Source organism: Pseudomonas sp. LG1E9, assembly GCF_003290225.1.
Taxonomy (GTDB): Bacteria; Pseudomonadota; Gammaproteobacteria; order Pseudomonadales; family Pseudomonadaceae; genus Aquipseudomonas; species Aquipseudomonas cyclaminis.
This window is the reverse complement of record NZ_CP029983.1, coordinates 2,511,754-2,738,487: the sequence shown is the minus strand read 5'-3', so window position 1 is coordinate 2,738,487 and position 226,734 is coordinate 2,511,754. Positions and strand designations below refer to the sequence as shown.

The following is a 226,734-nucleotide window of genomic DNA, read 5'->3' as shown; positions in this document are numbered from 1 at the left end:
ACCTTCTATAAAGGCACCTTCAATTACGACCCGCGCCATCTCGGCTTTGAGACCACGGCGTTCAAGAATGCCTTTGTCTTCGATACCAAAATCACCGGCAACCACAACAGCGGCCACGAATTCCGGGCCGGCGCTCGTGGCAACGGCGTCATCGGCCGCGGCCTGCTGCCGCAGGAACGCTGGGCGCTGCTGGAATACCTCAAAGTGCTGGGCGGCCCGCTGGAGCAACAACTGCCATGATGATCCGATCTCGATACGACCAACCGTCCCTGCTCGCCCGCCTGTGGCTGCGCATGGGTAGATTCCTCGGCAAGAGCTTGCTGTGGCTGATGGGCCTGGGCTTGCTCGGCTGGCTGGCCGCTACCGCCTGGTACGCCTGGCAGCACAGCGGACCGGTGTCGCCCAATGAGCAGATCCCGCCGGGTGAAGCGGCAATGACCCAGGGCATCATCCAGACCGCCGTGCGCATCGTCGACCAGCACCGCGAAGGCACGCGCTACCTGCGTGATGCCCACGCCAAGGCCCACGGTTGCGTGAAGGCCGAAGTCAGCGTGCTCGCCGACCTCGACCCGGCGTTGCGCCAGGGGGTGTTCGCCGAACCGGGCAAGACCTGGCAGGCGCTGATGCGGCTGTCGAACGGCAACGCCTACCCGCAGTTCGACAGCATTCGTGATGCCCGTGGCATGGCGATCAAGCTGCTTGGTGTGCCGGGCAAACAGTTGCTCGCCGACCAGCAAACCCGTGCCGAACAGGACTTCGTGATGTTCAGCCATCCGAACTTCTTCGTCAGCGATGTGGCGGAATACGCGCAGAACATCGGTGCCCAGGCCGATGGCAAGAAAGTCCTGGCGTTCTTCCCCAAGGCCGACCCGCGCAGTTGGCAAGTGCGCCATCTGTTTATCGCCCTGGCAACCCTGGCGCCCGCACCGGCCAGCCCGACGCAGACCACGTACTTTTCCGTATCGCCCTACAAGTTCGGCGCGGCCAACGCCAAGTTCCGCGTCGCACCCGACCCGCAAAGCTGCCCCGAATACGCGCTGCCCAAGCAGAACCAGGACCTGCCGAACTTCCTGCGCAGCGCCCTGAGCCAGCAATTGTCCACCGACCGCGTGCCGGCCTGTTTCGTGTTGCAGATCCAGCGGCAGAACCCGCAGAAATTCATGCCGATCGAAGACACGAGCATCGAATGGAAGGAAAGCGACGCGCCGTACGAAAGCGTGGCCAAGGTGCGGATCCCGGCCCAGGATTTCGATACGCCTGAGCTGAACCTGGCCTGTGACAACCAGTCATTCAACCCCTGGTTTGGCGTGGCGGAGCACCGCCCTATCGGCGGCATCAACCGCTTGCGCAAGGCGGTGTATGAGGCCGTCAGCGACTATCGTCACAGCCGGAACGCGCCGTAAAAAGTGCGTACCAATGGGCCCGACGCCGTAAAGAATGCGTCGGGTCTATTGAGCTGTTTGCGTCCCACCTCTACGGTGAAGGCTTACCCCGTCACGTCGGAAATAACCGTGGAAAGCTCGACCCTTGGCATGCTCTTACTGACCTTGATCGCCGTGTTCGGTACCGCCTCTTTTTTCTTTGATCACATGGCGACGCGCCGCCAGCCACGCAAGAAAAAACCAACGGTATAAATCGCAGGCAAAAAAAAGCCCGCTCATTGAGCGGGCTTCTTGTGGTGACCTGGCGTTCAGTGTTCCAGGTTACCGAATATGGCGCAGCGGACGGGACTCGAACCCGCGACCCCCGGCGTGACAGGCCGGTATTCTAACCGACTGAACTACCGCTGCGCGTAACACATGAAGCGAATGGTGGGTGATGACGGGATCGAACCGCCGACCCTCTGCTTGTAAGGCAGATGCTCTCCCAGCTGAGCTAATCACCCTTCGTTTCGGTGTGGGCGCATCATACACCAAAAAATCGTAATGTCTTGATTTAAATGCAATTTATTTAAAAAAAGTTCACCGCACGATTTTTTGCCATATTTCGGGCAAAAAAAACCCGCTCAATGAGCGGGCTTTCTGTGGTGACCTGGCGTTCAGCATTCCAGGTTACCGAATATGGCGCAGCGGACGGGACTCGAACCCGCGACCCCCGGCGTGACAGGCCGGTATTCTAACCGACTGAACTACCGCTGCGCGTAACACATGAAGCGAATGGTGGGTGATGACGGGATCGAACCGCCGACCCTCTGCTTGTAAGGCAGATGCTCTCCCAGCTGAGCTAATCACCCTTCGTCTCGGTGTGGCGCGCATTCTACGGAGCGACCTATGGTCTGGCAAGCACTTTCTTAAATCTTTTTTTTGAGGCCTTCCAATAGCTTAGGCAGGGTTGGCCTGGGGCGCTATCAAGAGAATAATGCCCCCCTTTGTATAAAGGAGAGACTCACCCCATGTGGTTCAAGAACCTGCTTATCTATCGCCTGACCCAAGATCTGCCTGTTGATGCCGAGGCGTTGGAAACTGCAATGGCCACCAAACTGGCGCGCCCTTGTGCAAGCCAGGAGTTGACCACTTACGGTTTCGTCGCGCCTTTTGGTAAAGGTGAAGACGCTCCCCTGGTTCACGTCAGCGGAGATTTCCTGCTGATTGCCGCGCGCAAGGAAGAACGCATCCTGCCGGGCAGCGTAGTGCGTGACGCGCTTAAAGAGAAAGTTGAAGAGATCGAGGCCGAGCAGATGCGCAAGGTCTATAAGAAGGAACGCGATCAGATCAAGGATGAAATCATCCAGGCCTTCCTGCCCCGCGCATTTATCCGTCGCTCGTCGACCTTCGCCGCCATTGCGCCGAAACAAGGCCTGATCCTGGTCAACTCGGCCAGCCCGAAACGCGCCGAAGACCTGCTCTCCACCCTGCGTGAAGTGATCGGCACGTTGCCAGTACGTCCGCTCACCGTGAAAACCGCACCAATCGCGATCATGACCGACTGGGTCACCACCCAGAAACCGGCCGATGACTTTTTCGTCCTCGACGAATGTGAGCTGCGTGACACCCACGAAGACGGCGGCATCGTGCGTTGCAAGCGCCAGGACCTGACTGGCGAAGAAATCCAACTGCACCTGACCACCGGCAAAGTCGTGACTCAACTGTCGCTGGCCTGGCAGGACAAGCTGTCCTTCATGCTCGACGACAAGATGACCGTCAAGCGCCTGAAGTTCGAAGACTTGCTGCAAGACCAGGCGGAACAGGACGGCGGCGACGAAGCCCTGGGCCAACTGGATGCGAGCTTTACGTTGATGATGCTGACCTTCGGCGAGTTCCTGCCGGCGTTGGTTGAAGCACTGGGCGGTGAAGAAACTCCACAGGGCATTTAAGCCATGTGAAGATCAAAATGTGGGCGGGGGCCTCCCCCCCTCCCACATTTGATCGCATGTGTACTTCAAGAATCTAACAACAAGGACACTGCCATGCGCGCACTCGCCGCCTTGAGCCGCTTCGTCGGCAATACCTTCGCCTATTGGGTGTTGATTTTTGCCGTGCTGGCCTTCCTCGAACCTAGCTGGTTCATCGGCCTGAAAAGCGCCATCGTCCCGCTGCTGGGGCTGGTGATGTTCGGCATGGGGCTGACCCTCAAACTCGATGACTTCGCCGAAGTCGCTCGCCACCCCTGGCGTGTGGCCCTCGGCGTGGTTGCGCACTTTGTGATCATGCCCGGCGTGGCCTGGCTGCTGTGCCAGGTGTTTCACCTGCCGCCGGAAATTGCCGTCGGCGTGATCCTCGTCGGTTGCTGCCCAAGCGGCACCTCGTCCAACGTGATGACCTGGCTGGCCCGTGGCGACCTGGCGTTGTCGGTGGCCATCGCCGCCGTCACCACCCTCCTCGCCCCGCTGCTCACGCCAGCATTGATCTGGCTGCTGGCCTCGGCCTGGCTGCCCGTATCGTTCATGGAGTTGTTCTGGTCGATCCTGCAAGTGGTGCTGCTGCCGATCGTGCTTGGTGTGGTCGCCCAGCGCGTACTGGGCGAACGGGTTCGCCATGCGGTGGACGTATTGCCCTTGGTGTCGGTGGTCAGCATCGTGATCATCGTCGCGGCGGTGGTTGCGGCCAGCCAGGCGAAGATCGCCGAATCGGGCCTGTTGATCATGGCCGTGGTGATGCTGCACAACAGCTTCGGCTACCTGCTGGGCTACTTCACCGGGCGCCTGTTCAAGTTGCCTTTGGCGCAACGCAAGTCGCTGGCGCTGGAGGTGGGCATGCAGAACTCCGGGCTGGGCGCCGCGCTGGCCAGTGCGCACTTCTCGCCGCTGGCTGCCGTGCCGAGTGCGCTGTTCAGTGTCTGGCACAATATTTCCGGGGCGTTGCTGTCGACGTACTTCCGTCGCATGAGCGAGAAGGAAGACCGTCGTATCTTGGAGAACACCCCACAAACTTGATCGCCTGATCCGTTTTCGGCACTCTACGGGCTTCGCGGGGACGACCTCGCGACGCCAACGAGCGTTGAATCCGGGGACGACCCCGCCTGAATAAGCGAGGTCATCATGTCCTGGATCATTCTGTTTTTTGCCGGGTTGTTTGAAGTCGGCTGGGCCGTGGGCCTGAAGTACACCGACGGGTTCAGCAAGCCACTGCCCACCGCCCTGACCATTGCGGCGATGGCCATCAGCCTTGGCCTGCTGGGGCTGGCCATGAAGGAGCTGCCACTGGGCACCGCCTATGCCATCTGGACCGGTGTCGGTGCCGTGGGCACTGTGATTGCCGGGATTATCCTGTTTGGGGAATCCATGGCGCTGTTTAGGTTGGCGAGTGTGGCGTTGATTATCTGCGGGCTTGTTGGGCTTAAGATCAGCACTTAGGCCGCTACCGCCATCGGGGGCAAGCCCCCTCCCACACTGGACCGCGCTTGTCAGAACAACTCGGTCAAATGTGGGAGGGGGCTTGCCCCCGATGAGGCCTCAACATCCAGCGCAGAACTACCTTGCACTCCCACGCAGAACACCAACCACAGCCTGCAATTGCGCAGGTGTCGCCTCCTCTACCCGAACAGGCTCACCGGCCACCAACACCACCCGCGACCAGATCCGATGGAAAATCCCCTTGTTCGGATCACGACTGAAGAAACTCCCCCACAACCCCTGCAACGCCATCGGAATCACCGGCACTGGCGTCTCCTCCAGAATCCGCGTCACCCCGCCACGGAACTCGTTCATCTCGCCATCAGCGGTCAACTTGCCTTCGGGGAAGATGCATACCAACTCACCTTCCTTCAGATACTGCGCAATTCGCGTGAAGGCCTTTTCGTAAATCTGGATATCTTCATGACGCCCGGCAATCGGAATCGCCCCGGCGGTGCGGAAGATGAAGTTGAGCACCGGCAGGCGGTAGATCTTGTAGTACATGACAAAGCGAATCGGCCGACGCACGGACCCTGCAATCAATAGCGCATCGACAAACGACACGTGGTTGCACACCAGCAAGGCCGCGCCTTCGTCCGGGATCAGGTCGAGTCTTTTATGCTCCACGCGGTACATGGAATGGCTGAGCAGCCAGATCATGAAACGCATGGTGAACTCGGGGACGATCTTGAAGATGTAAGTGTTGACCGCGATGTTGAGCAGCGACACCACCAGGAACAACTCGGGGATCGACAGCTTGGCCACGGTCAGCAGCAGGATCGACACAATGGCCGACACCACCATGAACAACGCGTTGAGGATATTGTTGGCGGCGATCACCCGCGCACGCTCGTTCTCGGCGGTGCGCGACTGGATCAGCGCGTACAACGGCACGATATAAAAACCGCCGAACACACCGAGGCCGAGGATATCGATCAACACCCACCAGGCTTGGCCGTAACCGAGCACCGCCAGCCAGTCATTGGCCTGCACGTTCTGCGGGAAGCCGCCAGAGTGCCACCACAGCAGCAGGCCGAACACCGTCAAGCCGAATGAACCGAACGGCACCAGGCCGATTTCCACCTTGCGCCCGGAGAGCTTTTCGCAAAGCATCGAGCCGAGGGCGATGCCCACCGAGAACACCGTGAGGATCAGGGTCACCACGGTTTCATCGCCGTACAACCATTCCTTGGCGTAGGCCGGGATCTGGGTCAGGTAGATCGCGCCGACAAACCAGAACCACGAGTTGCCGACAATGGAGCGCGACACCGCCGGCGTCTGCCCCAGGCCCATGCGCAGCGTGGCCCAGGACTGGGTGAAGATATTCCAGTTCAGCCGCAGTTGCGGGGTAGACGCCGCCGCCCGTGGAATGCTGCGGCTGGCCAGGTAACCCAGCACCGCCACGCCGACAATCGCCACCGCCACAATCGGCGCGTAATGGGTAGACGACATCATGATCCCGGCGCCAATGGTGCCGGCCAGGATCGCCAGGAACGTGCCCATCTCCACAAGGCCATTGCCGCCGACCAACTCATCGTCGCGCAGGGCCTGGGGCATGATCGAGTACTTCACCGGGCCAAACAGTGCCGAGTGGGTGCCCATGGCAAACAGCGCCAGCAACATCAATTCGAGGTGATTAGTCAGGAAGCCCGTGGCGCCAACAGCCATGATCACGATCTCGCCGATCTTGATCGCGCGGATCAATGCATCCTTGTTGAATTTCTCGCCAAACTGCCCGGCCAGCGCCGAGAACAGGAAGAACGGCAGGATAAACAACAAGGCGCACAGGTTGACCCAGATCGAGCGATCGCCGTCGATGGTGAGCTTGTAGAGGATCGCCAGGATCAGCGATTGCTTGAAAATGTTGTCGTTGAAGGCGCCCAGCAACTGGGTGATGAAAAACGGCAGAAAGCGCCGCGTGCGCAGCAAGGTGAATTGCGAGGGGTGGCTCATCGTCCGTGTTCCTGCGTGGCCTTTATTTATCAGGCCACGACTTTACCTAATCCCGCTTACTTATTCGCTAGCCCTGCAATACATGGCGAAACAAAAAGCTCACCTTTATAGGCGCCCTGCACGGTGCGCCTGGCGACGATCAGCCACATCAGCGCCAATGCCAGCACCAGCGCACTGCCAAATACGTAGAAAAATGTCAGATGCAGCACATTCGCCAACTTGAGCGTTGCCAGGGCGTACACGCCCAGGGGGAAGGTAAAGCCCCACCAGCCCAGGTTAAACGGGATGCCAGCGCGCAGGTAACGCAGGGTGATCAGCACCGCGATCAGCATCCACCACAAGCCGAAGCCCCACAGGGTTACCCCCGCGATCAGGCCGATGCCGTTGGCGATCTCGCCGACACCCGGCAAGCCATTGGCAGTGAAGATCGCGGGCGCGTCGCCACCGAGCAGCAACATGCCGAGGGCGCCGGTGCCGATAGGGCCGAGCGCCAACCAACTCGACGCGGCCATATTGGCGTGGGGCAATTTATGCAGGGCCATGCGCAACATCAGGATGGTCAGGATGCTGAACGCCACCGGCAGGGAAAACGCCCAGAGCACATAGCTGGTCACCAGCATCACCAGTTGCGAATGAGCGTCCGCCAGATGCGGCGCCAGCAAGCCCCCGCTGGCCGCAGCGACTTCGGCGGCGACCACCGGCAACAGCCACACGGCGGTCATCTGGTCGATGCTGTGTTCCTGGCGGGTGAACATCATAAATGGGATCAATACACCGCAGGCCAGGGCCATCGCGACGTCCAACCACCACAGGGCTTCGGCCACCGGGATCACCTCAACGCCCCAGCGCGGCAGGCCGAACAACAGCAAACCGTTGAGAATCGTCGCCAACCCCATGGGAATCGTGCCAAAAAACATCGAAACCGTGGAATGCCCGAAGATCCGCCGCGCCTCGTGGAAAAACATCACCCAGCGCGCGGCATACAAGACGCTGAACAGGATGAACAGCCCAATGGTAAACATCCACAGGCCTTCAGCGATGGTGTGCAATACGGGCAGGTTGACCGGCAATTGCGCCAGGGCCAGAGCCAGCACCCCCGTGCCCATCGTTGCGGCGAACCAGTTGGGGGTGAATTGGCGAATCACTTCCCGGGGACGGGTCAGGTGGCTGAGGGGTTTGTAGCTGATGGTGTTCGAGCAGGTCATGATGAAAATCCTCTTCCTCGCATGAGGTTGAGATCATCATAGAACCCGATCGAATATCCATATAACGGGTAATATCTCTAACTGTTATCTATTTTGCAGATATTCGATTGGCGTGAAGAGTCCTGCACCCGCAACCCCACCAGTGCAGCCAGGGCCAATATGATCAGCGCCGCGCCGTAGCCGTCGGTGGTCACGATCAGGCCGTAACTGCGGATCAGGTTGCCCGCCAGCAACGACGGCAGGCAGAACGCCAGATAACTGAGCACATAAAACGCCGACATCAACCCGGCTCGCTCATGGGGCAACGCCAGCGGCACCACGCTGCGCAACGCCCCGAGAAAGCCTGCGCCGAAGCCGCTACCGGCGATCAGAGTGGCGATAAAAAACAACGACAGGCTGGCGCTGTGTACCGCCGTCAGGATCAGCGCCACCCCCACTGCCAGCAATGCCGCGCCAAGGCGCAGCACCTTGTCGGCCGGGCGATTGCGCAAGGTGAAGATCATCAGCGCCCCGCTCAACGTCAGTACCGCGACCAGACCGCCACCGATGAGGTTGGACGTGGACCCCGTCGCCGCCCGCACCAACGAAGGCGCCAGGGACAAATAGAACCCACCCATCGCCCACACCGCCACATCCACCGGCAACGACAACCACAGCGCCCGGCGTGCCTGGGGCGGCACATGCAGGGTTGGCCGCAGCGATGCCCACGCACCCTGAATACGGCTGACGGTTTCCGGCAGCCGCCACACATATAGTGCCTGCACCAACATCAGTGCCAGCAGCGCCGCGTAGACCAACTGCGTCGGCAATGGCGCGAACTCCACCAGCAAACTGCTACCCATCGCCCCGCACGCCATCCCCAGCAACGGTGCCACACTATTGACCAATGGCCCTTGCTGGCGGTCGGTATCCAACAGCGCCGCGCCCAGCACCGCCGTGGCCATGCCGGTGGCAAAGCCCTGTAATGTACGCGCCGCGATCAGCCAGGCCACGCTGTCTTCATTGATAAACAGCAGCATCGCCAACATATTCAGCAGCAGCGCAGCAAAAATCACCGGCTTGCGCCCCAGGTGGTCCGACAGCGAACCCACCGTCAACAGCGCCGCCAGCAGGCTCAGCGCGTATACACCGAAGATCAGCGTGAGCATACCTGCAGAAAAATGCAGGCCTTGCTGATACAGGTGATACAACGGCGTCGGCGCGCTGGACGCGGCCAGGAATGTCAGCAAGGTGATCGCCAGAAACACCAGGCTGGAACGGTGGGAAATAGGACTGGACATCGGCACGCTCCGCTAAAGCTAATATATTGCTTTTGTGGAGTGTGCGACTGGTCAGCGCTTAAAGCAAATTCTTTGTGTTAAGGTCGTAAATATGGCGATTAAAGAAGGCCTCCGCCCGGGGGGCCGTAGTGCCCGGGTACAAGAATCCGTTCATTCGGCCGTGCGTGAGCTGCTCGGAACCCACGAGCGCTCCAGCGTCACCGTGCCGATGATTGCCACTCGCGCAGGCGTCACGCCGTCGACCATCTACCGACGCTGGGGCGACCTCTCCGTTCTCCTGGCCGATGTGGCCCTGGCGCGCATGCAGCCTGATAGCGAGCCGGCCAACACCGGCAGTCTGCGCGGCGACTTGCAAGCCTGGGCCGAGCAGTATCTGGATGAAATGAGTTCAGAACCGGGGCGCAACATGATGCGCGACGTGCAATGCAGCGTGACGCCTGGGTATTGCGTGAGCATCTTGAGTGGGCAGTTTCAGGCGATTGTCGAGCGCTACCCGGATGACAACCCGCCCAGCGTCGACCGCCTGATCAACTTGCTGGCGGCGCCGACGGTGTTTCGGATTCTGTTTTCGACGGCACCGTTGGCGGTTGAAGAACTGTCTGCACTGATTGAACTCGCCTTGGGGAGATAAAAGCCTCACTCATAACCCAATGTGGGAGGGGCAAGCCCCTTCCCACACTTTCCCACATGCATTCAGTGAGTTATGTACGCATCCCGCGTCCACTGACCAGCAACTTCGCGCAACCGATATACAAGACGATGGTCGCCACGATCATGAAGGTGATCGCCACGCTGATCTTGATATCCGACACGCCCAGGATGCCGTAACGGAAGGCGTTGACCATGTGCAACACCGGGTTGGCCAGCGACACGGTCTGCCAGAACGGCGGCAGCAAGCTGATGGAGTAGAACACGCCGCCCAGGTAGGTCAGCGGCGTCAGCACAAAGGTCGGGATGATCGAAATATCATCGAAGTTGCGTGCAAACACTGCGTTGATGAACCCCAGCAGCGAGAAGATCGTCGCCGTCAGCACCACCACCAGAATGGTGACCCCGAGGTGATGCACCTGCAGGTGAGTGAAGAACAGCGACAACAGCGTCACGATCACCCCGACCATCAAGCCACGCAACACACCGCCTGCGGTGTAGCCCAGCAGGATGGTGTGCGGTGACACCGGCGAGACCATCAGTTCTTCAATCGAGCGCTGGAACTTGCTGCCGAAGAAACTTGAAACCACGTTGCCGTAGGAGTTGGTGATCACCGACATCATGATCAGGCCCGGCACGATGTACTCCATATAGGTGAAACCACCCATGTCACCGATCTGCCGGCCGATCAGGTTACCGAAGATCACGAAGTACAGGACCATGGTGATCGCTGGCGGTAGCAGGGTCTGCGGCCAGATCCGGGTAAAGCGCTTCACTTCACGGTAAACGATGGTTTGCAGCGCGACGAGGTTGGGTTGCAGTTCGGAACTCATACCGCCACCTTCGTCAGATTTTTCTCCACCAGGGACACGAACAACTCCTCAAGGCGATTGGTTTTGTTACGTAGGCTCAGCACTTCGATGTTCTGGGTCGCCAACTGCGTGAACAACGCGGTGATGCCCATGGCCTTGTCGACCTGGACCTCCAGAGTGTGGCTGTCCAACAGCCGGCTCGGGTAGCCCAGCAGTTGCGGCGGCGCCGACAGATTGTTCTTCAGGTCGAGCAGGAAAGTTTCCACATGCAACTGGCCCAGCAGGTTACGCATGCTGGTGTTCTCGACGATGGTGCCGTGGTCAATGATGCCGATGTTGCGGCACAACTGCTCAGCCTCTTCCAGGTAATGGGTGGTGAGGATGATGGTGATGCCCTTCTCGTTCAGCTCGGTGAGAAAGGTCCACATCGAACGGCGCAACTCGATATCCACGCCAGCGGTGGGCTCATCGAGGATCAGCAGGCGTGGCTCATGCACGAGGGCGCGAGCGATCATCAGACGACGTTTCATACCACCGGACAATGAACGGGACGGCACGTCGCGCTTGTCCCACAGGCCGAGCTGGGTCAGGTACTGCTCGGCGCGTTCCTTGGCGACTTTCGACGGGATGCCGTAGTAACCGGCCTGGGTCACAACGATATCGAAGGTCTTTTCGAACTGGTTGAAGTTGAATTCCTGAGGCACCACGCCGATGGAGCGCTTGAGCGCCGCCGGGGATTTATCCAGGTCATGGCCGAAGATATTCACCGTGCCGCTGGTCTTGTTGACCAGGGTGGAGAGGATGCCAATGGTGGTGGATTTGCCGGCACCGTTGGGGCCGAGCAAGGCGAAGAAGTCACCTTCGGCAACATCCAGATCGATACCACTCAGGGCCTGGAAACCGTTGCCGTAGGTTTTGGTTAGCTGCCGGATGGACAGAGCGGAACTCATATCGGAATACGCACCAAAGAAGGAAATGAAAAGAGTAGATGAGCGCGCAGCCCACGTAGTTCAACGGCGGCGCATGACAAGCATGGTGCTTGCCCGCGCCGCACAAGTACAGTCACCTGTATTAATAGTCAGTATTAAGTCAACGCGGTCATGACCGCTTTGCGATAGGCCGGGCGTTGTTGCAGGCGCTGATACCAGGCTTCAAGATGGGGCATTGCCGGGCGCTCAATGGGCATTTCAAACCAGGCGTAGGCGAAGCAGCCCAAGGGGATATCGCCCATGCCGAAGGCGCTGCCGGACAGGTAAGGCTGCTCGGCGAGGGCCTGGTCGACTGTTTTGAGCGCATCGATACACGCTTGGCGCCCAGCATTGATGCTGTCCCAGTTCTGTTTTTCCGCCGGGGTACGCACGACACCCCAGAACACCGCCTTGAACGGCTCGGCCAGGGTCGAGGTGGTCCAGTCCATCCACTTCTCCGCGCTGGCTCGGGCTTGCAGATCGGTCGGATAAAATTCCGACGCTTGCTTAGCACATAGATAACGCACGATGGTGTTGGATTCCCACAACACAAAGTCATCGTCCTGAATCATCGGCACCCGGCCATTGGGGTTCAACGCCCGGTATTGCGGGGTGTCGACCACACCAAAAGCCCCGCCCGCATCAATCGCCTCATAGTCCAGGCCGAGTTCCTCGGCGCACCACAGTGCTTTCCTGACGTTTGATGAATTTTTACGACCCCAGATCTTCAGCATGACCGCGCCTTATCGTTGATGAACATGGCTTGATGGACGCAGCAGCATACGCCGGTTCACCCGCGGCTTAAATCGCTCTGCAGGTCGCCCAACAGGTTTGGCACGTCGTCGACAAACAGGTGCGGGTAACATTTCTGAATATGGGTGAAGAACAATTCCTCGGGCACATCTGCAAATTGCCCGTGGTCCACCACGTACTCCATCGAGCGCTGGCCCTGGCGATTGAACGCGTGAAACACACTGTCGTTGCGCCCGTCGAAGTCCAACGGCGGAACATCGAATACTTCGCACAATTGCTGATTGAATGCCGGCGTGGCTTTGACCCAGCGGCCGTTCAAGTACAGCTCGGTGTAGCCGTGCATGGCGAACACATCACTCTTGAGCAACGCAAGCAGGCGCGGGGTCGACAGGTGATTGCGCACATCCGCCAGGCCAATGCGCGCCGGGATCCCGCAGTGGCGCGCGCAGGCAGCAAGCAAGGTGGCCTTGGGCACGCAGTAGCTCTCACGGGTGGCCAAGGCAGAGCTGGCATTCAAGGTGTCTGGATCGCGGCTGAAGGTGTAGGGGTTGTAGCGCACGGCCTCACGCACGGCGTAGTAGAGACTGACTGCCTGGTCAGTTAAATCCGCACGGGTTCCGCGATGTTTTTCGGCGAACTCCACCACCGCAGGGTGGTCACTATCGATGAAGCGGCTGGGACTCAGGTACGTTTCCATGAGCGCTGTCTCCGAGGGAAGCCTGGAGTCTAACGACAGGTCGGCCGTGGAGATAACGACGAATCGGCCAAATCTCGTAACACCCTGATCACCGCGCTTTCTCGGATGCCGACTAAGCTCCCTGGTGGTTTCGCCCCTGGTTTCACGGAGGATTGAATATGCTGTTGTTGTGGATACTGGTTCTGGTGGTCGGCGTTGCCTACCTGGCACATCGCCGCACCGCGCCCCTGCCCGCCTTGGGCGTGGTCGCCGTCTACCTGCTGGCGATGGGCGCCTGGAGCCATGCACCGGGTTGGCTGTTGCTGATCTTCTGGGTGTTGATCGCTGTCGTGGCCGCGCCCTTGCTGCTGCCGGACCTGCGCCGCCAATATTTCACCAAGCCACTGTTCAGCTGGTTCCAGAAAGTCCTTCCGCCCATGTCCGAAACCGAGCGCGATGCCATCGACGCCGGCACCGTGTGGTGGGACGGCGAGCTGTTCAGCGGCCGCCCCGATTGGGACAAGTTGCTGGCCTACCCCAAAGTGCAGCTGACCGAAGAGGAACAAGCCTTCATCGACGGTCCCACCGAAGAACTCTGCGCCATGGTCAGCGACTGGGAAATCGGCCAGGCCATGGACCTGCCGCCGGCTGCCTGGGAGCACATCAAGACCCACGGTTTCTTCGCACTGATCATTCCCAAGGAGTACGGCGGCAAGGGTTTCTCAGCCTACGCTCACTCCCAGGTGGCGATGAAACTCGCCACCCGCAGCGGCGACCTGGCCTCCACCGTGATGGTGCCAAACTCCCTCGGCCCGGCCGAACTGCTGCTGCACTACGGCACCGATGAACAACGCAACCACTACCTGCCACGCCTGGCCCGCGGCGATGATATCCCGTGCTTCGCCCTCACCGGCCCACTGGCCGGCTCCGACGCGGGCGCCATGCCTGACACCGGCGTGATCTGCAAAGGTGAATGGGAAGGCAAGGAAACCCTCGGCCTGCGCCTGAACTGGGAAAAACGCTACATCACCCTGGGACCGGTCGCGACCCTGCTCGGGCTGGCCTTCAAAGCCCATGACCCGGACCATCTGTTGGGTGAAGAGGAAGATCTGGGTATCAGCCTGGCGCTGATTCCCACCGACACCCCCGGTGTGGAAATCGGCCGTCGCCACCTGCCGCTCGGCGCCGCCTTCATGAACGGCCCCAACTCCGGCAAGGACGTGTTCATCCCCCTGGAATTCCTCATCGGCGGCCAGGAAATGCTCGGCAAGGGCTGGATGATGCTGATGAATTGCCTGTCGGTGGGCCGTTCGATTTCCCTGCCGGCAGTCGGCACCGGCGCGGCCAAGTTCACCAGCCTGGTGACCGGCCAGTACGCCCAGGTGCGCGAACAATTCAACGTGCCACTCTCCGCCTTCGAAGGTATCCAGGAAGCCTTGGCCCGTATCGGCGGCAACGCCTGGCTGATGGACAGTGCGCGCATGCTCACCGCCAATGCCGTTGACCTCGGGGAAAAACCTTCAGTGCTGTCGGCAATCCTCAAGTACCACCTCACCGAGCGCGGCCGTGAATGCATCAGTCACGCGATGGACGTGCACGGCGGCAAGGGCATCATCATGGGCCCCAACAATTACCTGGGCCGCAGCTGGCAAGGTGCGCCGATCTTCATCACTGTCGAGGGCGCGAATATCCTCTCGCGCAACCTGATGATCTTTGGCCAGGGCGCCATCCGCTGCCATCCGTTCGTGCTCAAGGAAATGGCCCTGGCCGGTCGCGAAGACCATGACCAGGCGCTGAAGGAGTTTGACGGCCTGCTGATGCAACACATCGGTTTTGCCGTGAGCAACGCCGCGAGCACCCTGGTACTGAACTTGGGCTTTGGCCGCTTTGAGAAAGCGCCGGGTAACCGCTTGAGCCAGGGTTATTTCCGTGCACTCAATCGCCAGGCTGCGGCCTTCGCCCTGCTTGCGGACTTGAGCATGATGCTGCTGGGCGGCGAGCTGAAACGCCGCGAACGCCTGTCGGCACGCCTGGGGGATGTACTGAGCCATATGTACCTGGCTTCAGCGGCGCTCAAGCGCTATCACGATCTGGATTCGCCGGACCACCTGGAACCGCTGTTCGCCTGGGCCATGGAAGAAAGCCTCGGCGAGTCGGAACGTGCGCTGGATGAGTTGCTGGGCAACTTCCCGAACAAGGTGCTCGGCTGCCTGCTGCGGGTGATTGTGTTCCCGTTCGGCCGTCGCCATACCGGGCCGTCCGATGCACTGGATGCCGAGGTGGCCGCCGTCATCGGCCGCGCCAAAGGCGACCCGACACTGGAAGAATTGCTGGCCGGCTGCTACCGCCCACAATCGGCGGACGATCCGGTCGGCGCCCTGCAACACGCCTACGACCTGTTGGGTGCCAGCCACCCGCTGCAGAAAAAACTCCACACCGCGCTCAAAAGCGGCCAGGTCAAACCGACGGCCGGCGAGCATGCCATCGACGCCGCGCTGCATGCCAACGTGCTGCAACCGGGCGAGGCGCAGACGTTGCGCGACGCTGAAACAGCGCGGCGCAAGGTGATCGACGTGGATGATTTCAGCAAGGAAGAACTGACCCAGGCTGAGGGCACAGTCCGCTGATCCCAGCGGTCATATAAAAACGGGCGCGAGGGCTATATACTCTCGCGCCCGTTTTTGCTTTAGAGGACTTATCTCGTGTCCAACGTCGTTGCCGATCATCTCGTCTTGCTCGACCACCTGCGCAGCATCCTGGTTGCCGTCGGCGAAGCCGAACAGGTGCCCGAGGAAAGCCACACCCTGTTCCTGGAGCGCTTCGACGAACTGCGCGCCCTGCTGCCGATTGACCCGATCGAAAGCCAGTACCTGGGCCAGGACCTGATGAGCCAAGTCATTCTGCGCTACCCGCAAATTGCCCATCTGGTGCCACGCGATCTGCTGTGGTTCTTCGGCGGCGATTGCCTGCACTTTATGCCCGACGAAGAGCTGGACCTGTACCAGGCCCTGGAAGAACGTCGTTATGAGGCCGAACAGAACGACGAACCGTTCGACTGGAACCAGGAAAAGCAACTGCTGGCCATGCCCCAGGATCAGAGCAAGCACTGATCAGACAGCCGTACCAGAGGGCCGACGCAATGTCGGCTCCTTCGCCATACACTCCACCAGATAATCAATAAACACCCGCAGCTTCGGCGGCAGGTAGCGCGTGGGCGAATGCAGCAACCACGCCTCGCCATGGTAGGACGCAATAAAATCCCACCCTGGCAACACCTGTACCAAACGCCCCTCCTCCAGCGCATGGCGCGCCGTAAAGAACGGCAGGCTGCCAATCCCCACATGTTGCAACACCGCATCCAACCGCACGCCGGTGTGATTCGCTGCATAACGCCCGTGCACGCCGACGGTCACTGCCTTACCGTCCTGTCGGAATTTCCAACGCGAGTCGCCGGGGGTTTCGCCAAGGTAGATGCAGCTGTGTTCCAGCAAATCGTGGGGATGCTCCGGCATACCGTGATCGGCCAGGTACTGCGGCGTCGCACACAGCAAATGCTCAATCGGCAATAGCTGACGCCCCACCAGCCCCGGCGGCGGGCTGTCGGTGATGCGAATGCTCAGATCAACATTGTCATCGATCATGTCTACCTGCCGGTCCTCTAGGATCAACTGCACATCCACCTTGGGATACCGCCGCAGAAACTCCGGCATATGTGGGTGCACCACAAACCGCCCCACCGCCTTAGGCACACTGACCCGCACCAGCCCCTCGGCCTCATGGGTGAATTGGCCACTTATTTCCATCACCGAACGCGCTGCGCTGACCATCTCCTGGCAGCGCTTGAACACCTCTTCACCGCCTTCGCTCAAGCGCAGTTTGCGCGTGGTGCGTTGCAGCAACCGGGTAGCCAGGGCCTTTTCCAGGCGCGAAATACTGCGACTCACCGCCGAGGGCGAAACGCTCAATTGCCGTGCCGCTCCGGAGAAGCTGCCGGTCTCTACCACCTTGACGAAAATCGCCATTTCCCCCAGCAGCGGTAACGGAAGATTGATGCTCATGACGCACAGGTCCATTGATATTTGAGCGGATTATCACCTATCCAAGCACTATTTATACTGCCCGCAGAACCCTGATGCGGATGTAGAAGATGACCGAGCGCCTGTTTTTCACCCACGATTCCCTCAGTGCCGAGCTTGAAGTACTGAGCTGCACGCACTGCGACGACCAGTTTGCGGTCATTTTACAGTCGACGATTTTCCATCCCCAGGGCGGTGGCCAGCCGTTCGACACGGGCTGGCTCGGTGATGCTCAGGTCCTGCGCGTCACTCAGGAAGCTGATCGCGTAGTGCACCATGTCAACCAACCTGTAGCTGTGGGTCCCATCACCGCGCGGGTCGATGAACCACGCCGTACCCTGCACACACGCCTGCATTCCGCCGGACATTTGATCGGCAACGCCGGCGAAACCCTGGGCTGGATGCCGATCAAGGCGCACCACTGGCCGGGCGAAGGCAAGATCACTTTTATCCGTGGCGAAAGCGCGCAAGCCATTGACGCCGAGTCCCTCCAGCAGCGGATCAACCAATGGATCGCCGCAGATTATCCGCGCCATATGGCCCAGGATGACGGCACCCGCGAGGTGGGCTTCGGCGAGCTGCCCACCTACGCTTGCGGCGGTACCCATGTGCAAACACTTGGCGAGCTGGGTGAGGTAACTATCCTGGCCCTGTCGGAAAAAAAGGGCGCGCTGTCGGTGCGGTACAGCCTGGACTAAACCGCGACGATTCTTCGAGTACTGCGCCCAGAGACGCCTCTAAACCGCAGGTTACAGCGCTGCAACGTGCGCATTCGAGGGTGCTATCGAGTTTTTAGATAAGCCTCTTTTTGGCCTCCCTGGCACACCTTTGCAGTGTTAGTGTGTGGAAATGTTTCTGACACATTGATCAGAAACCCCCTACTCTCCCTTTGCAAAGGAATGCCTCTAACCATGCACTTTCCCCTCAAGCAATTGGCGGCTGCGACCTTGCTCGCGGCGAGCCTTTCGGTGATGAGCACCGCCGTTTTTGCCAACATTACGCCGGAGCAAAGCACGGCAATTCTGAAGGGTTTCAACGAAACGTCAGTTACCGATTTTCGTGGTTTCCTCAGCACCCTGGCCAAGGGCGACCTGGGTAAAACCGCTGACGTGGGCCCGGCCATCAGCGCCTTCCTCGACAACCAGACCCTGAGCGCCGACCAGCAGAACGACATCCATCGCTTGCTGGGCATTTACACCCGAGCGAAGTACGGCAAAGCCGCCCTCGACACCCTGCGCGAACTGGTGGAAATCCCGACCTTCAACGTGGACGGTGTGCCGCAATACAAGAACCCGGAATTCATCCGGATTGCCGACAAGATCCAGGCCCTGGCCGAGAGCTTTGACCTGAATTTCCGTAACGTCGACAACCGCGTGTATGAAATCTCCCTGGCAGGCAGCGGCGACGAGGTAGTGGGTATCCACGCTCACGCCGACGTGGTGCCGGTAACACCGGAAAACTGGGTATTGAAGGACGGCACCCACCTCGACCCCTTCAAGGTCACGCTGATCGGCGACCGCATGTATGGCCGGGGCACCGAGGATGATAAAAACGGCATTGTGGTAGCGATGTATGCCATGAAGGTGATCAAGGAAGAAAAGCTGCCGTTGGCGCGTAATTTCAAGCTGCTGGTGGACACCACTGAAGAAACCTCCGGCGACGCAATCCCTTACTACTTCGAACGCAACCCGACGCCGCAATACAACCTGGCGCTGGACGGCGGCTATCCGGTGGTGATTGCCGAAAAAGGTTATGGCACCGTCATGGCCACTTTCCCGCGCCGTAAAGGGGAAGGCAAAGGTGCAGAAATCATCGCAATGACCGGCGGCATGGCCACCAACCAGATTCCGTCGGCGTCGGTGGCCACGTTCGTCAGCGAAAAACCTGCCGAATTTGCAGCCAGCCTGCAAAACGCCGGCACGGCATACGCCAAGCGCAACGGTGGTGATTTTGAGGTGAGCGCCAAGGTCGTGGGCAAGGATGTCAAACTGACCGTCACCGGCGTGTCGGCGCACTCCTCCGAGCCGGAGGCCGGTATCAACCCGGTGGCGCGCATGCTGGAGTTGATCCACAGCGTCGACGGCAAGATTGCCCTCAAGCACAACCACATCACCGACGCAGCACGGTATGCGTCCGACAATTGGGGCCTGGATTACCTGGGTGGCAAATTGGGCGTGGGCTTCTCCGATGACTTCATGGGGCCGCTGACCACTTCGCTGACCTTTGTCGGGCTGGACGACAACGCCTTCAAGCTGGCGGTCAACCTGCGGGTGCCGAAGGGCAAATCCCCGGAGAAACTCAAGGCTGAGATCGCCGAGAAACTGAGCGCCTGGGACAAGAAGACCAAGGTCAACGTGGACTTCACCTACTCGGTGGCCGAGCCGATGTTCCGCAACCCGGAAGGTGAATGGGTGAAGGCCTTGCTCGCGGTCGCCAGCGAAAACCTGGGCATGGAACATAAATTCGGTACTTCGGCCGGCGCCACCTCGGTCCACGAGCTGCCGAACGGTGTACAGTTTGGCCTCGCGCGCCCGGAAGTGAAATACACCGGGCATACCGACAACGAGTTCAAGACGGTCGACCAGTTCTTGCTGGACTTGCAAATCGTCACCGAAATGATGGGCCGCATCGGCCAACTCCCCACGCTCTGACCCGCGTTCGCGCCCGTCGCCAGGCGGGCGTTGGTGCCTCACTTCAGGGTGTTGCTCAAATCCCAGGCAAAAAAAAGCCACTCGATTGAGTGGCTTTTTTCTTGAATATGGAGCGGGAAACGAGACTCGAACTCGCGACCCCGACCTTGGCAAGGTCGTGCTCTACCAACTGAGCTATTCCCGCAAATGGCGTCCCCTAGGGGACTCGAACCCCTGTTACCGCCGTGAAAGGGCGGTGTCCTAGGCCACTAGACGAAGGGGACACGCTACTGAAACACATGGTGTGTATTTCAGTGCCCAGAGGCCGAATCCGAAGATGAGGCCCTGGTTTCACTCAGCGCCGCCCGAAGGCCACACTGCTTAAAATGGAGCGGGAAACGAGACTCGAACTCGCGACCCCGACCTTGGCAAGGTCGTGCTCTACCAACTGAGCTATTCCCGCAAATGGCGTCCCCTAGGGGACTCGAACCCCTGTTACCGCCGTGAAAGGGCGGTGTCCTAGGCCACTAGACGAAGGGGACACGCTACTGAAACACATGGTGTGTGCTTCAGTGCCCAGAGGCCGCATCCGAGGATGGGGTCCTGGTTTCACTCAGTGCCGCCCTAAAGCCACACTGTTTGTAAATTGGAGCGGGAAACGAGACTCGAACTCGCGACCCCGACCTTGGCAAGGTCGTGCTCTACCAACTGAGCTATTCCCGCATATGGCGTCCCCTAGGGGACTCGAACCCCTGTTACCGCCGTGAAAGGGCGGTGTCCTAGGCCACTAGACGAAGGGGACACACGTACAACATTCACTACTCATCGCGTTTCGCTGTGTGCTTTACGCTTTAAGTGGCGCGCATTCTATGGATGGATTGGGAGGTCGTCAACCCCCAAGGATAAATTTATTAAAATCAATGACTTCGCCCGCGTTTACCGGCGCTTGCGGGCATTCTGCCGGTCCGCACCTTGACGCCTATATTCTGGCACCCGACAAGACGCTATAGTTCGCCCTGGCAAATGATGGCAATGTGCATTCACGCAGGGAGCGCGTATCTATATAGAAGAAACTACCTGGGCAACTGGTCGATCAGACCTATCCGATAGCCGGCTCAGTCACTACACTCCACTGCAAACCCTATAAAGAGGTCACACCGGTGACACCACTCATGATCACCCTGCTGGTAATAGCCGGGATCGCAATACTGATCGCCATTGGCTACATGAACCACGTGGTGGAAAACAACAAGCTGGAAAAGCAGCGCACCCAGATCGAGCTTAACGATCGCCTGCGCCGTTGCGGTGAGATCACCGAAACATTCCCAGGCCAACTGATGACGCCGGCGCTCAAACTGTTGTTGACCCGCCTGGAGCTCAACGTCAACCAGCGGTTGTTGAATCTCAACAAGACCAGTGCACCGATCAAGGCGCGCATCACCGAGCTGAACACCTTGGTGGCCCAGGGCGAATCCATCCCGGTAAACAACCCGCCGGCACCGATCCAGACCGAAGCCAAGGCCAAGGACGTGCGTTTCCTGCTCGAAGCCCTGCACGGCCAGGTAACGCGCGCGGCCCAGGATGGCTTCCTGCCCTCCAACGAAGCCAAGCACTGGATCAAGGAAATCCGCCATATCCTGGTGCTGCTGCACATCGAATTCTTCAACAATCTCGGCCAGCACGCGCTGCAGCAAGGCCAACCAGGCCAGGCACGACTGGCTTTCGAACGTGGCGTGCAGTACCTGCGCAAGCAGCCGGAGCCGGTGCTCTACAGCGCCCAGTTGCAACAACTGGAAGGCCAACTGGCCCGCGCCAACTCCACGGTGCTGGCTAACAGCCAACAGGCGGTAGAAGAAGTCAGCGAATTGACCGAAGGCATGAAAGAAGTCGAAGCCGACGCCGAGTGGAAGAAGAAAGTCATCTACGACTGATGCTCGCGAAACAATAGGTGCCATCACCCTGGCACCTATCCTCCACCCGCCGACTAGCGTAAAAAAGTGCCCCTCACTCCGTGAAGTCAGAGGCCTGCTATGCCTATCGCCGTCATTGATGGACATCCACTGCATTATCTCGACCAGGGCACCGGCCCGGCCGTCCTGCTCGGCTCCAGCTACCTGTGGGACCGCGGCATGTGGGCGCCGCAGATCGAAGCCCTGTCGCAACAGTACCGTGTGATCGTGCCCGAACTCTGGGGCCACGGTGAATCGGGCCAACTACCCACGCAGACTCGCTCCCTCGACGACCTCGCGCACCAGAACCTGGCCCTGCTGGATCACTTGGATATTACGCAGATCAACCTGGTGGGCCTCTCGGTCGGCGGTATGTGGGGTGCGCGCCTGGCGTTGCAGGCGCCCGAGCGCATCAACAGCCTGGTGCTGCTGGACACCTACCTCGGCGCAGAGCCCGAGGCTACGCGCCAGTATTACTTCTCGCTATTCAAGATGATTGAAGACGCCGGCGCGATTCCCGAGCCGTTGCTGGATGTGATCGCGCCGATCTTCTTCCGCCCGGAGATCGACCGCAAATCAGCGCTCTACCAGGACTTTCGCGCGTCGCTGCAAGCCTTTTCCCGAGACCGCCTGCTGCAGAGCATCGTGCCCTTGGGTCGGTTGATCTTCAGCCGCGACGACGTGCTGGAACAGCTGTCGTGCCTGGACGCTGACACCACCCTGGTGATGTGCGGCGAGCAGGACAAACCCCGCCCACCCACCGAATCCAAGGAAATGGCCGAACTGATTGGCTGTGCCCTGACGTTGATTCCAGGCGCCGGGCATATCTCCAGCCGCGAAAACCCGGACTTCGTCAACGAAGCGCTGCTGACCTTTCTCGCCAACCACGCCTGATCGCCCTCCCCTTTGATCGCAGCCTCTGCACTGCGGTCAAAGGCGGAAATGCCCCACCATCCCCTTGAGCTCCGCCCCCAACTGCGCCAGCTGGATGCTCGACGCCGCGTTGCCCTGCATGCTCAACGCCGACTGATCAGCACTCGCCCGGATACTGGTGACGCTGCGGTTGATCTCTTCAGCCACCGAGCTTTGCTCTTCGGCCGCAGCGGCGATCTGCTGGTTCATCTGCTGGATCAACGACACCGCGCCCGCGATGCTGCCCAGGGCACTTTCGGTTTCCAGGGCATCGCTGACCGCCAGTTTGACCAACTCGCCGCTTTGCTGGATCTGCTGCACCGAGGATTGCGCCGCGCTGCGCAAAGTGCTGACCAACCGCTCGATTTCTTCGGTTGATTGCTGGGTACGCTTGGCGAGCGCCCGCACCTCATCGGCCACTACCGCAAAGCCACGGCCCTGTTCACCTGCGCGCGCGGCTTCGATCGCCGCGTTCAGGGCCAGCAGGTTGGTCTGTTCCGCCACGCTTTTGATCACGCCCAGCACGGTGCCGATGTTCTGGATTTCGGCACTGAGGCTCTCGATGCTCGCACTGGCACTGGCGCTGGAAGTGGCCAGCAACTCGATGCGCTGCAGACTCTGGCGCACCACTTGCTGCCCACTGTCGACCTTGTCATCCGCCGTCTGCGCGGCTTGCGCGGCCTCTTCGGCGTTGCGCGCCACGTCGTGCACCGTGGCGGTCATCTGGTTCATCGCGGTGGCCACCTGCTCGGTTTCTTCCTTCTGGCTGCTGACCTCGACATTGGTTTGCTCGGTGACGCTTGAGAGCGTCTGCGCCGAGCTGGCCAATTGCTCGATTCCGGCCTGCAGGCCGCTGACCATCTGGCTCAGGCCGTTGCCCATCTGTTGCATGGCCTGCATCAACTGGCCGATCTCATCACGACGACTGACCTCCATGCGTCCGCTCAGATCCCCAGCGGCAATCTGCTGCGCCACCGCAATCACACTGCGCAGCGGCGCGACGATCAAACGGGTAATCACCCATGCGGCAATCAGCCCCACCAGCAAGGCCAGGGCCGACGAGCCGATGATCAACAGTGCGCTTTTTTTCAGTTGTGCCTGCATCGACAGGTCTTCGGCGTCATAGGCCTGATTGACCCGGCTGACCACCAGGGCCGCCCGGTCATGCAGTTGTTTGTAGACCACTTTTTCCTGCGCCAGCAGGCCGGTGTACTCACCCAGTTTCTCGCTGAACGCAGCAATATGCCCGGAGACTTCATTGAGCACTGTCTGATATCCGGAGTCCTTGACCGAGGTTTTCAGCTGTTCGACCTGAGCCAAGGCCTGGTCGGCCTGCTCGATCTTGCCTTGCTCGGCGTCCTCGGCGTCCACTTTGCGGCTCTGGTCCAGGCGCACATGGGCTTCGTTCATGGCTTGCAACATCAAGCGCGATACCTGACTGACCTGTCCGGCCTGCTCGATAAACTCGGCGCCCTCCTTGCCCTGGCTTTGCTTGAGGCCATAAGCCCCATCGTCCGCAAGGCCGGCCTGCAACACATCAAGGTTATTCGCCACGCTGGACACCGACCAGCTGGCCATTTCCAGCGCCAGATCCTTGGTCTGGGTCAGTTCGACAAACTCATCGAACGCTTTGCGGTAAGCGGCCAGTGCCTGCTCGACATCGGTCATCACCGGCACGTTCGCCGCAGACTGGGCCTTGAGGGCGGCGGCCTGGGCGGCCAAGGCGTCGACGCTTTCATGCAGCGCGTCGACCGCCTTGGGGTCGGCGTGCAGCGCGTAGTCCTGTTCGATCAGACGCACCTTGAGCAAGCCGCTATTGAGCGACGACATGGCCTTGAGCCCTTCGAAACGCTGGCCAACGGTCTGCAGGGACCACACGCCAATGGCCGCCACCAACGCGGTCAGCAGCAGCACCAGCATAAAGCCCAAGCCCAGTTTTTTCGCCATACCGAGGTTGGCGAAACGTCGTTGCACGCCTGAAATCATTGCACTTGAATCCTCTTGCAATGGCAGATGCCATCAAGCCCGATTGACATGCAGCGAGATTCGCAACCACAAGGCACTGAACACAAGACGCTGGCGCCACAATAATGGCAAAAAGCTACACGCTCGTCGTTTTCAGAATGGTCGAGGTCGATCTGGCGGGTCCCATGGCACTGAACAACGCCAAGGCCCGCGGATCAGTTGCATAAGCCACATTGATGCGCAGCCACTCGCTGGCCTGCGCCGTCGGGCTGAACAACGCCCCAGGAGACAACAACACCCCTAGCCGCCGGGCACACATCTGTAACAGCGAAGGCTGCACCTCTCCCGGTCGCGTCCACAGGAACATGCCCCCGGCGGGCACCGCGAACACCTCCCATTCTTCGTCTTCCAGCACTTGCAGGGTGGCCTTCATTTCGGTACCCAGTCGCTTGCGCAGGCGCTGTACCCATTTACGATAGGTGCCATTGGCCAGCAGCGTGGCCACCACTGCCTCGGCGAACCGCGAGGTGCCGAACCCGGTCAAGGTCTTGAGGCTGGCCAGTTGCGCGATGATCGCCGAACTGGCACTCAGATACCCCACGCGCAACGCACTGCTCAAGGTCTTGGAGAAACTCGCGACGTAGATCACCCGATCATCATGGGGCAACGCCGCGAGCCGCACGCAACTGGCATGTTGCAGGTCACCGTAGACGTCTTCCTCAATGATCAGGAAGTTTTCGCGGTGAGCCAGCTCCAGCAGGCGCTCGGCCACCTCGCGGCACAAACTCGTGCCCGTAGGGTTGTGATGAACGCTGTGGATGAACAGGCACTTGGGCCGATGTTGCTGCAGTAAGGCTTCCAGGACCGAGAGATCGGGACCGCCCTGTATACGCGGCACCTCCAGCAGTTGCACGCCCTGGAACACCAGTTGCTGATAGAGGTTGCCGTACCCCGGTGTTTCCACCACCACGCAATCGCCTGCCTTGAGCAGCGTGCGTATCAGCAAGTCCTGGGCATGGCCCGCGCCTGCGGTCGTGAGGATGCGGTCCACGCTGGAAGCGATATGAATCTGCGTCAGACGCTTGAGCAGTTGCTCACGCAACGCGGGCAGCCCCAACGGCGTGCTGTAGTTGAACAGGCCTGCAGTGTCGGTGCGGGTGACTTCACGAATCGCATAACTGATGTCATCGCTCTCGCGCCAGGCATCGGGTAACCAGCCGCAGCCCAGTTTCAACTCGCCCAGCGGGTTGTCGGCAAAGCTGCCCCATTCGCGCTCCGCCCCCTCATACCAATTGCCTTCGTGGGAATCCCCCGGCTGGGCCACCACAAATCCCGAGCCCTGCCGGGGCGCCAGCACCCCCTGCGCGACCATCCGTTCGAGTGCTTCGATCACGCTGGATTGGCTGAGCAGGTTATCCAGGGCCAACTGGCGGATGGACGGCAAGCGCGTGCCGGGGCTGATCCCGTCCTTGCGAATCCATTGCGCCACTGCACTGACGATTTGCTGCACCACCGGTACAAGGGCTTGTCGATCGATCCCTAAATCCATGAGCCACTCACTTCAACTGTCTGTTATCAACCCAAAGAGTTAAGCACAGAAGCGGTTGATTGCCGGGCGCATAAATTTATTAAAGTATTGATTTTATTGGGTTATTTACCTAATGACACATATTCGGTCGCGGCGTTGTGCCAGCTCTGGAAACGCCCCACAGCGCTCCAGCCTATTTCGAATGGGGGCCGACGCAAGGTCCTAGATCGCCGTCACGCCACCGTCCACGGCCAAGGCGTGGCCGGTGGTGAACGCCGCTCCGTCGCTGCACAGGTAAAGCACGGCGCTGGCGATTTCCTCGACCTTGCCGATACGTCCGACCGGGTGCATGGCGGCGGCGAATTCGGCCTTGCGGGGGTCGGCTTCATAGGCACGGCGGAACATGTCGGTGTCGATCACTGCGGGGCAGACGGCGTTGACGCGGACTTTCTTCTTGGCGTACTCGATGGCCGCCGATTTGGTCAGGCCGATCACCGCATGCTTGGAGGCCGCGTAGATGCTCATCTTCGGCGCCGCGCCAAGCCCCGCGACCGACGCGGTGTTGACGATAGCGCCGCCACCCTGTGCCAGCAGCAGCGGCAACTGGTACTTCATGCACAGCCATACGCCTTTGACGTTGACGCCCATGATGGCGTCGAACTCATCCAGGCTGCCGTCAGCCAGCTTGCCCTTCTCAATCTCGATGCCGGCATTATTAAAGGCATAGTCCAGGCGGCCATAAGCGCTGACGGTCTGCGCCATCAACTGCTGAACATCCGTCTCCTGCGTGACGTTGCAGCGCACAAACAGTGCCTCGCCACCGGCCTGGTGGATCAGCGCGACGGTGCCCTCGCCGCCCGCCACATCCAGGTCGGCAACCACAACCTTCAAGCCTTCGGCGGCGAACGCCAGCGCGGTAGCGCGACCAATACCGGCGGCGGCGCCGGTCACCAGGGCGACCTGGCCAGAAAACGTCATGCTCATGGGGGGATGTCCTATGGGAGAAATAGCCGTGGGACGAGTCTAGCCAACAGCACGCCGGACGCGTCAGCACTATCAAAAGCCCGGTTAGGGCAGCATGCGCACCAGTGATAACGACACCGGGCGCACTATCAACGCAGCCTATCGAGCAGCATTCGCACCCAAAGCCAGCCTTGCCCCCAAGCCGTTCAAGGTCTATCACTCATGCTCCACTTTTAAAGAGTCCCTGCCATGACCGCCCAGACCAACCGCCAATTCCTGCTCGCCAAACGCCCGGTCGGCGCGGCGACGCGGGACACCTTCACCTATCAGGAAGTGCCGGTGGGCACGCCCCGGGACGGGCAAGTGCTAGTACGCAATGAATACTTGTCCCTCGACCCAGCCATGCGCGGCTGGATGAATGAGGGCAAGTCCTACATTCCGCCCGTCGGCATCGGCGAGGTGATGCGCGCACTCGGCGTGGGCAAGGTGATTGCTTCGAACAACCCGAAATTCGCGGTCGGAGACTACGTAAACGGTGCCTTGGGGGTGCAGGATTATTTCCTCGGCGAGCCCCGCGGCTTCTACACCGTCGACCCTAAGCTTGCCCCGCTGCCCCGCTACCTTTCTGCACTGGGCATGACCGGCATGACCGCCTACTTCGCGCTGCTGGACACCGGCGCGCCCAAAGCGGGTGAAACCGTAGTGATCTCCGGTGCAGCTGGCGCCGTGGGCAGCATTGCCGGGCAGATCGCCAAGCTTAAAGGCTGCCGCGTGGTCGGCATCGCCGGTGGCGCCGACAAGTGCAGATTCCTGGTGGACGAATTGGGTTTTGACGCGGCCATCGACTACAAGAACGAAGACGTACCCGCCGCCCTCAAGCGCGAATGCCCGAAGGGCGTGGATGTGTATTTCGATAACGTCGGCGGCGACATTCTGGACGCAGTACTCAGCCGCCTGGCGTTGAAGGCACGCGTAGTGATTTGCGGCGCAATCAGCCAGTACAACAATAAGGAAGCGGTGAAAGGCCCGGCCAACTACTTGTCACTGCTGGTCAACCGCGCACGGATGGAAGGCTTTGTGGTGATGGATCACGCGGCGAACTTTGCCGCCGCCGGGCAGGAAATGGCCGGCTGGATGGCCCAGGGCAAGCTCAAGAGCAAAGAGGATATTGTCGAGGGGCTGGAGACGTTCCCGGAGACATTGATGAAGCTGTTCAACGGCGAGAACTTCGGGAAGTTGGTTCTGAAGGTCAGCTGATACAGCGCAAAACCAATGTGGGAGCTGGCTTGCCTGCGATGCGCAGGGCCATCGGGGGCAAGCTTGCTCCCACATGGGGTTCTCACAGCGTCAGGGATCAGGCGATCTCGGCAACAACCGCCGCCAACGCCTTGGCCGGATCCGCCGCCTGGCTGATCGGACGGCCGATTACCAGGTAATCGGAACCCGCATCCAGTGCCTGGCGCGGCGTAAGGATACGGCGCTGGTCATCCTGGGCACTGCCCGCCGGGCGGATCCCCGGGGTCACCAATTGCAGCGACGGGTGGGCGGTTTTCAGCGCCTGGGCTTCCAGGGCCGAGCACACCAGGCCGTCGAGGCCGGCTTTCTGGGCCAACGCGGCCAGACGCAGCACCTGCTCCTGAGGCTCGATGTCCAGGCCGATACCGGCCAGGTCTTCGCGCTCCATGCTGGTCAGCACGGTCACGCCGATCAGCAGCGGTTTAGGGCCGCTGCGCTGTTCCAGCACTTCGCGGCAGGCCGTCATCATGCGCAGGCCGCCGGAGCAGTGCACGTTGACCATCCACACGCCCATTTCGGCGGCGGCCTTGACCGCCATGGCGGTGGTATTCGGAATATCGTGGAATTTCAGGTCGAGGAACACTTCGAAGCCTTTGTCACGCAGGGTGCCGACGATTTCTGCGGCGCAACTGGTGAACAGTTCCTTGCCGACCTTGACCCGGCAAAGCGCGGGGTCCAACTGGTCAGCCAGCTTCAGTGCGGCGTCACGGGTGGGGTAATCCAGGGCGACGATGATAGGAGTCTGGCAGACGGACATTGGAATGGGCTCTCAGGCAAGTCGAAATCGGCGCGGATTGTAGCGCAAGCAGCGGCGTTGCGGGATCCGATGATCGGTAAATACTGACCAACCGCCATTTCACGGGCCTTTCGGGCAAATGTTTCAAAGCTGATACATTCACGACATGCCCCCAACACGCCCCGCCGCTAGCCTCGCCCGCACTACCCTCCGACCAGCACTTCCAGCCATGGGGCTGGGCGCCTATGCTGACCGCAACAACCAGGCAGATGATCGCATTATGCATACCCCTTTTGTCCCTGTGAACGACGAGCAAAAAGGCGCGGTGGCCGCCGATGACAAGCGCTGGAACACCCGTGCGCTGATCGTCGACGACGATGTGCCGATTCGCGAACTGCTGATCGACTACCTGGCACGCTTCAATATTCTCGCCACTGGCGTCACCGACGGCGCCGCAATGCGCCAGGCGATGCAAGCCGAAACCTTTGACGTGGTGGTGCTCGACCTGATGCTGCCGGGCGAAGACGGCCTGTCGCTGTGCCGCTGGCTGCGCTCGGATTCGGATATTCCGATCCTGATGCTCACCGCCCGCTGCGAGCCCACCGACCGCATCATCGGCCTGGAGCTGGGCGCCGACGACTACATGTCCAAGCCGTTCGAACCACGCGAACTGGTGGCACGTATCCAGACCATCCTGCGCCGCGTACGCGATGACCGCACCGAGCAGCGCGCCAATATCCGCTTCGACAACTGGCGCCTCAACAGCGTGCTGCGCCAACTGGTGGCGGACGATGGCCTCGTAGTGCCGCTGTCCAACGCCGAGTTCCGTCTGTTGTGGGTGTTTATCGAGCGCCCGCGCCGGGTGTTGAGCCGCGAGCAGTTGCTGGATGCCGCCCGTGGTCGGTCCATTGAAGCGTTTGATCGCAGCATCGACTTGCTGGTCTCGCGCCTGCGTCAGAAACTGGGGGATGATCCCAAGGCGCCGCAGTTGATCAAGACCGTGCGCGGCGAAGGCTACCTGTTTGACGCGCGGGATATCGGCTGATGCGTACCCCCTTCAATACGCTGTTCGGTCGACTGTTCGGCGTGTTGCTGGTGGCGATTGTGCTGGCACATGTACTGGCGATTTCTTGGTTCCGTTATTACGGCCCTCCCCCGCCGCCGCCTCAGGAAACATTTGTCGAGGAACCGGACGGTACTTTGATGCCGGTGCATAAGGAACATCGTCGCCCGTGGTTTGGCGGCCCGGTAGTCCCACTGACGTTCCAGTTCATCTGCCTGATCATCGCCGCCTGGTATGGCGCCAAGCTGCTGAGCCGACCGATCCAGCGCCTGAGCGAAGCCGCCGAACGCCTGAGCCTGGACCTCGACAGCCCGCCGCTGGATGAGTCCGGGCCGCAGGAAGCGCGCAAAGCAGCATCGACTTTCAACCTGATGCAACGCCGTATCCGCGAACAAGTCAGCCAACGTGCACGCATGCTCGGCGCCGTCTCCCACGACCTGCGCACTCCGCTGTCACGCCTCAAGCTCCGCCTGGAGCAGATCGACGACACCAGGCTGCAGGGCCAGATGCGCCAGGACCTGGACGACATGATCGGCATGCTTGATGCCACCCTGAGCTACCTGCACGAGCAGCGCACCAGCGAAACCCGACATTGGCTGGATGTGCAGGCGCTGGTGGAGTCACTGAGTGAAAACGCCCAGGACCAGGGCTGCGACGTGCAGTTCGCCGGCACTTGCGTGCCGTTACAGGTGCAACCGATGGCCTTGCGCTCGTGCTTGAACAACTTGATCGACAACGCCTTGCGCTATGCCGGCACGGCGCGGGTTGAACTGGAGGATAGCCGTGAAGCCCTGATCATCCGCGTGATCGACCACGGCCCGGGAATCGCGGCCGATCAGCGCGAAGCCGTATTCGAGCCCTTCTTCCGCCTGGAAGGCTCACGCAACCGCAATTCCGGTGGCGTCGGCCTGGGCATGACGATTTCCAAGGACGCCGCTGAGCGCCTCGGCGGTCGCCTGAGCCTGGAGGAAACCCCAGGCGGCGGTTTGACCGCCGTGATGTGGCTGCCCCGGGCTTAGAGAGGTTTGTCTTCGCGTCGCCCTTGAGCCTGGGTTGCGCTCCAATCCATCAACAGGCTGTACGCCACGGCCAACAGGGTCGGGCCGATAAACAGACCGATAAAACCAAACGCGATCAAGCCGCCGAACACCCCGAGCAACACAATCACCAGCGGCAGATTGCCGCCACGGCTGATCAGGTACGGCTTGAGCACGTTGTCCACGCCACTGATGATGAACGTCCCCCACACGCCCAGGAACACCGCGTAGGTGTAATCGCCCTTCCAGGCCAGCCACGCCGTGGCCGGGATCCACACCAACGGCGGCCCCATGGGAATCAGGCTGAGCAGGAAGGTCACGATGCCGAGCACCAGCGCGCCAGGCACTCCGGCAATCCAGAAGCCGATCAGCGCCAGCACGGCCTGGGCAGCGGCGGTGCCGATCACGCCGTTGACGACCCGTTGCACGGTCCCCGCGACCAATTCGATGTAATAACCGGCACGCTCCCCGATCAAGCGTTCGAGCAGCCGATGGACGAACATCGCCAACCGTGGCCCGTCGCGATAGAAAAAGAACACGAACACCAGGCTCAGGGTCAGCTCAAGGATACCGCCGCCGATCTGCGCGCTGCGCGCCAACAGCCAGTTGCCCACCTGGCCCAGGTACGGCTTGATGCTGACCATCAGCGCGGCGCCCTGCTCGTCGATGCTGTTCCACATCCCGACCAGGCGCTCCCCCAAAAAGGGGATTGAGCCCAGCCAGGTTGGCGCCTCGGGCAGCCCGTCGACCTGGATATCCTTGATCAACGCCACCGCATCGCGCACATGGTCCGCCAGGTTGAACCCCAGCCACACCAGCGGCACCGCCACCAACAGCATCCAGCCCAGGGTCAGGATGCCAGCGGCCAGGGATTCACGGCCACCCAGCCAGCGCGTCAGCAGCACCATCAACGGCCAACTGGCAAACGCCAGCACCGCGCCCCAGAACAGCGCCGACCAGAACGGCGCCATCACCCAGAAACTGGCACCAAACAGCACCAGCAGCAGGATTTGCACCAGCAGGCGATCGTTATTGAGCATGGGGTATCTCGGAAAAAAGGCTGTAGGAAGTAAGCTTAGGCGAACGGCTCGGGTCCGTTCGCCTTATAGGCGGTCAGCGTATCAGATGCAGGTGCAAGCCTTTGGTTTCACCGGTACCGGTTTCCAGGCGCGCAGCGCGCACGCCTTTGTCGACCAGGGCCTGGCGCCAGGCTTCGGCAGTGGGCCCGGACAGGCTGACACGCAAGGTAGTGTCGAGGTTCAAGCCACGGGAGATCAGCGTCAGCCAGGTGTCACTGGGCTCGGCGCCCAGCGCTGGAAGGTCCAGTTCGCCGGTGCTCTTCAACTCGCGCAACAGGGTGGCCGAGGTGGGCAACAGGTCGCCCAGCGGGGCGCTGGCGTCCAGTTGTTCTACGTGCAGATAGGCACGGCGGTTGCCTCGGGTGATGCCGTACAGCGCCACCAGGGAATTGTCCTGCGGGGCCGCCAGACGCAGCAGCAGGTATTCCTGCTGGCCATCGGCGCCGACCAGCTTGGCGTTGCCGAAGATCTCGTTGGCCCACAGGCTGCTTTCACCACAGTCGCGGGCCTTGCACCAGAACAACAGTTGCGCGCCCTTGGCCTGCAAAGCTTCGCGGGTAGAGGTAAATGCAGCGTCGGAGCTGTGTTCGGCGGGCAGTTCGTAGGTAATCGCCGTGGCTTGGCCTCGGGCGATGGCCTGGCCTTCATAGCGCAGTTGGCCGCTGATCTTGCGGATCGCGCCCATGGGGTAGATGCGTTCTTTTTCTTCAGCGGGGCGGTAATCGACGATTTGTGCGTCGACCTGCCGGGCCACGGCGGGCAGGTCCTGGCTTCCCGGTACGTCGGCGGCGAACACCAGTGGGCTGAGCAGGCTCAGCCCGAGGATACGGATACAGCCGTTACGCACGCTCATAAGCTCAACGAGCCCTGGCCATTGGAGGTCACAGCGGTGTTGAAAACATTCATGGTTGACTCCCTTTCAATCCGCCCAGCCTCGGCAGTTGACCGCCCCAAGTCAAGGCGCGGAGAAGAACCGATTGAAACAGTCTGCAACAAGGACCGCACCCGGCTCATCATTCAAGTGCAAATGATGGCCGCCTGGCAGTGTGGTTACCGTAAAGGGTAGCTGGGAAAGCAATTCAGGATGTTTCGCCAACATGCCGTCAGCGGCGACCACCAACTGCGTAGGGCATCCCACACGCCGCACGAAGGCCATCGCCTGCTCATCGGTCAGACGAATCGGTGAAGCCAGTGTCAGGCGACTGTCCGAACGCCAGGTGTAACCACCCGGCACCGGCATCAAACCGCGCTGGGCCAGCAGCTCGGCGGCTTCACGGCTGACGGCCACCAAGCCTTTCATGCGCGCTTCGACCGCTCGGTCCAAGGTGCTGTAGACCGGCTTACGCTTGTCCTGCAGGTTCAATTGCGCCTGCAAGGCCATGCCCAGGCGCTCGGCAGCGTTCTCGCCACTGGCGGTGGGTGGGATCACGCCGTCGATCAATCCCAGGTGAGTCACCCGCTCCGGCATGGCGCCGGCCAGCACCAGAGAAACGATGGCACCGAGGGAGTGGCCAAGTAATGCAAAACGTTTCCAGCCCAGTTGCTCAGCGACTTGCAGTACATCGTGGACGTAATCCCACAACGCATAACCGGCACCCGTAGGACGGTGCGCCGAATGCCCATGGCCGGCCATGTCCAGCGCCACGATACGCAAGCCCGTGAGCTTGGGCGCCAGGCGCGCAAAACTGTTGGCGTTGTCCAGCCAGCCATGCAGGGCAATCACCGGCAAACCGTCTTCGGGACCAAACAGGTGGGCCGCCAATTCGATATGGGGCAGGCTCAGGCGCACTTCTTCGACCGGCGCGCTCATGCGCAACTGCGCTCACGGGCTTCCCAGCGGGCAAACAGGGTCTTGATCAAGGTCGCAGTGTCCTGGGGGCGTTCGAGGGGGAACATGTGGCCGCCGGGCATGGTGAGCATTTCGCCCATGGGCAGACGGTCGACCCCGCTGGCATGGTGACGCATCACCACCCGGCTCTGGCGACCGCGCACCACCGCCAGCGGCACCTTCAACTGGCGCACCTGACCGGGGCTGGTGTGGGGCACGCCACGGTAGATGCTGATTTCGGTGGCCGGGTCGAAGCGCAGGCGCAGTCGGTCGCCCGCTTGATACAGACCATGTTGCAGGTAAGCGTCGAAGCACTCCGGGTCGAAGCCACGGAACAGGGTCTTACCGGCAAAATAGCTGCGCGCTGCGTCGAGGTCAGTGAACTCTTCACGACGGCCCAGGGTGCGACCGGCCGGGGTCAGGCGGTCGATAAAACCGAAGCGCTTGGCGGCGCGGATCACCCAGCGGTCTGCACGCGTCAATACCGGAGAATCGAGCATCACCACACCGCGATACAGCTGCGGGCAACGCATGGCCGCGTGCAAATGCAACACGCCGCCCAGGGAGTGGCCCACACCCCACACCGGTTCCGGCTGCTGTTCCAGGTGGTGGATCAACTCGTCGACCAGGTTCTGCCAGTTATCATCCACCGGAAACCTGGGGTCGTGACCGTGCTGTGGCAGGTGAGCCACTGTGTATTCCGGGGCCAGGGCGGCAAACAGCTTGCCGTAGGTGGCCGAAGGAAAGCCATTGGCGTGGGCAAAAAACACGTGCTGCGACATACCGGCCCCTCTATAAAAACATAGATTGATTGTCACCATGCCCGGGCAGCACAGCAATGACTGTAACTGCCAGGAATGGTGACACTCACGCCACGCCTATCGCGGCGGCGGGTTCTCGCCCAGCGGCACCACGGCCATGGTCAAGCGGGAAACGCAGTTGGCCTTGCCATCTTCGGTGGTCAGACGGATGTCCCACACCTGCGTGGTGCGCCCGATATGGATCGCCTTGGCCACCGCCGTCACTCGTCCGCTGCGCACACCGCGCAGGTGATTGGCGTTGATCTCCAGGCCTACGCAATAGAACTTGCTCCCGTCGATGCACAGGTAAGCCGCCATGGAGCCGACGCTTTCTGCCAGCACCACCGAAGCGCCGCCGTGCAGCAGCCCGTAAGGCTGATGGGTACGGTGATCGACCACCATGCTGGCGGTCAGGGATTCGTCGTCGAAGCTTTCAAAGCGGATATCCAGCAGTTCACCGATGGTGTTTTTCTGGCTGGCGTTGAGTTGTTCTATATTCGGTGGGTTGCGCCACAGGCTCATGCGATTGTCCTTGTTGGTTTTATTACGACCCTAATCCTGCCACACAACCGCATCGGAACGCTCGTTTCAAAATCGACGCCGCACAGCCGTTTACACCCCGCAGGGATAAAGCAGCGATATAGCCTACGGGTTCTTCACACTCACCAGGCTCATCAGCCCCGCTAGCGGGAAGTCGCCCTCCAGTTCCGCCAGGCTGGCGGTGTGCATCGGTTCTGGCTGGCGTGGGTGGCCGTGCTGCAAGAAGCTGATCAAGCTGCCGACCAAGGGTTGATGACTGACCAGCAGCACGTTGTCATCCGTGTCGAGCTTTTCCAGCACCTGCAGTGGATTGCCCTCCGGCGTCAGCCACGGCACCGTGCGGATTTCTGGTTCAAACCCCAACGCCTCGCGTACCAGTTGCGCGGTTTGCTGCGCCCGCACGTAGGGGCTGGCGATAATGGCGCTGAGCGGCTGGCCAATCAGATGCGCAGCACTGCGCAACACTTCGCCACGGCCATGTTCAGTGAGGTTGCGTTCGGCATCCGTACGCGCATGCCCTTGGGCCTCGCCGTGGCGCAGAATCCACAACTTCACAGTTTTGGCTCTTCATCGCGCACTGGGTGCGGCGCCGGGGGCACGCTATGGGCGGCTTCGCCCTCGGGCGCGCGCGGGGTTGGCCAGTCGGCGAAGGGCCAAGGCTTCTGCTCGCTATGGAAGCTGCCGAAGCGGCCGATCTGGGCGAGGAACTGGCTGAGACTGTCGCCGAAATTCATCAGGCCCAGGTTCGGTGCGCCGTAGATCAAGCGATAGATCAATTGCACCACGACCAGCGCGCCGAGAATGAACTGCGCGAGTTGCCACACCAGGGCAAACACCAGCATCCACAGGATGCGCAGGACAATGGATTCGTACTTGGGAGCTGCTTTCGGATCGTTCATGACGCGTTCCTCAGTTGAAACCACTGGTGGAAATAAAGTCGACATCGGTTTTCGGCTCGGCGCGCATCAGCAACTCGATGACCTGGTTCAAGGTGCGCCCTTCGAACAGGATCGCGTGCAGCCCCGCGACCAGCGGCATGTATACGCCCACCTCCTGGGCCTTCGCCTTGAGCACCTTGAGGGTGTTGACGCCTTCGGCCACTTCGCCCAGGCGCGTCACCGCGTCTTCCAGGCTCAAGCCTTGGCCCAGGGCGAAACCTACTTGGTAGTTGCGGCTTTTCGGCGAAGAACACGTGACGATCAGGTCGCCCACGCCTGCGAGGCCGAGGAAGGTCATCGGGTTGGCGCCCTGATTCACCGCAAAGCGCGTCATCTCGGCCAAGGCGCGGGTGATCAGCATGCTCTTGGTGTTTTCGCCCATGCCCAGGGCCACCGCCATGCCGGCGATGATCGCGTAGACGTTCTTGAGCGCACCGCCCAATTCGACGCCGAAACGATCGCTACTGGCATACACACGAAAAGTACGACCATGCAGCACCGCCTGGACGCGCTCGCACAGGGCTTCGTCTTCGCTGGCGACCACGGTGGCGGTCAGCGCGTGCTCGGCGACTTCCCGCGCCAGGTTCGGCCCGGACAACACGCCGATGCGTGCCTGAGGGGCAATTTCTTCAAGGATTTCGCTCATCAACTTGAAGGTCTGCGCCTCGATGCCCTTGGTCAGGCTGACCAGCATCTTGCCCGCCAGACGTTCGGCATGGGGCGCCAACACAGAGCGCAAGGCGCTGGAGGGCAGCGCGACAAAACACAGGTCGCAGTCCGTCAGGGTGGCCAGCAGATCGGTGACCGGCTCGACCGCCGGATGAATCTTGATGCCTTTGAGGTAACGAGGGTTCTCCCGATGCACGCGAATGGCCTCGGCCTGCTCGGGATCGCGCATCCACTGGCGCACTGCGTGACCGTTCTCGGCCAGCAGGTTTGCCACGGCGGTACCAAAACTTCCGCCTCCCAGGACCGCAATAGGGCGCTGTTCAGTCATATGCAATCCGTTAATCCATACCAGTGGCGATGGCGGCATTATACGGGGCGACCTGCTTGCGACCAGCCCCCGAATCAAATCGTGCGCCTGTCGGAAAATGCCATGGACGAGTGACGTAATTGCAAGTGTGGCGAATGGCAAATGGCCCCGCCTCAGTTAACATGGTCGGCTATCCGTCATTATCAAGGCCGTGTCGTGTCTTTGGGCCCTCCTTCCCACTCATCTCTATTGCTGCTGCTGTTGTGCAGTACCTCGGTACTGGCTGACGATCTGTTCCTTGACAGCCAGCCGCTGCCGCAGGTCTTGACCGCCACGCGCCTCAAGCAATCGGCCGCCGCCGTGCCCGGTAGCATGACCGTGATCGACAGCGAACTGATCAAAGCCAGCGGCGCACGGGACATCAGCGAACTGCTGCGCCTGGTGCCGGGAATGATGGTCGGCTACACCACCGGCAACCAGGCGGCGGTGAACTACCATGGCACCAGCGCCAACGATGCACGACGCATGCAGGTCTTGATCGACGGGCGCTCGGTGTACCGCGCCGGCCTGGCAACGGTGGACTGGAGTGACATTCCGGTGGCCATGGAGGATATCGAGCGCATCGAAGTGTTCCGCGGCCCCAATACCGTCAGCTACGGCGCCAATGCACTGATGGCGGTGGTGAATATTCTTACGCGCTCACCGGCCAACAGCCACGGATCAAGGGTCAAGGTGATTCGCGGCGAACGCGGGATCAACGATTTCTATGCCAGCCAGGGCGTAGGCTGGGAAACCGGTGATTTGCGCCTGTCGCTGTCCGGACAACAGGACGATGGCTTCGACAGCGATGCTGCCGGTGCCGACCGCCGTGACAGCCGCCGACTCAATCGCTTCAGCCTGGCAGTGAGTCAGACGCTGAACGCCCAGCAAAGCATCGACTGGCAACTGGACGCCAAGGAAGGCACCAATCAGCGTCCGTATACCTACACACCAGTATTCGCCGGGATTACCGAAGGCGGTAATAACTCCGACGTCACGGCCAAGGACTACGCCGGCTCCCTTCGCTGGAACATCGACTTCAACCCCGAACACAGCCTGTACGTCCAAGGTTCGGCGCAGCAGTGGGACCGCCAGCAAATCTGGAAGGCTTGCGACGCCAAGGTTTCGTTCAGCCCCGAGCTTACCCAGTTGTGGCAACTCAACCCCAACTACGCCGAATTGCTGGCCCGGCACATGGAAACCTACAGCCAAGGTTCCGCGCCGCCAGGCAGTGCCGCCGAGCAAGCCTTGGCCAATCAGGTGTTGGATCAATGGCGCAACGGCGCCAACCAGAGCGTGTGCGGTGACATCAACCAAAGCACACGCGAAAGCCGTTACGACCTGGAAATCCAAGACACCCTCAGCCTGTCCGACAGCCTGCGCCTGGTCAGCGGCATGAACTATCGCTACGACCGCGCCGACTCCGACACCTACTTCAACGGCACCCTGGACGACACCACTTGGCGCCTGTTCGGCCAGTTGGAATGGCGCGCCAGCGAGCATTGGTTGCTGCAAGGCGGCGCCATGTTCGAAGACACGCGCCTGAGCGGCCACTCACTGACGCCACGGGTGGCGGTCAACTATCTGATCAACCCGCGCCACGGCCTGCGCGCGGTGTATTCCGAAGCGATCCGTTCGCCGGACATGTTCGAGAACAACGTCAACTGGAGCTACCGCGTCACCAACCTCAGCTCCCCGGCCTACGGGCAAAGCACCGGGCAGTACTTCGTGAAGACCCGTGGCCCGGGCAATCTCGACAAAGAACTGATGCGCTCGCGAGAACTGGGTTACAACGGGTTCTTTGCCGACATCGGGCTGACCATGGACGTGAAACTGTTCTATGACGAAATCACCGACATGATCAGCTCGCCCCTGCGCAACAACCAGTACATCGCCAGCAACGCCAACAGCTCGCGGTTTACCGGCGCCGAATCGCAGTTCGACTGGCGGGTAAGCAACGCCGACCGTTTGCGGCTGACCTATGCTTACGTCGACGCCACCGCCAGCAACCCACGGGACAAAGCCCAGACGGCGCGCAACAGTGGCTCCGCCGGCTGGTTGCGCGAATGGGGCCGGGGCTGGTCGAGCGCGCTGTTCTACTATGGCGACGACGCACTCAATCAATATCGCTTCGAACGGGTCGACCTGCGGGTGGCCAAGCGCATTGCCCTGGGCAAAGCCAACGTGGAGCTGGCCGGCATGCTGCAACAACGTCTCGACAACCAGCCCACCACCTGGGCCGACAACACTTACGATCATCGCCACGTCCTCTACTTCAGCGCGGAGTTAGAGTTCTGACATGGGCGACTCGTCACGGATGACCTGCTTCTTTATCTATCAGGGCTGCCGACGCGCCGTGCTGCTGGCCTGCCTGTGGCTGGCCGCACCGGCGTGGAGCGCCGAGATACTGCTGACCGCCGACGAAGACGGTGCAGGGGTACAAACCTTTACCCAGGCCCTGGCCCGGCAACGCCCCGAAGACCACGTCACCTTCATGCCCCTCAAGGACTTGCCCTCGCCCAGCGACTTGCCTGCCAGCACGCGCTTGATCCTGCTGGACCTGCCCGGCCTGGACTGGCGCCTGCAGGATCCCGAGGGCCCGCCAACCCTGGTGCTGCGCATCAGCCGGCTACAAGCCCATCAGCGTCCGCAGGCATCCCGGCATGCGCGGATCAGCCTGTTGTGGAGCGATCCGCCGCTGGAGCGCCAACTGCGCCTGATCACCAGCATCCTGCCTCAGGCGCAGCGCATCGGCGTGCTCTACAGCACCGAGAGTGAGTTCCTGCTGCCCGAGCTGCGCCGCTATGCAGAGGCCCTGGAGCTGAAGATCGAGCCCCAGCTCTGGGACAACATCACCGACAGCCGCCCGCTGCAGGCCCTGCTCAGGGACAGTGACGTGCTGCTCGGCCTCGACGATCCGCTGCTGTACAACCCGAAGACCGCCAAGAACCTGCTGCTGAGCAGCTATGCCCAACAATTGCCGCTGGTGGGCCCGAACGCTGGTTTTGTGCGTGCCGGTAGCCTGGCCAGCACCTACAGCGACCAGGCCGACTGGCTGGCGGTACTCGACCGCCTGCTGGACCAGCCACCCGCCAGTTGGCCGCACGTGCTCTACCCCGAACACTTCAAAGTCGTGGGCAACCCGCAAGTCGCACGTTCACTGGGCATTGAACAGGTAGACGAAGCCAGCGTCGCCGCCCGATTGGCCGAAGGAGAAAAACGCCCATGACCTTGCGCCGTCGTTGGGACATCAACACCCGCACCCAGCTCATCACCCTCGGTCCGGCGCTGTTGCTGACGTTGCTGCTGATCAGCTTCTTCACCTTCGTGCGTATCCAGGACCTGCGCCAGGAACTGGACCACACGGGCCAGTTGATCGCCAACCAATTGGCCCCGGCTACCGAATACGGTGTGATCTCGGGCAACAACGATGTACTTGAGAGCCTGCTGCGCGCGACGCTGGCCACGCCCCATGTACGCTTCCTGGAAATTCAGGACAGCGGCGAAAACATTCTGGTGTATGTCGAGCAGGCATCGGAAAAACACGACCGCTCGCTGTCGGTGAAAGTGTTCCAGGCGCCGATTCGCCTGCAACACATCCAGCTGGGCAACGACTTTTTCCAGGACAACCTCAGCGAATCCAAGGCGCCACGCGCGGATTACCTGGGACGGGTAATTGTCGGCATGTCCAATGACGCCTTCAGCCAGCGCCAACAGGAGATTCTGTTCAAGGCCGGGATCCTGGCGCTGTTCGCCTTGCTGTTTACCTTCCTGCTCGCCCGACGCCTGGCCGCCAGCCTGTCGCAACCGATCAGTGCCATGGGCCATGCGGTCAAGGCGATCCAGCAAGGCGACTACAAGACGCCGCTGCCGATTGTCGACGATTCGGAGCTGGGCGACCTTTCGCGACACATCAACAACTTGGCCGAAGGCCTCAACCAGGCCAGTCGTGAACAACAACAGGCCATGGCCCAACTGATCCAGACCCGTGAAGAAGCCGAGCGCGCCAACAATGCGAAGTCGGACTTCCTGGCCATGATGAGCCACGAACTGCGCACGCCGATGAACGGCGTACTGGGCATGCTGCAACTGCTGGAAACCACCGAGATGACCGAGGAGCAGACCGAATACGCGGCGCTGGCCTCCGAGTCCACCGAGCACTTGCTCAAGGTGATCAACGATATCCTCGACTTCTCGCGCATTGAACGCGAGGCGCTGGAGCTGGAACATATTTCGTTCAACCTGGCCGACCTGATCAACAGTTGCGCCCAGGCGTTTCAGCACAATGCTCAGCAGCGTGGGTTGGAACTCAGGCTGGCGCTCCCGCCAGGCATGGATGAACTCAGGGTACAAGGCGATCCGACGCGGATCCGCCAGATTCTGGTGAACCTGATCGGCAATGCCTTGAAGTTCACCGAGCACGGCAGCATCAGCGTTGAGCCCCACTGGCAAACGCTCGACCATGAACTGGTGTGGTTCACCTGCACGGTGCGTGACAGCGGCATCGGAATTTCCACCGAGCGCCTGGAATTGATGTTCGATGCGTTCCAGCAGGCCGACAGTTCCATTTCAAGACGTTACGGCGGCACCGGCCTGGGGCTGCCCATCGCCCGCACCCTGGCCGAACGCATGGGCGGCACCCTGCGCGCCCAGAGCGAAGAAGGCCGTGGTTCGGTGTTTACCCTGGAAATTCCACTGGCGCTCGACCAACACAGCCTGCCCGCGGTGGCTGTGGATGCCGGTGGCAAACACAGCGCCGGCGATGGCCGTCATGTGCTGCTGGTGGAAGACAACCCCGTCAACCGCACCGTGGTGGAAGCCATGCTGCGCAGCCTGGGGTTTGAAGTGAGTCTCGCCACTGACGGTGCCGAAGCGATCCGCAGTGCCGAAAGCCTGATTTTCACGGCGATCCTGATGGATTGCCGACTGCCGCTGATCGATGGCTACGAAGCCACCAGACAGATTCGCCACTTGCCGGGCTGTGCCGACTTGCCGATCATCGCCCTCACTGCCAACGCGTTGCAGGGCGACCGCGAAGCCTGCCTGGCGGCGGGCATGAACGATTACCTGGCGAAGCCGTTCAAACGCACGGATTTGCAGCAAATCCTGCAGCGTTGGGTGCAGTAGCGCTGCGCCATCAACCAAGTCCGACTGGCGTGAAAGACGAAAGTGCGGCAGTCTTAGGCACCCGAACGGGCACCTTAAACGGGCCCGGTTTAAAATTTCAGTGAACAAGTGTACATTCAGTGCCTAACGCTGTGACTTTCACTACAACGCAATAGTCTATGTGTAGGCTGCCGACATGAGGCATGAACGCTTCATTCGGTTCGGGAAGATTTGCCCTACCCTGCCGCATGGGATTATTGAGGAGCTCGCATGACCAAACAAAACGCCTTTACTCGGGAAGACCTGCTGCGCTGCAGTCGCGGTGAGCTGTTCGGCCCAGGTAACGCGCAACTGCCCGCCCCGAACATGCTGATGGTGGATCGCATCACCCATATCAGCGAAGAGGGTGGCAAGTACGGCAAAGGTGAATTGGTCGCCGAGCTGGATATCACCCCGGACCTGTGGTTCTTCGCCTGCCATTTCGAAGGTGACCCTGTAATGCCAGGTTGCCTGGGCCTTGATGCCATGTGGCAACTGGTCGGTTTCTTCCTCGGCTGGCAAGGCTTGCCGGGCCGCGGCCGGGCCCTGGGTTCGGGCGAAGTGAAATTCTTTGGCCAGGTCCTGCCGACCGCCAAGAAAGTCACCTACAACATTCAGATCAAGCGCGTCCTCAAGGGCAAGCTGAACCTGGCCATCGCCGATGGTTCGGTGAGCGTCGACGGTCGCGAGATCTATACTGCCGAAGGCCTTCGGGTCGGCGTATTCACTTCCACTGACAACTTTTAAGGGTTATCCGCATGCGCCGCGTCGTTATCACTGGTCTGGGCATCGTTTCTTGCCTGGGCAATGACAAAGAGACCGTCACCGCTAACCTGCGTGCAAGTCGCCCTGGCATCCGCTTCAACCCGGAATATGCCGAAATGGGTCTGCGTAGCCAGGTTTCCGGCTCCATCGACCTGCCCCTCGAAGAGCTGATCGATCGCAAGATCTATCGCTTCGTCGGCCACGCTGCCGCCTACGCCTACCTGGCCATGAAAGACGCCATTGCCGACTCCGGCCTGAGCGAAGACCAGGTATCGAACGTACGCACCGGCCTGATCGCCGGTTCGGGCGGCGCATCCACCCTGAACCAGATGGAAGCGCTGGACATCCTGCGCGAAAAAGGCGTGAAGCGCGTTGGCCCGTACCGTGTAACGCGGACCATGGGCAGCACCGTTTCGGCCTGCCTCGCCACGCCGTTCGCCATCAAGGGCGTCAACTACTCGATCTCCTCGGCCTGCGCCACCAGTGCTCACTGCATCGGTACTGCGGTAGAGCAGATCCAGCTGGGCAAGCAGGACATCGTGTTCGCCGGCGGCGGTGAAGAAGAACATTGGAGCCAGTCGTTCCTGTTCGACGCCATGGGCGCACTGTCCACCCAGTACAACGAAACCCCGGAAAAAGCCTCCCGCGCCTACGACGCCAAGCGTGACGGTTTCGTCATCGCCGGCGGCGGCGGCATGGTGGTGGTCGAGGAGCTGGAACACGCTCTGGCCCGTGGCGCCAAGATCTACGCGGAAATCGTCGGCTACGGCGCGACATCCGACGGCTACGACATGGTTGCGCCGAGCGGCGAAGGTGCCATCCGTTGCATGCAGATGGCCATGTCCACCGTTGATACCCCAATCGACTACCTGAACACCCACGGCACCTCGACTCCGGTCGGCGACGCCAAGGAAATGGAAGGCGTGCGCGCGGTATTCGGCGACAAGGCCCCGAAGATCAGCTCCACCAAGAGCCTGTCGGGTCACTCCCTGGGCGCCGCCGGCGTTCACGAAGCGATCTACTGCCTGCTGATGATGGAAGGCAACTTCATGGCTGGCTCGGCCAACATCGACGAGATCGACCCGGTCGTCGCCGATATGCCGATCCTGACCAAGACCGTTGAAAACGCCAAGATCGACACCGTGATGAGCAACAGCTTCGGCTTCGGTGGCACTAACGCCACCCTGGTGCTGAAACGCTGGCAGGGCAAGTAAGACCTGTAGCTTGATCCACTGAAAAAGCCCCGACTGGTTCGGGGCTTTTTTATGGGCAACTGAATGAGACCGAGTCGCCTGCATCGGGGGCAAGCCCCCTCCCACAGTCGTGCGCATTCTTTGGGCAATATTGGAGAGGGCTTGCTCCCCGTAGGGCCTCCTCGGCCCCCAGCCCTACACCGAAAACCGCGCCACCATCGAATTCAAATCCACCGCCAACCGCGACAACTCCTGGCTCGCCGCACTCGTCTGGTTAGCCCCGGCAGACGTCTGATGCGCCAGATCACGGATATTCATCAAGTTACGATCCACTTCACGCGCCACCGCCGCCTGCTGTTCCGACGCACTGGCGATCACCAGGTTGCGCTCATTGATCAGCGTGAACGCCGAGGCAATCGCCTCCAACGCTGTCCCCGCCGACTTGGCGATGTCCAGGGTGGAACGCGCCCGGGTATTGCTCTGCTGCATTGAGCTGACGGCCTGCTCCGTGCCCTGCTGAATCCCACTGATCATCTGCTCGATTTCCTGGGTCGACTGCTGAGTACGATGAGCCAGGGCCCGCACCTCATCGGCGACTACGGCAAAACCGCGCCCCGCATCACCTGCCCGCGCGGCCTCAATGGCGGCATTCAGCGCCAGTAGATTGGTCTGCTCGGCAATCGAGCGAATCACGTCCAGCACCTTGCTGATGCCGTACACCTTCTGCGCCAAGTCTTCGACCTGGGTCACGTTGTCGGTCACATCGATAGCCAGCGCCTCGATTGACACGACGGTTTGCTGCACCTGCTCACGCCCTTGCTGGGCGATACGGTCCGACTCGCGGGACGCCTGGGACGTAGCCACCGCATTGCTTGCCACCTCCTCCACCGCCGCCGTCATCTGGTTGACCGCCGTGGCGGCCTGTTCGATTTCCTGGCTTTGCTGGTGCAAACCACGGGTGGCGTCCTCGGTGACGCAACTGAGCTCCTCGGAAGCCGACGCAAGCTGGCTCGATGACTCGGAGATACGCCGAATGGTGTCACGCAACGTGTCTTGCATGCCCTTGAGCGCCCGCTGTAAGCGCGCGGGCTCGTCCTTGCCACTCACGACGATCTCCCCAGTCAGATCGCCGCTGGCGACGTTCTGGGCAACCTGGAGCGACTGCGCCAGCGGCAGCACGATACTGCGGGTCAGCCAGACCGCCAGACCAATGGTAACCAGCGTGGCCAGGGCAACCATGGCGATGACCCAGGTTCGCGACTGGCTGAACACGTTCTGCGCCTGCTTCGCAGCCTCGTTGGCACTGGCCTTGTTCAGACTGCCCAGGGCGCGCAGGGTCAGCGCCATTTGATCGGCAAACTGGTTCATCTCGCCGTTGACCACCTGAATCGCGTCTTCCAGTCGATTGGCCTTGGACAGCATCACGACCTGTTCCTGGCGCTGTAGGTAGTGCTGTTGCTCGCCCTTGAAGCGGTCAAACAACACACGCTCCTCAGGCAGCACGATCAACGCTTCATACAGCTGTTCGGCGCTATTCAGGGCGGCTTTGGTCTCGGTGATTTTCTGCTCGTTCTGTGCCACGGCCTGGGGATCGCGACTGACCAGCAAGCGCAAGGTCAGCGCACGAATGCGCAGCACGTCCTGGCTTATCTCCCCCACCGCCATCACGCTCGGCAACCAGTTGTTCTCCACCTGATCCGACTGCTGGCGCATATTGCCCATCTGCAGCAGCGCAAAGCCGCCCAGCGCAAATACCATCAATGCCAGCACGCCAAACCCCAAACCGGCGCGGGGGGCGATATTCAAACTTCTGATACTCATGCCTTGGTTCCTTCCAAATGCGCTGCATCCATTTGCAGCTGGCTGCTTTGAAAGGTATCGGCGCCTCAGGGCGTTTGCGTAAGACCAAAACGCGATATCAACGGGCAGCGCCATCGCGAGTGGTTTTGGGCAGGATCGCCAGGAAATTATCCTTCGCCACCTTGTGGGCTACATCCTCAGGAAGCGCGTCGAGGAAGGGATCAAAGCGGCGCATTTCCTTACCCAACTTGTTGAAACGCCCTACCACGTCCGAGCCCAGCATGAAGCGCTCCGGGAAGCGCTCCACCAGCTTCACCCACTCGGGCCTGGGCTTGCCCGCGTCGTCCAGCAAGTACGGCGTGAGCATGCTCCACGACAGGTCGATGTACAGGTTGGGGTAGGCCTCCAGCATTCGGCTCAATGTGGGCAGCAAGAAGTCCATCTGGACCTGATGCCGGTGAATCTCCTTGCTGGTGCCGGCATGGGCCCAGATAAAGCGGGTGTGCGGATGATTACGCAGCGGCTCTTCAACCTCAGCCAGGTACAACGGGTTGCGCTCGCGCTTGGAGGTGATGTTCGAGTGCAGCATCACCGGCAGGTCATTTTCGGCGGCCAGATGGTAGATGCGCGTCATCGCTTCGTTATTGGCGCGCGGAGTGTCGCCCGAGGTCAGCGCGGTGAGGTCATCGTGACGGGTGAACACCTCACCAATGCCCTGCCACAGCCCTGGATCAAGATCGAGCATGCGTTGGATATGGGCAGCCGAGTTCTTGTCGTTGGGGTTGAAACCGCTCAGAAACGGATGAAAATGCGGGCGCTGTTCAGGGGTAAGCTTGTTTACAGCCGCCGCGACGATCACGTCAGTGGCGCTGTACCAATAGGCATCGGCGTCGTCACCGGCGTAGTAGCGCGGACGCTTGGGCTCGTCTTCGTGCCATTTCTTCGCCACGGGGATGCCGGAAATCATCACATGTTCGATGCGATTCTCGGCCATCGTCTTGAGCAATTTATCCATGCCCGCCGTTTCCTGGAAAAAATCCACGTAATGCAGGTGTGCATCGCTGTAGGCATAGTCGCGCGCCTGCACGGCAAGGCTAGTGGCGGCGAACAACAGGGCGAGACTCAGGCGGTTCCAGGGCACGGTAAAACCTCGATAAGGGCCAATACGGGTAGACCTTGCGCCCTATGCCGGGGTTCATCGCGCAAAAACGCGGAACACTGAAGTGCCAGCATGCTCTATAACTGCATGACCTTCATCCTGCCACCCTGTGAGGTTTGCCATGCCTGTTACCGTGAACACACTGAACGCTGAAAACTTCCGCCACAGCGTCAACATCAACAACCACGAGTTGTTTACCGACCTGCCCAAGAGCCTGGGTGGCGACGACTCGGCGCCCTCCCCCCACGACTACTTCGATGCGGCGCTCGCATCGTGCAAGGCCTTGACCGTCAGGCTCTACGCCCAGAAAAAAGACATCCCGCTGACCGGCGTGACCGTGGAAGTCACCCACGACGCTGCCGAAGAGCAAAAGGGCAAATACAAACTCAACGTCAAGTTGACCCTCAAAGGTGTACTCACCGACGCGCAGCGCGATGAGCTGCATCGCGTGGCAGACAAATGCCCGGTGCACAAGCTGATGACCACTGCTGAAATCAGCATCGAGACCCAGTTGTCCGAAGGCGCCTTCAGCCAATAGCGGCAACCTCGCGTCGGGCGGGTTATGCTCAGCAGCATCTAACCCGCTCAGACTGGGACGCACCATGACCACCCTCACCGTGATCCGCCCTCGCCCCGAGGATGTCGAAGGCCAGCCAATCCTGCGTCCATTGCCTTCGCGAGAATGCCGCAGCGTCGGGCCATTTGTGTTCTTCGACCACATGTTGCACACCCGCTACGCAGCAGGCAGCGGCATGAATATCCGCCAACATCCGCATATCGGCCTGTCCACGCTCACCTACCTGTTCGAGGGCGCGCTGCAGCATAAAGACAGCCTGGGTTCCGATCAGGTGGTAGAAGCCGGCGATGTCAGCTGGATGACCGCCGGTAGCGCGATTGCCCACGTGGAGCGCACACCTCAGGCGCTCAAAGCCAGTGGTTTCAGCCTGCATGGACTGCAAGTGTGGCTGGCGTCGCCCAAGGATCATGAGACCGGGCCCGGCCATTACAGCCACCATGCAGCGGCGAGCCTGCCGGTGAGTGACAATCTGGGCGTGCAGATTCGCCTGATCGCCGGCACTGGGTTTTGCCTGAAATCACCGGTGCCGGTGCTGTCGCCCACGTTGTATGCCGAGGTGCAGATGCAGACGGCCACTACCCTGCTGATCCCGGACGAGCATGAGGAGCGGGCGGTGTATGTGCTGGATGGCGAGGCACAATTGGACGGTGAGGCGCTGGACGTGCATAGCTTGGTGGTATTGCCGATCGGGCAGGAGATGACGCTCTTTGCCGAGTCCGATTGCCACCTGATGGTATTCGGCGGTGCACCGTTGGATGGGCCACGGCGGATCAATTGGAATTTTGTGGCGAGTGATCCTTTGAGGATTGAACAGGCGCGGCAGCGTTGGGCGGCTGGGCATTGGCCGACGGTACCGGGTGAAACTGAAAGAATCGAGTTGCCGGTGAGATAGCTATCGGGGGCAAGCCCCCTCCCACCTTGAATGTGTTCACAGTTCAAAATGTGGGAGGGGGCTTGCCCCCGATGAGGCCGGAACAGGCCCTACAGCCTTAGCCCTTGAACACTTCATCCAACAAGTTGTGCATCGACTGGAACGCCCGCTTGGCGGTCTTCGCGTCGTACATCATCTTGCCCGGCACATTGGCGTGCGGGTCGGTGAAGGAATGCACCGCGCCGCCATAGCTCAGCAATTGCCAATCCACGCCAGCGGCATTCATTTCATCTTCAAACGCTGGCAACTGCTCTTTTGGCACCAACGGGTCGGATGCGCCGTGCAGCACCAGCACCGAGCCCTTGATGTTCTTCGCATCCGCAGGGTTTGGCGTGTCGAGGGTACCGTGAAACGACACAGCAGCCTTCAACGGCGCGCCGGTACGGGCCAGCTCCAGGGAACAGCAACCGCCAAAGCAGAAACCAAAGGTTGCCAGCTTCGAGGTATCCACCGCCGCTTCCGCCTGGCCTTGCAGTTGCGCAAAGGCCGCCTGCATACGCTTGTTCAGCAACGGACGATCATTCTTCAACGGCATCATCGCCGCGCCGGCTTCGTCACCATTCGACGGGCGCACACTTTGCCCGTACAGATCAGCGATCAGCACCACGTAGCCTTTACCGGCAACGGCCTTGGCGATCTCTTCGGCATCCGCACTCACACCCATCCAGTTCGGCGCCATCAACAAGCCCGGCAACGGGCCCTTGTGGCTGGCATCGAATGCCAGGCGGCTCTCATAAGACTGGCCATCAATCTGATAGACCACGGAACGCACAGTGACTTGGCTCATCATTTACTCCAGTTGAGGTGCAGTAGAACGAAAAAACCCGCCGAAGCGGGTTTTTCTACATCGGGGTCAAACCGACAGTTCAACCAACAGCTTGTTCAGGCGGCGCACATACGCGGCCGGATCCTTGAGGCTGTCGCCAGCGGCCAGGGCCGCCTGGTCGAAGAGGATGTGCGACAGGTCGCCAAACCGCTCTTCGCTCTGCTCGCCGTCGAGTTTCTCGATCAGCGGGTGAGCCGGGTTGAATTCGAAGATCGGCTTGGAATCCGGAACCTTCTGGCCGCTGGCTTCAAGGATCTGGCGCATCTGCATGCCCAGGTCCTGCTCGCCGATGGCCAAAATCGCCGGGGAGTCCGTCAGGCGGTGAGAAACCCGCACTTCGCTGACCGCATCGCCCAGGGCCGTCTTGATCCGCTCAACCAGGCCTTCTTTGGCCTTGGCGACTTCTTCGGCTTCCTTCTTCTCTTCTTCGGAGTCCAGGTTACCCAGGTCCAGGTCACCACGGGCCACGTCGACGAAGGTCTTGCCGTCGAATTCGTTGAGGTAGCTCATCAGCCACTCATCGATACGGTCGGTCAGCAGCAGCACTTCGATGCCTTTCTTGCGGAAGACTTCCAGGTGCGGGCTGTTCTTGACCTGGGCGTAGGTTTCGCCGGTCAGGTAGTAGATCTTGTCCTGCCCTTCCTTGGCACGTGCCAGGTATTCAGCCAGGGACACTACCTGCTCGCCGTCTTCGCCTTGAGTCGAGGCAAAACGCAGCAGGCCGGCGATTTTTTCCTTGTTGGCAAAATCTTCCGCAGGGCCTTCTTTCATGACCTGGCCGAAGTTTTTCCAGAAGCCTTTGTATTGCTCAGGCTCGTTCTTCGCCAGCTTTTCCAGCATGTCGAGGACGCGCTTGGTCAATGCCGACTTCATCGAGTCGATGATCGGGTCTTTCTGCAGGATTTCCCGCGACACGTTCAGCGACAGGTCATTGGAATCGACCACGCCCTTGATGAAGCGCAGGTACAGCGGCAGGAACGATTCCGCCTGATCCATCACGAAAACGCGCTGCACGTAGAGTTTCAGGCCTTTCGGCGCTTCACGCTGGTACAGGTCGAACGGAGCACGGGCCGGCACGTAGAGCAGCGAGCTGTATTCCAGCTTGCCTTCGACCTTGTTGTGGCTCCAGCTCAGTGGGTTTTCGTAGTCGTGGGCGATGTGCTTGTAGAACTCCTGGTATTCCTCGTCCTTCACTTCAGTGCGAGGACGGGTCCACAGGGCGCTGGCACGGTTGACCACTTCCCATTCCTGGGCAGGCGCCTCTTCGCCTTCGGCCGCCGCTTGCTCCTTCGGCAACTCGATCGGCAAAGCGATGTGGTCGGAGTACTTCTTGATGATGTTGCGCAGGCGGTAGCCGTCGGCGAACTCATCTTCAGCGGATTTGAGGTGCAGCACGATGCGGGTGCCACGGTCGGCCTTATCGATGGTGGCGATTTCGAATTCGCCCTCACCCTTGGAGGACCAGTGCACGCCTTGGCTGGCGTCGAGGCCGGCACGGCGGCTGAACACTTCAACCTTGTCGGCAACGATGAAGGCCGAGTAGAAGCCCACGCCGAATTGGCCGATCAGGTGCGAATCTTTCTTCTGGTCGCCCGACAGATTCTTCATGAAATCAGCGGTGCCGGATTTGGCGATGGTCCCCAGGTGGGTGATCGCATCGTCACGGCTCATGCCGATACCGTTGTCTTCGAGGGTGACGGTCTTGGCGTCTTTGTCGAAGCTCACACGGATCTTCAGTTCCGCGCCACCTTCCAGCAACTCAGGCTTGGACAGGGCTTCGAAACGTAATTTGTCGACAGCGTCAGAGGCGTTCGAGATCAATTCGCGAAGGAAAATTTCCTTGTTGGAATACAGCGAATGGATCATGAGGTGCAGCAGTTGCTTCACCTCGGTCTGGAAGCCCAGGGTTTCCTTTTGAGTTTCCACACTCATGGTCATCAAACTCCAATTGGATGGCAGTGGCCGCGCCCTTGAGGGTTGGCGGCGGGTTGTCATCAAAGTTGGGGGCTAAGGCCAGGATTTCAAGGGCGACCGGTTTCCTCAATTTTGAAATGCGCGCGGGCGGTGGCGATGGGTTCTGCCGGGGTGCTCTGCCACGCGGTGATAGCCACATTCGCCACCCGTCGGCCCTGGCGCCAAACCTGGCAGGTAGCGTAAGTGTCGCGGAACTGGCCGGCCCGCAGGTAATCCAGGGAAAAATCGATGATTTTCGGCAAGCCCGGCGCACCGGTAAACACCAGCAAGTGCAACGCCGCCGCCAGCTCCATAAAGCCTGCAATCACCCCGCCGTGCAGCGCCGGCAATATGGGGTTACCAATGTTGTCTTTGTTGGCGGGCAGGCGAAACAGCAACTCATCACCCAGGCGCGTGCATTCAATGCCGATCAGCCTGGCGTAGGGGATCAGCTCCAGCAGCGCTTCATAATTGCCAAGCTCATGGGCCTGTTCCAGGCGCGTCTTGAATCGATGCGTCATGCCTGCTCTCCCTTGATTGCACTGCTCAGGCCTTGGGCACCCTTGAGGCGCTTGCCCATGCGCATGAAGGTGCCTACCACATGGGCGATGGGCTGCTGCGGGTCATCCTGGTAGGCGACGCCACGGGTGAAAATCACATCGGTGGTCACCCGGTAGCATTGGGCGAAGCCATAGACCGGTTTGTGAGGCTCGGCGGTGTGCATGTAATCGATGCGCAGGTCGAGGGTCGGGCACACCTCAAACTCAGGTAATACGCACAAGGTCGCCATGCCACAGGCGGTATCCATCAGGGAGGTCAGCGCACCGCCATGGATCACGCCGGTACGAGGGTCGCCGACGATAGAGGGGCCATAGGGCAAGAGCAATGTCATACCCTCCGGGTTGGCGGCGTGCACAGTAATCCCCAGCACCTGACAATGGCGCAGGGCCGAGACAAAGCGCGTCGCACGCTCTAACAATGGGTTTTCGGTCATTCGGTCTAGACTCTTATTAGCGTTGATCCGCGGAGTAGGCAGTGCGGGTGAAAGTTCCTTGGGGAGCGCTGTTTATATATCTGCGCAATTAAAGGAACTAATGCTGAACCCTCAGGCTCGAAAGGCCAGTAGATATCTTCAATAAGGAGAAACACCCCATGCGCAAGACTTTAGCTATTTCCATGATGCTCGCCGCTGCCCTCGGTCTCGCTGCCTGCGACAAAAAATCCGAAGACAAAGCCCAAGACGCCGCTGCACATTCTGAGCAAGCTCAGAAAGACATGGCGAAGGCTCAGGATAAAGTGAACGACGCTGCGAAAGAAAACGCCGATGCTGCCAAAGCTCAGGCTGAATCGAACGAAGCCGCCGCAAAAGAAGCAGCACCTGCTACTCCAGCCACCGGTTCTTAAGACCGCGGTTTGAAATAGCTTCGCTGTAAAAAGAAGCCCGCTTAAATAGCGGGCTTTTCTTTGCGTGCTGTTTTTATTGGCAGCGTTAATACGCTGAAGTTGACTAAGCCTGCTCTTTGACCGCCTCTGGCACTGGCGTATCAGTCTGCGTATACACCATCACTTGCAGCACGTCGGAATGAAACTCCCGGCGGTACAGCACGACCACTACCCCTGCACTCATCAACATGAATAACCATGGGCTGACAAACCACGCCAGCATGGTCATGCCGAAGTAGTAAGCACGCAGGCCAAAGTTGAACTGGTTGGCGGCCATGGAAATCACTCGCGCCGCCCTCGAAGCAAACGCTTTGCGCTCCTGCTCGGACACCTGGCGCTCACCGATCATTGGCGCCGACCCCACCAGCACTGCCGCGAAGTTGTACTGGCGCATGCACCAACTGAATGTGAAGAAGGCGTAGACGAACACCAGCGCCAGGCACAACAGCTTGATCTCCGACATCCCCTGGGATGCCTGCTGCACCATGGGAATGTCCGCCAACAACGAAACCGCCCGCTCGGACGCGCCGAGCACGGTGAGAATACCGGCAAGGATAATCAACGTGCTGGAGGCAAAGAACGAGGCGTTGCGCTCCAGATTGCCGATTACGCTGGCGTCGGCGATGCGGTTGTCGCGCAGCAGCATGCGGCGCATCCAGTCTTCGCGATACAGGTGCAGCACACTGGCCAGGCACGCTGTGTCCCGGGCCTTCCAGGTCGCATAACGGGTATAGCCGCCCCAACACAGGATGAACCAGAGGGCGGCAAGCAGGTGGACTTGATTGGTTTCGACGAACGACATGCGGGTCCTATTACACGAGGTGGTGTGACGAACGCGGTCAACATGTGGGAGCGGGCTTGCTCGCTCCCACACCTACCGCGTTTCACACTTTAGAAGCTTGTCGTCTACTAAGCATAAAAAATGCCCCATATCGATTGATACGGAGCATTTCTGCGCAGCCTTGAAAATGTGTTACGCGATCGCTTCGCTACGCTTGCCGAGCATACGGTCAATGACTACCGCAACCACCAGCACCATCACCGACGGCACCAGCCACGCCAGGCCTTGTTCGCTCAATGGCAGGTTGGCCAACGACGACGGCATCCAGCCAGCCAGGCCAGCGCCCTTGAGGGCGTCAATGCAGCCGAAGATAAACGACACCAGCATCACCGGGCCAACGATGCGGCCCTGCTCCTGCCAGAAGTCTTTGCAGAAGCTCAACGCCACCAGCACGATGCACGGCGGGTAGATCGCGGTGAGCACCGGGATCGAGAAGGCAATCAGCTTGGTAAGGCCCAGGTTGGACACAAACAGCGAGAACAGCGCCAGGATCACTACCAGTGTCTTGTAGGACAACGGCAGGATTTTGCTGAAGTACTCTGCACACGCGCAGGTCAGGCCAACAGCCGTAACCAGACATGCCAGGGAGATCAACACCGCCAGGAAACCACTGCCCAGGGAACCGAAAGTGTGTTGCACGTAGGCGTGCAGTACGGCAGCACCATTCGCCGCACCAGCGGCCACTTCGTGACTGCCCGCACCCAGGCGGAACAGGCTGACGTACACCAGCGCCAGGCCCACACCGGCAATCAGGCCCGCGATGATCGCGTAGCGGGTGATCAGCTTTGGCGACTCCACACCACGGGAGCGGATGGCGTTGACGATCACGATGCCGAATACCAGCGCGCCCAGGGTGTCCATGGTCAGGTAACCATTGATAAAACCTTGGGAGAACGGTGCAGCGACATATTCCGGGGTAGCGACGCCCACTTCACCGGCCGGCAGGGCAAACGCGGCAATGCCGAGGATGGCCAGCGCGATGATCTTCAGCGGTGCGAGGAAGCGACCCACGGTGTCCAGCAGGCGCCCTGGGTACAGGGACACAAAGAACACCACCAGGAAATACACCGAGCTATAGAGGAACAGCGCCAGCGGGCTTTCGCCGGTCAGCGGCGCCAGGCCTACTTCGAAGGACACGGTCGCGGTACGCGGGGTAGCGAACAGCGGCCCTACCGCCAGATACGCCGCCGCCGCGAGCAGGCCACCGGCGATCTTGCCGATCGGGCTGCTCAACGCATCCATACCGCCGCCGACCTTGGCCAGGGCGATAACGGTGACCACCGGCAAACCCACTGCGGTGACCAGGAAGCCCAATGCTGCCATCCAGACATGAGGCCCGGACTGCAAACCGACGATAGGCGGGAAGATGATGTTACCGGCGCCCACGAACAGGGCAAAGGTCATGAAGCCCAACGCCAGGATATCCTGGCTTTTCAACACTTTCATTTCGGGAAATACCACACTACTGAATCGGAATTTAGAGAGGGATTCCCTGTGGATGAGGGAAATACTGCCAGCCCTGATGGGGGCCGACCGGTCTGGCGCGGGGCTTCCTTTTGGGAGGCACACGCATAAAGAGGCGGCTAGGTTACAGAATTAGCGTGAAGAACGCACTGTTGCGGGGCGGTCTGTCCGATAAGCGACATCTCTATGTCGCGTTTTCATACTTAATCTGGCAATGCAGATAAATGTGGGAGGGGGCTTGCCCGCGATGGCGAAGTGTCAGTCACTGTATTTGTTAACTGACCCACTGCAATCGGGGGCAAGCCCCCTCCCACATTTTGATCTTTATTAAACCTCAGAAAGCACAAAGGCCACCCGAAGGTGGCCTTTGTGTTGGTGAAGCGTCAGCTAAGCGCGAGGCTTACTTGACAGCCCAACCGGTCAGCTCGGACAAAGCCTTGCCGATGTCTGCCAGCGAACGCACGGTTTTAACGCCTGCGTCTTCCAGGGCAGCAAACTTCTCGTCTGCAGTGCCTTTGCCGCCAGAGATGATTGCGCCAGCATGGCCCATGCGCTTGCCCGCAGGGGCAGTCACACCAGCGATGTAGGAAACAACCGGCTTGGTCACGTGTGCCTTGATGTAGGCAGCCGCTTCTTCTTCAGCCGAACCGCCGATCTCACCGATCATCACGATCGCTTCGGTCTTCGGGTCTTCCTGGAACAGCTTCAGGATGTCGATGAAGTTCGAACCTGGGATCGGGTCACCACCGATGCCGACGCAAGTCGACTGGCCGAAACCGGCGTCAGTCGTCTGCTTCACAGCTTCGTAGGTCAGGGTGCCGGAACGGGAAACGATACCGACTTTGCCTGGCAAGTGAATGTGACCAGGCATGATGCCGATCTTGCATTCGCCTGGGGTGATCACGCCTGGGCAGTTAGGGCCGATCAGGGTAACACCCAGCTCGTCGCACTTAACTTTAGCGTCCAGCATGTCCAGGGTAGGAATGCCTTCGGTGATGCAGACGATCAGCTTGATGCCGCCGAATGCTGCTTCCAGGATCGAGTCCTTGCAGAAAGGAGCTGGAACGTAGATCACGCTGGCGGTGGCGCCAGTGGCAGCTACAGCGTCTTTCACGGTGTTGAACACTGGCAGACCCAGGTGCTCGGTGCCGCCTTTGCCCGGAGTTACGCCACCAACCATCTTGGTGCCGTATTCGATGGCTTGCTGGGTGTGGAAACTACCTTGCGAACCGGTAATACCCTGGCAGATAACTTTGGTGTCTTTATTGATCAGGACGCTCATTATTTGCCCTCCGCAGCTTTGACAACTTGTTGAGCAGCGTCGGTCAGGCTGGTAGCCGCGATGATGTTCAAACCGCTTTCTGCCAGTACTTTAGCGCCCAGTTCAGCGTTGTTACCTTCAAGGCGAACAACAACCGGGATTTTCACGCCGACTTCTTTCACTGCACCGATGATGCCTTCGGCAATCATGTCGCAACGAACGATGCCGCCGAAGATGTTGACCAGTACTGCAGCGACGTTGGAGTCGGACAGGATGATCTTGAACGCTTCGGTAACGCGTTCTTTGGTAGCACCGCCGCCTACGTCGAGGAAGTTGGCTGGTTTGCCGCCATGCAGGTTGACGATGTCCATGGTACCCATGGCCAGGCCAGCACCGTTGACCATGCAACCGATGTTACCTTCCAGGGCTACGTAGTTCAGTTCGAACTTGGCAGCGTGCGCTTCGCGCGGATCGTCTTGCGACGGATCGTGGAAAGTCTTCAGCTTAGGCTGACGGTACATGGCGTTGGCGTCGATGTTGATCTTGGCGTCGAGGCAGTGCAGATCGCCATCAGCCTTGATCACCAGCGGGTTCACTTCCAGCAGGGCCAGATCGTGATCCTGGAACAGTTTGGCCAGACCTACGAAGATCTTGGCGAACTGGGCAACTTGCTTGCCTTCCAGACCCAGCTGGAAAGCCAGCTCGCGACCCTGGAATGGCTGAGCGCCAACCAGTGGATCGATAGTGGCTTTCAGAATTTTTTCTGGGGTTTCTTCGGCGATCTTCTCAATGTCCACGCCACCTTCGGTGGAAGCCATGAACACGATGCGACGGCTCGAACGGTCAACGACAGCGCCCAGGTACAGCTCTTTAGCGATATCAGTGCACGATTCAACCAGGATCTTGGTGACTGGCTGGCCATTGGCATCAGTCTGGTAAGTCACCAGACGCTTGCCCAGCCACTGCTGTGCGAAGGCCTTGGCGTCTTCTTTGCTGCGAACCAGCTTAACGCCGCCCGCTTTACCGCGACCACCTGCGTGGACCTGGGCTTTGACAACCCACTCGGTACCACCGATTTTGTCGCAGGCTTCTGCTGCTGCTTCCGGGGTGTCTACTGCGTAGCCCTTGGAAACTGGCAGGCCGTATTCAGCGAACAGCTGCTTACCCTGATACTCGTGAAGATTCATGCTTTTTACCGTCTTCGTTAGGTACTGCGCATTCGGCGCTGCGCTCATTATGAGTGCCGCGCCACCTGTGACTGCTGCTTGCGCAACTTGCTGGGCTTATGGCCCGTAAAGCTGCGCAAGGCTGCGTCCAGCGGATATTCCGCGGTGAGTCTTGCGCGCAAGGCTCACGACGGGCAACTCCGCCGTGGTTTCTTATTATCTCGCTTAGCGCTTCTTGCGGTTGGCGATGTGGATGGCGCCGCCATTCACCGCCAACGCTGCTTCGTGCAACGCTTCGGACAGGGTCGGATGGGAGAAGACCATCATGCCCAGGTCCTCGGCACTGGTGCCGAATTCCATACCGATCGCGCCTTGCTGAACCAGTTCTGCAGCGCTCGGGCCAATCACGTGGACGCCCAATACGCGGTCAGTCTTGGCATCAGCGATGACTTTGACAAAACCACCGGTGTCGTTGGCTGCCATGGCACGGCCAGACGCAGCAAACGGGAAGGTGCCGACGTTAACTTCAACGCCTTCAGCTTTCAACTGCTGTTCGTTCTTGCCGACCCATGCAATTTCCGGGTGGGTGTAGATAACCGATGGGATCAGGTCGTAGTTCATCTGGGTTTTGTGGCCCTTGATGCGCTCGACAACCATGATGCCTTCTTCGGACGCCTTGTGCGCCAGCATCATGCCGCGAACCACGTCGCCGATGGCGTAGACGCCAGGAACGGTAGTCGCGCAGTGATCGTCAACGTGGATGAAACCGCGCTCGTCCATGTTCACGCCGCTGTCGGAAGCCAGCAGGTCGGTGGTCACCGGACGGCGACCCACGGCTACGATCAGCTTGTCGAACGTGATGGTCTGCTCGCCGTCTTTGTCGGTGTAGGTCACAACGACTTCTTCGCCGTTGACCTTGGAACCGGTAACGCGGGCGCCCAGCTTGATGTCCAGACCTTGTTTGGTCAGGGTTTTCAGCGCTTCCTTGGAAACTGCGGTGTCGGCAGCCAGCAGGAACGTGTCCAGGGCTTCCAGCACAGTCACTTCGGAACCCAGGCGGGACCAGACCGAACCCAGTTCCAGGCCGATTACGCCAGCGCCGATCACGCCCAGACGCTTAGGAACCGCTTGGAATTCCAGGGCGCCGGTCGAATCAACGATCACGTTCTGGTCAACTGGAGCCGGTGGAATGTCGATTGGGCGCGAACCTGGAGCCAGGATCACGTTCTCGGCTTCGATGACTTCTACGGAACCGTCAGGCTTGGTGATTTCAACTTTCTTGCCGGCCAGCAGTTTGCCGTGGCCTTGCAGGGAAGTGACGCCGTTGGCCTTGAACAAGGTCGCAACGCCGGAAGTCAGGCCTTTAACGATGTTGGCTTTACGGCCGACCATTGCTGGCACGTCCATGGTCACGCCAGCATGGTTGATACCGTGGATCGCGAAGCCGTCTTGGGCTTCGTGGAATTTCCAGGAGCTGTCCAACAGCGCCTTGGAAGGAATGCAACCAACGTTCAGGCAGGTACCGCCCAGTGCCAGTTTGCCTTCCTTGTCGGTGTATTTTTCGATGCAAGCAGTCGAGAGGCCCAGTTGTGCGGCCTTGATGGCGGCAACATAGCCGCCAGGACCTGCACCAATCACTACAACGTCAAATTTCTGCGACATGAAAATAGTTCCTCTATTTAGCAGCAAGCTTTCAAGCCACACGCCCCAGGTCAAGCCGCCCTATTCTGGCGGCCAGCCCGGAGCCTGCAGCTGCTTCTATCAGATATCCAGCAGCAGACGAGCCGGGTCTTCCAGCAGGTTCTTGATGGTCACCAGGAAAGTCACGGCTTCTTTACCATCGATCAGGCGGTGATCGTAAGACAGTGCCAGGTACATCATTGGGCGGATCACGACTTGGCCGTTGATGGCCATCGGACGCTGGATGATGTTGTGCATGCCCAGGATCGCGGCTTGCGGCGGGTTGACGATCGGGGTCGACATCATCGAACCGAAGGTACCACCGTTGGTGATGGTGAAGGTACCACCGGTCATCTCGTCGATGGTCAGCTTGCCGTCACGGGCTTTCTTGCCGAAGCCGGCGATGCCGCCTTCGATTTCAGCCAGGCTCATCAGCTCGGCGTTACGCAGAACCGGTACCACCAGGCCACGGTCGCTGGACACGGCAACGCCGACGTCTGCATAGCCATGGTAAACGATGTCGCCGCCGTCGATGGAAGCGTTGACTGCCGGGAAGCGCTTCAGCGCTTCAGTGGCCGCTTTCACGAAGAACGACATGAAGCCCAGGCGCACGCCGTTATGAGACTTCTCGAACAGATCCTTGTACTTCGAACGCAGGGCCATGACTTCGGTCATGTCGACTTCGTTGAAAGTGGTCAGCATCGCCATGTTCGACTGTGCTTCAACCAGGCGCTTGGCCACGGTTGCACGTACGCGGGTCATCGGCACGCGCTTCTCGGTGCGGTCGCCAGCAGCGAACACAGGAGCGGCGGCAGCTGGAGCAGCAGCCTTGGCAGGCGCGGCAGCCGGAGCGTTTTTCTTGGCTTCAACAGCAGCAACCACGTCTTCCTTGGTCACGCGGCCGTCTTTGCCGGTGCCTTTGATGGAAGCCAGGTTGATGCCATTTTCTTCAGCCAGCTGACGTGCAGCCGGTGCAGCGATTGGATCTTCGCCACCCGCAGCCGGAGCAGCCGCTGGAGCCGAAGCAGCAGCCGGTGCAGCGGCGGCAGGAGCAGCAGCGCTGCCCGCTTCGATCGAGCCCAGTACCTGGTTGGACAGGACGGTGGCGCCCTCTTCGGCAACGATTGCGCCCAGTACGCCGTCAGCCTCGGCCAACACTTCCAGAACGACTTTGTCGGTCTCGATGTCGACGATCAGGTCATCACGCTTTACAGCGTCGCCTGGTTTCTTGTGCCAAGTGGCAACGGTGCCATCGGCAACCGATTCCGGGAATGACGGGGCTTTGATTTCGATAGCCATTATCTGTGGGTCCTTAAAATTCGGTTTCAGTCAGCGCGAAGGCGTTAAACAGTGAAAGCATCTTGCAGCAGTTTTTCCTGCTGCTCGGCGTGCATCGACGCATAACCACAAGCAGGTGCAGCAGACGCATCACGACCGGCGTACTCCAGGCCCAGGGCCTTGTTGTGGTTGCCGATGCTGCGACGCAGGTGATGCTGGCTGCTGTACCACGCGCCCTGGTTCATCGGTTCTTCCTGACACCACACCACATTGGTGAGGTTGGTGTAAGGCGCGATGATCTCCATGAGGTCATCTTCCGGGAACGGGTAAAGCTGCTCGATACGCACGATGGCGATGTCTTCGCGGCCTTCGGCACGACGTTTTTCCAGCAGGTCGTAGTAGACCTTGCCGCTGCACAGGATCAGGCGAGTGACCTTGGCCGCATCCAGCGTGTCGATTTCTGGAATCACGGTCTGGAACGAACCTTCGGCCAGATCTTCCAGGGTCGAGATGGCCAATTTGTGACGCAGCAGCGATTTCGGAGTCAGCACTACCAGCGGCTTGCGCAGCGGGCGGATCACCTGACGACGCAGCAAGTGGTAGATCTGGGCCGGGGTAGTCGGCACGCACACCTGGATGTTGTGCTCGGCGCACAGCTGCAGGTAACGCTCCAGACGGGCCGAGGAGTGCTCCGGACCCTGACCTTCATAACCGTGTGGCAACAGCATGGTCAGACCGCACAGACGGCCCCACTTGTGCTCGCCGCTGGTGATGAACTGGTCGATAACCACTTGGGCACCGTTGGCGAAGTCGCCGAACTGGGCTTCCCAGATCACCAGCGCCTGCGGCGTGGTGGTCGAGTAACCGTATTCGAACGCCAGTACGGCTTCTTCGGACAGGAACGAATCGTACAGGTCGAAACGCGGCTGGCCTTCGTACAGGTTCTGCAACGGGATGTAGGTGCCCGCATCTTTCTGGTTGTGCAGCACAGCATGACGGTGCGAGAACGTACCGCGGCCGATGTCCTGGCCGGTCATGCGGATCGGGTGACCTTCGAACGCCAGGGTCGCGTACGCCATGGTTTCGGCATAACCCCAGTTGATCGGCAGGCCGCCGGCTTGCATCTTCTGACGGTCTTCGTAGATCTTCGCAACCTGGCGCTGCACCACGAAGCCATCCGGGATTTCCAGCAGCTTGGCGGACAGTTCCTGCAGGGTCTTCAGATCGAACGAGGTGTCGTGACGCGCCGTCCAGGTGTGACCCAGGTACGGACGCCAGTCAACGAACAGCTCTTTGTTCGGTTCCTTGACCAGGCTTTTTACTACATGCAGACCATTGTCCAGCGCGTTGCGGTATTCATCGATCTTCGCCTGAACACGCGCATCGTCAACAATACCGGCCTTGGTCAGGCTTTCGGCATACAGCTCACGGGTGGTGCGCTGCTTGGTGATCTGCTGGTACATCAACGGCTGGGTGCCGCTTGGTTCGTCAGCTTCGTTGTGACCACGGCGGCGGTAGCACACCAGGTCGATCACCACGTCACGCTTGAACTGCATGCGGTAGTCGACAGCCAGTTGGGTCACGAAAAGCACGGCTTCCGGATCATCACCATTCACATGGAGGATCGGCGCCTGGATCATCTTGGCAACGTCGGTGGCGTACTCGGTGGAGCGCGCATCCAGCGGGTTGCTGATGGTGAAGCCAACCTGGTTGTTGATGACGATGTGAACCGTACCGCCGGTCTTGAAGCCGCGAGTCTGCGACATCTGGAACGTTTCCAGGACCACGCCTTGACCGGCGAATGCCGCGTCACCGTGGATGGAAATCGGCAGGACCTTTTCACCAGTGGTGTCGTTACGACGATCCTGGCGCGCACGGACCGAACCCTCGACCACTGGAGAAACGATTTCCAGGTGGGATGGGTTGAAGGCCATGGCCAGGTGAACTTCACCGCCGGTGGTCATGACGTTGGAGGAGAAGCCCTGGTGATATTTAACGTCACCGGAACCCAGCTCGACCTTCTTCTTGCCTTCGAACTCGTCGAACAGCTCACGCGGGTTCTTGCCGAAGGTGTTGACCAACACGTTCAAGCGACCACGGTGGGCCATGCCGATCACGATTTCCTTGGTGCCGTAGGAACCGGAACGCTGGATCAGCTCGTCGAGCATCGGGATCAGGCTTTCGCCGCCTTCCAGGCCGAAACGCTTGGTACCCGGATATTTGGTACCCAGGTATTTTTCCAGGCCTTCCGCTGCGGTCACGCGCTCAAGCAGGTGGCTGCGTACGTCGGCGGACAGCACCGGACGGCCACGCACGCCTTCCAGGCGATGCTGGAACCAGTGGCGTTGCTCGGAATCGGTGATGTGCGTGAACTCAGCGCCAATGGTGCGGCAATATGTCTGCTGCAACGCTTCGTGAATTTCGCGTAGGCTCGCTTCCTCTTTGCCGATGAACAGGTCGCCGGCACGGAAGGTCGTATCAAGATCGGCATTGGTCAAGCCGTAATGATTGATCGACAGGTCAGCAGGTGCAGGACGCTGCCAGAGCCCCAGCGGGTCAAGCTGGGCCGCCTGGTGGCCACGCATCCGGTAGGCCTGGATCAGTCGCAGTACTTCAACTTGCTTCTTCTCGTGCTCACTGCTCACGCTGCCGGCGGAAACCGGTTGGGCGCGGCGCTGGTTCTTTGCCAGCAGCACAAATTGATCGCGAATCGTTGCGTGCGATACATCGGTGGCAGCGTTGCCGTCTGAAGACAACGTCTGAAATTTGGTGCGCCATTCTTCTGGCACAGCGTTAGGGTCGTGCAGGTAGAGCTCATAAAGCTCTTCCACATAGGCAGCGTTACCACCTGAAAGATAGCCGCTGTTCCACATGCGCTGCATCACGCTTTCTTGCATGCTTGGTCACCCTCGATTTGGGGACACCACCGGCGAAAACACCGAGTTTGCTTGCAAAAGGCCAAGTGCAGCGACCAAAACAAGCCACTTAGGATCACGCTGATAGTTCGGGTACCAACCCGAATGCCCCTGCTTGTCTCATTTCTTCAAAATAAGAGCCGCGGCTTTGTAAGTCGCTGCTCAAGTTAAAACTACGGCGCCGGTTGAAGCCTGCGCCGCAGCATTTACGGGCACAACGGTCCTGCTTTGTTACAACGTCGGTTACACGCCGCTTTGCAGCAGCATGTTACGGATGTGACCAATGGCCTTAGTCGGGTTCAGGCCTTTGGGACATACGTTGACGCAGTTCATGATCCCGCGGCAGCGGAATACGCTGAACGGGTCATCCAGCGAAGCCAGACGCTCGGACGTCTTGGTATCACGGCTGTCTGCCAGGAAGCGGTACGCTTGCAGCAGGGCAGCTGGACCCAGGAACTTGTCCGGGTTCCACCAGAAGGACGGGCACGAGGTCGAGCAGCAGGCGCACAGGATGCACTCGTACAGACCGTCGAGCTTTTCACGCTCTTCAGGGGACTGCAGACGCTCGATGGCCGGAGCCGGCGTGTCGTTCTGCAGGAACGGCTTAACTTTTTCGTATTGCTTGTAGAAGATGCTCATATCGACGACCAGGTCACGGATAACCGGCAAACCTGGCAGAGGACGAACGATCAGCTTGTTGCCTTTCACCACGGCGGACAGCGGCGTGATGCACGCCAGGCCGTTTTTGCCGTTGATGTTCATGCCGTCGGAGCCGCAAACGCCCTCACGGCAAGAGCGACGGTAGGAGAAACCTTCGTCCTGCTCTTTGATCAGTGCCAATACATCCAGCACCATCAGGTCTTTACCACCGGTATCGACCTGGAACTCCTGCATGAACGGCGCAGCGTCCTGATCAGGGTTGTAGCGATAAACACTGACTTTCAACATGGCAGCCACCCTTAGTAAGTCCGAATCTTCGGTTCAAACGTCGGAACCGTCTTCGGCGAGAAGTTCACGGCACGCTTGGTTACGCGCTTGTCACCCGGGAAGTACAGGGTGTGGCACAACCAGTTTTCGTCATCGCGGTCTTCAAAGTCTTCACGAGCGTGGGCGCCACGGGATTCTTTACGAACCTCGGCGGCGATCGCCGTCGCTTCAGCCACTTCCAGCAGGTTTTGCAGCTCAAGGGCTTCGATACGAGCGGTGTTGAACGCCTGGCTCTTATCGTTGATCTTGACGTTGGCGATGCGCGTACGCAGGTCAGCCAGCTGGGCAATACCCTTCTGCATGTATTCGCCGGTACGGAACACACCGAAGTAGTTCTGCATGCAGCTTTGCAGCTCGCGACGCAGGGTTGCCACGTCTTCGCCATCAGTGCGCTCGTTCAGGGCGTTCAGGCGGGCCAGGGCAGTTTCGATGTTGGCGTCGGTGGCGTCATCGTATTCGATGCCGTCAGTCAGCGCTTTTTCCAGGTGCAGGCCGGCCGCACGGCCGAATACCACCAGGTCGAGCAGCGAGTTGCCGCCCAGACGGTTGGCACCGTGTACCGATACGCAGGCGACTTCGCCTACTGCGAACAGGCCATGGATGATCTCATCCACACCTTCAGCGTTCTGGGTGATCGCCTGGCCATGAATGTTGGTCGGCACGCCGCCCATCATATAGTGGCAAGTTGGAACAACCGGAACCGGAGCCAGTACCGGGTCAACGTGAGCAAAGGTCTTGGACAGCTCACAGATACCTGGCAGGCGGCTGTGCAGCACTTCCTCGCCCAGGTGATCGAGCTTGAGCATCACGTGGTCGCCGTTCGGGCCACAGCCGTTACCGGCGATGATCTCTTTAACCATGGAACGGGCTACAACGTCACGACCTGCAAGGTCCTTGGCGTTCGGAGCATAACGCTCCATGAAACGCTCGCCGTGCTTGTTGATCAGGTAACCACCTTCACCACGGCAACCTTCAGTCACCAGTACACCAGCGCCGGCGATGCCGGTCGGGTGGAACTGCCACATTTCGATGTCTTGCACCGGCACGCCAGCACGCAGTGCCATGCCGACGCCGTCACCGGTGTTGATCAGAGCATTGGTGGTCGACGCGTAGATACGGCCTGCACCGCCAGTCGCCAGAACAGTCGCCTTGGCGCGGATGTAGGTGGTTTCACCGGTTTCGATGCAGATGGCGATCACGCCGACGAACTCGCCCTTGCCGTTCTTCACCAGATCGACGGCGTAGTACTCGTTCAGGAACGTGGTACCGGCTTTCAGGTTGCCCTGATAAAGGGTGTGCAGCAGCGCGTGACCGGTACGGTCGGAAGCCGCGCAAGTACGGGCAGCCTGGCCGCCTTTACCATAATCCTTCGACTGGCCGCCGAATGGACGCTGGTAGATACGACCTTGCTCGGTACGGGAGAACGGCAGACCCATGTGGTCCAGCTCGAACACCGCCGCAGGGCCTTCCTGACACATGTATTCGATAGCGTCCTGGTCACCGATGTAGTCGGAACCCTTGACGGTATCGTACATGTGCCAGCGCCAGTCATCGTTCGGGTCCGCAGACGCGATAGCGCAGGTGATACCACCCTGAGCCGATACGGTGTGGGAACGGGTCGGGAACACCTTGGTGATCACGGCAGTCTTGTGACCACCCTGGGCCAGCTGCAGCGCTGCGCGCATGCCAGCACCGCCGCCGCCAATAATGATGGCGTCGAAGGAAATAGTTGGAATGTTAGCCATGAATCAGATACCCCAAAGAATCTGCACACCCCAGACGAAGTAAGCGAACATCGCAATGCCGCAGACTGCCTGGAAGAGAAAACGGACTGCAGTCGCGGACTTGCCCAGCGCCATCGGCGTCAGGTAGTCAGTCGCGATGGTCCACATGCCGACCCAGGCGTGAGCGCCCAGGGCTACAAGGGCCAGCAGACTGAAGATTCGCATCGCATTGTGGGCAAACAGGCCGTGCCATTGCTCATAGCCGATGCCCGGGTTTGCGACGAGGTATCCGATCAGGAAAATGAAATAAGCCGCGAGAACGACCGCAGACACACGTTGTGCCATCCAGTCATAGAGGCCCGAACGCGAAAGGTTCGTAACGCTGGTTACCATATCCAAACTCCTGCCAGAACGATCAGCACCACGGAAATGGCGATGATGATTTTCGAGCCCAGGCGGCCGCCTTCCAGCGTCTCACCGATACCCGCATCCATGATCAAGTGGCGCACACCGGCTACCAGGTGATACAGCAGAGCGGACAGGAGGCCCCATGCTACGAACTTGGCCAGCGGGCTGGTCAAGCATGCCTTCACCTCGGCGTAACCTTCCTCGGAACCCAGGGATTTGCTCAATGCATAAAGCATGATGCCCAAGCCCAGGAACAGGATGATGCCGGAAACACGGTGCAGGAACGACGTAACGCCGGTGATGGGGAGTTTGATGGTCCTTAGGTCTAGGTTTACAGGTCGTTGGCTATTCACGGCTTTTTTTCACACTGAAGAGCCCCTAACAATCAGGGCAAAGTTGTTGGGGAGTGCACTGGTCAGGTAAGCACCACCCAGGGAGTGCGACCCCCAATGAAAGCAAGCCCAAAAGCCCTTGGCGGTCGGTGGCCGAGTATAGACAGTTAGGTTACTAATGACAACGCGCGCACCTCACCCTAATAGCGGATTGCGCTGGCGGGATAAAAGGCGTAAATGGCAGCCAATTTCGAGGAAAAAGTACGGTTAAAGCCTTCTGGGGCAAGACTTTAGGCAAATTGACATCTGAATTTATCTCACTATAGTGGTGCGGGCCCTGCGTGGGGGGTCTGTCTGATGATTTGAAGCATAAATAGGAGGCCACATGGCTGACAAAAAAGCGCAGTTGATCATCGAGGGCGCAGCCCCCGTCGAGCTGCCCATTTTAACCGGCACCGTTGGTCCCGATGTTATCGACGTACGGGGCCTGACGGCCACGGGCCGTTTCACTTTCGACCCAGGCTTCATGTCGACCGCCTCTTGCGAGTCGAAGATCACCTATATCGACGGCGACAATGGCATCCTGCTACATCGGGGCTACCCGATCGAGCAACTGGCTGAAAAGTCGGACTACCTGGAAACCTGCTACCTGCTGCTAAATGGCGAACTGCCAACAGCCGAGCAAAAAGCCCAGTTCGTCAGCACCGTGAAGAACCACACCATGGTTCACGAGCAGTTGAAGACCTTCTTCAACGGCTTCCGTCGCGACGCCCACCCGATGGCCGTCATGTGCGGCGTGGTTGGCGCCCTGTCGGCCTTCTATCACGACTCCCTCGACATCAATAACCCGCAGCATCGCGAAATCTCCGCGATCCGCCTGGTTGCGAAGATGCCGACGCTGGCCGCAATGGTTTACAAGTACTCCATGGGTCAACCCATGATGTACCCGCGCAACGACCTGACGTACGCGGAAAACTTCCTGCACATGATGTTCAACACGCCGTGCGAGATCAAACCGATCAGCCCGGTGCTGGCCGCTGCGATGGACAAGATCTTCATCCTCCACGCCGACCACGAACAGAACGCCTCGACGTCCACCGTACGCCTGGCAGGCTCTTCGGGTGCCAACCCGTTCGCCTGTATCGCCGCCGGTATCGCCGCACTGTGGGGCCCTGCCCACGGCGGTGCGAACGAAGCCGTATTGACCATGCTCGATGAAATCGGCGATGTCTCGAACATCGACAAATTCATCGCCAAGGCCAAGGACAAGAACGATCCGTTCAAGCTGATGGGCTTCGGTCACCGGGTCTACAAGAACCGCGACCCGCGCGCCACCGTGATGAAGAAGACCTGCGACGAAGTGTTGAAGGAACTGGGCATCAAAAACGATCCGCAACTCGAACTGGCCATGCGCCTGGAAGAGATCGCCCTGACCGACCCGTACTTCATCGAACGCTCGTTGTACCCGAACGTCGACTTCTACTCGGGGATCATCCTCAAGGCGATCGGCATTCCTACCAGCATGTTCACCGTGATCTTCGCCCTGGCGCGGACCGTGGGCTGGATCTCCCACTGGAAAGAAATGCTCTCCAGCCCGTACAAGATTGGCCGCCCGCGCCAGCTGTACACCGGCTACGAGTCGCGTGATATCTCCAAGTTGGAAGATCGCAAGTAAGCAATCCGCTTAGTTGTACTGAAAACGGCCTCCCTTAGTGGAGGCCGTTTTTGTTGGTGTTGCCTGGTCTACCGCTATCGGGGGCAAGCCCCCTCCCACATTGAGCTGCATTCCAAAAGATGGGCTCGGTTAACTGTGGGAGGGGGCTTGCCCCCGATGGCATTGGCACAAACACCACAAAACCCAAGGCAAAAAAATACCCCGGCCTTTCGACCGGGGTATTTCTTATTCAGCTACATCTTAGTGATTAACCGCCCCGCTCGCCCCCAGGCCAGTCTGCGAACGCACAAACTGCGGGAAGTACAGCGCACGCTCTTTCTCTGCCGCCGCCGACTTGTCGGTGATGGAGAAGAACCAGATACCCACGAACGCGATGATCATTGAGAACAGCGCCGGGTATTCGTACGGGAAGATGGCTTTTTCATGGTGCAGGATCGAGACCCAAATGGTCGGGCCAAGGATCATCAGGCCAACGGCGCTGATCAAGCCCAGCCAGCCGCCGATCATGGCGCCACGGGTGGTGAGGTTTTTCCAGTACATGGAAAGCAGCAGTACGGGGAAGTTACAGCTCGCGGCAATGGAGAACGCCAGGCCAACCATGAACGCGATGTTCTGGCTTTCGAACAGGATACCCAGGCCGATTGCCAATACACCCAAGGCCACGGTGGTGATCTTCGACACGCGAATCTCATCCTTGTCGTTGGTTTTGCCTTTCTTGATCACGCTGGCGTACAGGTCGTGGGACACCGCCGAAGCGCCGGCCAGGGTCAAACCTGCAACCACGGCCAGGATGGTGGCGAAGGCCACGGCCGAGATGAAGCCCAGGAAGATACTGCCACCCACCGCGTTGGCCAGATGCACCGCTGCCATGTTGTTACCGCCCAGCAAGGCGCCAGCTGCATCCTTGAACGCCGGATTGGTGCTGACCAGCAGGATCGCGCCAAAGCCGATGATAAAGGTCAGGATATAGAAGTAGCCGATAAAGCCAGTGGCATACAGCACGCTCTTACGCGCTTCCTTGGCGTCGCTTACGGTGAAGAAGCGCATCAGGATGTGCGGCAGGCCGGCGGTACCAAACATCAAGGCCAGGCCCAGGGAGAATGCGGAGATCGGATCTTTCACCAGACCGCCGGGACTCATGATCGCCTCACCTTTAGGGTGAACCTTGATCGCCTCGGAGAACAGCATGTTGAAGTCGAAGTTGACGTGCTTCATCACCATCAGCGCCATGAACGAAGCACCCGACAGCAACAGCACCGCCTTGATGATCTGCACCCAGGTGGTCGCCAGCATGCCGCCGAAGAGCACATACATGCACATCAGGATGCCCACCAGGATCACTGCAACGTGGTAATCCAGGCCGAACAGCAGTTGGATCAATTTGCCCGCGCCCACCATCTGCGCGATCAAGTAGAACGCCACTACCACCAGCGACCCACACGCCGACAGGGTGCGGATCTGGGTTTGCCCCAGACGGTACGACGCCACGTCGGCAAACGTGTATTTGCCCAGGTTGCGCAGGCGCTCGGCGATCAGGAACAGAATGATCGGCCAGCCCACCAGAAAGCCGATCGAGTAGATCAGGCCATCGTAGCCAGAGGTGTACACCAGCGCGGAAATACCCAGGAACGACGCCGCCGACATATAGTCGCCAGCAATCGCCAGGCCGTTCTGGAAACCCGTGATCTTGCCGCCAGCCGCATAGTAGTCGGCTGCGGACTTGTTACGCTTGGAAGCCCAGTAAGTGATGCACAAGGTGGCACCGACGAACGCGACGAACATCACGATGGCCGAGACGTTCAACGGTTGCTTTTGCACTGCACCGGTCAATGCGTCCGCCGCCCAAACGGCCGGAGCAAACAGTGAAGCGCCGAATATTGCCAATAGACGCCGAATCATTGCGCAGCCTCCTTGAGAATCGCATTGTTCAGGTCGTCAAACTCGCCGTTGGCCCGGCGCACATAGATGCCGGTCAGGATGAAGGCGGACACAATCAGCCCGACGCCCAGGGGAATGCCCCAGGTAATCGACGAACCGGGGCTGAGCTTGGCCCCCAGCACTTGTGGCCCGTAGGCGATCAACAGGATGAAAGCGGAGTAAAGCCCTAGCATGATTGCCGAGAGAATCCAGGCGAATCGTTCCCTTTTTCTCACCAGCTCCTTGAAACGCGGGCTGTTTTGAATCGAGAGGTAAATGCTGTCGTTCATTGTTTTTATCCTCGCAGCACAGCTTTTTTATTATTGGAACATAGCTACTGTATGCGGCTGCGGAACAGGTTCCAGACGACCTTAGTAGTAGATCGAGTGTAGCGAGGGTTTGTGAGAACACAGGAAGATTTGCGGGGGACAAATATTAATGTGGGAGGGGGCGTGCCCCCTCCCACAAAGGTGCATCGGGGAAATTACTTAGCGAGCCATTCGGCTACACGCTCAGGGTGCTTGGCGACCCAATCCTTGGCCGCTGCGTCAGGCTTGGCGCCTTCCTGGATAGCGAGCATGACTTCGCCGATTTCATCCTTGGAGGCCCACTGGAATTTCTTCAGGAAGGCCGCGACTTCCGGCGCTTTCTTCTCCAGGCCCTTGCTGCCGATGCTGTTGACGGTTTCAGCAGCACCGTAGATCCCTTTTGGATCGTCCAGGAAGCGCAGTTTCCACTTGGCGAACATCCAGTGTGGCACCCAACCGGTAACCGCAATGGATTCCTGCTTGTCTTCGGCACGGGTCAGTTCGGCGATCATGGCTGCGCCCGAACTGGCCTGCAGCTTGTAGTCCAGGCCGTAGGCCTTGATCGCTTCGTCGGTCTTGAGCATCACGCCTGAACCGGCGTCGATACCGACGATTTTGTTCTTGAAGGTGGTATCGGTCTTGAGGTCCTCGATGGACTTTGCCTTGACGTACTCCGGCACGATCAGACCGATCTTCGCATCCTTGAAGTTGGGGCCGTAGTCGACCACCTTGTCCTTGTTCTTGGTCCAGTATTCACCGTGGGTCACGGGCAGCCAGGCGGACAGCATGGCGTCGAGTTTGCCGGTGGCCACGCCTTGCCACATGATCCCAGTGGCGACCGCTTGCAGTTTCACGTCATAACCGAGCTTTTGCTTGATCACTTCTGCCGCCACATGAGTGGTGGCAACGCTGTCCGACCAACCATCCACGTAGCCGATGCTCAGGGTTTTGCTGTCGGCGCTGGCCAGTGTGGAGCTCATCGCAACTACCAGAGTGGCAACTGCGCCCAAGAGTCGTCGCATCTTCATCGTACTTCCCCGAAAGTGCTGCGCCCGACGGATGCCGAGCGACGTCAACCTGTTGTTATGTGGTGCACCGCGCCGCCTTCACGCGCATCGATCCGGTGGCTGCGACATCAGTGGAATGCTGACACCCTGATCATCAACCTGCCGACGCCGTCGACCTGCTCTGTCAGCGACCTTATGCAAGCAAGAAACGACATCACATCGCCAGCAGGACGTTTCCTGGAACATGGCGTCAATATTCCGCCCGAACTTTGCATGTCAAAATCATGCAGCCCCACTGGGAAGGGACAAATCCGGGTAAGATGCGCGCCTTTGCTCCCCCAGATAAGCCGACCATGCCCGCGACTGCCCGCTTCCCTGCCCTGCCCTATTGCTTCGCCCTGATCCTCGGCCTGCTGGCCCTGGTCGGCTATTGGTATGGCCTCGGCCGTCCAGTGGTGCTGCCGGATGTCGCCAGTGCCAGCCATAAACTGCAATGCGCGTCCTACACGCCGTTCGATAAAGACCAATCCCCCTTCGACCAGCCGTTCAAGCTGCGCCCCGAGCGCATGGACGCCGACCTGGCCCTGCTGGCCACCCGCTTCGAATGCATCCGCACCTACTCGATGACCGGCCTGGAAGCCCTGCCCGACATGGCGCGCAAACATGGCTTGAAGGTGATGGCCGGCGCGTGGGTCAGCAGTGATCCGGTGGCCACCGAAAAAGAGATCGATGAGCTGATCGCGGCGGCCAACGCCAACCCGGACGTCGTGACCTCGGTGATCGTCGGCAACGAAGCCCTGCTGCGCAAGGAAGTCACTGCCGCGCAACTGGTGAAGCTGATCCAGACCGTCAAAAGCCAGATCAAACAACCCGTCACCTACGCCGACGTCTGGGAGTTCTGGCTGCAACACCCGGAAATCGCCCCGGCGGTGGACTTCCTGACCATTCACCTGCTGCCCTACTGGGAAGATGATCCGTCGAGCATCGACCAGGCCCTCAAGCACGTGGGCGATGTGCGCCAGACCTTCGGCAACAAGTTCGCGCCCAAGGACGTGCTGATCGGCGAAACCGGCTGGCCCAGCGAAGGCCGCCAGCGTGAAACGGCCGTGCCGAGCCGGGTCAATGAAGCCAAGTTCATGCGCGGCTTTGTGGCCATGGCTGAAGCCAATGGCTGGCGCTATAACCTGATCGAAGCGTTCGACCAGCCGTGGAAGCGCGCCAGCGAAGGTGCGGTAGGCGGCTACTGGGGCCTGTTCGATGCTGATCGCCAGGAAAAGGGCATTCTCGCCGGGCCCGTGACCAATGTGCCGTACTGGCCGCTGTGGTTGGGGGTGGGCGGGATCATCCTGCTGGGGACACTGGCGCTCGGCGGCCGGGTTCGCAGGACACGTGCCGCGATCCTGCTGCCGTTGCTCGGCGCAGTGGCAGCCTGTTCCATCGGCTCCTGGGCCGAGCTGACCCGTGTGACTGCACGCTTTACTGATGAGTGGGTGTGGGCCGGCTTACTCGTGGCGCTGAACCTGCTGGTGCTGGCTCACGCGGCCCTGGCCTTGAGTGCCCGTGAAGGCTGGCGCGAACGGGCGTTCATCTGGTTGGAACAACGTGCAGGCTGGCTGGTGGCAATCGCTGGGTTCGCGGGTGCGGTGATGATGCTCGCACTGGTGTTTGACCCACGCTACCGCAGCTTCCCGAGTGCGGCACTGCTGCTGCCGGCCCTGGTGTACATGGTTCGCCCGGTGACCGGGCCGCGTCGGGAAATCGCGCTGCTGACCTTCATTATCGGCGCCGGTATCGCGCCGCAGCTGTACCGAGAAGGCCTGTTGAACCAGCAGGCATGGGGTTGGGCGCTGGTCAGCGGGTTGATGGTGGTGGCTTTGTGGCGGTGCTTGCGGGTGCGCAGGGCCTAAGACCGCTATCGGGGGGGGCAAGCCCCCTCCCACATGAGAACGCATTCCAAAGGTGGGAGGGAGTTTGCCCCCGATTGGCCCTATCAGGCGCCCCGCGGCTGCCTGACCAACCGCAATCCCGCAATCACCACCGCAAACACCGCAAATGTGGTGTTGTACAACGCCAGCGCCGGCAACCCGAACACCAGCCCCAACACCGCCAAACCCCAGCCTGCGCGGCCCGGCACGAAAAACGCCAGCACCGAGGTGATCAGCGCCGCCCAGCCCAGCACCTTGAAGTGAATCATCAACCCCAGGTTCCCACGCAGTTGGCATTCCCAGCGGCTGGCCTCGTCAGCGCAAATCCCCACCCAGCGGCCATCTTCCATAAAACCGTAGCGCGCACCATAACTGGCGGCCAGCCATAATGGCAGGGCAATAAGCAGCAAAATCAGCGGCAAACGACGGGACATGGGGCACTCCGATAGGCAAAAACGGCGCCCAGCTTAATCCCCCCGCAGCCGTTATCAAGGGACATACACACAATTAGTGTTCACCAATGCGTGGCAAAGTGTATCGTCTGGCTACTATTACCCCGATTCCGACGTTTATTTCCGACTTTTCGTGCCGAAGGCTGGCACTTCGGAGATAGCACGGTGGTCATAGCCTGCGAACTTCATTCAGCACGTTTCCTCTTAGGGATTTAGTCATGCTCCGTTCCTTGCGCTGTGCCGCCCTGTTGGGCAGCCTTTTTTTGAGTGCGTCAGCACTGGCGGTCGACATTGACCAAGCCAGCTATGGCTACCCTTTGACCAACCCGTTCGAAGCGACCATCGCCACCACCCCGCCTGACCTTCGGCCGACATTGCCCAGCGATGACGAGATCAATCAGTCCGACTACACCCTGAACATGCGCCCCGAACGCGAGTTCAGCCTGCCGGACAACTTCTGGGCGGTGAAGAAACTCACCTACCGCATCGCCAAGCAGGACCGCGCCGCGCCGCTGATCTTCCTGATCGCGGGCACCGGCGCGCGGTTCGATAGCAGCATCAACGAATACCTGAAAAAACTTTATTACCAGGCCGGCTACCACGTGGTGCAACTGTCGTCGCCCACCAGCTTTGACTTCATCAGTGCCGCCTCCCGCTTCGCCACTCCGGGGATCACCCAGGAAGACGCCGAAGACATGTACCGCGTGATGCAGGCCGTACGTGCACAGAACGCTTCGCTGCCGGTGACTGATTTCTACCTCTCCGGCTACAGCCTTGGTGCCCTGGATGCGGCATTTGTGGCCAAGCTGGACGAGACCCGCCGCAGCTTCAACTTCAAGAAAGTGTTGCTGCTCAACCCGCCGGTCAACCTCTACACCTCGATTACCAACCTCGACAAGCTGGTACAGACCGAGGTCAAGGGCATCAACAACACCACCACCTTCTATGAACTGGTGCTGAACAAGCTGACCCGCTACTTCCAGCAAAAGGGCTATATCGACCTCAACGACGCCCTGCTCTACGACTTCCAGCAATCCAAGCAGCACCTGACCAACGAACAGATGGCCATGCTGATCGGCACCTCGTTCCGCTTTTCGGCGGCCGACATTGCCTTTACCTCGGACCTGATCAACCGTCGCGGCCTGATCATCCCACCGAAGTACCCGATCACCGAAGGCACCAGCCTTACGCCGTTCCTCAAGCGTGCGCTGCAATGCGATTTCGACTGCTACCTCACCGAACAAGTGATCCCGATGTGGCGCGCCCGTTCCGACGGCGGCAGCCTGTTGCAACTGGTTGACCAGGTCAGCCTGTACGCCCTCAAGGATTACCTGCACGCCAGCCCGAAAATCGCCGTCATGCACAACGCCGACGATGTGATCCTCGGCCCCGGCGACCTGGGTTTCCTGCGTAAAACCTTCGGCGATCGCTTGACCGTCTACCCACTGGGCGGCCACTGCGGCAACCTCAATTACCGCGTCAACGCCGACGCCATGCTGGAGTTCTTCCGTGGCTAAATACTTTCTGCTGCTCGCCGCCCTGATGTGTGCGGGCGTAGCCAATGCCGACAACAGCAAGGCTAACGCGCCGATCGTGGTGGATTCCGACGGTTTCAAAGAGCCGTTGAGCAAACTCAAATTCAACCCGGGCCTGGACCAGCGCGAATTCGAACGCTCATCTGTCAACGCGCTCAACGTGTATGACCCGCTCGAATCGTGGAACCGGCGCGTGTACCACTTCAACTACCGCTTCGACCAATGGGTGTTCCTGCCCGTGGTCGACGGCTACAAGTACGTGACCCCGAGTTTCCTGCGCACCGGCGTAAGCAACTTCTTCAACAACCTGGGCGACGTGCCCAATCTGTTGAACAGCCTGCTGCAGCTCAAAGGCCACCGTTCCCTGGAAACCACCGGGCGCCTGCTGCTCAACACCACCGTCGGCATCGCGGGCCTGTGGGACCCGGCTACCGCCATGGGCCTGCCGCGCCAGAGCGAAGACTTCGGCCAGACCCTGGGCTTCTACGGTGTTCCTGGCGGGGCCTATCTGGTGCTGCCGGTCTTCGGCCCATCGAACCTGCGCGATACCGGCGGCTTGCTGGTGGACTACACCGCAGAATCCCAGATCAACTTCCTCAACGTTTCCGAAGTCAGCTCCAACCACCCGGAAGTCTGGGCCCTGCGCGCGGTGGACAAGCGCTACCAGACCAGCTTCCGTTATGGTCAGATGAACTCGCCGTTTGAGTATGAGAAGGTGCGCTATATCTACACGGAATCGCGCAAGTTGCAGATTGCCGAGTAAATAGCACCGACAAAAAAGGCCATTCGAATGAATGGCCTTTTTTATGTCTGCGATTTAAGCCCTGATTGCTTTCCAGGCCTTGCCGACCACACTGACCAGCGCCAACACCACCGCCCCCGCCATAATCCCCGCCACCGCATTGAGCAACGTCGGCATCAACCACGCTACGGCACCCGCGCCCTGGCTCACCGATTCTATCCAGTGATGCACCACCGGCACGCCGTGGGTGAGGATGCCGCCACCGACCATGAACATCGCCGCCGTGCCGATCACCGACAGGCTTTTCATCATGTACGGCGCTGCACTCAGGATCGCGCCGCCGATGCTGCGCGCCACCTGCCCGGGCTTCTGGGTGAGCCACAGGCCCAGGTCGTCCAGCTTGACGATACCGGCCACCAGCCCGTAAACGCCCACGGTCATGACAATGGCGATGCCCGACAGCACGATGACCTGCTGGGTCAACTGCGCGTCGGCGACGATGCCCAGGGTGATGGCGATGATTTCCGCGGAGAGGATGAAGTCGGTGCGGATCGCGCCTTTGATCTTGTCCTTCTCGAACGCCACCAGATCGGTCGCCGGGTCCGCGACGGCGTCGGCCAATTGCGCGTGTTGGGCCTGGTCTTCGGCTTTGCTGTGGAGGAATTTGTGGGCGAGTTTCTCGAAGCCTTCGAAACACAGGTAGGCGCCGCCGAGCATCAACAGCGGCGTCACCGCCCAGGGCGCAAAAGCGCTGATCAGGAGTGCGGTGGGCACCAGGATCAGCTTATTGACGAACGAGCCCTTGGCCACCGCCCACACCACGGGAATTTCCCGCTCGGCACGCACGCCGGAGACCTGTTGGGCGTTGAGCGCCAGGTCGTCGCCCAGCACGCCGGAGGTCTTCTTCGCGGCCACTTTTGTCATCAAGGCAACGTCATCGAGTACCGCGGCGATGTCGTCGATCAACACCAACAAGCTGCTTCCTGCCATGAATCGGACTTCCTTAAAGGGGGATGGCGCGAGCATAACGCGGCGCAGGGCTTTACGGGCACATTGTTGAGGCACGCGGATGGCCGGTGCTACCATGCGCAACCGCCGGTATTGGCAAGGAAACTCCTGGTTTATGAGCAGCATTCGCGAGCGCAACAAAGAAAAAATCCTGCGGGCGGCGAGCGAGGAGTTTGCCGACAAGGGCTTCGCCGCGACCAAAACCAGCGATATTGCCGCCAAGGCCGGGCTGCCCAAGCCCAACGTCTATTACTACTTCAAGTCCAAGGACAACCTCTACCGCGAGGTGCTCGAGAGCATTATCGAGCCGATCCTGGCGGCTTCCACGCCGTTCAATCCGGACGGCGAGCCTTCGGTGGTGCTGAGCAACTACATCCGCTCGAAAATCCGCATCTCCCGCGACCTGCCGTTTGCCTCCAAGGTGTTCGCCAGCGAAATCATGCACGGCGCGCCGCACCTGAGCGCCGAGCAGGTCGAACAGCTCAATGCCCAGGCCAAGCACAATATCCAATGCATCCAGAGCTGGGTGGACCGGGGCTTGATCGCGGCCATCGACCCCAATCACTTGATGTTCAGCATCTGGGCGGCGACCCAGACGTACGCGGACTTTGACTGGCAGATCTCGGCGGTGACCGGCAAGGCCAAGCTGGATGAAGCGGATTATGAAGCGGCGGCGCAGACGATTATTCGGTTGGTGCTCAAGGGCTGTGAGCCGGACTGATACACCGAGGAGCCTGTGCCAATCGGGGGCAAGCCCCCTCCCACAATTTATGTGGGAGGGGGCTTGCCCCCGATGAGGCCTTTTCAGTCAGCAGAGAATCAAGCTGACACCCCCGCATCCGCCAACAACCCCACCCCCTCAATCGCCGTAATCGCACACTGCTCGTCAATATCCGACGTATCCCCGCTGATCCCGATCGCCCCCAGCACCACACCGTCCTGATCCCGTATCAACACGCCACCCGGTGCCGGCACCACGCTGCCCTGCCCCAGGCTGTTCAACGCTGCGATAAACGCCGGTCGTTGCTGCGCATCCAGCGCCAGCAAGCGTGAGCCCTTGCCCAGGGCAATCGCGCCCCAGGCTTTGCCGATGGCGATTTGCGGGCGCAGCAGGCTGGCGCCGTCTTCGCGCTGCAGGGCGATCAAGTGGCCACCGCTGTCGAGTACCGCGATGGTCAACGGTGCCGCAGCAATGGTGCGGCCTGCGGCAAGGGCCTGGCCGGCCAGTTGGGTGGCGAGTTTCAAGGTTAAAGCGCTCATGGTGCCGTCCTTCTTTTGTTATTGGGAAAGCGGTTTGGATCTGTTTGATCAGATGCACGATCAAACAAATAGAACACAATGACATTTGTTTTTGTATACAATATTTTCGCACAAAGTCTCCATACGTCGAAAAAGTCCGCTGAAAATGCCTTCCGACGAACGCCAAGGCCCAGGGAGAAAATCCATTGACCTCTGACGCTCGCCATGAATACACTTTGACCAGACACCACTTGTATACAATTACAAAACGCAAGAGGCACCAAAACATGAGCAAAATGAGAGCAATCGAAGCCGCCGTCCTCGTCATGCGCCGTGAAGGCGTGGACACCGCCTTCGGCATCCCAGGCGCGGCGATCAACCCGCTGTACTCAGCCTTGCAGAAGGTGGGTGGCATCGATCACGTCCTTGCTCGCCACGTTGAAGGCGCCTCGCACATGGCCGAGGGTTACACCCGCACCAAGGCCGGCAATATCGGCGTGTGCATCGGCACTTCGGGCCCGGCGGGCACCGACATGGTCACCGGCCTTTACAGTGCCTCGGCCGACTCGATCCCGATCCTGTGCATCACAGGCCAAGCCCCGCGCGCACGGATGCACAAGGAAGACTTCCAGGCCGTGGACATCACCAGCATCGTCAAGCCGGTGACCAAGTGGGCAACCACCGTTCTGGAACCCGGCCAGGTGCCCTACGCGTTCCAGAAAGCCTTTTATGAAATGCGCTCCGGTCGCCCAGGCCCAGTGTTGATCGACCTGCCGTTCGACGTGCAGATGGCCGAGATCGAATTCGACATCGACGCCTACCAGCCGCTGCCCCTGGCCAAGCCATTGGCGACACGCATCCAGGTCGAAAAAGCCCTGGCCCTGCTTGACGCCGCCGAACGCCCGCTGCTGGTCAGCGGCGGTGGTGTGATCAACGCCGATGCCAGCGAACTGCTGGTGGAATTCGCTGAACTCACCGGTATCCCGGTGATCCCTACCCTGATGGGCTGGGGCACCATCGCCGACGATCACCCGTTGATGGTGGGCATGGTTGGCCTGCAAACCTCCCACCGTTATGGCAACGCGACGATGCTCAAGTCGGACGTGGTGCTGGGCATCGGCAACCGTTGGGCCAACCGCCACACGGGTTCGGTGGAGGTCTACACCGAAGGCCGCAAGTTCATCCACGTGGACATCGAGCCGACCCAGATCGGCCGCGTGTTCACGCCGGACCTGGGCATCGTTTCCGACGCTGGTGCGGCACTGACGATGTTTATCGAAGTGGCCCGCGAGTGGAAAGCCGCCGGCAAGCTCAAGGACCGCAGCGCCTGGCTGCATGACTGCCAGCAGCGCAAAGCCACCCTGCACCGCAAGACTCACTTCGACAACGTGCCGGTCAAGCCACAGCGCGTGTACGAAGAGATGAACCAGGTGTTCGGCAAAGACACTTGCTACGTCAGCACCATCGGCCTGTCGCAGATTGCCGGTGCGCAGTTCCTGCATGTGTACAAACCACGCCACTGGATCAACTGCGGCCAGGCCGGCCCGCTGGGCTGGACCATTCCGGCTGCACTGGGCGTGGTGAAGGCCGACCCGAGCCGCAAGGTGGTGGCGTTGTCCGGCGACTATGACTTCCAGTTCATGATCGAAGAACTGGCCGTGGGCGCGCAGTTCAAGCTGCCGTACATCCACGTGGTGGTGAACAATTCCTACCTGGGTTTGATCCGTCAGGCACAGCGTGGGTTTGAAATGGACTACTGCGTGCAGTTGTCTTTCGACAACCTCAACGCCCCGGAACTCAATGGCTATGGCGTCGACCACGTGGCCGTCGCCGAAGGCCTGGGTTGCAAGGCCCTGCGCGTATTTGAGCCAGGCCAGATCCAGCCCGCGCTGCGCAAGGCCCAGCAGATGATCGAAGAATTCAAGGTGCCGGTAATCGTCGAGATCATTCTGGAGCGCGTGACCAATATTTCCATGGGCACCGAGATCAACACCGTCAACGAATTCGAAGACCTGGCCCTGGTCGGCAACGATGCGCCGACTGCCATTTCCCTGCTCGATTAAGGAGAACCCTATGCCGCGTTTTGCCGCCAACCTGTCCATGCTGTTTACCGAACAGGACTTTCTTGCCCGTTTCAAAGCGGCCGCCGAAGCCGGTTTCGAAGGAGTGGAATACCTGTTCCCGTATGAATTCAGCTCGGCTGAGATCAAGGCACACCTGGACGCCAACGGCCTGACCCAGGTGCTGTTCAACCTGCCGGCCGGTGACTGGGCCAAGGGCGAACGCGGCCTGGCGTGCCACCCGGACCGGGTCGAGGAGTTCCGCGCCGGGGTCAAGCTGGCCATCGCCTACGCCCAGGTGCTGGGCAATACCCAGATCAACTGCCTGGCAGGGATTCGTCCGGCCGGCGTGGATGATGAAACCCTGGAAAAGACCTTCGTCGCCAACCTCAAGTACGCCGCCGACAAGCTGCAGGCAGCGGGCATCAAGCTGGTGATGGAGATGATCAACACCCGCGACATCCCCGGCTTCTACCTGAACAACACGGCGCAGGCCCTGTCGATTCGCGAGCAGGTGGGCAGTGCCAACCTGTTCCTGCAATACGACATCTACCACATGCAAATCATGGAAGGCGACCTGGCCCGGACCATGACCACGCACCTGGATGCGATCAACCACATCCAACTGGCGGATAACCCTGGGCGCAATGAGCCGGGCACGGGCGAGATCAACTATCGCTTCCTGTTCGAGCATTTGGACCGCATCGGTTACCAGGGTTGGGTCGGCTGTGAGTACAAGCCGTTGACCACCACCGAAGCGGGTTTGGGTTGGCTCAAAACTCACAACGCGATCTAACAAACACCACCGAGTCAATGTGGGAGGGGGCTTGCCCCCGATAGCGGTGGGTCTGTCAGTCCTGTTTTATCTGACGCACCGTCATCGGGGGCAAGCTCCCTCCCACATAGGACCTGCTGTGTAATAACAAGAGGATTTCATCATGGCTAAAATCGGATTTATCGGCACCGGCATCATGGGCCAACCCATGGCCGCAAACCTGCAGAAAGCCGGTCACCAACTGTTCCTTTCCGAACACCACGGCAAGGCACCGGCTGAACTGATCAGCGCCGGCGCCGTGGCCCTGGCCAACCCGCAGCAAGTCGCCCAGGAAGCCGAGTTCATCATCGTGATGGTGCCCGACACCCCACAGGTCGAAGACGTGCTGTTCCGCGCCGACGGCGTGGCGGCTGGCCTCTCGCCGAACAAGGTGGTGATCGACATGAGTTCGATCTCGCCCACCGCCACCAAGGCATTCGCGGCGAAGATCAACGAGACCGGCGCGCAGTACCTCGACGCTCCGGTGTCCGGCGGTGAAGTCGGCGCCAAGGCGGGCACCCTGAGCATCATGGTCGGCGGCGAGTCGCAGACCTTCGAACGCGCCCTGCCGCTGTTCCAGAGCATGGGCAAGAACATCACGCTGGTCGGCGGCAATGGCGATGGCCAGACCGCCAAAGTGGCCAACCAGATCATCGTTGCGCTGAACATCCAGGCGGTGGCCGAAGCGCTGCTGTTCGCCTCGAAAAACGGCGCCGACCCGGCCAAGGTGCGTGAAGCGCTGATGGGCGGGTTTGCCTCCTCGAAGATCCTGGAAGTGCACGGCGAACGCATGATCAAGGGCACCTTCGATCCGGGTTTCCGCATCAACCTGCATCAGAAAGACCTGAACCTGGCCCTGGCCGGTGCCAAGGAGCTGGGGATCAACCTGCCGAACACCGCCGGCACCCAGCAGGTGTTCAGCACATGCACCGCGATTGGCGGCGGGAATTGGGACCACTCGGCGCTGATCAAGGGCCTGGAGCACATGGCGAATTTCTCGATTCGCGACAAGTAACTCCCCACAGATCTCACTCTGAAATGCAGTCAATGTGGAAGGGGGCCTGCCCCCTCCCACATTTGTTCCCATTCCAAGTCTGAAATTGCTGCATCTCTAAAAACAAGAATCCCCCCGGGAGCCCGCTTATGTCGGTCGATCCGCAACACCTGCTTCGCGAGCTATTTGCCACAGCCATCGACGCCGCCCATCCCCGGCTAGTCCTTGAACCTTATCTGCCCGCCGACCGCAGCGGCCGTGTGATCGTGATCGGCGCCGGCAAGGCCGCGGCGGCCATGGCGCTGGTCGTCGAAAACTGTTGGCAGGGCGAAGTCAGCGGCCTGGTGGTCACCCGCTACGGCCATGGCGCACCGTGCCAGAAAATCGAAGTGGTCGAAGCCGCTCACCCGGTGCCCGACGCCGCCGGCCTGGCCGTGGCCGAGCGCGTGCTGGCATTGATCAGCAACCTCGGCGAAGACGACCGTGTGATCTTCCTGCTTTCCGGCGGCGGCTCTGCCTTGCTGGCCCTGCCCGCCGAAGGCATCACCCTGGCCGACAAACAAACCATCAACAAGGCCCTGCTCAAGTCCGGCGCGACCATTGGCGAGATGAACTGCGTGCGCAAGCACCTCTCGGCGATCAAGGGCGGTCGGTTGGCCAAGGCCGCGTGGCCGGCGACGGTGTACACCTACGCCATCTCCGATGTGCCGGGCGACCAGGCCACGGTAATTGCCTCCGGCCCGACCGTCGGCGACCCGAGCACCTCGCAACAAGCCCTGGCGATCCTCAAGCGTTACGGGATCGACGCCCCAGCGTCCGTGCGCAGTTGGCTGCAAAACCCGGCCTCCGAAACCGTCAAGCCCGGCGACCCGATCCTCGCCCGCAGCCACTTCCAATTGATCGCCCGCCCCCAGCAATCCCTGGAAGCCGTGGCCGTGAAAGTACGCCAGGCTGGCTTCAGCCCGCTGATCCTCGGCGACCTGGAAGGCGAAGCGCGGGACGTGGCCAAAGTGCACGCGGGCATTGCCCGCCAGATCGTGCAGCACGGCCAGCCGTTGGCGGCGCCCTGCGTGATCCTGTCCGGCGGTGAAACCACCGTCACCGTGCGCGGCAATGGCCGTGGCGGGCGTAACGCGGAGTTCCTGCTGAGCCTGACCGACAGCCTCAAAGGCCTGCCCGGCGTGTATGCCCTGGCGGGCGACACCGACGGCATCGACGGCTCGGAAGACAACGCCGGCGCAATCATGACGCCGTGCAGTTACCGCCGCGCCGAAGCCCTGGGCCTGAGTGCCAGTGATGAGTTGGATAACAACAACGGCTACGGCTATTTCGCGGCGCTCGACGACTTGATCGTCACCGAGCCGACGCGCACCAACGTCAACGACTTCCGCGCCATTCTGATTCTTGAGACTGCCAAACATGACGCCTGACAAAAAAGTCAAAATCCTCGCCACCCTGGGCCCGGCCACCGACGGGATCGATGACATCCGTGAGCTGGTGGAGGCCGGGGTGAATATCTTCCGCCTCAACTTCAGCCACGGTGAGCACGCCGATCACGCCCAGCGCTACCAGTGGATTCGCCAGGTGGAGCGCCAGCTCAACTACCCGTTGGGCATCCTGATGGACCTGCAAGGGCCGAAGCTGCGGGTCGGGCGGTTTGCCGAGGGCAAGGTGCAACTGGTGCGCGGCCAGGCACTGCGCCTGGACTTGGACGAGACTCCGGGCGACCAACGCCGGGTCAACCTGCCCCACCCGGAAATCATCGCAGCCCTGGAACCGGGCATGGACTTGCTGCTGGACGACGGCAAGCTGCGCCTGCGGGTGATCACCAAGCATGCTGATGCCATCGACACCACCGTGCTCAATGGCGGTGAGTTGTCCGATCGCAAAGGTGTGAACGTGCCCCAAGCGTTGCTGGAGCTGAGCCCACTGACCGCCAAGGACCGGCGTGACCTGAGCTTCGGCCTGGAACTGGGCGTGGACTGGGTGGCGCTGTCGTTCGTGCAACGCCCGGAAGATATCCGCGAAGCCCGTGAGCTGATCGGCGACAAGGCCTTTCTGATGGCCAAGATCGAGAAGCCCTCCGCCGTGCAGCGGCTGCGCGAAATCGCCGAGCTGAGCGACGCCATCATGGTGGCCCGGGGCGACCTGGGTGTGGAAGTGCCCGCCGAAAGCGTGCCGCAGATCCAGAAGGACATCATCAGCACCTGCCGCCAACTGGGTAAACCGGTGGTGGTGGCCACGCAGATGCTTGAATCCATGCGCTTCTCACCGGCGCCGACCCGTGCCGAAGTCACCGACGTGGCCAACGCCGTGGCCGAAGGCGCGGATGCGGTGATGCTGTCAGCCGAAACTGCATCGGGCGAGTACCCGCTGGAAGCCGTGCAGATGATGAGCAAGATCATCCGCCAAGTGGAAAACGGCCCGGATTACCAGGCGCAGTTGGACGTCAGCCGGCCCAAAGCCGATGCCACCGTGTCGGACGCCATCAGCTGCGCGATCCGTCGTATCAGCAGCATCCTGCCGGTGGCGGTGCTGGTGAACTACAGCGAATCCGGCAGCTCCAGCCTGCGCGCGGCGCGGGAACGGCCAGTGGCGCCGATCCTCAACCTCACGCCGAACCTGTCCACGGCGCGACGGCTGAGCGTGGCGTGGGGCGTGCACTCGGTGGTCAACGATCGGCTGCGCCAGGTGGATGAGGTGTGTTCTACGGCGCTGGAGATTGCCCAGGCTCAGGGCATGGCGCAGCGTGGGGATACCTTGGTGATAACGGCGGGGGTGCCGTTTGGGCAGCCGGGGTCGACCAACTCGCTGCGTATCGAGATGTTGATCTAGCGCTTATGAAGGCCCCATCGGGGGCAAGCCCCCTCCCACATTGGACTGCATTCACACTTGTCGCTATGTGAACCCAATAAAGTGTGGGAGGGGGCTTGCCCCCGATGGGGACAACCCGGTCTCACTGAATACCCACCATGCACAACCAGACCTGCCCCGACTGGGCCGAAGCCCTGCTCAACGGCTTCAGCCAGATCTTCCTCCAACGCCAACCGCTGTGCGGCCTGCTGTGCCTGCTGGCCATCCTGATCGGCGCTCCGGCCTTGCTCGGCGGTGCGCTGCTGGGTGGCGTAGCCGGTTTGCTCACGGCCCAGCGCCGGGGTTATCCCAAGGCTGAACGCCAAGCCGGTTTGTATAGCTATAACGGCGTATTGCTGGGCCTGTTGATCAGCCAGCATTTCGCCTGGTCGGCCCTGTTGCCGCCGCTGATCCTGGCGTGTGGCGGCTTGAGTGCGATCCTCACGCGGCAATGGCTCAAGCGCGCGACGCAACCGGATGACTTGCCCGCCTACACCGCGCCGTTTGTGCTTCTGGGTTGGATGCTGCTGGGCACTGCGGCGCCAAATACTTTCGCCCTGGGCGAGCCCGATGCGCTGGCATTGCTCAGCGCCCCCTTCACTGGCCTGGCGCAAATCATGCTGCTGGACCAGCCCCTGGCCGGCGTGCTGATTGCCCTTGGCCTGTGGCTGGCCAACCGCCGCGCAGCCCTCTGGGCCTTGATCGGCGCCAGCGCCGGCGTGCTGATCGGCGTGCTGCTGGATGACAGCACCGGCGCCCTCCTCGGCCTGCACAGCTACAACCCAGCCCTCGCGGCCCTGGCCCTGAGCCCATTGCATCGCCAACCCTGGCTGCCGCTGCTCGGCATCCTACTGGCCAGCCTGCTCACGCCGGGCTTTGCCGCCCTGCACCTGCCCGCGCTCACTGCGCCGTTTATCCTCGCCTGCTGGCTGGTGCGCGCCGGTTGCCGCAGGCTTCAGAAACCGCGCATGGACAGCCCCTTCGAATCCCCCTAGGCTTGCTCGATCTTCGATTCGGGCGGGATTTATGGACAGCAACAACGACTGGCGCCAGCGGCTCTACGTCATGATTTTCCAGAGTGACACCCTGGCCGGGCGGCGCTTTGACGGCATCCTGCTGCTGATCATCCTCGCCAGCCTGGTGATCGTGATGCTCGACAGCATCGACCAGGTGCATCAGAACTACGCCGATATGCTGGCGTATATCGAGTGGGGCTTCACCGTCATCTTCCTGATCGAGTACGGCTTGCGCCTGTATTGCTCGCCCAAGCCCTTGCGCTATGCCTTCAGCTTTTACGGGCTGGTGGATCTGCTCGCCATTGTGCCCGGCATCCTGGCGCTGTATTACAGCGACGCGCAGTACCTGCTGATCATCCGCATCATCCGCATGTTGCGGATCTTCCGGGTGCTCAAGCTCAGCCCGTACCTCAAGCAGGCCAACTACCTGATGGCGGCGCTGCGCGGCAGCAAGCAGAAGATCGTGGTGTTCCTGGTGAGCGTATGCACGCTGGTGACGGTGTTCGGCACCTTGATGTACGTGATCGAAGGCCCGGAACACGGGTTTACCAGCATTCCCAAGGGTATCTATTGGGCCATCGTGACGCTGACCACCGTGGGCTTTGGCGATATCGTGCCGAAGACGCCACTGGGCCAGGTGATTTCGTCACTGGTGATGATCACCGGTTACTCGATCATCGCCGTGCCCACCGGGATTTTCACCGCCGAGCTGGCCAGTGCCATGCGCGGTGAACAGCTGCAAACCGACTGCCCGGTGTGCAAGAAAAACAGCCACGAGCCCAACGCCGCGTTCTGTTCGCGTTGCGGCAGTAATCTTTTCAAGAAAGTGGAATAAGCAAAGTTCTTTTTAATCTTTAAGCGACTATGGCGCCCCGGCTATAGTCGCTGGCAAATGGCCTTACCCCTTCTTTCGAACAACAAGGAATGAGCAGTGAAAAAACTCGTTAGCGCCTCTCTCCTGGCCGCCGGCCTTGCCCTGGCGGGCGCCGTGCATGCCGCACCGGTCACACTGCTCAACGTCTCCTACGACGTCATGCGCGATTTCTACAAGGACTACAACGCCGCCTTCCAGAAACATTGGGACGCCGAGCACCCGAACGACAAATTGACCCTGCAAATGTCCTTCGGCGGTTCCAGCAAACAAGCCCGCTCGGTGATCGACGGCCTGCCGGCTGACGTGATCACCATGAACATGGCCACCGACATCAATGCCCTCGCCGACAACGGCAAACTGGTGCCGGACAACTGGGTCACGCGCCTGCCGAACAACAGCGCGCCGTTCACTTCCGCCACCGTGTTCATCGTGCGCAAAGGCAACCCCAAGGCCCTGAAAGATTGGCCGGATCTGCTCAAGGACGGCGTGCAAGTGATCGTGCCCAACCCGAAGACCTCGGGTAATGGCCGCTACACCTACCTGTCGGCCTGGGGTTATGTGCTCAAGAACGGCGGCGATGAAGAGAAAGCCAAGACCTTCGTCGGCAAGCTATTCAAGCAAGCGCCAGTGCTCGATACCGGTGGCCGCGCCGCCACCACCACGTTCATGACCAACCAGATTGGCGACGTGCTGGTGACCTTCGAGAACGAAGCCGAAATGATCGCCCGTGAATTTGGCCGTGATCAGTTCGAAGTCATCTACCCAAGCGTCTCCGCCGAAGCCGAGCCGCCAGTGTCGGTGGTTGACAAAGTGGTCGACAAGAAAGGCACCCGCGTGGCCGCCGAAGACTACTTGAAGTACCTGTGGTCGCCTGAAGGCCAGGAAATTGCTGCCAACAACTACCTACGTCCACGTGATCCGAAAGTGCTGGCCAAGTACACCGACCGCTTCCCGAAAGTCGACTTCCTGTCGGTGGAGAAGACCTTTGGCGACTGGCGCACGGTGCAGAAGACTCACTTCAATGATGGTGGGGTTTTTGACCAGATCTACTCCGGTCAGTAACTGAACAATGTGGGAGGGCCGGTGCGACGATTCGACTTGCCCCCTCCCACATTTGTTTCTAGATGTATCATCAGCCAGCATAAGTGATATCACCCCAAGCGCCCTACCCGCGCTGACGCCTTGCCTTTATTCTCGCTCGCCATCTTCCTTCGCTTTTATGAGACAACCATGAATGCCACCCCCCACGCTGCAAGCACCATGACCCGCGGGATGGTGATGCTGTTTGCGTTCTGCTGTGGCGCCATCGTCGCCAACATTTACTACGCACAACCGATCATCGAACTGATCGCCCCGGACATCGGCCTTACGCCAGCCATGGCCAGCCTGATCGTGTCGCTGACGCAGATCGGTTATGCCTTGGGGCTGTTCTTCCTGGTGCCGTTGGGCGACCTGCTGGAAAACCGCAAGCTGATGATCCTCACCACCGTGGTGGCCATCGCCAGCCTGCTGGGCGCAGCGTTCACCGAACAGCCGAACCTGTTCCTGCTGGTGTCGCTGCTGATCGGTTTCAGTTCGGTGTCGGTGCAGATCCTGATCCCGCTGGCCGCGCACCTGGCGCCCGCTGAGTCCCGTGGCCGCGTGGTCGGCAGCATCATGGGCGGTTTGCTGCTGGGTATCCTGCTGGCACGGCCGGTGTCCAGCGTCGTGGCGGACCACTTCGGCTGGCGTGCGATGTTCATGGCCGCGGCAGGGTTGATGGCGTTTATCAGCGTGGTGTTGATGCTCACGATCCCCAAGCGCCAACCCGATCACAGCGCCAGTTACGGCCAATTGCTGGGCTCGCTGGGCACTTTGTTGCGGCGCCAGCCGGTGCTGCGCCAACGCGCGTTTTATCAAGGCTGCATGTTCGCCGCCTTCAGTCTGTTCTGGACCGCCGTGCCCCTGGAACTCGCACGTAATCATGGCCTGAGCCAGAGCGAAATCGCGCTGTTCGCCCTGGTCGGCGCACTGGGCGCCGTCGCAGCGCCCATCGCCGGGCGCCTGGCGGATGCCGGTCACACTCACCGCGCTTCGTTGCTGGCGATGCTGCTCGCGGTGTTGAGCTTCCTGCCTGCGTTTGTGCATCCGCTGTACAGCGTGATCGGCCTGGCGGTAACCGGTGTGGTCCTGGACTTCTGCGTGCAGATGAACATGGTCCTCGGCCAACGCGCCGTCTACGCCCTCGACGCCCATAGCCGCAGCCGTTTGAACGCGCTGTACATGACCAGCATCTTCATCGGCGGCGCTTTCGGCTCGGCGATTGCCAGCAGCGTCTATGAGCACGGCGGTTGGCTGGGGGTGATTCTGGTGGGGAGTGCATTCCCGCTGGTGGCGTTATTGCGTTTCGTCAGTGCCTCGCGCCAGACGTCGGTGGCCACCGCCTGAGGGGACGGCACACCGGGCGCCGATCAAGAACGCACTAGTTTTTCCAATGCGGCATCCGCCAGAAATGACGAGCGACTTTTGACTTTGTGCTCCCGCACGTAACGGTCGATGCGTTGAATGACATAACCGGGCAAGGTCACATTGACCTTCTCGGTCTTGCCCAGGTAGGGCGAGATGTCCAACTCCAGCATCCCCCAGCCCATCCCCGCGTAGTCCTCATGGGCTTGATGGGTCGCGACTGACGTTGGCATCGGAATCGTCCCACCCTCCGCGGCGATCTCCTGCAGCCGGATGTGCGCCACTTCCACGGCAGCGTTGTAAGCCTCTTCAAAACTGTCCCCGGCGGTGACAGCGCCTGGGATATCGGGGATCTGAATACCGGTGGCGGTAAAGTCATCGCCCCATTCGATACAGATTGGGTATTGCATGAATGCTCTCCTTAAAACTGAAACAACCCGGCGCGTTTTCTGATAAAAGCAACCCTAGAGTTATATTCACTCAAGCACAGAATGCGTCAGCCCGACTGACGGGTGTTTTACCGAATGTTGAGCGAGGGCCAGTAACCGAATGAGCCGGCGCCGGAACAGCGTCAGGCGCAGACCGAACGCCCAAGGTCCAGGCAGCACAGCAAGCGGTCGACGGTATGCTCCAGGGGGCCGGAGTTATCCAGCACGAATAACCCCGAACTATTGCCGGCGATCAGCGCTTGGGTAAACCGCGCATTGCGCGCCAGGCGTTCCTCGATATCCGCCAGGGATTCACGGCCCCGCGCGATCAAGCGCTGGCGCAGCTCGGCTTGATCCACGGTCAACAGCAGCACCAGCAACTGCGGATAACGTGCGCGAGCCTGCGCCAAGTGGGCACGCGAGCCGTTGACCAGCACATCCTCCCCCGACGCGAGCCAGGCGTCGATATCCTTGGGAATGCCGTAGGACAACCCATTGGCGTGCCAACTGAGGGCAAACGCGCCTTCGGCGTCCAGCGCGGCAAACTGCTCCGGGCTCACGCCCTGGGCCGCTTCGCCCACCGCTTCGGCCGAACGGGTGATGACCCTTCGCACAATGCGGCAGCCACGCTCGGTCAGGCGCGCACGGGCGGCATCCAGCAGGCTGTCTTTGCCTGAGCCCGATGGTCCGATGAGATAGATCAACCTGCCCGCCATCAAAACACCTTCTTTGCCTGTTGCCAGATTTGTTGCAGTACCGGCTAGGCCGGATGGTAGCCACTGGAAAGTATATCCACTAATCCTTCCCATCAACGTGCCGCTTTCACCGGCTGCAAAGGTGAGAAACCGGACTTGGCCTACAGCAGCCGCAATGGCAGGTACTCATACTGCCGGCCGAGCGGCACGCAGCGGGGCTGCCCCGCCGGGTTTCCATCCCCCGGACGCCCCGTCTGCGTGCAGCTCGCCCTCTTGTATATCCGTAAAGCTCCCGCGTCACAGGCACAGTGTTCGCCCTTAGCATCAGGGCAAGCACCACTTCCACATTTGTTCGGTTGTGTTTGGAATAACGGATTTCAATTCAAAAAAAGGCGACCCCCACAGACTGTGTGAAAACCTAGCAATCTGCCGGCCGGTTAAACAAAATGCCTGTATCGCAAGATACGGGCATTTTGCTTATGCGCTATATCCAAGGTGATGGGCGCCCATCAGTCGATGGCATTGATGGGCTGAAAGGCCCTTTTTTCGTGCCGCCTGTTAGAAAAACCAATGCCCCGACAAGTCGGGGCATTGGTTTTTGACCTTGGCAGGCTGTGTTTTCACACAGTCTGCAACGCCTCCGGTATTCCTTTGAGGCCATCCGTGACGGCGATCAGAACATCTTCAACGCCACGAGTCTTGAGGTCGTTGAACACCTTCATCCACGCTCGACCAGGCGTGGGCGCGCGGCGTCCAGCAGGCTGTCCTTGCCCGAACCCGATGGCCCGATGAGATAGATCAACCTGCCCGCCATTCAAAACACCCTCTTCGCTTGTCTTCAGACCTGTAACGGCGCCTCGGTGTCAGTTCCCCACGCGTCGAGCGTCGTAGACGCTGGAAAGTATTTCCAGCCAAAAGACCCTTGCAGGCCGGCGCCGGCCACATTACCCGAGTGTGACCCACCGCGCACCACGCGCGGCACCTGCACCCAGGCTTTCCGGGCTTGTTCGAGTAAATATGTGAATTTGTAACAACGATACAACATGAAACAAATGCTCGATGGTCGCCCCTTCTCACAATCTATAAAAAGCTCAGCACGTTCCTACATGGGAATGTTTTTCATCCTACAGCTGACAGTTTAAACAAGGATCTAGAACATGGAGTTCGACGTAATTGTAGTAGGCGCAGGCGCCATTGGCGGTTCTATCGCGTATGAACTGAGTGCACGGGGCTTGAAGGTTTGCCGGGTCGGTGAGACCGCCCGCACCAACGCTGCATCCAAGGCAGCCGGTGCCATGAATGGCTGTTTTGGCGAAGTCACCAGCGGCCTGTTGGCCAGCGAGCATGGCCGCCTCAAACTCAATATGGATCGTCAGGCACAAGACCTCTGGCCCGCCTGGGCCGAACGCCTGGCCGCCGACTCCGGCATCAGCACCCCGCTGTTCAGTGCCAGCGGCACTCATGTGTTGCTCAACAGTGCCGGCATGGACGAAGTCGATACGGTCAACTACGAAGCCATCGAGCACACACTGCAAGCCTATGGGGAACAGTACGAAACCATTGATCCAAGAGCCATGGAATGGCTGGCACCGGATCATCTGGTACGTCCGCTGCGCGGGCTGTTTATCCCCAATGAACACGCCGTTGATTCGCACTTGCTACTGCAAAAGCTCGACGCCGCGCTGCTCGCCAACCATGGCACCTTGATCAATGAGAACGCCCGCCGGGTGATCGCCGAAGGCGCAATCGCCACAGGGGTGGAGCTGCTCAGCGGTGAGGTGCTGTGGGGGAAAAAGGTGGTAGTGGCTGCCGGTGTTCAGTCTCTGGACCTGCTCAGCGAGTTCGACACGCTCGTCAACAAAATCCCACCGTTGTTCAGCGGATATGGCGTGTCCATTCTGGTCAAGCTGCCTGAGGGCATGGCGTTACCCCAATCGGTGATCCGCACCCCCAATCGCGCGTTTGCCTGTGGCCTGCATTGCGTGCCACGTGGTGACGGCGTGCTGTACCTGGGCGCGACCAATATCCTGTCCGAGCGCCCCAAGCACCGTGCGCTGATTTCGGATGTACAGTTTTTGCTCGATTGCGCCGTCGACCAATTGAACCTTGACCTGCACAGTGCCGAAATTATTTCGATCCAAGTGGGCAACCGTCCCATTCCAGCCGACGGCTTCCCTCTGATCGGCGAATGCGGCATGCAAGGGCTGTGGCTGGCAACCGGGACATACCGTGATGGCCTGCACCAATCGCCGCTGCTGGCAGCCTACATCGCCGACTGTTTGACCAGCGTCAAGAGCACCGGCCTGGACTTGAGCACCTTCAATCCTGTGCGCGCCCCACTGACCGGGCTTGCTCGCGAGCTGACGGTTGGCGAAACCGTCAAGCAGATGTTTGCCACCGGTTATGAATATCGCTGGGACGTAAAACCTTACTGGCTGCCCATTCTCGATAAAGGACTGTCGAGCAATTACCAGCAACTGATCGATGAACTGCACCCCTCGTTCACTCCCCCTCCGGAGCTGGTCGCATTCTCCTACCTCTATGAGTCCATGCGCGTGAAGCTGGCGCAGTACTACAAGGAGTGGTCATGAGTCTGGGCAAACAGGAGCAGGAGGCGATCGCCCTGGCCCGCGTGCAGCTGGAAGCGGCCGGCGTGTGGGACCCGGACAATGACCTGGATAGCCTGGTCGATCGCTTTATCGTGCGTGCCGACAAACAGCGCGCACTGGATGAGTTCAGGCTGGCGGTCAGCGAGCGCTGCAATCGGATTCCGTTGGGGCATATTGTCGGCACGGTCGCGTTCGACGACCTGCCCCTGGTCGTGGGCAGCGGCGTATTTATCCCGCGCCCGCACAGCACGGTGATTCATAAGTGGCTGGACGATGCCCGACTGGCGACGGGAACCTGCGTGCTGGACCTTTGCGCCGGCAGCGGCGCCATTGGCCTGGCCATCGCCCGGCGCCGGCCAGACCTGCGGGTGACCTGCGTGGAGTTTGAAGACGTGGCTGTCCACTACCTCAAACGCAATATCGCCCGGTTGGCCACCCACGACGTGCATGTCAACGCGATGCAGGCGGATATCCGTGAAACCCCTGCATTCGCTGGCTTCAAGCACCAGGTCGGGCTGATTGTCGCCAACCCGCCGTACGTTCCTAGGCAAACGCAGTTACAGCCCGAATGGGGCAGCCATCATCCCTCGGCGGCCGTCTATTCAGGTGCCGATGGCCTGGACCTGACACGGCACATCATCGCCCTGGCGACCACTTTGCTGACACCTGAGGGATGGCTGGTGATCGAACACGGCGAGGATCAAGCATTCGCCGTTCGTGAATTGTTCCAACAGCACCACTTGCTTGACGTCAGCACTGTGATTGACCGTGAGTCATCAGACACCACAGGCACGTCCGTCATGACCGTGGGCCGCTTATCGAACGCTGTTCAAGCATAGGAGTTTTTGAGCCATGGATGCACACACCAAACCAGACTGGATGACCATTCGCCGTGACAACACCACCAGCGCCCTGGAGAGCGCCTATGCGGAGGGCCTCACGGGTCTCACCGTCGCGAGCCGTGAAGGCAAGCGTATCACCCTGGCGCAGGGCGGCACGTTCACCGAGTTCGTTTCCTGTTCTTATCTGGGCCTGGAAACCCATCCTGCACTGATCGACGCGGCGCACCAGGCACTGGGCACCTTTGGCCTGCACCTGTCCTCGTCACGCAGTGCCATGCGCCCGGTCTATTTGCCAGAACTGGAGTCGCTGCTCAGCCGCGTCTATAAAGGCTGCGGTGTCAGCGTGTTCACCTCCACCAGCAGCGTGCACCTTGGCGTACTGCCACTGTTGGGCAGCAATTCGCTCAAGGGCTATCCGATCAAAAAGCGCGCCCACTGGTTGATCGATAAAACCGCTCACGCCTCGATGCAGGTGCTGCGCGGCATTCTGCAGCAGTTTGGTGAAGTGTCCCGTGTCGAGGCCACAGATCCGGAGTCGATGCGCGTGGCCTTGAAACACTGCGCTGATCGCCAGGAAACGCCGATTCTGTTGATCGACGGTATCGGCTCGATGAGCGGCCTGGTGCCCATCGCGCACCTCGCGCGCCAACTGGCGGACGCCGCAGGCTACCTGTATGTGGATGATGCCCACGGCATCTCGATCGCAGGGCGTCATGGTGCTGGCTACGCCCTGGCGGCGGTAGATAACCAGTTGCCGCACAACATGATCCTGGCCGGTTCTTTGTCCAAGGCCTTTGGCGGAGCGGGCGGGTTTGTGGTGGTGAGTGACCCGCGGGACATCCCGTCGATACACACACTGGCCAACCCCCTGGTGTTCGGTCACTCGATCATGGTGCCAATGCTGGCCGCCAACGTGGCGGCCGCGAAGATTCACCTGAGCGACGAGATAGACAGCCTGCAAGACCGCCTGTGGAGCAACGTGCGCCTGTTTGATTCGCTGACCCACAATCGCCTGCTCAACGCCGGGGTTCAATCCCCGGTCAGAGGCGCATTCTTCGAAACCGAAGAAGACGGCCTGCAAGCCTGCCGGATCCTGCGCGACCACGGCATCCTCATGTTCCCGGTGTTCTACCCGATCATCGCCAAGGGAAAAGCCATGCTGCGCTTCGCCTTTTCGGCCAGCCACGGCGATCACGATATCCGGCAACTGGCCCAAGCCTTGAACGAGCTCACCCGTGCAGGCTTATGGAACGCCACTGCGCTACCCGAGGCCACCGCCTGACCCTTCACACACCCGCACTACGTCGTACACATCAAAGGAATGAATATGACACGGCACCAGCAAATTTCACGTGCAACTCCGTCCACCATCCTGCAACCCATGCGGGATCAGTTGGACCGGATCAACACCCACTTGGTCGACCTGCTTGGCGAACGCATGAGCGTGTGCATGGAGATCGCCGAACTCAAGGCGGCCCATGACATCCCCATGATGCAGCCCAAACGTATCGTTCAAGTGATGGATCAGCTCGCAAGCCACGCCTCGAAAGTCGGCTTGAGGCCCGATTACGTTCAGTCGGTGTTCAAGCTGATCATCGAGGAAACCTGCAACCAGGAAGAGCGGTTGATTCAGCAGCGCCTGGGCCAGGGGCAGCGCTCATGAAAATATTGCTGATTGATAATTTTGACTCCTTCACTCAGAACATCGCCCAATACCTGTACGAGGTCACAGGTGTGTGCGTCGATATCGTCACCAACAGCGTGGCGTACGAACACCTGCACATTGAACAATACGATGCCGTAGTGCTTTCACCGGGCCCTGGGCACCCGGGCGAGTACCTGGATTTTGGCGTGTGCGGGCAGGTTATCCTGTGCTCCCCGGTACCCTTGCTCGGCATTTGCCTGGGGCACCAGGGTATCGCCCAATTCCTTGGCGGAACCGTCGGCCACGCGCCCAACCCGGTGCACGGTTACCGCAGTAAAATCCAGCACGCCGGCAGTGGTTTGTTCCGCGACCTGCCAGAGCAGTTTGAAGTGGTGCGCTACCACTCCCTGATGTGTACCCATCTGCCTGAGGAGCTGCGCAGCACGGCGTGGACGGAGGAAGGTGTGGTGATGGCGATCGAGCACCAAAGCCGTCCGATCTGGGGCGTCCAGTTCCATCCTGAGTCCATCGACTCGGAGTATGGGCATGCGCTGCTCAGTAACTTCATCCGTATGGCACTCGAGCACAATGGGCGCCAGCGCGTGCCGACGCGACAGAGCCCGGCCAGTGCTCAATCGGCCAAGGAGCACTACGTCGCGGTAGGCGGTTTGCTCAACCTGCAATTGGCCTATCGAGTCCATTCGGCTGCGTGCGATCCATTGGCGCTGTTCACCACGCTTTATGCCAACGATCAGCATGCTTTCTGGCTCGACAGCGAAAAATCCGAACGGCCCAACGCGCGCTATTCAATCATGGGCAGCGGCCAGGCCCAGGGAGCTATTCGTCTAACCTATGACGTCAACAGCGAAACCCTCACACTCGAAGGCCCCAAAGGCAGCAGGCGTGTGGCGGGTGATTTCTTCACCCTGCTCGGCCAGCTCATCGAATCGGTCAACGTGGCAGTCCCGCAATACCTTCCGTTTGAATTCAAGGGTGGTTTTGTCGGGTACCTGGGGTATGAACTCAAGGCCCTGACCGGCGGGAACAAGGTCTATCGCTCCGGGCAACCGGATGCCGGCTTTATGTTGGCGCCGCATTTCTTCGTCTTCGACCACCATGACCAAAAGGTCTACGAGTGCCTGTTAAGCGCGACGGGCCAGCCCCCGCAGTGGCCGACGTTGCTGACCTCAATGCCCCCACCTCAGAGCGCCACGAACACACGGCGTTTTGTCCCCGGTGCAGTGAATGAACTTGAGCTGTCACTCGAAGACAGCCCCGACAGTTACATCCGTAAGGTCAAGCGGTCGCTGCAATACATCACCGATGGTGAATCCTATGAAATATGCCTGACCAACCGCGCGCGGATGAGCTACGACGGCGCGCCCCTCGCAGCCTATCGGAGAATGCGCGAAGCAAGCCCAGTACCTTATGGGGCCTATCTTTGCTTCGACAGCTTCAACGTGCTGAGCGCATCACCCGAGACCTTTTTGAGAATCGATGAAGGCGGCCTGATCGAATCCCGCCCCATCAAGGGCACCCGTGCACGCAGCAAAGACCCTGAGCAAGATCAGCGCCTGCGAGATGACTTGCACGCCTCGACCAAAGATCGCGCCGAGAACCTGATGATTGTCGATCTGGTACGCCATGATCTGAACCGCGTATGCCGTTCAGGGAGTGTGCATGTGCCGAATATTTTCGCCGTGGAGAGTTTTTCCTCGGTACACCAGCTCGTCTCTACGGTACGTGGACATCTACGCAGCGACATCTCGTCAATGGAGGCCATCAGAGCGTGCTTTCCGGGAGGCTCAATGACCGGTGCGCCGAAAAAGCGCACGATGGAAATCATCGATGGGCTGGAGACCTGTGCACGGGGTGTTTATTCCGGAGCGCTGGGCTGGATCTCCTTCAATGGCAGTGCGGAACTGAGCATCGTCATCCGCACAGCGGTATTGCATAAACAACAGGCTGAGTTCGGCATTGGTGGCGCCATCGTCGCCCACTCCGACCCGAAAGAAGAACTTGAAGAGACGCTGGTCAAGGCCAGCGTGCCGTATTACAGCTTTTGCGCAGGGAGCGACACATGAATACCCAAGCAGTAGTCGTATTAGGAGGCGCTGGCCTCATCGGCTCACTGATCAGCCGTATTCTCAAGCAATACGGATACATCGTGCGCGTCGTGGATCGCCGTCCGCCGGATTCCGACTGTGAGTTTCACGAAATGGACGTGACTCAACCGTTCAATCATTCAGGGGCTGTTTTTCGCGACGCCATCGCCGTGGTGTTCGCTCTGCCTGAAAGCGTCGCGGTCAGCGCGATTGCCTGGGTGACCCGGTGCTTGCCTTCAGACGCGGTAATGATCCCCACCTGCTCGGTGCAGGGCCCCTTTTTCAAAGCACTGAAAGCAGCGGCGCCGCAGCAAAGGTTTGTGGGCGTCAACCCCATGTTTTCGCCCAAGTTGTCCGTCCAGGGGCGCACGGTGGCGGTCTGCGTGGAAGACGTGCAAACCCCGCAATCCTTCATCGAACGGCATTTGATGGAGGCCGGGATGAAGGTCCGTCGAATGACGCCCGCCGCGCATGATGAGCTGATGGCCCTGTGTCAGGCCTTGCCCCATGCAGCCATTCTCGGATTCGGCATGGCCCTGGCCCAATCTTCGGTCGACCTGGACATCGTGGCAGAGGTCATGCCGCCGCCCATGCGTACCATGATGGCGCTGCTGTCGCGCATCCTGGTCAACCCGCCCGAGGTGTATTGGGACATACAACTGGAAAACGACCAGGCGACCGCTCAGCGTGAAGCGCTGGTGCAGGGCCTGGAGCGCCTGCAGGAAAACATCGTGGAGCAGGACTATGAGCGCTTCAGAAGCGACTTACAGAGTGTTTCAAAGGTCTTGGGCAAACGCTTGAATGCAGGCGCCGTGGACTGCCAGCATCTGTTTTCATTGCTGAACTGAACGATGACCTCGCCAGGGAATGGCGAGGTGTTTTTTTACAACTCGCCACTTTTCCAAGAAGGAGCCGGTGATGTCTTTAGCGGCTGATGAAGTAACACAACAACCACGCTCACGCCGGTGGTTGGCGCTCGCGATATTGATGCTGCCAGTCTTGCTGGTGACCGTGGATAACACCGTGCTGGGTTTTGCCCTGCCCAAAATCGCCGAGGCCCTGCACCCCAGTGCCAGCCAGCAATTGTGGATGATCGATGCCTACTCACTGGTGCTGGCAGGGTTGCTTATTTCCATGGGTAGCCTGGGTGATCGCAAAGGCCATCGCAAACTCCTGCTGATCGGCTCACTGGGGTTTACCCTGGTGTCGGTGATGACCGCTTATTCCAGCACCGCCACGCAGCTGGTCGCGGGACGGGCGTGCATGGGGATCTTCGGGGCAATGTTGATGCCGTCAACGTTGGCGTTGATTCGCTCAGTGTTCGACGACCGGGAAGAGCGTCGCCTGGCCGTGGCGATCTGGGCAACCACCTTGACCGTCGGTTCTGCGCTTGGGCCATTGGTCGGCGGCATATTGCTGGAGTTCTTCAACTGGGGGTCGATTTTTCTCCTGGCCGTGCCGGTGCTGGTGCCTCTGTTGATCCTCGGCCCCTGGCTGCTGCCTGAGTCCGAACCGGACGCCTCGGGGCCGATGGACGTCATCAGCATTGTGCTCTCGATGGTCGCCCTCAGTGCCCTGGTGTACAGCATCAAGCATGTCGCCAGCGAAGGACCGGATGCCTGGGCACTGGCGACACTGGCCGTTGCAATCGTGAGCGGCTGGCAATTCGTACGCCGTCAGTTGCGCCTCCCTACCCCCTTGATGGACCTGAGCCTGTTTCGCAACAAGACGTTCAGCGGCTCGGTGACCATTAACCTGATGAGCCTGGCCTTCCTGATCGGTTTCGTGTTCTTTGCCACGCAATTGCTGCAAATCGTCCTGGGCATGTCGCCCTTGAACGCCAGCCTGGCGCTGATACCGGGCCAGCTCATGGCGATTGTGGTGGGGATCCTGATAGTCCCGGTCGCCCAGCGCGTATCGGTCAATGTCCTGATTCCCATCCTGCTGGCCTTCACTGCCGGCGCGTTTTTGCTGGTCGCCAGCCTCGGCAGCAGTTTGACGGTGATCGTGGTTGCGTTTGCCTTGTTGAACATTGGCGTGGGTGCCATCGCCACGGTCTCTAACGACGTGATCCTGTCGGCCGCACCGGCCAACAAGGCAGGAGCCGCGTCAGCCATCAGCGAGACGGCCTATGAAGTCGGGGTAGTACTCGGCACCACCGTGCTCGGTGGCCTGGTGACGGCGTACTACCGCGGCACGCTGCACCTACCGGACTTCTTGACCCCGGTGCAAATGCACCTGGCAAGCGAAACCTTGGCAGGCGCCCACGCAATTTCGACCACCCTGGCTCACGACCAGGCCAGTGAAGTCATGGGCAACGCTATACAGGCATTTGTCGCAGGGACTCAACTGATGGCCTGGGCCACCTTCAGCTTGGCGGTGCTGGCCATTGTCATCGCCCGGCGCACATTGAAGGCACAGGAGGCAGCGTCGGTGTGACGTGGGTGCGGGCGGGCGAACCAAGTGCAACTTGAATTCGGGGGTAACCCGGCAGGACGCCTGGTTAGATCCAACATCCCGATCGACTGTCAGGCCGCCTTCGCAGGCAAGCCCGCTCCCACAGTTGATAGCCTTTCAAATCGAACATAAAAAAGGCGACCCTAACACGGTCGCCTTTTGTCATTGCGCGTACTGCTTGCTCAACCCCGGCGGCACGCCTTGCACGTTGGTGTCTTCCCACGGCCCGTTGGGGCTGATGGAGCGGCTCCAGCCGTTGCTCCAGCGGTAGTAGGTGCGCTGGCGGTAGAAGGTGTCGGGCTGGTCATCGAGCACGTATACCTGCATCTTGCCGTCCCAGTGGCTGGCGGCGCCCGGTGGCGGGGCGAACGTCGGCGATTTGGTCGGCACAGGCTTTGGCGGCGGGGTAACCGGGCCGGAAGGCCTGGTGCTCGGCTGAGTCGAAGGGCCGGACGGCGGGATCGTCGGGCCGGTCGGGCCAGGAGGTGGCCGATGGACCGCACAGGCGCTCAGGCCCACTACCAGGCTGAGCAGGGTGATGCGTGCGAATGCGGTCGTCATGGGCGTTTCCTCAGGATTACTTGTCCGGACTGTCGATGGTCAGCTGTTGCAGTGCAGTAGTGCTGCTTGCCAGGGGTTGACTGCGGCCGATCCACTCGCCAGCGGTCGGAAGACCTGCCCGGGATATGCGCGCAACCAGTTGGACTTCGGCGAAGTTGGACAGTTTCAATTGCGGCATCATTGCGTCGGCGTCACCCAACTCGACGGTGACCGGCAGTTCGGCGACGGTTATGCGTTTGGCCGCCAACGGCGCCGGAGGGCCACTGACGGCGCGGGCGAAGATGAACACAGTGTCGCTCGGCAGCGCCTTGGCCTTCACATCGGCGGACACATCCACCCGCACCTTTATCACGGCTTTTTCGGCGACGGTGCCCCCGCTTTCCTTCAGGCTCTGCGCCGCCCGGTCGATGCCGCCTTGCAGCGCTGCACGGGAATTATCCTCCGGTGGCAGTTGGGCCAGCAGGCGTGTCCAGTAGTCGATGGCCTCTTGATAACGCTTGCCTTCAAACGCCGCGATACCCAACAGGCCGAGGCTGGTGACTTCCTTCGGATCCAGCTTCAGGGCTTCATCGGTCAACGCCTGAACCTTGGGCGACCACTGCTTATCGTCAGCGAAGTATTGCGCCTGGGCCCACTGGCCAAGCAGCTCCGGCTGGCGGCCAGCCAACGCCACGGCACGCTCGAAGACTCTGGCCGCATCGGCCGAACGATCCTGGGCCATATAGGCACGGCCGAGGAAGTACAGGCCTTCGGCTGAATCCGGTTGGGCCACAGCCGCGCGCTCCAGGCGCTGGGTCATGTCTTCCATGGACACCGGCGGCTGGGAGAACTCGCGCGTCAGTTCGACTTTGTCGCTGGCGCCAAAGTGCAGGTACAGGCCCAAGCCAAGCACGGGCACGAGGACGGCGGCGAGCAACGGCAGCGGTTTGCCCAGACGGGACTCGCGGGGCTTTTCGACGCCTTCGGTATCAGCCAGCAGTTCGCGGGCCGCTTCGGCGCGACCGGTGTCGAGTTGCGCGGCGTTGAGCACGCCTTCGTCCTGCTGCACTTGCAGCTCGGCGACACGCTCTTGGTACAGCGCCACGTTCAGCGCGGTGCGATCCTCTTCGCGCTGGGCACGACGGCCACGCAACACAGGGATCAACAGGAAACTCAGGGCAATCAGAAGCAGCAAGCCGGCTGCGAGCCAGAAATCAATCATCAGTCTTGGTGTCCAGCAATTGGTCGAGGCGTTTACGCTCTTCGGGGGACAGCGCGTCGGAACCATCGGTTGGTGCCGCGCGGCGACGGCGCACGATCACCGCCATGACGACCACGCCCGCCAACAACAACCCGGCGGGGCCGAACCAGAGCAGCGCGGTCTTGCCGGTGAGGGCCGGTTTGTAGCGCACGAAATCACCGTAGCGGTCGACCATGAAGTCGATGATCTGCTGGTTGTCCTTGCCCTCACCCAGCATGCGGAAGATCTCCTTGCGCAGGTCGGCGGCGATGGGCGCGTTGGAGTCGGCGATGTCCTGGTTCTGGCACTTGGGGCAGCGCAGTTCCTTGGTCAGTTCGCGAAAACGCTCGCGATCACCGTCCTTGGCAAACTCGTAGGTGTCGATGGCCGCGTGGGCCACACCGACCAAGCCCAGCGCCAGCACGGCAGCGGCTAACAGACGTTTCATGGTTTGGCCTCATCGACCAGCGCCTGGTACTTGGCGGCCAGTTGCTCACGCCACACGACTTCGTCGATCACGCCGACGTACTTGTCGCGGATCACGCCCTTGGCGTCGATAAAGAAGGTTTCCGGGGCGCCGTAGACGCCGAGGTTGAGGCCGAGATTGCCTTCTTCATCACGGATATCCAGCTGGTATGGGTTGTGAAACTCGGCCAGCCATTTCAAGGCTGCTGCGTTGTCGTCCTTGTAGTTGATGCCGTAGATCACCACACCCTTCTCGGCCAATTTGTTGAGCACCGGGTGTTCGACGCGGCAGGAGATACACCAGGTGCCCCACACGTTGACCAGCGCCGGTTTGCCCAGCAGGTCGGCACGGGTCAGCGTCTTGTCGCCTTGCACGTTCGACAGAGAGAACTCGGGGAACGGCTTGCCGATCATTGCCGAAGGCAGCTCGGCCGGGTCCAGGTACAGGCCGCGATACAGGAACACCGCCACCACCAGGAACAACGCCAGCGGCAACACCATCAACCAACGCTTCATACCGCCGCTCCTTGCAGACCGAGGGCTTCACGCACCCGGCTCTTGACCTTGACTCGATACCGCCGATCCAGCGCGGCCAGCAAACCACCAAAGCCGGTGAGCAAACCGCCAAACCAGATCCAGCGCACAAACGGCTTCACATGCACGCGCACGGCCCAAGCGCCCTCGCCCAGCGGTTCGCCCAACGCCACATAGAGGTCACGGGTGAAACCGGCGTCGATACCGGCTTCGGTCATCATCGAGCTCTGCACGGTGTAGAGGCGTTTTTCCGGGTGCAGCACGCTGATTTCCTTACCGTCGCGCACTACCCGCACAGTGCCTTTGTCGGACGTAAAATTCGGCCCTTCAAAGTGCTTGGCGCCCTCAAAGATGAACTGATAACCGCCCAGGTCCATGGACTCGCCCGGCGCCAGGCGCAGGTCGCGTTCGGCGCTGTTCTGGCTGGACAGCACCACGCCCAGCGCACATACGGCGATGCCAATGTGGGCGATCTGCATGCCCCAGTAGCTGCGGGTCAGCGTCGGCAGGCCTTTGATCAAGCCTTTGTGGCGGGTCTTGTCGAAGAGGTCGCGCACACCGGCCAGCAGCACCCAGGCGGCGAGCATAAAGGTGGCCAGTACCGCCCAGTTGAAGTCGCCATAGGCAATGCCGGCGATCACGGCCAGCGCGACGCTGCCCAGCAGTACCGGCATCAGCATGCCGGCCAGCCATTTCACCGGTGTGTCTTTCCAGCGCACCAGTACGCCGACCGCCATCACCACCATCAGCAACCCCATCAACGGGATAAACAGCGCGTTGAAATACGGTGGGCCGACGGACAGCTTGGCGCCGCTCAGGGCATCCAGCACCAGCGGGTAAAGAGTGCCGAGCAGGATCATCGACGCAGCGACCACCAGCACCAGGTTGTTGCCCAGCAGCAGGGTTTCCCGCGACCACAGGTTGAAGCCAACGTGGCTCTTGACCACCGGCGCACGCAGGGCGAACAGGGTGAGTGAGCCGCCCACCACAAACAGCAGGAAGATCAGGATGAACACGCCGCGCTCCGGGTCGGACGCAAACGCATGCACCGAAGTCAGTACGCCCGAACGCACGAGGAACGTGCCGAGCAGGCTGAGGGAAAATGCGGCGATGGCCAGCAGCACCGTCCAGCTCTTGAACACGCCGCGCTTTTCAGTGACGGCCAGGGAGTGAATCAGCGCGGCGCCCACCAACCACGGCATGAACGAGGCGTTTTCCACCGGGTCCCAGAACCACCAGCCGCCCCAGCCGAGTTCGTAGTACGCCCACCAGGAGCCCAACGTAATGCCAATCCCCAGGAAGGCCCAGGCGACGATGGTCCACGGCCGCGACCAGCGCGCCCAGGCGGCATCCAGGCGCCCGCCCAACAAGGCGGCGATGGCGAAGGCGAAGGCCACGGAGAAACCGACGTAACCCATGTACAGCATCGGCGGGTGAACGATCAGGCCGATGTCCTGCAGCAAGGGGTTGAGGTCATGCCCATTCGACGGGATCTGCGGCAGGATGCGGCTGAACGGATTGGAGGTCATGATCAGGAACAGCAGAAAACCAATGCTGATCATGCCCATCACCGCCAGCACCCGCGCCAGCATCACTTGCGGCAGTTGGCGCGAGAACACCGACACGGCGAAGGTCCAGCCGCCGAGGATCAATGCCCACAGCAGCAACGAACCTTCGTGGGCGCCCCACACGGCGCTGAACTTGTAGTACCAAGGCAGCGCGGTGTTGGAGTTATTGGCCACGTAGGCGACGGAAAAATCGTCGGTCATAAACGCGTAGGTCAGGCAGCCAAACGCGAACAACAGGAAGGCGAACTGACCCCAGGCGGCCGGCTGCGCCAGGCTCATCCACAGGCGGTCACCACGCCAGGCGCCGAGCAACGGCACCACGGCCTGCACGATGGCGAAGCACAGGGCGAGGATCATCGCCAACTGGCCCAACTCGGGGATAAACAGTGCGGACGTCATCACTCAACCCTCCTTAACGGGTGTTGGCGCGGATTGGCCGCTTTCTTTCAAGGCCTTGGTGACTTCCGGCGGCATGTATTTCTCATCGTGCTTGGCAAGCACTTCATCGGCCACCACCACGCCGTCGGCGTTGAGTTTGCCCAGGGCGACGATGCCCTGGCCTTCGCGGAACAGGTCCGGGAGGATGCCGCGGTAGGTGATGGTCACGGCCTTGTTGAAGTCGGTGACCACGAAGGTCACGTCGAGGGAATCGCCGGAGCGTTTAAGCGAGCCCTTCTCCACCATGCCGCCGGCGCGGATGCGCGTATCGACAGGCGCTTCGCCATTGGCGATCTGGGTCGGGGTGTAGAACAGGTTGATGTTCTGTTGCAGGGCGCTCAGGGCCAGGGCCACGGCAATGCCGACGCCGGCCAGGATGGCAAGGATGATCAACAGACGCTTTCTACGCAGCGGATTCACTTTTCGGTCTCCCGGCGCAGACGACGCGCCTCTTGTTGCAGGTAACGCTTGCGGGCCAGGATCGGCGCGGCGACGTTGAGGGCCAGCACCGCCAGGCAAATGCCATAGGCCGTCCAGACATACAGGCCGTGGTGGCCCATGGCGAGAAAATCACTGAAAGAAGCAAAGCTCATCCACGCGCTCCCAGGCAGGTTTGCACTTCGGCCTTGACCCAACTGGCGCGGGCTTCACGCTTGAGCACTTCAAGGCGCATGCGCATCAGCAGCACGGCGCCGAAGAAGCAGTAGAACCCCAGCACCATCAACAGCAACGGCGCCCACATTTCCACCGGCATTGCCGGTTTTTCGGTGAGGGTGAAGGTGGCGCCCTGGTGCAGGGTGTTCCACCACTCCACCGAGTATTTGATGATCGGGATGTTGATCACACCGACAATCGCCAGTACCGCACAGGCCTTGGCGGCGCTGTCACGATTACTGATCGCGTTGCCCAGGGCAATCAGACCGAAGTACAGAAACAGCAGGATCAACATGGACGTTAGTCGCGCATCCCAGACCCACCATGATCCCCAGGTGGGTTTGCCCCAGATCGCACCGGTGACCAGCGCCACGGCGGTCATCCACGCGCCGATGGGCGCAGCGCATTGCAGGGCCACGTCGGCCAGTTTCATCTTCCACACCAGGCCAACGATGCCGCACACCGCCAGCATCACGTAGCAGGACTGGGCCAGCATCGCGGCGGGCACGTGGATATAGATGATGCGAAAGCTGTTGCCTTGCTGGTAGTCCGGCGGCGCGAAAGCCAGGCCCCAGACCAGGCCGATGCCGATCAGCAACACGGCGAAGAGGCTCAACCACGGCAGCAGTTTGCCGCTGATGCCATAGAACCATTTGGGCGAGCCAAGCTTGTGAAACCAGGTCCAGTTCATTGCTGTTTCTCACGGTTGCTTCGCGTCATGGCGAGAAGCGTAGGGTCTTTACTGACTCAGCGTGTCACGCTGGGTCAGACCTCATTATTCACCGACGCTGATCTTCAGGCCGGCGGCTATGGCAAAGGGTGTCAGGGTTACCGCCAGGGCGGTCAGGCTACCAAGCCACAGGAGGTAACCGGTCGCCGGCATGCCCATGAGCGCGGCCTGCAAAGCGCCGCTGCCAAGGATCAGTACCGGGATGTACAACGGCAGAATCAACAGGGCCAATAACAGGCCACCGCGCTTCAAACCGACGGTCAACGCTGCGCCCACGGCCCCCAACAGGCTGAGCACTGGCGTGCCGAGTAACAAGGACAGAAGCAAAACCGGCAGGCATTCAACGGGCAAGCCCAGCATCATCGCCAACAGCGGCGAGAGCAAGACTAGCGCGAGGCCGGAAAAAGCCCAGTGTGCCAGCACCTTGGCCAGTACCAGAAGTGGCAAAGGGTGCGACGAAAGGACCCACTGTTCCAGGGAACCGTCTTCGAAATCACTGCGAAACAGCCCGTCCAGCGAGAGCAGAACCGATAAAAGCGCCGCCACCCACACCAGTCCCGGAGACAAGGTTTGCAACAGTTTAGTCTCGGGGCCGACCGCCAGCGGGAACAGCGCAATCACAATGGCAAAGAACACCAGCGGGTTGGCCAATTCAGCCGGGCGACGGCACAACAGCCGCGCTTCACGGGCGACCAGCAGGGCGAAGACACTCATGCCGACCACCGGCCCAGGTCGAGGTCGCGGTAACCGGCGGGCATGCGAGCCAGGGTGTGATGGGTGGTGAGCACAACGGTGCCGCCCTGCTCGCAGTGCCGCGCCAGGTGCTCTTCCAGTTGGGCGACACCTTGTTTATCCAGGGCAGTAAAGGGCTCGTCGAGAATCCACAACGGCGGGCCCGGCAGGTACAGGCGCGCCAGGGCCACGCGGCGCTGTTGGCCGGCGGACAGGGTATGGCAAGGAACGTCTTCAAAGCCCTTGAGACCGACAGCGGCCAGGGCCTGCCAGATGGCGTCACGGGGAGCGGGATGATGCAGGGCGCTGAGCCAGCTGAGGTTTTCTTCGGCGGTGAGCACGTCCTTGATGCCGGCGGCGTGGCCGATCCAGATCAGGTTTCGCGCCAGTTCAGTGCGTTGTTCGCTGAGGGGTTTACCGTTGAGCCGCACTTCGCCCGCCGTCGGCTGCATCAGCCCGGCCAGCAGGCGCAGCAGACTGGTCTTGCCACTGCCGTTGGGGCCGCTGACCTGCACCATATCGCCACCCGCCACACGCAGGTCGAGGTGCTCGAACAGCAGGCGCAAGTCGCGTTCACAGGCAAGCGCTACGGCTTCAAGAAGAGGGCTGGTCAAGAGATCGCGGGCCTTTACGGTTCAAGTCGGCGGTGCAGCGGCCGTTAAAGAGAGATGCACAATAACGGCTTTGGCGACCGATTTTAGAGAGCTGGATCAAATAGTTGTGAGGTTTTTACCGCTCTCTTTGCAGACGGGCGGCATTATACATGTGATGCCCTACGCTAAAGAGGGCAATTTCCCCAGAGACGATGCGCACGATGACCGGCGAGATCAACCTTCCTACGCTCCCTCCCACCCCGACAGCCGGGCAAAGCCCCGCGCCTGCGACGGGTGAATTGCTGAAACTGCTGGAGCCGCAGATCGGGCTGATCGACCCGGGAAAAACCGCGAACGCCGAAGTCATCGCGCTCAAGCAAGGCGGTGAAGCCTTTCAGCTTCTGCTCAAGCTGACCCTTGAAGGCGGCCGCCAGACCCTGGTGCAAGCCAGCAGCGCCCAGCCGTTGCCATTGGGCAGCAATGTGGCGGTGAGCCAGACGCCGGCGGGCAACCTGACCTTGAGCCTGCAACAGGCCTTGAGTGCCAATGTGGCGGCCCTGACCCGCATCGACACTGATCAGATGCCAGTGGGCACGCTGTTGCAGGCCAAGGTGCTGACCACCCAGATGTTGCCCCAGGGCACCGCACAACCGGCGATCTACCGCTCGCTGGTGACGGTGCTCAACAACGCCTTGGCCGGTGCGACGCTGACGGTGGAAAGCCCTCAGCCCCTGCGCGTGGGCAGCCTGCTCAGCGCCGTGGTGCAGAACGCGCAGACCCTGAGCTTCGTACCGTTGAGCGGGCTCAAGGATCAATTGGCCGTCACTCAACAACTCTCGACCCAGCAAAGTCGGCAAGGCTCGCTGGATGCGGTGTTCACTGCACTGCAGAACCTGCCGCGCGGCGACAGCACCTCCGCCGACCTGCGCGCCGCCGCCGACCGCTTGCTCGCCGCCCTGCCGGACCTGGCCCAGGTAAGTAATCCCAAAGTGCTGGCCCAGGTGGTCCAGAACAGCGGCGCATTTCTTGAAGCCAAGCTGCTCGCCGGGCAAAACCCGCAAGTGCCGCCCCTGGATATGAAGGGCGCGCTGCTGCGCCTGGTCGCGGATCTGCTGCCTGCCCTGCCCACCAGCACCAACTTGAATGCGATCCTCGCCGCCAACACCCTGGCCCAGGTGATGCCGAATTTCGTGCGCAGCCCGCTGAATACGCTCGGCCAAGTCAGCGCGCGACAGGCACCGGTTGGCTTCCCACTGCCGGAGCGGCTGATGGCCAAACTGGAAGGCGAAGGCGACCTGGAGAACCTGCTGCGCCTGGCTGCGGGGGCCATCTCCCGCTTGCAGAGCCATCAGTTGTCGAGCCTGGAACAAACCGGCACCACCGCCGATGGCCGCCTGCAAACCACCTGGCAGTTGGAAATCCCCATGCGCAACCTGCAAGACATCGTGCCCTTGCAGGTCAAGTTCCAGCGCGAGGAACCGGCGCAGGACAAGGACCAGCCCGAACGCAAGGACAGGAAAGACCCCAGGCAAATGCTCTGGCGCGTCGAGTTGGCGTTCGATATGGAGCCGCTGGGGCCATTGCAGGTCCAGGCGCAACTGACCCAGGGCAAACTGTCCAGCCAACTGTGGGCAACCCGCCCGTTCACCGCCAGCCTGATCGAAAGCCATTTGGGCAGCCTGCGCGAGCGGCTGGTGACCTCTGGCATCAACGTCGGCGACCTGGATTGCCACCTCGGCACGCCGCCACGCGGGCCGAAAACCGGACTGGAGCAACGCTGGGTGGATGAAACCGCATGAACAACGCAAACCCGCCACGCCAGGCGATTGCCCTTAAGTACGACGGCCAGCAGGCACCCACGCTCACTGCCAAGGGCGACGATGCCCTGGCCGAAGCCATCCTGAAATTGGCGCGGGAAAATGAAGTGCCGATCTATGAAAACGCCGAGCTGGTGAAGCTGCTGGCACGCATGGAGCTGGGCGACAGTATCCCGGAAGAGCTGTACCGCACGATTGCCGAGATCATTGCGTTTGCCTGGACGCTGAAGGGCAAGTTCCCGGTGGGGTATGACCCGCACGCCGCGCCGGTAGAGCGCGACGTGACCGAACGCGGGGATGACTACTGAATCAGCCCGGCACCACACTGGCCAATACGCGGGCCGCTACCGAGGTGGTAACCGGCTTGCGCTGAGCGTGCTGTTTCAACGCCTGCTCGAACGTCTGCCCCTCATACCGCCGCAATGCCGCACCAAACGCACTCGCCTGCGCAGGCGGAAGTGGCGCGGTGAAGGCCTCGATGAACGGCGCGTCAATCACGGTGTTGCGAACACTCTCTACCTCTGCCTGTACGGAACGGCCATCCCGGGCAGTGACCTTATCGAACAGGGCTTGATCCTTGATCACAAAATCCTTGGCACCGGGTGCGCGTTGAGCAACGAGCACATTCTGCTGACCGTTCCAGGCCGACAGTGAATACTCCTTAAGCCTGTCCTGACTGTTCTTGACCGACTCGATACTCGGGCCACGATGCTCCAGACCGGCACTGAAAAACTGGCTCAGGACATTGAAGTCCATCACCGCCTCATCGGTGCCGCGCTTGAGAATCCGACAGCACAAGGTCGCGAGGTCCACCTGGATATCGTGGAAATGCAACTTGGGTTCCTGGCTCAAGCGTGCGATATCGGCGATTTTCTGGTTGAAATCGTTTGGCCACAGGTACAACGCATCCCGCGTCAGTGGCTGCCCCAGGCGCTTTTCCATGGGGCTCATGAACTGCTGAACCAACGCCGCGCCCTGGTCATGCACCTGCAACATGCTCGTGCCGGGCATACGGTTTTGGATCATGTTCTTGACAACATCGGTGTTGAGCGCGAACTGGCCGGTGAGAAAGGTGGTTTTACCCGCTGATGGCGCACCCCGAACTATCGAGACATCCTGCGACAAGGCAGGTGCCGGGTCTTGAAGAATGGACTGGAATTGCGTCAGGTATTTTTCTGCCACCTGTGCGGTCAGGTTCTTCAGAATGTTGGCATTAAGGCTGTCCACCTCGGGCAGCCAGACATTTTTCTTGCCCAGGGCCTGCGCCAGTGTCGGCAAGGTTTTGTCAGCCGCAGCCGGGTCGGCCCACCGCAGCCGCTCATTGTCCTGCAATCGTTGCAACTGCCCAGGATCACCCGTCAGCGCCTGCCAGGAGGTAATGCTCGGATCGGCGATCATGCAGGCAAGCCGCTCCCGATAAGTATTCTCGGAAAGCGGCGTGCCGATCAGTTGATTCAAAACCCCACGTGCAGTGCTTGAATTGATCGACGCTGCAGTGAGCAAGCCGGGTTCGGCGAGAGCGGGTGCCGCCACGCCAGGAGCGGAAGTAGCAGGTTGGATAGTCATCGTCAGGCCTCCAGTAACCAAGACTCAGAAAATTAACCTGCCCGTTCTGGATGGCTCATAGGACTTATCTTGACTGTGCCCCCGCCACCGGTGAATTGTGTGTCAGCCAAATACCTCACTCAACGGAATGAAGTTGACCCGATCGCCGATAGCCAGCGTCGTGCCTTCCAACACCTCCACAAACCCTTCCGCCCACGCCGCACTGCGCAGCACACCGGAGCTCTGGTTGCGGTAGATGATCGCTTTGCCTTGCTCGACGCGACCGCGCAGGTATTCGCGGCGGTTGCCTGGCTTGGGCCACTCGAACCCTACCGGCACTTCAAAGCGCAGCGGCTCGACGTCTTGCACCCCTTGGCGGCGCAGCAGATAAGGGCGTGCCAGCAGTGCGAACGTGACCAGCGTCGACGCCGGGTTGCCGGGCAGGCCGATCACCGGCACGCCACGGAAGTGGCCAAAGGTCAGCGGCTTGCCGGGTTTGATCGCGAGTTTCCACAACGCCAGCTCACCCTCTTCACGCAGGGCGATCCCAAGGAAGTCCGCCTCGCCCACCGACACACCGCCCGTGGACAGGATCAAGTCGACACGGCCCAAACCGCCCAGGCGCGCGCGGGTTTGCTCCAGGTCGTCAGGCAGGATGCCAGCGTCAATCACTTCGCACCCCATGCGCGTAAGCCATGAGCACAGCACGCGTCGGTTACTGTTGTAGATCTGCCCCGGCCCGAGCGGTAAGCCGGGTTCGATCAATTCATCGCCAGTCGACAACACCGCCACGCGCGGGCGACGTATCACCGCCAAGCGATCATGCCCGAGGGACGCCGCCAGTCCCAGTTCAATCGGGCCCAGACGCGTGCCGGCCGACAATACCAACTCGCCTACGCTAGTTTCCTGGCCCTGGGGACGGATGTTCTGGTCGAGGTGCAGGGGCTCGGTGAAGCTCACGCGCTCATCGGCGTGGACCACGGCGTTCTCCTGCATTTCCACGCAGTCTGCCCCTTCCGGTACCGGGGCGCCGGTGAAGATGCGGGCGCAGGTGCCGGCGGCCAGGGGTTGTGGCGCCTGGCCTGCGAAAATGCGTTGGCTGACCACCAGCGGTTCGCCGGTCCAATCCGCCAGGCGCACGGCATAACCGTCCATGGCACTGTTTGGCCAGGGCGGCAGGTCGAGGGTTGAGATCAAGTCTTGCGCCAGTACACGGCCGTCGCACTCCGCCAGCAGCAGGGCATCCTGCTCACGGATCGGCGCGGCGTCGGCCATGGCCAGCAGTTGGGCCAAAGCGTCCTCTACCGGCAGCAGCGCGCCGGTCTTGCCGGGCTTACCCACGGGATTCACAGGGTTCGGCCTGTTTCAGGTGCGGGACGAAGTTGCATGGGCGGTGACGGTTGTCCAGTTGCTCGGCGAGGATGCCGTCCCAGCCGGTACGCACCGCATTGGTAGAGCCCGGCAGGCAGCACACCAGGGTGCCATTGGCCAGACCGGCCAGGGCACGGGACTGCACAGTGGACGTGCCGATGTCGGCCACGGAAATCTGGCGGAACAGTTCGCCGAAACCGTCGACCTGCTTGTCCAGCAGGCAGCTCACCGCCTCGGGGGTGCTGTCACGGCCGGTGAAGCCGGTGCCGCCGGTGATCAGCACGACTTGCACCACGTCTTCGGCGATCCAGTGGGCGACCTGGGCGCGAATTTTGTAGAAGTCATCCTTGAGCAGCACGCGCTCGGCCAGGTTATGGCCGGCGGCTGTCAGTCGGTCAACGAAGACCTGGCCGGAGGTATCGGTTTCGAGGTTGCGGGTGTCGCTGACGGTCAATACAGCAATGTTCAGGGGTACGAAGGGCGCATCTGCCTTGGCTTTCATGGCACGGTCCGGTTGTCGAAGGAACAGCCCGGTGTTATATCACAGGCCCCTGTTTACCTGCCGTAGCGGAACCCCTATGTCGTTAGATTCTTCGCCCCTGCCCTGCTCGATTCTGCTGTTGTCAGGTGGACGCGGCCAGCGCATGGGCGGCCAGGACAAGGGCCTGCTGGCGTGGCGCGGCCAGCCCTTGATCGCCCATCTGCAAGGCCTGGTGCGGCCACTGACGGATGACCTGATCATCTCGTGCAACCGCAACCAGGACCGCTACGCGCCCTATGCCGATACGCTGGTGAGTGACGACAGCCCGGACTTCCCGGGCCCCCTCGCAGGTATCCGCGCCGGGCTCGCCGTAGCGCGCCATGAGCACCTGCTGATATTGCCGTGCGATGTGCCGAATATCGACACACGACTACTGGCCGACCTGCGTGAGACCGCGCGGCAAAACCCATTGGTGCCCGTGATGGTGCGTCACGGCGCATTCTGGGAACCCTTGATCTGCATCATCCCCACCCACCTCAAAACCGAGGTAGAACGGGCCTGGAACACGGGTGAGCGCAGCCCGCGCAAGATCTTCCTGCAGTTGGGCGGCGTGGGCCTGGCGTGCCCGGCAGATGACCCGCGCTTGGCAAACCTTAATACGCCCGAGCTGTTAAAGCCGAGCGCTGACGTGTCAGAATGAAATTTCGCACAAGGAACTTTGGCGACGTCTTACACGTCTCAAGGTCAGCAATCAAAAAGTATTCTCTCGGAGACAAACCCATGACTCAACGGACCATCGCCGCTCTCATGCTTGCACTGGGCCTCGCCACCCTCGCCGGTTGCGCTTCGCCAACAGTGATCACACTGAATGACGGTCGCGAAATCCAGGCCGTCGACACCCCGAAATACAACGAAGATTCGGGTTTCTACGAATTCGAACAACTTGACGGCAAGCGCACCCGCATCAATAAAGATCAGGTTCGCACCGTAAAAGACCTGTAAATCTTAGCGTTTGCCAACAAGGCCCGCCTCGCGCGGGCCTTGTCGTTTCTGGCGGTTACCAGTCGAGGGTTATCTGGCTGCGGAAACTGCGTTCTTCACCCGTAACCGGGTCGATGAACCGCACCCCCTGGGCGAGCAGTTTGAGGGGGTTGGCGTAGTCGTCTACCGCGTCCTTGATCACGTCGGGGTAGAACGGGTCGTTGCAAATACTCGCGCCGAGGGCGCTCATGTGCACACGCAACTGGTGTTTCTTGCCGGTCACCGGGAACAGGCCGTAGCGCCACAGATCGCCGTTTTTCTCGCGCACCTCCACCGCCGTTTCGGTGTTGGCGGTGCCAGGGCCTTCCTGCATGCGAAAGAACGGCTCGCCATCGACCAGTCGGCTTTTATGCACCCTGGGAAAGCTCAGGTCAGGCAACGCTGGTGCAATGGCTTCGTAGAATTTATCGATCTGACGCGTGGGAAACAGTTGCTGATAAGCGGAACGACTGGCGGGGTTGGCCGAGAACAGCACCAGCCCGGCGGTGTGCCGGTCGATGCGGTGCAAGGGCACCAGTGACGGGTTGTCCAGGCGGCGAATCAGGCGGCGCAGCAGGGTTTGCTCGACGTACTCGCCGGCCGGGGTCACGGGCAGGAAGTGCGGTTTATCCGCCACCACCAGATGCTCGTCGGCATACAGGATGGTTTCCTGCGCCGGGATCACCTTTTCGTTCGGTACTTCACGGAAGTAGTAAATGCACAGACCTTCCTTGTAGGCCAGGTCCAGCTGGATGGGGCTGCCGTTGATATCCAACACCCGCCCACGGCCGATGCGGTCCAACCAGTGTTCACGGCTGATCGCCGGGAAGTGCCCGCACAGGCAATCGAGCACGGTCGCCCAAGGGCCAGGCGGCAGGTACAGGGTGCTGGCTTGATGTTGGGACGCGGAAAAACCGGAAGTGGACATGCCGATGCTCGAAGCCTTGAAAAAACCGGCGGGCATTATCCCGCATGAAGCGGGACTCAGCCTAGGGCGGATCTCAGGCTTTGGCCAATTGCGCCCGCAGGACAGGCGACGCACTGGCCGCGTCGGTGAACTCCTTCAGCCAGCGCAGCACATCAACCGCGTCCCAGCGGCCCGGATCGTACAAGGCGTAAAGCAGCCCCTGATAACCCACCACGTCCAGTTGCTTGTGGTAACCGGCGCGCTGGAACAACGCTTCGATCTCCGCGAAGCAGGTATTGAAATGCACTTTGTTAAAGGGCGTCTTGCCTTCCGTGACCAGGCCATCGAGGCGCAGCTCGTTCACCGCGTCGCGCACGACGTCGGCGGACATGCGATTGACGCTGCTTTTCAGTTGTTCAACATTCACCACGGGCGTTCCCTCTATTCAATCGCTGTACAAACATACAGTAACGTAATAATTGGAAACCCGCCATCGCAGAAGCGTCAGCGCAAGAAGGCGACAACCTGCTCAGTGTCGAAGGGCCAATCCAGCTCGGCACCGGTATCCACCCGTCTAAGCACCGGAATTCGCAGGCTGTAGGCTTCGGTGAGGTCAGCGGGATCGGTGATATCCACCAGTTCCACCAGCAACCCGCGTTCGACGAGCGGCATGATTTCGGCTTCGGCAATCTCACAAAGATGGCAACCCAGGGTGCCGAACAGCTGGCATTCAGGAAGCATGACGAAAGCACCTGATCAGATAACAGATCAACATTCTAGGCCTGCTCAGTAGCGGTGGCGAGCCGATAAACCCTGATCCAGATCAGCATGGCCTATAACTGATTCAGCGATTCTCGCGGCTTTTTGCCCGCTCACCCTGCAACGGAGATGCTTGTGTTCGCCAACCTGCTGATCATTCTGGCCTCATCCCTGGTGGTGATTGCGCTGTTTCGCCGGCTGCAACTGCCGCCTGTGCTGGGCTACCTGTGCGTGGGCCTGGCGGTGGGGCCTACGGCGCTGGACTGGGTGAATGACAGCGAAGAGCTGCCCGATCTCGCCGAGCTTGGCGTGGTGTTCCTGCTGTTTTCCCTGGGCCTGGAGTTCTCCCTGACCAAGATGCTCGCCCTGCGCCGCGTGGTGTTTGGCCTGGGCAGTTTGCAGGTGCTGGGGTGCTGTACGTTGCTGGGGGGCTTGTTGATGGGCTTTGGTGTGGCGCCCGGCATCGCCTTGCTGCTGGGGGCGGGGTTGGCGTTGTCCTCCACGGCGATCGTCAGCAAAGAGCTGGGCAGCCTTGGGGAAATCTTCAGCAGCCATGGGCAGAATGCGATTGGCGTACTGCTGTTCCAGGACGTGGTGGCCGTTTTGCTGTTGACCCTGGTGCCGGTGTTTGCCGGCACCAGCGACCAGGCCTGGTACTGGGCGCTGCCGCTGACCCTGGGCAAAACCGTGGTGCTGTTTGTTGGCCTGCTGCTGGCCAGTCGCTGGTTGTTGCCGCGCCTGTTCCGTGAGGTCGCCGCGTCCCATTCGGCAGAACTGTTTGTGCTGCTGGCGCTGGTGATCGTGTTGCTGACCGCCTGGCTCACCCACTTGCTTGGCCTGTCCCCGGCCCTCGGTGCGTTCCTGGCCGGTATGCTGCTGGGAGAGAGCCATTACCGTCACCAGATCGAAGCGGATATCCGCCCGTTTCGCGACATCCTGCTGGGGCTGTTTTTCGTCAGCATCGGCATGTTGATTGACCTGCAGTTGTTCATCAGCCACAGCCTGCTGATCCTTGGCCTGACGCTTACACTGATGCTGGTTAAAGGTTGCGTGGTGGCGGTGCTGGTCAAGCTGCGCGGCAGCGACAGCGAAACAGCCTGGCGCAGCGGCCTGGCCCTCGCCCAAGGCGGTGAGTTCTGTTTTGCACTGATGGCGCAAATGCAGCAAAGCCGGCTGATCCCGGATCAATTCAATGGCCTGCTGCTCGCCGCCACGTTTTGCTCAATGCTGCTGACGCCACTGCTGTTGCGTGCCGCACCGGCAATTGCCCTGCGCCTGCACCGCAAGCCCAACCAGCAAGTGCAACTGGAAGAAATCACCGCGCTCAATGCCGAGCTGCGCGACCACGCGGTGATCTGTGGCTACGGCCGCGTCGGGCAGTCCATCGGGCGTTTTCTGCGCCACGAACAACAAACGTTTATCGCCCTGGATGACGACCCGGAACGGGTACAGGAAACCGCCACCGAAGACAGCAGCGTGCATTACGGCGACTGCCGTCGCGGCGCCTTGCTCAGTGCAGTGGGGCTGGAACGCGCGCGGTTGGTGGTGATTGCCGTGGACAACAGCGATGTCGCCCTGGTGGTACTGAAGGAGGCGCGTCGCATCAACCCCGATGTGCCGATCCTGGTGCGTACCCGCGATGACAGCCAGTGGGCCGAGTTGAAAGCTGCGGGCGCCAGCGAGGTGGTGCCCGAGCTATTGGAGTCGAGCCTGATGCTTGCCTCCCACGCCTTGATCCTGCTGGGCCTGCCGGACCAACAGGTGCAGGCGCGGGTCGATGAAGTGCGGCATAACCGCTATCGATTGCTCCACGGCTTTTACACGCCGCCGGACAGCGACGACGCGCCGATCAATCCTGACTGACCGCGCCGATCTTGTGGATCGACAGATCCGCGCCGTAGTACTCCTGCTCCTGGCTCAGGCGCAGGCCGCCGACGCGCTTGATCCCGCCGTACACCAGCAGGCCTCCGCCAAATGCAACCGCCACGCCGAGGCCGGTGCCGATCAACTGGCTGATCAGGCTCACGCCGCCCAGGCCGCCCAACGCCGTCTGGCCAAAGATGCCGCAGGCAATCCCGCCCCACACACCGCACAGGCCATGCAGCGGCCACACACCCAGCACGTCGTCAATCTTCCAGCGATCCTGGGCGGCGATGAAGCACCACACAAACAGCCCACCGGCGACTACCCCAGTGACCAGCGCGCCCACCGGGTGCATCAAGTCGGACCCGGCGCAGATCGCCACCAGCCCGGCGAGCGGGCCGTTATGCAGGAAGCCTGGGTCGTTACGCCCGATCACCAACGCAGCCACTGTGCCACCGACCATCGCCATCAACGAGTTGACCGCCACCAGGCCGCTGACGCCGTTGAGGGTTTGCGCGCTCATCACGTTAAAGCCGAACCAGCCGACGATGAGAATCCACGACCCGAGCGCCAGGAACGGAATGCTCGACGGTGCAAATGCAACCAGGCGCCCTTCCCTGTAGCGCCCGTTACGCGGGCCGAGCAGCAACACCGCCGCCAACGCCAGCCAGCCGCCCATGGCGTGTACCACCACGGAGCCGGCAAAATCATGGAAGCTGGCACCAAAGGTCGCAAGCAACCAGGCTTGCAGGCCGAAATTGCCGTTCCAGACCATGCCTTCGAAAAACGGGTAGATAAACGCCACGATCAATGCGGTGGCGCACAACTGCGGAGCGAACTTTGCACGCTCGGCAATGCCGCCAGAGATAATCGCCGGGATTGCCGCCGCGAATGTCAGCAGGAAGAAGAACTTCACCAGGCCATAACCGTGGTCGGCGCTGATCACCGCCGCCGGTTGCATGAAGCTCACGCCGTAGGAGATCCAATAGCCTATAAAGAAATAGGCCAGGGTGGAGATGGCGAAGTCGCTGAGGATCTTCGACAGTGCATTGACCTGGTTTTTCTGGCGTACCGTGCCGACTTCCAGGAACGCGAAGCCGGCGTGCATGGCCAGCACCATGACCGCGCCGATCAGGATAAACAGGGTGTTTGAGCTGTGGACCAGGGTGTCCACCGCACTTTGCAAATTTTCCATGGAGGTTGGCAGGCCTGCATTAAAGGCAAAAAGCACCAAAGCGGTTCAGGCCACGATTGCACGCACTAAATTGGCACCGCCGGCTCCGCCCCTCTTGAGAGGGCGTGAACCGCTTTAGCGCAGCGATCAACACAACAGGCCGTTGCCGACAGGGTTTTTCCGCGAGTTTCAGTTATTTAGGGTAAGGTTTTTGATGGCTTGAGGCCTTACCGCCCAGATTCAGCGCAGGCACTCGTGCATGCGCACCATGGCAAAGCAAAAGCTGTACCACACAATTGCACTGAACCTTCACCGATGCGGGTGACTCGAAACCACACGTACCGATCAGCCAATCACGGAGATAACCATGGCCAGAAAAACAGCACAGACAGCCCAGGAAATACTGATGGCGGATTTTCAAACCCTGGTCAGTGACACCGAAAAACTGCTGGATGACACGGCGATCCTGGCCGGCGACCAGGCCGACGAGCTGCGCAGCAAGATTCATGAAAGCCTGCTCAAGGCCCGCGAGACCCTGCAACTGACCGAAGATTCCTTGCGCGAGCGCGGTCAGGCGGCGGTCACTGCTACGGAAGATTACGTACAAGCCAACCCTTGGCAGTCGGTGGGTATCGCGGCCGGCGTGGGCTTTTTGATCGGCCTGCTGGCTACAAGGCGCTAATCATGTCTATCGGCGAAAGCGGCTCGGCTACGGGCGCAAGTTCTACCTCACGACGCCTGGGCGCGGCCGTTCTAGGCTTGCTGCACAGCCACGTCGAACTGTTCGGCATCGAATTGCAGGAGCAGAAAGCACGCACCGTCAGCCTGCTGCTGTTTGCCGGCTTGGCCTTGGTGTTTGCCCTGTTATTGCTGGTGGGGTTGTCGACACTGGTGATGATCCTCGTCTGGGACACCGGCTACCGTCTGACCGGCATCATCTGCCTCTGCGTGTTCTACAGCCTGGCCGCCGCGTTCTGCGGGGTGCGCTTGAAAGCTGCGGTGTTCGATGAATCCACGCCCTTCCACGCCACGCTTGAAGAGCTGGCCAATGATCGGGAGCGCCTGCTGCCATGAGCCTGACTGAGATCCCGCACAACACTTCCCGTCGCGAAATGCGCAAGGCGCTGATCCGCCTGCGCATGGAAATGCACCGCCAGGAAATCCGTCACGAGTCCCAACAATTGATGGCACCGCTGCACAAAGTGCGCGACATGCGCCACAACTGGCAGGACAGCCTGGGTATCAAGCACGCGCCGCTGTGGGGCGTGGCGGCGGTGACGCTGATGGGTTTCTTTACCGGCAAGGGGGCCAAGGGCGGCAGTATCAGCAGCATCACCCGACTGGTGCGGCTGGGCGCCGGTTTGATCCCTCTGATCAAATTGGCGATGGCGGGGACTTCACGCAAAGGATAAGCCCTGCTGGCTGCATTCTTGCAAACAGAATCGGCCCGGCCTTCGTCATTGAAGGCCGGGCCTCTTTTTTTCGCTATCTCCCATAAGGAGGCCCTGTGATTGACGGGCAACCGCTCGCCTGCTTCCAGCCGTTTATCGACACTGCCACCGGACGCATTGCCGGCGTAGAGGCACTGGGACGCCTGCGCCAGGCCGACGGCAGCTTGCAGTCGGTGGGCCCGTTGTTCGCCGACCCGCGCACGCCAGGCACGACCTTGCGCCGCCTCGACCGGCAGCTGCGCGACAATGCCTTGAGCCGCCTGCATGAAGCGCCCCAAGACTGGTTTCTGAGCCTCAACATCTCCCCGCGCTGGATCAACCGATTGCGTCCGGGCCAGGCCCTGCCGAGTCTGAAACAAATCCACGCCCACGGGGTTGACCCGCAGCGCATCGTGTTCGAGATCACTGAACTGGGCGGTGATATCCAGCGCCTGGCCGATGTGGTCGCGCGGTATCGCCAGGCCGGTGCGCGCATCGCGATTGATGACTTCGGCGCGGGCTACTCCCAGCTTGACCGGGTACTGGCGTTGCAGCCGGATATCCTCAAGCTGGACATGCGCCTGTTCCAGGAAGCCGCCAAGGGCGGGCCGAGCAGTGATGTGGTGCGGGCACTGGCTCAGATGGCGGAAAAAACCGGCTGCTGGATCATTGCCGAAGGCGTGGAAACCGAGGCACAACTGAGCTTTGCCCTGGAATGCGGCTCGCGCTATGTACAAGGCTATCTGTTTGCCCAGGCACAGTTGGACTGGTTTGCCGCCGACGCTTTCGTACCGCGCTTTGCCCAACTGCGCACGACATACGTCCAGCAGAAACTGGCGGAGCGTGGGCGCATCATGCACCTGCGCCAGCAATTGACCGAGTTGATGAAAATCCTGCAAAGCTGGGCCCTGGGCCAGGCGCCGCTTGACCAGTTGCCGCAATTGCCGGATTTCCCCTGGCTGCTGCGTTTTTATCAGTGCGACCGGCATGGCACACAGCTCACACCCAACCTGGAATGGCGCCATGACGCCTGGCAAGCCGACAACCGTTACCTGGGCCACAACTGGTCGTGGCGCCCGTATTTCTACCACCTGCTGGCCGAAGGGTGGGACGAGCGGCGCCTGACGTTGTCCTCGACTTATCGCGACGCCACCACCAACCAGTATTGCCTCACCGCCGGACAATTCTTCGATAACGGTCAGCGCTTGCTGTTAATCGATATCGACGCGGCCGGGTTGTAGATTTTCGCTTGCCCCGCCAGGGCGGAACCGGGAAGCTGGGCGGGTCATTCACCGCACGGAGAGTACCCGCCTTGGATTGGCCTACCCTGCTTACCCGCGAACGGCTTGGAAAGCCCCTGCACAGCCCGGAAGAACTCGGCCGCAGCCCCTTTCACAAAGACCATGACCGCATTATTTTCTCCGGCGCGTTTCGCCGCCTGGGCCGCAAGACCCAAGTGCACCCGGTGTCCAGCAACGATCATATCCACACCCGCCTGACCCACTCCCTGGAAGTCAGTTGCGTGGGCCGCTCCCTCGGCATGCGCGTCGGCGAAACCCTGCGCAGCGCCCTGCCCGACTGGTGCGACCCGAGTGATCTGGGCATGGTGGTGCAATCGGCCTGCCTGGCCCACGACATCGGCAATCCGCCATTCGGGCATTCTGGGGAAGACGCTATCCGCCACTGGTTCCAACAGGCAGCCGGGCGCGGCTGGCTGGATGACATGAGCAGCGCCGAGCGCAATGACTTCCTCAATTTCGAAGGCAATGCCCAAGGTTTCCGGGTACTGACCCAGCTTGAATACCACCAGTTCGACGGCGGTACGCGGCTGACGTATGCCACCCTGGGCACTTACCTGAAATACCCCTGGACCGCTCGCCACGCCGACGCTCTGGGCTACAAGAAACACAAGTTCGGTTGCTACCAGAGCGAGCTGCCGATTCTCGAACAGATCGCCCACAAGCTCGGCCTGCCACAACTCGAAGAACAACGCTGGGCCCGTCACCCACTGGTCTATCTGATGGAAGCCGCGGATGACATCTGCTACGCCCTGATCGACCTGGAAGACGGCCTGGAAATGGATCTGCTGGAATACGCCGAAGTCGAGTCGCTGCTGCTTGATCTGGTGGGCGACGACCTGCCGCAGACCTATCGGCAACTCGGCCCCCAGGACTCGCGCCGACGCAAGCTGGCGATCCTGCGCGGCAAGGCCATCGAGCATTTGACCAACGCGGCGGCGAGAGCCTTCGTCGAACAGCAGGATGCCTTGCTGGCCGGCACCCTGCCCGGCGATCTGGTGGAGCATATGCACGGCCCGGCCAAACGCTGCGTGCTGGATGCCAAAGACATGGCGCGCAAGAAGATCTTCCAGGACAAACGCAAGACTTTGCATGAAATTGGCGCCTACACCACGCTGGAAATACTGCTGAACGCCTTTTGTGGCGCGGCATTGGAGCAGCATGGCGGGCGTACGCCGTCCTTCAAGAACCGGCGCATTCTCGATCTGCTGGGCAACAATGCGCCGAATCCTGCTTGGCCACTGCACGCCTCGTTCCTGCGCATGATCGACTTTATCGCCGGCATGACCGACAGCTATGCCACTGAGATGGCGCGGGAAATGACCGGGCGTTCAAGCCCTCAGTAACGTCATGCATCAAGTTGCCTGTTCCCTGAAGAGAATCGCCCTACGAAGGGAACAGAGCGGCCTGATCGAATTCGCACAAACACCCGAGGAATAATCGCGCACGCTCCGGGCGAATCTGGCGAACCGTTCTTGCGTGCCTCCCATCGACGCTTGACTCACCGTGTGCCTTCTATGCCCAAGTACCCCCTTCGGATCCTGTTGGTAGAGGATCACCCCTTTCAATTGCTCGCCACCCAATGCCTGCTCAAAAGCTTCGGCTTTGAGCATCTGACCCCGGCGGAAAACGCCGAACAGGCGATTCGCTTCATGACGCAGGCCGAGGCGCCCTTCGACATTATCCTGTGCGATCAGTGCCTGCCCGATCTGCCTGGGCTTGAACTGATTGAAATCGCCAGCCGCCGTGGCTTTATCAAGGCCGCCATCCTGCTCAGCGGGCTGCCCGTGACAGAACTTTCAACGCTGCAGGCCCTTGCGCTCAAACGGGGCCTGCCGTTGCTCGGCTACTTGCCGAAGCCATTAAACAAAGATGAACTTGCAGGTTTGACCCTGCCATTACTCACACTATAAATGTAGGACTTAAAACATATAAACCCGTCGAAAACTGCACGCATAACGTCCGCAAAATCCCTGGCACCACGATTCAGTTCACGCCCCTGCGAAATATAGGCTTTTCGCCCTACAACGCCTTATCAGCCGGTAGGCCTTTACCTTTTTTGATGTAGGAATTTTCCTGTTTTATACCTACTCCCCTTCAAGTTCATGCTCCTGCCTTAGCTTCTGAGCTAATGTGCCCGCTTTATTTGCACACGCATGGAATACGATCATGAACACAGTTTTTATTATTGATGACCACCCGGTTATAAGGCTCGCCATACGAATGTTGTTGGAACATGAAGAGAATTTCAAAGTCGTCGGCGAAACGGATAACGGGTGCGACGCCATCCAAATGGTCCGCGAATGCATGCCGGACCTGATCATCCTCGACATCAGCATTCCGAAACTCGATGGACTGGAAGTGCTGTGCCGGTTCAACGCCATGAACACCTCGATGAAAACCCTGGTGCTGACGGCTCAATCGCCCACCCTGTTTGCCACACGCTGCATGCGTTCAGGCGCCGATGGCTATGTGTGCAAGGAAGGCGACCTGAGTGAACTGATGAGCGCCATCCGTGCCGTCTTGTCAGGTTACAACTACTTCCCCAGCCAGGCCTTGAACACCAATGACGAAAGCGGCAAGGAGCTTGAACTGTTCAAGGCCGTTAACGATCGCGAGTTAATGGTATTGCAACTTTTCGCACAAGGTCGCACCAACAAGGAAATCGCCAAAGGCATGTTTCTGAGCAACAAAACAGTAAGCACCTACAAAAAGAGGTTAATGCAAAAACTTCAAGCCAAGTCTTTGGTAGAACTTATCGAGATGGCAAAACGAAACGCGCTAGTGTGAGAAAGCGGATGCCCAGCCGTATAAAGGACTATTTGATTATATTGAGTGCCGGTTTGTGCTTCAGCACTGCCGTGCCTGCAACCCCTCCAGCGAGCCCGGAACATTTCGACCTATTGAGTCGCGCAAACTCCATGCAACTGGAAACCCACCTGAACAAGGCCCAGCGCCAATGGCTCCAAAACAAACGGGAATTGGTGCTGGGAACGGCATACCCGGACTATCCGCCGTTTGACCTGACCTCCAGCGGGCACGACTACGAGGGACTCACCGCGGACTACGCCGGCCTCCTGGCCACGGCATTGGCCTTACCGATAAAGGTATTGCGCTACCCCTCCCGAGAAGCCGCCATTCGGGCCCTTGAAGCTGGGGATATCGATTTACTGGGCTCCTCCAACAGTTTTGAAGCGGCAAACCCCAACCTGACCCTGTCTGAGCCCTATGCCGCAGACCGGCCGGTGCTGGTGACCCGCGAAGGCGAGACCCGCAGCCTGAGCGACGGACTGGCCGGGATGCGTCTGGCACTGGTCTACCACTACCTGCCGCTGGGCGAGGTGGAGAAGCTGTACCCCAAGGCGATCATCCGCGCCTACCCCTCTTATCAAAACGCCTTGAATGCGGTGGCTTTCGACCAGGCAGACGTTTTTCTCGGCGATACCATCTCCACGCACTACATGATCAACAAGGGCTACCTGAAAAACATCCGCATGGCGAACTTCGGCAAACATGAAGCCTATGGATTCAGCTTTGCGATGCCCCAGGAGCAGCAAACCCTGTTGAGCATCGTCGACGCAGCACTGAGGGCCGTGCCTACCACCGAAAGGGAAGCGATCGCCAAGCGCTGGAGTGCCGGCAGCGACATCCTGTTGACCGACCAGAAGCTGCAACTGACGCAGCGCGAGGAACGCTGGCTCAGAGACAATCCGGTGGTCAAGGTGATCGTGAACCCCACCTTTGCGCCGCTGACGTTCTTCGATGCCGATGGCAATTTCCACGGCGTCACCGCCGACCTGCTGGAACTGATTCGCCTGCGCACCGGGCTGCGCTTCGAGATCCAGCGCGGGCAGGATGTGAACGCAATGATCGAAGACGTCGAGACAGGCAAAGCGGACATCATCGGGGCGATCATCCCGAGCGTCGAACGCGAGGCTCAAATCAACTTCAGCCGCCCTTACCTGGAAAACTCCTACGTAATGCTGACGCGCAAGGACGGCCAGGCACCCACAGGTCTGGAGGAAATGGAGGGCAAACGCCTGGCGATCACTCAGGGCAGCCCGCTGAAAAAATTCCTGCGCGAGCAGTTCCCAAAGATTCAACTGGTAGAAGCCGGTGACACCTTCAAGTCAGCCGAGATGCTCGTACAAGGCCATGTGGAGGGCGCCGTGAATACCCTGGTGGTCGCCAATTACTTTCTGACCTCGCAGATGTTCCAGGACAAGGTTCAAATCAGCTTCAGCATTGGCACCATGCCCGCCACCTTTGGATTGGCGACGTCACGCAGCGCCACGGAACTCAGCTCGATCCTCGACAAAGCCCTGCTCAGCATCGCCCCGGATGAGCTGGGGGTGATCAACAGTCGTTGGCGCGGCTATACCGCCGCCTCAGACAGTTACTGGCGTGACTATCACCAACTCATTGCACGCATCATCATCGGCACCGGGTTGCTGCTGCTGATTTCCCTGAGCTGGAACGCTTACATGCGCCGCCAGATCAGTCACCGGAAAATGGCCGAGCGCGCCCTCAATGATCAGTTCGAGTTCATGCGCGCACTGGTCAATGAAACCCCGCACCCGATCTATGTACGTGATAGCAGGGGGCTGCTGCAGACCTGCAATGACAGCTACCTGCAGGTGTTCGACGTCAAGCGCGAAGACGTGATAGGCAAAAGTGCGGTCCAGATCAGCACAGCCCTTGCAACGGAAGCGGCGCAATACCATGCCGACTATCAACGCGTGGTGGCCGAAGGCAAACCGATGATCCTGGACCGCCCCCTGCATATTCGCGGAAAAAAACTCACGATCTACCACTGGATCCTGCCGTACCGTGACTCGGTCGGTGAAGTTCAGGGCATCATCGGTGGCTGGATAGACATCAGTGAGCGACGCCAGCTGTTCGACGAACTTCGTACCGCCAAGGAACGAGCCGACGAAGCCAACCGGGCCAAGAGCACGTTCCTTGCGACCATGAGCCATGAAATCCGCACACCGATGAACGCGGTGATCGGCATGCTGGAACTGACCCTCAAGCGGGCGGACCAGGGCCACCTTGATCGCCCGGCCATCGAAGTGGCCTATAACTCAGCCAAAGATCTGCTGGAACTGATCGGCGACATCCTGGACATCGCGCGTATCGAATCCGGGCGCCTGAGCCTGGCACCGGAGCGCGTCAACCTGCGGGAAGTGATCGAGTCGGTGGTGCGTGTCTTCGACGGCCTGGCGCGTCAAAAGAGCCTCAGCCTGATGCTGGAGTTCACGCCAGACCTTGAAGACACTGAAGTCTTGATCGACCCACTGCGCTTCAAGCAGGTGCTGTCGAACCTGGTCAGCAATGCCATCAAGTTCACCGAGCGTGGCCAGGTAAAAATCAAGGTACAAGTCTTACCCACTGAGCTGGCGCAACAGGTCGAGATGAAACTGGTGGTGGAAGACACCGGCATCGGTATCAGCCGGGACGACCAGAAGCGCCTGTTCGAACCCTTTGCCCAGGCCGACAATTCCGGGCAACTGGCCAGGAGCGGCGCAGGCCTGGGGCTGGTGATCTGTCGCAGCCTGTGCGCCATGATGGGCGGGCAACTGAGCCTGAGCAGCGTGCCCATGGTGGGTACCCAAGTGCATGTGAGCCTGAGGATGACACGCCTGCAACCGGTGACGACGGCGGACGAACTCAAATCCGAGGCGCCTGCAAGCGCGACCGTGCTCAATGTGCTGGTGGTGGACGATCACCCGGCGAACCGTTTGCTGATGTGTCAGCAACTCGGTTTCCTGGGCCACCAGTTCACTGCCGCACAGAACGGGGCCACCGGTTTCCAGGCGTGGCGCCAGGAGCACTTCGATCTGGTGATCGCCGATTGCAACATGCCCATCATGAACGGCTACGAGTTGAGTCGCTCAATCCGCGAATATGAACAACGCGAACACCTGAAGCCCTGCGTCGTGCTGGGCTTCACCGCCAATGCACAGCCCGAGGAGAAGCACCGCTGCGCAGAAGCAGGCATGAACGACTGCCTGTTCAAACCCATTAGCCTCACGGCGCTGGAACGGCAACTGGCAAAGATCAGTCCGCAACCCACCCACATGATCCTGGACCTCGGCAATTTCGAGAACCTTACCGGTGGCGACCCGCACATGAGCCGTCGCTTGCTGGAAGAGCTACTGAAAAGCAGCCGTCAGGATCGCCAAGAGTTGGTCGCACTGATGGCTGCGCAGGCCCCGGCCCAGAACATCATCGAACAGGCTCACAAGATCAAGGGCGCTGCCCGCATCGTTCAAGCCAGTACGCTGGCCTCGCACTGCGAAGCCCTTGAACAGACCTGTGCCCACGGCGATGAACGACATCTGATCAATGCGGGTGTGAAATCCCTGGAAAAGCTGATGCTGGAGATGGAGAGGATGCTGCAGGTGCAGCTTGACAGGATGGAGGGTCAATAAGGGGGCGTGCTACGCCCCCCCCTGCTTGATCAGCAGTCGGTCAAGCGCAGGAAGATTGCCGCCAGATGTTCGATTCCCGCCTGGTCCTGAGGGGTAAAGCGGGCCAGCAAGGGGCTATCGAGGTCGAGGACGCCAATCAACTTGCCGTCCTTGACCAGTGGCACCACCAGTTCGCTGTTGGACGCGCTGTCACAAGCGATATGCCCGGGGAACGCGTGCACATCTTCCACCCGTTGGGTTTGCCGCGAGGCCGCAGCGGCACCGCAGACCCCTCGGCCAAACGGAATACGCACACACGCGATCTGCCCCTGGAATGGGCCGAGTACCAGCTCTTCATTGCGGTTAAGGTAAAAGCCGGCCCAGTTCAGGTCATCCAACTGGCTAAACAGGAAAGCGGAAAACTGCGCGCTGTTGGCAATGAAATCGCGTTCATCCGCCAGCAGCGACTCCAACTGGGCACACAGCAGGGCATAGCCACCGAGACCGGTGCCGGCTTGTTGTAAATCGATCATGGTTGACGCTCCAATAATTTGAGGCCCACCCAATAACGGGCGAATTGATACGCGCAACGGCCGTTGCGGTTGCCGCGCCCGGTCGCCCAGCGCACGGCCAGAATGTCGAGGGCTTCATCGCGCTGCCACTGCAAACCCGCCTTGTTCGCCAGCTCACCGATCCAGTGCTCGACCACATCCAGGTAATGCTCCTGGGTGAACGGGTAGAACGACAGCCACAAGCCAAAACGGTCGGACAGGGCAATCTTGTCTTCCACCGCCTCACTGGGGTGCAGTTCGCCATCCACGCGCTTCCAGTTGTCGTTGTCGCTCTGGTTTTCCGGCACCAAGTGACGGCGGTTGGACGTGGCATACAGCAGCACGTTTTCAGGCGCCTGTTCCAGGGAGCCATCCAGTACGCTCTTGAGTACCCGGTAGTCGCCCTCGCCGGCCTCGAACGACAGGTCGTCACAAAACAGGATGAAACGCTGCGGCAGCTTGAGCAGTTGCTCAACCACACGGGGCAAGTCGGCCAGGTGGTCACGCTCGATTTCGATCAGGCGCAAACCGGCCTCGGCATGTTGGGCGAGCAACGCGCGCACCATGGACGATTTACCAGTACCGCGCGAACCCCACAGCAACGCATGGTTGGCGGGCAGCCCATCCAGAAACTGCTGAGTGTTGCGCGCCAGTGTTTCACGTTGCTTGTCCACGCCAATCAGGTCGGACAGGCGCATGTCCAGGCTCACATCCAGGGGCAACAGGAAACCACTGCGGCCTTCACGCTGCCAACGGGCGGCCAGGCAATGGTTCCAGTCGATGGCTTGGCGTGGCGCGGGCAACAAGGGTTCCAGACGAGCGAGCACTGCATCGGCCCGCTCCAGAAAGGCATTCAATCGAGAGTCCACGATTATTCCTCTGGCAAGTTCTTGTAAAAGATGGCGTATTGGCAACCCTGCGACAGACCGCTTGGGGCTGCGTAAAAAACGATTTATGCCGGGCAAGCCTGAGCCTGTGGATGTTCAGCTATGCTTGCCGGGCGAAGGGAAACGTGAAGTGGTTCAACACTCGATGGATATCAAATTCGCCCACCGCTTGTCTTTTAAACAAGCCAGATTGACTGTGCTGGTCGGTTTCGTCTTGGGAACCTTGCTCAGCCTGATCCAAATCGGCATTGATTATGCCAGTGAAGACGCATCCATCAACCGTGAAATACGCTCGCTGATCGAAATCAGCCATAACCCGGCGTCACGTATTGCCTACAACATCGATGCCGAACTGGCCCAGGAGCTGACCCGCGGCCTGTTGCACTCCCCAGCCATCATTCGCGCGCAGTTGATCGACAACAACGGCGTGGTACTCGCCGATGTCGACCGGCCACGCAAGGAAAGCACTTACCGGCCTATCAGTGACTTCATGTTTGGCGCCAACCGCCAGTTCGAAGATCAACTGTTCCTGAGCCACATGCCCAACGAGTCACTGGGCGTACTACGTCTGGATGTCGACACCTACGCTTTTGGCAGCCGGTTCCTACGCCGCGCCGAGATCACCCTGCTCAACGGATTTGCCCGCAGCCTGCTGCTGACCGGGATTCTGCTGGGCCTGTTCTATGTGATGCTGACTCAACCGCTGGTGCGCATTATCCGTGAACTGAGCACCCGCAAGCAGGCCCGCCTGGATTGCCCGCCGGGGCATGAGCACGATGAAATCGGCGTGTTGGTGAATGTCGCCAACCAGCAATTCGAAAACATGGAAACCGAAATCCAGCAACGCCGTCACGCCGAAGACCGATTGACGGAATACCTGGGGCAACTGGAGGACATCGTCTCCGCTCGCACCCTCGAACTCAAGGCCAGCAACCAGCGCCTGACCCAGACCAACAATGAGCTCGAAGCGGCAAAGATGAATGCATTGGCCATGGCTCAGGCCCGGGCGGCTTTCCTCGCAAACATGAGCCACGAAATCCGCACCCCACTCAACGGCCTGCTGGGCATGATCGCGCTGTCGCTGGACAGCCCGCTGAACGCCGAGCAACGCCAGCAACTGTCTATCGCCCACGACTCGGGCAAAGTGCTGGTGGAATTGCTCAACGATATTCTCGACCTGTCCAAGTTTGATGCCGGGCAGTTGGAGCTGGAGCGCATCCCGTTCGACCTCGGCGCGCTGGTGGAAGACACCGCGAACCTCTTGTCACAGAACGCAGCGCCGAGCGTGGAACTGACGTGCCTGATCGACCCGCAGTTTCCGGCCCAGGTACTGGGCGACCCGACCCGTGTGCGGCAGATTGTCAGCAACTTACTGTCCAACGCCCTCAAGTTCACACGCTTCGGTCGCGTTGATGTGCGCCTGCACACCCACGACGGCGGCGTGCGTATTGAAGTCTGCGATACCGGCATCGGCATTGCGCAGGATGCCCAGGTGAAGATCTTCCAACCGTTCACCCAGGCCGGTGCCGGTATCACTCGCCAGTTTGGCGGGACGGGCCTGGGTCTGGCGCTGACCCACAACCTCTGTGAAGCCATGAAGGGACGGTTGAGTATCAGCTCGGAGGTGGGCTTTGGCAGCCAATTCTGCGCAGACCTGCCGCTGCCCACCCATTTGCCCGCCGTGCAGCCGCCGCCGCTGAGCGGCCAGGTCATCGCCATCACCAGCGCTGGCGGCGGCCTGACGGAGTTGCTCACCACACTGCTGCCCAGTTGGGGGCTGACACCGCGTTGTTTCACCATGGATGACGATTTGAGCGGGCAAACGCCTGACCTGCTTATTACCGATTGCCCGGAATGCCTGTTCCGCATACGGCCGGGCATTACCGCACCCATTTTGCTGGTGACGGCCTATGGCAATTTCATGCCCAGCGAGGAAGTGGCAGCGCTGGTACCCCTGCACCAACAGGCGCGTCCTTTGAGCCGCACCGCGCTGTATCAGATCCTGCTGCGCAACATGCACAGAGGCACGCAGTTGATCCTTGATCCGATCCAGCTGGATGCCGCCCCCCTCGCGCATCGCGCGCGCATCCTGCTGGTGGAGGACAACCCGGTCAATCAACTGGTGGCCAAGGGCATGCTCAGCAAACTGGGCTGCGAGGTGATTGTGGCGCCCCATGGCGGCGAAGCGCTCAAACTCCTCGAAGAGCAACCCTTCGACCTGGTGCTGATGGACTGCAACATGCCGGTGATGGATGGCTATGAAGCCAGCCGACAGATTCGCCGCAGCGGGCGCTGGCCGGACCTGCCGATTGTCGCGTTGACCGCCAACGCCCTGTCCGAGGAGCGCGAGCGGTGCCGTGCGGCGGGCATGAATGACTACCTGGCCAAACCGTTCCGCCGCGAAGAACTCAATGCCCTGCTGGACCTGTGGGTGCCTCGGACGACAACGCTCTGATCTGCACCAGCAACTGATCCAGACCGTCACGCAAGGCGTCAGCCTGGTTCAGGTCAACCCCACTGGCGCACAGCAACCGGGTTTTCAGGGCGAGGGTCTGATCACGCAGCTGTACGCCGCTGTCACTCAGGCTCAGGTGAACCTCCCGCTCATCCTGGGCACTGCGCCGGCGCCGCACCAGCGCAAGTTGCTCCAGACGCTTGAGCAAGGGCGTCAACGTACCCGAGTCGAGCATCAGGCGTTCGCCCAGGGCTTTGACTGTTGGTTGCGACGTTGGCGTGTCGTGCCACTCCCACAACACCAGCATCACCACATATTGCGGATAGGTCAGGCCCAATTGGTCGAGCATCGGCTTATAGGCGCGTGTAACAGCCCTGGAAGCAGCGTAGAGCTTGAAACACAGCTGGTTGTCCAGGGCCAGGGACACGGCGGGCGGCTGGATCATTTGAGCAGGGCTTCGATCTCTTGGGTCAGGTCCTGCGGCTTGGTGGTGGGGCCAAAGCGCTTGACCACCTGGCCGTCGCGGCCGATGAGGAACTTGGTGAAGTTCCACTTGATGCCTTTGGAACCCAGCAGGCCCGGCGCCTGTTTTTTCAGTTGCACGAACAGTGGATGGGCATCGCTGCCATTCACGTCGATCTTCTTGAACAACGGGAAGCTGACACCGAAATTCAGCTCGCAGAATTCTGAGATCGCACCTTCGTCACCCGGCTCCTGCTTGCCGAACTGGTTGCAGGGAAAGCCCAGCACCACCAAGCCCTGATCCTTGTATTGCTGCCAAAGCTGTTCCAGCCCCTTGTACTGCGGGGTGAAACCACACTTGCTGGCAGTGTTGACCACCAGCACGGCCTTGCCGGCGAAATCGGCCAAGGTCTTTTGCTCACCTTTGATGGTGGTGCAAGGGATGCTCAGCAGGTTGTCGCTCATGGCAGTGCCTCAAGAAAAAGGGAGAAGAAGGAGAAAGATAGTAGGCGATTCAATTGTGTGCAATTGAATTGATCGGAATGATAGTGCCTTATGGGCACGGGATGAGGGAGCAGGCTCCCTCACCACGAAGACTCAGCGCGGGACCAGGTCAAGGCACACCGAGTTGATGCAATAACGCAAACCGGTCGGCGGCGGACCATCCGGGAATACATGGCCCAGATGCGCATCACACTTGGCGCAGGTGACTTCGGTGCGGATCATGCCGTGGCTGACGTCACGGATCTCGATCATCGCGCTGTCGGCAATCGGCGCGTAAAAGCTCGGCCAGCCGCAGCCGGAATCAAATTTGGTGGCGGAGTCGAACAGCGGCGCATTGCAGCAGATGCAGTGGTACACGCCGTCGGTCTTGGTGTCGTTGTACTTGCCGCTGAACGGGCGCTCGGTACCTTTGAGCCGGCACACGTTGTACTGCTCGGGATCGAGCATGGCTTTCCACTCTTCAACGGTTTTCTGCAACTTATCCATCGGTACACCTCGGCAACTGAAAAAGCCTGATCTGTGTCTTTTCCATGGATCAGGCGGCACGTATGATTGCGCCTCTTCAAAACGCCAGTCTGGCACCCGCGCTATCGGCATTCAAACGTATTTATGGGTGCGGGCCCCGCAGGTTTCACAGTACGGTAGTGTCCACACCGTCTGGATCGTTCATTTTCAGGATCACATCGCCATGCAGGTCAGCAAATCGAACAAGCTCGCCAACGTCTGCTATGACATTCGCGGCCCAGTGCTCAAGCACGCCAAGCGCCTGGAAGAGGAAGGCCATCGCATCCTCAAGCTGAACATTGGCAACCCGGCGCCCTTTGGTTTCGAAGCGCCGGACGAAATCCTCCAGGACGTGATCCGCAACCTGCCTACCGCACAGGGCTACAGCGACTCCAAGGGCCTGTTCAGCGCACGCAAGGCGGTGATGCAGTACTACCAGCAGAAGCAGGTTGAAGGTGTCGGCATCGAAGACATCTACCTGGGCAATGGCGTGTCCGAGCTGATCGTGATGTCCATGCAGGCGCTGCTCAACAACGGCGACGAAGTGCTGGTACCAGCACCGGACTATCCACTGTGGACCGCCGCCGTGACCCTGGCCGGTGGCCACCCGGTGCACTACCTGTGCGACGAGGGCGCCGATTGGTTCCCGGACCTGGCCGACATCAAGGCCAAGATCACCCCGAACACCAAGGCGCTGGTGATCATCAACCCGAACAACCCTACCGGCGCGGTTTACTCTAAAGAAGTGCTGCTGGGCATGCTCGAACTGGCCCGCCAGCACAACCTGGTGGTGTTCTCCGACGAGATCTACGACAAGATTCTCTACGACGATGCGGTCCATATCTGCACGGGCTCCCTGGCGCCGGACCTGCTGTGCCTGACCTTCAACGGCCTGTCCAAGTCCTACCGCGTGGCGGGCTTCCGCTCCGGCTGGATCGCCATCTCCGGTCCCAAGCACAACGCCCAGAGCTACATCGAAGGTATCGACATGCTGGCCAACATGCGCCTGTGTGCCAACGTGCCGAGCCAACACGCAATCCAGACCGCACTGGGCGGCTACCAGAGCATCAATGACCTGGTTCTGCCCCAGGGCCGCCTGCTGGAGCAGCGCAACCGCACGTGGGAACTGCTCAACGCGATCCCGGGCGTGAGCTGCGTGAAACCCATGGGTGCGTTGTACGCGTTCCCACGGATCGACCCGAAGGTGTGCCCGATCCTCAACGACGAGAAGTTCGTGCTCGACTTGCTGCTGTCGGAAAAACTGCTGGTGGTGCAGGGCACCGCGTTCAACTGGCCGTGGCCGGATCACTTCCGCGTGGTTACCTTACCGCGTGTGGATGACCTGGACATGGCGATTGGACGTATCGGCAATTTCCTCAAGTCCTATCGCCAGTAGGGGATATGACGCTGTACGACCGACATTCGGTCGTACAGCGATTATCTGGCAACACTTCTCTGTCTTCACCCCTCCCCTCATACCGCCCGTGCCGCTCTATGGCCTCAAGCCCCCTATAATTGTTGGGCCACAAGACCATGAACGGCTTGTAAGGGGTAGCATTCCCGGTCGGAAAATCCCTTCAAGACTCTACATTCGAGCTGTAGGACACAGTTTGAAATAGTCGCTCGGTTGAATCACCCCATGCCGCACCTTATATACCCCGCAGTAAGCGACATATTAAGCATGAGGAGAACTCTACAACCATGATGCGCATCCTGCTGTTCTTGGCCACCAACCTGGCGGTCGTGCTGATTGCCAGCATCACCCTGAGCCTTTTCGGCTTCAACGGGTTCATGGCGGCCAACGGGGTTGATCTGAACCTCAATCAGCTGCTGATTTTCTGTGCGGTCTTTGGTTTTGCCGGCTCGCTGTTCTCGCTGTTCATCTCCAAGTGGATGGCGAAGATGAGCACCAGCACCCAGGTCATCACCCAACCACGCACTCGCCATGAACAATGGCTGATGCAAACCGTGGAGCAGTTGTCCCAAGAGGCAGGTATCAAAATGCCCGAAGTCGGGATTTTCCCTGCTTATGAGGCCAACGCCTTTGCAACGGGCTGGAACAAGAACGACGCGCTCGTGGCCGTCAGCCAGGGCTTGCTCGAACGTTTCTCACCCGATGAAGTGAAGGCAGTACTCGCGCACGAGATTGGCCACGTTGCCAACGGCGACATGATCACCCTGGCACTGGTGCAAGGCGTGGTGAACACCTTCGTGATGTTCTTTGCGCGGATCATCGGCAATTTTGTCGACAAGGTGATCTTCAAGAACGAAGGCGGTCGCGGTATCGCCTACTTCGTGGCGACCATCTTCGCCGAAGTGGTACTGGGCTTCCTGGCCAGTGCGATCGTGATGTGGTTCTCGCGCAAACGCGAGTTCCGGGCAGACGAAGCCGGCGCACGCCTGGCGGGCACCAGCGCAATGATCAGTGCGCTGCAACGCCTGCGCTCCGAACAGGGCCTGCCGGTGCACATGCCTGACAGCCTGACCGCCTTCGGCATCAACGGCGGCATCAAGCAGGGCCTGGCGCGCATGTTCATGAGCCACCCACCGCTGGAAGAGCGTATTGACGCGCTACGTCGTCGGGGCTGATACCCGGTAATGCAAAAAAGGGGCGATGGATCGCCCCTTTTTTGTGGGCGCCCCTTTATACCCGCGCCATTTTGTAGACGCGCTCGTCCAAGCCCGTGACGCCGTCCTGCACGAACTTCCAGCTCTCACCAAGAATGTCTTGCTCCTCGATCACCTGCAGGCTCCAGTGCGCTTCCAGCAGCACCTTCACCTCGTCATCCGTCACGGCAAACGGCGGGCCGGCCTTTTGCGTCTGGTCGTAGTCGAGGGTGATGAGCAATCCTTGGCAGCCTGGGCGCAAGCGGCTGTTCAGATGCTCGGCGTACTGCGCGCGCATCAGCGGTGGCAAGGCGATCAGGGCGGCGCGGTCGTAGAGCGCAGTGCAATCAGCCAGCACCTCAGCGTCCAGGGCGAAGAAATCACCGCACCACACTTCGATCAAATCCGCCTGGTACACCTTGAACGCGCCGCGCCGAGTGGTTCGCGGCGTCAGGTTCTGCTCACTGAAGAAGGCTTCAACCGCTTGCTCCGACAGTTCAACGCCGAGCACGCGATAGCCGTGGCTGGCCAGCCACATCAAGTCCAGGCTTTTGCCACACAAAGGCACCAGCACCTTGGCGCCCTCAGCCAACGCCAAAGAAGCCCAATGCCTTTGCAGGTAAGGGTTGACCTCGGACCGATGGAAGCCGATCTGATTGCGCGCCCAGCGCTCCTGCCAAAACTTAGGTTCCATGGATCCCCCAGAAATCTCGATCAAAAGGCACTAAAACTTATATTAGATTTAGATCAATGATCTGATTGAAGATGGGCCCATGTTAACGCTCAGGACCCAACTTATGCTCCCTAGCCTGTTTATCTCACACGGTTCGCCCATGCTCGCCCTGCAACCTGGCGCCAGCGGCCCGGCGCTGCAACGCCTGGCGGCCGAGCTGCCCCGCCCGAAGGCAATCGTGGTGGTGTCGGCGCATTGGGAAAGCCAGGATTTGCTTGTCAGCGGCAGCGCCGCACCGGAAACCTGGCACGACTTCGGCGGCTTCCCCCGTGAACTGTTTGCCGTGCAATACCCGGCGCCGGGCGACCCGCAACTGGCCCGCGAGATTGTCCAACTGTTGCACGCCGATGGCCTGAATCCGCGCATTGACGACCAGCGCCCTTTCGACCACGGCACTTGGGTGCCGCTGTCGCTGATGTACCCCGCCGCGGATATCCCGGTGGTGCAGGTGTCCCTGCCCAGCCACATGGGCCCTGCCCTGCAGACACAAGTCGGCCATGCCTTGGCCAGCTTGCGCGAGCAAGGTGTTCTGCTGATCGGTTCGGGCAGTATCACTCACAACCTGGGCGAACTGGACTGGCACGCCGGGCCTGAAAGCATCGAGCCTTGGGCGCGGGGTTTCCGCGACTGGGTCGTGGAGAAGCTTGTTGCCAACGACGAAGCCGCACTGCACGACTATCGCCGCCAAGCGCCCTACGCAGTTCGCAGCCATCCAAGCGATGAACACCTGTTGCCGCTCTACTTTGCGCGTGGTGCGGGCGGGGGTTTCAGCATCGCGCACCAAGGTTTCACCATGGGCGCGCTGGGCATGGACATTTACCGCTTCGGCTAACTCGTAATGGTTAAAACAGCGACGCAAAAAAAATCCCCGAACCAGTCGGGGATTTTTTATGTGCGATCAATCAGCCCAAGGGCGGATCAATCTTCGCGGTAGCGACGCAGCTTCAGCTGCTTACCGGCAACGCGAGTGTCTTTCAGTTTGGTCAGCAGCTTTTCCAGACCGTCTTCCGGCAGCTCCACCAGGGAGAAGCTGTCACGGACCTGGATGCGACCGATGGCTTCACGTGCCAGGCCACCCTCGTTGAGGATAGCGCCCAGCAGGTTCTTGGCAGCGATACCGTCACGCGCGCCCAGCGCGGTACGGCAACGAGCACGACCTTCAGCCAATGGAACCGGAGCACGACGCTCACGATCACCACGGTCTGGACGGTCGCCAGTACGCTCTGGACGATCACCGCGTGGCGCGTTGTTCGGTACCAGCGGGCGTTCTTTCTCGATGGCTGCCAGGGTCAGGGCCTGACCGTTTGTTGCCTTGCGCAGCAGAGCTGCAGCCAGGGCACGTGGGGTGCAGCCGATATCGGCGGTCAGGCGGTCGAGCAGGTCGCCGTGGGTCGATTCAGCGTCAGCCACCAGTGGCGACAGGCTGTTGGTCAGTTTCTTGATGCGGGCATCGAGAACAGCCTGGGCATCCGGCAGGCGGACTTCGGCAACTTTCTGACCGGTTACACGCTCGATCACTTGCAGCATGCGGCGCTCACGTGGAGTCACCAGCAACAGTGCACGACCTTCGCGACCTGCACGGCCGGTACGGCCGATGCGGTGAACGTAGGACTCTGGATCGTAAGGCATGTCAACGTTGAACACGTGAGTGATACGTGGAACGTCGAGACCACGAGCGGCTACGTCGGTCGCTACAACGATGTCCAGACGACCATCCTTGAGGGAGTCGATCACGCGCTCGCGTTGGTTCTGGGCGATGTCACCGTTCAGCGCAGCGGCTTTGTAGCCTTTGGCTTCCAGGGCACTTGCCAGGTCCAGGGTCGCTTGCTTGGTACGCACGAACATGATCAGGGCATCGAAGTCTTCGACTTCCAGCAGGCTCAATACAGCCGAGGTCTTCTGGTCAGCGTGAACCAACAGGTGAGCCTGTTCGATCGCGGTAACGGTCTGAGTCTTGGTCTGGATCTTCACGTGTTGCGGATCGCGCAGGTGGCGTTCGGCAATGGCACGGATCGACTGTGGCAGAGTGGCCGAGAACAGTACGGTCTGACGGGTCGGTGGCAGCGCCTTGAAGATGACTTCCAGGTCATCCATGAAGCCCAGCTTCAACATTTCGTCAGCTTCGTCGAGAACCAGGTGGTTCACGGTCGACAGTACTTTTTCGTCGCGACGCAGGTGGTCGCACAGGCGGCCTGGGGTCGCCACAACGATCTGAGCGCCATTACGGATGGCTTTCAGTTGCGGGCCCATCGGCGCGCCGCCGTAAACGGCAACAACGGTAACGCCTGGCATTTGCTTGGCGTAGGTTTCAAAAGCGGTTGCTACTTGCAGCGCCAACTCACGGGTTGGCGCCAGGATCAGGGCTTGCGGCTCGCGCTTGGCAGGATCGATGCAGTGCAGGATAGGCAGGGCGAACGCGGCGGTTTTACCGGTACCGGTTTGCGCCTGGCCAATCATGTCCTGGCCGGCCATGATGATCGGGATCGATTGCTGCTGAATCGCCGAAGGTTCTTCGTAGCCGGTCGCAATGACGGCAGCAAGAATGTTCGGGTTAAGATTAAAAGCGGCGAAGCCGCCGGTTTCCTGGGTCATGGGTCTGCCTCTAAGTGCATCCGCAAAGACCCATGCTCCAAAGCTGCGCATGCCGTGTTGAGACTCAAGAGTCGCCCTGGCTGCTTTGTCGGCGGGGATTTGCGAAAACGAATGAATGAAAAAGATTCGTCAAGGGAGAGTCCGCTGTGCGGACGTGCAGCCGAAGCTGACTTCGGGGAATTGCGCTACCTAAACGCGGCCCGGTTAAAGGCCGGCGCGCACTATACCGGAAATACCTGAAAAAGGGAGCTTTTTTTATCGCAAAGCGCCGATAAACCGCGCTGCGTCACAGTCTTTGCAGATAAGCCGGCCAGGGTCTATTTTTCAAAGGCCCGGCCCTGTTGGTGATAACGCTTAAACGATTCACCCAATGTTCGAGACCTTTGGTCTGAAATCCTTCCCTGCGCCCGAGGGCACACCCGATGAATCAAGCCAGCAGCAGCCGCGTCAGCCGTGAACTCCAGGGCCATGTCCTGCTGTTGGGCCTGGACCGGGTGGCCAAGCGCAATGCCTTTGACCTGGATTTGCTCAATGAGCTGAGCCTGGCGTATGGCGAATTTGATCGAAACGACGCTGCGCGGGTCGCTGTCGTCTTTGCCCACGGCGACCACTTCACCGCCGGGCTGGACCTGGCCAATGTCAGCGCCGTGATGGCCGGCGGCTGGCAACCGCCGCTGGGGGGCTGCGATCCGTGGGGCGTGTTCGCCGGTCCGCGGGTAAGCAAACCGGTGATCGTCGCCGCCCAAGGCTACTGCCTGACCATCGGTATCGAATTGATGCTGGCGGCGGATATCAACCTCTGTGCGAGCAACACGCGCTTTGCGCAGATGGAAGTACAGCGTGGGATCTTTCCGTTTGGCGGTGCGACATTGCGCTTCCATCAGATCGCCGGCTGGGGCAACGCCATGCGCTGGCTGCTCACTGGCGATGAGTTCGACGCCCATGAAGCCCTGCGCCTGGGTCTGGTGCAGGAAGTGATGGCCAGCGAAGACTTGCTGCCCCGCGCCATTGAACTGGCCAACCGCATTGCGCGCCAGGCTCCGCTGGGCGTGCAGGCTACCTTGATGTCGGCGCGACTGGCGCGCATGGAGGGTGAGACCGTGGCCGCCGCTGCCTTGCCGCCGATGGTCGACAAGCTGTTCAACAGTGCAGATGCCAAGGAAGGTGTACGGGCGATGATCGAGAAGCGGCCGGGGGTATTCAAAGGCATTTGAGTGGGCAACTCCGGCGCCATCAGGGCAAGCCCCCTCCCACAGGAGAATGCGCTCCAATGTGGGAGGGGGCTTGCCCCCCGATGACGTCAGCACAGACAACTAAGTAGCCGGCCGAATCGCCTTGATCAACGGTTGCAACGAATACCCCAGACGCGGCGCCAACACTTCGGCCCGATTAGAAAGCGCAGCCAGATCCAGCACCTGATCCAACTCCGAAGGCACCAGCAAAATTACATTGCCCTCCTTCACCGGCAGCTCCCAGTAATGCCGGTGATACAGCCCACGCAACAACGCCGCGCCCAGTGGTTTACCGTCGTCAGTCGCCCACTGGTTGATCACCAGCCAACCACCGGGGTTGAGCTTTTTCTGGCAGTTTTCCAGGAAGGTCCAGGCCAGGTGCCCGACGCCTGGGCCGACATCGGTATAAAGGTCGACGAAAATCAGGTCGGCCGATTCGGCAGTCTCCAGCAATTCCAGGGCGTCGCCGATGCGGATGTACAGGCGCGGATCATCGTCCAACCCCAGGTACTCGATGGCCAGACGTGGTACGTCCGGGCGCAGCTCGATGGCTTCGACGTCTTCCAGGGGCAAGAACTTCAGGCACGCCTGGGTCAACGTGCCAGCGCCGAGACCGAGGAACAACGCGCTTTCCGGCTGTTCATGGCACAACGCGCCGATCAGCATCGCGCGGGTGTAGTCGTACTCCAGCCAGCTCGGATCGGCGGTGAACACGCAGCTCTGCTCGATGGCGTCGCCGAATTCGAGAAACCGGTAATCGGCCACTTCGAGCACACGGATCATGCCGAAGTCATCATGGACCTCGGCCAGCAGGCGCTCGACACGCTCCTCTGTCATCACTACTCCTAACGGGTTTGCTCTACGCCAAAGGCGCGATTGTCGGCCAACCGGCAGCAGCAGGTCACGCACTAATTGCTGATAACATTGGCGCCCGACCGTCAATCAGCCAATCGAGTTCATGATGAGCCAACCCTGGAGCCCCGACAGCTGGCGCGCCCTGCCGATCCAGCAACAACCCCAGTACCCGGACGCCGCACACCTGTTGCGGGTGGAGCAGAACCTGGCCAGCTACCCGCCGCTGGTGTTTGCCGGGGAAGCCCGTGAGTTGCGCCGCCAGTTTGCCGAAGTGACTCAGGGTCGCGCCTTCCTGTTGCAAGGCGGTGACTGCGCCGAAAGCTTCGTTGAGTTTTCTGCGGCGAAAATCCGCGACACCTTCAAGGTGTTGTTGCAGATGGCGATTGTGATGACCTTCGCCGCCGGCTGCCCGGTGGTAAAAGTCGGGCGCATGGCCGGCCAGTTCGCCAAGCCGCGCTCATCCAACGACGAGACCATCGACGGCATCACCCTGCCCGCCTACCGTGGCGATATCGTCAACGGCATCGGCTTTGACGAAAAAAGCCGCGTACCCGACCCTGATCGCCTGTTGCAGTCGTACCACCAGTCCACCGCCACCCTCAACCTGCTGCGCGCCTTCGCCCAGGGCGGTTTCGCCGACCTGCACCAGGTTCATCAGTGGAACCTGGACTTTATCGCCAACTCCGCTCTGGCCGAGAAGTACAGCCAACTGGCGGACCGCATCGACGAAACCCTGGCCTTCATGCGTGCCTGCGGCATGGACAGCTCGCCGCAACTGCGCGAAACCAGCTTCTTCACCGCCCACGAAGCGCTGCTGCTGAACTACGAACAAGCTTTCGTACGCCGTGACAGCCTGACCAACGACTACTACGACTGTTCGGCCCATATGCTGTGGATCGGCGACCGCACCCGCCAGTTGGATGGCGCCCACGTCGAGTTTCTGCGCGGCGTAAACAACCCGATCGGGGTCAAGGTCGGCCCGAGCATGAACCCCGACGACCTGATCCGCCTGATCGACATCCTCAACCCGGACAACGACCCAGGCCGCTTGAACCTGATCGCCCGCATGGGCGCAGGCAAGGTCGGCGACCACCTGCCCAACCTGATCCGCGCCGTACAGCGCGAGGGCAAGCAGGTGCTGTGGAGCTCGGACCCGATGCATGGCAACACCATCAAGGCCAGCAGCGGCTACAAGACCCGCGACTTTGCGCAGATCCTCGGCGAAGTGAAAGAATTCTTCCAGGTGCACCAGGCCGAGGGCAGCTACGCCGGCGGAATTCATATCGAGATGACCGGGCAGAACGTCACCGAGTGCATCGGCGGCGCGCGGCCAATCACCGAGGATGGCTTGTCGGACCGCTATCACACCCATTGCGACCCACGGATGAATGCCGATCAGTCGCTGGAGCTGGCGTTTCTGATTGCCGAGACCTTGAAACAGGTCAAGCGCTGAGATTTAGGCTGACAGGACTGAGGCCATCGGGGGCAAGCCCCCTCCCACAGTTTGACTGCGTTCACAAATCCAAATGTGGGAGGGGGCTTGCCCCCGATGGGGCCCTAGAGCCCAGCAAGCCGCAGCCGAGCGGCACTTGGCCGCTGGCAATTGAGCTGCACCTGCTCAAGCCCCAACCATTGCGCCATTTGCCGCAGATGCTGCGCCAGCGCCAGCATCCCCTCCTCATCCAGCCCAGACTCTTCCTCGTGCACCGCATGCACCGCCAAGCGCCCATTGGCGCGTTCGGCCCGCAGGTCGACGCGGGCGGCGATCCGCTCGTTGTGCAAAAACGGCAGCACGTAATAGCCATACACCCGTTTGTCTTGCGGGGTGTAGATCTCCAGTCGGTAACGGAAATCGAACAGGCGCTCAGTGCGGGCGCGTTCCCAGATCAACGAGTCAAAGGGCGACAGCAAGGCGCTGGCCGGTACGTTGCGCGGCGTTTTTGGCTCCGGCAAGCAATATGCCGACTGCTTCCAGCCCTGAACCCGGCAGGTCAGCAATTGGCCGTCCTCCACCAGCTCAGCCAAGCGAGCGCGACTGTCGGCAGGGTCGAGGCGAAAGTAATCACGCAAATCTTTTTCAGTGCTGACCCCCAGGGCGGTGGCACTGTGCAGCAACAACCCGCGCTGGGCCTCGGCTTCAGCCAACGGGGCTTGCTGGAGAATGTCGGCGGGCATGACGCGCTCGGGCAAGTCGTAAAGGCGCTCGAAACCGCGTCGACCGGCCACGGTGACCAGCCCGGCAGCAAACAACCATTCCAGCGCGTGCTTTTCATTACTCCAGTCCCACCAGGGGCCGGCGCGCTCCTCACGGGTGGACAGGCTGCCGGCGCCGAGTGCGCCCTGTTGTTCAACGGTCTTGAGCACACGCTGAATGATGGCCTGCTGCTCGCGCCCAAAACGCGCCATCTGCGCATAAATGCCCTGGCCCTGCTGCGCCCGCACCATGCGCCACCGCATCAATGGGTACAACGCCATGGGCAATAGCGAGGCTTCATGCCCCCAGTATTCGAACAGCGAACGCCGCCGGCCCTGGCTCCAGGCAGCCTCCTCAAGCAGTAAAGGGGAATAGTGACCCAGGCGGGAAAACAGCGGCAGGTAATGAGAACGCACCACGGCGTTGACCGAATCAATCTGCAACACGCCCAGGCGGTCGATCAATCGGTTGAGGTGCGCGGCCTTGATCTGCGCAGGCGGCTGGCGCCCGGAAAAACCCTGAGCCGCCAGCGCCATGCGTCGAGCTTGCTTGAGTGAAAAGGACAGGTCGGCGGGCATGGAAAACTCCTTGAGGGCTCGCGACCTACCCTACTGCATCCCCAGTCATTTTCGCAGCGGGTCTTCCCAGAAATGCCGATGGGTTTCCTGTTCCACGTCGGCGCGGCTGAGGCCGATGTCCTTGAGCGCATCATCGCTCATGCTCGACAGCATCTGGCGTTCGTAGCGCAATGCCTGCCAGCGGGCAATCCTTTGAAACAACCCGGCAAACGGATGCTTCGCCATCAACACGTAACCTTTCTGACCTTTCATCTTCTCGCCCTCCCTTGGGGATGACGCCAGTGTGTGCGGGGCACTATGATCAATCCAACGAATGTTTCTTATGCAATACATCTCGGAGATTGATCAATTGTCCGGCTACCCGAGCATCGACACTGAAGTGCTGCGCACCTTCGTTGCCATCGCTGACCAGGGCGGTTTTACCCGCGCTGGCGAGCTGGTCAACCGCACTCAATCGGCGGTAAGCATGCAGATGAAGCGTCTGGAAGAAGACGTGTTGCAGCGCAAGCTGTTCGAGCGCGATGGCCGGCAGGTGCGACTGACACCCGAGGGCCAGGTGCTGCTGGGTTATGCGCGGCGCATCCTGAAACTGCACAGCGAGGTGTTCAACACCCTGCGCGAGCCGCATATGGTGGGGCTGGTGCGGATCGGCACGCCAGACGACTACGTGATGCGCTTCCTGCCGGGGATCCTCAAGCAATTTTCCAAGGCGTACCCGCTGATCCAGATCGAGCTGCATTGCGAGTCGTCAACGGTGCTGATGCAGCGGCGGGACCTGGCGCTGACCGTGATCAGCCGCGAGCCCGGCAAAGAAATCGGCGAACTGTTGCGCACTGAGCGGATGGTCTGGGCAGCAGCGCCGTGCTTCTGCGTGGAGGAACACGACGCCGTGCCCCTGGCGGTTTCCGGCGACGACTGCCTGTATACGCAGTGGACGCGTGCCGCACTGGATGCCTGCGGCCGGGACTATCGCCTGGCGTACCACAGCACCAACGTCGCGGCGATCCAGGCGGTGGTGAGTGCCGGCCTCGCCGCGATGATCTGCATGGAAAGCCTGGTGACCGACGACTTGCGCATACTCGGCAGCGACGAGGGGTTCCCACCGCTGCCGTCGATGAATCTGCACTTGCTGCGCAACCCGCACATTACCTCGCCGATCACCGAATGCCTGGCCGAGTACATTCTGGAAGGCTTCAGAGTTTAAAGGTCAGCATCACCGCGCACACCACCAGGAAGCCGCAGAACAGGCCACGCAACAAACGCTCGGGCAAGGCATGGGCAACTTTCACGCCCCAACTGATACTGAGCAGGCCACCCACTGCCAGGGGTATGCCGATCATCCAATCCACTTCGTGGTGCCAGGCGTAGGTGACCAGAGTCACGCCGGTGCTGGGCAGGGCCAAGGCCAGGGACAAGCCTTGGGCGACCACTTGGGTAGTGCCGAACACGCTGGTCAGCACCGGCGTGGCCACCACGGCCCCGCCTACACCAAACAAGCCGCCCATGGAGCCGGACGCGGCGCCCAGCACGCCCAGCCATGGCCAGGAATAACGCATCTGCGCGGTCGGCGGTGCGTTGCGGGTGAACATGCGCAACAGGTTGTAGGCCGACAACGCCACCAGAAACGCAATGAAGCCAATCCGCATCGCCCCTGCATCCAGGCCCACTGCCCAGATCGAGCCCAACCAGGCAAAGCTGAAACCCGTGATGCCCAGCGGCAGCGCGTGACGCAGTTCAATCCGGTTGCGCTGGTGATAACGCCACAGGGCGAGCATCACGTTTGGCACCACCATCACCAGCGCGGTGCCTTGGGCGATCTGTTGATCCAGGCCAAACAATACGCCGAGCACCGGGATCGCAATCAGCCCGCCGCCGATGCCAAACAGCCCGCCCACTGTGCCCAAGGCCGCGCCCAATACGAGGTACATCGCTAAATCCCACACCGCTCATTACTCCATAATCCCAGGCCTCGCATGCTACGCAGTCGGCCCTGGCGCGGAAACGCACAGCAACGCACAATGGCTGTGCCAATCTCGCATAAGCATTCAGTCATGAACCCCAATACCCTTACCGACCAGCTGAGTCTGTTTCTCGATGTACTGGAAACCGGCAGCTTTTCCGCCGCCGCACGCCGTCATCCGTTGACGCCCTCCGCGGTAGCGCGGCGCATCGACAGCCTGGAAAGCTCCGTGGGCAGTCGCTTGTTCCAGCGCAGTACCCACGCGGTAGTGCCGACGCCAGCGGGCCTGGCGTTTGCAGAGCGGGCGCGGCGGATTGTCAGCGAGTTGCAACTGGCACGGGCTGAAGCGGTGTCTCTGAGCCATGCGCCGGAGGGCTTGATCCGCGTGGATGCGCCCGCGGCGTTTGGTCGACGGCACCTGGCGCCAGTCATCGCGGATTTCCTGAAGGTGTACCCCGGCCTGGATGTGCACCTGCATCTGATCGATAGTTTCGTGGATATGCAGGGCGCGCATCTTGGCAAGGTCGACCTGGTGCTGCGGGCCGGGCATATCGTCGATACCCGTCTGATCGCCACGCCCCTGGCCAGCATCGTGCGTATCGCCTGCGCCAGCCCGGCCTACCTCAAAAGCCGTGGCACGCCGGCCCATCCCCGGGAGTTGAGTGATCATGATGGCCTGGACTGGGATGGCCTGGCGCCGATGTTCGCGTGGCGCTTCGAACTGGACGGGCGCCGTGCGACCTATCGACCACAGCGCATCCGCATGAGCGCCAACAACGCAGAAGCGCTGCTCTCAGGCGCCTTGGCCGGCTTGGGCATCGCCCATCTACCCACTTGGCTGGCCAGCGAATACCTGGTGCGTGGCGAATTGCTGCCGCTGTTTTGCGAAGATGGTCTGCCCAGCCCGGAAACTACCGGGATCTATGCGCTGCGCCTGGAACAACAGGCCAACGCACGCAGCCGCTTGCTGCTGGAATACCTCAAATCCCGTTTCAGCCCTGTTCCGCCATGGGATCTGGCGCTGCAGAGCGGCCTGGTCTGACCTTCTGGACAGAATTGTCTGGCGCATTAAAGATTTGCTCGCTAGATTCCAGCCCATACACGTATTTAAGGCACCGCCATGAGCAAAAATCCTGACCCGTGCGAACCCCTGATGCTGAATAACCAGCTGTGTTTCGCGTTGCACTCCACTTCATTGCTGATGACGAAGGTCTACAAGCCTCTGCTGCAAGCGCTCGGCCTGACGTACCCGCAGTACCTGGCCATGATGGTGCTGTGGGAAGAGGATGGTTTGACTGTCGGCGAAATCAGCAGCCGCCTGCTCACAGACCCTGGCTCCCTGACGCCACTGCTCAAACGCCTGGAAGCCGAAGGCCTGCTCAGCCGAACGCGCAGCCGCGAGGATGAACGCGTGGTGGTGGTGGAACTGACTACCGCCGGCCGTGCCTTGCAGGACAAGGCCATGGATATTCCACAGTGCATCCTTGGGGCCAGCGGGTTGGAGTTGGAACAATTGCGCAAGCTGCAAGCGGATCTGATTGCATTGCGCAGCAACCTGCAAGGCGCCGTTTAATACGCCCAATGAAAATGCGGGATGTGGCGCTTCACGAAAAATACTTTTAAATTTATCTTGCGCACTAAACATTAGCGCTATACATTCGCCTCACCAATTACTTAGCGCGCAAATATTTAGCGCTATATACCAATGAGGACGACACCATGCAAACGCTCTATACCGCAGTAGCCACCGCCACCGGCGGCCGTGATGGTCGCGCTGTTTCCAGCGATAACATCCTCGACGTCAAGCTCTCCACACCAAAAGAACTGGGCGGTGCCGGTGGCCAGGCGACCAACCCGGAACAACTGTTCGCTGCCGGCTACTCGGCCTGCTTCATCGGCGCCCTGAAATTCGTCGCCAGCCAGACCCAACGCAAAATCCCGGCTGACGCCTCGATCACTGCCCACGTCGGCATCGGCCAGATCCCCGGCGGTTTCGGCCTGGACATCGACCTGCATATCAGCCTGCCTGGCCTGGCGCAGGATGACGCGCAAAGTCTGGTCGACGCAGCTCACCAGGTCTGCCCGTACTCCAACGCCACCCGTGGCAACGTCGATGTGCGCCTGCATGTAACCGTCTAACCCACGCTGCAGCTCAAGGAGAAGAACATGAACACATTTGGTAAAGCGCTCACCGGCACCCTGCTCGCCTTGTCCATCAGCCACGCGTTCGCTGCCAATGGCGACGTTGAGCACAACACCCAGGCTTTCCTGGATGTATTGAACGCCGGCACCGGTAAGCCGATGGAACAATTGACGCCCAAGGAAGCGCGCTCGGTGCTGACCGGCGCCCAAGCCGGGGTGAAGCTGACGCTGCCCAAGGCTGATGTGAGCCAGAAGACCATCCAGGTCGATGGCAAGCCGCTGGACCTGACCATCGTGCGTCCGGCCGGGGTCAAAGGCACATTGCCAGTGTTCATGTTCTTCCACGGCGGCGGTTGGGTGCTGGGGGATTATCCGACCCACGAACGCCTGGTGCGTGATCTGGTCGTGGGTTCCGGGGCGGTGGCGGTGTTCGTCAACTACACGCCGTCACCCGAGGCACATTACCCAGTGGCGATCAACCAGGCGTACGGCGCAACGAAATGGGTGGCCGAACACGGTAAAGAGATCAATGTCGACGGCAAGCGCCTGGCGGTCGCGGGCAACAGCGTCGGCGGCAATATGGCGGCCGTGGTCAGCCTGATGGCCAAGGACAAGGGCACGCCGGCGATCAAATTCCAACTGCTGTTATGGCCGGTGACTGACGCCAATTTCGAGACCGCGTCCTACAACCAGTACGCCGAAGGGCACTTCCTCACCAAAAATATGATGAAGTGGTTCTGGGACAACTACACCACCGACGCCAACCAGCGAGCCGAGATCTATGCCTCGCCGCTGCGGGCCACCACGGACCAACTAAAGGGTTTGCCGCCCGCGCTGATTCAGACGGCCAGCGCCGATGTGCTGCGTGATGAAGGCGAAGCCTATGCCCGCAAACTGGATGCAGCCGGTGTGCCGGTGACCGCCGTACGTTACAACGGCATGATTCACGACTACGGTTTGCTCAATGTAGTCAGCCAGGTGCCGGCGGTGCGTTCGGCCCTGCTGCAGGCATCGGATGAGTTGAAGCAACACTTGAAGTAAAAACAACGCCCATAAAAAACCCGACTCATGGTCGGGTTTTTTTATTTCGTACGGTAGGGCCAGAATTACTTCTTGGCGCGACCTTTGTACGAACCGCCTTCGCGGGTGTCGATCTCGATCAGGTCGTCGATTTCGATGAAGTCAGCGACCTGCAGCTCGGTACCGTTAGCCAGCTTGGCTGGCTTCATTACCTTGCCCGAAGTGTCGCCGCGAGCGGAACCTTCGGTGTAAGCAACTTTACGCACGATAGTGGTCGGCAGCTCTACGGAAACCAGGCGCTCTTCGAAGAAGATCGCTTCGCAGATGTCTTCCATGCCTTCTTCCACGAACGGCAGAACGGCTTCGATGTCTTCAGCGTTCAGCTCGTACATGGTGTAGTCGGTGGTGTCCATGAACGTGTAGGTGTCGCCGCTGATGAAGGACAGGGTCGCTTCTTTGCGGTCGAGGATTACGTCGTCCAGTTTGTCATCGGCGCTGTAGACGATCTCGGTCTTGTAACCGGTCAGCAGGTTCTTCAGCTTGGTCTTCATGATTGCGCTGTTACGACCAGACTTGGTGAACTCAGCTTTCTGAACCAGCCAAGGGTCGTTTTCGAGACGGATCACTGTACCGGGTTTCAGTTCTTTACCAGTTTTCATTGCATATATCCGAAATTTGGATGGGATTTACAAAAATCAAGGTGGCGTATCATATCCAACTTTCATAAAACTGTACCAGCGCCGTCGCAAGATCGGCCTGCAAGGCCTGCTCCAGGCACCACGCTTCGGCGTTCTGGCTGACCTCTGGCCAGTGTTCCAGCAGCATTTTCCACGGCTGCGCCATGTCGCCCTCGGTGTTCCAGGCCTGCCAAAGCGCGACCAGTGCCGCCTTTGCAGCGGGTGACAAGGCGGCGGTGTACAGCTCCAGGAAGGCATCGAGCTTGTCGAGGTGGATGTCTTCGTCCTGGCGATAGATGTGCCACAGCAGCGGGCGCCCGGCCCACTGGGCGCGCACGAACGAGTCTTCACCGCGCACGGCGTTGAAGTCGCAGCACCACAGCAGGTGGTCATATTGCTCCTGACGCACGAACGGCAGTATCTGCACGGTCAGTGCATCACGCTGATGAACATCCCCGGCGGCGAGCTCTTCTACTCCAAGCCAGCGCTCTACATCGCCGAGGATGCGCCCTTCCGGCACCAATAGATGAGTGGCACGCCCGTCCGTCGACAATACGTCCAGCCAACTGGCCAGTCCGGCATTTTCATACGCAAAAAGTGAGAACAGACGCGCACCATCAGGTGGAAACACTCCCAGCGATTGCAGGAATTGTCGCTGCGCAACAACATCCCGCTGAAAAGCCCGACGCTGCTCCAGCAACCCGGCCTCACGCAACAGACCGCCCGTACCGGGCCGGAAGCCAGGGAAAAAGAAATACTTTTGTACCCCCTTGAACTTCACCGACGGCAGGCGATGACAGACCACTACCCAATCCTCGGCGCTGAGATAATCCAGGTTCATCCACAACGGCGTGCGCTCACACTCGGCCATGGCTTCCATATAGTCAGGCGGTAACTGGCAAGCGAAAGCGGCTATCACCGCATCAGCGGCAGGGGTTGGTGACCAATCGGCTGGCCAGTGGCGCACATCGACGCCCTCTTGCCATTGTTGCTCGCGCTGCACATCCACCTCGGGGCACATGCGTTCGAAGGCCCGCAGGTCATCGACCCACAAACGCACCTCGCAGCCATGCTCCGCCACCAATTGCCGGGCCAGGCGCCATGTCACGCCAATGTCGCCGAAGTTATCGACAACGCTGCAAAAAATATCCCAGCGGGCTTTCATTCCGGGCTCCAACACTCAAAGGCTCGATTGTCCGCATAAATGCGCCGATGCAGAAGGCTTGATCGCGATTATTCTGCATGGAGGCTGTGCGACAATCGCCGCCATTATCCCCGTAGCAAGGAGTTCCACATGCCCTCTAGCGCGCCTTTGTCGCTGCTCAAGCTGTGCATCACTATCGCCTTGGGCGTATGGCTGGGGTTTGTCGCCATTGCGCTGACCACTTGGCTGGCCTCGCGCTACCTGTTTCCGCAAAGCCTCGCGCCGGTGGCCCAGGCGGTCCAGCAATTGGGTAAACCGGCCGTTGTCGCGCCGGAGCCGCCCAACCGCATGTTCGAGCAGTACCAACAAAACCTGCAAAAGCAGGAACAGCAACAAACCCTGGACCAGGCGCGTAGCAACGCACGTAACCTGTCCAACCCCAAATGCCAGTTCTGGCTGCAACAAGACCAGAATGCGCCCAATGAAAAAAGCCGGGCCAATGTCCTGCAATTCTGCGAATGATCAAGCACAGCCATGAATAAGCACGCCGTCCTCCAGTTGATCCTGGAAAAGCTCACCGTCGACCTCGATATAGCCCAACGCGCCGCGCAGACTGCCTACGAAACCGCGACTCATGAAGAAAACATCGCGGAGAACAAGTACGACACCTTGGGGTTGGAAGCTTCTTATCTAGCGGCCGGGCAAGCCAAACGGGTCGAGGAAATCAAGCAGTCGCTGGCGCTGTGCCAGAACCTGCCCCTGCGCGCCTACGATGATCAGCGAGGGATAGAAGTCGGTGCACTACTGGGTCTGGAGGACGAGAACGGTCGCCAGCAATGGCTGTTCCTGGCGCCTGATGCTGCGGGCTTGAAGGTGGATGTGGTCGGGCAACCGGTGACGGTCATCACCCCGCGCTCGCCTCTGGGCAAAAGCCTGCTGGGCAAGTTCGAAGGGGATGAAGTGGAGATTCTGGTGGCAGGCGCTCGGCAACTGTTTACGGTTACCGAGGCCCGATAAACCACTCAGTGAACAGGCAGTTCAACGCCGTCGAACAGCTCTTCCAACTCCTGCTTGTTGTGGCACTGGATCGCCTTGGCCATGACTTCGCGGGTCAAGTGCGGCGCAAACTTCTCGATGAAGTCGCACATGAAGCCCCGCAGGAATGTGCCACGGCGGAAGCCGATCTTGGTCACACTGGATTCGAACAGCTCGCTGGCGTCGAGTACCACCAGGTCTTTGTCGAGGTTGGTATCGACCGCCATCTTGGCGACGATACCCACGCCCAGGCCCAGGCGCACGTAGGTCTTGATCACGTCGGCGTCGGCGGCGGTGAACACAACTTTCGGCGTGAGGCCGCGATGGCTGAAGGCTTCGTCCAGCTTGGAACGGCCGGTGAAACCGAACACGTAGGTCACGATCGGGTATTCGGCCAGGGCTTCGAGGGTCAGCTTCGGCAACTTGGCCAATGGGTGACCCTGAGGCACCACCACGCAACGGTTCCAGCGGTAGCACGGCATCATCACCAAATCACCGAACAGCTCCAGGGCTTCAGTGGCGATGGCAAAATCGACGGTGCCGTCAGCGGCCATCTCGGCGATTTGCATCGGCGAACCCTGGTGCATGTGCAGGGCCACGTCCGGATATTGCTTGATGAAATCGCGAATCACCGGAGGCAATGCATACCGCGCCTGGGTGTGCGTGGTGGCGATCGACAGGGTGCCTTTCTTCTCGTTGGAGAACTCCTGGGCAATCTGCTTGATGCTTTCGACTTTACGCAGGATCTCGCCGGCGGTGGTGATGATGCGCTCACCGGCCGGGGTGACGCGGGTCAGGTGCTTGCCGCTGCGCGCGAACACTTCAACGCCCAGCTCGTCTTCGAGCAGGCGGATCTGCTTGCTGATACCGGGTTGCGAGGTGTACAGGCTTTGAGCGGTAGCGGAAACGTTGAGGTCGTGGTGCGCCACTTCCCAGATGTAGCGCAGTTGTTGAAGCTTCATATGTGTCCCTCAAAGCAGATAGACGCCACGGGTATCAGCGACGGTATATAACTATATTAAAGGTTAGACAGATAAATCTAGAACTTTTTATCGTTTCCTACCGATCACATGTCATCACTGCGGCGACGTTGTAACGACGGCACCAGGTAAACCGGTACGCTGGACAGTTGCAGTACCCGTGCCGCGGTACGCCCCAGAGGCGTGGTCGCACCCGTTGCGTGGCTGTGGCTGCCGACTATCAGCAGATCTACCGACAGTTTGCGCAGTTGGTCCAGAATCACCTCGCACGGATCTCCCTGGATCACGCGTACCGAACGGATCAACTTCAGGTCCTGCTCACCCTCCCCCAACTCCTCGCGGAAACTGTCGAGCACCCGCTGCTCGATAGTCGCCATCACCGTGTTCAGCCCCCGGCTCTGCCACTCGCTCAACGCGGCTTCATCAAGGTAGCTCTGCAACACCGATTCGGCGAACAGCCCGATCGGCTCGACCACGTGAATCACATACAGGTCAGCCTTGAACGTTCGCGCCAGCGCCAGCGCATGTTGCATCACATAGGGCGCGTAAAGACCGAGGTCCGTGGCGTACAGCATCGAACGAATCATAAAACCTCCTGGACTGCCAGGCTGGAGGAGATTGAATGAGCTTAGCAGCGCGCCTAACTCTCGGCCTGAATCCTCAATTCATTACTGATGCCATGGGGCACGTGCCCAGTGGCCACCACTTCCCTGGCTTTCTCGCAATGACCGGCCTGGTCATCGAAAAACACATCAGCGGCAAACGCCTCCAGAAACGCGGACTTCTCCAGGCCGCCAAGGAACAACGACTCGTCCAGGCGAATATCCCACTCACGCAACGTGCGAATCACCCGCTCGTGAGACGGCGCCGAACGGGCGGTGACCAATGCGGTGCGGATCGGGCAGGCCTCGTCAGGGAACTCTCGCTGCAATAAGTTCAGCGCCGCCAGGAACCCCTTGAACGGACCGCCAGGCAACGGCTGGCGTGCGGATTCGCGCTCACTGGCCTGGAACGCCGCCAACCCGTCGGCCTGGTACACGCGCTCCGACACATCGGAAAACAACACCGCGTCACCATCAAAGGCGATGTGCAGCTCCTCGCTGGACGCCCGGCGCGGCCCGCCCGACAGAATCGTCGCTGCTGCAAAGCCCGCATCAAGGGCACTGCGCACATCTTCAGCATGGGTCGAAAGAAACAGATGGCAACCAAATGCAGCCAAATAAGGATAAGGACTACGCCCTCCTACGAAAGCAGCGCGGGAAATATCCAGGCCGTAGTGCTGAATCGAGTTGAATACACGCAGGCCTGTGTCAGCACTGTTGCGCGATACCAGCACCACTTCGACCCGAGCGCGCCCTAGGCTGGCATTGAGGCTCAGCAGCTTCTTGACCAGTGGGAAGGCGTCGCCGGGTTCGAGGATTTCTTCCTCGTGTTCGATCTGGTATTTGCGATAGGCCTCTACTCCTTGGGCAAGATAGACCTTGTGGCTGTCGCCCAGGTCGAACAAGGCCCGCGACGAAATCGCCAACACCAGTTTGTCGCCCAATCCCTTCGCCATGCGTTTACCCCCGACTCAGCGGTTATGCCGATCAATAAAGCTCAAGGCCTGGTACAGCGCCTGCATTCGCGGCAACTCGCAGCCGGCGGCCTTGGCAGCGGCCAGCGGGCGCGCGTAGATCGCTGCCAGTTCCAGCGGACGTTTGTGCACGTGGTCGTGATACATGCTCGGCAGGTAGTCGTCCATGGATTCAGTCATGGTGAACATCTGCCCCGCGTAACTGGCGGGAATCTCATGGCCGCAGGCGTGCGCGCCCTGCACCACTTCGGCCATCAGCGCCTGGATCAGTTCGCGGCTGGATTCGTCCGCCATCAACGCTGTGGTGCCGCTGCCCAGCAAGACAGAGAGGCCGTTGAAGGGCACGTTCCACACCAGCTTGTGCCAGCGCGCCTGATGCACATTGGCCATGGCCTGGGATTCGATGCCGGCCTGGTGAAACAAGGCGGCACCGGCCTCGACGATGGTCTTTTGAAGGGGTTCGTCGTTGGCCGCCGAACCGCTGTGATAGCCCAGGTTGACGCGCCCCAGCGCCTGATGCTCGACAATACCGGGGCCCGAGCGGTGCACACCGATGTAGCACAGCCCACCCAGCAAATGCAGTGACGGCGGCAGGTGTTCGCGCAGGCTGTCCTCGACGTCCAGGCCGTTCTGCAGCAACACCACCTTGGCATCCGGCGCGGCGACCTGGGCGAGCGTCGGCGCAAGCTCCACGTTACCCGTGGACTTGGTGCCCACCAGCAGCCAGTCGCAGGGTGGCATATCGGCAGCGCTTGCATACGCCTGCACCGGCTGCAAGTGCAGTTGGCCATGCACGTGGCTGTTGACACGCAGGCCATGCTGGCTGACCACCGCGTACTCGCTGCGCAACAGGAAGTGCACATCGAATCCGGCACGCGCCAGCATCACACCATAGAAACCACCAATGGCGCCGGTGCCGATAATACCGATGCGTGGCGATTGAGCTGTCATGGCAAGTCCTCAGGAATACGGGTAAGCGCTTGTTTTACAGCGCTGGCAAGGTCAGAACGTGTAAGACGTGTCTGTAATTGCCCGAGGAACTGACCCTCGCACACCACGAACAACGCGGGCAAATGAAAGATCTGGTAGCGTTCGACCGCGCCGCCGTTATGCCCGGCATCTACCCAGCACACGCGGTCCACCGGCAGCTGCCAACCGGGCAACTGCTGGCGCGCCCAACGGCAACTGGAGCATCCTACGCTGGTGAACACCACGAGCGAAACTCCTGGCAATCCCAGCAATTGCTGGTCAATATCCAGGTCGGTCAATTCCAGTTCGTTCACTATACTGCTGCCACCGCCGTCTACAGGACGGTGCTCGGAGTCCGTGTACATGGGTCGTTTTTTACCTCACCCTGATGATGTCGCTGTCGAGTTAATCCAACGCCCCTCTCCCGCCATACCGCGCCAACGCCTGCTCACTCACGGCCTGGGTGGCATTGCCTGCAACTGGCCGCGCGCCTGGCGCCAGGGCACGGCGGTTGACTTGCGCATCCCTTCCCTGGGCGCCACCGCCCGATATCCAGGCTACATAGCATGGTGTCGCAAAGTGGAAAACGGCTACCGCGTGGGTATCTCATTTACCGATGAACATGCATTGTTTGGCGCACGCATGGGCGAGCAAGCATGCCGGATAGAGCGCTACTGCCGCCAGCACGAAGATGCCGAACCGACGCCCGAGCAGATCGAAGCCCTGGCCCGGGAGTGGGTGTCGCGCCATGCAGGCGAGTTCTCCCATGAGGCGTTTGTGCAGCCAGCACTGGATTAAAGCGGGCTTTGCCCATTGTCGCGGGCCCGTGTTACGCGCTAAGGTTCCTCCCCCCTGCATCCAAATCATGCTGTGCTCCGCCGCACGGGGATGGCTGGCGGCCGGCACCCGTGACCCTGACGAGTAACACGATGGCTGATTTACCGATCAATGACCTAAACGTCGAATCCAACGAGACGCTGATCACGCCCGATCAGCTCAAGCGCGAAATCCCCCTGAGCGACGCTGCCCTGCAGACCGTCACCAAGGGCCGCGAAGTCATCCGTGAGATTCTCGACGGCACCGACCACCGCCTCTTTGTGGTGATCGGCCCATGCTCGATCCACGACCTCAAGGCCGCCCACGAATACGCTGAGCGCCTCAAAGTGCTGGCGGCAGAAGTGTCCGACACCTTGTACCTGGTCATGCGCGTCTATTTCGAGAAGCCGCGTACCACCGTCGGCTGGAAAGGCTTGATCAACGACCCGTACCTGGACGACTCGTTCAAGATCCAGGATGGCTTGCACATCGGTCGCCAGTTGCTGCTGGACCTGGCTGAAATGGGCCTGCCCACCGCTACCGAAGCACTGGACCCGATCTCCCCGCAGTACCTGCAGGACCTGATCAGTTGGTCGGCCATCGGCGCGCGTACCACCGAGTCCCAGACCCACCGCGAAATGGCGTCCGGCCTGTCCTCGGCCGTGGGCTTCAAGAACGGCACCGACGGCGGCCTGACCGTGGCGATCAACGCGCTGCAATCGGTCTCCAGCCCTCACCGGTTCCTGGGCATCAACCAGGAAGGCGGCGTTTCCATCGTGACCACCAAGGGCAATGCCTATGGTCACGTGGTGCTGCGCGGCGGCAACGGCAAGCCCAACTATGATTCGGTCAGCGTTGCGTTGTGCGAGCAAGCGCTGAACAAGGCCAAGATCAAGCCGAACATCATGGTCGATTGCAGCCACGCCAACTCCAACAAGGATCCGGCCCTGCAGCCGTTGGTGATGGAAAACGTTGCCAACCAGATCCTCGAAGGCAACCAGTCGATCATCGGCCTGATGGTCGAGAGCCATTTGAACTGGGGTTGCCAGGCCATTCCAAAAGACCTGGCCGACTTGCAGTACGGCGTGTCGATCACCGATGCCTGCATCGACTGGGCCGCCACCGAAAATACCCTGCGCAGCATGCACGCCAAGCTCAAGGACGTATTGCCAACACGCAAACGCACCTGAACCTCAATTGCGCACACAAAAACGCCGGGCTAAACCCGGCGTTTTTTATTGTCTGCTGATCGCTCAGAGCTTCGCGGCATGGCGCTGGTGGCGCTCCATGTAGCGTTCCACATAGGAGCAGGACGGGATCACCGTGTAGCCAGCGTCTTCGGCGAACTTCAGGGCCTCTTCGGTCAGCGCCGCCGCAATACCACGGCCCCGCAGTGCGTTGGGCACGAAGGTCCGATAGATATCCAGGGTCTGCTTACCGAGGTCCATATAGGTCAGATAGGCACGATGACCGTCCACATTGGTCTCGAACTGATGACCAGCCTGGTCATGGTGGATGGACAACGCCTCGCTCATCACTACTCCTCGCGGGTCTTGAATTCTGACCCCTACCTTACCGATGTTTTTCCGGCGAAGGAACATCTACGCCACCCCGTGCCGGTTTCGACAACGAGAAAACCTTGAGCGCTCACAACCAGCACGTAGGGAATAGTAGGCACCAATCCTGCAATTGCTCAAGGCGCACTCGTCATTCCCTGCCGCTGGTGGATATAGAAAGGGCCTCGACCAAACACTGGTCGAAAGCCTGAACATTGCCGGCAGTTGAACCTTGAGACGAACAGGCGCTCTTAAAGTCACCTCTACATGCGTAAAAGATACCCGGCCAAGCAACGCCAAACGCAACGTAAGTGTCGGCGCGGATATATAAATCCCCACCTGTTTGCAAAGCTTAACGCATGCAGGCCGGCCCTTTCAGCCTGGATCCAATCTTCACCCAAATGAAAAAATCTGGATGGTTTTTATACAAACCTCCAAAAGATTAGCCAAAATAGATTCGGCGCGAGAATTTTTTTTGCTTCTTGCGCTACGTCAGTTTACTTACTACAAGTAATGGGTAGTATGTACGCCGGCTATTTGCTCACTCTGAGAAAGTAGCCATTTAATAGAAAGTCCTTGAAGGGGAACACGATGAACAACGTTCTGAAATTCTCTGCTCTGGCTCTGGCCGCAGTTCTGGCTACCGGTTGCAGCAGCGTCTCCAAAGAAACCGAAGCTCGTCTGACTGCAACTGAAGACGCAGCAGCTCGCTCCCAGGCCCGTGCAGACGAAGCCTACCGTAAAGCTGATGAAGCTCTGGCTGCTGCTCAAAAAGCACAACAGACTGCTGACGAAGCTAACGAGCGCGCTCTGCGCATGCTTGAAAAAGCTAGCCGCAAGTAATAATCCCTCGGGGTTGTTATCAAGCCGATCCATTTATGGGTCGGCTTTTTTATTGCCTGAATGTGGGAGGGGGCTTGCTGCCGATGGCGGTGTCTCAGTAAACGCATCCGTTACTGAACCACCACATCGGGAGCAAGCCCCCTCCCACACGTTTTACTGCTGAAGATCGATTGGCGCGCTGGAGGCCACAGGTGCGCCACCCGGCACACCGATCTCGGTCGGCAGGCCATCTTCCGCCGCGACCACGTCGCGTACCTGATCCCAGTTCACCCGCAACTGGTTGGCCAGGTCTTCACGCTTGAGCAAGGCGTTGATCACCGCCGTGTGTTTGTCGACAACCGATGGCGTTCCGTCATCGTTCAACGGTGTATGCGCTTCCAGATAAACCTTGCCGCCGCTGCTGCCGAACTTGTAGGCATCGTTGATGATGCGCACCGAAGTGCCCACCGGCACCATGCCAGCCATCTCCAGCACATTATTGTTGAACATGCGGAAGCAACCGTGACTGGTACGTGTGCCGATGCCGAACTTCATGTTTGAGCCGTGGATCAGGTAACCCGGTGTGCCCAGGGTGAACTTGAACGGGCCCAACGGGTTATCCGGGCCGGCAGGCACCACGTTCGGCAATGGATCACCGTTGGCAGCGTGTTCGGCCTTGATCGAGGCCGGCGGCGTCCAGGTCGGGTTAGGCGTCTTGGCGATGATGCTGGTATGGGCAATCGGCGAGCCCCAGCCTTCACGGCCAATCCCTAACGGGAAGGTGTAGACCACGTTTTGGCCCTTGGGGAAATAATAGAGCCGGTATTCCGCCAGGTTGATAACGATGCCCTCGCGAGGCCCCGGCGGCAGGATAAACCGTGTCGGCAGCACGATCTCGGTGCCCGCCCCCGGCAACCAGGCATCGATACCCGGGTTGGCCGCGACCATTTCCGAATAGCCCAGGTCGTACGTGGTGCCCAGGTCGGCGAAGGTGTCTTCGTACTTGGCCTTGATTACCTGGACCTGACCGACGATATCTTCACCCGGTGGTGGCAAGGGCAGCTGCAAAGCGGATGCAGAGCCCGCCGCACAGAACGCAGCGAGAGACAGGCAGCAGGTGACGACGGAGAGGCGCGACAACATCCGGAAAATCCTTCGCAGAACGACGGGTAGGTAAAAATCGATTGTATACGTGATGTGAGCTTCTAGCTGCAAGCGTGTAGCGGCTCCTAGAGCTCGAAACGCAGCTCCGGCCAGATGGGCGGCGTGCCGCGCTTCTGGGACTCAAGAATGGCTCGGCACAAGGGGCACAGGCGCTGATCCTGGAAAATCGAGCGATCGACCAGCGACCAGCGAGGTTGCGCTGGCAGCAAGGTACCGCACAGCGTGCGATCGATGGAGCCGCCCAGTTCCAGCTGACGCGTCACCAGATGCACCCGCACTTCCTGGCAGGCGAACAGATCCAACTGCTCGTCCGGCTCGATCAGTTGGTAGTTAAACAGGGACCAGGCAGGACGCGACATCGGGGGCTCCAGATCGGGGGGGCGCCACCTTAGCCGAAAGCCTGCCGGTAGAAAAGCGTCATAGCAGCGGTTTTAGCGTCGGCCAGACATTTTCCAGCAACTTGCCCTGGGCAGCGACCGCCGGGTGCAGCCCGTCCGCCTGCATCAACTCCGGATGGCCGCCGACGCCTTCAAGGAAAAACGGCACCAAAGGCACCTTTTTTTGCTCGGCGACATCGCCGAATACCTTCGCGAAGGCATCGACATAACGCTTCCCGTAGTTGGGCGGAATCTGCATGCCCAGCAACAGCACCTTGGCGCCGCTGTCCTGGGACTTCTCGATCATCGAAGCAAGATTTTGTTGCAATTGCGCAGGGGGCTGGCCACGAAGGCCGTCATTGCCACCCAATTCGATAACCACTACGTCAGGCTTATGCTCTGCAAGCGCCGCCGGCAGCCGCGCGAGGCCTCCAGCACTGGTATCGCCACTGATGGACGCGTTGACCACTTTATCGTCGAAACCTTCCTTCTTGAGCCGTTGCTCCAGCAAGGCAACCCACCCTTTGCGTGTATCCAGGCCGAAACCGGCACTGATACTATCGCCAACGATCAGGACTGTACCCGCCGCTGCGTTCTGGACCATGCACATCAAGGCCAGGCCAGCACTCAAAAACCACATTCGCATCGGATTCTCCATGGGCGCAAGCATTCTCACCGCGCGGAACCTTAGCAAAGTGGTTCCCAGCGCGGAAGGTGAACTGACTATCCTGCACGAACTGAGCCTGGAACTGAACAAGGGCGATAGCCTCGCTATCGTCGGCAGTTCCGGCTCCGGCAAATCCACCCTCCTTGGCCTGCTGGCCGGCCTCGACCTGCCCAGCAGCGGCGAAGTCACCCTCGCCGGGCAAGCCCTCAGCACCCTCGACGAAGACCAGCGTGCGCGTATCCGCGCCGAACATGTGGGCTTTGTATTCCAGTCTTTCCAACTGCTCGACAGCCTCAATGCGCTGGAGAACGTCATGCTGCCGTTGGAGCTGGATGGCCGCAAAGATGCCCGCGAGCGCGCCAGACACCTGCTGGAGCGCGTGGGCCTCGGCCAACGCCTGACCCACTCGCCGCGACAACTCTCCGGTGGTGAGCAGCAACGGGTAGCCATTGCCCGTGCCTTTGCCGCCGAACCGGACGTGCTGTTTGCCGACGAACCCACCGGCAATCTCGACAGCCACACCGGCGAGCGCATCAGCGACCTGCTGTTCGAACTCAATAAAGAGAGCGGCACGACCCTGGTGCTCGTCACTCACGACGAGCGCCTGGCCCACCGTTGCCGACGCCTGATCCGCCTTGAAGCCGGCCTGATGGTCGCGCCACTGGAGCCTTGATGGCACGTATGCCGCTGTTGCGCCTGTTCAGCCTGGCCATGCGCCAATTACTGCGCGATGCCCGCGCCGGCGAATTGCGCGTGTTGTTCTTCGCCCTGCTGGTGGCTGTGGCCGCCAGTACCGCTATCGGTTATTTCGGCGCCCGCCTCAACGGCGCCATGATGCTGCGTGCCACCGAGTTCCTTGGCGCCGACCTGGTGCTGGAAGGAAGCTCACCTGCCCGCACCGAGCAAATCCGCTCCGGGACCGAGCTGGGCCTGGATCACGCTCGCGTCGTAGAGTTCTCCAGTGTTATCGCCACCGATAACGGTATCCAGCTCTCCAGCATCAAGGCGGTCAACGAGCAATACCCGTTGCGAGGCGAACTGAAGAGCGCGGCCGTGCCCTTTGGCGATGAAACCCCAGGCGGCGGCCCCAAACCCGGTGAAGCCTGGGTCGAGGCGCGACTGCTGACGGCATTGGATCTCAAGGTCGGCGACAGCGTCGATGTCGGCATGAAAACCCTGCGCCTGGCCCGCGTGCTCACCTACGAACCGGATCGCGCCGGCAACTTCTACAGCCTCACGCCGAGGGTGATGATCAACCTGGCGGACCTGGATGCCACCGGCGTGGTCCAGCCCGGCAGCCGCGTCAGCTACCGTGAACTGTGGCGCGGGCCTCAGGGCAGCACAGCGCTGCAAACCTATCGTGACCTGCTCAAGCCGGGCCTGGCCGCCAACCAGCGCCTGCAGGACTCACGGGACGGGAACCAGCAGATTGGCGGCGCCCTGGGCAAGGCCGAGCGCTATCTGAACATGGCCAGCCTGGTCGCCGTGCTGCTGGCTGGCGTGGCCGTCGCCTTATCGGCCAACCGCTTTGCCACCCGACGCTTCGACGCCAGTGCACTGCTGCGCTGCCTGGGATTGTCACGACGCGAAGCCATGTTGCTGTTCAGCCTGCAACTGACGGTGCTGGGTTTACTGGCGAGCCTGGCCGGCGCCCTGCTTGGCTGGCTGGCGCAGTTTGGCCTGTTCTATTTCCTGCACGACTTGCTGCCGGCAGATGTGCCCCCCGGCGGACTGCTGCCGGCCGTTGCCGGGATCGGCACCGGGCTGGTCGCGCTCGCGGGTTTTGCCCTACCACCGCTGGCCGCACTCGGGCGCGTACCGCCGCTGCGCGTATTGCGGCGCGACCTGCTGCCCATCCCGTCCAGCACCTGGATGGTCTATGGCGCTGCGCTGTTTGCCCTCGGCCTGATCATGTGGCGCCTGAGCCTGGACCTGGTGCTGACCTTCGCCCTGCTGGGCGGCGGCGTGGTGGCGGCGCTGGTCCTTGGCGGCTTGCTTCTGCTGCTGTTGCAAAGCCTGCGGCGTCTTCTGGCTCGTGCCTCCCTGCCCTGGAGATTGGGCCTGGGCCAACTGCTGCGCCACCCATTGGCAGCTGCCGGCCAGTCACTGGCGTTTGGCTTGATCCTATTGTCCATGGGCTTGATCGCCTTGCTGCGTGGCGAATTGCTCGATACCTGGCAAAACCAGTTGCCCAAGGATGCGCCCAACTATTTCGCGCTGAACATCCTGCCGGCCGACAAGGACGCCTTTGGCGCCCGCCTGCTGGAAGTGCAGGCCCAATCCGCGCCACTTTACCCTGTGGTGCCGGGGCGGCTGATCAGTATCAACGGCGAGCCGGTGCAGGACATTGTCAGCAAGGACTCCAGCGGCGACCGCGCAGTACAACGCGACCTGAGCCTGACTTGGGCCGCCGACCTGCCGCCTGGCAATGCCCTGACCTCAGGTTCGTGGTGGTCACAACAACCGACTGATGAGATACCGGGTGTGTCGGTAGAGGCCAAGGTCGCAGAAAGCCTCAAGCTCAAGCTGGACGATCACCTGGTGTTCACCATCGCCGGGGAGAATCGTGAAGCGCGGGTCACCAGCCTGCGAACCATCAACTGGGATAACTTCCAGCCGAACTTCTTCATGATTTTCCAGCCGGGGACCTTGAAGGACCTGCCTGCCACCTACCTGACCAGCTTCTACCTCGCGCCAGGGCATGACCAACAGATCGTCGATCTGTCGCGAGCCTTTCCGGCGGTGACGATCCTGCAGGTCGAGGCTCTGCTGGAGCAGTTGCGCAGCATCCTCGCCCAAGTGACCCTCGCGGTGGAATACGTGCTGTTGTTTGTGCTGGCTGCGGGAATGGCCGTGTTGTTCTCGGGCCTACAGGCCACTTTGGACGAGCGCATCCGCCAAGGCGCACTGCTGCGGGCGTTGGGCGCTGAGCGCAAGTTGCTGGTCAAGGCGCGGCGTATCGAGTTTGGCTTACTAGGCGCCGTCAGTGGCTTGCTGGCAGCACTGGGCACCGAACTGGTGACGCGGGTGCTGTACCGTTATGCCTTCGACCTGGCCTGGCACCCGCACCCGTGGTTGTTGCTACTCCCGGTAATCGGCGCCGTACTGATCGGTGCCGCCGGTGTATTCGGCACACGCCGCGCGTTGAATGCCAGCCCGCTGACGGTATTGCGCGAAGGCTGAAACGCCGATGGCCCGCACTCTTTAACGAATCCGGGCCATCATTGCCTACTTCACATATTCAATTGCAGTGATCCACCAACACACTTCACCACCTGGCGTCTGCACGATGGCCTCATCGTCGACTTCCTTGCGCAACAAGGCACGAGCCATCGGTGAGTCAATGGATATGTAATCCATCCGATCGTAAATCTCGTCATAGCCAACGATGCGAAAACGCTTGGTCTCGCCCTGCTCGTTTTCAATATCCACCCACGCGCCAAAAAAGACCTTCCCTTCCTGCTCGGGCATGTACTCCACCACGCGCAGGTCTTCCAGGCGCTTGCGCAAGTAGCGCACACGTCGGTCGATTTCGCGTAGCAGCTTCTTGTTGTACTGGTAGTCGGCATTCTCGCTGCGATCCCCCAGAGAGGCGGCCCACGTCACCTTGCGCGTGGTATCCGGGCGCTTCTCGCGCCACAGATAATCCAGCTCTTTCTTCAGCGCTTCATGACCTTCTTTGGTAATCAGCTTGGTACTCAAACGCTTGCATCCCCAGGCAATGTCCACAGGTGCCGATAGACCAGGCAATCACACCCGGCTTCGGTTGGCTGGCACTGATAATAAATGAACCCGGGAAAGTAGCCAGGCCAGTCTAACCATCCATGGCCTGATCCAGTTCAAGCAGCATACCGCGCAAACTCTGGCGCAAGCCTGACACTTGCGAGGTCATCGCCTTCAGGACTTCGGTCCGCTGGCTGACAGCCAACGACTGGTCATGCAGTTGTGTGATGCGCTGTTCCAATTCCCGGCCCCTTTCATCCAGTTGACGTTGCTCTTGCTGCAATCGGGCCTGCCATTGATCAAGCGCCGTTTCCCGTTCGATGGCAGCAAGTTTTTGTTGGGTCAGTTCCTGAGCGACGCGAGCAAGGTTGGTCAGCGTACTGTCCACTTCGAACAAAGTACTCTGGGACAGTGGAGCCAGATGCTTCGGCTGCTCCGGGACGTCTGGCACATTCGGGACAACAGGCTCTGCCGGCACCATGGTCATGGGCATCTCGACGGGGGCCTGTCGCGGCTCTTCCACCGTAGGCTCATGAATCGGCAGCCGGGGAGGCTCAACCGGATTTACACCCCTGGTAGGCGCACTCATTTTCGATGAGAAGCGAATGGAGGGCACGATTAATGAAGCGCTTTCGATTGCCGGCATCACCGGAGCAGACATACCCAGAGTAATGACTTTCATCACCAACGCCTTCTTGATGATCACCGAGTGATGTTCCTCGGGCCTGGCGGGTGGCAGCTTGCAGCCTTTCAAATCGACGAAATGGTAAGGCACCTGGGTTTCGGTAACAGCACCCGCCTTGGCCCCCGATGCCGCTGATATGAGAATCTGCTTGAACACATGCATTGCCACTTGCAGGTCTTCCTTGGATTCAACACCGCCCAAAAAATACCGATCAAGTTTTTTGCGCAAGGCCGCGATATACACCCTGGAACTCGCCGGTTCCACCTCTTCATCCAGGCTATAAACAAGGAAGTTGGAGGCAATCTGACCTACAGCAAACCCACAGAGCAATGCACCGTTGACCGGAGCATCCTGACCGTCGCGTTCAAGAACAAGGGTACGTAGAAGCATCATGGTAATCAGGCCTCATTACAAAATTCGGAAAGTCTCTATAACCTTCAGATAAACCCTCGACATCAAAGGCTCAAAAAGCACAAAACAATTGTTCCAGCGATTTACTCGGCACGCACGTAGGACTTTCCTTATTAAGGCTGATCGACGTTCCCAAAAACAGCTATTACTCGTACCCTTTTTCAACCCCACTTATAAGTCGCATTAAAATAAATGATAGAAATAATCAACCTGACAAAACATTCAAACAAGAAAAAAATAATCAGCGATTTCTCATTTAGCGCAAACAAACAGGAATGCCTGGGACTGTTCGGGAAAGATCCTACAGTTAAAACCGCACTACTCGATTTGATTTCGGGTTCGAGCGCACCGTCCAGCGGACATATACTTATTCAAAACCTCAACACTAAAGCCCATCCACTTAAAACAAAAAAAATCATTGGTTACCAACGCCAGAGGTGCCTCAGTCATCCTACGATGTCGGTTAAAGAGTTCCTCGACTATATGGCCACCCTTCGCGGACTCCGTGGCAATGAAAAACGCGCACGGGTAGAACAAGTCGCTACACAACTGGAATTATTGCCAGTACTCAACGCCTCCCTTGATGTTCTTTCTACTGGATTAAAGCGCAAAGTCGCGATTGCCCAGGCCATCCTGCATGCACCGGCCTTGCTATTGCTGGATGAACCTACCGAGGGATTAACGCCTGACCAGAAACACAAACTCAGGGTGCTCATACAGTCATTGACGCAAGACATGACGGTGATCGTTGCGTCCCGCCATTGCGATGAATTGTCCGAGTTCTGTACGCGCGCGCTGGTTATCGCAGGCGATCGCTTGGTAACCGATACCCCCATGCCGGATTTACAAAGCGACTCCCGCCATTTCCAAGCCGTGACCCTGGCTTCAGACATGCCCTTGGACTTGCTCGCCCTCGCTGTGCTGCCTGGGGTCGCGGGCATCGAGGAGCATCGGCATGCCCCTGGCACGGTGACCGTCCTGGCCATGCCAGGACATACCATCTACCCGCACATCAACACGCTCATTGCCAATCGCCGCTGGAAAATCAACTCACTGAATCTAGAGCCTGGTCGCATAAGCGATGTGGTTCACCATCTGAGCCGAGAGGCCTCTCTTTGAAACTGCTGTCCGCCATTTTCAAGCGTCAGTTCGCTCACTACGCCAGCACACCCGGCACCTACGTGAGTGTCGCCATCTTTTCAGTAACGTCCGTGACATTGGGGTTGCACATGAGCCCGTGGCCGGCACAAGACAACAGCCACTTGCAGATTTTCTTCCAGTTACACCCCTGGCTCTATTTGTTATTGATCCCCCTACTGGCGGCGCAACTCTGGTCGGACGAGTCCAACTCAGGATTTCTAGACCTGATGAAAACATTGCCGATCACACCATTTGAATGGGTAGTCGGAAAGTTCCTGGCCGCCTGGGTCGTGGTAGGCATAGCCCTGATGTTGACATTCCCCCTCGTCATCATTGCCAACTACTTGGGCAAGGCAGACAACAGCGTTATTGCCTCACAATTTGTGTCGAGCTGGCTGTTGGCAGGGAGTTATTTATCGGTCGGTTGTTTCATGTTCACACTAGTACGTCAGCGCACCGCCCTGTTCATACTGACAGTGGCCTTGCTGCTCGTCGTCAGCGGCCTTTCTTATTTACTCGATGCACTTGAGCATCAGGCCCCGATCTGGGCGGTAGACAGCCTGGTCTCGCTCAACCCTTTTTCAAGGTACAGCGCGATCGACAATGGAAAACTCGCGCTTCGCGACACGCTTTACTTCATCAGCACAATCCTGACCTTTCTAGCAGCGACGACAGTAACCCTCAACTACAAGCACAGCTGAGAAGGAAAGCCCTCCATGCGACCTACTCTGCGCACCGGCATGACTCTTATCGTCATTTTGTTATTATTTTTGGCGTTCAACTTAGTGTGGGTCGCAAAGCTTCCTGATATCCGCTGGGATTTATCACGAGAGAAAACCCACACCCCGTCTCCTCAAGCCCAACAATTACTCGCATCATTGGAAAGTCCCCTGGACGTGTATTACTTCAATGCCCACAACGACCCGAAACGAAGCTACGCCTTGAAACGCTATGGCAAGCGCATCGAGGACGTATTGCTGGAGTACGAAAAAGCAGCGAAGGGCATGATCAACCTACACCTTATTGATCCCAAACCTTTTTCAGAAGATGCCTACAAAGCCAAGCTGTTCGGTCTCGACGACACTGCGGGCTTCCTGGGGCTGATCGGCACTCGCGCCGGGCACGGAGCGCAACGCATCGAATCGTTCAGCCTTGACCGGGAGCCATTGCTCGAATACGAAATCAGCCATCTGATCCATAAACTGCAACACCCAGAGCGAGCCGTCATAGGGCTGGTGCCAGGGTTGGAGATAGGGGCGTCAGCTGGCCGCTTGCTGAAGGAACTGCAGCGACACTTCAACCTGGTCAATCTGGGCGCAAGCGCCGAGCGCATACCGGAGCAGGTCAAAACGCTCATGGTCGTGCATCCACGGGCACTGCCTGAGCGGTCACTGTATGAGATTGAACAATTTGTATTGAAGGGCGGTAGATTAATGATGTTTATCGATCCCCTCAGCGAGCAACACTCGAACACGCGTGCGCCCCATAACCGGCTGACTGAGTTGCTTGCGGCTTGGGGTATACAGATGCAGGAGGACAAGTTTCTAGTCGACAACCGCTATGCCGCGTCAATGACATCAGCACCCGGTCAGCCAGCAACGCCGCACCCAGGCAGTTTGGATCTGCCTCCCCAGGCAATGAATGCACACGACATCAGCAGCCGCAAAGTGAACAACGTAGCGGTATCGAGTAGCGGCGCCCTCACGCGTCGCCAAAAAGCGCGCACCACCTTCACCCCTCTCTTGGAAAGCTCTGGCCAATCTGTGTTGGTGGAAACCAACCGATTTGCCTCTCCAAACGAGTTCGACTCAATGGCCGATGAGGCGTCCACTCAAGCGCAACGCCATGTGATTGCCGCTCGCATAGAGGGTCCGGCTTATTCCGTATTCCCAGACAGCCTCGAAGGGCAGCCAGCAGGTGTGCAAAAAGCGGCGCTCATCCATGTGGTGGTGGTTGCCGACACTGACTTGCTGACAGATCAAGTCAACAGCACGGTACCCCACGGCAACACCCTGTTTGTGTTGAATACACTGGATAACTTGTCCGCAAGCGATGCGCTGCTCAATATCCGCCCACGTGCGGTGGCGAACAGGTCACCGAACATGCTCGAACGAATGCGTGACGACGCTGCACACACATACAGTGAGAAGGCGAGTGAGTTGGAGCGGCGCCTGCTACGTACTGAGCAGGAATGGAAAAGGCTGAGCCCAGAGCCCACCAACCTCAGTTCCCAGGCAGTAGACAGCACCGCCCAACTGCTTGCACTCAACAAAGAGCGCCTGCGCTTACCCATGGAATTGCATGCCTTGAAGGCCGAGGCATACGCACGCGTGCACTTCCTGGAGTTCGCTATGAAACTGGTGGTGGCGTTGGCGATCCCGCTGACGCTGTGCCTGATTGCCTGGGTGGTGTTTCTAGGTAACCGACGACGTCGCTTGCGAGCGGACGCCGTACGTCACTGAGGCTCTAACGCCTGGCAATCAGCCCCTGACGGGCAATGCGGGTCAACTCTCGGATGACCTCCTGCGCGTTGCTGGCGCTGGGCGCCTGAATAACCGCCAGGTCGAAGCTGTTATTTGCAAAGCGGGCCAGGGAATCGCCGTCTTCGACAAACTGGATCAGGAACGCCGAAGGCCGACCGGTGCGACGTGGCCAGCCGTCCAGATAACGTAGCAACGTCGGCTGGTGCTTGCCGCCCAAGAGGATTTTTGGATTGCGTTGAGTGAGGTCCGCAGTGATCGGAGCCAGGCGTATCAGGGGGCGTAGTGCATTCATCGTGTCGTGTCTCTGCCTCAAAAGTCTGCGGGCAGGTGAGAGGCAACACCGAACCAGCGCTTTAGCGGTATTTCGAAGCTGTCTCCTCAGGGGAAAACACGCTTCTGTCGGGCTGCATTGAGTCCCAGTGGCGCCCCGCAATTAGCTGTTTAAATCGGCGCATGGACAGCATCCTAGAGAAGCCGAAGGGCCGATGTCAAGAATCCAGAGCAATGAAAAGGCCCGCACATGGCGGGCCTCTTCGGGGTGCTGCAGAGCGGTCAGTTAGCGATGGCGCGGTCGGCAGACAGTTTGCCCGCACCTTCCAGCAGCACCGCCAGGGAACCGCCCAACAAGGCCAGTGCGAACTCATAACCGTTGTTGGCCATGAACAGGCCGTTGTGGATGTGTACCGAGAAGATCGCCACCAGCGACAGAATGGTCAGGCCCAATGCCGCCGGGCGCACCAGCAAACCGATGATCAGCGCCAGGCCGGCGAAGAACTCGGTTCCGCCCGACAGCAGCGCCATCAGGGTACCCGGTGCCAGGCCGATGCTTTCCATCCATTGCGCAGTGCCCGCCAAGCCATAGCCGCCAAACCAACCGAAGAGTTTTTGCGAACCGTGGGCGGCAAAGATGATGCCGACGACAATGCGCAGGACAGTCAGACCGTAGCCGGCACGGGTGGACAGCAGGCTTTTAATCATTGGGCTCATGGGGTAAATCCTTTTCGAAGTAGGTTGGGTTGGCCGCTATATTAATCAGTTTAAGCAATGATAAAAGCCGAAAAAATGCCTAATTAATATCGATAAAATAGATTATTTGCGTGAGACAATCTTCGCCGCTGGCGGCTCCAGGGACTCCCGCTCCCGATCAAACGCCAAGTAGTACTTGTTCACGCTATTAACATAGCTGACGCCGCCCATCCCTACCTGCTCCATGGCAATGCGCTCCACCTGGAAGAACCATTGGTTGGGATTCAGTCCCCGGCGCTTGGCCTCGGTGCGCATCCCTTGCACCCGCTCCGGCCCCATGTTGTAGGCCGCCAGTACAAAGGCCATGCGTTCGCGCTCGTTGAGCTTGGGGCTGGAAAAGAACTTGCGACGGATCAACGCCAGGTAACGCGCGCCTGCCTGTACATTACTGTCGAGATTTTCGATGTTGCTGACGCCCACCCGTTGCGCCGCGGAGGGTGTGATCTGCATCAGCCCGGTAGGGCCGCCGCTGTTGCGCGCCCCAGGGTCGAGGGCAGATTCCTTGAAGGCCAGTGCGGCCAGGTTCAGCCAGTCCATGCCCTGTTCACGGGCGTGTTTTTGCAGCACAGGGCGTAGTTTTTCCAGGCGCTGACGGTCTGCACGGGCCAGCGGATTACGCACTTGGTAGAGGCGTCTATAGATACGCTGGAATGCCACGTCCTGATCTGATGGCGTGCGATAGGTCTTGAGAAATCGATCAATACTGGCCCGCAGCATCGAAGCATCCTGGCGCACAAACCAGTATTCATCGCCGGGCTCGCTGATGACGACTTGTTTGTCGAAGCGCAACTTGGGCAGGATCTTCGACCAGCGTTCGGCAATCGGTTTCTCGACGATAGTGAGATGAAAAATCCCCGCCTGGACCATTTCCAGTACGTCTTCAACCGCCAGGGTCGGGTCCACCCATTCCACCTTGACCGGTGGCTGCTTGTGCAGGGCCAGCTTCTGATTGATCTGGCTAATGGCGTCCGCCGCCGCACTGCCGGTGGTCAGGGCCAGGGTTCGCCCAGACAATTGCTCCAACTTGGTAAACCGTCGCTCACCCTTCACCCCCACCAGCCACAACGGAACATCGCTGGCAATCGGGTCACTGGTGCTGACTTTATGAGCCGCCTTCACATCCAGTAATTCGCCAGGCGCCACCAGATCGCCTTCGCCACGGGCCAGCGCGCCGAGCAACTGGTCCTTGGCCTTGGGGATAATCTTGAGGTTGATTTCCTGGCCATCCCGGGCGTGACCATTGAGGTATTGCTCAAAGGCGCGCAGGCGGTGGTATTCGACACCGATCGCCTGGCCCTGCACTTCGCCTGAGCTGTTGCGGCTCTGGTTGACCAATACCCGCAGGGTGCGGCTGGAACGAATCTGCGCCAGGTCACGAACCTTGCCGGGTTTGGTCACTTCCAGCGGCCCGTCCAGACGCGCGACCGCTGCCATGGGCAGCAGTAACGTCAGGCACAACATAAGCAACGCCGAGGGTCGGATCATCCGCTCTCCGGAAAGAATACTGGCCAACGCGCTCGCGAAAAACGACGCGGTGGGGGTCGGAAACAGAGCGCTTTATGCGCAGGCTTTGCGCGCAACGGTGGCACAGTGCAAGGCGTTCAGCCAACCACCATGTCACTTGCGACGTTCAAAGACAGCTATAACTCGTTGTAGTTCTTCGTTTTTCTTATAAATCTACAGCTCTGATATGCTTTCCGGCCGCAGGCGGAGATAGCACCATGCAACTCATTGATATCGGCGTCAACCTGACCAACTCCAGTTTCGACGACAAGCACCAGGCCGTTCTCGACCGCGCCTACGCCGCCGGTGTGCAACAACTGGTACTCACCGGCACCAGCGTCGACGGCAGCGAACAGGCCCTGGAGCTGTGCGTCAAACTCGACGAAAGCGGCCAACGCCTGTTCAGTACCGCAGGTATCCACCCCCACTCCGCCAGCGACTGGAACGGCGATAGCGCCCAGCGTTTGCGCGGTTTGCTCGGTGAGTCCCGGGTACGTGCGGTGGGCGAATGCGGCCTGGATTTCAATCGGGATTTCTCACCGCGCCCACAACAGGAAAAAGTCCTGGAAGAACACTTGGCCCTGGCCGTCGAACTAAAGCTTCCGGTGTTTCTCCATGAGCGTGACGCCAACCAACGCCTGCTGGAGATCCTCAAGGACTACCGCGACCACCTGACCGCCGCCGTGGTGCATTGTTTTACCGGCGAACAGGCGGCGCTGTTCAGCTACCTCGACCTCGATTTGCACATTGGCATCACCGGCTGGATCTGCGACGAACGCCGTGGGACACACCTGCACCCGCTCGTCAGGGAAATTCCCCGAGGCCGTCTGATGCTGGAAAGCGATGCGCCTTACCTGCTGCCCCGCACCCTACGCCCCAAACCGAAAAATGGTCGTAACGAGCCGGCCTACCTGACAGAAGTCCTGCGCGAAGTTGCCCTGCACCGCAATGAAAGCGCGCAAGACCTGGCCGAACACAGCACTGCCTGTTCCCGCGCTTTTTTTGGGTTGCCGACCGTGGATTGATGCGGCGCATTGACCCATGTCAAAACCGGCTTTCTGAATAGCGGCACAATAATGGCACCTTGCCAATGCTGTTTCCGCTATCAGAGAAAACCTTCCATGGGTGCCTGGCTTAGCAATATCTCGCTGAAGTACAAATTCTGGGCCGTCAACGCGGTTGCCTTCATCACCACCCTCCTGCTGGTGCTGTACGCCGTGCAGCTCGAACAACAGGCGCGCATCACCGCGTCCCAAGCGTCGGCGCAGGCCCAGGGGCGATTGCTGGGTGCCTGGCCAACCGATCAGCCACTGCCGAAGGACGCGCACTGGCTGACGTTTGCGCGAGGCCAAGTCCCACAGCTCGGCGATCTGGATCTGTCAGCCCTGAGCACCACCACCGGTTGGGTCGAACTCAATCACATGCCGCTGTTTGGCGAGAATCCATTGATGGGCGCCGAAGTCATCGCCCGCCCGGACGGGCAATATATTGGCGTGCTTGCCTATGCACCAAGCTTGAGCCAGGTGTTCGGCGAACGCTTCGCCAATTACGCCGTGGCGGTGGCAATCTTGATGCTCGCGATGCTGGGCGCTTCGCAGTTGCTGATCCGCTTCCTGCTCAGTCAGCTCAACACGCTCAAGGACGTCATGCTGCACGTGGAAAAAACCGGCGATCTATCGGCCCGCGTCCCCCTGGCCTGCAAAGATGAAGTCGGCCAGATGGCCAGCGCGTTCAATGCCATGCAGGCTGGCTACCAACGCGTGGTCAGCACCGTGGCGCGCACTGCCCGGCAACTCGACGAAGGCGCCGCGCGCCTGGCCAGCAGCATGAACGAGGTACAGCACGGCATGCTCGGCCAGCAAAGCGAGACCGACCAGGCCGCCACCGCCATCAACGAGATGACCGCCACCGTCTATCACATCGCCCAACATGCCGGCGCCACCCGGGACTTGTCCCAGACCGCCGACACCCTCGCCGGCAGCGGCCAGGAAGTAGTGACGCGGGTAAGACACTCAATTGCCGGGCTGTCCAGCGGTGTGCAACAAACTGCCGAAATGATCCAGAAGCTCGCCGAAGACAGCCAGAAAATCAACGGCGTGGTCAGCGTGATCCACAGCATCGCCGAACAGACCAACCTGCTCGCCCTCAACGCCGCCATCGAAGCCGCCCGGGCCGGAGAAATGGGCCGCGGCTTTGCCGTGGTCGCCGACGAAGTGCGCAACCTGGCCAAACGCGTGCAAAGCTCCACCGACGAAATCACCCGCATGGTCTCAGCGCTACAAGCGGGCACCCGCGACGCGGTGGACTTTATGCAGGAAAGCTCGTTCAAGGCAGACGACTGCGTGCAACAAGCCCAGGAGGCCGGCGCGGCACTCGCCGAAATCACCGGCGCCGTGGCGCAAATGCGCGAGAGCAACACCCAGATTGCCGTCGCCGCCGAGCAACAAAGCCACGTGGCCGAAGAGATGAACCGCGCAGTGGTGAGTATTCGCGATGTGACCGAAAACACCGTGCAGCAGACCGTGGATTCGGCCACGACCAGCAATGAGCTGGCGACGCTGGCCGGGGAGTTGAGCAAAGCGATTGGGCAACTGAAGCTGTAGGACTTCCGTACCTGTAATCCGACTCCTACGCTAGCCCCACCATTTACCCGAAATTTTGGCGAAACCTCCTAGCCATGCTGGCGAATAACGCCGACTTCTTTATCTGACGAACCTCTCCAAAGTCTCTCGCCTGATGATTCAGTGCGAGGGACCGCCGATGTACTTCTCAATGACCGCCCTGCCACATAGGGCTGCCTCTTGATTCCCGTCATCGCCAGCTTCGTCCTGGCCCCCATGGATCCCAAGGCGCCAGATAGTGAGCGCGTCTTCGGAGACTTCCGTAATTGCCTGAACACCTTTGATGCCTGGGCCGAAAGCTTCTGGAGCGGTTCGGCGCTGGAGGTCGAGCAGGTCTTCAAGGTGGGCGACGAGGTAGAGCTGGTCGCGCCGGTTTCGTCCAAGGCACCCAGTAAAACGGTCGCCATGTGCAGTGCCCAGGGCTCGCTGACCCTGGCGCATATGTTCGAAAGCACCCGCTTTGTACCTATCGGCAATACGCCAGTGATGCTCCAAGCCATTGCGGCGGATGGCAGCCCGATGGGCCCGCCGCTGCATCGGACCATCGGCCCCAGCGGCATCCTCGAAATCACCGAGTGTGATCGAAATCAGCCGTACCAAATCACCTTCTACCCCACTGTTTCCCAGGATCACGTCAAGGCGCTGTATGCGTCTTATCAGTCGGTGATTGCGGGGCTAGAGGGTCGGCTGCGGGAAGAGTGGACGGCGACTTTCCAACCCCAATGGAAGGACTTTGCCAGCGCCAGCTCTTTGCAACGCAGCGCGATGCAGGGCGTGGCGTTTTCCAGCGGGATGGCCAAGGCGCTCTACAGCCTGTGGGACAACATTTCCCAGCTGTACGACCTGTTGGCGGATCTCAAGGCCAACAGCCAGAAGTTGTTGGCGTACCTCTCTCAGGCTGAGCTTGATGAGCTGCTGAAGCTGGGTAGCGACGCGATTGCCAAGGGTTTGTTGGTGCTTAGCGATGAGCCGCTGTTGTTCATTTATGTCTCGGCGATCGTCAGTTGGATACGCCTGCTGCCACCGCCGGAGATGTATGAATTGCTGGGCGAGATCACCGGTGAAGTGCTGATCAACCTACTGCTGATATGGGCGACGGCCGGGACGGGTGTGACGCTACGCCTGGGTGCGCAGACGCTGAGCGCCATCAAATCCAAACGGGCGCGGGCGTTGTTGGAGTTGCTGGCCGATCACCTCGTGGGGCCGAAGTTGGACGCGCACTCGGAGGCGCTCAAGCCTTTGCTCTTGGGCAGTGCAGCGACGCCGATCAAGGCGGTGGCGGCTGCGCCGTTGAAGGCTGGGGAGAATCTGGTTTCAAACGCGGTGCCGGCGGTTCGCGGCAAGACACAGCGGACGGTGTTGGTTCGCCAGGAACATGTCGACGACGCGCCTGCCGTGGCGACGAATCCGAAGGGGGATGCTGCTGCGGCTTCGGATAAGACCGTGACCAACGGCTGCCCGGTGTCGATGGTCACCGGCGAAGAATTACTTACGCTGACTGACGGTGTTTTAGACGGGATTTTGCCGTTTGAGTGGACACGGTTGTATCGCACCAGTGCGGTGGAAATGGATGTCGGGCTGGGGTTTGGCTGGAGTCATTCGCTGGCGCATCGGCTTGTCGTGTCAGGTAATTCGGTGGTCTGGATCGACCATGAAAACCGCTCGACTGAGTTTCCACTGCCGACAGTTGCTCGACCTGCAATCACCAATAGCCTGGCCGAAGCGGCGATCTACTTGGGCTCGGAGCCGGATGAGTTGGTGCTGACGCAGGCGTCGCGGTTTTATCACTTTCGCGATGGGGTGCTGGTTTCGATCAGTGATGCGTATGACAACCGGCTGCGGATTTCCCGGGACGTTTTAGGGCGCATTGAGCGGCTGGATAACGGTGCCGGTTGTGCGCTGTTTTTACGCTATGAGTCGGGCCGCATTGTGGCGGTGGACTACCAGGTTCAGCGGGCCAAGGGACATGCGCCTTACGTTTGGATCACAGAGCACAGCGTTGTTTCCTACGCCTATGACGACATGGGCCGACTGGTCTCAGCGACCAATGCCGTCGGTGAAAGCGAGGTTTATCGCTACGACGAGCAACACGTGATTCTTGAACGTGGGTTGGCCGGTGGGGCGAGCTTCTTTTGGGCGTGGGAACGGTCTGGCAAAGCGGCGCGATGTGTCCGGCATTGGGCCAGTTTTTCACAGATGGATACGCGGTATGTGTGGGGGGATGACGGCAGCGTTGTGGTGCACAACGCCGATGGCAGCCAGGAAGTGTATGTCCACGATGACCGCGCACGGCTGGTGCAGCGCATTGATCCGGACGGTGCCGAGCATTTCAAATCCTACGATGACAAGGGTCGGCTGACGGTTGAGCAGGACCCGCTGGGCGCGGTGACGGCGTATCAGTACGACGAGGCCGGACGCCTGGTTGCGTTGTTTCCGGGGGACGATGAGCCGACGTCCTACGAGCATGACAACGGCTTCGTACGGGTTGTAAGGCGAGGCTCAGCGGTTTGGAAGTACGAGCGCAACGATCAGGGCGACGTGACGCGTAGGACCGATCCCGACGGTCACATCACCGACTACAGCTACAACAAATACGGGCAACTGATTGGGGTGTGGTACCCGGATCACAGTTGCCAGCGGCTGGTGTGGAATGACCGCGGCCAGTTGGTTGAAGAGCAACTGCCCAACGGGGGCATCAAGCGCTATCGCTACGACGACCTGGGCCGGCAGATTGCCCGTGAGGATGAACAAGGCGCGCTGACCCAATACCAGTGGGATGCAGTCGGTCGGCTGACTCGCCTCGTACTGCCCGGCGGTGCGTGCAGGGAATACAGCTACAACCCCTACGGAAAAATCACCGCCGAACGCGATGAACGGGGCAACGTCACCCGCTACGAATACGCCGACGGCCTGCACCTGATCAGCCGCCGCATCAATGCCGACGGCAGCCAGGTCAAGTACCGCTACGACAACGCGCGTCTGCTGCTGACCGAGATTGAAAACGAAGTTGGCGAGACCTACCGGCTGGCTTACCACGCCAACGGCCTGATCCAGCAGGAAATCGGGTTTGATGGCCAACGCACCGCCTACGCGTATGACCTCAATGGCAACCTGCAGGAAAAAACTGAACACGGCGATGATGGCAGTCAGCTAGTGACTTGTTACGAGCGCGACTACGCCGGCCGTCTCGTACGAAAAACCCTCCCCGATGGCAACAAGGTCGATTACGCCTACGACCGCCAGGGCAATCTCCTCAGCGTCGACGACGGTAACTGGGCGCTGGCCTACGAGTACGACGTCCAGAACCGCCTCACTGCCGAACACCAAGGCTGGGGCACCTTGCGTTACGGCTATGACGGCTGTGGCCAGCTTCAACACCTGCGCCTGCCGGACAACAACCGTGTGGCGTTCAACCACGCCAAAGGCGGTCATCTCGCCACCATCGAACTTAACGGTAAAACCCTAACATCGCATCTATTCAAAGCGGGTCAGGAACACCAACGCCAACAAGGCCAACTGCTCAGCCATTACCACTACGACGACCAACAGCGCCTGCACGCCCATGCCGTAACACAGCAAGAACATCACCTGCTCCAACGCCACTACGACTACGACAGATCCGGCAACCTCACCCGCCTCAACGACACCCGCAAAGGCGAACACCACTACCACTACGACCCGCTCAACCGCCTGACCCGAGCCGACCACTCCCAAGACCTGCAGGAACGCTTCGGCCACAACCCGGCGGGCAATTTGCTCATGCAAGACCGCCCCGGCCCCGACATCGTCGCCGGCAACCGCCTGATGATCCAGGGCGACCGGCATTACGACTACGACGCCTTCGGCAACCTGATCGGTGAACGCAGAGGCAAAGGTCACCAACTGGTCACCGAATACCGCTACGACTGCCAGCACCGGCTGATCGGCATTACACAACCCAACGGGCAAACCGCCAGCTACCGCTACGACCCGTTTGGACGGCGTATCAGTAAGACTGTCGACGGTTTAACCACGGAGTTCTTCTGGCAAGGCGACAAGCTGATTGCCGAACACCATGCAGACCGCCACCGCAGCTACCTTTACGAACCCGACAGCTTTCGCCCTTTGGCACTACTGGAAGGATCCGGTCCAACCGACACCCAGCCCTACCACTACCAACTCGACCATCTCGGCACGCCACAGGAACTCACCGACCCCGACGGCGAAATCGTCTGGTCCGCGAATTACCGCGCCTACGGCCAGTTCAGTCGCCTCGACAAAGATAAAATCGACAACCCGCTGCGCTTTCAGGGTCAGTACTTCGACCCGGAAAGCGGGCTGCACTACAACCGTCATCGCTACTACAATCCAGATATTGGGCGTTACCTGACACCTGACCCGGTGAAGTTGGCGGGCGGGATTAACGCGTACCAATACGTGCCCAATCCTACGGGGTGGGTGGATCCGCTGGGACTGAATGCCAGCTGCACTGGCGTAGTAAAGAAAAATCCAACCTGCGCGATACCTGCTGAACCTGACGCACCTGATGTATCTCGTAAAGGAGCATTCCGCGCAGCAAAAAGGGACGCCAACATACCGATGTCGCAACAACCTGATGTATTTACCAACGCGCGTTCTGGCGTAAAAAAGCAATACAAAATCGTGAAAATGTCGGATATAAATGAAAAAGCAATTTTAGATAGCTCAGGAAAACCAATTCAGACAAGGGTCTACCAATATACGAGAGCCGATGGCTCCAAAGTATTAATACAAGACCATTCAGCGGGGCATAATTTCGGCGCGCAAGACGGAGCAGGCGATCAAGGCTCTCATTTCAACCTACGCCCATTTGATACACCGCGGACCGGCAAAGTCCCGGGAACAAAAGACCACTACACATTTAAGGGTAAAAAATGAAACATTGGAATGATCTTGAAGGAACCATATTTTTTAATAAATTGTTCAGTCAACCAATTGAAATTCGCGAAATTTATATACACTCGCTGACGATAGAAAACGACCAACCCTCTCTCGGCATTGGCTTTGACATACCAGACTTTCCAGATTTCTTACCTCCAAAATTGCAGGACAAAGGATACAACACATGCAGAATTGGACTGACCTGTCACGGAATAAGTAACCTGCAGATAATCAATCTTCCTCGCCGAGAAATTTTCATTGCAAAAATTACGCGAGAAAATGAGCACTATCTTTTCAACGCAAAATCAGAAAATACCTCTATTGAATTCAAAGCAAAATGGTTGTCTATGGATGGGCCGTCAGTTTATATAAATTGTCCCGAACCAGGAGATCATAGCTGGTCACCTTAAGTTATCTAGAATGGATTTTTTTGGGGGGGGGTTAAATGTTTTAGATAACAGAAACTATGAGCTCTATAGCCAGCCCCAATTCGCCCACCCGCCCACCCCCGCCTAAACTCCATCCAAGTTATTTCAACGGACAGAGGACTCACCATCATGGGCAAACGGCACCCCAATCTCCCCGCCTGGCAATGGCGTAACTACCCGCAGAATCACCAGCACCCCACCAACCTGGCCTTGCACCTGATCGCCGTGCCACTGTTTATCGTCGGGTTTCTGTTGATCGTTTCCGGGGTGTTCAGCCTGAGCCTGGCCAGTTTCGCCATTGGCGTGGTGGGCATCCTGGCCGGCCTGGGTTTGCAGCGTCATGGTCATAGTCTGGAAGCCCAGGCCAGCGAGCCTTTCAGTGATCGCAACGATGCAGTGCAACGCCTGGTGGTCGAGCAGTTCGTGACCTTTCCGCGCTTTGTGTTGAGCGGTGGCTGGTGGCGCGCCTGGCGGCAGCGCCATCGGCACTGATGCTCAGGCGAACACTACAACGGTCTGGCGGCTGATCGCGATCAACTCGCCGGAGGGGCTCCACAGCGCTGCGGCAGCGTGGCCGTAGCCGTCGCGGGCGTGTTCGATGTTGACGTAGTACTGGCACCAATCGAGGGTTGTCAGATCCTGCAATGGTTGGATGAACTCGATGGTCCAGGTCAGGGTGCTGCCCGGAGCCGGTTTGTTCAGATGCGGGAGCAAGGCCGGTGGCCAGGCGTCGACCAGGGCGAGGATATGCGCTTCGGTCAGCGGCTCTTCTTTCACATCCCCACGCAAGCGAACCCAGCCGCCCATGTCGCGAGACTTATTGCCGGTGAATGGCAGGCCGCCGACGCTCCAGCGCATTGCCAGGTGCCGCATGAATTCAGGCGTGACGCCCTTGATATAGGGCAACTCCTGGCACTCGTCCCAGTGTTTGAACGCTGGCGGTGCTTCGCTTGCCACATCAATGACTGATTCACGGGAAGCGCCGAAGCTGGCCTGTACCAGCGTCGCCACTTCACCGTTCTGCATGACCCGGCCGAGCAATTGGCTGACCGCCTTGCCTTCGCGCAACACTTCGACTTGATAGCTGGCAGGGACGTCGGGCGCCACCGGGCCAACGAAGGTGATTGCCAACGAGCGCAACGGTCGATCCGCAGGCACCTGGGCGCGCAGGGCTTCGTATTGCAAAGCGGCAACCAGGCCGCCGAACGTCGCGCGACCTTGTGCCCATTCAGCAGGAATGGTGACATCCAGCGGGTGGCTACGGGCAGCGTCGAGCAAGTCACTAAAGCGCATGGCAACCTCAGGTCAAAGGAAACAGATGAGGGATCTTAACCATCGTGGGGGTGAGGTACAGCGCCTATTCCGGCCAAAAGCCGGACCGATTCAGAAACAATCGGAGCTGAGTTTATCCAGCACCCGATCCGCCTGCCCCTCGGCTTTGGCCATGGTTTTGTGCCATACCGCCACACAAGGTTGCAGATCGGCCTGGTGTTCAGCTTGGGCCAGCCACTGCCAGCAGTCGTGCCAATCGCCCAGGGCACCTTGGGCTTTCTTCAGGCGCGACATGGCGTTGGCGGGCAACTTGTCCAATTCGGGATAGGCCTCGGCGGCATAACGCACGCGCTTGATCAACAGCCGCAGACGGTGGCGATCATGGCCAGGATCCTTGAGGGCTTCACCGAGGGTATGCCATTGCTTGGCCAGGCGCTTCTCGATCCGCGAGCGCACGCCCTTGAGCAATTTCTGATGCTGGGAGGCGCGAATAAAGCGTGGGAAGGCATCCAGAATCTGCAGCAAGTGCGCCAACTCCGGACTTTGCGCTACCTGGCGATAAGCATCGGGCTGCAGGCGCAGACGCCGATCCGCCGCGTCGTGATGACCATGCTGGTGCAGATAGGCGGCCAGCACCTCACGATCACGCAGTGGGGTGGTCAATTGGCCGACACTGCTGGCGGCCAGCTCAAGCTGTTCGACGCCCGGCAGCCCGCGTAAGGGCCGCAACAGACTACGAAGGCGCCGCACCGTGGTGCGCAAGTCATGCAGCGCTTCGTCGTCGGTGACGGCAGCGAGGCGAGCCTGGCAGCTCAGTAACCCTACTTCCAGGCCAATGACCTGAGCGACTAACTGATCGACCAACGCTGACATCCTGCCCTCACTTCTTGATGAAAAATCCTACTATCTGCCGACGGCTCAACGCCCGGCGCGCGACTCACGAATATAGAACCGTGCCTTTTCAGCCTTGTTGGAGCAGCCTTCAAACGCTTCAAACTGCTGCTGAGTCTTGGCACCGGTCAACAGGGACAACGCCTTGGAATAGCTGACGGTACCGGCGAAGCCTTCGGCCTTGGCCAGGTCGAGCTCTTTCCAGGCAGCGTCCAATTGCGCACCGCAACTGTCGCGGTAAGCGGTTTTGCCGGCACAACCGGCCAGGGCCAACAGAATCACAGGCACACACATCCAGGCTTTCATCGATGACACCTCAAAATAAAGAAAAACAGTCGTACGGTTGTAGACGTTACCTACAACAAAAAGTGCCTTGTCCTTAGCCTGAAATCGATAGTACCTATTGCCAGAGCATACCCGAGCCTAGTCGCTACTCTGGAAAAATATTACGCCGCTTAGCGAAGATTGAAGCCGCCCCCTCAATGGGTGCATTGTGGCTACCTGCCGATCAAAGGATATGGACCATGAAAAAACGTGTTGCCTTGGTGCTGGGCTCGGGCGGAGCCCGGGGTTATGCCCATATCGGAGTGATCGAAGAAATCGAACGACGCGGCTATGACATTGCCTGTATTGCCGGCTGCTCCATGGGCGCGGTGGTGGGTGGAATCTATGCGGCAGGCAAGCTGGACGAGTATCGAAACTGGATTGAAAGCCTTGACTACCTCGACGTGCTGCGCCTGGTGGACGTGAGTTTTCGCCTCGGTGCAATTCGTGGCGAGAAGGTCTTCGGCCAGATCCGCAAGATCGTCGGCGAGATCAATATCGAAGAGCTGCGCATCCCCTACACAGCCGTGGCCACCGACCTCACCAACCAGCAGGAAATCTGGTTCCAGGAAGGCTGCCTGCACCAGGCCATGCGCGCCTCGGCGGCAATTCCCAGCCTGTTCACCCCCGTGATGCAAGGCAACCGCATGCTGGTGGACGGCGGCCTGCTCAACCCGCTGCCCATCGTGCCGGTGGTGTCGAGCCATTGCGACTTGATCATCGCAGTCAACCTCAACGCCACCAACCAGAAGCACTACCACTTGCCGGTGATCCAGCGGCCGCCGGCCTTCAAGAGCCGCTTCAACAGCCTGGCGAAATCACTGGGCTCGCACTTGCCGTTTCGCCGCAAGCAGGCCGAGCAGTTGATGAAGCTGGAGCAGGAGGCCTTGCAGGCCCAGGCGGCCGAGATCAACCCGTGGCTGGATTCGGCTGAACCCGAGTCCCAACAACCCGCCGCCGCACCGGAAAAACCCGGCGCACCGAAGTCCGCCACTGGATCGTTCATCATCGATAATGTGGGGCCAGCGTCGTTGCTGGACCTGATCAACCAGAGTTTCGAGGTGATGCAGACGTCATTGGCCCAGTACAAGATTGCAGGCTATCCGCCGGACGTGTTGATCAACGTGCCGAAGCGGGTGTGCCGGTTTTTCGAGTTCTACAAGGCGCCGGAGTTGATCGCGTTGGGCCGGGAAATAGCCAGTGACACGTTGGACCGCTATGAGAGTGAGCAGTCCTGAGTACTTCGCTGTTGCCCGCGATGGCGATGGATCAGATAACAAACCTCTTCAGGCTCAAGCCCCCAACAACCGATACCCCACCCCCGCCTCGGTCACGATAAAACGTGGCTGAGTCGGATCATCCGCCAGTTTCTGGCGCAGATGGCCCACCACAATCCTCAGATAGTGACTGTCCTCGGTATGGGTCGGCCCCCAGATATCCTTGAGCAGTTGCTGCTGAGTAATCACCCGCCCTGGATGCCGTGCCAACTGCGCCAGCACGGCATATTCCTTACGGGTCAGCGCCACTTCAGCGCCGTCCAGCAGTACGCGGCGATAGGCCAGATCGACCGTCAGCGGGCCGAAACTCAATGCTGCTTCCTGCGCTTCGCCTGCAGGTGCCTGGCGCAAAAGCGCGCGAACCCTGGCGAGAAATTCCTGGATACCAAAAGGTTTGGTCACATAGTCATTGGCGCCACCGTCGAGGGCTTCGACCTTTTGCCCTTCGCTGGCGCGCACCGACAGCACCAATACCGGCACCGTCGACCACTCACGAAACTCCCGCAGCACCTGCTGGCCGTCCATGTCCGGCAGGCCGAGGTCGAGCACCAGCAAGTCCGGCTTGCTCAATGCCGCCTGGGCCAGGCCTTCGTTACCGGTACCGGCCTCGATCACTTTGTAGCCCTGGGAGGCCAGGCTGATGCGCAAGAACTTGCGGATCTGTGGTTCGTCATCAATGACCAAAATCGTCGCGGTCTGGCTCATGGTGTTCCATCAAAATCCGTGGAGAAAAGAGGGTAGCTCACGACTCAGGCTCCAGGCCAGGCTGTGTCGGCAATGGCAAAAACAAGGTGATGCAGGTGCCGCGCCCTTCAATGCCATCGGCCACGCGGATATGCCCTCCGTGCGCCCCGACCATGCCCTGGCAGATCGCCAAGCCGAGGCCGGTGCCCTGCCCGCCCCGATCACCGCGTGCGGCGGTGTAGAACATATCGAAAATTTTCGCACGCTCGTCTTCGGGAATACCCGGCCCCTCATCGGCCACCGCGAAAAACAGTTGGTTATCCGACACGCCGGCACTCAATTGCAAGCGTCCCTGAAGAGGTGAAAAGCGTGCGGCGTTCTCCAGCACATTGACCAGCGCCTGCTCGATCAAGGCCGCATGCACATACAGCAATGGCAGCTCAGGCGGCACCTCGGTGCTCACCTGCAACGGCGCCAGCACCGCACGCAAACGGCCGAGGGCACTGCCGACGATATCGCCCGGCGACACCCAATCCCGCGCAAGTTTGAGCGCGCCATGGCCCAGGCGCGTCATGTCCAGCAGGTTCTGGATATAACGATCGAGGCGCTCGGCTTCATCGCGCGTGCCTTCGAGTAATTCGCGACGGTCCTCCAAGGGGATGGCTTCACCCAACGCCAACAGGCTGTCGATACTGCCGCGCATGGACGTCAGCGGCGTGCGCAGATCATGGGACACCGACGCGAGCAAGGCGCTGCGCAGTTGCTCGGTTTCGCCGTGCAGACGTGCGGATTCAAGCTCCTGCGCCAACTGCGCACGGGCCAGGGCCTGGGCCAGTGGCTGGCTCAACGCGGTGAGCAGGCGGCGGCGTTGACCACTCAACGCCTGGCCCGGTTTGGCACTGACACCCAGCAAGCCCAGCGGACCTTCCTCGCCCGACAATGGCCACCACCACCAACGCCCAAACGGCAAGGTGCCAGTGCCCATGCCAGCGGGCTGGTCATGTTGCCAGGCCCAGTCGGCCGCGGCGCGTTCGGCTTCGCTGAGGGTCAGCGGGCCGCCGGTCTCGACCTTCCAGCCGCCCTGACCGTCGCGATTGACCAGGCACAGGTCCAGATCGCTCCAGCCTTCCAGGTGATGGGCCGCCGCGCTGACCACCGCTTGGCGATCGGTGGCGGCCGTGAGTTTGCGTGACAGGTCGAGCAGCTCGCTGGTTTCTTCCTGAGTGTCGCGCAATGCCTGCAATTGTCGACGCTGGCGCGCCGCGAGGTTGCCGGTGAGCGCCGCCATCAGCAGGAAGAACAGCAGGGTCAGCACATCTTCTTCGCGCTGGATGGAGAAGGAAAAATTCGGCGGAATAAACAGGAAGTCGTAGGTCAGAAATGACAACGCCGCGCACACCAGGGATGGCCCCAGGCTACTGCGCACCGCCACCAGCAAGACGGCGGCGAGGAACACCAAAGAGATATTCGGCAACGGCAACACACTGGACACCGCCCAGGCCACGCCCGCAGCCACCAGCGTTGCGAACACCGCCAAGGCGTAATCGAACCACACCAGCCCGCGCACCTGCGGCATACGCGGCGGTGTGGGAATGTCGTCGCTGTCGAGCACGTTGATTTCCAGACCCCGCGCATTGCGTAACAGACGCGCCGCCAGGCCGCCCCCAAACAGGCGACGGCGCCAGCGCATCCGCGATTGCCCGACCAACACCAGGCTGGCGCGGCGTTCGGCGGCGTGCTGGATCAACGTTTTGGCCACCTCCCCCGCCCGTAGCAACACGACTTCGCCGCCGAGACGCTCGGCCAATTGCTGGGCGTTTTGCAGGCGCAGACGCGACTGTTCATCCCGTGCGCGGCCGTTATCGACATGCACCAGGCTCCACGGCAAGTGCCGACGCTGTGCCACCCGACTCGCATGCCGTACCAGGCGTTCAGCCTGGGCATCACCGTCCACGCCCACCAGCAAACGACCGCGCACCGCCGGTGCCGCCTGACCAAGCTGGCGATAGCCCTGGGCCAAGTCGTCGTCTACATGGGCGGCAGCGGTCTGCATCGCCAGCTCGCGCAGGGCCATCAGGTTGGTCTGGGTGAAAAACGCATCGATGGCCGCTCGGGCCTGTTCCGGCACGTAGACTTTGCCGTCGCGCAGACGCTCCAGCAGCTCGCGGGATGGCAGGTCGATCAGCAGCAGTTCGTCGGCCTCTTGCAGCACCCAGTCGGGCAGAGTTTCACGCACGTGCACGCCGGTAATGCCGCGCACTTGGTCATTAAGGCTTTCCAGATGCTGGACGTTGACCGTGGTAAACACGTTGATGCCGGCGGCAAGCAGTTCCTGAATGTCTTGCCAGCGCTTCTCATGACGGCTGCCCGGGGCGTTGCTGTGGGCCAGTTCGTCCACCAGCACCAACTTGGGTTTGGTGGCGAGCAGGCCGTCGAGGTCCATTTCTTCGAGCATCACGCCGCGGTATTCGCTGCGCAGCAACGGTTGCTGTGGCAGGCCGCTGAGCAAGGCTTCGGTCTCGGCGCGGCCATGGGTTTCCACCACGCCGGCGACCAACTTGACGCCCTGGCGCAGTTGGGTGTGGGCGGCCTGCAGCATGGCGTAGGTCTTGCCCACGCCCGGTGCGGCGCCGAGGAAAACTTTGAGCCGGCCACGGCCGTTGCGGGGAAGATCGGCGAGCAGGGCATCGGCGCGGCCGGAGTCGCTCATGCGTGGGGGTTCCTTCAGGTGTTTGTATAAAGTTTTTCAGGGCTCCATCGGGGGCAAGCCCCCTCCCACATTTGGAATGCATTTCCCTGTGGGAGGGGGCTTGCCCCCGATGGTGGTCTTAATGCCTACAACTTTTCCAGGGCCATGTTCAGCGCCAGCACATTCACTACCGGCGGCCCCACCAACGGGCTTTCGATGTGCTCATCCAGCAGCCGTTGCAAGGTCGACACCGGCACATTCCGCGCCGCCGCCACTCGCGCCAGTTGATAGGCAATCGCCTGAGGTGGCAAGTGTGGATCAAGACCGCTGCCAGAGGTAGTCAGCGAGGCCAACGGCACCGGCCCCTGACTGGGCACCCGCTGTTTATTCGCGTCATCGAATACACGGGTAGCCAACGCTGGGTTACTCGGGCCGAGGTTACTGGCGCTGCTCGACACGGTCGCAAAAGCACCCGCCGATGGGCGCGGGTGGAACCAGCTGTCACCGGTAAAATCCTGGGCGATCAGGCTGGAGCCGCGCACCTTGCCATCGGCGTCGCGCACCAGGCTGCCGTTGGCCTGGTCGGGGAAGGCCACTTGCGCCACGCCGGTGACCACCAGTGGGTAGGCCACACCGGTGATCAGGGTCATGAGGACCAGCAGGCTCAGGGCCGGGCGGATCATGTTAGTCATAGTCAAATCCTCAATAAATCGGCAAACCAAGGTAGCCAGTTCAAACCAGGTGCAGCGCGGTCAGCAGCATGTCGATGGCCTTGATGCCCACGAATGGCACCAGCAACCCACCCACGCCATAGATCAACAGGTTGCGCCGCAGCAACGCCGCTGCACTCGCCGCCTGTACGCGTACACCGCGCAATGCCAGCGGGATCAACACCACGATAATCAGCGCGTTAAACACAATGGCCGACAGAATCGCGCTCTGCGGACTCTGCAGGTGCATGACGTTGAGCACACCCAGTTGCGGATAGATCGAGGCGAACAGCGCAGGCAGAATCGCGAAGTATTTGGCCACGTCGTTGGCGATGGAAAAGGTGGTCAGCGCGCCACGGGTCACCAGCAATTCCTTGCCGATCTGCACCACATCCAGCAGCTTGGTGGGGTCGCTGTCGAGGTCGACCATGTTGGCGGCTTCACGCGCTGCCTGGGTGCCGTCGTTCATGGCCATGCCCACGTCGGCCTGGGCCAGTGCCGGTGCATCGTTGGCGCCGTCGCCGCACATGGCCACCAGACGACCGTCGTTCTGCTCATGACGTATACGTGCAAGTTTTTTCTCTGGCGTGGCTTCGGCCAGCACATCATCCACGCCCGCCTCAGCGGCAATCGCAGCAGCCGTCAGCGGGTTGTCGCCGGTAACCATCACGGTGCGGATGCCCAGTTTGCGCAACTCGGCGAAACGTTCGCGGATGCCGGGCTTGACCACGTCCTTAAGATGAATCGCACCGAGCAACTTGCCATCGGCGCACACCAGCAACGGGGTGCCGCCGCTTTGGGCGATCTTGTCGATTTCCCGCGACAACGCAGGTGCAAGGTCAAGGCGCTGCTGGCCGATAAATGCCAGCAGTGAATCCACTGCGCCTTTGCGATACACGCGGCCTTGGCAGTCAACGCCGGATAGCCGGGTTTCGGCGCTGAACGGCACGGCGGTCAACTCGTCCGGCGCAGGCTCGGCCTGAGGGTGCAAGGCGCGCAGGTATTCAACGATGGATTTGCCTTCCGCCGTGTCGTCCGCCAGGGACGCAAACAGCGCGCCTTCGGCCACCTCGCGGCCGCTGACGCCAGGCGCCGCGACCACCGCTGCACAGCGGCGATTACCAAAGGTGATGGTGCCGGTCTTGTCCAGCAGCAACACATGCACGTCACCCGCGGCTTCCACGGCACGGCCGGACTTGGCGATCACATTGAGGCGTACCAGGCGGTCCATGCCGGCGATGCCGATGGCCGACAACAAGCCGCCAATGGTCGTAGGAATCAGCGTCACCAGCAGTGCGACCAGAAACACCAAAGGCAAGCTGCCATTGGCGAAGTGGGCGAACGGCTGCAGCGTCACGACCACCAACAGGAAGATCAGCGTCAGGCCGATCAGCAGGATATCCAGCGCAACTTCATTGGGAGTCTTCTGGCGCTTGGCGCCTTCCACCAACGCGATCATGCGGTCCAGGGTCGACTCGCCGGGGTTGGCGGTGATGCGGATCAGCAGCCAGTCCGAGACCAGCCGCGTATTACCGGTGACTGCCGAGCGGTCGCCGCCGGACTCGCGGATCACCGGAGCGGATTCGCCAGTGATCGCCGCTTCGTTCACCGCCGCGATGCCTTCGATCACCTCGCCGTCACCGGGGATCATCTCCCCGGCGGCAACGCGCACCACGTCGCCTTTGCGCAGGCTGGTGGCGGGCACGACCTTGAAGCTGCCATCGGCTTCCTTGCGCCGTGCGCTGAGGCCTTCGCTACCGGCCTTGAGGCTGTCGGCGCGCGCCTTGCCGCGCCCTTCGGCCAAGGCTTCGGCGAAGTTGGCAAACAGCACGGTGAACCACAGCCACACGGCGATCTGCACGGCAACGAAAGTCGGCACGGTGGTGTCGGGCACGAAGCACAGCACCGTGGTGAGGATCGCAGTCAATTCGACCACCAGCATCACCGGCGAGCGCTTCAGCTGGCGCGGGTCAAGCTTGACGAACGCCTGGACCAGCGCCGGGCGCCACAGAGCAGAGATGGCGGTTTTGGCAGGCTCCTGGGGTTTGACCGGGGCCGCGTTTTTTGCAGGCATATTCATGTTCATATCCCTTCTCAGAAGCCCATGCTCAAGTGTTCGGCGATAGGACCCAGCGCCAGCGTCGGCAGGAAAGTCAGGCCCCCTACCAGCAAGATGGTGACGGTCAACAGGGTCACGAACAGCGGGCCGTGGGTGGGGAAGCTGTTCTGGCCAATCGGTGCGCTCTTTTTCATCGCCAGACTGCCGGCCAGGGCCAGTACCGGGAGGATGTAGCCAAAGCGGCCGATCAACATGCCCAGGCCGAGCATCAGGTTATGGAACGGCGTGTTGGCGCTGAAGCCAGCAAACGCCGAGCCGTTGTTGGCACTGGCCGATGTATACGCGTAGAGCAACTGGCTGAAACCGTGGGGGCCCGGGTTGCTGATGGCGCCGGCCGGACCTGGCAGGCTGGCGGCAATGGCACCGAGCACGAGCACGCCAACCGGCATCACCAACAAGGTCACGACGAGCAGTTTCACTTCCTTGGCCTGTAGCTTCTTGCCGAGGTATTCCGGGGTGCGACCGATCATCAAACCGGCGAGGAACACCGCGATCAACACGTTGAGCAACATGCCGTACATGCCGGCGCCAACGCCGCCGAAGATAACCTCACCGACCATCATGTTGACCAGCGCCACCATCCCGCTGAGGGGGCTGAGACTGTCCTGCATGCCGTTGACCGAACCGTTGGACGCCGCGGTAGTGGTCACCGACCACAGCACCGTGCCGGTGGTACCGAAGCGCGTTTCCTTGCCTTCCAGCGGTGCGGTCTGCTCCACGGCCGGGTTGTTCAGGGTCGGATTGGGCTGGTATTCGGACCAGAGAGACGTCGCGCCGCCGATCAGGAACAGCGCCAGCATGCAGCCAAGGATCGCGCGGCTCTGGCGCAGGTCTTTGACGTAGTGACCGAAGGTGAAGACCAGCGCCACCGGGATCAGAATGATGGACGCCACCTCAAACAGGTTGGCCCACGCGGTCGGATCTTCAAACGGATGCGCCGAGTTGACCCCAAAGAAGCCGCCACCGTTGGTGCCCAGTTGCTTGATCGCAATCTGACTGGCCGCCGGGCCGAGGGGGATGACCTGATCCACGCCTTGCAGCGTCACGGCATCGACGTAATGGGCGAAAGTCTGTGGCACGCCCTGCCACACCAGGAACAACGCCAGCACCAGGCACAGCGGCAACAGGCCGTAGAGGGTAGCGCGGGTCATATCAACCCAGAAGTTACCCAATGTCTGGGCCGACTTGCGACCGATCCCACGGCACAGAGCGACCAGGACTGCCAGACCGGTCGCCGCACTGACGAAGTTCTGCACGGTCAGGCCGGCCATCTGGCTGAGGTAGCTCAGTGACGCCTCGCCGCTGTAGGACTGCCAGTTGGTATTGGTCATGAAACTGACCGCGGTGTTGAAGGCCAGCGTCCACTCTTGCCCCGGCAATTTCTGCGGGTTGAGTGGGAGATAGTCCTGGAACACCAGGATCGCGAAAAGCAGCAGAAAACCCGCGAGGTTGAATGCGAGCAAGGCCAGCATGTATTTCTGCCAGCTCTGCTCCTGCTGCGCGTCGACACCCGACAGGCGATAACAGGCTTTTTCGACAGGCCCCAGGACCGGAGTCAGCCACGTGCGCTGGCCCTCCATCACCTTGTAGTAGAACCGCCCCAGGAAGGGGGCTGGCACCAGTACCACGGCAAAGAAGGCAATGATCAGCCAATAGTCATAACTGTGCATGGCCAGCTCCTAGTTCCGATCCGCGCGTAGCAGCGCAACCAGCAGATAAATGAACAGCGCCACGGCCAATAGCAGTGACACCCCGTCCAGAACGCTCATGGAAGTCTCTCCGTTCAGCGGCGAGTGCCGCGTGTGGGGCAATTGTCCGCAGGAGTGGTGTAAAGGAACGAGAGCGAGGGTGCAGGCGGGGCGTAAAGACGGCGTAAAGAGTGGGTTTATACGGGGTTTACAGAGGGATTTGCAGTGGCTGGGAGGGCCTCATCGGGGGCAAGCCCCCTCCCACACTTGGCCCTGCATATACCGGTAAAAATGTGGGAGGGGGCTTGCCCCCGATAGCGTCGGCACAGTCCCCCCCGCACTTATCTGGTGCAACAAGGCAAAGTTTCAAACGCCAAACCGTCCCCCAGACGACAGTTGCGCGCCTTTACGACAATGATTCTCAGGCTGGCATGGCCGCTGCAACACCTTGAATCATTCCAAACCGTTCAGGGAGCAACACAATGAACACACAACTCAAACCCACCCTAGGCACCCTGCATTTATGGGGCATTGCCGTCGGGCTGGTGATCTCCGGGGAATACTTCGGCTGGAGCTATGGCTGGGGCGTGGCCGGGACCTTGGGCTTTCTGGTGACCTCGTTGATGGTCGCCGCGATGTACACCTGCTTTATCTTCAGTTTCACCGAGCTGACCACCGCAATTCCCCATGCTGGCGGGCCATTTGCCTACAGCCGTCGGGCGTTTGGAGAGAAAGGCGGTTTGATCGCCGGCCTTGCCACACTGATCGAATTTGTCTTCGCGCCACCTGCCATTGCCTTGGCCATCGGCGCTTATCTGAATGTGCAGTTTCCAGCGCTGGACCCCAAACACGCGGCCGTCGGTGCATACATTGTGTTCATGGGCTTGAACATCCTTGGCGTGAAGCTCGCCGCGACCTTTGAACTGGTGGTGTGCGTGCTCGCTGTCGCCGAGTTGCTGGTGTTTATGGGCGTGGTTGCGCCGGCCTTCAGCTTCAGTAACTTCGCCCTGAACGGGTGGGCGGGTTCCGACACGTTTGGCGCTCCGGCAATTGCGGGCATGTTTGCCGCGATTCCCTTCGCCATCTGGTTCTTCCTCGCCATCGAAGGCGCAGCCATGGCGGCTGAAGAAGCGAAAGATCCGAAGCGCACGATTCCAAAGGCCTATATCAGCGGCATCCTGACCCTGGTGATCCTGGCCATGGGCGTGATGTTCTTCGCGGGTGGCGTGGGCGATTGGCGCACCCTGTCGAACATCAACGACCCGTTGCCACAGGCCATGAAAACAGTGGTCGGCGAAAGCTCCGGCTGGTTGCACATGCTGGTGTGGATCGGCCTGTTCGGCCTGGTGGCGAGCTTCCACGGCATTATCCTGGGCTACTCGCGCCAATTCTTCGCCTTGGCCCGCGCCGGCTACCTGCCGTCATTCCTCGCCAAACTGTCGCGTTTTCAGACACCACACCGGGCCATCATCGCCGGCGGCGTGGTCGGCATCGCCGCTATCTACAGCGACGGCCTGATCAACCTAGGCGGCATGACCCTGACTGCAGCGATGATCACCATGGCAGTGTTCGGCGCGATCGTCATGTACATCATGAGCATGCTCAGCCTGTTCAAATTGCGTAAGACCGAACCGCTGCTGGAACGCACCTTCCGCGCGCCGGGTTATCCGATCGTGCCAGGCATTGCGTTGGTATTGGCGGTGGTGTGCCTGGTGGCCATGGCGTGGTTCAACACGCTGATTGGGTTGATCTTCCTGGGTTTTATGGCAGTGGGTTTCATCTACTTCCAACTGACCGCGCAAGACCGTGCCGATGCGCCGGCAGATGCAATGTTGACCGGGCTCTAAGGTTTACGAGGCAGAACGGGCCTACACTGAACTACTCAGAAAGCCCGTTACTCAAAGCAGCTATTGCCGTGGGAAAATTCTCCCACGGCAATCTGCCTCAAGGAGAGCCTTATGCCGTGGTATGCGTGGTTGATTATGGTGGTCGCGATCGGGTCGATCGTCGGGGGGCTGATGATGCTGCGAGACAGCGCCAACAAAGTGGAGCTCACCGACGAGCAACGCAAACGCGTGGCCGAACGCAACGCCCAGGCGGATGCCAAGGATTCACAGGATCGCTAGGATCGATTACTCCCAATCCGCCTTGGCAATCTGCAACCCGTGCTGCCCCTTGTAGGCAGCACGCTCTGGCTGGCTCCAGCCATTCAGTAACTCATCCTCCAACTGATAGATCTCGACACCCAGCGGACGGCACACCGTCAGTGGATCCTGCGCATCCGGGCCCCACATCGGCAGTGATAAATCCCCACCCGGGCAGGTCGACAGCGCACACAGCAAATCAATTTCGGCAAAAAACTCCAGGTAATCGCCCTTCTGTGCAGGACACGCCTTCATGAAATACATGTCGTCGTGATTGAGACCGGTGCACTGGAAAATATTCAACACGTCATGCACGTCGAATTCCGTCAGACCGTGGGGCAACACCGCACGCGTCAAGTTGGAGTGGCAGTGGTGATGGAAATCCTCACCCGTCAGCATGCGGTTCACGTAAGGGTCGCAACGCGTGCCAAGCAAGTCATGCAAGCGCCCGCCGTGCTCGTCGATACCGTAACCGGCCAGGCTGTCATCAGTGATCGTAACCAAAGGCCGCAAAAACGGCAGGTTCGACCACAAGCGGTCATGGGTGCTGACATGAGCGCCCTGCAATTGGCGGGTGCGCGCCGCCCAAAGACGTTCACGAGGGTCATTGGCATTCCATACGTTAAAGTCACCCACCTGCGGCCCCACCGGCGTGGTGACACGAAACACATGCCCGGCCGGCACCTTCCACGCCCTTCCAGTGCGAATCGGCACTTCAAACTGTTCGATCAACGTGCGCTGATCCGCCCGGTCACGAATACGCTCGTAAAACGCCGTATCGACCTGCAACGCCGAGCCTTTGCTGACCTGATAAGCGGCCGGATAGTCTTTATACATGATGCAGATCCTCAATCAGGGGTGGGTAAAAAGAGCCAACGAGATGCGTTCGGAATCCTCCAGGTACAGGCTCATCGCCTCCCCTGCCGCGGCTTTATTCGGCTGGACCAGTAACGTGTAAATCTCGCGGTCACGTTCCAGCCAGGGCGACTGGAATCGCTGCTCATCGAGCGCCGCGCAAAACACCAAGCGTAATTGGGCGATGACCTGGGCGAAAAACTCATCGAACAACGGGCTGCGCATCAACCCGACAATGTGCTGATGGAACAACAAACTGTGGGTGGCCACGGCGCGCCAGTCTTCGCGCTCACGGGCCAGGGTGGTGGCGTCGATGGCGTTTTGCATGCGTTCAGATTGTTCATCCGTCAACGCGCTGCTGTCGGCGATGGCCTGCAATTCGAGGGTGCGGCGCACGACAAACAGGTCGCGAACCTCCTCCCGCTGCAGTCGCCGGACCATCACACCCTTGTTGCGCACGTAACGGGTCAGCCCTTCCTGACCCAAACGGTGCAGGGCTTCGCGAATGGTGTTACGCGACGCACTGTAGGCCCGGACCAGATCCACCTCGACCAATGCCATACCTGGCAATAACCGCCCGCCGATAATGTCGGCGCGCAGCTCCAAGGCAATCTGGTCGGCTAAAGACAAACTGGGAGTCATCATTCCCTCACGATTGTTGAACAATCTTTTGCGTAGAGGTAATCACTTTTCATGCCAACACCTTAGCTTCGCCAACCGTGTAAAAAAGTTCAGGTTGGTTAAAATGCCAGCCTGTCACCGAGGCCGCCCTATGCGTTATTCCCAAGAGCACAAAGCCCAGACCCACCAACGCATCATCAAGGAAGCGTCAGCCCGCTTTCGCCGTGACGGCATCGACGCCACCGGCCTGCAGCCGCTGATGAAAGCGCTCAACCTGACCCATGGCGGCTTCTACGCGCACTTCAGGTCCAAGAAAGAGCTGGTGGAAAAAGCGCTACAGGCTGCGGCGGCCGACCTGGATGCCCATTGCGACATGCTGTTCAGCCAGGAACGGCCGCTGGACGCGTTTATCGACAGCTACCTGTCGGAATGGCACCTGACCTCACCGGACCAGGGCTGCCCGTTGCCAACGATGTCTTCCGAACTGGGCTTGAGAGGCCAACCCAGTGCAACCACCGACCACGTGCTCGACGCAAGGCTCAAGCAAATTGAAACGGCACTGGGCGCGGGACGTTGCGACGCAGAAAGTCTGATGATGATGTCGACACTGGTAGGCGCATTGGTCTTGGCCAGAAGTGTTGAAGATCCACAATTGGCAAGACGGATCATGGAAGTAGTACGGGAGAACCTGAAAACGCAAAATCTGCAGGAGAAAGAGGCCGATCAATGACCGGCCTCTTGGACGTTTAGTTGATCACCAACCTGTCGCGGTTCTTCTCCAGCAACGCCTTGCCGATCCCCTTCACTTCCAACAACTCATCCACCGCCGTGAACGGACCGTTGCTTTCGCGGTAGGCAATGATCGCCTTGGCTTTGGCCGCGCCAATGCCGAACAGATCCCGACGCAGGGTCTCGGCGTCGGCGGCGTTCAGGTTGACCTTGGCGGACTGCTCGACCTGAGTCATCTGCGCGGTGACAGGGGTTGGGGCTTCTGGCTTGATGGACGGCGCAGCGGTGGCGGCGACGGAGAGGGTTGTGAGGAAGGCGAAGATCAGCGAAGAAATGTAGGTTTTCTGCATGGGTGACGCTCCTTGACATCGTTGAGGGAAAAGCAGCTTTTCCGAAGCTGCTTTTCAAACTTAGGTGATGTTGGGGATTCGTCAAAAATGCTTGCGTAACAGAGTGTTAAATCAGGGTTCCAAGCGACGTTGCTGGTAGATCCAGTCGACGATTTCTCCGTCAGGGGAGTAGCCGCTTACAGTGTCGCGCAGGAGTTGGCGGACGCGGGTGTAGTCATCTTGTTCCACCGCGGCCAGCAGCTCCGTCAGCTTGTCTTTGAGCACATCCCAGGATAAATGATCTTCGTTGGCGCTCATGATCATGGGGTGTCGTGTAGCGACAACGTTGTCGCCGATCAGTAACTCTTCGTAAAGCTTTTCACCGGGGCGTAGGCCGGTGAATTCGATGGCGATGTCGCCATGAAGATTTTTGTCCGAGCGCACACTGAATCCTGATAGATGAATCATCTTTTCAGCCAGTTCAACGATCTTTACCGGTTCCCCCATATCCAACACAAATACGTCGCCGCCCAACCCCATCGAACCCGCCTGGATAACCAGCTGCGCAGCTTCAGGGATGGTCATAAAGTATCGGGTGATTTTCGGGTGAGTGACCGTCAACGGACCACCGGATTTGATCTGCTTATGGAACAGAGGAATGACTGAGCCCGACGAACCCAGTACGTTGCCGAAACGAACCATCGTGAAACGGGTTTTGTTGACGTGTGAAACGTTGGCTCTGTCACCAAATAAAACAGGGGCCAACTCACGACTGAGCGCTTGCAACGTAAGCTCTGCCAAGCGTTTGGTACTGCCCATCACATTGGTCGGGCGTACTGCTTTATCTGTGGAAATCAGGACGAAATTGGCAACCCCAGCCTGCAGGGCAGCCTGTGCAGTGTTAAGCGTTCCAATGACATTATTCAACACGCCTTCGGCAATATTGTGTTCAACCATCGGTACATGCTTATAAGCCGCAGCATGGTAGACCGTGTCGACGTGCCAGGTTTTCATGACGTCCATCAGCTTAGACTGATTACGAACCGAGCCCAGAATTGGCAAGACCTTGACCGGCAACGACTCACGCAAAACCCGCTGTTCGAGTTCAGAAAGAATGCTGTAAAGGTTGAATTCACTGTGTTCAAACAGCAACAGGGTTTTGGGCGTTAGAGATAAGATCTGCCGACATAATTCAGAGCCGATAGAGCCGCCAGCGCCAGTGACCAAAACGCTCTGCCCTGCAATGCAATGCTCCAGTAAATCCGCCTGAGAAGGGACCGCGTCACGCCCTAGCAAGTCCGCAATGTCAACCTCTTGGATATCATCAACCTTGACCCGGCCACTGGCGAGATCCATGAAACCTGGAACACTTCGCACATGAAGAGGGAATCCTTCAAGAAAACCGAGAATTTCACGGCGTCTGCCTCGGTTTGAGGACGGAATCGCAAGCAGGATTTCCTCAGCCCCCGTCATATCAATCATGCGTTGAATATGTTTGGGCTTGTAGACCTGAAGTCCCGAGATAACCCGATCAGAAATACTCGTGTCGTCATCGATAAACGCGACGGGTCTCATCACTCGCCCCATGCGCAGCGCCGCGACCAACTGGTTACCCGCAGCACCAGCGCCGTAGATGGCTACTTTCGGCAAGCCGTTATCGCGACGGGTGAAGGGGACATGTTGCGCCGCAGTGAACCAGTCCCCTAAAAAGTACTGACGCATTGCTAGGCGCAGGCCGCCGATGGTGATAAGGCTGAGCCACCAATAATTGAAAATAATCGAGCGTGGCACCACGTTCTGGTGGTTGCTGTACCAATAAACCACCAATGCCAATATCAAAGATGAAAGGCTCACGGCCTTGATGATCGCAATCAAAGCATCATTACCAAAATAACGCATGACGGCGCGGTACATACCAAAACGGACAAACAGGGGAATGGCGATCAGCGGTGCGGAGAGAAACAGCCAGAGGTGCATACGGATAGGATTGATCATGTCGTCTATCCCTAAACGCACCAGAAACGCCATCCAGAGTGCAAACCAAACCAGTATGACGTCAGTCAGTACTTGGATAAATCGTTTATACCGGCGAGGCAGGCCCAACAAATAGGTCCGTAACATATCCATAATTACCTCCGAACAAGCACCGCAATACAAAAAAACGAAATGACTGAATACACTGACAACTTACTACACCGGTTCGTTTTTCTCGACGGCGCCCGCATGAAACATGCTGGCCAATATGAGTAACGGAATGTACGCAATTATCACGCCCAGTAAGCCATCCAGACCAAGCAGGGCAACACACAGCGCGATAGGTAGCAGCCAGATCAGATTCACCAGACCGACAGTCAACGTAACAGGTAAGTGACGACCATACTTTCGGGATGCGTACTGATAGGCATGGCTTCGGTGGGCTTCATAGACTTTGTCTCCCCGAACCAGGCGCCTGATCAGTGTAAAGGTGGCATCCACTATAAAAACACCCATCAGGATCACCCACACCCAAATGAGTGAAGGAGAGACCCAGGCCGCTTGCACGGAAAAAATCCCCAGCGTTACACCTAGAAAACCACTGCCTGCATCCCCCATGAAAATTTTCGCAGGGGGGAAGTTCCAATACAAAAAACCGCCGACCGCGAATGACAACAGCAACGGCGCCCAGGCCAGAGAACCAAGCCCCAGCAATGCATAGATCATCGCCGCACTCAGGCAAACAAAAATAGCTTCAAGGCTGGCTAATCCGTCGATTCCATCCATGAAGTTGTAAAGGTTGAGCATCCAGACCAAATAGAGCGCGACCAGCACGATGCCAAACCAACCCATGTCAAATGTAGTGCCCATTACAGCCAAAGGGGGCGCTCCACCTAACCAGAAAAGTGCCCACACGGCAGCACTGAAATGCCCAAGAAGCCGCCAACGTGCTGCGATATGCCCATGATCATCCAGGAAACCCAGTACTGCGATGCCGGCGCCAGCGCCTAACAGCGCCCAGGTAAACGACCAAGATAAAAGCGAAAATATCGCAAGAACAGGCAACAAGAACAAAAAGCTCAACACGATCGCCACGCCACCACCACGAGGCGTGGGAACCGTGTGGGAACTACGCGCGTTGGGCACGTCTATCAGGCTTTTAGCAAGCGCGTAGCGTCGTAAAGCACTTGTCAGCAGCAGAGAAATGCCGCCCGTAATAATAAAAAACAGCCAAACCATCACTCAATACTCCAAACGCTTTACGAACCGACGATGCGGTTATTGAACTCTTGCCCAGCCCTGATCATTGCAGCCTCAGCTGACAGGGGCGGCGTCCAGCCAAGCAATTGCTTGGCTTTGGATGCGTCTATCTGCAAAGACCCACACAATTGGGTATAGACCCCCTGCTTCCCCAATAGTCTCGCAGACACCCGCAGCACCGACACTGGAACCGGGATTAGCGCCGCTTTTCGCCCCATGCCCTTGGCTAAAAGCCTGACCATTTGTCCCGTAGAGAAGTCAACACCATCTGATGCCAAGAAAACCTGATTAGCCGCCGCTGGGTGATCTATGCAAAAGGCGATGAAATCAACCAGGTTTTCCAAGGCAATCATGCTTCTGCTGTTATTAACTCGCCCAAAAGGCAAAGGAATGCCTGAATGAACCAGCTTGAGCAGCCTGCGAAAGTTCCCAGGGGCATGAGCGGCATAGACTAAAGGCGGCCGAATGATCACCACGTCCATCTCAGTAGTCTGTGCGAGTTGCAATAACCCGACTTCCGCCTCCTGCTTGGAGATTGCGTAATCTGCGTTAGGCGTAGGCGCGGACGACTCAGAGAAAGGGAGATCGGTGGTATACCCCCCGTTTACGCCAATTGAGCTGATGAAGATAAACCGTTTGACACCTTCGGCGGCCGCCTGCGAGGCCAAATTTAGCGTCGCCCGCGTATTGGCCTCTCGGAAGAGTTCAAGCGCGTTGGGCTCCTGTGTCAGGACGTGTGCACGCCCTGCCATATGAACTACGCAGCCAACGCCCCTTAGCGCGGGATGCCAGTTCGTTTGCGCGCCAAATTCGCCGAGGTTGAAAACCTGACAATCACGTTCAACCCCTACGGGTTCAGAACGGGAGGCAATAGCCACAGGATGACGCGCCTGCTCTTGCAAATAGGCCAGAAGCGCCGAACCAACAAAACCAGTCGCGCCGGTGAGCAAAACCTTGTTCACAGGCATCACTTAAAAAAGTAGCTGGCAAGCTTGAAAGGAATTTTCAAGGCAACCATAAGAATGTTGGTATAGATCCCGTTTTCTTTGCACGCCCTGACGATTTCCAAATTTTGGTGCACTTTCCACCAAAATCCCGTCGTGCTGATCCCGCCCTGTCGCATCTTGACCATGTTAGCGTCATGCCTTGAGAGCTTGATGCCTTGGGTAATGAAGCGCGTCATCAGTTCGAAGTCTGCCGAAACGCGATAACCCAATTTATAGTATCCAAATTGATCGAACAGGCTGCGACGAGCATAAAAAGTCGGGTGCGGAATCATGAATCCGAAACGGATTTTCCAGGTCGAGAAGCCAGAGGACGAATATTTGCGGGTAACGACATCAGTATTGTCCCGCTGGACGAACACCAGGTTTGCATAGGATGCATCGCACGCTGGATTGGCCTCCAGAAACTTGACCAAGTCTTCAATCGTGGACGTACTTGAGAACACGTCATCCGAGTTGAGGATGCCGACATAGTCGCCCGTCGCCAACTTGATGCCTTTGTTCATCGCATCATAAATGCCCTTGTCAGGCTCGCTGAGAACCGTCGATATACGCCCTTCATATTCCGAGATAATCGCCAGTGTCGAATCTTTGGAGGCGCCATCTATGACGATGTACTCAATATCCTGGTAGGTCTGGGAGAGTACCGATTCCAGGGTGTCGCGAATGGTCGAGGCGCTGTTATAGCAAACGGTGATGATCGAAATTTTCACAGTATCAGCCTTTCACCCGACCATAGATGTCTTCAAAACGGACGATATCGTCCTCTCCCAGGTATGAACCTGATTGCACCTCGATCAATTCGAGTGGAATCATTCCAGGGTTTTCCAGCGCGTGAATCTGACCAATCGGGATATATGTCGATTGGTTTTCAGTGACCAAATAGGTTTTTTCACCATTGGTAACGCGCGCTGTTCCGCTCACGACAATCCAGTGTTCGGCACGATGGTGATGCATCTGTACTGAAAGCTTCTCACCGGGCTTAACGGTGATTCGCTTGACCTGGTAGCGCTCTCCATTATCAATGGAATCGTAGACGCCCCACGGACGATAGACTTCACGGTGATTCGCATGCTCTTGACGCTTGCAACCCTTGAGCTGGTCGACGATTTTCTTGACGTCTTGCACCTGATCTTTATGGGCGACAAGTACAGCGTCCTTGGTCTCTACAATAATCAGGTCTGTCACACCAACCGTAGTCACCAAACGATGTGTGGCATGAACATAGCTACCCGACGTATTTTCCGAAAGTACATCGCCCTTGAACAAGTTGCCTTCGGAGTTTTTTTCACCCGCCTCCCAGAGCGCAGACCAAGAGCCGATATCGCTCCAGCCAGCATCCAGAGGCACCATCACCGCGTCTGAGGTCTTCTCCATGACGGCATAGTCGATCGAATCATCTGGGCTGGTAACGAATATCGAACTGTCGACGCGGGTGAAGTGCATATCCTGCTGGCCGCCAGCCAACGCCTCCCGGCAAACAGAAACAATCTTCGGCTGAAACCGCTCAAGCTCTTGAAGGTAGCGGCTGGCCCGGAACATGAACATGCCACTGTTCCAAAAATAATCACCGTCAGATAAATACTGTTCTGCCGTTTTAAGGTCTGGCTTTTCAACGAAGCGATTGACCTTGAAGCCCCCCTCTCCTACAGGCGACCCCATTTGAAGATAACCGTAGCCCGTTTCAGGATGCGTCGGGGTAATTGCGAATGTCACGAGCTTACCCGCCTCAGCGAGAACCTGGGCTTTCGCAATGCTCTGATGAAACGCATCAACATCCTGAATCAGGTGATCTGCTGCCAACACCAACAGGATAGGGTCTTCCTGATCGGTCAGCGCTTGCAACGCAGCCAGCGCAATCGCGGGGGCGGTATTTCGTCCGACCGGCTCAAGAATAATGTTGGCTTCTTCCAGCCCTAACTGCCGAAGCTGTTCCGCCGCAAGGAAACGGTGATTTTCATTACAGATCAGACGAGGGACAGCATGCTCCAATCCATCAAGACGCTTGATGGTAGCTTGCAACATGGTCAGGTCCGCATCTACCAACGGCAGGAACTGCTTAGGGTTCAACTGACGAGACAAAGGCCAAAGACGAGTGCCAGAGCCGCCCGCCATGATTACCGGAAGAAACATTAAATCATCCTTTGATTCTTACTTGATCAGCACAACGGGACACTCGCGGAGGGGCTTATGCACGATGCGGTGACATTTACTAATAAGGGGCGTGGCGCTCATCATACGCCTGCCGGTGAATCACTGGCATTGCTAAAACTCCGGCATCACGCCCTACTTAGCACACGCATAGAAGATGAGTAAGGCGCCCTCGGTTCACCCAGGCACTAAAGGTCAGATTTCCAAAACGTATGGGATAGCGCCAGCGTTGTTACGCAGGCGCTATTCCCACACACTCAGCCTCGAGCATCCAGACGATTGGCGACAAACCACTTGTAGGCGTCTCTCAAGCCATCCTCAAGCCCAATGCTCGCCTGCCAGCCCATAGACCTGAGCCGAGATACATCCATCAACTTGCGTTGCGTGCCGTCCGGCTTACTGGCATCAAACGTCAACGCCCCCTTGAAACCGGTAACTTTCGCGATAGTTTCCGCCAGTTCACGAATCGTGCAATCAATGCCGGTGCCCACATTAATATGGGAAAGCATCGGCTGAGTATTGGCACGATAGACCTCCCCCTCAAGCTCCATCACATGGACGCTGGCTGCCGCCATGTCATCAACATGCAGAAACTCACGCATGGGTTTGCCGCTGCCCCAAATCGCAACTTCTTCGACTGCTTTCTCGACGGCATCGTGGAAACGCCGTAACAACGCTGGAATTACGTGGCTGTTATCCGGGTGGTAGTTGTCGTGCGGACCGTACAAGTTGGTCGGCATCACGCTTCGATAGTCGCGACCGTGCTGACGGTTGTAGCTCTCGCACAACTTGATCCCGGCAATCTTGGCGATCGCATAAGGCTCGTTGGTCGATTCGAGCGTTCCCGTCAGCAGCGCCTGTTCAGTCATTGGCTGCTCGGCCAATTTTGGGTATATGCACGAAGAGCCCAGAAACAGCAGCTTCTGCACACCAGCACGATGCGCGGCTTCGATGACGTTCGCCTGAATCATCAGGTTGTCGTAAATGAAATCTGCGGGATAGGTATTGTTGGCATGAATACCCCCAACACGCGCAGCAGCCAGATAGACCTGATCGACCTTGTGCGAATCGAAATACCCCCGCACAGCGCCCTGATCAAGCAAATCCAGATTCTCGCGACCAAGAGTCAGGACATTTGTATAGCCTAAGGCAGACAAGCGCCGCACGATGGCTGAACCCACCATGCCGCGATACCCGACTACCAACACCGATTCGTTCAAATCACGAGCCACTGATCAGTTCTCCGTTGCAACAGGAACCTCGTGCCCGTGCTGCTTGAGCAAGGCATGACGCTGCGCTACTTTCAAGTCTTCACGCACCATTTCGGCACACATTTCCTGAACGGTAATTTCCGGGGTCCAGCCCAGCTTGGTCTTGGCTTTGGTCGGATCACCCAGCAAGGTTTCCACTTCGGCAGGTCGGAAGTAGCGCGGGTCAACCCGAACCACAACATCACCCACATTCAACGCCGGTGCTTTGTCACCGTTGATCGCAGCAACGACAGCAACTTCGTCAACGCCCGTACCTTCGAAACGCAACTCAATGCCCAGCTCAGCAGCCGACCAACGCACGAACTCACGTACCGAGTACTGGACGCCCGTGGCAATCACGAAATCTTCAGGCTCGTCCTGTTGCAGCATCATCCACTGCATGCGCACGTAGTCCTTCGCATGACCCCAATCACGCAGCGCATCCATGTTGCCAAGAAAAACGCACTTCTCCAGGCCCTGCGAGATATTTGCCAAAGCACGAGTGATCTTGCGGGTTACGAATGTTTCGCCACGGCGCGGAGATTCATGGTTGAACAGAATGCCGTTGCAGGCATACATGCCATAGGCTTCGCGGTAGTTGACCGTGATCCAGTACGCATACATTTTCGCTACCGCATAAGGGGAGCGAGGGTAGAAAGGCGTGGTCTCTTTCTGGGGAATTTCCTGTACCAGACCATACAGCTCGGAGGTCGACGCCTGGTAAAACTTGGTTTTCTTTTCAAGACCCAGCAGACGGATGGCTTCCAGGATACGCAAGGTGCCCATGGCATCAACGTCAGCGGTGTACTCAGGCGACTCGAAACTCACGGCAACGTGGGATTGTGCGCCGAGGTTATAAACCTCGTCCGGCTGCACTTCCTGAATGATGCGGGTGAGGTTGGAGGAGTCGGTCAGGTCGCCGTAGTGCAGGACGAAATTCTGATTGTCGACATGCGGGTCTTGGTAGATGTGGTCCACGCGCTGGGTGTTGAAGGACGAGGCACGGCGCTTGATGCCGTGGACTTCGTAGCCTTTCTCAAGCAAGAATTCAGCCAAGTAAGAGCCATCTTGCCCAGTGATGCCTGTGATTAATGCCTTCTTCATAAAAACCCTTATCTATTTTCTCAAGATGATTCTAATACATCTTTTTAGAAATGGAAGACTCTCGTAGACCAGCCCCACAGCTAAACCAAAGCGCTGTCGACGAATATCAAAAATCTGACGATCTCTATCATAAATACGCTTCGCACTGACACCCACAGCATCAAAAAAAACATATCCAACCGATGGGAGCATAGTTATTTTATTATCATAACCATGATCTAAAAAGTACTTGTAGTCGGCACAAATGTCGTAAGCACAATCGTATTCGATAGCTTTAGCTTCAAATATAATTCCCTGATGACAGTTGGAAATCCCCGTACGCGGATTTTCTATTGGGCGATTACGAAATCGGCCAAGAACATCAACATATTTAACTGGAAGGAACGCAGGAGCAGTACGAAACGAGCCTAATACATTACCAACAAAATAGTCACCTGCATTCAAAAACAACAACGCTGACCCTGTAGCCGCTTGAATGCCTTTGTTCATCGCATCATAAATCCCTTTATCCGGCTCGGAAACCCAATAATCAATTCCGCTGGACGCTTCAGCAATAGCTTCGGCTGTGCCGTCCCTGGATCCTCCATCAATTACGACGTACTCAATCTCAGAATAAAAACCTCGCTGCTCAGCGACGCTATTAGCCGTTTTAATAAAGCCCGCACGATCATTGTAAACCACTGTAATAATGCTCAACTTCACCATCAGTCAACTTCCTCAAACCGAACTCGCATACGCTCATGATTTTCAGCAGAATATGCGATCAAAAACAGATAGTAGGCATACTGAAAGTTCAGCAAGGAACCCATTGTAAGTAGCGCCAAGAAAACAATTAAACTTGATAAGTTTTTTTGTACAAGCGTAAGAGCACGAGCATTTCGGAAAACCCATAGAACCAATGGACCCAACAACACCAATGACCCTAGAACACCATTAGCGTATATATAGGTTGAAAAAAAATCAATTCCGCGCATAGGCCCTTCAAAATCGCCACTGATTAACTGCGCGCTCGAAACAAAACCGTACCCGAAGAGCAAACCGAATACACTAGAGGAAAAATCGAAAAAAAGCTCGTAAAAAGCACTCAATCGCACCCACAAACTTCCAAATGAATTGGCTTCCACTATCAAATTTAACAAAATAGGCGCAAACATCAATAACATTAAGACACCAGCGATCATGAATTTTAGAAGTCTAAAACCCATTCTGCTAACTATAAGGCTAGCCATCAAAAGCAACAAAAATACATAACCAACTTTAGCACCTGCAAAAAAAATCAAAACCAAATTAATCCACTTCAACCACCTAGATACTCCCATGACAGAGAATGCCAAATGCGTAATCATTAGATAGATCACAAATGGTGCAGACTCTATAAATAACCCTGTTACACGATAAAGGGACGGAAAGAGTTCAACGGGTGGAATGGTGTATGATAGATCGTGTGTATTCTCGTGTATTAAAACCCAACTTTGACCACCGCCCAGCATTAAAACAAGGTCCTGATATAATGCATATACAATATTAAAGCACCAAAAGCAAATTACAAACATGCGAAAGGCGCGTGGATTTTTCCTGACAACACTCACACCCAATAGAATATAGACAAAACCCAAAACGTAACTAAAATCTATCACTGCAAAGGGCCTTACTCCCGCCGCCCCTATACAGTAAACAAAATGAAGGATCGAGCAAAACAAAATCAAAAAATCAACTTTCTTAACTTTTGAGAAAGAAACAAGCATTGGTAGTGCCAAGTACCTAATAGGAACATTCCCCATCCCAAAATTAAAAGCCAAAGCGGGAAAGCTTGACAACATATAAAAAACTAAATACATACCCCCCCCTAAATTAAGCGCAGAATCTAAATAGGAAAATATCTCCTGAAGACCTTGCGAACGAAAAGCTGAACCACATAAAGCCGAGAAAAAGAAAAATTCTTATTATTTACATAAAAATCAGATATGCCGCGCACTCCGTACTCCTTGGAATCAGGATACCGGAGCAAGTGGAGGTATAAGCTGGCGTTGAGCTTATATATCAAATCCCGCCTGAACGACTCAACAAAATAAGCACGCGCTAAATTGTAATGAAGTGGCAACTTACAGTTTTTTGATGCAATACTAATTGATCCTTCATGCGCTCTAAAAAAAGATAAAACATCAGAAACATAGGCAAATTTCGGATACTTATTTGAAACCAATAGGAACAAAAGAAGGTCGTTTCCGATCGCATGCATCGAAAAATCACTACCCACGGAGTTTTCAATTTGCAGCAATAGATTATCCCGCAAATCCTGTAACCGGAACAGTGCACAGCCAGGCGATACCGGGTACCCCGCCCCCTTCATATCCCCCTCTATAAAGCTTTCAGCACTGTATACGCCACTCACCCCAATTGAATGGTGCAACTTCCCCTGACTTGGATCGGAACTGAAAACCCTAGTGGCCGTAAAGACAAAACCCACACTATCATTTTCAAGGAAGGGCAAAGTAGCTTCTAAAAAGTTAGGAGCAATAAGATCGTCAGACCACAAAATCTTACCATACACGCCTTTCGCCTCTTGCAGGCACCTTAACCAATTTCGAACAGGGCCGAGATTAGTGGAATTGCGGAAAACCTTTAATCTATCATCCGTTTTCGCCAGAGCAGAAATCAACTCCCATGTACCATCGACGCTGCAATTATCGACAACTACGACTTCAATATTTTCGTGAGTTTGAGATAGCGCAGAATTTAATGTCTCAACAATTATATCTTTTCGATTATAGACCGGTACCAAAACACTCACTAAACTCTTGAAATCCATCATTCAAAACCCTTAAAATAATAAATACAGTCCAAGTCTAAAAACACAGCTAAATCAAATCAGGGCTGCCTTCCCCCCCAACAATCTATGTACCTGTAGAGGTAGGAGTACAGCAGAAAACAACAGACTCAGTGTCGCGGCCAAAACAATGCCGCCCACCCCCATCCCGAAAAACTTAACCATCAAAAACGCTAGAGGAATATTAGTAATCATTGCTGTTATCGCGGTATAAAGTTGCACACGAATAGCGCCAGCACCATTAAGCATTACTGCAAAAATATTGTTCCACGTAGTCACAGCTACAAAAAGCGCAACAAGAGCAACCAACGAAATAGATACTGGAAATTCATGACCAATCCAAATACTTATAACCAATGGCGCTAATAGCACAAGACCCATTAAGCAGACCACAACAAAACTATATAGTTTCAACTGCGCTCGAAGCATTCGCACAATCCAAGCAGTGTCGTGACGATGGTAGGCGTCAGTATAGGCCGACCACAGCGGCGAACAAATCATTGTATGCAAAAATGTAATGATACTGAACAGTTTGAAAACAACCTCATACTCTGCCACATACTCTGGACCAAATAATTGAGTTATTAAAATCTTATCTGTGGCGAATACGACCAGAACAGCTAACTGAATAACAAAAAACTGAATACCTACCGACAGCAATGGCGTCACGTGATCACGCCGCAATTTGAAAGCTGGAATCAAACCTTTATACTCTCGGAAAAACCAAATACTTAAAAAAACATTCCCCCCCAGCAACCCAACCCCATACATCCAAGAAAGCTTAATAATACTCGCATCACTAAAAACACCTAACAGGTAAACCGCAACCAGCGCAAATACATTTGTAAATAGCTGACCTAACGATACAAGAGCAGTCCTTTGCACCGCACCCAATAGCGCAGTGACCAAACCAATCCAAAAATTAATCAACATAAATGTTATGGCAACTTGAACTGCGCTCCTAAGGTCCTCTTCAGCTACCAACTCCGTATTGAAGATACGCTGCCACGAAACAGAATATGAGAAATAAGTAAACAACAACCAAAGCAAAACAGCAACGAGAGCAATCAGACTATAAGCGGACGAAATATAGTTGCGTGCTTCGCTTGAATTGTTTTTAGCAAGAGACTCCGCAACTTTATTACGGAGCCCGTTACCTACCCCCAAATCAAAAAAAACCACCCAAGACATAATAGTCAGCAATGTTGACCAGATGCCAAACTGAGCGACTCCCAGATAAGAAATCATAAGAGGAATTGCCAAAAATGAGGCAGCGACCGCCCCCCCTTTATATAAGACAGCGCCCTTGATCTGCCTTAGGTAGTTGCGAGTCCGCTCAACATTTACATTCTCAGGCATTACTGCTGGCTCACCCAACCGACCATGCGTGCTACACCATCTCTTGCTGAGACCTTCGGCTTCCAACCCAACAGATCGTAGGCCTTAGTAATATCGGCCACAAAGACTCGCTGATCGCTTTCTCGAACGGGAAGCCGTGTGTAATTTAACTCAATATCGTTTATTTCATTCAGCAGAGAAAACAACTCAAGTAGCGAAAGGCTATTAGAAAACCCACCACCCACGTTAAACGCCTGCCCCCTGGCCAATTTAATATTGCTCACAGCACTCATATATAGAGTTTTCATATCGTCGGCATGCAGTACATCACGAACTTGTTTGCCACTACCTGAAATCGTAAACGGACTTTTTGCTTTTCCCTTCTTGGTTTCAATGGCTTTTTGACAAAACCACCCCACCCATCCTTGATCGTACGTAGCAAATTGACGACCGCCATACATAGAGGAATGGCGAAAGACGACGGTGTTTAAACCAAAGATCCGCGCATAATCCAGCATATATTGATCAGCGGCACCTTTGGAGCAGCCGTAGGGAGAATGAAAGTCGAGCTGAGTAGTTTCATCGAAGCCGTTCAATTTATCAGTACACTCATAGCGAGTGGTCGTCTCACGATAGCTATATTGCTCAAGATCGCCATAAACTTTGTTGGTGGACGAATATACGACGGTAGCGTCCGGCACATGTAAACGTACTGCTTCCAGTAAATTGTGTGTCCCCATGACATTAACCTCGAAATCCATACGAGGGTTAGCGATGGAGGTAGTCATCGCGACTTGTCCAGCAAGATGAAAGATTACATCAGGCTTATAGAGTTGAATAATCCGGGTAATATCATTTTGATTACGTATGTCGCCATGCTCAAATATAATCCCTCCTTGGCTCTGCAGCCAAGTAAGATTGTCCCTTGAGCCACTACGATATAAGCTGTCAAAAATGACGACTTCATCACCGCGCTGAATGGCATCAGACGCCAAATTACTACCTAGAAAACCACAACCACCCGTAATGAGTACTTTCATCATGCACTATCCTTATTGACCGTCATTTTTATGCCCTCCTCCAGCGAGATCGAAGGTACCCAACCGAATGAACGCATACGACTAATATCAGCTTCAAATAACATTGCTTCATTAATACGGTATGGAATTGCACCGAACTCCAAGATCGTTTTAGAAGCTGTAAGCGAATGAACAAGCTCAACAAATTTTCTTACGTACACGGCCTCGCCAGAGCCGACTTCAACATCTTCAAAATCAGCGATACTCCCAACATTCGAAAGAATCGCATCGTAGGCGCTTACGACATCACTTATAAAGATAAAGTCTCTTTTTTGAGTACCAGATGTTAACTTCAAATTTTCTTTATTTTCCAAGCAGGAGCTTATAACATGAGTTGTAAATTTACTCTTGTCGTCGCCAGGCCCATACATGTGCTGCAAGGAGATATTAATAAACTTAATCCCTGAGCCAATTTGCCTGGCCTGCTGCGCTCCCAGTGCACTGAAACATTGTTTTGACATCGCATAATTGCTGACAGTCGGATCAAGTATTGTCCCGGTATTGACGAAGAAAACTTCCTTACCAAGAAGTTTGGCTCCCTCCATCAACAGCAGTCCAAGGCGCACATTCACGTCAAATATTTCGACAAGTGATTCTCCTGCACGACCATACGAACACGCCGTATGAATAATATAATCCGGCGCAACCTTAGCAACTGCACCGAGCACATCCTCATCCCCATTACAACAGATCAATTGGATACCATCCAATAAATCTTGGATCCGGACTGTATTCGTTGTCGGACGTGTTAGAGCGGAAACCTTGTAACCGCTACGTATCCAATGACGTGCAAGTGCGCTTCCCAAAAAACCGGTGGCGCCTGTCAGCAATATATTCTTCATACTTAAAAATTAATACCGAAAAACTCTTCCAGCTTCTCGCCAATATACTCGAACTGCTCCGAGCCCAAGCCAGGATAGATACCCAGCCAGAACGTCTGGTTCATTGTGCGATCCGTATTCGTCAGCTCGCCGACAACGCGATACTCAAGCCCCTGGAAGTAAGGTTGACGTGTCAGGTTGCCTGCGAACAACAGGCGTGAACCGATGTTGTTCTGATCCAGGAACTTCAACAGGTCAACACGCTGGACGCCCGCGCTCTCTTTCAGAGTTATAGGGAATCCAAACCACGATGGATCACTGTTTGGCGTAGGTTCGGCAATTTCCAAGAAATCAGACAGGCTGCTCAACCGCTCTTTCAGCAGCACATAGTTGCGCTTGCGGGTGTCAATAAACTCCTGAGCCCGATCCAGCTGTGCGAGGCCACAGGCAGCTTGCATATCGGTGATCTTGAGGTTGTAACCCAAGTGCGCGTAAACGTATTTATGGTCGTAACCGGCCGGCAGGCTGCCGAACTGTTGGCCAAAACGATCGCCACAGGTGTTGTCGCAACCCGGCGCGCAATAGCAGTCACGGCCCCAGTCGCGAAAGGACTCGGCAATCACTTTCAACTGTGGGCTGTTAGTGAATACTGCGCCACCCTCCCCCATCGTGATGTGGTGAGCCGGGTAAAAACTCAGGGTACAGATATCACCGAATGTACCGACCAGCTTACCGTCGTACGTAGCACCCAGCGCGTCACAGCAGTCCTCGATCAGCCACAGGTTATGCTTTTCACAGATCGCTTTGACCGCTCCCAAATCGAAAGGATTGCCCAGTGTATGGGCGAGCATGATGGCTTTGGTCTTAGGTGTAATTGCAGCTTCGATCAGGCTCACATCAATGTTGTGCGTCTTCATATCGACGTCGACAAACACTGGGATGGCGCCGAACTGCACAATTGGGTTTACCGTGGTCGGGAAGCCAGCGGCTACGCCAATCACTTCGTCGCCCTTCTTGATTGCCCGCTCGCCCAGCTTGGGCGACGTCAGCGTGCTGAAGGCAACCAGGTTGGCGGAAGAGCCCGAGTTGACCGACAGCGCAAACTTTACGCCCAAGAACTCAGCCAGCTTGCGCTCAAACTCAGCATTGAAACGACCCGTTGTCAGCCAACCATCCAGGGAGGCTTCAACCATCAATTGCAGCTCGCGAGCCCCAATAACTTTTCCCGAAGGCGGGATAACGCTTTCACCGGCCACAAAAGGTTTTGGCGCCAGGGCGACTTGAGCGTACTGCTCAACGAGCTTACTGATTTCCTGGCGAAGCATATCGGGTGTCATAGCGTTTCCTGCTTAAAAAATATGAGTTACTTGCCGCATGAAGACATAGCGGCCATATAGGCATTGATTTCTGCGAGGCACAGAGCGTGTACGTCATTTCCGCTGAGCCAAGCTCTGTGCCACTTCACGATATAAGCCAGCGTTGTCTCCAAAGACCACGTGGGCGACCAGTGCAGATGTGCGCGGGCTTTTGACACGTCGAGCTTTAAATAACGAGCTTCATGAGGCTGGGGATTTCGGTCCAAAGCCCAGCTTGCACCCTCGCCCCACGTGTTCACCATATGGTCCAAAATCCAGTCCACGGGGCGGGCATCTTCGTCCTTAGGACCGAAGTTCCAGCCCTGTGCGACATCCTGACCACGCGCCCATAAATTCTCAGCCAATACCAAATAGCCACTTAGTGGCTCCAGCACATGCTGCCATGGTCGGGTTGCCTGGGGATTGCGGATAACCACTGGTTGCTGCTTTTCAAAGGCGGTGAGTATATCTGGAATCAGACGATCTTCCGCCCAATCGCCACCACCAATCACATTGCCAGCCCGCGCAGATGCCAGGGCAACGGGTTGATCCTTGCAAAAAAATGAGTTCCGATAAGCCGAAGTGACCAGTTCCATACAGCCTTTGCTGTTGCTGTACGGATCATGCCCACCCATGGGTTCATCCTCCCGATAACCCCATTCCCACTCACGGTTTTCGTAACACTTATCCGTGGTCACGTTGACAATCGCCCTCAGGCCAGGGCATTGGCGTGCCGCTTCAAGCACGTGCACCGTGCCCATCACGTTCGTGGCATAGGTCTCGACCGGTTGTTTATAGGACAGCCGGACCAATGGCTGGGCAGCCATATGAATCAGGATATCCGGACCATAGTCGACCATGCTGCGGGTGATTGCCTGCAAGTCTCTAATGTCGCCAATGTGCGACTGCATGCCATCACCGACACGGGCCTCGTCAAAAAGGGCCGGCGTCGTGGGCGGCGCAAGAGCGTAGCCCATCAAATCGGCGCCCATGCTCTGCAACCATAGCGAAAGCCAGCTCCCCTTGAAGCCAGTATGACCAGTCAGAAATACCTTTTTACCTTTCCAGAAGTCAGGTGTGACAGTAGCTTTCATCTTCACTCCCAAGTTTTCCAGGGCGCCCTGCCCGACGTCCAGAGGTCTTCGAGATGGTGCTTGTCGCGCAGGGTGTCCATCGGCTGCCAGAACCCCTGATGCTCAAAAGCCATTAGCCGATTCTCGGCAGCCAGATTCATCAAGGGCTCCTGCTCCCACACACTGCTGTCGTCGGTGATGTAATCCAACACTTCTGGGTTCAAGACAAAAAAGCCGCCATTGATCATAGCGCCGTCGCCCTTAGGCTTTTCCTTGAAGTTCAGTACCTGCCCTTGGCGAATGTCCAATGCGCCAAAGCGCCCTGGCGGATACGTCGCTGTGAGTGTCGCCGCCTTGCCGTGCTGCTTGTGGAACGCAATGGATGCACTGATATCGATATCGCCGACACCATCGCCATAGGTGAAGCAGAACGACTCTTCATCCTTCACGTAGTCGGCGACCCGACGAAGGCGTCCGCCAGTCATGGATTCATCGCCGGTGTCGACCAGGGTCACACTCCAGGCTTCGGCGCGCTTGTCATGCACTTGCATGGTGTTGTCACGCATGTTGAACGTCACGTCCGACATGTGAAGGAAGTAGTTAGCGAAGTACTCTTTGATGACGTAGCCTTTATAGCCACAGCAAATAATAAAATCGTTAATACCGTGAGACGAATACATCTTCATGATGTGCCACAAAATTGGCTTACCACCAATCTCGACCATCGGTTTAGGCCGGGTGCTGGTTTCTTCACTCAGACGCGTGCCTAATCCGCCAGCCAAAATCACAGCTTTCATCTTTTATCCTTAATTAATTCGAGCTCACAAAAGCGTCGGAATAGAAATTTTTGTGTGGAAGGCCAAGCGTCACAAGCTTTTCTTTGGCCGAGTGAATCATCTGTTCGGAACCGCAGGCGTATACCACCGACTTCGCCAAATCGACCCCATCGCACTCGAGCGCATCTTGCACGTAACCTATGCGCCCGGTCCAATTACCATCTGGACGTGAAAGCACCGGAATGAAGCTGACCGGCAACAGTCCGAGCTCTGGCTGCCAATAGATATCTGCGGCGTGCCGCCCCCCCCAATACACCCATATCTTTTTATTCGACACTTGCTCAGGGTTAACCATTAGTTGCTCAAGAATGGCCTTCACAGGTGCGATGCCAGTCCCAGTCGCCAAAAAAATGAGATTTGTCGGCTCAGTATTGCGCAGAGCAAACGTGCCCTGCGGCCCCTCCAACCGAAGCAAATCATTGGCGGCGAGTTCCTCAAACCAGTAGCGACTCATGACGCCTGCAGAAACCTGACGGATCTGAAGCTCCAGTTTCCCATCCTGCCGAGGCGCGTTGGCGAGAGAGTAACTTCTTCTCACACCGCCCTTGCCGATGATGTCAACATACTGGCCAGGCAGATAATTCAATGAGTCTTTCGGTGGCACCCTCAGGATTACCTGCATTACATCGTCAGCTAGACGCTTGAAAGAGTCCACCCGACAAGGAAGAGTCTTGCTAGTGATATCTGCAAATTGGCTCAGATCTTCGATCTCAAGGCATACGTCGCTCAACGCCGTTCGGCAGCAAGTAAGGATGTAGCCGGACAGAAGCTCGTCTGCGGACAGAACAGACTCGTCATGACGGATAACCTCCGTCTCCCCCACCGCGCGAGATTTGCAAATTCCACAACGCCCCGAACGGCAGCTGTACTCAAGCGTCACGCCATGCTTTTTCGCACTGTCTAGAAGCGTTACGCCCGCCTCACAGAGAAATGTCTTTTGGTTGGACAAGGTTATAGTTGACATTGCGCCTGCAGCTCGCTCAAAAAAATAATATAAACAACAGCTTAGCGGATCAGCCCGCTCAGAAAACTCACGCCCAGAGCGTTACCCGACGTTCTGCGATTCAGAAGGCGAGAGGCTAATTCAACTGTACACATTACCATGTACGCCTCCTTAGCTTGCCGACCAATTTAATCCCAACAGCAAAAAAAGCTGTCATGCATGTGCACCTGAAACGGTAATTTTTTGATTATAGTGTGTACAATTCTGTTTTAGTAACCTCAGCCAGCCCCTTCGAAGCATGCAGCGTGAATGCACACTCAAGCAGGATACGCAAACGATATAGCTGTCGAGCAAAAAAAAACCAGCACATTTTGCCAAACCAGCACTCACCCACCACCCGCCTGAAAAAGCTCAGCTGAATTTGACGTGTGTCATCACCTCGCCTCAACCAAGAGAAATGCGGAAAATCTGCTGGAAAGCCGATAGAATTATCTTTCCGACACAAAATACATGCGTCTAAACTTAATGGACTTTAGGGAAAAAAAATGTCCTCACACTTCAAATGTGCAATTCTTTCATTTTGCGCTGCATCGTGCCTATTTTTATGGATTCCCTTATATTCAGTTTACTTATCGATTAACGATATAAATTTCAGCATTAGAGACTTCTTTTTTACCTCTCTGATCATCACGGCAATATTCAGCATACTTCTATATGCAACGTCCACACTACTAACAAAAATAAAACTTCAATGGCTTTCATTCGGGGTTCTGCATTTCATAATTTTCTGGTCCTCTATTTCCGGGTTAATGCTGCCTCTTGCAGCCACTGCCGGAATGACTTCCCCAGAAGAGCTCCCTATCAACTTCATCAACCTTACACTGACAGCAACAGCTTCGATTATCCTCACGCTATTGACCTATACAAAACTAAAGCCAGCAACTCACATATTCGCGCTGATACTGGTAGCCACTTCACTAGCCGCCGCAGCACCGTCGCTTTACGAAACGGGTTCGTCATCTGCCCGATTTTCCGAGCTATCTAACACCGACAACATTATTGTACTCAGCTTCGATGGTTTGGCCGGTGTAATTGCCAAACAGGTCATTGAAGAAAACCCAGAGCTCAAGTCCACATTTCGAGATTTCCAATTCTATGACAATGCCATATCACTTGCTCCTGCAACTGTCGCCTCACTTAGATCTGAGCTTTATGGGAATATAAACTTTAGAGCACTTTCCTCGGATTCAAAAGACCTTTCAAAAAAACTTTCAGACAAAACCAACTCCATCGCTAGAGAGCAAAATTTGCACTCTGACGTCATGACCTACGGTATGTATAGCAGTTTCAACACGACTCTGTCAGAAGTGATCGTTCCAGGCACTATCATGCCAAATAGCCTTGATGAAAAAATATCACTCACTTTGAGTTTTTATCCCCACATCGCAGCGCGCGTGGCTTCCCCAATCATCGCAGCCATCGTAAACGCAGAGGTTCATGCGATACAGCTGAACTACTTACGAGATGGCAAAGCGGAGAGAGCGGCCAACCATAAAGGCGCTTCATGGGACGCGCTGAGTACACTACAAAGCGATGAACTGGTTGCGCTCACTCAGGCCCTACATAGCGGCAATAGCAGGCGCACTGTTCGATATATGCATTTTTTACATACCCACTTCCCGGTTGACCTTGATGAAGCTTGCAATTATCGAAGCAATGACAGCGAGTGGTTTAACAAAAATCAAAATTACACAGGCCTAGTTAACGAGACACACTGCGCCCTCCGACAAACTGCCGACCTTATTGAAAAACTACGAGCACTTGACCTTTACGACAAGACACTTTTTATCGTAAAAAGCGATCACGGCGCGACTGCAGACTACTTTAACGACGCTCCAACTTCCAACAAACTTGATGGCATTCAGTTTAATGGCAATACGCTCTGGGGATACAATAGATATCGCCCCTTACTCATGATTAAACCTTACTCTACTTCCAACGATACAATTACGTATAATCACAATCCTGTCAGCCTGAGCGACCTGGCAAAAACTTTATGCCGGCAGTCTCCAGAACATCAGACGTGCGACCAATACAAGGGCACCGACCTATTAAATCCAACAGCTGAAGACAGTGCTAAAATTCTTTACATGGACGTAGTAAAGGATGAGACCTCAACCTTTGATTTTGACACCCAAATCACAATAGACCTACCAAGAAATATTAATTTTGAACAGGCACTCAAGGACACCGGAAAAGTAACGCTTGATAATCCAATGGCATATTTCAAGCAACGCAAATCCCATTTGGATAAAATCCGAGAAACCTTGGACGCCTACCATACCGCTTATGGCGCCTACCCTCAGAGTTTGGGATTTGACGGCATTCACTCCGATTGGGGGCGTTCATCAGAGAACTGGATTTCAGGTGTGGTACCCGATTTCATTGATGCCCTACCTCGGGATCCGGGGCTCAGCGCGACCGCATTACCGCAGTATCTGTACTGGTCAAACGGCACCGACTATAAACTCATTGCTCATGGAGTTCCTCAGTCCTGCTCTGTCGCATCAACGCTCAACCCGGAGATGGTGGATCCCGTACGTCAGTGCTACGCATTTGGCTACTGGACTCAAAATGCCCAGTCTCGATAGGGCGTTTATAGTGGTTAATGGATAAAACGAGAAGGTAGTCATGCAGTCAGCCGTAATTTTTCTCGGGGCAGGTAAGCCCTTCCAAGGTGATGAGCACGCTGCGTTACGCAGCGCCTCCGGACACACGCGTGTGATCGACTGGCTGCTCCACGCCACGAGCTCACGGTCTCCGGATGTTCATTTTGTGGGCGGCTATAAGGTCGACTCAATCAAGGAACGCTACCCAGAGTTCAATTATTGGATCAACACGGACTGGCGGGTGACTCAATCCGCCTATTCATTTCTGCAAGTCGATCTGACCGACAAAACCAGGAGCCTGGTCTCCTACTCCGACATCCTGTTTCGTCGCAGCCTGATCGACACGATGGTGGCATCGCAGGCCGACATCAGTGTTGCCGTCGATAGCCATTGGCGTACCCGCTTCGCAGGTCGGACACGTTCGGATCTGGAGCGCAGCGAGAAGGTGTGCCTGTTCGGGCAATTGATCACACGGCTGGGGCCAGATATTCCGTCGACCCTTGCCTCGGCGGAATTCGTTGGCTGCGTCCATTTCGGCCCCCGAGCCGTCAAATACTTGCAGGAATCCAAAGTTGACCTGCTGCAGCGCTTCCAAAAAGGTCATCTCTCGGATCTCGTCGAGGCGCTGCGTTGCCAGGGGATGAATGTACAAGCGGTAGATGTGCAGGGCGATTGGGCTGAGCTCAATGCGCCTCAAGATTTGGCGCACTTTGTGTTAGGCACCAAGGCGCAAACGCTGCGGCGCCTTCGTCGAATGGTCACGCTCAGCAGGATTGAAGCCCAAGTCAGTTTCACCGTAGCCCAGTGGCGGGAAATTCCCGACTCGCTAATCGACACCATCCAGCGAGACTTCCCCGATCAGCACTTAGTGGTACGCAGTAGTGCGCTGTCCGAAGACGGATTTGCCAACTCCAACGCGGGCGCCTACACCAGCCTGTTGAACATCGACGGACGCAATGCGTCATGCCTGAGAGACGCAATAGAGCATGTGATTGCCTCTTATAGTGATACCAACCCTGACAATCAGGTATTGGTTCAACCGATGCTGGAAAAGGTACTTGCCAGTGGCGTGGTGTTTACACGTAGCTTGAGCAGTGGAGCCCCTTATTACGTCGTCAATTACGATGACACCAGCGGCAGCACCGAATCCATCACCAGCGGCAGCAGCCACGATGACAAGACTCTTTTGTTACGACGTGATGCGTGCACGCGCAGTCCAAACATTCCAGAGCGCATGCAAGGCCTGCTTCCTGCATTGCGAGAGATTGAATCCTTGCTGGGCTACGATTCCCTCGACGTCGAATTTGCGATTACCGCCGACGCGGGGCTGCACATCCTGCAGGTTCGCCCGATCGCGGTTGACCATTCCAAGTGGGACGGCAGCGACCAAGATATTCTGACGCGCCTGGACGATGCACGCGCAGTGTTCAACCGACTGCAACAACCAGCACCGTTCATTGTGGGGCAGCGGGGCATATTCGGGATCATGCCGGACTGGAACCCTGCCGAAATCATTGGTACCAAACCGACAGCACTCTCCGTTAGTCTCTATCAATATCTGATCATGAATGAAACGTGGGCCACTCAACGCGCCGAGTACGGCTACCGGGATGTTCGGCCCCAGCCACTGTTGATCAGTTTCGCCGGCCACCCCTATGTCGATATTCGCGCCAGTTTCAACTCGTTCATCCCTCAACGTCTTGACGACGCACTGGCAGGCCGGCTGGTCGACTTCTATCTGAATTGGCTGGAGCTCAACCCACACCTTCACGACAAGGTAGAGTTTGAGGTAGTGCCCACGTGTTTTGCCTTGGACTTTGATCGCTGGCATCAGCGACTGATTGCAGAGGGCGGTTTTTCCCCACAAGAAGTTGAACAACTTCGTGACTCTCTACGGGAAATCAGCCAGAACGCCCTCTCACGCAACGGTGCTGACCTGGCAGTTGTCAATGAACTGGAGCGGCGTTTTGCACAACTGGCAGCACACCCTATTGCGCCGCTGGAACAGGTCTGGACGCTGCTTCACGACTGTCGTCGATACGGGACCCTGCCTTTCGCACATTTAGCGCGCAGTGCTTTCGTTGCCGTTACCTTCTTGCGCTCTGCGGTCAGCACCGGAGTGTTGACCGAAATGGAAATGGACGATTTCCTGAGTTCAATCCGGACTGTCAGTCACACGCTGACTCAGGATGCGTTTAGCTGCTTCAACGGCAAGATGAGCAACGAAGACTTTGTGCACAAATACGGTCATCTGCGTCCGGGCACCTATGACATTAATTCGTTGAGCTATCGTGCAGATCCTGAACGCTACCTGACACCCATCATCGAAAGTGCAGCCCTGCAAGCGTCGACCCACTTGGCCAGTGGCCAATTGTGGCAGCAAGCCCGACTACGATTTACAAACGCCCTGAACGAACAGGGAATCGTCTGCAGCGCTGACGAACTGGAGCTCTTTTTAAGAGAGGCCATCGAGGGCCGCGAGTACGCCAAATTCGCTTTCACCCGCAACCTGTCCTTGGCGCTGGACGCCTTAGTGGACTGGGCCGAGCCCCTAGGTATTTCAAGGGAAGACTTGGCCCATATCGAAATCCATAAACTCATGGCGCTGAGGGGAGCGACGTCAGATCCAAAGGAACTCAGCCGGAACTTGCTCGCAGCAGCCAATAAAGGCAGAACCGAACATGAGCAAATTCAAGTTATCGAACTTCCACCCTTGTTGTGTACCGCAGAGGATTTCAACGTATTCCTCTATCCAGCCACGCAACCCAATTTCGTAGGCACTGGCCTGGTGCGAGGCAACTGCGTAGACCTGAGCCAAAGCACGGCCGAGCAAGACCTTGTTGGGAAAATCGCAATGATCCCCCAGGCTGATCCAGGTTTCGACTGGCTATTCGGCAGACAGATTGCTGGCTTGATCACCATGTATGGCGGTGCCAACTCGCACATGGCCATTCGTGCGGCAGAGTTCGGACTACCCGCGGCGTTAGGGATCGGCGAAACGCAGTACCGCGTACTGGCAGCGGCCCAAGGGCTGGAATTGGATGCTGGCAACCGTACGATCAGAGTGATCCGGTAATGCGTATTGCGATCACCCAACGCGTCGAACGGATCCCTGGATACGACGAACAGCGCGATTGCCTTGACCAGCGCTGGTCTACGTTGATGGAAGGACTTGGTATCGATTTGGTACCCGTGCCCAACGGAATGTCATCCGTTAGCGGCTGGTTCGAACGTCAGAATGTTACCGGCCTGATCCTGAGTGGAGGCAATGATCTTTCCCACCTCCCGGCTGCGAGCAATGCCTCACCCGAACGTGATGCTGTCGAAGCCTGTCTGTTGGCCAAGGCTAGAGAACTGGCCCTGCCGGTACTGGCTGTTTGTCGCGGAATGCAGATGCTGAATCACTTTCTGGGCGGCGACCTCACACCGCTTGTCGGACACGTCAACTGCGTGCACGCCATCAACGTTGCAGCTAGCGCACCATTGTTAGCCACTTATAGACGAGTCAATAGCTTTCATGGCTGGGGCATTCGACCTGATGGTCTGGCAGAAAACTTGCTTGCTCAGGCTTGGGCAGATGACGGATCCATCGAAGCGTTCGTTCATAACGAACTACCCTGGACAGCCATCATGTGGCATCCCGAGAGACCCTCCGATAACGCCACTCACGATGCTCAGCTTATTCGTCAGATCTTTTTTGGTAAGGACACACCATGCGCGTAATTATTCTCGCCGCTGGCCAAGGCACACGGCTACGCCCGTTCACGAATGATCGGCCAAAGTGCCTGGTTGAACTGAATGGGCGACCTCTCCTACATCGCCAATTGGAGGTTTTGAGGGCTGCGGGACTGCACACGATTGCCGTGGTAGGTGGCTATCGAGCCGACTGCCTTGAGGGTCAAGGCGTCGAAGTACTGCACAACCCCTACTTCGCCACCACTAATATGGTGTCGACGTTGTTCTGCGCAGAAGAATGGATGGATGACGCAGAGGACCTGTTGATTGCATACGGCGACATCGTCTACGAGCCTTCAGTTCTTGCAAGCTTGCTCGCCGCCGAAGCACCACTCGCAATCTCGATAGATCGAGAGTGGCGCAGGTTCTGGGAGCTGCGCATGGAAAACCCTCTTTCCGATGCCGAGACCTTGAAGCTCAACAACGATAACTGCATCACTGAGCTTGGCAAAAAACCTACAAGCTATAGCGAAGTCCAAGGGCAGTACATGGGATTGATCAAGGTCCAAAAACGCTTTGTAAAAGCGTTTCGCGACGCTTGGCACGCGATGGACCGCACTGTTTTAAGAGACGGAAAGGATTTCGACAACATGTACATGACCACGTTTTTGCAGCACCTCATCGACACCGGATGGACTGCCCGGGCTGCGTTCACTGATAACGGCTGGCTGGAAGTCGATACCGTCGACGACCTGAACCAGTATCACGACCTGCTTCGCAGTGGGCGCCTGGATACATTCATCCAACTTAAGGACTGAGCATGCTCACGGCATTTCGCAGAATGCTCCGTGAATGGAGCGGCTTGCAGGCATTCAAACGCATCCCGCGTAAAGAGCGCACGCTGGTTTTCTATTCCGAGGGGCGTGGCTACTGGACTTACTTCGAGCCAATCTACAAGGCTCTTCAAGAGAACCATGCCGCGCCCATCCTGTACGTGACATCAGCTGAAGACGATCCATTGGTGCAAACGCCGCTGGCAGGAATGCGCTCCTTCTATGTTGGTGAAGGCAGCGTGCGAACACTGTTTTTTTCAACCCTGGACGCCGATGTTCTGCTGATGACCATGCCGGACCTGCAGAGCTTTCATATCAAACGCTCGCCTTTTTCGGTCCATTATGTGTATCTGCATCACTCAATCGTCAGCACACACATGATTTATCGTGCAGCGGCATTTGATCACTTTGATTCAATTCTATGCGTGGGCCCTCACCATGTGAATGAAACCAGAACCAGGGAGCAACAACTCGGGTTACCTAAAAAAATACTGATAGAGCATGGTTACGGGCGTCTCGATACGATTCTGGATAACGGCCGCCAAGGCCCACCCGAACGTCATGGAGCTCCCATCCAGATACTGGTCGCACCGACATGGGGTGAGAATGGGCTGATTGAGCGCCACGGCCTTGACGTGATCAAACCGCTGATCGATGCGGGCCTGCGGGTTGTTTTACGCCCGCACCCACGCACGCGCAAATTAAATCCCGAGATGCTGGACAAGATGATCGCACCCTATATCGACGATCCTCGGTTCCGGCTGGATGAGAACGCCGACGCCACCACCTCGCTGCTTGAATCGGATATTATGCTCAGCGATTGGTCCGGCGCTGCCTTGGAGTTTTCATTGGGACTGGAACGCCCTATCATCTTTATCGACGTGCCACGCAAGGTACTCAATCCGAAATACGCCGCCATGGGTATTGAACCTATTGAAGTTCAAGCACGTGAACACCTGGGCGTTGTGGTAACAACAGATAAATTAGCGCAGCTGGGGGAGATTGCATGCACCGTGGCTGCGGAATCGAAAAAATGGCAAACAGCACTGAAAGATGCACGTGAGCGCTGGATCTATAACACAGGGAAAAGTGGCGAAACAGCCGCTGCCTATTTGGTGTCTTTAACTAAGCAATAATGGGGTGTAGTTCATGAAAAATTCTAACTTCTCAATGGTCGCCTTGCTGTGCCTGGCCCTGTTGCCAATTAATGCATTCGCCTACCTTGATCCAGGTACCGGCAGTGCCATGTTACAGGGCATCTTGGGTGCATTGGCCGCAATCGCGATGGTCATGAAACTATATTGGCACCGACTGCTGCGCCTACTCGGGCTACGCAAAGATGTCATGAAAAAAGAAACTGATACTGAGAAAAAATAAGTTAAACCGTATCCGCAAGCAGCCAGCCGCAATCGTTTAGCGCGCCTGGCGCTTGCGCGGATTAGCTCGCCTGCGATCTGAAATACCCTCCCGTCAAACGCAGCCAAAAGTTGTTCTTATGCCCACGTTTAAAAATCGTACTTCGCGCAATTGGCTTTGTTGGTTAATGCTCCTGCTTACTCCGGTAGCGCAGGCAATAAATACACCAACAACCCAGCTTTCAAATGCGAACGTGCATTTGGGCTTCAATTTATCATCAGGCGCAGTCGAACACTGGACGCTGCCACAACTCCACGGGGCATCTGGACAAGCACAGGACATGGCTGCCCCCAAAGGACAACTGTTTTTGCTGCGTGGCGAGCTGGGCGGAAAACCTCTTTCTGACTGGGAAAAAATCGCGGGCGGATGGAGGGTCGTCGAACAGCAACCCAACTCCATCGTGCTTGGCCTGGAAAGTCCTGACCTACCTTTCAGTATCAGAAAAACCTGGCGCCTGCTGGAAAACCAGTGGCGTGTGGATTTCTTTCTGGATCTGAACCTAGAAAACCTACCGCCTAGACAGACGGATCAACTGACCCTGGAAATTGGCCCCGGCATTGGTGAAACGCCTGCCACGGGTTTAGGCATGGGGCAAGACATCTACTCGTTTACCGAGGTCGTCTATAGCAACCCAGAAGGCATTACCACTCTTCGGCTAAACCACACAGACCAACCGGGTGGTTATGCATCCAGCGATGCAGTCCAGTGGACTTGGGTCGGCCTACAAAGCCGATACCTGGCGCTGATCATGGCCCCCTCCAACGATTTAGCGAGACGTGCGGGCTGGCTTGCCAGCCTACCGCAGCCCACGGAGGGTGCGGCTGAACCGAGCGAATTCGAAACTTCAATCAATGTTCAACTACCTATTCGGGAGTCGGGCAGCCCCCCCCAGCAGTCTTATCAATGGAACGTTTTTGGCGGCGGCAAAGCCTACTCGGCACTAACAGTTCAAGCACCCGAGTTAAGCGGGCTGTTGTTCTCCAATCTGTGGGGTTGGATGCGTTGGTTGAGTTTGACCATCATGCATTTGCTGCATTTTATTCAGGGAATCGTAGGAAATTGGGGCGTTGCGATCATCCTGCTTGCGGTGCTCGTGCGCATGGCGGTATACCCAATCGCCAAGAATGCAATTCTGGCACAAAAGAAGTTCGCCGCTATTCAAGCCCGCATCCAGCCTGAGCTACAAGAAATCAGAAAAAGGTATAAAGGAGGAGAGCAAAGCGAGAGAATTCTTCAACTTTATGAGCACCATAAAGTAAACCCGCTGGCAGGACTGAAACCACTATTGATCGTATTGATTCAGGTGCCCATATTTATTTCACTGTATCACCTGCTGGGCCAGACATTCGAACTGAGAGATGCGCCTTTCTTGTGGATAAAAACATTGGCTGAACCAGACCAATTATTTTCGCTAGGGGTAGACCTTCCACTGTTTGGCGCCTATTTCAATTTACTTCCCGTACTGATGTCACTTACGACAATATTGAGCATAAAGCTGAACCCAACACCGACGCAAGATGGGCAATCAGTTCTACGCCAACACCTTACTACTGGATTGATGGGACTAGGGTTTTTCCTACTGTTCTACTCTTTTCCCTCTGGGATGGTATTGTACTGGACTGTCGCTAACATCTTGCAAGTCGCCCATCAAAAAATAACAAAGGCTGCATAACCCCATGATGATCGAGCGCTTTATCAGCGATTGCGCGTCCACCCTAAATACGCCTACCAATCTGGATGTTTATTTTGACACGGCGTCAGTGTTGCGTGCGACAGCTCAGACCATCATTTGGGGGGATGAAGAGTATCGAGCAATGGAGTTCCTCTCAAAGCGCGTAGAGATTTCTCGATGCCTCTACGAGAGCTACCAAGAGAGCGGTGCGCGTACCTCGACCAACTCCTTGGCCGACGCACTGCAACCGTTAGCGTTGGCGCTGCTGTTCAAAGACTTTAGCCGCCTATCCAATAGCCGGGACACGCCAAGCGCAGTCAAAAGGCTCAATGGCGTACTTAAATTACTGGATACCCTGACGACAAAGAGCGTCACTTTGGATCCAGCCTTGGTTTCCCTGATTAAAACGCAAGCCCAGCAGTTTCTGGCAACGCTTCAACCAGTCGCCCCTGCCCCTACGACAATCAGCAACACCATCATCCCCCCTGCCCCCCGCACGCTGCCTTTAACCGTATTATTTTGGGAAGGACCCATTGCAAGGGCTTACTTGGCAACCCTAAAAAGTATGGGATTAAAGCCAGATAAAATAATCCATCTT

The 226,734-nt window shown here is 58.9% G+C and carries 213 protein-coding genes, 10 tRNA genes and 5 pseudogenes (2 of these 228 cut by a window edge); 96 read left to right on the top strand and 132 right to left on the bottom strand.

Annotated elements, in window-relative coordinates; all coding sequences use genetic code 11:
• From DNK50_RS12965 to DNK50_RS29135, 3 genes are all read left to right on the top strand, one after another.
• Positions 1-240 carry the final stretch of a di-heme-cytochrome C peroxidase gene (locus tag DNK50_RS12965; RefSeq protein ID WP_112194381.1) on the top strand. 1,569 nt of this gene lie to the left of the window's left edge, so 240 of the gene's 1,809 nt are visible here — the last part of the coding sequence; its start codon lies beyond the left edge, outside the window; its stop codon occupies positions 238-240.
• Positions 237-1,403, top strand: coding sequence for a catalase family protein (locus tag DNK50_RS12960; RefSeq protein WP_112194378.1), 1,167 nt, complete (start codon positions 237-239; stop codon positions 1,401-1,403). The genes DNK50_RS12965 and DNK50_RS12960 overlap by 4 nt, the downstream gene beginning before the upstream one ends.
• Before the next feature lie 108 nt (positions 1,404-1,511).
• The gene (locus tag DNK50_RS29135; RefSeq protein WP_256592825.1) at positions 1,512-1,634 is read left to right on the top strand and encodes a hypothetical protein; all 123 of its coding nucleotides are present in this window, start codon (positions 1,512-1,514) and stop codon (positions 1,632-1,634) included.
• 79 nt (positions 1,635-1,713) lie between these two features.
• Here the strand turns inward: DNK50_RS29135 and DNK50_RS12955 are convergent.
• The 4 genes from DNK50_RS12955 to DNK50_RS12940 form a co-directional block, all read right to left on the bottom strand.
• Positions 1,714-1,790, bottom strand: a tRNA-Asp gene (locus DNK50_RS12955).
• 19 nt (positions 1,791-1,809) lie between these two features.
• Positions 1,810-1,885 (bottom strand) — tRNA-Val (locus DNK50_RS12950).
• Positions 1,886-2,061: 176 nt separating this feature from the next.
• Positions 2,062-2,138 (bottom strand) — tRNA-Asp (locus DNK50_RS12945).
• A 19-nt stretch (positions 2,139-2,157) separates the two neighbouring features.
• Positions 2,158-2,233 (bottom strand) — tRNA-Val (locus DNK50_RS12940).
• A gap of 159 nt (positions 2,234-2,392) precedes the next feature.
• Here DNK50_RS12940 and rdgC point away from each other — a divergent pair.
• The 3 genes from rdgC (at position 2,393) to sugE (ending at position 4,792) form a co-directional block, all read left to right on the top strand.
• Complete coding sequence (rdgC, locus tag DNK50_RS12935; RefSeq protein WP_099582817.1) at positions 2,393-3,313, top strand: recombination-associated protein RdgC; 921 nt, start codon at positions 2,393-2,395, stop codon at positions 3,311-3,313.
• Positions 3,314-3,406: 93 nt separating this feature from the next.
• On the top strand, positions 3,407-4,372 hold the full coding sequence (locus DNK50_RS12930) for a bile acid:sodium symporter family protein (RefSeq protein WP_099582815.1): 966 nt from the start codon (positions 3,407-3,409) through the stop codon (positions 4,370-4,372).
• Positions 4,373-4,477: 105 nt separating this feature from the next.
• Positions 4,478-4,792, top strand: a complete 315-nt coding sequence (sugE, locus tag DNK50_RS12925) for a quaternary ammonium compound efflux SMR transporter SugE (protein ID WP_016970241.1) — start codon at positions 4,478-4,480, stop codon at positions 4,790-4,792.
• Positions 4,793-4,909: 117 nt separating this feature from the next.
• On the opposite strand, the gene DNK50_RS12920 is transcribed toward sugE, so the two are convergent.
• The 3 genes from DNK50_RS12920 to DNK50_RS12910 form a co-directional block, all read right to left on the bottom strand.
• Positions 4,910-6,784 carry an MFS transporter gene (locus DNK50_RS12920; RefSeq protein ID WP_112194376.1) on the bottom strand — a complete coding sequence of 625 codons (1,875 nt, stop codon included), beginning with the start codon at positions 6,782-6,784 and terminating at the stop codon, positions 4,910-4,912.
• A 56-nt stretch (positions 6,785-6,840) separates the two neighbouring features.
• The gene (locus tag DNK50_RS12915; RefSeq protein WP_112194374.1) at positions 6,841-7,989 is read right to left on the bottom strand and encodes a TDT family transporter; all 1,149 of its coding nucleotides are present in this window, start codon (positions 7,987-7,989) and stop codon (positions 6,841-6,843) included.
• Positions 7,990-8,066: 77 nt separating this feature from the next.
• Entirely contained in the window at positions 8,067-9,269 is a 1,203-nt protein-coding gene (locus DNK50_RS12910; RefSeq protein ID WP_112194372.1) for an MFS transporter, read from the bottom strand.
• 91 nt (positions 9,270-9,360) lie between these two features.
• Here DNK50_RS12910 and DNK50_RS12905 point away from each other — a divergent pair, with 91 nt between their 5' ends.
• Complete coding sequence (locus tag DNK50_RS12905) at positions 9,361-9,900, top strand: TetR/AcrR family transcriptional regulator (RefSeq protein WP_099582810.1); 540 nt, start codon at positions 9,361-9,363, stop codon at positions 9,898-9,900.
• 70 nt (positions 9,901-9,970) lie between these two features.
• Here DNK50_RS12905 and DNK50_RS12900 read toward each other — a convergent pair whose 3' ends face one another.
• The 4 genes from DNK50_RS12900 to DNK50_RS12885 form a co-directional block, all read right to left on the bottom strand.
• Positions 9,971-10,750, bottom strand: a complete 780-nt coding sequence (locus tag DNK50_RS12900; protein ID WP_112194370.1) for an ABC transporter permease — start codon at positions 10,748-10,750, stop codon at positions 9,971-9,973.
• Complete coding sequence (locus tag DNK50_RS12895; RefSeq protein WP_099582808.1) at positions 10,747-11,679, bottom strand: ABC transporter ATP-binding protein; 933 nt, start codon at positions 11,677-11,679, stop codon at positions 10,747-10,749. The genes DNK50_RS12900 and DNK50_RS12895 overlap by 4 nt, the downstream gene beginning before the upstream one ends.
• Before the next feature lie 134 nt (positions 11,680-11,813).
• A complete protein-coding gene (locus tag DNK50_RS12890) occupies positions 11,814-12,431 on the bottom strand; it encodes a glutathione S-transferase (protein ID WP_112194368.1) in 618 nt (205 codons plus the stop codon).
• 56 nt (positions 12,432-12,487) lie between these two features.
• Positions 12,488-13,147 (bottom strand): transglutaminase family protein, encoded by a 660-nt coding sequence (locus tag DNK50_RS12885; RefSeq protein ID WP_112194366.1) that lies wholly within the window; start codon positions 13,145-13,147, stop codon positions 12,488-12,490.
• Between the two features lie 158 nt (positions 13,148-13,305).
• On the opposite strand from DNK50_RS12885, the gene DNK50_RS12880 reads away from it, so the two are divergent.
• Together DNK50_RS12880 and DNK50_RS12875 are read left to right on the top strand one after the other, a co-directional pair.
• Positions 13,306-15,753 (top strand): acyl-CoA dehydrogenase, encoded by a 2,448-nt coding sequence (locus tag DNK50_RS12880; RefSeq protein ID WP_112194364.1) that lies wholly within the window; start codon positions 13,306-13,308, stop codon positions 15,751-15,753.
• 75 nt (positions 15,754-15,828) lie between these two features.
• Positions 15,829-16,236, top strand: coding sequence for a PA2817 family protein (locus tag DNK50_RS12875; RefSeq protein WP_078732357.1), 408 nt, complete (start codon positions 15,829-15,831; stop codon positions 16,234-16,236).
• Here the strand turns inward: DNK50_RS12875 and DNK50_RS12870 are convergent, their stop codons facing one another.
• Positions 16,237-17,184: a LysR family transcriptional regulator gene (locus DNK50_RS12870; RefSeq protein WP_112194362.1), complete on the bottom strand. Its 948-nt coding sequence runs from the start codon at positions 17,182-17,184 to the stop codon at positions 16,237-16,239.
• Positions 17,185-17,273: 89 nt separating this feature from the next.
• Here DNK50_RS12870 and DNK50_RS12865 point away from each other — a divergent pair, with 89 nt between their 5' ends.
• Together DNK50_RS12865 and DNK50_RS12860 are read left to right on the top strand one after the other, a co-directional pair.
• On the top strand, positions 17,274-17,900 hold the full coding sequence (locus tag DNK50_RS12865; RefSeq protein WP_112194359.1) for an alanyl-tRNA editing protein: 627 nt from the start codon (positions 17,274-17,276) through the stop codon (positions 17,898-17,900).
• Positions 17,901-18,113: 213 nt separating this feature from the next.
• Positions 18,114-19,853 carry a dipeptidase gene (locus tag DNK50_RS12860; protein ID WP_112194357.1) on the top strand — a complete coding sequence of 580 codons (1,740 nt, stop codon included), beginning with the start codon at positions 18,114-18,116 and terminating at the stop codon, positions 19,851-19,853.
• A gap of 108 nt (positions 19,854-19,961) precedes the next feature.
• Here the strand turns inward: DNK50_RS12860 and DNK50_RS12855 are convergent.
• From DNK50_RS12855 to DNK50_RS12830, 6 genes are all read right to left on the bottom strand, one after another.
• Positions 19,962-20,037: transfer RNA gene (locus tag DNK50_RS12855), tRNA-Gly, on the bottom strand.
• Between the two features lie 3 nt (positions 20,038-20,040).
• Positions 20,041-20,116: transfer RNA gene (locus tag DNK50_RS12850), tRNA-Glu, on the bottom strand.
• A 103-nt stretch (positions 20,117-20,219) separates the two neighbouring features.
• Positions 20,220-20,295 (bottom strand) — tRNA-Gly (locus DNK50_RS12845).
• Positions 20,296-20,298: 3 nt separating this feature from the next.
• A tRNA-Glu gene (locus DNK50_RS12840) sits at positions 20,299-20,374 on the bottom strand.
• A gap of 105 nt (positions 20,375-20,479) precedes the next feature.
• Positions 20,480-20,555: transfer RNA gene (locus DNK50_RS12835), tRNA-Gly, on the bottom strand.
• 3 nt (positions 20,556-20,558) lie between these two features.
• Positions 20,559-20,634, bottom strand: a tRNA-Glu gene (locus tag DNK50_RS12830).
• A gap of 358 nt (positions 20,635-20,992) precedes the next feature.
• On the opposite strand from DNK50_RS12830, the gene DNK50_RS12825 reads away from it, so the two are divergent.
• Positions 20,993-21,763, top strand: coding sequence for a hypothetical protein (locus DNK50_RS12825; RefSeq protein ID WP_099586714.1), 771 nt, complete (start codon positions 20,993-20,995; stop codon positions 21,761-21,763).
• A 99-nt stretch (positions 21,764-21,862) separates the two neighbouring features.
• A complete protein-coding gene (locus tag DNK50_RS12820) occupies positions 21,863-22,675 on the top strand; it encodes an alpha/beta fold hydrolase (protein ID WP_112194355.1) in 813 nt (270 codons plus the stop codon).
• A gap of 36 nt (positions 22,676-22,711) precedes the next feature.
• On the opposite strand, the gene DNK50_RS29490 is transcribed toward DNK50_RS12820, so the two are convergent.
• From DNK50_RS29490 to DNK50_RS12805, 4 genes and pseudogenes are all read right to left on the bottom strand, one after another.
• Entirely contained in the window at positions 22,712-23,416 is a 705-nt protein-coding gene (locus DNK50_RS29490; RefSeq protein WP_371929520.1) for a methyl-accepting chemotaxis protein, read from the bottom strand.
• A 201-nt stretch (positions 23,417-23,617) separates the two neighbouring features.
• Positions 23,618-23,797: pseudogene (locus tag DNK50_RS29485) on the bottom strand (HAMP domain-containing protein); the annotation flags it as partial.
• A gap of 997 nt (positions 23,798-24,794) precedes the next feature.
• Complete coding sequence (locus DNK50_RS12810) at positions 24,795-26,207, bottom strand: PLP-dependent aminotransferase family protein (RefSeq protein WP_112194352.1); 1,413 nt, start codon at positions 26,205-26,207, stop codon at positions 24,795-24,797.
• A 201-nt stretch (positions 26,208-26,408) separates the two neighbouring features.
• Positions 26,409-27,170: an SDR family oxidoreductase gene (locus tag DNK50_RS12805; RefSeq protein WP_112194350.1), complete on the bottom strand. Its 762-nt coding sequence runs from the start codon at positions 27,168-27,170 to the stop codon at positions 26,409-26,411.
• 228 nt (positions 27,171-27,398) lie between these two features.
• On the opposite strand from DNK50_RS12805, the gene DNK50_RS12800 reads away from it, so the two are divergent.
• Positions 27,399-28,406 (top strand): NADP-dependent oxidoreductase, encoded by a 1,008-nt coding sequence (locus DNK50_RS12800; protein ID WP_112194348.1) that lies wholly within the window; start codon positions 27,399-27,401, stop codon positions 28,404-28,406.
• Positions 28,407-28,503: 97 nt separating this feature from the next.
• Here the strand turns inward: DNK50_RS12800 and pyrF are convergent, their stop codons facing one another.
• On the bottom strand, positions 28,504-29,202 hold the full coding sequence (gene pyrF / locus DNK50_RS12795) for an orotidine-5'-phosphate decarboxylase (protein WP_099586720.1): 699 nt from the start codon (positions 29,200-29,202) through the stop codon (positions 28,504-28,506).
• 259 nt (positions 29,203-29,461) lie between these two features.
• Between pyrF and DNK50_RS12790 the strand changes: the two genes are divergently transcribed.
• Together DNK50_RS12790 and DNK50_RS12785 are read left to right on the top strand one after the other, a co-directional pair.
• A complete protein-coding gene (locus DNK50_RS12790) occupies positions 29,462-30,226 on the top strand; it encodes a response regulator (RefSeq protein WP_112196932.1) in 765 nt (254 codons plus the stop codon).
• The gene (locus DNK50_RS12785; protein WP_112194346.1) at positions 30,226-31,263 is read left to right on the top strand and encodes a HAMP domain-containing sensor histidine kinase; all 1,038 of its coding nucleotides are present in this window, start codon (positions 30,226-30,228) and stop codon (positions 31,261-31,263) included. The genes DNK50_RS12790 and DNK50_RS12785 overlap by 1 nt, the downstream gene beginning before the upstream one ends.
• Here the strand turns inward: DNK50_RS12785 and DNK50_RS12780 are convergent.
• From DNK50_RS12780 to DNK50_RS12745, 8 genes are all read right to left on the bottom strand, one after another.
• Entirely contained in the window at positions 31,260-32,321 is a 1,062-nt protein-coding gene (locus tag DNK50_RS12780) for an AI-2E family transporter (protein ID WP_099586722.1), read from the bottom strand. The two genes, DNK50_RS12785 and DNK50_RS12780, sit on opposite strands and share 4 nt — an antisense overlap.
• 73 nt (positions 32,322-32,394) lie before the next feature.
• Positions 32,395-33,213: a DUF4892 domain-containing protein gene (locus DNK50_RS12775; RefSeq protein WP_112194344.1), complete on the bottom strand. Its 819-nt coding sequence runs from the start codon at positions 33,211-33,213 to the stop codon at positions 32,395-32,397.
• 102 nt (positions 33,214-33,315) lie between these two features.
• Complete coding sequence (locus DNK50_RS12770; RefSeq protein ID WP_099586724.1) at positions 33,316-34,170, bottom strand: alpha/beta hydrolase; 855 nt, start codon at positions 34,168-34,170, stop codon at positions 33,316-33,318.
• Complete coding sequence (locus tag DNK50_RS12765) at positions 34,167-34,970, bottom strand: alpha/beta fold hydrolase (RefSeq protein WP_099586725.1); 804 nt, start codon at positions 34,968-34,970, stop codon at positions 34,167-34,169. The genes DNK50_RS12770 and DNK50_RS12765 overlap by 4 nt, the downstream gene beginning before the upstream one ends.
• Positions 34,971-35,066: 96 nt before the next feature.
• Entirely contained in the window at positions 35,067-35,510 is a 444-nt protein-coding gene (locus DNK50_RS12760; protein ID WP_112194342.1) for a hotdog fold thioesterase, read from the bottom strand.
• 123 nt (positions 35,511-35,633) lie between these two features.
• Positions 35,634-36,083, bottom strand: coding sequence for a phosphohistidine phosphatase SixA (gene sixA / locus DNK50_RS12755; protein ID WP_099586727.1), 450 nt, complete (start codon positions 36,081-36,083; stop codon positions 35,634-35,636).
• A complete protein-coding gene (locus DNK50_RS12750) occupies positions 36,080-36,427 on the bottom strand; it encodes a DUF4389 domain-containing protein (protein WP_112194340.1) in 348 nt (115 codons plus the stop codon). The genes sixA and DNK50_RS12750 overlap by 4 nt, the downstream gene beginning before the upstream one ends.
• A gap of 10 nt (positions 36,428-36,437) precedes the next feature.
• Positions 36,438-37,463: an NAD(P)H-dependent glycerol-3-phosphate dehydrogenase gene (locus tag DNK50_RS12745; protein ID WP_032889192.1), complete on the bottom strand. Its 1,026-nt coding sequence runs from the start codon at positions 37,461-37,463 to the stop codon at positions 36,438-36,440.
• Between the two features lie 195 nt (positions 37,464-37,658).
• On the opposite strand from DNK50_RS12745, the gene DNK50_RS12740 reads away from it, so the two are divergent.
• The 5 genes from DNK50_RS12740 to fabB all read left to right on the top strand — a co-directional run bounded on the left by DNK50_RS12740 (position 37,659) and on the right by fabB (position 44,605).
• A complete protein-coding gene (locus DNK50_RS12740; RefSeq protein ID WP_112194338.1) occupies positions 37,659-39,779 on the top strand; it encodes a TonB-dependent siderophore receptor in 2,121 nt (706 codons plus the stop codon).
• Between the two features lies 1 nt (position 39,780).
• Positions 39,781-40,710, top strand: coding sequence for an ABC transporter substrate-binding protein (locus DNK50_RS12735; protein WP_112194337.1), 930 nt, complete (start codon positions 39,781-39,783; stop codon positions 40,708-40,710).
• Positions 40,707-42,608, top strand: a complete 1,902-nt coding sequence (locus DNK50_RS12730; protein ID WP_112194335.1) for an ATP-binding protein — start codon at positions 40,707-40,709, stop codon at positions 42,606-42,608. Before DNK50_RS12735 ends, DNK50_RS12730 begins: the two co-directional genes overlap by 4 nt.
• A 249-nt stretch (positions 42,609-42,857) precedes the next feature.
• Positions 42,858-43,373 carry a 3-hydroxyacyl-[acyl-carrier-protein] dehydratase FabA gene (gene fabA, locus DNK50_RS12725; RefSeq protein ID WP_010211704.1) on the top strand — a complete coding sequence of 172 codons (516 nt, stop codon included), beginning with the start codon at positions 42,858-42,860 and terminating at the stop codon, positions 43,371-43,373.
• A gap of 11 nt (positions 43,374-43,384) precedes the next feature.
• Positions 43,385-44,605: a beta-ketoacyl-ACP synthase I gene (gene fabB, locus DNK50_RS12720; RefSeq protein WP_112194333.1), complete on the top strand. Its 1,221-nt coding sequence runs from the start codon at positions 43,385-43,387 to the stop codon at positions 44,603-44,605.
• Positions 44,606-44,779: 174 nt separating this feature from the next.
• Here fabB and DNK50_RS29480 read toward each other — a convergent pair.
• The 3 genes and pseudogenes from DNK50_RS29480 to DNK50_RS12710 form a co-directional block, all read right to left on the bottom strand.
• Positions 44,780-45,361: pseudogene (locus tag DNK50_RS29480) on the bottom strand (methyl-accepting chemotaxis protein); the annotation flags it as partial.
• A 321-nt stretch (positions 45,362-45,682) separates the two neighbouring features.
• Positions 45,683-46,342 (bottom strand): annotated as a pseudogene (locus DNK50_RS29475) (MCP four helix bundle domain-containing protein); the annotation flags it as partial.
• 160 nt (positions 46,343-46,502) lie between these two features.
• The gene (locus tag DNK50_RS12710) at positions 46,503-47,525 is read right to left on the bottom strand and encodes an amidohydrolase family protein (RefSeq protein ID WP_112194329.1); all 1,023 of its coding nucleotides are present in this window, start codon (positions 47,523-47,525) and stop codon (positions 46,503-46,505) included.
• Positions 47,526-47,664: 139 nt separating this feature from the next.
• Here DNK50_RS12710 and DNK50_RS12705 point away from each other — a divergent pair, with 139 nt between their 5' ends.
• Together DNK50_RS12705 and DNK50_RS12700 are read left to right on the top strand one after the other, a co-directional pair.
• Positions 47,665-48,081: an OsmC family protein gene (locus DNK50_RS12705; RefSeq protein ID WP_099586734.1), complete on the top strand. Its 417-nt coding sequence runs from the start codon at positions 47,665-47,667 to the stop codon at positions 48,079-48,081.
• Between the two features lie 64 nt (positions 48,082-48,145).
• Positions 48,146-49,012, top strand: a complete 867-nt coding sequence (locus tag DNK50_RS12700) for a pirin family protein (protein WP_112194327.1) — start codon at positions 48,146-48,148, stop codon at positions 49,010-49,012.
• Between the two features lie 97 nt (positions 49,013-49,109).
• Here DNK50_RS12700 and DNK50_RS12695 read toward each other — a convergent pair whose 3' ends face one another.
• From DNK50_RS12695 to DNK50_RS12680, 4 genes are all read right to left on the bottom strand, one after another.
• Positions 49,110-49,838 (bottom strand): dienelactone hydrolase family protein, encoded by a 729-nt coding sequence (locus DNK50_RS12695; protein ID WP_099586736.1) that lies wholly within the window; start codon positions 49,836-49,838, stop codon positions 49,110-49,112.
• A gap of 66 nt (positions 49,839-49,904) precedes the next feature.
• Positions 49,905-51,809 (bottom strand): molecular chaperone HtpG, encoded by a 1,905-nt coding sequence (htpG, locus tag DNK50_RS12690; protein WP_099586833.1) that lies wholly within the window; start codon positions 51,807-51,809, stop codon positions 49,905-49,907.
• Between the two features lie 89 nt (positions 51,810-51,898).
• Entirely contained in the window at positions 51,899-52,351 is a 453-nt protein-coding gene (locus DNK50_RS12685; protein WP_112194324.1) for a PaaI family thioesterase, read from the bottom strand.
• Positions 52,348-52,824: a PaaI family thioesterase gene (locus DNK50_RS12680; RefSeq protein ID WP_112194322.1), complete on the bottom strand. Its 477-nt coding sequence runs from the start codon at positions 52,822-52,824 to the stop codon at positions 52,348-52,350. Before DNK50_RS12680 ends, DNK50_RS12685 begins: the two co-directional genes overlap by 4 nt.
• Positions 52,825-52,982: 158 nt before the next feature.
• On the opposite strand from DNK50_RS12680, the gene DNK50_RS12675 reads away from it, so the two are divergent.
• Positions 52,983-53,234, top strand: a complete 252-nt coding sequence (locus DNK50_RS12675; RefSeq protein ID WP_010211724.1) for a hypothetical protein — start codon at positions 52,983-52,985, stop codon at positions 53,232-53,234.
• A 103-nt stretch (positions 53,235-53,337) separates the two neighbouring features.
• Here the strand turns inward: DNK50_RS12675 and DNK50_RS12670 are convergent, their stop codons facing one another.
• The 11 genes from DNK50_RS12670 to sdhC all read right to left on the bottom strand — a co-directional run bounded on the left by DNK50_RS12670 (position 53,338) and on the right by sdhC (position 67,350).
• The gene (locus tag DNK50_RS12670; RefSeq protein WP_099586739.1) at positions 53,338-54,075 is read right to left on the bottom strand and encodes a DUF599 domain-containing protein; all 738 of its coding nucleotides are present in this window, start codon (positions 54,073-54,075) and stop codon (positions 53,338-53,340) included.
• Positions 54,076-54,246: 171 nt separating this feature from the next.
• Positions 54,247-55,560: a branched-chain amino acid transport system II carrier protein gene (gene brnQ, locus DNK50_RS12665; RefSeq protein ID WP_112194320.1), complete on the bottom strand. Its 1,314-nt coding sequence runs from the start codon at positions 55,558-55,560 to the stop codon at positions 54,247-54,249.
• 418 nt (positions 55,561-55,978) lie between these two features.
• Positions 55,979-56,860 carry a succinate--CoA ligase subunit alpha gene (gene sucD / locus DNK50_RS12660; RefSeq protein ID WP_010166265.1) on the bottom strand — a complete coding sequence of 294 codons (882 nt, stop codon included), beginning with the start codon at positions 56,858-56,860 and terminating at the stop codon, positions 55,979-55,981.
• Positions 56,860-58,026 carry an ADP-forming succinate--CoA ligase subunit beta gene (gene sucC, locus DNK50_RS12655; protein WP_003210567.1) on the bottom strand — a complete coding sequence of 389 codons (1,167 nt, stop codon included), beginning with the start codon at positions 58,024-58,026 and terminating at the stop codon, positions 56,860-56,862. Before sucC ends, sucD begins: the two co-directional genes overlap by 1 nt.
• A 204-nt stretch (positions 58,027-58,230) precedes the next feature.
• Entirely contained in the window at positions 58,231-59,667 is a 1,437-nt protein-coding gene (gene lpdA, locus DNK50_RS12650; RefSeq protein ID WP_099586741.1) for a dihydrolipoyl dehydrogenase, read from the bottom strand.
• A gap of 99 nt (positions 59,668-59,766) precedes the next feature.
• Complete coding sequence (gene odhB, locus DNK50_RS12645; protein WP_099586742.1) at positions 59,767-60,984, bottom strand: 2-oxoglutarate dehydrogenase complex dihydrolipoyllysine-residue succinyltransferase; 1,218 nt, start codon at positions 60,982-60,984, stop codon at positions 59,767-59,769.
• 44 nt (positions 60,985-61,028) lie between these two features.
• Positions 61,029-63,860, bottom strand: coding sequence for a 2-oxoglutarate dehydrogenase E1 component (locus tag DNK50_RS12640; protein ID WP_099586743.1), 2,832 nt, complete (start codon positions 63,858-63,860; stop codon positions 61,029-61,031).
• Positions 63,861-64,121: 261 nt separating this feature from the next.
• The gene (locus DNK50_RS12635) at positions 64,122-64,826 is read right to left on the bottom strand and encodes a succinate dehydrogenase iron-sulfur subunit (protein WP_003172807.1); all 705 of its coding nucleotides are present in this window, start codon (positions 64,824-64,826) and stop codon (positions 64,122-64,124) included.
• An 11-nt stretch (positions 64,827-64,837) separates the two neighbouring features.
• Entirely contained in the window at positions 64,838-66,610 is a 1,773-nt protein-coding gene (sdhA, locus tag DNK50_RS12630) for a succinate dehydrogenase flavoprotein subunit (RefSeq protein ID WP_099586744.1), read from the bottom strand.
• Between the two features lie 3 nt (positions 66,611-66,613).
• Entirely contained in the window at positions 66,614-66,982 is a 369-nt protein-coding gene (gene sdhD, locus DNK50_RS12625; RefSeq protein WP_003233245.1) for a succinate dehydrogenase, hydrophobic membrane anchor protein, read from the bottom strand.
• Positions 66,976-67,350: a succinate dehydrogenase, cytochrome b556 subunit gene (gene sdhC / locus DNK50_RS12620; protein WP_016979564.1), complete on the bottom strand. Its 375-nt coding sequence runs from the start codon at positions 67,348-67,350 to the stop codon at positions 66,976-66,978. Before sdhC ends, sdhD begins: the two co-directional genes overlap by 7 nt.
• Positions 67,351-67,714: 364 nt before the next feature.
• Here sdhC and gltA point away from each other — a divergent pair, with 364 nt between their 5' ends.
• The gene (gene gltA, locus DNK50_RS12615) at positions 67,715-69,004 is read left to right on the top strand and encodes a citrate synthase (RefSeq protein WP_099586745.1); all 1,290 of its coding nucleotides are present in this window, start codon (positions 67,715-67,717) and stop codon (positions 69,002-69,004) included.
• Between the two features lie 240 nt (positions 69,005-69,244).
• Here the strand turns inward: gltA and DNK50_RS12610 are convergent, their stop codons facing one another.
• From DNK50_RS12610 to DNK50_RS12600, 3 genes are all read right to left on the bottom strand, one after another.
• Positions 69,245-70,903, bottom strand: a complete 1,659-nt coding sequence (locus DNK50_RS12610) for a cation acetate symporter (RefSeq protein ID WP_099586746.1) — start codon at positions 70,901-70,903, stop codon at positions 69,245-69,247.
• Entirely contained in the window at positions 70,900-71,211 is a 312-nt protein-coding gene (locus tag DNK50_RS12605; RefSeq protein ID WP_016972153.1) for a DUF485 domain-containing protein, read from the bottom strand. Before DNK50_RS12605 ends, DNK50_RS12610 begins: the two co-directional genes overlap by 4 nt.
• 194 nt (positions 71,212-71,405) lie before the next feature.
• Positions 71,406-72,257 carry a glycine betaine ABC transporter substrate-binding protein gene (locus tag DNK50_RS12600; RefSeq protein ID WP_112194318.1) on the bottom strand — a complete coding sequence of 284 codons (852 nt, stop codon included), beginning with the start codon at positions 72,255-72,257 and terminating at the stop codon, positions 71,406-71,408.
• Positions 72,258-72,589: 332 nt separating this feature from the next.
• Here DNK50_RS12600 and DNK50_RS12590 point away from each other — a divergent pair, with 332 nt between their 5' ends.
• Complete coding sequence (locus DNK50_RS12590; RefSeq protein WP_112194316.1) at positions 72,590-74,143, top strand: glycosyl hydrolase family 17 protein; 1,554 nt, start codon at positions 72,590-72,592, stop codon at positions 74,141-74,143.
• An 83-nt stretch (positions 74,144-74,226) separates the two neighbouring features.
• Here DNK50_RS12590 and DNK50_RS12585 read toward each other — a convergent pair whose 3' ends face one another.
• Positions 74,227-74,595 carry a hypothetical protein gene (locus DNK50_RS12585; protein ID WP_112194315.1) on the bottom strand — a complete coding sequence of 123 codons (369 nt, stop codon included), beginning with the start codon at positions 74,593-74,595 and terminating at the stop codon, positions 74,227-74,229.
• Positions 74,596-74,831: 236 nt separating this feature from the next.
• On the opposite strand from DNK50_RS12585, the gene DNK50_RS12580 reads away from it, so the two are divergent.
• Entirely contained in the window at positions 74,832-76,130 is a 1,299-nt protein-coding gene (locus DNK50_RS12580) for a serine/threonine protein kinase (RefSeq protein WP_099586750.1), read from the top strand.
• Positions 76,123-76,911: a VacJ family lipoprotein gene (locus DNK50_RS12575; RefSeq protein ID WP_099586751.1), complete on the top strand. Its 789-nt coding sequence runs from the start codon at positions 76,123-76,125 to the stop codon at positions 76,909-76,911. Before DNK50_RS12580 ends, DNK50_RS12575 begins: the two co-directional genes overlap by 8 nt.
• Before the next feature lie 54 nt (positions 76,912-76,965).
• Here DNK50_RS12575 and DNK50_RS12570 read toward each other — a convergent pair whose 3' ends face one another.
• Entirely contained in the window at positions 76,966-77,880 is a 915-nt protein-coding gene (locus DNK50_RS12570) for a DUF808 domain-containing protein (RefSeq protein ID WP_112194313.1), read from the bottom strand.
• A gap of 133 nt (positions 77,881-78,013) precedes the next feature.
• On the opposite strand from DNK50_RS12570, the gene DNK50_RS12565 reads away from it, so the two are divergent.
• Positions 78,014-78,619 carry a TetR/AcrR family transcriptional regulator gene (locus tag DNK50_RS12565; RefSeq protein WP_099586753.1) on the top strand — a complete coding sequence of 202 codons (606 nt, stop codon included), beginning with the start codon at positions 78,014-78,016 and terminating at the stop codon, positions 78,617-78,619.
• 98 nt (positions 78,620-78,717) lie between these two features.
• Here DNK50_RS12565 and DNK50_RS12560 read toward each other — a convergent pair whose 3' ends face one another.
• Entirely contained in the window at positions 78,718-79,158 is a 441-nt protein-coding gene (locus DNK50_RS12560; protein WP_112194311.1) for a heme-binding protein, read from the bottom strand.
• 266 nt (positions 79,159-79,424) lie between these two features.
• Here DNK50_RS12560 and gcl point away from each other — a divergent pair, with 266 nt between their 5' ends.
• From gcl to DNK50_RS12515, 9 genes are all read left to right on the top strand, one after another.
• Positions 79,425-81,200 (top strand): glyoxylate carboligase, encoded by a 1,776-nt coding sequence (gene gcl, locus DNK50_RS12555; protein WP_112194309.1) that lies wholly within the window; start codon positions 79,425-79,427, stop codon positions 81,198-81,200.
• 10 nt (positions 81,201-81,210) lie between these two features.
• Positions 81,211-81,993, top strand: a complete 783-nt coding sequence (hyi, locus tag DNK50_RS12550; protein ID WP_112194307.1) for a hydroxypyruvate isomerase — start codon at positions 81,211-81,213, stop codon at positions 81,991-81,993.
• A 142-nt stretch (positions 81,994-82,135) separates the two neighbouring features.
• Positions 82,136-83,026, top strand: coding sequence for a 2-hydroxy-3-oxopropionate reductase (locus tag DNK50_RS12545; RefSeq protein ID WP_112194305.1), 891 nt, complete (start codon positions 82,136-82,138; stop codon positions 83,024-83,026).
• Positions 83,027-83,154: 128 nt separating this feature from the next.
• A complete protein-coding gene (locus DNK50_RS12540) occupies positions 83,155-84,435 on the top strand; it encodes a glycerate kinase (RefSeq protein ID WP_112194303.1) in 1,281 nt (426 codons plus the stop codon).
• A complete protein-coding gene (pyk, locus tag DNK50_RS12535) occupies positions 84,425-85,840 on the top strand; it encodes a pyruvate kinase (RefSeq protein WP_099586759.1) in 1,416 nt (471 codons plus the stop codon). Before DNK50_RS12540 ends, pyk begins: the two co-directional genes overlap by 11 nt.
• A gap of 137 nt (positions 85,841-85,977) precedes the next feature.
• Positions 85,978-86,853, top strand: coding sequence for an urea transporter (locus DNK50_RS12530; RefSeq protein ID WP_112194301.1), 876 nt, complete (start codon positions 85,978-85,980; stop codon positions 86,851-86,853).
• 31 nt (positions 86,854-86,884) lie between these two features.
• On the top strand, positions 86,885-87,709 hold the full coding sequence (locus DNK50_RS12525) for an ion transporter (RefSeq protein ID WP_099586761.1): 825 nt from the start codon (positions 86,885-86,887) through the stop codon (positions 87,707-87,709).
• Positions 87,710-87,805: 96 nt separating this feature from the next.
• The gene (locus DNK50_RS12520) at positions 87,806-88,810 is read left to right on the top strand and encodes a sulfate ABC transporter substrate-binding protein (protein ID WP_099586762.1); all 1,005 of its coding nucleotides are present in this window, start codon (positions 87,806-87,808) and stop codon (positions 88,808-88,810) included.
• A gap of 168 nt (positions 88,811-88,978) precedes the next feature.
• Positions 88,979-90,175, top strand: a complete 1,197-nt coding sequence (locus DNK50_RS12515; RefSeq protein WP_099586763.1) for an MFS transporter — start codon at positions 88,979-88,981, stop codon at positions 90,173-90,175.
• Between the two features lie 23 nt (positions 90,176-90,198).
• Here DNK50_RS12515 and DNK50_RS12510 read toward each other — a convergent pair whose 3' ends face one another.
• The 4 genes and pseudogenes from DNK50_RS12510 to DNK50_RS12495 all read right to left on the bottom strand — a co-directional run.
• The gene (locus DNK50_RS12510) at positions 90,199-90,603 is read right to left on the bottom strand and encodes a type II toxin-antitoxin system HicB family antitoxin (protein ID WP_112194299.1); all 405 of its coding nucleotides are present in this window, start codon (positions 90,601-90,603) and stop codon (positions 90,199-90,201) included.
• Positions 90,604-90,764: 161 nt separating this feature from the next.
• Entirely contained in the window at positions 90,765-91,337 is a 573-nt protein-coding gene (gene phnN / locus DNK50_RS12505; RefSeq protein WP_112194297.1) for a phosphonate metabolism protein/1,5-bisphosphokinase (PRPP-forming) PhnN, read from the bottom strand.
• Positions 91,338-91,939: 602 nt separating this feature from the next.
• Positions 91,940-92,041, bottom strand: a pseudogene (locus DNK50_RS12500) (transposase); the annotation flags it as partial.
• Positions 92,038-92,130 (bottom strand): annotated as a pseudogene (locus tag DNK50_RS12495) (phosphonate metabolism protein/1,5-bisphosphokinase (PRPP-forming) PhnN); the annotation flags it as partial. The pseudogenes DNK50_RS12495 and DNK50_RS12500, both read right to left, overlap by 4 nt.
• A gap of 343 nt (positions 92,131-92,473) precedes the next feature.
• On the opposite strand from DNK50_RS12495, the gene DNK50_RS12490 reads away from it, so the two are divergent.
• From DNK50_RS12490 to DNK50_RS12460, 7 genes are all read left to right on the top strand, one after another.
• Positions 92,474-93,907: an FAD-binding oxidoreductase gene (locus DNK50_RS12490; protein WP_112194295.1), complete on the top strand. Its 1,434-nt coding sequence runs from the start codon at positions 92,474-92,476 to the stop codon at positions 93,905-93,907.
• A complete protein-coding gene (locus DNK50_RS12485; protein WP_044273103.1) occupies positions 93,904-94,764 on the top strand; it encodes a HemK/PrmC family methyltransferase in 861 nt (286 codons plus the stop codon). Before DNK50_RS12490 ends, DNK50_RS12485 begins: the two co-directional genes overlap by 4 nt.
• A gap of 13 nt (positions 94,765-94,777) precedes the next feature.
• Positions 94,778-96,049 carry an aminotransferase class I/II-fold pyridoxal phosphate-dependent enzyme gene (locus DNK50_RS12480; RefSeq protein WP_099586767.1) on the top strand — a complete coding sequence of 424 codons (1,272 nt, stop codon included), beginning with the start codon at positions 94,778-94,780 and terminating at the stop codon, positions 96,047-96,049.
• A gap of 45 nt (positions 96,050-96,094) precedes the next feature.
• Positions 96,095-96,430 (top strand): chorismate mutase, encoded by a 336-nt coding sequence (locus tag DNK50_RS12475; RefSeq protein WP_228391213.1) that lies wholly within the window; start codon positions 96,095-96,097, stop codon positions 96,428-96,430.
• Positions 96,427-98,496 carry an aminodeoxychorismate synthase component I gene (gene pabB / locus DNK50_RS12470; RefSeq protein WP_112194293.1) on the top strand — a complete coding sequence of 690 codons (2,070 nt, stop codon included), beginning with the start codon at positions 96,427-96,429 and terminating at the stop codon, positions 98,494-98,496. Before DNK50_RS12475 ends, pabB begins: the two co-directional genes overlap by 4 nt.
• Positions 98,493-99,365, top strand: a complete 873-nt coding sequence (locus tag DNK50_RS12465; protein WP_099586770.1) for a prephenate dehydrogenase dimerization domain-containing protein — start codon at positions 98,493-98,495, stop codon at positions 99,363-99,365. The genes pabB and DNK50_RS12465 overlap by 4 nt, the downstream gene beginning before the upstream one ends.
• A 70-nt stretch (positions 99,366-99,435) precedes the next feature.
• Positions 99,436-100,956 (top strand): MFS transporter, encoded by a 1,521-nt coding sequence (locus tag DNK50_RS12460; protein WP_112194291.1) that lies wholly within the window; start codon positions 99,436-99,438, stop codon positions 100,954-100,956.
• A gap of 180 nt (positions 100,957-101,136) precedes the next feature.
• On the opposite strand, the gene DNK50_RS12455 is transcribed toward DNK50_RS12460, so the two are convergent.
• From DNK50_RS12455 to ccmA, 10 genes are all read right to left on the bottom strand, one after another.
• On the bottom strand, positions 101,137-101,535 hold the full coding sequence (locus DNK50_RS12455; RefSeq protein WP_112194289.1) for a hypothetical protein: 399 nt from the start codon (positions 101,533-101,535) through the stop codon (positions 101,137-101,139).
• A 16-nt stretch (positions 101,536-101,551) separates the two neighbouring features.
• A complete protein-coding gene (ccmI, locus tag DNK50_RS12450) occupies positions 101,552-102,736 on the bottom strand; it encodes a c-type cytochrome biogenesis protein CcmI (RefSeq protein ID WP_112194287.1) in 1,185 nt (394 codons plus the stop codon).
• Entirely contained in the window at positions 102,729-103,202 is a 474-nt protein-coding gene (locus tag DNK50_RS12445; protein WP_012723038.1) for a cytochrome c-type biogenesis protein, read from the bottom strand. Before DNK50_RS12445 ends, ccmI begins: the two co-directional genes overlap by 8 nt.
• Positions 103,199-103,735, bottom strand: a complete 537-nt coding sequence (locus tag DNK50_RS12440) for a DsbE family thiol:disulfide interchange protein (protein WP_112194285.1) — start codon at positions 103,733-103,735, stop codon at positions 103,199-103,201. Before DNK50_RS12440 ends, DNK50_RS12445 begins: the two co-directional genes overlap by 4 nt.
• Positions 103,732-105,720 carry a heme lyase CcmF/NrfE family subunit gene (locus tag DNK50_RS12435; RefSeq protein ID WP_112194283.1) on the bottom strand — a complete coding sequence of 663 codons (1,989 nt, stop codon included), beginning with the start codon at positions 105,718-105,720 and terminating at the stop codon, positions 103,732-103,734. Before DNK50_RS12435 ends, DNK50_RS12440 begins: the two co-directional genes overlap by 4 nt.
• Before the next feature lie 3 nt (positions 105,721-105,723).
• The gene (ccmE, locus tag DNK50_RS12430; RefSeq protein ID WP_112194281.1) at positions 105,724-106,179 is read right to left on the bottom strand and encodes a cytochrome c maturation protein CcmE; all 456 of its coding nucleotides are present in this window, start codon (positions 106,177-106,179) and stop codon (positions 105,724-105,726) included.
• Entirely contained in the window at positions 106,176-106,352 is a 177-nt protein-coding gene (ccmD, locus tag DNK50_RS12425; RefSeq protein ID WP_003172771.1) for a heme exporter protein CcmD, read from the bottom strand. Before ccmD ends, ccmE begins: the two co-directional genes overlap by 4 nt.
• Complete coding sequence (locus tag DNK50_RS12420) at positions 106,349-107,104, bottom strand: heme ABC transporter permease (RefSeq protein ID WP_099586776.1); 756 nt, start codon at positions 107,102-107,104, stop codon at positions 106,349-106,351. Before DNK50_RS12420 ends, ccmD begins: the two co-directional genes overlap by 4 nt.
• An 84-nt stretch (positions 107,105-107,188) precedes the next feature.
• Complete coding sequence (ccmB, locus tag DNK50_RS12415; protein WP_003189951.1) at positions 107,189-107,857, bottom strand: heme exporter protein CcmB; 669 nt, start codon at positions 107,855-107,857, stop codon at positions 107,189-107,191.
• On the bottom strand, positions 107,854-108,489 hold the full coding sequence (ccmA, locus tag DNK50_RS12410) for a cytochrome c biogenesis heme-transporting ATPase CcmA (protein ID WP_112194279.1): 636 nt from the start codon (positions 108,487-108,489) through the stop codon (positions 107,854-107,856). The genes ccmB and ccmA overlap by 4 nt, the downstream gene beginning before the upstream one ends.
• Positions 108,490-108,689: 200 nt before the next feature.
• Here ccmA and DNK50_RS12405 point away from each other — a divergent pair, with 200 nt between their 5' ends.
• Both DNK50_RS12405 and DNK50_RS12400 read left to right on the top strand, forming a co-directional pair.
• Positions 108,690-110,267 (top strand): flagellar hook-length control protein FliK, encoded by a 1,578-nt coding sequence (locus DNK50_RS12405; protein ID WP_112196931.1) that lies wholly within the window; start codon positions 108,690-108,692, stop codon positions 110,265-110,267.
• Positions 110,264-110,593 carry an EscU/YscU/HrcU family type III secretion system export apparatus switch protein gene (locus DNK50_RS12400; protein WP_076950447.1) on the top strand — a complete coding sequence of 110 codons (330 nt, stop codon included), beginning with the start codon at positions 110,264-110,266 and terminating at the stop codon, positions 110,591-110,593. The genes DNK50_RS12405 and DNK50_RS12400 overlap by 4 nt, the downstream gene beginning before the upstream one ends.
• Position 110,594: 1 nt before the next feature.
• Here DNK50_RS12400 and DNK50_RS12395 read toward each other — a convergent pair whose 3' ends face one another.
• The 3 genes from DNK50_RS12395 to moaB all read right to left on the bottom strand — a co-directional run bounded on the left by DNK50_RS12395 (position 110,595) and on the right by moaB (position 113,703).
• Positions 110,595-111,851: a hypothetical protein gene (locus DNK50_RS12395; protein WP_162633376.1), complete on the bottom strand. Its 1,257-nt coding sequence runs from the start codon at positions 111,849-111,851 to the stop codon at positions 110,595-110,597.
• 102 nt (positions 111,852-111,953) lie between these two features.
• Positions 111,954-113,180: a gephyrin-like molybdotransferase Glp gene (gene glp / locus DNK50_RS12390; RefSeq protein ID WP_099586780.1), complete on the bottom strand. Its 1,227-nt coding sequence runs from the start codon at positions 113,178-113,180 to the stop codon at positions 111,954-111,956.
• Positions 113,164-113,703: a molybdenum cofactor biosynthesis protein B gene (moaB, locus tag DNK50_RS12385; protein WP_112194275.1), complete on the bottom strand. Its 540-nt coding sequence runs from the start codon at positions 113,701-113,703 to the stop codon at positions 113,164-113,166. Before moaB ends, glp begins: the two co-directional genes overlap by 17 nt.
• Positions 113,704-113,779: 76 nt before the next feature.
• On the opposite strand from moaB, the gene mobA reads away from it, so the two are divergent.
• Together mobA and DNK50_RS12375 are read left to right on the top strand one after the other, a co-directional pair.
• Positions 113,780-114,382: a molybdenum cofactor guanylyltransferase MobA gene (mobA, locus tag DNK50_RS12380; RefSeq protein ID WP_099586782.1), complete on the top strand. Its 603-nt coding sequence runs from the start codon at positions 113,780-113,782 to the stop codon at positions 114,380-114,382.
• A gap of 80 nt (positions 114,383-114,462) precedes the next feature.
• Positions 114,463-114,684, top strand: coding sequence for a YgdI/YgdR family lipoprotein (locus tag DNK50_RS12375; protein ID WP_010211805.1), 222 nt, complete (start codon positions 114,463-114,465; stop codon positions 114,682-114,684).
• A 55-nt stretch (positions 114,685-114,739) separates the two neighbouring features.
• Here DNK50_RS12375 and DNK50_RS12370 read toward each other — a convergent pair whose 3' ends face one another.
• The 3 genes from DNK50_RS12370 to DNK50_RS12360 all read right to left on the bottom strand — a co-directional run bounded on the left by DNK50_RS12370 (position 114,740) and on the right by DNK50_RS12360 (position 116,350).
• The gene (locus tag DNK50_RS12370; protein ID WP_112196930.1) at positions 114,740-115,630 is read right to left on the bottom strand and encodes a pseudouridine synthase; all 891 of its coding nucleotides are present in this window, start codon (positions 115,628-115,630) and stop codon (positions 114,740-114,742) included.
• A gap of 73 nt (positions 115,631-115,703) precedes the next feature.
• A complete protein-coding gene (locus DNK50_RS12365) occupies positions 115,704-116,039 on the bottom strand; it encodes a transcriptional regulator (RefSeq protein ID WP_099586783.1) in 336 nt (111 codons plus the stop codon).
• Positions 116,040-116,113: 74 nt separating this feature from the next.
• The gene (locus DNK50_RS12360) at positions 116,114-116,350 is read right to left on the bottom strand and encodes a glutaredoxin family protein (RefSeq protein WP_112194273.1); all 237 of its coding nucleotides are present in this window, start codon (positions 116,348-116,350) and stop codon (positions 116,114-116,116) included.
• A gap of 147 nt (positions 116,351-116,497) precedes the next feature.
• Here DNK50_RS12360 and DNK50_RS12355 point away from each other — a divergent pair, with 147 nt between their 5' ends.
• Positions 116,498-118,231 (top strand): monovalent cation:proton antiporter-2 (CPA2) family protein, encoded by a 1,734-nt coding sequence (locus DNK50_RS12355; protein WP_162633375.1) that lies wholly within the window; start codon positions 116,498-116,500, stop codon positions 118,229-118,231.
• Here DNK50_RS12355 and DNK50_RS12350 read toward each other — a convergent pair.
• Positions 118,218-119,426, bottom strand: coding sequence for an ammonium transporter (locus tag DNK50_RS12350; protein WP_112194271.1), 1,209 nt, complete (start codon positions 119,424-119,426; stop codon positions 118,218-118,220). The genes DNK50_RS12355 and DNK50_RS12350 overlap by 14 nt on opposite strands.
• Positions 119,427-119,772: 346 nt before the next feature.
• Between DNK50_RS12350 and DNK50_RS12345 the strand changes: the two genes are divergently transcribed.
• The 8 genes from DNK50_RS12345 to DNK50_RS12310 all read left to right on the top strand — a co-directional run bounded on the left by DNK50_RS12345 (position 119,773) and on the right by DNK50_RS12310 (position 128,567).
• The gene (locus tag DNK50_RS12345; RefSeq protein WP_032889079.1) at positions 119,773-120,087 is read left to right on the top strand and encodes a YqjD family protein; all 315 of its coding nucleotides are present in this window, start codon (positions 119,773-119,775) and stop codon (positions 120,085-120,087) included.
• A gap of 2 nt (positions 120,088-120,089) precedes the next feature.
• On the top strand, positions 120,090-120,479 hold the full coding sequence (locus tag DNK50_RS12340) for a phage holin family protein (RefSeq protein ID WP_099586785.1): 390 nt from the start codon (positions 120,090-120,092) through the stop codon (positions 120,477-120,479).
• Positions 120,476-120,817, top strand: coding sequence for a hypothetical protein (locus tag DNK50_RS12335; protein WP_099586786.1), 342 nt, complete (start codon positions 120,476-120,478; stop codon positions 120,815-120,817). The genes DNK50_RS12340 and DNK50_RS12335 overlap by 4 nt, the downstream gene beginning before the upstream one ends.
• A gap of 95 nt (positions 120,818-120,912) precedes the next feature.
• On the top strand, positions 120,913-122,076 hold the full coding sequence (locus tag DNK50_RS12330; protein ID WP_099586787.1) for an EAL domain-containing protein: 1,164 nt from the start codon (positions 120,913-120,915) through the stop codon (positions 122,074-122,076).
• Between the two features lie 71 nt (positions 122,077-122,147).
• Complete coding sequence (locus tag DNK50_RS12325) at positions 122,148-123,479, top strand: deoxyguanosinetriphosphate triphosphohydrolase (RefSeq protein WP_099586788.1); 1,332 nt, start codon at positions 122,148-122,150, stop codon at positions 123,477-123,479.
• A 171-nt stretch (positions 123,480-123,650) separates the two neighbouring features.
• Positions 123,651-124,046 carry a response regulator gene (locus tag DNK50_RS12320; RefSeq protein WP_099586789.1) on the top strand — a complete coding sequence of 132 codons (396 nt, stop codon included), beginning with the start codon at positions 123,651-123,653 and terminating at the stop codon, positions 124,044-124,046.
• A 256-nt stretch (positions 124,047-124,302) separates the two neighbouring features.
• The gene (locus DNK50_RS12315; RefSeq protein WP_099586790.1) at positions 124,303-124,923 is read left to right on the top strand and encodes a response regulator transcription factor; all 621 of its coding nucleotides are present in this window, start codon (positions 124,303-124,305) and stop codon (positions 124,921-124,923) included.
• An 8-nt stretch (positions 124,924-124,931) separates the two neighbouring features.
• Entirely contained in the window at positions 124,932-128,567 is a 3,636-nt protein-coding gene (locus tag DNK50_RS12310; protein ID WP_112194269.1) for a transporter substrate-binding domain-containing protein, read from the top strand.
• A 29-nt stretch (positions 128,568-128,596) separates the two neighbouring features.
• On the opposite strand, the gene DNK50_RS12305 is transcribed toward DNK50_RS12310, so the two are convergent.
• Both DNK50_RS12305 and DNK50_RS12300 read right to left on the bottom strand, forming a co-directional pair.
• Positions 128,597-129,079: a GAF domain-containing protein gene (locus DNK50_RS12305; RefSeq protein WP_112194267.1), complete on the bottom strand. Its 483-nt coding sequence runs from the start codon at positions 129,077-129,079 to the stop codon at positions 128,597-128,599.
• Complete coding sequence (locus tag DNK50_RS12300) at positions 129,076-129,966, bottom strand: ATP-binding protein (protein ID WP_112194265.1); 891 nt, start codon at positions 129,964-129,966, stop codon at positions 129,076-129,078. Before DNK50_RS12300 ends, DNK50_RS12305 begins: the two co-directional genes overlap by 4 nt.
• 163 nt (positions 129,967-130,129) lie before the next feature.
• Here DNK50_RS12300 and DNK50_RS12295 point away from each other — a divergent pair, with 163 nt between their 5' ends.
• Positions 130,130-132,439, top strand: a complete 2,310-nt coding sequence (locus DNK50_RS12295; RefSeq protein WP_112194263.1) for a response regulator — start codon at positions 130,130-130,132, stop codon at positions 132,437-132,439.
• On the opposite strand, the gene DNK50_RS12290 is transcribed toward DNK50_RS12295, so the two are convergent.
• The 3 genes from DNK50_RS12290 to msrB form a co-directional block, all read right to left on the bottom strand.
• Entirely contained in the window at positions 132,393-132,884 is a 492-nt protein-coding gene (locus DNK50_RS12290) for a MarR family winged helix-turn-helix transcriptional regulator (RefSeq protein ID WP_112194261.1), read from the bottom strand. The genes DNK50_RS12295 and DNK50_RS12290 overlap by 47 nt on opposite strands.
• Entirely contained in the window at positions 132,881-133,366 is a 486-nt protein-coding gene (locus DNK50_RS12285; RefSeq protein WP_099586796.1) for a glutathione peroxidase, read from the bottom strand. Before DNK50_RS12285 ends, DNK50_RS12290 begins: the two co-directional genes overlap by 4 nt.
• Positions 133,367-133,498: 132 nt before the next feature.
• On the bottom strand, positions 133,499-133,891 hold the full coding sequence (gene msrB, locus DNK50_RS12280; protein WP_112194259.1) for a peptide-methionine (R)-S-oxide reductase MsrB: 393 nt from the start codon (positions 133,889-133,891) through the stop codon (positions 133,499-133,501).
• 202 nt (positions 133,892-134,093) lie between these two features.
• On the opposite strand from msrB, the gene DNK50_RS12275 reads away from it, so the two are divergent.
• Together DNK50_RS12275 and htpX are read left to right on the top strand one after the other, a co-directional pair.
• On the top strand, positions 134,094-135,305 hold the full coding sequence (locus DNK50_RS12275) for a pyridoxal phosphate-dependent aminotransferase (RefSeq protein ID WP_017136168.1): 1,212 nt from the start codon (positions 134,094-134,096) through the stop codon (positions 135,303-135,305).
• Between the two features lie 305 nt (positions 135,306-135,610).
• Positions 135,611-136,498, top strand: coding sequence for a protease HtpX (htpX, locus tag DNK50_RS12270; protein WP_099586798.1), 888 nt, complete (start codon positions 135,611-135,613; stop codon positions 136,496-136,498).
• Positions 136,499-136,553: 55 nt separating this feature from the next.
• Here the strand turns inward: htpX and DNK50_RS12265 are convergent, their stop codons facing one another.
• A complete protein-coding gene (locus DNK50_RS12265) occupies positions 136,554-137,210 on the bottom strand; it encodes a thiopurine S-methyltransferase (RefSeq protein ID WP_112194257.1) in 657 nt (218 codons plus the stop codon).
• A 103-nt stretch (positions 137,211-137,313) separates the two neighbouring features.
• On the opposite strand from DNK50_RS12265, the gene DNK50_RS12260 reads away from it, so the two are divergent.
• Positions 137,314-138,081, top strand: coding sequence for a class III extradiol ring-cleavage dioxygenase (locus DNK50_RS12260; RefSeq protein WP_112194255.1), 768 nt, complete (start codon positions 137,314-137,316; stop codon positions 138,079-138,081).
• An 86-nt stretch (positions 138,082-138,167) separates the two neighbouring features.
• Here DNK50_RS12260 and DNK50_RS12255 read toward each other — a convergent pair whose 3' ends face one another.
• The gene (locus tag DNK50_RS12255) at positions 138,168-139,841 is read right to left on the bottom strand and encodes a DEAD/DEAH box helicase (RefSeq protein ID WP_027606997.1); all 1,674 of its coding nucleotides are present in this window, start codon (positions 139,839-139,841) and stop codon (positions 138,168-138,170) included.
• A 422-nt stretch (positions 139,842-140,263) separates the two neighbouring features.
• Here DNK50_RS12255 and DNK50_RS12245 point away from each other — a divergent pair, with 422 nt between their 5' ends.
• The gene (locus DNK50_RS12245) at positions 140,264-141,055 is read left to right on the top strand and encodes a crotonase/enoyl-CoA hydratase family protein (RefSeq protein ID WP_099586801.1); all 792 of its coding nucleotides are present in this window, start codon (positions 140,264-140,266) and stop codon (positions 141,053-141,055) included.
• A 99-nt stretch (positions 141,056-141,154) separates the two neighbouring features.
• On the opposite strand, the gene DNK50_RS12240 is transcribed toward DNK50_RS12245, so the two are convergent.
• Entirely contained in the window at positions 141,155-141,910 is a 756-nt protein-coding gene (locus DNK50_RS12240) for a spermidine synthase (protein WP_112194253.1), read from the bottom strand.
• Positions 141,911-142,034: 124 nt separating this feature from the next.
• On the opposite strand from DNK50_RS12240, the gene DNK50_RS12235 reads away from it, so the two are divergent.
• Positions 142,035-143,381, top strand: a complete 1,347-nt coding sequence (locus DNK50_RS12235) for a class II 3-deoxy-7-phosphoheptulonate synthase (protein WP_112194251.1) — start codon at positions 142,035-142,037, stop codon at positions 143,379-143,381.
• Between the two features lie 104 nt (positions 143,382-143,485).
• On the opposite strand, the gene DNK50_RS12230 is transcribed toward DNK50_RS12235, so the two are convergent.
• Both DNK50_RS12230 and DNK50_RS12225 read right to left on the bottom strand, forming a co-directional pair.
• Positions 143,486-144,700 (bottom strand): winged helix-turn-helix domain-containing protein, encoded by a 1,215-nt coding sequence (locus DNK50_RS12230; RefSeq protein WP_112194249.1) that lies wholly within the window; start codon positions 144,698-144,700, stop codon positions 143,486-143,488.
• 45 nt (positions 144,701-144,745) lie between these two features.
• On the bottom strand, positions 144,746-144,952 hold the full coding sequence (locus DNK50_RS12225) for a DUF1127 domain-containing protein (protein WP_256595588.1): 207 nt from the start codon (positions 144,950-144,952) through the stop codon (positions 144,746-144,748).
• 70 nt (positions 144,953-145,022) lie between these two features.
• On the opposite strand from DNK50_RS12225, the gene DNK50_RS12220 reads away from it, so the two are divergent.
• Positions 145,023-145,904, top strand: coding sequence for a LysR family transcriptional regulator (locus DNK50_RS12220; RefSeq protein ID WP_099586806.1), 882 nt, complete (start codon positions 145,023-145,025; stop codon positions 145,902-145,904).
• On the opposite strand, the gene DNK50_RS12215 is transcribed toward DNK50_RS12220, so the two are convergent.
• Positions 145,894-146,643 carry a sulfite exporter TauE/SafE family protein gene (locus tag DNK50_RS12215; protein WP_099586807.1) on the bottom strand — a complete coding sequence of 250 codons (750 nt, stop codon included), beginning with the start codon at positions 146,641-146,643 and terminating at the stop codon, positions 145,894-145,896. The two genes, DNK50_RS12220 and DNK50_RS12215, sit on opposite strands and share 11 nt — an antisense overlap.
• Before the next feature lie 108 nt (positions 146,644-146,751).
• On the opposite strand from DNK50_RS12215, the gene DNK50_RS12210 reads away from it, so the two are divergent.
• From DNK50_RS12210 to DNK50_RS12195, 4 genes are all read left to right on the top strand, one after another.
• Positions 146,752-147,702, top strand: a complete 951-nt coding sequence (locus DNK50_RS12210; protein WP_099586808.1) for a LysR family transcriptional regulator — start codon at positions 146,752-146,754, stop codon at positions 147,700-147,702.
• A 78-nt stretch (positions 147,703-147,780) separates the two neighbouring features.
• Positions 147,781-148,233 (top strand): MarR family winged helix-turn-helix transcriptional regulator, encoded by a 453-nt coding sequence (locus DNK50_RS12205; protein WP_112194247.1) that lies wholly within the window; start codon positions 147,781-147,783, stop codon positions 148,231-148,233.
• A 146-nt stretch (positions 148,234-148,379) separates the two neighbouring features.
• Positions 148,380-148,799, top strand: a complete 420-nt coding sequence (locus DNK50_RS12200) for an organic hydroperoxide resistance protein (RefSeq protein WP_099586810.1) — start codon at positions 148,380-148,382, stop codon at positions 148,797-148,799.
• 27 nt (positions 148,800-148,826) lie between these two features.
• Positions 148,827-149,843 (top strand): alpha/beta hydrolase, encoded by a 1,017-nt coding sequence (locus tag DNK50_RS12195; protein WP_112194245.1) that lies wholly within the window; start codon positions 148,827-148,829, stop codon positions 149,841-149,843.
• A gap of 65 nt (positions 149,844-149,908) precedes the next feature.
• Here DNK50_RS12195 and DNK50_RS12190 read toward each other — a convergent pair whose 3' ends face one another.
• Positions 149,909-150,481, bottom strand: a complete 573-nt coding sequence (locus DNK50_RS12190) for an elongation factor P (protein ID WP_032889016.1) — start codon at positions 150,479-150,481, stop codon at positions 149,909-149,911.
• Between the two features lie 49 nt (positions 150,482-150,530).
• Positions 150,531-151,664: an elongation factor P maturation arginine rhamnosyltransferase EarP gene (earP, locus tag DNK50_RS12185; protein WP_112194243.1), complete on the bottom strand. Its 1,134-nt coding sequence runs from the start codon at positions 151,662-151,664 to the stop codon at positions 150,531-150,533.
• Positions 151,665-151,793: 129 nt separating this feature from the next.
• Here earP and DNK50_RS12180 point away from each other — a divergent pair, with 129 nt between their 5' ends.
• Together DNK50_RS12180 and DNK50_RS12175 are read left to right on the top strand one after the other, a co-directional pair.
• A complete protein-coding gene (locus tag DNK50_RS12180; RefSeq protein WP_112194241.1) occupies positions 151,794-152,165 on the top strand; it encodes a hypothetical protein in 372 nt (123 codons plus the stop codon).
• Between the two features lie 12 nt (positions 152,166-152,177).
• Positions 152,178-152,660 (top strand): GreA/GreB family elongation factor, encoded by a 483-nt coding sequence (locus tag DNK50_RS12175; RefSeq protein WP_112194239.1) that lies wholly within the window; start codon positions 152,178-152,180, stop codon positions 152,658-152,660.
• Positions 152,661-152,665: 5 nt separating this feature from the next.
• On the opposite strand, the gene cysB is transcribed toward DNK50_RS12175, so the two are convergent.
• The 5 genes from cysB to DNK50_RS12150 form a co-directional block, all read right to left on the bottom strand.
• Complete coding sequence (gene cysB / locus DNK50_RS12170; RefSeq protein ID WP_003189876.1) at positions 152,666-153,640, bottom strand: HTH-type transcriptional regulator CysB; 975 nt, start codon at positions 153,638-153,640, stop codon at positions 152,666-152,668.
• Positions 153,641-153,744: 104 nt separating this feature from the next.
• The gene (locus tag DNK50_RS12165; protein ID WP_099586815.1) at positions 153,745-154,245 is read right to left on the bottom strand and encodes a universal stress protein; all 501 of its coding nucleotides are present in this window, start codon (positions 154,243-154,245) and stop codon (positions 153,745-153,747) included.
• Positions 154,246-154,298: 53 nt separating this feature from the next.
• The gene (locus DNK50_RS12160; protein WP_099586816.1) at positions 154,299-155,216 is read right to left on the bottom strand and encodes a 5'-nucleotidase; all 918 of its coding nucleotides are present in this window, start codon (positions 155,214-155,216) and stop codon (positions 154,299-154,301) included.
• Between the two features lie 15 nt (positions 155,217-155,231).
• On the bottom strand, positions 155,232-156,185 hold the full coding sequence (locus tag DNK50_RS12155; RefSeq protein ID WP_099586817.1) for a putative 2-dehydropantoate 2-reductase: 954 nt from the start codon (positions 156,183-156,185) through the stop codon (positions 155,232-155,234).
• Complete coding sequence (locus DNK50_RS12150; RefSeq protein WP_112194237.1) at positions 156,182-156,568, bottom strand: thioredoxin; 387 nt, start codon at positions 156,566-156,568, stop codon at positions 156,182-156,184. The genes DNK50_RS12155 and DNK50_RS12150 overlap by 4 nt, the downstream gene beginning before the upstream one ends.
• Here DNK50_RS12150 and DNK50_RS12145 point away from each other — a divergent pair.
• Positions 156,567-157,001: a pilus assembly protein PilZ gene (locus tag DNK50_RS12145; protein WP_099586819.1), complete on the top strand. Its 435-nt coding sequence runs from the start codon at positions 156,567-156,569 to the stop codon at positions 156,999-157,001. The two genes, DNK50_RS12150 and DNK50_RS12145, sit on opposite strands and share 2 nt — an antisense overlap.
• A 131-nt stretch (positions 157,002-157,132) precedes the next feature.
• Complete coding sequence (locus DNK50_RS12140; protein WP_032888996.1) at positions 157,133-158,209, top strand: 3-deoxy-7-phosphoheptulonate synthase; 1,077 nt, start codon at positions 157,133-157,135, stop codon at positions 158,207-158,209.
• A gap of 63 nt (positions 158,210-158,272) precedes the next feature.
• On the opposite strand, the gene DNK50_RS12135 is transcribed toward DNK50_RS12140, so the two are convergent.
• On the bottom strand, positions 158,273-158,554 hold the full coding sequence (locus tag DNK50_RS12135; protein ID WP_064451529.1) for a GNAT family N-acetyltransferase: 282 nt from the start codon (positions 158,552-158,554) through the stop codon (positions 158,273-158,275).
• Between the two features lie 612 nt (positions 158,555-159,166).
• On the opposite strand from DNK50_RS12135, the gene oprI reads away from it, so the two are divergent.
• On the top strand, positions 159,167-159,418 hold the full coding sequence (gene oprI / locus DNK50_RS12130) for an outer membrane lipoprotei OprI (RefSeq protein ID WP_003172710.1): 252 nt from the start codon (positions 159,167-159,169) through the stop codon (positions 159,416-159,418).
• 153 nt (positions 159,419-159,571) lie between these two features.
• On the opposite strand, the gene DNK50_RS12125 is transcribed toward oprI, so the two are convergent.
• The 3 genes from DNK50_RS12125 to DNK50_RS12115 form a co-directional block, all read right to left on the bottom strand.
• Positions 159,572-160,540, bottom strand: a complete 969-nt coding sequence (locus tag DNK50_RS12125) for a L,D-transpeptidase family protein (RefSeq protein WP_099586820.1) — start codon at positions 160,538-160,540, stop codon at positions 159,572-159,574.
• 86 nt (positions 160,541-160,626) lie between these two features.
• Positions 160,627-160,920 carry a hypothetical protein gene (locus DNK50_RS12120; protein WP_003172705.1) on the bottom strand — a complete coding sequence of 98 codons (294 nt, stop codon included), beginning with the start codon at positions 160,918-160,920 and terminating at the stop codon, positions 160,627-160,629.
• Positions 160,921-160,978: 58 nt separating this feature from the next.
• Positions 160,979-161,584: an arylesterase gene (locus DNK50_RS12115; protein ID WP_162633374.1), complete on the bottom strand. Its 606-nt coding sequence runs from the start codon at positions 161,582-161,584 to the stop codon at positions 160,979-160,981.
• A 10-nt stretch (positions 161,585-161,594) separates the two neighbouring features.
• Between DNK50_RS12115 and DNK50_RS12110 the strand changes: the two genes are divergently transcribed.
• Both DNK50_RS12110 and DNK50_RS12105 read left to right on the top strand, forming a co-directional pair.
• Positions 161,595-162,278, top strand: a complete 684-nt coding sequence (locus DNK50_RS12110; RefSeq protein WP_005786391.1) for an ABC transporter ATP-binding protein — start codon at positions 161,595-161,597, stop codon at positions 162,276-162,278.
• Entirely contained in the window at positions 162,278-164,788 is a 2,511-nt protein-coding gene (locus DNK50_RS12105; protein WP_112194233.1) for an ABC transporter permease, read from the top strand. Before DNK50_RS12110 ends, DNK50_RS12105 begins: the two co-directional genes overlap by 1 nt.
• A gap of 45 nt (positions 164,789-164,833) precedes the next feature.
• Here DNK50_RS12105 and greB read toward each other — a convergent pair whose 3' ends face one another.
• Both greB and DNK50_RS12095 read right to left on the bottom strand, forming a co-directional pair.
• Positions 164,834-165,307: a transcription elongation factor GreB gene (gene greB / locus DNK50_RS12100; RefSeq protein ID WP_112194231.1), complete on the bottom strand. Its 474-nt coding sequence runs from the start codon at positions 165,305-165,307 to the stop codon at positions 164,834-164,836.
• 112 nt (positions 165,308-165,419) lie between these two features.
• Positions 165,420-166,406, bottom strand: coding sequence for a hypothetical protein (locus DNK50_RS12095; RefSeq protein ID WP_112194229.1), 987 nt, complete (start codon positions 166,404-166,406; stop codon positions 165,420-165,422).
• A 210-nt stretch (positions 166,407-166,616) separates the two neighbouring features.
• Here DNK50_RS12095 and DNK50_RS12090 point away from each other — a divergent pair, with 210 nt between their 5' ends.
• From DNK50_RS12090 to DNK50_RS12080, 3 genes are read left to right on the top strand one after another with little or no spacing between them, the layout of a single operon-like run.
• Positions 166,617-167,543, top strand: coding sequence for an ATP-binding cassette domain-containing protein (locus tag DNK50_RS12090; protein ID WP_099586824.1), 927 nt, complete (start codon positions 166,617-166,619; stop codon positions 167,541-167,543).
• The gene (locus DNK50_RS12085) at positions 167,540-168,265 is read left to right on the top strand and encodes an ABC transporter permease (RefSeq protein ID WP_112194227.1); all 726 of its coding nucleotides are present in this window, start codon (positions 167,540-167,542) and stop codon (positions 168,263-168,265) included. The genes DNK50_RS12090 and DNK50_RS12085 overlap by 4 nt, the downstream gene beginning before the upstream one ends.
• A 15-nt stretch (positions 168,266-168,280) precedes the next feature.
• Positions 168,281-170,026 carry a Gldg family protein gene (locus DNK50_RS12080; RefSeq protein ID WP_112194225.1) on the top strand — a complete coding sequence of 582 codons (1,746 nt, stop codon included), beginning with the start codon at positions 168,281-168,283 and terminating at the stop codon, positions 170,024-170,026.
• Between the two features lie 4 nt (positions 170,027-170,030).
• Here DNK50_RS12080 and DNK50_RS12075 read toward each other — a convergent pair whose 3' ends face one another.
• The 3 genes from DNK50_RS12075 to DNK50_RS12065 all read right to left on the bottom strand — a co-directional run bounded on the left by DNK50_RS12075 (position 170,031) and on the right by DNK50_RS12065 (position 172,558).
• Positions 170,031-170,339, bottom strand: a complete 309-nt coding sequence (locus tag DNK50_RS12075) for a hypothetical protein (RefSeq protein WP_099586827.1) — start codon at positions 170,337-170,339, stop codon at positions 170,031-170,033.
• A gap of 260 nt (positions 170,340-170,599) precedes the next feature.
• Positions 170,600-171,034, bottom strand: a complete 435-nt coding sequence (locus tag DNK50_RS12070) for a DoxX family protein (protein ID WP_099586828.1) — start codon at positions 171,032-171,034, stop codon at positions 170,600-170,602.
• 102 nt (positions 171,035-171,136) lie between these two features.
• Positions 171,137-172,558 (bottom strand): transglycosylase SLT domain-containing protein, encoded by a 1,422-nt coding sequence (locus DNK50_RS12065; protein ID WP_112194223.1) that lies wholly within the window; start codon positions 172,556-172,558, stop codon positions 171,137-171,139.
• A gap of 236 nt (positions 172,559-172,794) precedes the next feature.
• Here DNK50_RS12065 and DNK50_RS12060 point away from each other — a divergent pair, with 236 nt between their 5' ends.
• The 5 genes from DNK50_RS12060 (at position 172,795) to DNK50_RS12040 (ending at position 181,016) form a co-directional block, all read left to right on the top strand.
• Entirely contained in the window at positions 172,795-173,601 is an 807-nt protein-coding gene (locus DNK50_RS12060) for a TatD family hydrolase (RefSeq protein WP_112194221.1), read from the top strand.
• Positions 173,602-173,697: 96 nt separating this feature from the next.
• Positions 173,698-175,179 carry a methyl-accepting chemotaxis protein gene (locus DNK50_RS12055; protein WP_099586831.1) on the top strand — a complete coding sequence of 494 codons (1,482 nt, stop codon included), beginning with the start codon at positions 173,698-173,700 and terminating at the stop codon, positions 175,177-175,179.
• 198 nt (positions 175,180-175,377) lie between these two features.
• Positions 175,378-180,093 carry an RHS repeat-associated core domain-containing protein gene (locus DNK50_RS12050; protein WP_112194219.1) on the top strand — a complete coding sequence of 1,572 codons (4,716 nt, stop codon included), beginning with the start codon at positions 175,378-175,380 and terminating at the stop codon, positions 180,091-180,093.
• A complete protein-coding gene (locus DNK50_RS12045; protein WP_112194217.1) occupies positions 180,090-180,506 on the top strand; it encodes an Imm50 family immunity protein in 417 nt (138 codons plus the stop codon). Before DNK50_RS12050 ends, DNK50_RS12045 begins: the two co-directional genes overlap by 4 nt.
• A 147-nt stretch (positions 180,507-180,653) precedes the next feature.
• Complete coding sequence (locus tag DNK50_RS12040; RefSeq protein WP_112194215.1) at positions 180,654-181,016, top strand: Mpo1-like protein; 363 nt, start codon at positions 180,654-180,656, stop codon at positions 181,014-181,016.
• A 3-nt stretch (positions 181,017-181,019) separates the two neighbouring features.
• Here DNK50_RS12040 and DNK50_RS12035 read toward each other — a convergent pair whose 3' ends face one another.
• From DNK50_RS12035 to DNK50_RS12025, 3 genes are all read right to left on the bottom strand, one after another.
• Positions 181,020-181,817 (bottom strand): acyl-CoA thioesterase II, encoded by a 798-nt coding sequence (locus DNK50_RS12035; protein ID WP_112194213.1) that lies wholly within the window; start codon positions 181,815-181,817, stop codon positions 181,020-181,022.
• Between the two features lie 90 nt (positions 181,818-181,907).
• Entirely contained in the window at positions 181,908-182,669 is a 762-nt protein-coding gene (locus DNK50_RS12030; protein WP_112194211.1) for a CHAD domain-containing protein, read from the bottom strand.
• A gap of 45 nt (positions 182,670-182,714) precedes the next feature.
• Complete coding sequence (locus DNK50_RS12025; protein WP_032888964.1) at positions 182,715-182,993, bottom strand: hypothetical protein; 279 nt, start codon at positions 182,991-182,993, stop codon at positions 182,715-182,717.
• Positions 182,994-183,211: 218 nt separating this feature from the next.
• Here DNK50_RS12025 and DNK50_RS12020 point away from each other — a divergent pair, with 218 nt between their 5' ends.
• Complete coding sequence (locus DNK50_RS12020) at positions 183,212-184,249, top strand: patatin-like phospholipase family protein (protein WP_112194209.1); 1,038 nt, start codon at positions 183,212-183,214, stop codon at positions 184,247-184,249.
• 54 nt (positions 184,250-184,303) lie between these two features.
• Here DNK50_RS12020 and DNK50_RS12015 read toward each other — a convergent pair whose 3' ends face one another.
• The 6 genes from DNK50_RS12015 to kdpF all read right to left on the bottom strand — a co-directional run bounded on the left by DNK50_RS12015 (position 184,304) and on the right by kdpF (position 192,259).
• Positions 184,304-184,993, bottom strand: a complete 690-nt coding sequence (locus DNK50_RS12015; protein ID WP_032892766.1) for a response regulator — start codon at positions 184,991-184,993, stop codon at positions 184,304-184,306.
• Between the two features lie 37 nt (positions 184,994-185,030).
• Positions 185,031-187,682 (bottom strand): sensor histidine kinase KdpD, encoded by a 2,652-nt coding sequence (locus DNK50_RS12010; RefSeq protein WP_112194207.1) that lies wholly within the window; start codon positions 187,680-187,682, stop codon positions 185,031-185,033.
• Positions 187,683-187,807: 125 nt separating this feature from the next.
• Complete coding sequence (gene kdpC, locus DNK50_RS12005) at positions 187,808-188,353, bottom strand: potassium-transporting ATPase subunit KdpC (RefSeq protein WP_099587312.1); 546 nt, start codon at positions 188,351-188,353, stop codon at positions 187,808-187,810.
• Positions 188,354-188,393: 40 nt separating this feature from the next.
• Complete coding sequence (gene kdpB, locus DNK50_RS12000) at positions 188,394-190,451, bottom strand: potassium-transporting ATPase subunit KdpB (protein ID WP_177411516.1); 2,058 nt, start codon at positions 190,449-190,451, stop codon at positions 188,394-188,396.
• Between the two features lie 14 nt (positions 190,452-190,465).
• Positions 190,466-192,160 carry a potassium-transporting ATPase subunit KdpA gene (gene kdpA, locus DNK50_RS11995; RefSeq protein WP_112194205.1) on the bottom strand — a complete coding sequence of 565 codons (1,695 nt, stop codon included), beginning with the start codon at positions 192,158-192,160 and terminating at the stop codon, positions 190,466-190,468.
• Between the two features lie 9 nt (positions 192,161-192,169).
• Complete coding sequence (kdpF, locus tag DNK50_RS11990; RefSeq protein ID WP_003218754.1) at positions 192,170-192,259, bottom strand: K(+)-transporting ATPase subunit F; 90 nt, start codon at positions 192,257-192,259, stop codon at positions 192,170-192,172.
• Between the two features lie 401 nt (positions 192,260-192,660).
• Between kdpF and eat the strand changes: the two genes are divergently transcribed.
• Positions 192,661-194,025 (top strand): ethanolamine permease, encoded by a 1,365-nt coding sequence (gene eat, locus DNK50_RS11985; RefSeq protein ID WP_095184207.1) that lies wholly within the window; start codon positions 192,661-192,663, stop codon positions 194,023-194,025.
• A 111-nt stretch (positions 194,026-194,136) separates the two neighbouring features.
• Positions 194,137-194,304: a DUF2897 family protein gene (locus DNK50_RS11980; protein WP_081797766.1), complete on the top strand. Its 168-nt coding sequence runs from the start codon at positions 194,137-194,139 to the stop codon at positions 194,302-194,304.
• 6 nt (positions 194,305-194,310) lie between these two features.
• Here DNK50_RS11980 and DNK50_RS11975 read toward each other — a convergent pair whose 3' ends face one another.
• A complete protein-coding gene (locus DNK50_RS11975) occupies positions 194,311-195,159 on the bottom strand; it encodes a DUF1989 domain-containing protein (protein ID WP_099587316.1) in 849 nt (282 codons plus the stop codon).
• A 15-nt stretch (positions 195,160-195,174) separates the two neighbouring features.
• Positions 195,175-195,819 (bottom strand): GntR family transcriptional regulator, encoded by a 645-nt coding sequence (locus tag DNK50_RS11970; RefSeq protein ID WP_112194203.1) that lies wholly within the window; start codon positions 195,817-195,819, stop codon positions 195,175-195,177.
• 130 nt (positions 195,820-195,949) lie between these two features.
• Here DNK50_RS11970 and DNK50_RS11965 point away from each other — a divergent pair, with 130 nt between their 5' ends.
• The gene (locus DNK50_RS11965; protein ID WP_112194201.1) at positions 195,950-196,528 is read left to right on the top strand and encodes a TetR/AcrR family transcriptional regulator; all 579 of its coding nucleotides are present in this window, start codon (positions 195,950-195,952) and stop codon (positions 196,526-196,528) included.
• A gap of 16 nt (positions 196,529-196,544) precedes the next feature.
• Here the strand turns inward: DNK50_RS11965 and DNK50_RS11960 are convergent, their stop codons facing one another.
• The 18 genes from DNK50_RS11960 to DNK50_RS11875 form a co-directional block, all read right to left on the bottom strand.
• Entirely contained in the window at positions 196,545-196,877 is a 333-nt protein-coding gene (locus tag DNK50_RS11960; RefSeq protein WP_099587319.1) for a helix-hairpin-helix domain-containing protein, read from the bottom strand.
• Positions 196,878-196,988: 111 nt separating this feature from the next.
• The gene (locus DNK50_RS11955; protein WP_162633410.1) at positions 196,989-198,986 is read right to left on the bottom strand and encodes a nucleoside-diphosphate sugar epimerase/dehydratase; all 1,998 of its coding nucleotides are present in this window, start codon (positions 198,984-198,986) and stop codon (positions 196,989-196,991) included.
• 60 nt (positions 198,987-199,046) lie between these two features.
• The gene (locus DNK50_RS11950) at positions 199,047-200,072 is read right to left on the bottom strand and encodes a glycosyltransferase family 4 protein (protein ID WP_371929493.1); all 1,026 of its coding nucleotides are present in this window, start codon (positions 200,070-200,072) and stop codon (positions 199,047-199,049) included.
• A 17-nt stretch (positions 200,073-200,089) separates the two neighbouring features.
• Positions 200,090-201,052: an NAD-dependent epimerase/dehydratase family protein gene (locus tag DNK50_RS11945; RefSeq protein WP_250925404.1), complete on the bottom strand. Its 963-nt coding sequence runs from the start codon at positions 201,050-201,052 to the stop codon at positions 200,090-200,092.
• 5 nt (positions 201,053-201,057) lie between these two features.
• Positions 201,058-201,807 carry a glycosyltransferase family 2 protein gene (locus DNK50_RS11940; protein ID WP_112194194.1) on the bottom strand — a complete coding sequence of 250 codons (750 nt, stop codon included), beginning with the start codon at positions 201,805-201,807 and terminating at the stop codon, positions 201,058-201,060.
• 4 nt (positions 201,808-201,811) lie between these two features.
• On the bottom strand, positions 201,812-203,227 hold the full coding sequence (locus tag DNK50_RS11935; protein WP_112194192.1) for a mannose-1-phosphate guanylyltransferase/mannose-6-phosphate isomerase: 1,416 nt from the start codon (positions 203,225-203,227) through the stop codon (positions 201,812-201,814).
• A gap of 275 nt (positions 203,228-203,502) precedes the next feature.
• Complete coding sequence (locus tag DNK50_RS11930) at positions 203,503-204,477, bottom strand: GDP-L-fucose synthase (protein ID WP_112194190.1); 975 nt, start codon at positions 204,475-204,477, stop codon at positions 203,503-203,505.
• Between the two features lie 3 nt (positions 204,478-204,480).
• Positions 204,481-205,599, bottom strand: coding sequence for a GDP-mannose 4,6-dehydratase (gene gmd / locus DNK50_RS11925; RefSeq protein WP_112194188.1), 1,119 nt, complete (start codon positions 205,597-205,599; stop codon positions 204,481-204,483).
• Positions 205,600-205,611: 12 nt separating this feature from the next.
• Positions 205,612-206,304 (bottom strand): glycosyltransferase, encoded by a 693-nt coding sequence (locus tag DNK50_RS11920; protein WP_112194186.1) that lies wholly within the window; start codon positions 206,302-206,304, stop codon positions 205,612-205,614.
• Positions 206,304-207,437, bottom strand: a complete 1,134-nt coding sequence (locus DNK50_RS28790) for a hypothetical protein (protein WP_162633373.1) — start codon at positions 207,435-207,437, stop codon at positions 206,304-206,306. Before DNK50_RS28790 ends, DNK50_RS11920 begins: the two co-directional genes overlap by 1 nt.
• A gap of 26 nt (positions 207,438-207,463) precedes the next feature.
• Positions 207,464-208,411: a glycosyltransferase family 2 protein gene (locus DNK50_RS11910; RefSeq protein ID WP_112194182.1), complete on the bottom strand. Its 948-nt coding sequence runs from the start codon at positions 208,409-208,411 to the stop codon at positions 207,464-207,466.
• Between the two features lie 51 nt (positions 208,412-208,462).
• Positions 208,463-209,785 (bottom strand): oligosaccharide flippase family protein, encoded by a 1,323-nt coding sequence (locus DNK50_RS11905; protein WP_112194180.1) that lies wholly within the window; start codon positions 209,783-209,785, stop codon positions 208,463-208,465.
• Positions 209,785-210,807 (bottom strand): GDP-mannose 4,6-dehydratase, encoded by a 1,023-nt coding sequence (locus DNK50_RS11900; RefSeq protein WP_305891551.1) that lies wholly within the window; start codon positions 210,805-210,807, stop codon positions 209,785-209,787. The genes DNK50_RS11905 and DNK50_RS11900 overlap by 1 nt, the downstream gene beginning before the upstream one ends.
• Positions 210,804-211,685, bottom strand: coding sequence for an NAD(P)-dependent oxidoreductase (locus tag DNK50_RS11895; protein WP_112194178.1), 882 nt, complete (start codon positions 211,683-211,685; stop codon positions 210,804-210,806). Before DNK50_RS11895 ends, DNK50_RS11900 begins: the two co-directional genes overlap by 4 nt.
• A 2-nt stretch (positions 211,686-211,687) precedes the next feature.
• Positions 211,688-213,001, bottom strand: a complete 1,314-nt coding sequence (gene rfbH, locus DNK50_RS11890) for a lipopolysaccharide biosynthesis protein RfbH (protein ID WP_112194176.1) — start codon at positions 212,999-213,001, stop codon at positions 211,688-211,690.
• A 26-nt stretch (positions 213,002-213,027) separates the two neighbouring features.
• A complete protein-coding gene (gene rfbG, locus DNK50_RS11885) occupies positions 213,028-214,113 on the bottom strand; it encodes a CDP-glucose 4,6-dehydratase (RefSeq protein ID WP_112196925.1) in 1,086 nt (361 codons plus the stop codon).
• A gap of 2 nt (positions 214,114-214,115) precedes the next feature.
• Positions 214,116-214,889, bottom strand: a complete 774-nt coding sequence (gene rfbF / locus DNK50_RS11880) for a glucose-1-phosphate cytidylyltransferase (RefSeq protein WP_112194173.1) — start codon at positions 214,887-214,889, stop codon at positions 214,116-214,118.
• A gap of 13 nt (positions 214,890-214,902) precedes the next feature.
• Positions 214,903-215,892 carry an FAD-binding oxidoreductase gene (locus DNK50_RS11875; RefSeq protein WP_112194172.1) on the bottom strand — a complete coding sequence of 330 codons (990 nt, stop codon included), beginning with the start codon at positions 215,890-215,892 and terminating at the stop codon, positions 214,903-214,905.
• Between the two features lie 524 nt (positions 215,893-216,416).
• Between DNK50_RS11875 and DNK50_RS11870 the strand changes: the two genes are divergently transcribed.
• The 8 genes from DNK50_RS11870 to DNK50_RS11835 form a co-directional block, all read left to right on the top strand.
• A complete protein-coding gene (locus DNK50_RS11870; protein ID WP_112194171.1) occupies positions 216,417-218,522 on the top strand; it encodes a sulfatase-like hydrolase/transferase in 2,106 nt (701 codons plus the stop codon).
• A gap of 40 nt (positions 218,523-218,562) precedes the next feature.
• Positions 218,563-221,616 (top strand): PEP/pyruvate-binding domain-containing protein, encoded by a 3,054-nt coding sequence (locus DNK50_RS11865; RefSeq protein WP_112194170.1) that lies wholly within the window; start codon positions 218,563-218,565, stop codon positions 221,614-221,616.
• Positions 221,616-222,263 carry a gamma-glutamyl-gamma-aminobutyrate hydrolase family protein gene (locus DNK50_RS11860; protein WP_112194169.1) on the top strand — a complete coding sequence of 216 codons (648 nt, stop codon included), beginning with the start codon at positions 221,616-221,618 and terminating at the stop codon, positions 222,261-222,263. The genes DNK50_RS11865 and DNK50_RS11860 overlap by 1 nt, the downstream gene beginning before the upstream one ends.
• Positions 222,254-223,033 (top strand): NTP transferase domain-containing protein, encoded by a 780-nt coding sequence (locus DNK50_RS11855; RefSeq protein WP_112194168.1) that lies wholly within the window; start codon positions 222,254-222,256, stop codon positions 223,031-223,033. The genes DNK50_RS11860 and DNK50_RS11855 overlap by 10 nt, the downstream gene beginning before the upstream one ends.
• A gap of 2 nt (positions 223,034-223,035) precedes the next feature.
• Positions 223,036-224,184: a CDP-glycerol glycerophosphotransferase family protein gene (locus DNK50_RS11850; RefSeq protein ID WP_112194167.1), complete on the top strand. Its 1,149-nt coding sequence runs from the start codon at positions 223,036-223,038 to the stop codon at positions 224,182-224,184.
• A 13-nt stretch (positions 224,185-224,197) separates the two neighbouring features.
• On the top strand, positions 224,198-224,425 hold the full coding sequence (locus DNK50_RS11845; protein ID WP_112194166.1) for a hypothetical protein: 228 nt from the start codon (positions 224,198-224,200) through the stop codon (positions 224,423-224,425).
• A 118-nt stretch (positions 224,426-224,543) separates the two neighbouring features.
• Positions 224,544-226,136: a membrane protein insertase YidC gene (locus tag DNK50_RS11840; protein WP_112194164.1), complete on the top strand. Its 1,593-nt coding sequence runs from the start codon at positions 224,544-224,546 to the stop codon at positions 226,134-226,136.
• Between the two features lie 4 nt (positions 226,137-226,140).
• Positions 226,141-226,734: the start of a hypothetical protein gene (locus DNK50_RS11835; protein ID WP_112194162.1), read on the top strand. 768 nt of this gene lie beyond the right edge of the window; only the first 594 of its 1,362 coding nucleotides appear in the window; it begins with the start codon at positions 226,141-226,143; its stop codon lies beyond the right edge, outside the window.

What these genes read in the sequence shown, in the direction of transcription:
- DNK50_RS12225 (WP_256595588.1), bottom strand. Translation starts at nt 144,952, where the DNA reads ATGAAAGGTCAGAAAGGTTACGTGTTGATGGCGAAGCATCCGTTTGCC.
- DNK50_RS11860 (WP_112194169.1), top strand. Translation starts at nt 221,616, where the DNA reads ATGCGTATTGCGATCACCCAACGCGTCGAACGGATCCCTGGATACGAC.
- DNK50_RS12030 (WP_112194211.1), bottom strand. Translation starts at nt 182,669, where the DNA reads ATGTCAGCGTTGGTCGATCAGTTAGTCGCTCAGGTCATTGGCCTGGAA.
- DNK50_RS12310 (WP_112194269.1), top strand. Translation starts at nt 124,932, where the DNA reads ATGCCCAGCCGTATAAAGGACTATTTGATTATATTGAGTGCCGGTTTG.
- DNK50_RS11895 (WP_112194178.1), bottom strand. Translation starts at nt 211,685, where the DNA reads ATGAAGAATATATTGCTGACAGGCGCCACCGGTTTTTTGGGAAGCGCA.
- DNK50_RS12525 (WP_099586761.1), top strand. Translation starts at nt 86,885, where the DNA reads ATGGACAGCAACAACGACTGGCGCCAGCGGCTCTACGTCATGATTTTC.
- phnN (WP_112194297.1), bottom strand. Translation starts at nt 91,337, where the DNA reads ATGGCGGGCAGGTTGATCTATCTCATCGGACCATCGGGCTCAGGCAAA.
- DNK50_RS12670 (WP_099586739.1), bottom strand. Translation starts at nt 54,075, where the DNA reads ATGTCGTTCGTCGAAACCAATCAAGTCCACCTGCTTGCCGCCCTCTGG.
- DNK50_RS28790 (WP_162633373.1), bottom strand. Translation starts at nt 207,437, where the DNA reads ATGTATTTAGTTTTTTATATGTTGTCAAGCTTTCCCGCTTTGGCTTTT.
- DNK50_RS12460 (WP_112194291.1), top strand. Translation starts at nt 99,436, where the DNA reads ATGTCTTTAGCGGCTGATGAAGTAACACAACAACCACGCTCACGCCGG.
- sdhA (WP_099586744.1), bottom strand. Translation starts at nt 66,610, where the DNA reads ATGGCTAACATTCCAACTATTTCCTTCGACGCCATCATTATTGGCGGC.
- DNK50_RS11920 (WP_112194186.1), bottom strand. Translation starts at nt 206,304, where the DNA reads ATGGTGAAGTTGAGCATTATTACAGTGGTTTACAATGATCGTGCGGGC.
- DNK50_RS11970 (WP_112194203.1), bottom strand. Translation starts at nt 195,819, where the DNA reads ATGACTCCCAGTTTGTCTTTAGCCGACCAGATTGCCTTGGAGCTGCGC.
- kdpC (WP_099587312.1), bottom strand. Translation starts at nt 188,353, where the DNA reads ATGACTAACATGATCCGCCCGGCCCTGAGCCTGCTGGTCCTCATGACC.
- DNK50_RS12345 (WP_032889079.1), top strand. Translation starts at nt 119,773, where the DNA reads ATGGCCAGAAAAACAGCACAGACAGCCCAGGAAATACTGATGGCGGAT.
- DNK50_RS12065 (WP_112194223.1), bottom strand. Translation starts at nt 172,558, where the DNA reads ATGATCCGACCCTCGGCGTTGCTTATGTTGTGCCTGACGTTACTGCTG.
- DNK50_RS12765 (WP_099586725.1), bottom strand. Translation starts at nt 34,970, where the DNA reads ATGTCGCAGCACGTGTTTTTTGCCCACGCCAATGGCTTTCCTTCGGCC.
- DNK50_RS12905 (WP_099582810.1), top strand. Translation starts at nt 9,361, where the DNA reads ATGGCGATTAAAGAAGGCCTCCGCCCGGGGGGCCGTAGTGCCCGGGTA.
- DNK50_RS12290 (WP_112194261.1), bottom strand. Translation starts at nt 132,884, where the DNA reads ATGATCCAGCCGCCCGCCGTGTCCCTGGCCCTGGACAACCAGCTGTGT.
- DNK50_RS12210 (WP_099586808.1), top strand. Translation starts at nt 146,752, where the DNA reads ATGAACCCCAATACCCTTACCGACCAGCTGAGTCTGTTTCTCGATGTA.
- DNK50_RS12685 (WP_112194324.1), bottom strand. Translation starts at nt 52,351, where the DNA reads ATGACGCATCGATTCAAGACGCGCCTGGAACAGGCCCATGAGCTTGGC.
- DNK50_RS12200 (WP_099586810.1), top strand. Translation starts at nt 148,380, where the DNA reads ATGCAAACGCTCTATACCGCAGTAGCCACCGCCACCGGCGGCCGTGAT.
- earP (WP_112194243.1), bottom strand. Translation starts at nt 151,664, where the DNA reads ATGAAAGCCCGCTGGGATATTTTTTGCAGCGTTGTCGATAACTTCGGC.
- DNK50_RS12090 (WP_099586824.1), top strand. Translation starts at nt 166,617, where the DNA reads ATGATAGAAATAATCAACCTGACAAAACATTCAAACAAGAAAAAAATA.
- DNK50_RS12320 (WP_099586789.1), top strand. Translation starts at nt 123,651, where the DNA reads ATGCCCAAGTACCCCCTTCGGATCCTGTTGGTAGAGGATCACCCCTTT.
- DNK50_RS12285 (WP_099586796.1), bottom strand. Translation starts at nt 133,366, where the DNA reads ATGAGCGACAACCTGCTGAGCATCCCTTGCACCACCATCAAAGGTGAG.
- DNK50_RS12805 (WP_112194350.1), bottom strand. Translation starts at nt 27,170, where the DNA reads ATGAGCATGACGTTTTCTGGCCAGGTCGCCCTGGTGACCGGCGCCGCC.
- DNK50_RS12705 (WP_099586734.1), top strand. Translation starts at nt 47,665, where the DNA reads ATGCCTGTTACCGTGAACACACTGAACGCTGAAAACTTCCGCCACAGC.
- DNK50_RS12570 (WP_112194313.1), bottom strand. Translation starts at nt 77,880, where the DNA reads ATGGCAGGAAGCAGCTTGTTGGTGTTGATCGACGACATCGCCGCGGTA.
- fabB (WP_112194333.1), top strand. Translation starts at nt 43,385, where the DNA reads ATGCGCCGCGTCGTTATCACTGGTCTGGGCATCGTTTCTTGCCTGGGC.
- htpG (WP_099586833.1), bottom strand. Translation starts at nt 51,809, where the DNA reads ATGAGTGTGGAAACTCAAAAGGAAACCCTGGGCTTCCAGACCGAGGTG.
- DNK50_RS12015 (WP_032892766.1), bottom strand. Translation starts at nt 184,993, where the DNA reads ATGAGCCAGACCGCGACGATTTTGGTCATTGATGACGAACCACAGATC.
- rdgC (WP_099582817.1), top strand. Translation starts at nt 2,393, where the DNA reads ATGTGGTTCAAGAACCTGCTTATCTATCGCCTGACCCAAGATCTGCCT.
- DNK50_RS12445 (WP_012723038.1), bottom strand. Translation starts at nt 103,202, where the DNA reads ATGAAACGTCTGTTAGCCGCTGCCGTGCTGGCGCTGGGCTTGGTCGGT.
- gmd (WP_112194188.1), bottom strand. Translation starts at nt 205,599, where the DNA reads ATGAAGAAGGCATTAATCACAGGCATCACTGGGCAAGATGGCTCTTAC.
- DNK50_RS12775 (WP_112194344.1), bottom strand. Translation starts at nt 33,213, where the DNA reads ATGAGCGTGCGTAACGGCTGTATCCGTATCCTCGGGCTGAGCCTGCTC.
- DNK50_RS12580 (WP_099586750.1), top strand. Translation starts at nt 74,832, where the DNA reads ATGCTCCGTTCCTTGCGCTGTGCCGCCCTGTTGGGCAGCCTTTTTTTG.
- DNK50_RS12785 (WP_112194346.1), top strand. Translation starts at nt 30,226, where the DNA reads ATGCGTACCCCCTTCAATACGCTGTTCGGTCGACTGTTCGGCGTGTTG.
- DNK50_RS11900 (WP_305891551.1), bottom strand. Translation starts at nt 210,807, where the DNA reads ATGATGAAAGTACTCATTACGGGTGGTTGTGGTTTTCTAGGTAGTAAT.
- DNK50_RS12635 (WP_003172807.1), bottom strand. Translation starts at nt 64,826, where the DNA reads ATGTTGAAAGTCAGTGTTTATCGCTACAACCCTGATCAGGACGCTGCG.
- DNK50_RS12360 (WP_112194273.1), bottom strand. Translation starts at nt 116,350, where the DNA reads ATGCTTCCTGAATGCCAGCTGTTCGGCACCCTGGGTTGCCATCTTTGT.
- gltA (WP_099586745.1), top strand. Translation starts at nt 67,715, where the DNA reads ATGGCTGACAAAAAAGCGCAGTTGATCATCGAGGGCGCAGCCCCCGTC.
- DNK50_RS12440 (WP_112194285.1), bottom strand. Translation starts at nt 103,735, where the DNA reads ATGAAGCGTTGGTTGATGGTGTTGCCGCTGGCGTTGTTCCTGGTGGTG.
- ccmB (WP_003189951.1), bottom strand. Translation starts at nt 107,857, where the DNA reads ATGAGTGTCTTCGCCCTGCTGGTCGCCCGTGAAGCGCGGCTGTTGTGC.
- htpX (WP_099586798.1), top strand. Translation starts at nt 135,611, where the DNA reads ATGATGCGCATCCTGCTGTTCTTGGCCACCAACCTGGCGGTCGTGCTG.
- DNK50_RS11975 (WP_099587316.1), bottom strand. Translation starts at nt 195,159, where the DNA reads ATGTATAAAGACTATCCGGCCGCTTATCAGGTCAGCAAAGGCTCGGCG.
- DNK50_RS12745 (WP_032889192.1), bottom strand. Translation starts at nt 37,463, where the DNA reads ATGACTGAACAGCGCCCTATTGCGGTCCTGGGAGGCGGAAGTTTTGGT.
- DNK50_RS12930 (WP_099582815.1), top strand. Translation starts at nt 3,407, where the DNA reads ATGCGCGCACTCGCCGCCTTGAGCCGCTTCGTCGGCAATACCTTCGCC.
- sucD (WP_010166265.1), bottom strand. Translation starts at nt 56,860, where the DNA reads ATGAGCGTCCTGATCAATAAAGACACCAAAGTTATCTGCCAGGGTATT.
- DNK50_RS12590 (WP_112194316.1), top strand. Translation starts at nt 72,590, where the DNA reads ATGCCCGCGACTGCCCGCTTCCCTGCCCTGCCCTATTGCTTCGCCCTG.
- DNK50_RS12035 (WP_112194213.1), bottom strand. Translation starts at nt 181,817, where the DNA reads ATGCGCTTTAGTGACTTGCTCGACGCTGCCCGTAGCCACCCGCTGGAT.
- kdpB (WP_177411516.1), bottom strand. Translation starts at nt 190,451, where the DNA reads ATGAATATGCCTGCAAAAAACGCGGCCCCGGTCAAACCCCAGGAGCCT.
- oprI (WP_003172710.1), top strand. Translation starts at nt 159,167, where the DNA reads ATGAACAACGTTCTGAAATTCTCTGCTCTGGCTCTGGCCGCAGTTCTG.
- DNK50_RS12105 (WP_112194233.1), top strand. Translation starts at nt 162,278, where the DNA reads ATGGCACGTATGCCGCTGTTGCGCCTGTTCAGCCTGGCCATGCGCCAA.
- odhB (WP_099586742.1), bottom strand. Translation starts at nt 60,984, where the DNA reads ATGGCTATCGAAATCAAAGCCCCGTCATTCCCGGAATCGGTTGCCGAT.
- DNK50_RS12120 (WP_003172705.1), bottom strand. Translation starts at nt 160,920, where the DNA reads ATGTCGCGTCCTGCCTGGTCCCTGTTTAACTACCAACTGATCGAGCCG.
- DNK50_RS12235 (WP_112194251.1), top strand. Translation starts at nt 142,035, where the DNA reads ATGAGCCAACCCTGGAGCCCCGACAGCTGGCGCGCCCTGCCGATCCAG.
- DNK50_RS12885 (WP_112194366.1), bottom strand. Translation starts at nt 13,147, where the DNA reads ATGGAAACGTACCTGAGTCCCAGCCGCTTCATCGATAGTGACCACCCT.
- kdpF (WP_003218754.1), bottom strand. Translation starts at nt 192,259, where the DNA reads ATGAGCGTTCTGGACGGGGTGTCACTGCTATTGGCCGTGGCGCTGTTC.
- DNK50_RS11850 (WP_112194167.1), top strand. Translation starts at nt 223,036, where the DNA reads ATGCTCACGGCATTTCGCAGAATGCTCCGTGAATGGAGCGGCTTGCAG.
- DNK50_RS12485 (WP_044273103.1), top strand. Translation starts at nt 93,904, where the DNA reads ATGAGTCTGGGCAAACAGGAGCAGGAGGCGATCGCCCTGGCCCGCGTG.
- DNK50_RS12155 (WP_099586817.1), bottom strand. Translation starts at nt 156,185, where the DNA reads ATGACAGCTCAATCGCCACGCATCGGTATTATCGGCACCGGCGCCATT.
- DNK50_RS12135 (WP_064451529.1), bottom strand. Translation starts at nt 158,554, where the DNA reads ATGAGCGAGGCGTTGTCCATCCACCATGACCAGGCTGGTCATCAGTTC.
- DNK50_RS11910 (WP_112194182.1), bottom strand. Translation starts at nt 208,411, where the DNA reads ATGATGGATTTCAAGAGTTTAGTGAGTGTTTTGGTACCGGTCTATAAT.
- DNK50_RS12375 (WP_010211805.1), top strand. Translation starts at nt 114,463, where the DNA reads ATGACTCAACGGACCATCGCCGCTCTCATGCTTGCACTGGGCCTCGCC.
- DNK50_RS12110 (WP_005786391.1), top strand. Translation starts at nt 161,595, where the DNA reads ATGGGCGCAAGCATTCTCACCGCGCGGAACCTTAGCAAAGTGGTTCCC.
- DNK50_RS12480 (WP_099586767.1), top strand. Translation starts at nt 94,778, where the DNA reads ATGGATGCACACACCAAACCAGACTGGATGACCATTCGCCGTGACAAC.
- DNK50_RS12455 (WP_112194289.1), bottom strand. Translation starts at nt 101,535, where the DNA reads ATGACGACCGCATTCGCACGCATCACCCTGCTCAGCCTGGTAGTGGGC.
- DNK50_RS12075 (WP_099586827.1), bottom strand. Translation starts at nt 170,339, where the DNA reads ATGAATGCACTACGCCCCCTGATACGCCTGGCTCCGATCACTGCGGAC.
- DNK50_RS12020 (WP_112194209.1), top strand. Translation starts at nt 183,212, where the DNA reads ATGAAAAAACGTGTTGCCTTGGTGCTGGGCTCGGGCGGAGCCCGGGGT.
- DNK50_RS12010 (WP_112194207.1), bottom strand. Translation starts at nt 187,682, where the DNA reads ATGAGCGACTCCGGCCGCGCCGATGCCCTGCTCGCCGATCTTCCCCGC.
- DNK50_RS12545 (WP_112194305.1), top strand. Translation starts at nt 82,136, where the DNA reads ATGGCTAAAATCGGATTTATCGGCACCGGCATCATGGGCCAACCCATG.
- DNK50_RS12040 (WP_112194215.1), top strand. Translation starts at nt 180,654, where the DNA reads ATGGGCAAACGGCACCCCAATCTCCCCGCCTGGCAATGGCGTAACTAC.
- DNK50_RS12400 (WP_076950447.1), top strand. Translation starts at nt 110,264, where the DNA reads ATGAACAACGCAAACCCGCCACGCCAGGCGATTGCCCTTAAGTACGAC.
- DNK50_RS12530 (WP_112194301.1), top strand. Translation starts at nt 85,978, where the DNA reads ATGCACAACCAGACCTGCCCCGACTGGGCCGAAGCCCTGCTCAACGGC.
- sdhD (WP_003233245.1), bottom strand. Translation starts at nt 66,982, where the DNA reads ATGGTAACCAGCGTTACGAACCTTTCGCGTTCGGGCCTCTATGACTGG.
- DNK50_RS11855 (WP_112194168.1), top strand. Translation starts at nt 222,254, where the DNA reads ATGCGCGTAATTATTCTCGCCGCTGGCCAAGGCACACGGCTACGCCCG.
- moaB (WP_112194275.1), bottom strand. Translation starts at nt 113,703, where the DNA reads ATGAAAGCCAAGGCAGATGCGCCCTTCGTACCCCTGAACATTGCTGTA.
- msrB (WP_112194259.1), bottom strand. Translation starts at nt 133,891, where the DNA reads ATGGATAAGTTGCAGAAAACCGTTGAAGAGTGGAAAGCCATGCTCGAT.
- DNK50_RS12340 (WP_099586785.1), top strand. Translation starts at nt 120,090, where the DNA reads ATGTCTATCGGCGAAAGCGGCTCGGCTACGGGCGCAAGTTCTACCTCA.
- DNK50_RS12640 (WP_099586743.1), bottom strand. Translation starts at nt 63,860, where the DNA reads ATGCAAGAAAGCGTGATGCAGCGCATGTGGAACAGCGGCTATCTTTCA.
- rfbH (WP_112194176.1), bottom strand. Translation starts at nt 213,001, where the DNA reads ATGACACCCGATATGCTTCGCCAGGAAATCAGTAAGCTCGTTGAGCAG.
- DNK50_RS12080 (WP_112194225.1), top strand. Translation starts at nt 168,281, where the DNA reads ATGCGACCTACTCTGCGCACCGGCATGACTCTTATCGTCATTTTGTTA.
- DNK50_RS12730 (WP_112194335.1), top strand. Translation starts at nt 40,707, where the DNA reads ATGACCTTGCGCCGTCGTTGGGACATCAACACCCGCACCCAGCTCATC.
- DNK50_RS12510 (WP_112194299.1), bottom strand. Translation starts at nt 90,603, where the DNA reads ATGCAATACCCAATCTGTATCGAATGGGGCGATGACTTTACCGCCACC.
- DNK50_RS12915 (WP_112194374.1), bottom strand. Translation starts at nt 7,989, where the DNA reads ATGACCTGCTCGAACACCATCAGCTACAAACCCCTCAGCCACCTGACC.
- DNK50_RS12780 (WP_099586722.1), bottom strand. Translation starts at nt 32,321, where the DNA reads ATGCTCAATAACGATCGCCTGCTGGTGCAAATCCTGCTGCTGGTGCTG.
- DNK50_RS12820 (WP_112194355.1), top strand. Translation starts at nt 21,863, where the DNA reads ATGCCTATCGCCGTCATTGATGGACATCCACTGCATTATCTCGACCAG.
- cysB (WP_003189876.1), bottom strand. Translation starts at nt 153,640, where the DNA reads ATGAAGCTTCAACAACTGCGCTACATCTGGGAAGTGGCGCACCACGAC.
- DNK50_RS12760 (WP_112194342.1), bottom strand. Translation starts at nt 35,510, where the DNA reads ATGAGCCTGTGGCGCAACCCACCGAATATAGAACAACTCAACGCCAGC.
- DNK50_RS12600 (WP_112194318.1), bottom strand. Translation starts at nt 72,257, where the DNA reads ATGAAGATGCGACGACTCTTGGGCGCAGTTGCCACTCTGGTAGTTGCG.
- DNK50_RS12435 (WP_112194283.1), bottom strand. Translation starts at nt 105,720, where the DNA reads ATGACGTCCGCACTGTTTATCCCCGAGTTGGGCCAGTTGGCGATGATC.
- DNK50_RS12890 (WP_112194368.1), bottom strand. Translation starts at nt 12,431, where the DNA reads ATGCTGAAGATCTGGGGTCGTAAAAATTCATCAAACGTCAGGAAAGCA.
- DNK50_RS12175 (WP_112194239.1), top strand. Translation starts at nt 152,178, where the DNA reads ATGAATAAGCACGCCGTCCTCCAGTTGATCCTGGAAAAGCTCACCGTC.
- DNK50_RS29490 (WP_371929520.1), bottom strand. Translation starts at nt 23,416, where the DNA reads ATGACCGCCACGGTGCACGACGTGGCGCGCAACGCCGAAGAGGCCGCG.
- DNK50_RS12315 (WP_099586790.1), top strand. Translation starts at nt 124,303, where the DNA reads ATGAACACAGTTTTTATTATTGATGACCACCCGGTTATAAGGCTCGCC.
- rfbF (WP_112194173.1), bottom strand. Translation starts at nt 214,889, where the DNA reads ATGAAAGCTGTGATTTTGGCTGGCGGATTAGGCACGCGTCTGAGTGAA.
- DNK50_RS12800 (WP_112194348.1), top strand. Translation starts at nt 27,399, where the DNA reads ATGACCGCCCAGACCAACCGCCAATTCCTGCTCGCCAAACGCCCGGTC.
- DNK50_RS12265 (WP_112194257.1), bottom strand. Translation starts at nt 137,210, where the DNA reads ATGGAACCTAAGTTTTGGCAGGAGCGCTGGGCGCGCAATCAGATCGGC.
- DNK50_RS12060 (WP_112194221.1), top strand. Translation starts at nt 172,795, where the DNA reads ATGCAACTCATTGATATCGGCGTCAACCTGACCAACTCCAGTTTCGAC.
- lpdA (WP_099586741.1), bottom strand. Translation starts at nt 59,667, where the DNA reads ATGTCGCAGAAATTTGACGTTGTAGTGATTGGTGCAGGTCCTGGCGGC.
- DNK50_RS12145 (WP_099586819.1), top strand. Translation starts at nt 156,567, where the DNA reads ATGGGTCGTTTTTTACCTCACCCTGATGATGTCGCTGTCGAGTTAATC.
- DNK50_RS11905 (WP_112194180.1), bottom strand. Translation starts at nt 209,785, where the DNA reads ATGCCTGAGAATGTAAATGTTGAGCGGACTCGCAACTACCTAAGGCAG.
- gcl (WP_112194309.1), top strand. Translation starts at nt 79,425, where the DNA reads ATGAGCAAAATGAGAGCAATCGAAGCCGCCGTCCTCGTCATGCGCCGT.
- DNK50_RS11870 (WP_112194171.1), top strand. Translation starts at nt 216,417, where the DNA reads ATGTCCTCACACTTCAAATGTGCAATTCTTTCATTTTGCGCTGCATCG.
- DNK50_RS12465 (WP_099586770.1), top strand. Translation starts at nt 98,493, where the DNA reads ATGAATACCCAAGCAGTAGTCGTATTAGGAGGCGCTGGCCTCATCGGC.
- DNK50_RS12140 (WP_032888996.1), top strand. Translation starts at nt 157,133, where the DNA reads ATGGCTGATTTACCGATCAATGACCTAAACGTCGAATCCAACGAGACG.
- DNK50_RS12255 (WP_027606997.1), bottom strand. Translation starts at nt 139,841, where the DNA reads ATGACCCAGGAAACCGGCGGCTTCGCCGCTTTTAATCTTAACCCGAAC.
- DNK50_RS12115 (WP_162633374.1), bottom strand. Translation starts at nt 161,584, where the DNA reads ATGCGAATGTGGTTTTTGAGTGCTGGCCTGGCCTTGATGTGCATGGTC.
- DNK50_RS12900 (WP_112194370.1), bottom strand. Translation starts at nt 10,750, where the DNA reads ATGAGTTCCGAACTGCAACCCAACCTCGTCGCGCTGCAAACCATCGTT.
- DNK50_RS12475 (WP_228391213.1), top strand. Translation starts at nt 96,095, where the DNA reads ATGACACGGCACCAGCAAATTTCACGTGCAACTCCGTCCACCATCCTG.
- DNK50_RS12870 (WP_112194362.1), bottom strand. Translation starts at nt 17,184, where the DNA reads ATGAGCATCAATCTTCCGTTACCGCTGCTGGGGGAAATGGCGATTTTC.
- sucC (WP_003210567.1), bottom strand. Translation starts at nt 58,026, where the DNA reads ATGAATCTTCACGAGTATCAGGGTAAGCAGCTGTTCGCTGAATACGGC.
- hyi (WP_112194307.1), top strand. Translation starts at nt 81,211, where the DNA reads ATGCCGCGTTTTGCCGCCAACCTGTCCATGCTGTTTACCGAACAGGAC.
- DNK50_RS12180 (WP_112194241.1), top strand. Translation starts at nt 151,794, where the DNA reads ATGCCCTCTAGCGCGCCTTTGTCGCTGCTCAAGCTGTGCATCACTATC.
- DNK50_RS12335 (WP_099586786.1), top strand. Translation starts at nt 120,476, where the DNA reads ATGAGCCTGACTGAGATCCCGCACAACACTTCCCGTCGCGAAATGCGC.
- DNK50_RS12695 (WP_099586736.1), bottom strand. Translation starts at nt 49,838, where the DNA reads ATGAGCCAAGTCACTGTGCGTTCCGTGGTCTATCAGATTGATGGCCAG.
- DNK50_RS12750 (WP_112194340.1), bottom strand. Translation starts at nt 36,427, where the DNA reads ATGAACGATCCGAAAGCAGCTCCCAAGTACGAATCCATTGTCCTGCGC.
- DNK50_RS12150 (WP_112194237.1), bottom strand. Translation starts at nt 156,568, where the DNA reads ATGTACACGGACTCCGAGCACCGTCCTGTAGACGGCGGTGGCAGCAGT.
- DNK50_RS12160 (WP_099586816.1), bottom strand. Translation starts at nt 155,216, where the DNA reads ATGGCGAAGGGATTGGGCGACAAACTGGTGTTGGCGATTTCGTCGCGG.
- DNK50_RS12070 (WP_099586828.1), bottom strand. Translation starts at nt 171,034, where the DNA reads ATGAGCCCAATGATTAAAAGCCTGCTGTCCACCCGTGCCGGCTACGGT.
- DNK50_RS12735 (WP_112194337.1), top strand. Translation starts at nt 39,781, where the DNA reads ATGGGCGACTCGTCACGGATGACCTGCTTCTTTATCTATCAGGGCTGC.
- DNK50_RS12240 (WP_112194253.1), bottom strand. Translation starts at nt 141,910, where the DNA reads ATGACAGAGGAGCGTGTCGAGCGCCTGCTGGCCGAGGTCCATGATGAC.
- ccmD (WP_003172771.1), bottom strand. Translation starts at nt 106,352, where the DNA reads ATGAGCTTTGCTTCTTTCAGTGATTTTCTCGCCATGGGCCACCACGGC.
- DNK50_RS12515 (WP_099586763.1), top strand. Translation starts at nt 88,979, where the DNA reads ATGAATGCCACCCCCCACGCTGCAAGCACCATGACCCGCGGGATGGTG.
- DNK50_RS12860 (WP_112194357.1), top strand. Translation starts at nt 18,114, where the DNA reads ATGCACTTTCCCCTCAAGCAATTGGCGGCTGCGACCTTGCTCGCGGCG.
- sugE (WP_016970241.1), top strand. Translation starts at nt 4,478, where the DNA reads ATGTCCTGGATCATTCTGTTTTTTGCCGGGTTGTTTGAAGTCGGCTGG.
- DNK50_RS12810 (WP_112194352.1), bottom strand. Translation starts at nt 26,207, where the DNA reads ATGGATTTAGGGATCGATCGACAAGCCCTTGTACCGGTGGTGCAGCAA.
- brnQ (WP_112194320.1), bottom strand. Translation starts at nt 55,560, where the DNA reads ATGAAAGTGTTGAAAAGCCAGGATATCCTGGCGTTGGGCTTCATGACC.
- DNK50_RS12565 (WP_099586753.1), top strand. Translation starts at nt 78,014, where the DNA reads ATGAGCAGCATTCGCGAGCGCAACAAAGAAAAAATCCTGCGGGCGGCG.
- DNK50_RS12910 (WP_112194372.1), bottom strand. Translation starts at nt 9,269, where the DNA reads ATGTCCAGTCCTATTTCCCACCGTTCCAGCCTGGTGTTTCTGGCGATC.
- DNK50_RS12195 (WP_112194245.1), top strand. Translation starts at nt 148,827, where the DNA reads ATGAACACATTTGGTAAAGCGCTCACCGGCACCCTGCTCGCCTTGTCC.
- DNK50_RS12355 (WP_162633375.1), top strand. Translation starts at nt 116,498, where the DNA reads ATGCTTGTGTTCGCCAACCTGCTGATCATTCTGGCCTCATCCCTGGTG.
- ccmI (WP_112194287.1), bottom strand. Translation starts at nt 102,736, where the DNA reads ATGATTGATTTCTGGCTCGCAGCCGGCTTGCTGCTTCTGATTGCCCTG.
- rfbG (WP_112196925.1), bottom strand. Translation starts at nt 214,113, where the DNA reads ATGAAAGCTACTGTCACACCTGACTTCTGGAAAGGTAAAAAGGTATTT.
- mobA (WP_099586782.1), top strand. Translation starts at nt 113,780, where the DNA reads ATGTCGTTAGATTCTTCGCCCCTGCCCTGCTCGATTCTGCTGTTGTCA.
- DNK50_RS12540 (WP_112194303.1), top strand. Translation starts at nt 83,155, where the DNA reads ATGTCGGTCGATCCGCAACACCTGCTTCGCGAGCTATTTGCCACAGCC.
- DNK50_RS12220 (WP_099586806.1), top strand. Translation starts at nt 145,023, where the DNA reads ATGCAATACATCTCGGAGATTGATCAATTGTCCGGCTACCCGAGCATC.
- DNK50_RS12895 (WP_099582808.1), bottom strand. Translation starts at nt 11,679, where the DNA reads ATGAGTTCCGCTCTGTCCATCCGGCAGCTAACCAAAACCTACGGCAAC.
- DNK50_RS12165 (WP_099586815.1), bottom strand. Translation starts at nt 154,245, where the DNA reads ATGATTCGTTCGATGCTGTACGCCACGGACCTCGGTCTTTACGCGCCC.
- DNK50_RS12405 (WP_112196931.1), top strand. Translation starts at nt 108,690, where the DNA reads ATGACCGGCGAGATCAACCTTCCTACGCTCCCTCCCACCCCGACAGCC.
- eat (WP_095184207.1), top strand. Translation starts at nt 192,661, where the DNA reads ATGAACACACAACTCAAACCCACCCTAGGCACCCTGCATTTATGGGGC.
- DNK50_RS12045 (WP_112194217.1), top strand. Translation starts at nt 180,090, where the DNA reads ATGAAACATTGGAATGATCTTGAAGGAACCATATTTTTTAATAAATTG.
- DNK50_RS12245 (WP_099586801.1), top strand. Translation starts at nt 140,264, where the DNA reads ATGAATCAAGCCAGCAGCAGCCGCGTCAGCCGTGAACTCCAGGGCCAT.
- DNK50_RS12960 (WP_112194378.1), top strand. Translation starts at nt 237, where the DNA reads ATGATGATCCGATCTCGATACGACCAACCGTCCCTGCTCGCCCGCCTG.
- DNK50_RS12275 (WP_017136168.1), top strand. Translation starts at nt 134,094, where the DNA reads ATGCAGGTCAGCAAATCGAACAAGCTCGCCAACGTCTGCTATGACATT.
- kdpA (WP_112194205.1), bottom strand. Translation starts at nt 192,160, where the DNA reads ATGCACAGTTATGACTATTGGCTGATCATTGCCTTCTTTGCCGTGGTA.
- DNK50_RS12865 (WP_112194359.1), top strand. Translation starts at nt 17,274, where the DNA reads ATGACCGAGCGCCTGTTTTTCACCCACGATTCCCTCAGTGCCGAGCTT.
- DNK50_RS12605 (WP_016972153.1), bottom strand. Translation starts at nt 71,211, where the DNA reads ATGAACGACAGCATTTACCTCTCGATTCAAAACAGCCCGCGTTTCAAG.
- DNK50_RS11865 (WP_112194170.1), top strand. Translation starts at nt 218,563, where the DNA reads ATGCAGTCAGCCGTAATTTTTCTCGGGGCAGGTAAGCCCTTCCAAGGT.
- DNK50_RS12095 (WP_112194229.1), bottom strand. Translation starts at nt 166,406, where the DNA reads ATGATGCTTCTACGTACCCTTGTTCTTGAACGCGACGGTCAGGATGCT.
- DNK50_RS12025 (WP_032888964.1), bottom strand. Translation starts at nt 182,993, where the DNA reads ATGAAAGCCTGGATGTGTGTGCCTGTGATTCTGTTGGCCCTGGCCGGT.
- DNK50_RS12190 (WP_032889016.1), bottom strand. Translation starts at nt 150,481, where the DNA reads ATGAAAACTGGTAAAGAACTGAAACCCGGTACAGTGATCCGTCTCGAA.
- DNK50_RS12260 (WP_112194255.1), top strand. Translation starts at nt 137,314, where the DNA reads ATGCTCCCTAGCCTGTTTATCTCACACGGTTCGCCCATGCTCGCCCTG.
- fabA (WP_010211704.1), top strand. Translation starts at nt 42,858, where the DNA reads ATGACCAAACAAAACGCCTTTACTCGGGAAGACCTGCTGCGCTGCAGT.
- DNK50_RS12395 (WP_162633376.1), bottom strand. Translation starts at nt 111,851, where the DNA reads ATGACTATCCAACCTGCTACTTCCGCTCCTGGCGTGGCGGCACCCGCT.
- DNK50_RS11960 (WP_099587319.1), bottom strand. Translation starts at nt 196,877, where the DNA reads ATGCAGAAAACCTACATTTCTTCGCTGATCTTCGCCTTCCTCACAACC.
- pabB (WP_112194293.1), top strand. Translation starts at nt 96,427, where the DNA reads ATGAAAATATTGCTGATTGATAATTTTGACTCCTTCACTCAGAACATC.
- DNK50_RS12680 (WP_112194322.1), bottom strand. Translation starts at nt 52,824, where the DNA reads ATGACCGAAAACCCATTGTTAGAGCGTGCGACGCGCTTTGTCTCGGCC.
- DNK50_RS11875 (WP_112194172.1), bottom strand. Translation starts at nt 215,892, where the DNA reads ATGTCAACTATAACCTTGTCCAACCAAAAGACATTTCTCTGTGAGGCG.
- DNK50_RS12350 (WP_112194271.1), bottom strand. Translation starts at nt 119,426, where the DNA reads ATGGAAAATTTGCAAAGTGCGGTGGACACCCTGGTCCACAGCTCAAAC.
- DNK50_RS12700 (WP_112194327.1), top strand. Translation starts at nt 48,146, where the DNA reads ATGACCACCCTCACCGTGATCCGCCCTCGCCCCGAGGATGTCGAAGGC.
- DNK50_RS12230 (WP_112194249.1), bottom strand. Translation starts at nt 144,700, where the DNA reads ATGCCCGCCGACCTGTCCTTTTCACTCAAGCAAGCTCGACGCATGGCG.
- DNK50_RS11980 (WP_081797766.1), top strand. Translation starts at nt 194,137, where the DNA reads ATGCCGTGGTATGCGTGGTTGATTATGGTGGTCGCGATCGGGTCGATC.
- DNK50_RS12560 (WP_112194311.1), bottom strand. Translation starts at nt 79,158, where the DNA reads ATGAGCGCTTTAACCTTGAAACTCGCCACCCAACTGGCCGGCCAGGCC.
- DNK50_RS12305 (WP_112194267.1), bottom strand. Translation starts at nt 129,079, where the DNA reads ATGATCGATTTACAACAAGCCGGCACCGGTCTCGGTGGCTATGCCCTG.
- DNK50_RS12490 (WP_112194295.1), top strand. Translation starts at nt 92,474, where the DNA reads ATGGAGTTCGACGTAATTGTAGTAGGCGCAGGCGCCATTGGCGGTTCT.
- pyk (WP_099586759.1), top strand. Translation starts at nt 84,425, where the DNA reads ATGACGCCTGACAAAAAAGTCAAAATCCTCGCCACCCTGGGCCCGGCC.
- DNK50_RS12610 (WP_099586746.1), bottom strand. Translation starts at nt 70,903, where the DNA reads ATGATTCGGCGTCTATTGGCAATATTCGGCGCTTCACTGTTTGCTCCG.
- DNK50_RS11965 (WP_112194201.1), top strand. Translation starts at nt 195,950, where the DNA reads ATGCGTTATTCCCAAGAGCACAAAGCCCAGACCCACCAACGCATCATC.
- DNK50_RS12055 (WP_099586831.1), top strand. Translation starts at nt 173,698, where the DNA reads ATGGGTGCCTGGCTTAGCAATATCTCGCTGAAGTACAAATTCTGGGCC.
- DNK50_RS11935 (WP_112194192.1), bottom strand. Translation starts at nt 203,227, where the DNA reads ATGTTTCTTCCGGTAATCATGGCGGGCGGCTCTGGCACTCGTCTTTGG.
- DNK50_RS12880 (WP_112194364.1), top strand. Translation starts at nt 13,306, where the DNA reads ATGCTGTTGTTGTGGATACTGGTTCTGGTGGTCGGCGTTGCCTACCTG.
- pyrF (WP_099586720.1), bottom strand. Translation starts at nt 29,202, where the DNA reads ATGTCCGTCTGCCAGACTCCTATCATCGTCGCCCTGGATTACCCCACC.
- DNK50_RS11845 (WP_112194166.1), top strand. Translation starts at nt 224,198, where the DNA reads ATGAAAAATTCTAACTTCTCAATGGTCGCCTTGCTGTGCCTGGCCCTG.
- DNK50_RS12790 (WP_112196932.1), top strand. Translation starts at nt 29,462, where the DNA reads ATGCATACCCCTTTTGTCCCTGTGAACGACGAGCAAAAAGGCGCGGTG.
- DNK50_RS12770 (WP_099586724.1), bottom strand. Translation starts at nt 34,170, where the DNA reads ATGAGCGCGCCGGTCGAAGAAGTGCGCCTGAGCCTGCCCCATATCGAA.
- DNK50_RS11840 (WP_112194164.1), top strand. Translation starts at nt 224,544, where the DNA reads ATGCCCACGTTTAAAAATCGTACTTCGCGCAATTGGCTTTGTTGGTTA.
- DNK50_RS12920 (WP_112194376.1), bottom strand. Translation starts at nt 6,784, where the DNA reads ATGAGCCACCCCTCGCAATTCACCTTGCTGCGCACGCGGCGCTTTCTG.
- DNK50_RS12125 (WP_099586820.1), bottom strand. Translation starts at nt 160,540, where the DNA reads ATGTTGTCGCGCCTCTCCGTCGTCACCTGCTGCCTGTCTCTCGCTGCG.
- DNK50_RS12295 (WP_112194263.1), top strand. Translation starts at nt 130,130, where the DNA reads ATGGATATCAAATTCGCCCACCGCTTGTCTTTTAAACAAGCCAGATTG.
- DNK50_RS12205 (WP_112194247.1), top strand. Translation starts at nt 147,781, where the DNA reads ATGAGCAAAAATCCTGACCCGTGCGAACCCCTGATGCTGAATAACCAG.
- DNK50_RS12675 (WP_010211724.1), top strand. Translation starts at nt 52,983, where the DNA reads ATGCGCAAGACTTTAGCTATTTCCATGATGCTCGCCGCTGCCCTCGGT.
- DNK50_RS12370 (WP_112196930.1), bottom strand. Translation starts at nt 115,630, where the DNA reads ATGTCCACTTCCGGTTTTTCCGCGTCCCAACATCAAGCCAGCACCCTG.
- DNK50_RS12420 (WP_099586776.1), bottom strand. Translation starts at nt 107,104, where the DNA reads ATGAACTGGACCTGGTTTCACAAGCTTGGCTCGCCCAAATGGTTCTAT.
- DNK50_RS12585 (WP_112194315.1), bottom strand. Translation starts at nt 74,595, where the DNA reads ATGTCCCGTCGTTTGCCGCTGATTTTGCTGCTTATTGCCCTGCCATTA.